The sequence below is a fragment of the Roseateles subflavus genome, assembly GCF_030285365.1.
In the GTDB taxonomy this organism is placed as follows: Bacteria; Pseudomonadota; Gammaproteobacteria; order Burkholderiales; family Burkholderiaceae_C; genus Roseateles_B; species Roseateles_B subflavus.
Map to the genome: position 1 here is coordinate 1 of NZ_JASVDS010000006.1, position 230150 is coordinate 230150.

182 protein-coding genes, 11 tRNA genes and 2 pseudogenes (1 of these 195 running past the window's edge) are annotated in these 230150 nt (G+C 68.6%); 75 read left to right on the plus strand and 120 right to left on the minus strand.

The genetic code is table 11. From position 1 onward, the window contains the following. From QRD43_RS18410 to QRD43_RS18425, 4 genes and pseudogenes are all read right to left on the minus strand, one after another. Positions 1 to 184: pseudogene (locus tag QRD43_RS18410) on the minus strand (branched-chain amino acid ABC transporter substrate-binding protein); the annotation flags it as partial. A gap of 266 nt (positions 185 to 450) precedes the next feature. Further along, the gene (locus tag QRD43_RS18415) at positions 451 to 1575 is read right to left on the minus strand and encodes a hypothetical protein (protein ID WP_285983970.1); all 1125 of its coding nucleotides are present in this window, start codon (positions 1573 to 1575) and stop codon (positions 451 to 453) included. Continuing rightward, a complete protein-coding gene (locus tag QRD43_RS18420) occupies positions 1572 to 2003 on the minus strand; it encodes a DNA polymerase III subunit chi (protein ID WP_285983971.1) in 432 nt (143 codons plus the stop codon). Before QRD43_RS18420 ends, QRD43_RS18415 begins: the two co-directional genes overlap by 4 nt. A 57-nt stretch (positions 2004 to 2060) precedes the next feature. After that, complete coding sequence (locus tag QRD43_RS18425; protein WP_285983972.1) at positions 2061 to 3521, minus strand: leucyl aminopeptidase; 1461 nt, start codon at positions 3519 to 3521, stop codon at positions 2061 to 2063. Positions 3522 to 3549: 28 nt separating this feature from the next. Here QRD43_RS18425 and lptF point away from each other — a divergent pair, with 28 nt between their 5' ends. From lptF to QRD43_RS18450, 5 genes are read left to right on the plus strand one after another with little or no spacing between them, the layout of a single operon-like run. Next, positions 3550 to 4674: an LPS export ABC transporter permease LptF gene (lptF, locus tag QRD43_RS18430; protein ID WP_285983973.1), complete on the plus strand. Its 1125-nt coding sequence runs from the start codon at positions 3550 to 3552 to the stop codon at positions 4672 to 4674. Next, a complete protein-coding gene (gene lptG / locus QRD43_RS18435) occupies positions 4671 to 5783 on the plus strand; it encodes an LPS export ABC transporter permease LptG (RefSeq protein WP_285983974.1) in 1113 nt (370 codons plus the stop codon). The genes lptF and lptG overlap by 4 nt, the downstream gene beginning before the upstream one ends. A 12-nt stretch (positions 5784 to 5795) precedes the next feature. Continuing rightward, the gene (locus QRD43_RS18440; protein WP_285983975.1) at positions 5796 to 6182 is read left to right on the plus strand and encodes a sirohydrochlorin chelatase; all 387 of its coding nucleotides are present in this window, start codon (positions 5796 to 5798) and stop codon (positions 6180 to 6182) included. A 15-nt stretch (positions 6183 to 6197) separates the two neighbouring features. Further along, positions 6198 to 7142, plus strand: a complete 945-nt coding sequence (locus QRD43_RS18445; RefSeq protein WP_285983976.1) for a CysB family HTH-type transcriptional regulator — start codon at positions 6198 to 6200, stop codon at positions 7140 to 7142. A 43-nt stretch (positions 7143 to 7185) separates the two neighbouring features. Then, a complete protein-coding gene (locus tag QRD43_RS18450) occupies positions 7186 to 8349 on the plus strand; it encodes a pyridoxal phosphate-dependent aminotransferase (RefSeq protein ID WP_285983977.1) in 1164 nt (387 codons plus the stop codon). 56 nt (positions 8350 to 8405) lie between these two features. On the opposite strand, the gene QRD43_RS18455 is transcribed toward QRD43_RS18450, so the two are convergent. Further along, the gene (locus QRD43_RS18455) at positions 8406 to 10457 is read right to left on the minus strand and encodes a hypothetical protein (protein WP_285983978.1); all 2052 of its coding nucleotides are present in this window, start codon (positions 10455 to 10457) and stop codon (positions 8406 to 8408) included. 190 nt (positions 10458 to 10647) lie between these two features. Here QRD43_RS18455 and QRD43_RS18460 point away from each other — a divergent pair, with 190 nt between their 5' ends. Next, positions 10648 to 11352: a Crp/Fnr family transcriptional regulator gene (locus tag QRD43_RS18460; RefSeq protein WP_285983979.1), complete on the plus strand. Its 705-nt coding sequence runs from the start codon at positions 10648 to 10650 to the stop codon at positions 11350 to 11352. 81 nt (positions 11353 to 11433) lie between these two features. After that, positions 11434 to 12510 carry a phosphotransferase gene (locus tag QRD43_RS18465; RefSeq protein ID WP_285983980.1) on the plus strand — a complete coding sequence of 359 codons (1077 nt, stop codon included), beginning with the start codon at positions 11434 to 11436 and terminating at the stop codon, positions 12508 to 12510. A 66-nt stretch (positions 12511 to 12576) separates the two neighbouring features. Here QRD43_RS18465 and QRD43_RS18470 read toward each other — a convergent pair whose 3' ends face one another. After that, positions 12577 to 13290, minus strand: coding sequence for a hypothetical protein (locus tag QRD43_RS18470; protein ID WP_285983981.1), 714 nt, complete (start codon positions 13288 to 13290; stop codon positions 12577 to 12579). A gap of 85 nt (positions 13291 to 13375) precedes the next feature. Between QRD43_RS18470 and QRD43_RS18475 the strand changes: the two genes are divergently transcribed. Beyond that, positions 13376 to 14080, plus strand: coding sequence for a glutathione binding-like protein (locus tag QRD43_RS18475; protein WP_285983982.1), 705 nt, complete (start codon positions 13376 to 13378; stop codon positions 14078 to 14080). A gap of 82 nt (positions 14081 to 14162) precedes the next feature. Here the strand turns inward: QRD43_RS18475 and QRD43_RS18480 are convergent, their stop codons facing one another. From QRD43_RS18480 to QRD43_RS18520, 9 genes are all read right to left on the minus strand, one after another. Continuing rightward, positions 14163 to 14453, minus strand: coding sequence for a flagellar basal body rod protein (locus QRD43_RS18480; protein WP_285983983.1), 291 nt, complete (start codon positions 14451 to 14453; stop codon positions 14163 to 14165). Positions 14454 to 14662: 209 nt separating this feature from the next. Continuing rightward, positions 14663 to 15601, minus strand: a complete 939-nt coding sequence (locus QRD43_RS18485) for a GGDEF domain-containing protein (protein WP_285983984.1) — start codon at positions 15599 to 15601, stop codon at positions 14663 to 14665. Positions 15602 to 15770: 169 nt separating this feature from the next. Beyond that, complete coding sequence (locus QRD43_RS18490) at positions 15771 to 16259, minus strand: YybH family protein (protein ID WP_285983985.1); 489 nt, start codon at positions 16257 to 16259, stop codon at positions 15771 to 15773. A gap of 142 nt (positions 16260 to 16401) precedes the next feature. After that, positions 16402 to 16478 (minus strand) — tRNA-Arg (locus QRD43_RS18495). Positions 16479 to 16566: 88 nt separating this feature from the next. Then, on the minus strand, positions 16567 to 18552 hold the full coding sequence (locus QRD43_RS18500; RefSeq protein ID WP_285983986.1) for an OPT family oligopeptide transporter: 1986 nt from the start codon (positions 18550 to 18552) through the stop codon (positions 16567 to 16569). Between the two features lie 199 nt (positions 18553 to 18751). After that, a complete protein-coding gene (locus QRD43_RS18505) occupies positions 18752 to 18913 on the minus strand; it encodes a hypothetical protein (RefSeq protein WP_285983987.1) in 162 nt (53 codons plus the stop codon). A gap of 8 nt (positions 18914 to 18921) precedes the next feature. After that, positions 18922 to 18998: transfer RNA gene (locus QRD43_RS18510), tRNA-Pro, on the minus strand. Positions 18999 to 19067: 69 nt separating this feature from the next. Beyond that, a complete protein-coding gene (locus QRD43_RS18515) occupies positions 19068 to 22481 on the minus strand; it encodes a UvrD-helicase domain-containing protein (protein ID WP_285983988.1) in 3414 nt (1137 codons plus the stop codon). A gap of 14 nt (positions 22482 to 22495) precedes the next feature. After that, positions 22496 to 25171 carry a PD-(D/E)XK nuclease family protein gene (locus tag QRD43_RS18520; protein ID WP_285983989.1) on the minus strand — a complete coding sequence of 892 codons (2676 nt, stop codon included), beginning with the start codon at positions 25169 to 25171 and terminating at the stop codon, positions 22496 to 22498. A 200-nt stretch (positions 25172 to 25371) separates the two neighbouring features. Between QRD43_RS18520 and trxA the strand changes: the two genes are divergently transcribed. The 4 genes from trxA to QRD43_RS18540 all read left to right on the plus strand — a co-directional run bounded on the left by trxA (position 25372) and on the right by QRD43_RS18540 (position 29624). Next, positions 25372 to 25701 carry a thioredoxin TrxA gene (gene trxA / locus QRD43_RS18525; RefSeq protein ID WP_285983990.1) on the plus strand — a complete coding sequence of 110 codons (330 nt, stop codon included), beginning with the start codon at positions 25372 to 25374 and terminating at the stop codon, positions 25699 to 25701. Between the two features lie 255 nt (positions 25702 to 25956). After that, positions 25957 to 27219 carry a transcription termination factor Rho gene (rho, locus tag QRD43_RS18530; protein ID WP_285983991.1) on the plus strand — a complete coding sequence of 421 codons (1263 nt, stop codon included), beginning with the start codon at positions 25957 to 25959 and terminating at the stop codon, positions 27217 to 27219. A 225-nt stretch (positions 27220 to 27444) separates the two neighbouring features. After that, positions 27445 to 27702 (plus strand): type B 50S ribosomal protein L31, encoded by a 258-nt coding sequence (locus QRD43_RS18535; RefSeq protein WP_285983992.1) that lies wholly within the window; start codon positions 27445 to 27447, stop codon positions 27700 to 27702. 260 nt (positions 27703 to 27962) lie between these two features. Next, complete coding sequence (locus tag QRD43_RS18540) at positions 27963 to 29624, plus strand: hypothetical protein (protein WP_285983993.1); 1662 nt, start codon at positions 27963 to 27965, stop codon at positions 29622 to 29624. 13 nt (positions 29625 to 29637) lie between these two features. On the opposite strand, the gene phoR is transcribed toward QRD43_RS18540, so the two are convergent. The 7 genes from phoR to pstS form a co-directional block, all read right to left on the minus strand. Continuing rightward, on the minus strand, positions 29638 to 30996 hold the full coding sequence (gene phoR / locus QRD43_RS18545) for a phosphate regulon sensor histidine kinase PhoR (protein ID WP_285983994.1): 1359 nt from the start codon (positions 30994 to 30996) through the stop codon (positions 29638 to 29640). Next, on the minus strand, positions 30993 to 31703 hold the full coding sequence (gene phoB, locus QRD43_RS18550) for a phosphate regulon transcriptional regulator PhoB (protein WP_285983995.1): 711 nt from the start codon (positions 31701 to 31703) through the stop codon (positions 30993 to 30995). The genes phoR and phoB overlap by 4 nt, the downstream gene beginning before the upstream one ends. 22 nt (positions 31704 to 31725) lie before the next feature. After that, positions 31726 to 32436 (minus strand): phosphate signaling complex protein PhoU, encoded by a 711-nt coding sequence (gene phoU, locus QRD43_RS18555; RefSeq protein WP_285983996.1) that lies wholly within the window; start codon positions 32434 to 32436, stop codon positions 31726 to 31728. Between the two features lie 98 nt (positions 32437 to 32534). After that, entirely contained in the window at positions 32535 to 33320 is a 786-nt protein-coding gene (gene pstB, locus QRD43_RS18560) for a phosphate ABC transporter ATP-binding protein PstB (RefSeq protein ID WP_285983997.1), read from the minus strand. A 12-nt stretch (positions 33321 to 33332) separates the two neighbouring features. Then, positions 33333 to 34208 (minus strand): phosphate ABC transporter permease PstA, encoded by an 876-nt coding sequence (gene pstA, locus QRD43_RS18565; RefSeq protein ID WP_285983998.1) that lies wholly within the window; start codon positions 34206 to 34208, stop codon positions 33333 to 33335. Next, on the minus strand, positions 34205 to 35212 hold the full coding sequence (pstC, locus tag QRD43_RS18570) for a phosphate ABC transporter permease subunit PstC (RefSeq protein WP_285983999.1): 1008 nt from the start codon (positions 35210 to 35212) through the stop codon (positions 34205 to 34207). Before pstC ends, pstA begins: the two co-directional genes overlap by 4 nt. A 142-nt stretch (positions 35213 to 35354) precedes the next feature. Further along, entirely contained in the window at positions 35355 to 36395 is a 1041-nt protein-coding gene (pstS, locus tag QRD43_RS18575) for a phosphate ABC transporter substrate-binding protein PstS (RefSeq protein ID WP_285984000.1), read from the minus strand. Between the two features lie 200 nt (positions 36396 to 36595). Here pstS and QRD43_RS18580 point away from each other — a divergent pair, with 200 nt between their 5' ends. Next, the gene (locus QRD43_RS18580; protein WP_285984001.1) at positions 36596 to 37078 is read left to right on the plus strand and encodes a fasciclin domain-containing protein; all 483 of its coding nucleotides are present in this window, start codon (positions 36596 to 36598) and stop codon (positions 37076 to 37078) included. Between the two features lie 99 nt (positions 37079 to 37177). Here the strand turns inward: QRD43_RS18580 and glmM are convergent, their stop codons facing one another. From glmM to QRD43_RS18600, 4 genes are all read right to left on the minus strand, one after another. After that, entirely contained in the window at positions 37178 to 38512 is a 1335-nt protein-coding gene (glmM, locus tag QRD43_RS18585; protein ID WP_285984002.1) for a phosphoglucosamine mutase, read from the minus strand. Further along, a complete protein-coding gene (folP, locus tag QRD43_RS18590; RefSeq protein ID WP_285984003.1) occupies positions 38509 to 39414 on the minus strand; it encodes a dihydropteroate synthase in 906 nt (301 codons plus the stop codon). The genes glmM and folP overlap by 4 nt, the downstream gene beginning before the upstream one ends. A 108-nt stretch (positions 39415 to 39522) precedes the next feature. Further along, on the minus strand, positions 39523 to 41412 hold the full coding sequence (gene ftsH, locus QRD43_RS18595; RefSeq protein ID WP_285984004.1) for an ATP-dependent zinc metalloprotease FtsH: 1890 nt from the start codon (positions 41410 to 41412) through the stop codon (positions 39523 to 39525). A 159-nt stretch (positions 41413 to 41571) separates the two neighbouring features. Beyond that, positions 41572 to 42240, minus strand: a complete 669-nt coding sequence (locus tag QRD43_RS18600; RefSeq protein ID WP_285984005.1) for an RlmE family RNA methyltransferase — start codon at positions 42238 to 42240, stop codon at positions 41572 to 41574. A 31-nt stretch (positions 42241 to 42271) separates the two neighbouring features. On the opposite strand from QRD43_RS18600, the gene yhbY reads away from it, so the two are divergent. Then, a complete protein-coding gene (gene yhbY / locus QRD43_RS18605; protein WP_285984006.1) occupies positions 42272 to 42745 on the plus strand; it encodes a ribosome assembly RNA-binding protein YhbY in 474 nt (157 codons plus the stop codon). A gap of 71 nt (positions 42746 to 42816) precedes the next feature. On the opposite strand, the gene QRD43_RS18610 is transcribed toward yhbY, so the two are convergent. The 6 genes from QRD43_RS18610 to QRD43_RS18635 all read right to left on the minus strand — a co-directional run bounded on the left by QRD43_RS18610 (position 42817) and on the right by QRD43_RS18635 (position 52035). Beyond that, positions 42817 to 43242, minus strand: coding sequence for a DUF4149 domain-containing protein (locus QRD43_RS18610; protein WP_285984007.1), 426 nt, complete (start codon positions 43240 to 43242; stop codon positions 42817 to 42819). A 127-nt stretch (positions 43243 to 43369) separates the two neighbouring features. Continuing rightward, the gene (greA, locus tag QRD43_RS18615; protein ID WP_285984008.1) at positions 43370 to 43846 is read right to left on the minus strand and encodes a transcription elongation factor GreA; all 477 of its coding nucleotides are present in this window, start codon (positions 43844 to 43846) and stop codon (positions 43370 to 43372) included. A 120-nt stretch (positions 43847 to 43966) separates the two neighbouring features. Continuing rightward, positions 43967 to 47233, minus strand: coding sequence for a carbamoyl-phosphate synthase large subunit (gene carB, locus QRD43_RS18620; protein ID WP_285984009.1), 3267 nt, complete (start codon positions 47231 to 47233; stop codon positions 43967 to 43969). Positions 47234 to 47257: 24 nt separating this feature from the next. Further along, entirely contained in the window at positions 47258 to 48418 is a 1161-nt protein-coding gene (gene carA, locus QRD43_RS18625; RefSeq protein ID WP_285984010.1) for a glutamine-hydrolyzing carbamoyl-phosphate synthase small subunit, read from the minus strand. A gap of 284 nt (positions 48419 to 48702) precedes the next feature. Continuing rightward, the gene (locus QRD43_RS18630; protein ID WP_285984011.1) at positions 48703 to 51474 is read right to left on the minus strand and encodes a DUF3857 domain-containing protein; all 2772 of its coding nucleotides are present in this window, start codon (positions 51472 to 51474) and stop codon (positions 48703 to 48705) included. Between the two features lie 156 nt (positions 51475 to 51630). Continuing rightward, positions 51631 to 52035 (minus strand): GlcG/HbpS family heme-binding protein, encoded by a 405-nt coding sequence (locus tag QRD43_RS18635; protein ID WP_285984012.1) that lies wholly within the window; start codon positions 52033 to 52035, stop codon positions 51631 to 51633. A 194-nt stretch (positions 52036 to 52229) separates the two neighbouring features. Between QRD43_RS18635 and QRD43_RS18640 the strand changes: the two genes are divergently transcribed. After that, positions 52230 to 52919 carry a Bax inhibitor-1/YccA family protein gene (locus QRD43_RS18640; protein ID WP_285984013.1) on the plus strand — a complete coding sequence of 230 codons (690 nt, stop codon included), beginning with the start codon at positions 52230 to 52232 and terminating at the stop codon, positions 52917 to 52919. A 115-nt stretch (positions 52920 to 53034) separates the two neighbouring features. On the opposite strand, the gene rlmD is transcribed toward QRD43_RS18640, so the two are convergent. The 5 genes from rlmD to surE form a co-directional block, all read right to left on the minus strand. After that, positions 53035 to 54399, minus strand: a complete 1365-nt coding sequence (gene rlmD / locus QRD43_RS18645; RefSeq protein ID WP_285984014.1) for a 23S rRNA (uracil(1939)-C(5))-methyltransferase RlmD — start codon at positions 54397 to 54399, stop codon at positions 53035 to 53037. A gap of 88 nt (positions 54400 to 54487) precedes the next feature. Then, the gene (gene rpoS / locus QRD43_RS18650; protein WP_434063908.1) at positions 54488 to 55537 is read right to left on the minus strand and encodes an RNA polymerase sigma factor RpoS; all 1050 of its coding nucleotides are present in this window, start codon (positions 55535 to 55537) and stop codon (positions 54488 to 54490) included. A 25-nt stretch (positions 55538 to 55562) separates the two neighbouring features. Continuing rightward, positions 55563 to 56516 (minus strand): peptidoglycan DD-metalloendopeptidase family protein, encoded by a 954-nt coding sequence (locus QRD43_RS18655; RefSeq protein WP_285984015.1) that lies wholly within the window; start codon positions 56514 to 56516, stop codon positions 55563 to 55565. Positions 56517 to 56624: 108 nt separating this feature from the next. After that, on the minus strand, positions 56625 to 57452 hold the full coding sequence (locus QRD43_RS18660; protein WP_285984016.1) for a protein-L-isoaspartate(D-aspartate) O-methyltransferase: 828 nt from the start codon (positions 57450 to 57452) through the stop codon (positions 56625 to 56627). Then, the gene (surE, locus tag QRD43_RS18665) at positions 57449 to 58225 is read right to left on the minus strand and encodes a 5'/3'-nucleotidase SurE (protein ID WP_285984017.1); all 777 of its coding nucleotides are present in this window, start codon (positions 58223 to 58225) and stop codon (positions 57449 to 57451) included. The genes QRD43_RS18660 and surE overlap by 4 nt, the downstream gene beginning before the upstream one ends. 187 nt (positions 58226 to 58412) lie before the next feature. On the opposite strand from surE, the gene QRD43_RS18670 reads away from it, so the two are divergent. The 3 genes from QRD43_RS18670 to QRD43_RS18680 all read left to right on the plus strand — a co-directional run bounded on the left by QRD43_RS18670 (position 58413) and on the right by QRD43_RS18680 (position 60599). Continuing rightward, entirely contained in the window at positions 58413 to 59393 is a 981-nt protein-coding gene (locus QRD43_RS18670; protein ID WP_285984018.1) for an NADPH:quinone oxidoreductase family protein, read from the plus strand. A 120-nt stretch (positions 59394 to 59513) separates the two neighbouring features. Further along, positions 59514 to 60257: a LuxR C-terminal-related transcriptional regulator gene (locus QRD43_RS18675; RefSeq protein ID WP_285984019.1), complete on the plus strand. Its 744-nt coding sequence runs from the start codon at positions 59514 to 59516 to the stop codon at positions 60255 to 60257. Between the two features lie 171 nt (positions 60258 to 60428). Further along, positions 60429 to 60599, plus strand: coding sequence for a hypothetical protein (locus tag QRD43_RS18680; RefSeq protein ID WP_285984020.1), 171 nt, complete (start codon positions 60429 to 60431; stop codon positions 60597 to 60599). A gap of 33 nt (positions 60600 to 60632) precedes the next feature. Here QRD43_RS18680 and QRD43_RS18685 read toward each other — a convergent pair. The 7 genes from QRD43_RS18685 to uvrC form a co-directional block, all read right to left on the minus strand. Continuing rightward, positions 60633 to 60708: transfer RNA gene (locus tag QRD43_RS18685), tRNA-His, on the minus strand. Positions 60709 to 60786: 78 nt separating this feature from the next. Then, entirely contained in the window at positions 60787 to 62700 is a 1914-nt protein-coding gene (locus QRD43_RS18690; protein WP_285984021.1) for a SurA N-terminal domain-containing protein, read from the minus strand. A gap of 177 nt (positions 62701 to 62877) precedes the next feature. Then, positions 62878 to 62953, minus strand: a tRNA-Val gene (locus tag QRD43_RS18695). A gap of 12 nt (positions 62954 to 62965) precedes the next feature. Next, a complete protein-coding gene (locus tag QRD43_RS18700; RefSeq protein ID WP_285984022.1) occupies positions 62966 to 63238 on the minus strand; it encodes an HU family DNA-binding protein in 273 nt (90 codons plus the stop codon). 187 nt (positions 63239 to 63425) lie between these two features. After that, positions 63426 to 63992, minus strand: a complete 567-nt coding sequence (gene pgsA / locus QRD43_RS18705; RefSeq protein WP_285984023.1) for a CDP-diacylglycerol--glycerol-3-phosphate 3-phosphatidyltransferase — start codon at positions 63990 to 63992, stop codon at positions 63426 to 63428. 63 nt (positions 63993 to 64055) lie between these two features. After that, positions 64056 to 64628 carry an energy transducer TonB gene (locus QRD43_RS18710; protein ID WP_285984024.1) on the minus strand — a complete coding sequence of 191 codons (573 nt, stop codon included), beginning with the start codon at positions 64626 to 64628 and terminating at the stop codon, positions 64056 to 64058. After that, on the minus strand, positions 64615 to 66711 hold the full coding sequence (gene uvrC / locus QRD43_RS18715; protein WP_285984025.1) for an excinuclease ABC subunit UvrC: 2097 nt from the start codon (positions 66709 to 66711) through the stop codon (positions 64615 to 64617). Before uvrC ends, QRD43_RS18710 begins: the two co-directional genes overlap by 14 nt. Before the next feature lie 33 nt (positions 66712 to 66744). On the opposite strand from uvrC, the gene earP reads away from it, so the two are divergent. Further along, positions 66745 to 67836, plus strand: a complete 1092-nt coding sequence (gene earP / locus QRD43_RS18720; protein WP_285984026.1) for an elongation factor P maturation arginine rhamnosyltransferase EarP — start codon at positions 66745 to 66747, stop codon at positions 67834 to 67836. A 204-nt stretch (positions 67837 to 68040) separates the two neighbouring features. Next, positions 68041 to 68595 carry an elongation factor P gene (gene efp / locus QRD43_RS18725; protein ID WP_285984027.1) on the plus strand — a complete coding sequence of 185 codons (555 nt, stop codon included), beginning with the start codon at positions 68041 to 68043 and terminating at the stop codon, positions 68593 to 68595. A gap of 163 nt (positions 68596 to 68758) precedes the next feature. Here the strand turns inward: efp and ompA are convergent, their stop codons facing one another. Continuing rightward, positions 68759 to 69412 (minus strand): outer membrane protein OmpA, encoded by a 654-nt coding sequence (gene ompA / locus QRD43_RS18730; protein ID WP_285984028.1) that lies wholly within the window; start codon positions 69410 to 69412, stop codon positions 68759 to 68761. Positions 69413 to 69680: 268 nt separating this feature from the next. On the opposite strand from ompA, the gene gyrA reads away from it, so the two are divergent. From gyrA to QRD43_RS18795, 13 genes are all read left to right on the plus strand, one after another. Next, positions 69681 to 72347: a DNA gyrase subunit A gene (gene gyrA, locus QRD43_RS18735; RefSeq protein WP_285984029.1), complete on the plus strand. Its 2667-nt coding sequence runs from the start codon at positions 69681 to 69683 to the stop codon at positions 72345 to 72347. A 17-nt stretch (positions 72348 to 72364) separates the two neighbouring features. After that, positions 72365 to 72970, plus strand: coding sequence for a DUF2059 domain-containing protein (locus QRD43_RS18740; protein WP_285984030.1), 606 nt, complete (start codon positions 72365 to 72367; stop codon positions 72968 to 72970). Positions 72971 to 73004: 34 nt separating this feature from the next. Beyond that, positions 73005 to 74126, plus strand: coding sequence for a 3-phosphoserine/phosphohydroxythreonine transaminase (gene serC / locus QRD43_RS18745; protein ID WP_285984031.1), 1122 nt, complete (start codon positions 73005 to 73007; stop codon positions 74124 to 74126). Then, entirely contained in the window at positions 74119 to 75231 is a 1113-nt protein-coding gene (pheA, locus tag QRD43_RS18750) for a prephenate dehydratase (RefSeq protein ID WP_285984032.1), read from the plus strand. Before serC ends, pheA begins: the two co-directional genes overlap by 8 nt. A gap of 17 nt (positions 75232 to 75248) precedes the next feature. After that, on the plus strand, positions 75249 to 76133 hold the full coding sequence (locus QRD43_RS18755; RefSeq protein ID WP_285984033.1) for a prephenate dehydrogenase: 885 nt from the start codon (positions 75249 to 75251) through the stop codon (positions 76131 to 76133). 90 nt (positions 76134 to 76223) lie between these two features. After that, positions 76224 to 78236 carry a bifunctional 3-phosphoshikimate 1-carboxyvinyltransferase/cytidylate kinase gene (locus QRD43_RS18760; RefSeq protein WP_285984034.1) on the plus strand — a complete coding sequence of 671 codons (2013 nt, stop codon included), beginning with the start codon at positions 76224 to 76226 and terminating at the stop codon, positions 78234 to 78236. A gap of 253 nt (positions 78237 to 78489) precedes the next feature. Next, positions 78490 to 80199, plus strand: a complete 1710-nt coding sequence (gene rpsA / locus QRD43_RS18765) for a 30S ribosomal protein S1 (protein ID WP_285984035.1) — start codon at positions 78490 to 78492, stop codon at positions 80197 to 80199. A gap of 114 nt (positions 80200 to 80313) precedes the next feature. Then, positions 80314 to 80619 (plus strand): integration host factor subunit beta, encoded by a 306-nt coding sequence (locus tag QRD43_RS18770; RefSeq protein ID WP_285984036.1) that lies wholly within the window; start codon positions 80314 to 80316, stop codon positions 80617 to 80619. Positions 80620 to 80768: 149 nt separating this feature from the next. Next, positions 80769 to 81062, plus strand: coding sequence for a LapA family protein (locus QRD43_RS18775; RefSeq protein WP_285984037.1), 294 nt, complete (start codon positions 80769 to 80771; stop codon positions 81060 to 81062). Next, a complete protein-coding gene (gene lapB, locus QRD43_RS18780) occupies positions 81052 to 82200 on the plus strand; it encodes a lipopolysaccharide assembly protein LapB (RefSeq protein ID WP_285984194.1) in 1149 nt (382 codons plus the stop codon). The genes QRD43_RS18775 and lapB overlap by 11 nt, the downstream gene beginning before the upstream one ends. Beyond that, a complete protein-coding gene (locus QRD43_RS18785; protein WP_285984038.1) occupies positions 82200 to 82946 on the plus strand; it encodes a glycosyltransferase in 747 nt (248 codons plus the stop codon). The genes lapB and QRD43_RS18785 overlap by 1 nt, the downstream gene beginning before the upstream one ends. Continuing rightward, entirely contained in the window at positions 82943 to 84016 is a 1074-nt protein-coding gene (locus QRD43_RS18790) for a glycosyltransferase family 32 protein (RefSeq protein ID WP_285984039.1), read from the plus strand. The genes QRD43_RS18785 and QRD43_RS18790 overlap by 4 nt, the downstream gene beginning before the upstream one ends. 7 nt (positions 84017 to 84023) lie before the next feature. After that, positions 84024 to 85040, plus strand: coding sequence for a glycosyltransferase family 2 protein (locus tag QRD43_RS18795; protein ID WP_285984040.1), 1017 nt, complete (start codon positions 84024 to 84026; stop codon positions 85038 to 85040). Between the two features lie 68 nt (positions 85041 to 85108). Here QRD43_RS18795 and QRD43_RS18800 read toward each other — a convergent pair whose 3' ends face one another. Next, positions 85109 to 86251, minus strand: a complete 1143-nt coding sequence (locus QRD43_RS18800) for a glycosyltransferase (protein ID WP_285984041.1) — start codon at positions 86249 to 86251, stop codon at positions 85109 to 85111. A gap of 64 nt (positions 86252 to 86315) precedes the next feature. Between QRD43_RS18800 and msbA the strand changes: the two genes are divergently transcribed. Then, positions 86316 to 88106, plus strand: coding sequence for a lipid A export permease/ATP-binding protein MsbA (gene msbA / locus QRD43_RS18805; protein WP_285984042.1), 1791 nt, complete (start codon positions 86316 to 86318; stop codon positions 88104 to 88106). Between the two features lie 67 nt (positions 88107 to 88173). Beyond that, entirely contained in the window at positions 88174 to 88464 is a 291-nt protein-coding gene (locus QRD43_RS18810; RefSeq protein WP_285984043.1) for a ComEA family DNA-binding protein, read from the plus strand. On the opposite strand, the gene QRD43_RS18815 is transcribed toward QRD43_RS18810, so the two are convergent. Continuing rightward, positions 88436 to 89740: a patatin-like phospholipase family protein gene (locus QRD43_RS18815; RefSeq protein ID WP_285984044.1), complete on the minus strand. Its 1305-nt coding sequence runs from the start codon at positions 89738 to 89740 to the stop codon at positions 88436 to 88438. The two genes, QRD43_RS18810 and QRD43_RS18815, sit on opposite strands and share 29 nt — an antisense overlap. A gap of 181 nt (positions 89741 to 89921) precedes the next feature. Then, positions 89922 to 93431: a DNA polymerase III subunit alpha gene (dnaE, locus tag QRD43_RS18820; protein ID WP_285984045.1), complete on the minus strand. Its 3510-nt coding sequence runs from the start codon at positions 93429 to 93431 to the stop codon at positions 89922 to 89924. A gap of 158 nt (positions 93432 to 93589) precedes the next feature. On the opposite strand from dnaE, the gene QRD43_RS18825 reads away from it, so the two are divergent. The 9 genes from QRD43_RS18825 to QRD43_RS18865 all read left to right on the plus strand — a co-directional run bounded on the left by QRD43_RS18825 (position 93590) and on the right by QRD43_RS18865 (position 101295). Then, a complete protein-coding gene (locus QRD43_RS18825) occupies positions 93590 to 93964 on the plus strand; it encodes a VOC family protein (protein WP_285984046.1) in 375 nt (124 codons plus the stop codon). Positions 93965 to 94114: 150 nt separating this feature from the next. After that, on the plus strand, positions 94115 to 95140 hold the full coding sequence (locus QRD43_RS18830; protein ID WP_285984047.1) for a peptidylprolyl isomerase: 1026 nt from the start codon (positions 94115 to 94117) through the stop codon (positions 95138 to 95140). Positions 95141 to 95209: 69 nt separating this feature from the next. Further along, complete coding sequence (locus QRD43_RS18835; RefSeq protein ID WP_285984048.1) at positions 95210 to 95983, plus strand: sulfurtransferase; 774 nt, start codon at positions 95210 to 95212, stop codon at positions 95981 to 95983. 4 nt (positions 95984 to 95987) lie between these two features. Beyond that, the gene (locus QRD43_RS18840) at positions 95988 to 96956 is read left to right on the plus strand and encodes an alpha/beta fold hydrolase (RefSeq protein ID WP_285984049.1); all 969 of its coding nucleotides are present in this window, start codon (positions 95988 to 95990) and stop codon (positions 96954 to 96956) included. Positions 96957 to 97027: 71 nt separating this feature from the next. Further along, positions 97028 to 97819 (plus strand): ABC transporter substrate-binding protein, encoded by a 792-nt coding sequence (locus QRD43_RS18845; RefSeq protein ID WP_285984050.1) that lies wholly within the window; start codon positions 97028 to 97030, stop codon positions 97817 to 97819. Between the two features lie 139 nt (positions 97820 to 97958). Then, positions 97959 to 98651, plus strand: coding sequence for an ABC transporter permease (locus QRD43_RS18850; protein WP_285984051.1), 693 nt, complete (start codon positions 97959 to 97961; stop codon positions 98649 to 98651). A 13-nt stretch (positions 98652 to 98664) separates the two neighbouring features. Beyond that, positions 98665 to 99351, plus strand: a complete 687-nt coding sequence (locus tag QRD43_RS18855; RefSeq protein WP_285984052.1) for an ABC transporter permease — start codon at positions 98665 to 98667, stop codon at positions 99349 to 99351. Positions 99352 to 99404: 53 nt separating this feature from the next. Then, positions 99405 to 100523 carry a succinylglutamate desuccinylase/aspartoacylase family protein gene (locus QRD43_RS18860; protein WP_285984053.1) on the plus strand — a complete coding sequence of 373 codons (1119 nt, stop codon included), beginning with the start codon at positions 99405 to 99407 and terminating at the stop codon, positions 100521 to 100523. A gap of 4 nt (positions 100524 to 100527) precedes the next feature. Beyond that, complete coding sequence (locus tag QRD43_RS18865; RefSeq protein WP_285984054.1) at positions 100528 to 101295, plus strand: ABC transporter ATP-binding protein; 768 nt, start codon at positions 100528 to 100530, stop codon at positions 101293 to 101295. Positions 101296 to 101795: 500 nt separating this feature from the next. On the opposite strand, the gene QRD43_RS18870 is transcribed toward QRD43_RS18865, so the two are convergent. Next, entirely contained in the window at positions 101796 to 102047 is a 252-nt protein-coding gene (locus QRD43_RS18870) for a hypothetical protein (protein WP_285984055.1), read from the minus strand. Between the two features lie 219 nt (positions 102048 to 102266). Here QRD43_RS18870 and QRD43_RS18875 point away from each other — a divergent pair, with 219 nt between their 5' ends. Genes QRD43_RS18875 through QRD43_RS18885 form a run of 3 tightly spaced genes read left to right on the plus strand, consistent with a single transcriptional unit; the run spans position 102267 to position 105947 of the window. Next, positions 102267 to 104156 carry a S8 family peptidase gene (locus QRD43_RS18875; protein ID WP_285984056.1) on the plus strand — a complete coding sequence of 630 codons (1890 nt, stop codon included), beginning with the start codon at positions 102267 to 102269 and terminating at the stop codon, positions 104154 to 104156. 55 nt (positions 104157 to 104211) lie between these two features. Continuing rightward, positions 104212 to 105030 carry a hypothetical protein gene (locus tag QRD43_RS18880; RefSeq protein ID WP_285984057.1) on the plus strand — a complete coding sequence of 273 codons (819 nt, stop codon included), beginning with the start codon at positions 104212 to 104214 and terminating at the stop codon, positions 105028 to 105030. After that, positions 105027 to 105947, plus strand: coding sequence for an ATP-grasp domain-containing protein (locus QRD43_RS18885; protein WP_285984058.1), 921 nt, complete (start codon positions 105027 to 105029; stop codon positions 105945 to 105947). Before QRD43_RS18880 ends, QRD43_RS18885 begins: the two co-directional genes overlap by 4 nt. Positions 105948 to 105983: 36 nt before the next feature. Here the strand turns inward: QRD43_RS18885 and QRD43_RS18890 are convergent, their stop codons facing one another. Further along, positions 105984 to 106703 carry a DUF599 domain-containing protein gene (locus QRD43_RS18890; protein ID WP_285984059.1) on the minus strand — a complete coding sequence of 240 codons (720 nt, stop codon included), beginning with the start codon at positions 106701 to 106703 and terminating at the stop codon, positions 105984 to 105986. A gap of 76 nt (positions 106704 to 106779) precedes the next feature. After that, positions 106780 to 107517 (minus strand): pirin family protein, encoded by a 738-nt coding sequence (locus QRD43_RS18895; protein ID WP_285984060.1) that lies wholly within the window; start codon positions 107515 to 107517, stop codon positions 106780 to 106782. A gap of 188 nt (positions 107518 to 107705) precedes the next feature. Here QRD43_RS18895 and QRD43_RS18900 point away from each other — a divergent pair, with 188 nt between their 5' ends. The 4 genes and pseudogenes from QRD43_RS18900 to QRD43_RS18915 all read left to right on the plus strand — a co-directional run bounded on the left by QRD43_RS18900 (position 107706) and on the right by QRD43_RS18915 (position 110300). Further along, a complete protein-coding gene (locus QRD43_RS18900) occupies positions 107706 to 108617 on the plus strand; it encodes a LysR family transcriptional regulator (RefSeq protein WP_285984195.1) in 912 nt (303 codons plus the stop codon). Beyond that, positions 108614 to 109543: a tRNA glutamyl-Q(34) synthetase GluQRS gene (gluQRS, locus tag QRD43_RS18905; protein ID WP_285984061.1), complete on the plus strand. Its 930-nt coding sequence runs from the start codon at positions 108614 to 108616 to the stop codon at positions 109541 to 109543. Before QRD43_RS18900 ends, gluQRS begins: the two co-directional genes overlap by 4 nt. Positions 109544 to 109577: 34 nt before the next feature. Next, a pseudogene (locus QRD43_RS18910) lies at positions 109578 to 109922 on the plus strand (FKBP-type peptidyl-prolyl cis-trans isomerase); the annotation flags it as partial. Beyond that, the gene (locus QRD43_RS18915; protein ID WP_285984196.1) at positions 109896 to 110300 is read left to right on the plus strand and encodes an FKBP-type peptidyl-prolyl cis-trans isomerase; all 405 of its coding nucleotides are present in this window, start codon (positions 109896 to 109898) and stop codon (positions 110298 to 110300) included. The pseudogene QRD43_RS18910 and the gene QRD43_RS18915, both read left to right, overlap by 27 nt. 19 nt (positions 110301 to 110319) lie before the next feature. Here QRD43_RS18915 and QRD43_RS18920 read toward each other — a convergent pair whose 3' ends face one another. Further along, a complete protein-coding gene (locus tag QRD43_RS18920) occupies positions 110320 to 111387 on the minus strand; it encodes a GNAT family N-acetyltransferase (RefSeq protein WP_285984062.1) in 1068 nt (355 codons plus the stop codon). Between the two features lie 126 nt (positions 111388 to 111513). Between QRD43_RS18920 and QRD43_RS18925 the strand changes: the two genes are divergently transcribed. Next, positions 111514 to 112827, plus strand: a complete 1314-nt coding sequence (locus QRD43_RS18925; RefSeq protein WP_285984063.1) for a right-handed parallel beta-helix repeat-containing protein — start codon at positions 111514 to 111516, stop codon at positions 112825 to 112827. 55 nt (positions 112828 to 112882) lie between these two features. On the opposite strand, the gene QRD43_RS18930 is transcribed toward QRD43_RS18925, so the two are convergent. From QRD43_RS18930 to QRD43_RS19015, 18 genes are all read right to left on the minus strand, one after another. Then, the gene (locus QRD43_RS18930) at positions 112883 to 115126 is read right to left on the minus strand and encodes a polysaccharide deacetylase family protein (RefSeq protein ID WP_285984064.1); all 2244 of its coding nucleotides are present in this window, start codon (positions 115124 to 115126) and stop codon (positions 112883 to 112885) included. 14 nt (positions 115127 to 115140) lie between these two features. Beyond that, positions 115141 to 116454, minus strand: a complete 1314-nt coding sequence (locus tag QRD43_RS18935) for a putative O-glycosylation ligase, exosortase A system-associated (protein ID WP_285984065.1) — start codon at positions 116452 to 116454, stop codon at positions 115141 to 115143. Then, positions 116447 to 116677, minus strand: coding sequence for a hypothetical protein (locus tag QRD43_RS18940; protein WP_285984066.1), 231 nt, complete (start codon positions 116675 to 116677; stop codon positions 116447 to 116449). The genes QRD43_RS18935 and QRD43_RS18940 overlap by 8 nt, the downstream gene beginning before the upstream one ends. Next, positions 116674 to 117867 carry a TIGR03088 family PEP-CTERM/XrtA system glycosyltransferase gene (locus QRD43_RS18945; RefSeq protein WP_285984067.1) on the minus strand — a complete coding sequence of 398 codons (1194 nt, stop codon included), beginning with the start codon at positions 117865 to 117867 and terminating at the stop codon, positions 116674 to 116676. The genes QRD43_RS18940 and QRD43_RS18945 overlap by 4 nt, the downstream gene beginning before the upstream one ends. A gap of 34 nt (positions 117868 to 117901) precedes the next feature. Continuing rightward, entirely contained in the window at positions 117902 to 119224 is a 1323-nt protein-coding gene (locus QRD43_RS18950) for a UDP-glucose dehydrogenase family protein (protein ID WP_285984068.1), read from the minus strand. Continuing rightward, positions 119221 to 120450 carry a glycosyltransferase family 4 protein gene (locus QRD43_RS18955; protein WP_285984069.1) on the minus strand — a complete coding sequence of 410 codons (1230 nt, stop codon included), beginning with the start codon at positions 120448 to 120450 and terminating at the stop codon, positions 119221 to 119223. The genes QRD43_RS18950 and QRD43_RS18955 overlap by 4 nt, the downstream gene beginning before the upstream one ends. 32 nt (positions 120451 to 120482) lie before the next feature. Next, entirely contained in the window at positions 120483 to 121712 is a 1230-nt protein-coding gene (locus QRD43_RS18960) for a TIGR04063 family PEP-CTERM/XrtA system glycosyltransferase (protein ID WP_285984070.1), read from the minus strand. Position 121713: 1 nt separating this feature from the next. Beyond that, the gene (locus tag QRD43_RS18965; protein ID WP_285984071.1) at positions 121714 to 123693 is read right to left on the minus strand and encodes an XrtA/PEP-CTERM system amidotransferase; all 1980 of its coding nucleotides are present in this window, start codon (positions 123691 to 123693) and stop codon (positions 121714 to 121716) included. A gap of 174 nt (positions 123694 to 123867) precedes the next feature. Beyond that, positions 123868 to 125148, minus strand: coding sequence for a nucleotide sugar dehydrogenase (locus QRD43_RS18970; protein ID WP_285984072.1), 1281 nt, complete (start codon positions 125146 to 125148; stop codon positions 123868 to 123870). Positions 125149 to 125188: 40 nt separating this feature from the next. Beyond that, entirely contained in the window at positions 125189 to 126772 is a 1584-nt protein-coding gene (gene xrtA / locus QRD43_RS18975) for an exosortase A (RefSeq protein ID WP_285984073.1), read from the minus strand. Next, entirely contained in the window at positions 126766 to 127974 is a 1209-nt protein-coding gene (locus QRD43_RS18980; protein ID WP_285984074.1) for a TIGR03087 family PEP-CTERM/XrtA system glycosyltransferase, read from the minus strand. The genes xrtA and QRD43_RS18980 overlap by 7 nt, the downstream gene beginning before the upstream one ends. 139 nt (positions 127975 to 128113) lie before the next feature. After that, a complete protein-coding gene (locus QRD43_RS18985) occupies positions 128114 to 128956 on the minus strand; it encodes an XrtA system polysaccharide deacetylase (protein ID WP_285984197.1) in 843 nt (280 codons plus the stop codon). A 14-nt stretch (positions 128957 to 128970) separates the two neighbouring features. Further along, entirely contained in the window at positions 128971 to 130095 is a 1125-nt protein-coding gene (locus tag QRD43_RS18990; protein WP_285984075.1) for an XrtA/PEP-CTERM system-associated ATPase, read from the minus strand. A 4-nt stretch (positions 130096 to 130099) separates the two neighbouring features. Continuing rightward, complete coding sequence (locus QRD43_RS18995) at positions 130100 to 131644, minus strand: TIGR03016 family PEP-CTERM system-associated outer membrane protein (RefSeq protein ID WP_285984076.1); 1545 nt, start codon at positions 131642 to 131644, stop codon at positions 130100 to 130102. Further along, the gene (locus tag QRD43_RS19000) at positions 131634 to 132665 is read right to left on the minus strand and encodes an XrtA-associated tyrosine autokinase (RefSeq protein WP_285984077.1); all 1032 of its coding nucleotides are present in this window, start codon (positions 132663 to 132665) and stop codon (positions 131634 to 131636) included. The genes QRD43_RS18995 and QRD43_RS19000 overlap by 11 nt, the downstream gene beginning before the upstream one ends. 2 nt (positions 132666 to 132667) lie before the next feature. Continuing rightward, complete coding sequence (locus QRD43_RS19005; protein WP_285984078.1) at positions 132668 to 134242, minus strand: XrtA system polysaccharide chain length determinant; 1575 nt, start codon at positions 134240 to 134242, stop codon at positions 132668 to 132670. Positions 134243 to 134341: 99 nt separating this feature from the next. Next, complete coding sequence (locus QRD43_RS19010; protein ID WP_285984079.1) at positions 134342 to 134968, minus strand: XrtA/PEP-CTERM system exopolysaccharide export protein; 627 nt, start codon at positions 134966 to 134968, stop codon at positions 134342 to 134344. A 244-nt stretch (positions 134969 to 135212) separates the two neighbouring features. Then, entirely contained in the window at positions 135213 to 136181 is a 969-nt protein-coding gene (locus QRD43_RS19015) for a ThiF family adenylyltransferase (protein WP_342399050.1), read from the minus strand. Between the two features lie 42 nt (positions 136182 to 136223). Here QRD43_RS19015 and QRD43_RS19020 point away from each other — a divergent pair, with 42 nt between their 5' ends. Next, the gene (locus QRD43_RS19020; RefSeq protein ID WP_285984080.1) at positions 136224 to 137294 is read left to right on the plus strand and encodes a nitroreductase family protein; all 1071 of its coding nucleotides are present in this window, start codon (positions 136224 to 136226) and stop codon (positions 137292 to 137294) included. Between the two features lie 190 nt (positions 137295 to 137484). Then, positions 137485 to 138297, plus strand: coding sequence for a PEP-CTERM sorting domain-containing protein (locus tag QRD43_RS19025; RefSeq protein ID WP_285984081.1), 813 nt, complete (start codon positions 137485 to 137487; stop codon positions 138295 to 138297). 241 nt (positions 138298 to 138538) lie between these two features. On the opposite strand, the gene QRD43_RS19030 is transcribed toward QRD43_RS19025, so the two are convergent. The 37 genes from QRD43_RS19030 to scpA all read right to left on the minus strand — a co-directional run bounded on the left by QRD43_RS19030 (position 138539) and on the right by scpA (position 178805). Beyond that, positions 138539 to 139828, minus strand: coding sequence for a GNAT family N-acetyltransferase (locus QRD43_RS19030; RefSeq protein ID WP_285984082.1), 1290 nt, complete (start codon positions 139826 to 139828; stop codon positions 138539 to 138541). A 111-nt stretch (positions 139829 to 139939) separates the two neighbouring features. Continuing rightward, on the minus strand, positions 139940 to 142762 hold the full coding sequence (gene prsT / locus QRD43_RS19035; RefSeq protein ID WP_285984083.1) for an XrtA/PEP-CTERM system TPR-repeat protein PrsT: 2823 nt from the start codon (positions 142760 to 142762) through the stop codon (positions 139940 to 139942). Beyond that, positions 142759 to 144126 carry a PEP-CTERM-box response regulator transcription factor gene (prsR, locus tag QRD43_RS19040; protein WP_285984084.1) on the minus strand — a complete coding sequence of 456 codons (1368 nt, stop codon included), beginning with the start codon at positions 144124 to 144126 and terminating at the stop codon, positions 142759 to 142761. Before prsR ends, prsT begins: the two co-directional genes overlap by 4 nt. Then, positions 144123 to 146228: an XrtA/PEP-CTERM system histidine kinase PrsK gene (gene prsK / locus QRD43_RS19045; protein ID WP_285984085.1), complete on the minus strand. Its 2106-nt coding sequence runs from the start codon at positions 146226 to 146228 to the stop codon at positions 144123 to 144125. Before prsK ends, prsR begins: the two co-directional genes overlap by 4 nt. An 89-nt stretch (positions 146229 to 146317) precedes the next feature. Beyond that, the gene (locus QRD43_RS19050) at positions 146318 to 147700 is read right to left on the minus strand and encodes a TIGR03013 family XrtA/PEP-CTERM system glycosyltransferase (protein WP_285984086.1); all 1383 of its coding nucleotides are present in this window, start codon (positions 147698 to 147700) and stop codon (positions 146318 to 146320) included. A 608-nt stretch (positions 147701 to 148308) separates the two neighbouring features. Then, positions 148309 to 148385, minus strand: a tRNA-Asp gene (locus QRD43_RS19055). 68 nt (positions 148386 to 148453) lie between these two features. Beyond that, positions 148454 to 148529 (minus strand) — tRNA-Glu (locus tag QRD43_RS19060). Between the two features lie 51 nt (positions 148530 to 148580). Further along, positions 148581 to 148656, minus strand: a tRNA-Ala gene (locus tag QRD43_RS19065). 79 nt (positions 148657 to 148735) lie between these two features. After that, positions 148736 to 148812, minus strand: a tRNA-Asp gene (locus QRD43_RS19070). Between the two features lie 81 nt (positions 148813 to 148893). After that, positions 148894 to 148969, minus strand: a tRNA-Glu gene (locus QRD43_RS19075). A gap of 45 nt (positions 148970 to 149014) precedes the next feature. Further along, positions 149015 to 149090: transfer RNA gene (locus QRD43_RS19080), tRNA-Ala, on the minus strand. Positions 149091 to 149217: 127 nt separating this feature from the next. Next, entirely contained in the window at positions 149218 to 150624 is a 1407-nt protein-coding gene (gene gltX, locus QRD43_RS19085) for a glutamate--tRNA ligase (RefSeq protein WP_285984087.1), read from the minus strand. After that, on the minus strand, positions 150624 to 151856 hold the full coding sequence (locus QRD43_RS19090; RefSeq protein WP_285984088.1) for an O-succinylhomoserine sulfhydrylase: 1233 nt from the start codon (positions 151854 to 151856) through the stop codon (positions 150624 to 150626). Before QRD43_RS19090 ends, gltX begins: the two co-directional genes overlap by 1 nt. Further along, positions 151853 to 153367, minus strand: a complete 1515-nt coding sequence (gene purF, locus QRD43_RS19095; protein ID WP_285984089.1) for an amidophosphoribosyltransferase — start codon at positions 153365 to 153367, stop codon at positions 151853 to 151855. Before purF ends, QRD43_RS19090 begins: the two co-directional genes overlap by 4 nt. A 78-nt stretch (positions 153368 to 153445) precedes the next feature. Continuing rightward, positions 153446 to 153934, minus strand: coding sequence for a CvpA family protein (locus QRD43_RS19100; RefSeq protein WP_285984090.1), 489 nt, complete (start codon positions 153932 to 153934; stop codon positions 153446 to 153448). A gap of 4 nt (positions 153935 to 153938) precedes the next feature. Continuing rightward, on the minus strand, positions 153939 to 154865 hold the full coding sequence (locus QRD43_RS19105; RefSeq protein WP_285984091.1) for an SPOR domain-containing protein: 927 nt from the start codon (positions 154863 to 154865) through the stop codon (positions 153939 to 153941). An 87-nt stretch (positions 154866 to 154952) separates the two neighbouring features. Then, a complete protein-coding gene (gene folC / locus QRD43_RS19110) occupies positions 154953 to 156290 on the minus strand; it encodes a bifunctional tetrahydrofolate synthase/dihydrofolate synthase (protein WP_285984092.1) in 1338 nt (445 codons plus the stop codon). Between the two features lie 70 nt (positions 156291 to 156360). Next, on the minus strand, positions 156361 to 157233 hold the full coding sequence (accD, locus tag QRD43_RS19115) for an acetyl-CoA carboxylase, carboxyltransferase subunit beta (RefSeq protein ID WP_285984093.1): 873 nt from the start codon (positions 157231 to 157233) through the stop codon (positions 156361 to 156363). Positions 157234 to 157316: 83 nt separating this feature from the next. After that, on the minus strand, positions 157317 to 158126 hold the full coding sequence (trpA, locus tag QRD43_RS19120) for a tryptophan synthase subunit alpha (RefSeq protein WP_285984094.1): 810 nt from the start codon (positions 158124 to 158126) through the stop codon (positions 157317 to 157319). Next, complete coding sequence (gene trpB, locus QRD43_RS19125) at positions 158123 to 159421, minus strand: tryptophan synthase subunit beta (RefSeq protein WP_285984095.1); 1299 nt, start codon at positions 159419 to 159421, stop codon at positions 158123 to 158125. Before trpB ends, trpA begins: the two co-directional genes overlap by 4 nt. 44 nt (positions 159422 to 159465) lie before the next feature. Beyond that, a complete protein-coding gene (locus tag QRD43_RS19130) occupies positions 159466 to 160194 on the minus strand; it encodes a phosphoribosylanthranilate isomerase (protein ID WP_285984096.1) in 729 nt (242 codons plus the stop codon). Continuing rightward, positions 160142 to 160930 (minus strand): tRNA pseudouridine(38-40) synthase TruA, encoded by a 789-nt coding sequence (truA, locus tag QRD43_RS19135; RefSeq protein WP_285984097.1) that lies wholly within the window; start codon positions 160928 to 160930, stop codon positions 160142 to 160144. Before truA ends, QRD43_RS19130 begins: the two co-directional genes overlap by 53 nt. A 139-nt stretch (positions 160931 to 161069) precedes the next feature. Continuing rightward, entirely contained in the window at positions 161070 to 163613 is a 2544-nt protein-coding gene (locus tag QRD43_RS19140; protein WP_285984098.1) for a FimV/HubP family polar landmark protein, read from the minus strand. Positions 163614 to 163899: 286 nt separating this feature from the next. Further along, positions 163900 to 165030 (minus strand): aspartate-semialdehyde dehydrogenase, encoded by a 1131-nt coding sequence (gene asd, locus QRD43_RS19145; protein ID WP_285984099.1) that lies wholly within the window; start codon positions 165028 to 165030, stop codon positions 163900 to 163902. Between the two features lie 93 nt (positions 165031 to 165123). Then, positions 165124 to 166224, minus strand: a complete 1101-nt coding sequence (leuB, locus tag QRD43_RS19150; RefSeq protein ID WP_285984100.1) for a 3-isopropylmalate dehydrogenase — start codon at positions 166222 to 166224, stop codon at positions 165124 to 165126. 25 nt (positions 166225 to 166249) lie between these two features. Continuing rightward, positions 166250 to 166534, minus strand: coding sequence for a hypothetical protein (locus tag QRD43_RS19155; RefSeq protein WP_285984101.1), 285 nt, complete (start codon positions 166532 to 166534; stop codon positions 166250 to 166252). A gap of 22 nt (positions 166535 to 166556) precedes the next feature. Next, positions 166557 to 167201, minus strand: a complete 645-nt coding sequence (leuD, locus tag QRD43_RS19160) for a 3-isopropylmalate dehydratase small subunit (RefSeq protein ID WP_285984102.1) — start codon at positions 167199 to 167201, stop codon at positions 166557 to 166559. 10 nt (positions 167202 to 167211) lie between these two features. Then, on the minus strand, positions 167212 to 168624 hold the full coding sequence (gene leuC / locus QRD43_RS19165; RefSeq protein ID WP_285984103.1) for a 3-isopropylmalate dehydratase large subunit: 1413 nt from the start codon (positions 168622 to 168624) through the stop codon (positions 167212 to 167214). 31 nt (positions 168625 to 168655) lie between these two features. Further along, positions 168656 to 169591 carry a LysR family transcriptional regulator gene (locus QRD43_RS19170; RefSeq protein WP_285984104.1) on the minus strand — a complete coding sequence of 312 codons (936 nt, stop codon included), beginning with the start codon at positions 169589 to 169591 and terminating at the stop codon, positions 168656 to 168658. 142 nt (positions 169592 to 169733) lie between these two features. Next, a complete protein-coding gene (locus tag QRD43_RS19175) occupies positions 169734 to 170318 on the minus strand; it encodes a DUF3267 domain-containing protein (RefSeq protein WP_285984105.1) in 585 nt (194 codons plus the stop codon). Between the two features lie 25 nt (positions 170319 to 170343). Beyond that, positions 170344 to 170814 (minus strand): VOC family protein, encoded by a 471-nt coding sequence (locus tag QRD43_RS19180; protein ID WP_285984106.1) that lies wholly within the window; start codon positions 170812 to 170814, stop codon positions 170344 to 170346. An 8-nt stretch (positions 170815 to 170822) separates the two neighbouring features. After that, the gene (locus QRD43_RS19185; protein WP_285984107.1) at positions 170823 to 172898 is read right to left on the minus strand and encodes an acetyl-CoA carboxylase biotin carboxylase subunit; all 2076 of its coding nucleotides are present in this window, start codon (positions 172896 to 172898) and stop codon (positions 170823 to 170825) included. 54 nt (positions 172899 to 172952) lie between these two features. Continuing rightward, positions 172953 to 173549, minus strand: coding sequence for a hypothetical protein (locus QRD43_RS19190; protein ID WP_285984108.1), 597 nt, complete (start codon positions 173547 to 173549; stop codon positions 172953 to 172955). A 7-nt stretch (positions 173550 to 173556) separates the two neighbouring features. Further along, complete coding sequence (locus QRD43_RS19195; RefSeq protein WP_285984109.1) at positions 173557 to 175089, minus strand: acyl-CoA carboxylase subunit beta; 1533 nt, start codon at positions 175087 to 175089, stop codon at positions 173557 to 173559. Between the two features lie 10 nt (positions 175090 to 175099). Beyond that, a complete protein-coding gene (gene meaB / locus QRD43_RS19200) occupies positions 175100 to 176194 on the minus strand; it encodes a methylmalonyl Co-A mutase-associated GTPase MeaB (RefSeq protein ID WP_285984110.1) in 1095 nt (364 codons plus the stop codon). Next, on the minus strand, positions 176191 to 176625 hold the full coding sequence (locus QRD43_RS19205; RefSeq protein ID WP_342399051.1) for a GNAT family N-acetyltransferase: 435 nt from the start codon (positions 176623 to 176625) through the stop codon (positions 176191 to 176193). Before QRD43_RS19205 ends, meaB begins: the two co-directional genes overlap by 4 nt. An 8-nt stretch (positions 176626 to 176633) precedes the next feature. Then, positions 176634 to 178805 carry a methylmalonyl-CoA mutase gene (scpA, locus tag QRD43_RS19210; RefSeq protein ID WP_285984112.1) on the minus strand — a complete coding sequence of 724 codons (2172 nt, stop codon included), beginning with the start codon at positions 178803 to 178805 and terminating at the stop codon, positions 176634 to 176636. A 143-nt stretch (positions 178806 to 178948) separates the two neighbouring features. Between scpA and QRD43_RS19215 the strand changes: the two genes are divergently transcribed. Further along, positions 178949 to 179599: a GntR family transcriptional regulator gene (locus QRD43_RS19215; protein WP_285984113.1), complete on the plus strand. Its 651-nt coding sequence runs from the start codon at positions 178949 to 178951 to the stop codon at positions 179597 to 179599. 329 nt (positions 179600 to 179928) lie between these two features. Next, a complete protein-coding gene (locus QRD43_RS19220) occupies positions 179929 to 180891 on the plus strand; it encodes a class I SAM-dependent methyltransferase (RefSeq protein ID WP_285984114.1) in 963 nt (320 codons plus the stop codon). A gap of 65 nt (positions 180892 to 180956) precedes the next feature. Here the strand turns inward: QRD43_RS19220 and QRD43_RS19225 are convergent, their stop codons facing one another. Then, positions 180957 to 181601 (minus strand): acyltransferase, encoded by a 645-nt coding sequence (locus QRD43_RS19225; protein WP_285984115.1) that lies wholly within the window; start codon positions 181599 to 181601, stop codon positions 180957 to 180959. Between the two features lies 1 nt (position 181602). Next, positions 181603 to 182562, minus strand: a complete 960-nt coding sequence (locus tag QRD43_RS19230) for a glycosyltransferase family A protein (protein WP_285984116.1) — start codon at positions 182560 to 182562, stop codon at positions 181603 to 181605. 424 nt (positions 182563 to 182986) lie between these two features. On the opposite strand from QRD43_RS19230, the gene QRD43_RS19235 reads away from it, so the two are divergent. From QRD43_RS19235 to QRD43_RS19250, 4 genes are all read left to right on the plus strand, one after another. Beyond that, the gene (locus tag QRD43_RS19235; protein ID WP_285984117.1) at positions 182987 to 196387 is read left to right on the plus strand and encodes an SPM autocatalytic domain-containing protein; all 13401 of its coding nucleotides are present in this window, start codon (positions 182987 to 182989) and stop codon (positions 196385 to 196387) included. Positions 196388 to 196553: 166 nt separating this feature from the next. Continuing rightward, the gene (locus QRD43_RS19240; RefSeq protein ID WP_285984118.1) at positions 196554 to 197363 is read left to right on the plus strand and encodes a DUF2189 domain-containing protein; all 810 of its coding nucleotides are present in this window, start codon (positions 196554 to 196556) and stop codon (positions 197361 to 197363) included. A gap of 144 nt (positions 197364 to 197507) precedes the next feature. Further along, positions 197508 to 197726 (plus strand): DUF2788 domain-containing protein, encoded by a 219-nt coding sequence (locus QRD43_RS19245; protein ID WP_183102927.1) that lies wholly within the window; start codon positions 197508 to 197510, stop codon positions 197724 to 197726. A gap of 7 nt (positions 197727 to 197733) precedes the next feature. After that, positions 197734 to 198348, plus strand: a complete 615-nt coding sequence (locus QRD43_RS19250; RefSeq protein ID WP_285984119.1) for a YitT family protein — start codon at positions 197734 to 197736, stop codon at positions 198346 to 198348. A 34-nt stretch (positions 198349 to 198382) separates the two neighbouring features. On the opposite strand, the gene QRD43_RS19255 is transcribed toward QRD43_RS19250, so the two are convergent. Next, positions 198383 to 199252, minus strand: a complete 870-nt coding sequence (locus QRD43_RS19255) for an alpha/beta hydrolase (protein WP_285984120.1) — start codon at positions 199250 to 199252, stop codon at positions 198383 to 198385. Between the two features lie 110 nt (positions 199253 to 199362). Between QRD43_RS19255 and QRD43_RS19260 the strand changes: the two genes are divergently transcribed. From QRD43_RS19260 to QRD43_RS19285, 6 genes are all read left to right on the plus strand, one after another. Then, positions 199363 to 199438: transfer RNA gene (locus tag QRD43_RS19260), tRNA-Ala, on the plus strand. A 568-nt stretch (positions 199439 to 200006) separates the two neighbouring features. Further along, positions 200007 to 203723 (plus strand): DUF4132 domain-containing protein, encoded by a 3717-nt coding sequence (locus QRD43_RS19265; protein WP_285984121.1) that lies wholly within the window; start codon positions 200007 to 200009, stop codon positions 203721 to 203723. After that, on the plus strand, positions 203713 to 204816 hold the full coding sequence (locus tag QRD43_RS19270) for an ATP-binding protein (protein WP_285984122.1): 1104 nt from the start codon (positions 203713 to 203715) through the stop codon (positions 204814 to 204816). The genes QRD43_RS19265 and QRD43_RS19270 overlap by 11 nt, the downstream gene beginning before the upstream one ends. Next, positions 204791 to 207280 (plus strand): DUF5682 family protein, encoded by a 2490-nt coding sequence (locus QRD43_RS19275; protein ID WP_285984123.1) that lies wholly within the window; start codon positions 204791 to 204793, stop codon positions 207278 to 207280. Before QRD43_RS19270 ends, QRD43_RS19275 begins: the two co-directional genes overlap by 26 nt. Then, complete coding sequence (locus QRD43_RS19280; RefSeq protein ID WP_285984124.1) at positions 207277 to 208398, plus strand: VWA domain-containing protein; 1122 nt, start codon at positions 207277 to 207279, stop codon at positions 208396 to 208398. The genes QRD43_RS19275 and QRD43_RS19280 overlap by 4 nt, the downstream gene beginning before the upstream one ends. Beyond that, the gene (locus tag QRD43_RS19285) at positions 208395 to 210566 is read left to right on the plus strand and encodes a YehQ C-terminal OB-fold domain-containing protein (RefSeq protein ID WP_285984125.1); all 2172 of its coding nucleotides are present in this window, start codon (positions 208395 to 208397) and stop codon (positions 210564 to 210566) included. Before QRD43_RS19280 ends, QRD43_RS19285 begins: the two co-directional genes overlap by 4 nt. On the opposite strand, the gene otsB is transcribed toward QRD43_RS19285, so the two are convergent. Together otsB and QRD43_RS19295 are read right to left on the minus strand one after the other, a co-directional pair. Then, positions 210558 to 211358 carry a trehalose-phosphatase gene (gene otsB / locus QRD43_RS19290; protein WP_285984126.1) on the minus strand — a complete coding sequence of 267 codons (801 nt, stop codon included), beginning with the start codon at positions 211356 to 211358 and terminating at the stop codon, positions 210558 to 210560. The two genes, QRD43_RS19285 and otsB, sit on opposite strands and share 9 nt — an antisense overlap. A gap of 36 nt (positions 211359 to 211394) precedes the next feature. Continuing rightward, positions 211395 to 213824 carry an alpha,alpha-trehalose-phosphate synthase (UDP-forming) gene (locus tag QRD43_RS19295; RefSeq protein ID WP_285984127.1) on the minus strand — a complete coding sequence of 810 codons (2430 nt, stop codon included), beginning with the start codon at positions 213822 to 213824 and terminating at the stop codon, positions 211395 to 211397. A gap of 122 nt (positions 213825 to 213946) precedes the next feature. On the opposite strand from QRD43_RS19295, the gene QRD43_RS19300 reads away from it, so the two are divergent. Further along, positions 213947 to 215803: a glycoside hydrolase family 15 protein gene (locus QRD43_RS19300; protein ID WP_285984128.1), complete on the plus strand. Its 1857-nt coding sequence runs from the start codon at positions 213947 to 213949 to the stop codon at positions 215801 to 215803. 11 nt (positions 215804 to 215814) lie between these two features. On the opposite strand, the gene modA is transcribed toward QRD43_RS19300, so the two are convergent. The 5 genes from modA to QRD43_RS19325 form a co-directional block, all read right to left on the minus strand. Next, entirely contained in the window at positions 215815 to 216582 is a 768-nt protein-coding gene (gene modA, locus QRD43_RS19305; protein WP_434063909.1) for a molybdate ABC transporter substrate-binding protein, read from the minus strand. A 151-nt stretch (positions 216583 to 216733) separates the two neighbouring features. Next, positions 216734 to 218167, minus strand: coding sequence for a copper oxidase (locus QRD43_RS19310; protein ID WP_285984129.1), 1434 nt, complete (start codon positions 218165 to 218167; stop codon positions 216734 to 216736). An 11-nt stretch (positions 218168 to 218178) separates the two neighbouring features. Further along, entirely contained in the window at positions 218179 to 219603 is a 1425-nt protein-coding gene (locus tag QRD43_RS19315; protein ID WP_285984130.1) for a TolC family protein, read from the minus strand. A gap of 251 nt (positions 219604 to 219854) precedes the next feature. Next, on the minus strand, positions 219855 to 220289 hold the full coding sequence (locus tag QRD43_RS19320) for a hypothetical protein (protein ID WP_285984131.1): 435 nt from the start codon (positions 220287 to 220289) through the stop codon (positions 219855 to 219857). Positions 220290 to 220415: 126 nt separating this feature from the next. Further along, the gene (locus QRD43_RS19325; protein ID WP_285984132.1) at positions 220416 to 221024 is read right to left on the minus strand and encodes a glutathione S-transferase family protein; all 609 of its coding nucleotides are present in this window, start codon (positions 221022 to 221024) and stop codon (positions 220416 to 220418) included. A gap of 55 nt (positions 221025 to 221079) precedes the next feature. Between QRD43_RS19325 and QRD43_RS19330 the strand changes: the two genes are divergently transcribed. Next, positions 221080 to 221730: a hypothetical protein gene (locus QRD43_RS19330; RefSeq protein ID WP_285984133.1), complete on the plus strand. Its 651-nt coding sequence runs from the start codon at positions 221080 to 221082 to the stop codon at positions 221728 to 221730. Between the two features lie 36 nt (positions 221731 to 221766). On the opposite strand, the gene QRD43_RS19335 is transcribed toward QRD43_RS19330, so the two are convergent. From QRD43_RS19335 to QRD43_RS19345, 3 genes are all read right to left on the minus strand, one after another. Then, a complete protein-coding gene (locus QRD43_RS19335; RefSeq protein ID WP_285984134.1) occupies positions 221767 to 222558 on the minus strand; it encodes a type IV pili methyl-accepting chemotaxis transducer N-terminal domain-containing protein in 792 nt (263 codons plus the stop codon). Positions 222559 to 222727: 169 nt separating this feature from the next. After that, complete coding sequence (locus tag QRD43_RS19340; protein WP_285984135.1) at positions 222728 to 222958, minus strand: DUF2789 domain-containing protein; 231 nt, start codon at positions 222956 to 222958, stop codon at positions 222728 to 222730. Between the two features lie 140 nt (positions 222959 to 223098). Further along, positions 223099 to 223860: a Crp/Fnr family transcriptional regulator gene (locus tag QRD43_RS19345; RefSeq protein ID WP_285984136.1), complete on the minus strand. Its 762-nt coding sequence runs from the start codon at positions 223858 to 223860 to the stop codon at positions 223099 to 223101. A gap of 221 nt (positions 223861 to 224081) precedes the next feature. Between QRD43_RS19345 and ubiU the strand changes: the two genes are divergently transcribed. The 7 genes from ubiU to ccoG form a co-directional block, all read left to right on the plus strand. Then, positions 224082 to 225089, plus strand: a complete 1008-nt coding sequence (gene ubiU / locus QRD43_RS19350; RefSeq protein WP_285984137.1) for a ubiquinone anaerobic biosynthesis protein UbiU — start codon at positions 224082 to 224084, stop codon at positions 225087 to 225089. A gap of 20 nt (positions 225090 to 225109) precedes the next feature. Further along, complete coding sequence (locus tag QRD43_RS19355; protein WP_285984138.1) at positions 225110 to 226084, plus strand: U32 family peptidase; 975 nt, start codon at positions 225110 to 225112, stop codon at positions 226082 to 226084. A gap of 102 nt (positions 226085 to 226186) precedes the next feature. Further along, a complete protein-coding gene (ubiT, locus tag QRD43_RS19360) occupies positions 226187 to 226636 on the plus strand; it encodes a ubiquinone anaerobic biosynthesis accessory factor UbiT (protein WP_285984139.1) in 450 nt (149 codons plus the stop codon). Between the two features lie 177 nt (positions 226637 to 226813). Then, positions 226814 to 227083: a DUF2249 domain-containing protein gene (locus QRD43_RS19365; RefSeq protein ID WP_285984140.1), complete on the plus strand. Its 270-nt coding sequence runs from the start codon at positions 226814 to 226816 to the stop codon at positions 227081 to 227083. 78 nt (positions 227084 to 227161) lie between these two features. Continuing rightward, the gene (locus QRD43_RS19370; RefSeq protein ID WP_285984141.1) at positions 227162 to 228358 is read left to right on the plus strand and encodes an NnrS family protein; all 1197 of its coding nucleotides are present in this window, start codon (positions 227162 to 227164) and stop codon (positions 228356 to 228358) included. A gap of 24 nt (positions 228359 to 228382) precedes the next feature. Further along, positions 228383 to 228841: an RrF2 family transcriptional regulator gene (locus QRD43_RS19375; protein ID WP_285984142.1), complete on the plus strand. Its 459-nt coding sequence runs from the start codon at positions 228383 to 228385 to the stop codon at positions 228839 to 228841. A 6-nt stretch (positions 228842 to 228847) separates the two neighbouring features. Continuing rightward, on the plus strand, positions 228848 to 230150 hold the 5' portion of the coding sequence (gene ccoG / locus QRD43_RS19380) for a cytochrome c oxidase accessory protein CcoG (RefSeq protein WP_285984143.1). The gene runs 158 nt beyond the window's last position; 1303 of the gene's 1461 nt are visible here — the first part of the coding sequence; the start codon lies at positions 228848 to 228850; its stop codon lies off the right edge, out of view.

Here is a 230150-nt window from a genome sequence, read left to right on the forward strand (position 1 = left end):
CGCCCTTGGCGTTCAGTTCGTCGATGGCCATGCGCGCGCCCAACTCATTGTCCTTGCCCAGGTGGGCAATGCCGCCGCTCGTGGGACCCACGTGGCCGATCTTCACGACCAGGTCCTGAGCCATCGCGGTACCGCCCAGCATCAGGGCGACAGCACCCACAACCACATTCAACTTGACTTGCATGAATAACCTCCGAGTTGGAAGAAGGAGAGCTTTATGTTGTCGATTGCTCAACGGCGCAGACCATACTCCAAATCCGAGGCCGCCTCCATGGGGAAAGCGTGGAAAACCGCGAGGACCCGATGCACGTTGTGGGCCCCGCAACAGACCTTTCGGCGGGCACAGACCGGGCACGCGCGAGCGCGCCCCAGCACCCGGCAGCGCTGCGCTGTTCGGGTGCGGGCAGCCCCGTCACGGGGCTCGCCATGGGAGCGCGAGGCGCCTTCGCGTCAGGCCAGGGGTCGGCCGTCCGACGCGCCCAGGGACTCCGCGCCGAGCGCCTCCATCACATGCAGATGCAAGCTGGGCTTGAGCGACTCGATGAGCGACTCCGACAGCTGCGGTGACAGGCGGATCAGCGTCTCGACCAGCGCACTGGGCAGCTCGTCGCGCAGCAGCCGGTCCAGGGCTTCCTGGATGATGGCCTGCAGCCGCTCCTCGCTGACGCCGGGCAGGTGGACGCCGGTCTGGCGAACGGCCAGCGTGCCGGGGTCCAAAGGCGGCGGGAGCGTGGCCTCGGTCGGCGCGGCCGGCGGGGCGGCGACCACGTGCACCGGCGGCGTGATGGCGTCCGGCGCAGGCGTGGCGACCACGGCCGGTGCGGTGTCTGTGGCGATGCGTGCCGGCGGGGGCTCGGCGGGCACCCCCACCTCGGGCTCCTCGGCCTCGGCCCATCGCTCAGGCAGCGGCAGGGATGCCGGCTCGGCCACGGCCGGCGGCGCGGCGCGCAGGAAGGCCGGGATGTCCGGGAGGTCCGTGAATGCGCCGGGCGGCTGGACGGACTCGACGAACTCCTCATGCACCTGCTCCACCGCCGGCGGCTCGAGGTCGAGCGGGGTCAGCGGTGACAGGTCAAGGACAAGCTCCGGCAGATCCGGCGACGGTGCCAGCGGAGGCAGCGGCGCGGCGGGATCGTCGGCCCCGGCGGCAGTGGACAGGTCCGGCGGCACGGCGGCGCCGTCGGCGGTCAGCGGACGCAGGCTGGCACTCGCCAGGACCGGCGATGACGGCAGCGTCGGGTAGACGTCCAGCACCTGCGTCGACACGTCGGGCGCCTGCACGGGCGCGACGTCGATGGAGAGGTCGATGAAGGGCGCATCATCCGGCGGCGCCAGCGGATCACGCGGGCGCACCAGCTGCCACGGCGTCATGACGTCGCTCTCGCCATGCCCCGCGGTGTCGTCGGCAGGCGCGGGCTCGTCGCCCCAGTCGAGGCTGATGGGGACGAGCTCGTCGTGCATGGGGCGGCGGTCCTGCCCGCCCGGCGGGTTCAGCCCGCCGACCGGACGACCCAGGCGCTGCTCATCCAGCACCTCCGTCAGGGTGGGCACCACGCGGGTGCCGTTCGAACTCATGCATTGACCTCGTGATGCTTGATGTCGAGGCCCATCTCGCGATAGGCCTTGTAGCGGCGTCGCCCGGCCTGCACCTGTTCCGGCTCGCTGGAGAGCACCTCCAGCACCCGGTCCAGCGAGGCCACGTCCGCCATGAAGTCAGCCCCCAGGTTGAGGACGGTCCGGCAGTGCGGGGCGGCGTCCTGCCGCTCCGCCAGCACGAGCGGCGTGGCCCGCAGCAGGCCGGCGTCGACGCCCTCGCGCGCCAGCACGTGCGGGATGAAGTCGGTCGGGTCCTGCGTCCACAGGGCGGCATCGAGCCGCGCCAGCAGCGACGCCGGCCCCAGCACCAGGACCTGCGCCCCGCTGCCATAGGCCTTGCGCAGCAGCCGCGTCGCGAAGTGCAGGCGGTCCGAGACGCCGGTGTAGAAGGTGACCTCAACCGCCATGCGGCCTCCGGCATGAACACCTCAGCACGTGTGCATTCCCGAACGGCCGACGCGCGATCACTTGGCGTGGGACAGCACGAAGTGCGTCAGCAGGCCCACGGGACGGCCGGTGCCGCCCTTGGCCGCGCCGCTCTTCCAGGCGGTGCCCGCGATGTCCAGGTGGCCCCAGCGGTACTTGCTGGTGAAGCGCTTCAGGAACAGGGCCGCCGTGATGGAACCGCCGGCACGCGAACCGACGTTCGCCACGTCGGCGAAGTTGCTCTTGAGGCCCTCTTCGTACTCTTCGTCGAGGGGCATGCGCCAGCAGGGATCCAGGGCCTGCTCGCCGGCGGCCGTCAGTGCCGCGGCCAGGGCATCGTCGCTCGCGTACATGCCGCTGCGCACGCCGCCCAGGGCGATCACGCAGGCGCCGGTCAGCGTGGCCACGTCCACCACCACCGCCGGCTTGAAACGCTCGGCGTAGGTCAGGGCATCGCACAGGATCAGACGGCCTTCGGCGTCGGTGTTCAGCACCTCGATGGTCTGGCCGGCCATGGACGTGATGACGTCACCCGGCTTCAGTGCCTTGCCGCTGGGCATGTTCTCGCAGGAGGGGATCAGCACGACGAGGTTCAGCTTGGGCTTGAGCTCGGCCACGGCACGCAGGGTGCCCAGCACGCCGGCGGCGCCGCCCATGTCGAACTTCATCTCGTCCATCTCGGCACCCGGCTTCAGCGAGATGCCGCCCGAGTCGAAGGTCAGGCCCTTGCCGACCAGCACCACCGGAGCCTGCGTCTTGGGAGCGCCCTCGTACTTGGCGACGATGAACTTCAGCGGCTCGTCCGAACCCTGGGCGACGGCCAGGAAGGAGCCCATGCCCAGCTTCTCGACGGCCTTGCGGTCCAGGATCTCGACCTTGATGCCATGGCTCTTGGCCAGGGCCTTGGCCTGCTCGGCCAGGAAGGTCGGCGTGGCGTAGTTGCCCGGGCGATTGCCGCACTCCTTGGCCAGCTCGACGCCGGCGGCGATGGCCTGGCCGCGGTCCAGACCCAGCTTGACGGCCTTGGCGGCGGCCTTGTCGGCCAGCAGCGTGAGCTTGCTCAGCGCCGAGGCGGCCGGGGCGCTGGGCTTGGTGTGGCGGTAGGTGTAGACGGCATCGGCAGCGGCCAGGGCGGTCTGCTCGGCCAGGGCTTCATCCAGGCCGTCGAAGCCCACGTAGATCACGGCGGCGTGGGCTGCGTTGCGGGCCTTGACGAGGCCCAGCGCGGCAGCCACGGCGGCCTTGGCGCTCTTGGGGCTGGCCGGGCCGGCCGCAGCCAGCACCAGGCGGGCGCTCTTCACGCCGGGGGCGCGCTGCACCAGCAGGGTCTTGCCGGCCTTGAGCTCGAAGTCGCCGAGCTTGATGGCGTCCTTGGCCGCGTCGGCCACGGCCTTGTCCAGCTTCGCCGGGAGGGCTTCGCCGGCGATCACGACGATCAGGGCGTCGGCATTGATGCCGGCCAGGGTGTCCAGGGACGCAGACTGAGTACGGAAGTCCATAATGCGGTGCAATTAGTAAAGTGCTCGGATGTTATTCGATTCCACCCTGAGGAAGGATCTGGCGCGCAGCTTCGGCGTGACCGTGATCGTCATCCTGACTGTCGTGCTCACGTATCTGCTGATCCGCACCCTGGGCCAGGCGGCCGGGGGCAGCGTGGCGCCGCAGGACGTGCTGCTGCTGCTCGGCTACACGAGCCTGGGCTACCTCTCCATCATCTTCGCGCTGGCGCTGTTCATCGCCATCGTGGCCTGCCTGGGCCGCATGTACCGCGAGTCGGAGATGACGATCTGGTTCGCCAGCGGCGTCGGGCTGTCGCGCTTCGTGAAGCCCGTGCTGCGCATGACCGCGCCCGTGCTGCTGGCCGTGGCGCTGCTGCAGCTGGTGGTGTGGCCCTGGGGCAACCAGAACAGCGAGCAGCTGCGCGAGCGCTACGAGAAGCGCTCGGACCTCTCCCGTGTCGCGCCGGGCCAGTTCCAGACCTCGCGTGACGGCAGCCGCGTGTTCTTCATCGACCGTGACAGCAAGGACGGCAGCGTCGGCCGCAACGTCTTCATCCTCACGGAGCAGAAGGCGCAGGAGTCCGTGACCACCGCGCACCGCGGGCAGATCGAGTTCCAGGGCAACGACCGTTTCCTGACGCTCTCGCAGGGCCAGCGCAACGAGATCGACAAGGACAGCGGCGACAAGACCCTCTCCCGCTTCGAGCACTACCGGGTGCTGATGGACACGCAGGTCGAGCGCACCGACGCCGAGCTGCCGCCCAAGGCCACGTCCAGCCTCGACCTGCTGCGCAAGCCCACGCCGCGCAACCTTGGCGAGCTCACCTGGCGTGTGGGCCTGGCCCTCGGGGCGATGAACCTCGTGCTGCTGGGCATCGGCCTCTCGGCCAGCAACCCGCGCCGCGCCAGCAACTGGAACCTGCTGGTGGCCCTGCTGAGCTTCATCATCTACTACAACCTCATCAACCTGACCCAGACCTGGGTGGCCAACGAACGCACCACGCTGCCGCGCGCCCTCCTCGCACTGCACGGCTCGGCCTTCGTGCTGGCGATGCTGCTGCTCTGGTGGCGTGACAACAGCAACCGCTTCTGCCTGGCTCGCGGGCCGCGGCGAGCCCCGGGTGACACCGGCAAGCCGGGGGCCTGCGCATGAAGACCGTCCGACGCCTGCTCTACCGGGACATCGTCACCGCGGTGATCTTCGTCGCCGTGGCCTTCCTTTCGCTCTTCTTCTTCATCGGCTTCATCGAGGAACTCGACCGTGCCAACCGGCGCGGCGGCGGGGCCGTGCTGGCCAGCCTGCTCGCGCTGCTGGAGATGCCGTCCCACTTCTACGAGATCTTCCCGATCGCCGTGCTGATCGGCAGCATCTTCTCGCTCGCCCGCATGGCGCAGTCCAGCGAGTTCACGATCCTGCGCACCGGCGGCCTCGGCCCGGGGCGGGCCCTGGGGCTGCTGGCCGTGCTTGCCGCCGTCTTCGGCGCCCTGACCTTCGTGGTGGGCGACTACGTGGCGCCATGGGCCGAGAAGCAGGCCGAGGTGCTGCGCCGCGACCCGCGCGAAGTCGCCGCCAGCGGCGCACCCGGCGTCTGGCTCAAGGACCGCCAGACCGCGGCGGACGGCGAGCGCAGCTTCTCGATCAACGTCAAGTCGGCCTCGGTGAGCGGCGAGCTCGGCGGCGTGCGGCTGTTCGAGTTCGATGCCCAGGGGCGGCTGCTGAGCCGCACGGAGGCCCGCCGTGCGCAGGTCGACAAGGACGGCCTGTGGCGCCTCTATGACGTCGAGCGCAGCCAATGGACGACCGCCGAGGCCGGCCAGCGCGCCCGCGTCTGGGAGAGTCACCTCGATGAATGGGAGTGGCATGGCGGCCTGAGCTCCAACGTGGTCAGCGCGGCCGTGCTGCCGCCCTGGTCGATGTCGACGCTGGAGCTGTACCGCTACACGCAGCATCTCTCGGCCCAGGAACAGTCGGCGCAGCAGTACGACATCCAGTTCTGGCGCAAGGCGCTGTATCCGCTCGCCTGCTTCGTGATGGTCGCGCTCGCCCTGCCCTTCGCCTATCTGCATGGCCGTGCCGGCGGCATCAGCCTGAAGGTCTTCGGCGGCATCATGGGCGGGATCAGCTTCGTGCTGCTCAACAACCTGGCCGGCCATCTGGGCCTGCTCAAGCAATGGTCGCCCTGGGCCGTGGCCTCCGCGCCCAGCCTGCTCTACCTCTGCATCTCGCTGGCTGCCTTCGGCTGGCTGGTGCGCTACCGCTGATTCGGATCACGCATGGACGGACTGCTTCTCTTCGCCCACGGTGCCCGCGACCCCCGCTGGGCCGGCCCCTTCGAGGCCGTGGCCCGCCGCATCGCGCAGCAGCGCCCGGGGCAGCCCGTGGCCCTGGCCTTTCTCGAGTTCATGCAGCCGGACTTCGCCACCGCCGCGGCCGGGCTGATCGCCCAGGGCTGCCTGCGCATCCACGTCGTGCCCATGTTCCTGGGCAGCGGCGGCCATGTGCAGCGGGACCTGCCGGTGCTCGTGGAGCAGCAGCGCGCGCTGCACGAAGGCCGCGTCGAATGGACGCTGCAGGCGCCGCTCGGCGAGCAGCCCCGCATCATCGAGGCCATGGCCGAGGCCTGCCTCGCCCCGCTCGCCACGCCATCCGGCAAGACCTGACCCCGGAGCCCCCGCATGAACCTGCACCAGTTCAAGTTCGTCCAGGAGGCAGTGCGCCGCAATCTCAACCTCACCGAGACCGCCAAGGCGCTCTATACCTCGCAGCCAGGGGTCTCGAAGGCGATCCTGGAGCTCGAGGAGGAGCTGGGCGTGGACATCTTCTCGCGCCACGGCAAGCGCCTGCGCCGCGTGACGGAGCCCGGGCTGCAGGTGCTCAAGTCCATCGAGATCATCATGCGCGAGGTGAACAACCTCAAGCGCATCGGCGAGGAGTACTCCAAGCAGGATGCCGGCAAGTTCAGCATCGCGACCACGCACACGCAGGCGCGCTACGTACTGCCCGCGCCCGTGGCGCAGTTGCGCCGGCAGTTCCCGCAGGTCCAGGTGAGCCTGCACCAGGGCAATCCGGAGCAGGTGGCCCGCATGCTGCTGGACGAGACCGCCGACCTCGGGCTCGCGACGGAGTCGCTGGCGGAGTTCGAGGACCTCGTCACCCTGCCCTGCTACGAATGGCAGCACGTGCTGGTGGTCCCGGCCCAACACCCGCTGGCCACCGTGGAGCGCCCGAGCCTCGAGCAGCTCGCGCAGGAACCGCTGATCTCCTACCACCCGAGCTTCACCGGCCGCACCCGCATCGACAAGGCTTTCGCCGCGCGTCGGCTGCAGCCGGACATCGTGCTGGAGGCCATCGACTCCGACGTCATCAAGACCTATGTGCGACTGGGCATGGGCGTGGGCATCGTGGCGGAGATGGCCGTGCGGGACGACCCGCCCGGCGGGGATCTCGTCGCCCGGCCGCTCGGCCATGTCTTCGGCTTCAACACCGCGCGCATCGCCTTCAAGCGCGGCGCCTTCCTGCGCAACTACGTCTACGCCTTCGCGGAGCTGCTCTCCGACCGCCTGAACCGCAACCTGCTGCAGCGGGCACTCAGCGGCGAAGCCAGCGACTACGACCTCTGACAGCGCCGTTCACGACACGGCCTCCTGCCCCTGCCCCCCTGCCATGACCCCAACGCCCGAGATCCGTTCCCGCCTGCCTCACGTCGGCACCACCATCTTCAGCACCATGTCGGCACTCGCGCAGCAGCACGGCGCCGTCAACCTCGGCCAGGGCTTTCCCGACTTCGACTGCGACCCGGCCCTCGTCGAGGCCGTTCACCAGGCCATGAAGGCGGGCCACAACCAGTACCCGCTGATGACGGGCGTGCCGGCGCTGCGCCAGGGCATTGCCGCCAAGATGGAGGCGCTCTACGGCCGGCGCTACGATGCCGATCGCGAGATCACGGTGACGGCGGGCGCCACACAGGCGCTGCTCAGCACGCTGCTGGCCATCGTGCATCCGGGCGACGAAGTCATCGTGCTGGAGCCCTGCTACGACGCCTACGGCCCCGAGATCGAGCTGGCGGGCGGCACCGTCGTGTGTGTGAAGCTGCTGCCCGACACCTACCGCCCCGACCTCCCCGCCATTGCCGCCGCGATCACGCCCCGCACCCGGGCCCTGGTGATCAACACGCCGCACAACCCCAGCGGCCGCATCTGGCCGGCCGAGGACCTGCAGGCGCTGTCGGACCTGCTGGCGCCGACCTCCGTGCTGGTGATCAGTGACGAGGTCTACGAGCACATGGTCTTCGATGGCCGGCAGCACGAGAGCGCGGCCCGCTTCCCGGGCCTCGCGGCGCGCAGCTTCGTGATCAGCAGCTTTGGCAAGACCTACCACGTCACCGGCTGGAAGGTCGGCTACGTCGCCGCACCGGCGGCGCTGATGGCGGAGTTCCGCAAGGTGCACCAGTTCAACGTCTTCACGGTGAACACGCCCGTGCAGCACGGGCTGGCGGCCTATCTCCAGGACCCGCGCCCCTACCGCGACCTGCCCGCCTTCTATCAGCGCAAGCGCGACCTGTTCCGCGAGGGGCTGGCCGGCTCCCGGCTGCGGCTGCTGCCCTGCGAGGGCACCTACTTCCAGTGCGTGGACTACAGCGCACTGGGCGAGCCCTCGGGCCTGGCGCCCGATGAGTTCTGCCGCTGGCTGACCCGGGAGATCGGCGTGGCGGCGATCCCGCTGTCGGCCTTCTATGCGGAACCCGGCGACGACCGCCTCATCCGCTTCTGCTTCGCCAAGCAGGACGAGACGCTGCGCTCAGCCCTCGAGAAGCTGTGCCGCCTCTGAGCGCGCCTCGCCGCCGGCCTCCCTGACAACGCCGGGCGCCGGCCCGGCTGCCGCGTTCAGCGCTTGGCGCCTCCGGAAAGGTCCAGGTCCAGGTCGACCGGCCCCGGCATCGGCGACGGGCCGCCGCCGGGCCGCTGCCACGGCATGGTCGCCATCATGGACGTCGGGCTGCCGGACTGGCCGCCGTCCAGAGGCAGGAACAGGTCGATGTCGGCCCCGCGCACCTCGTGCTCGGAGATGTCGCGGGCCACGGCATAGAGCATCAGGATGTCCCGGTAGGCCGCAAGGTCGAAGGCCCTGCCGTCCGGGTCGCCGTGGGCCAGCAGCGTCTGGATCAGCTGCATGGTCATGGCCGCATCGCGCCAGCTCTGGATGATCAGCTCCGAGGCCTGCGCATAGGCCAGCAGGCCCTCGCCGGCGGCGATGTCGTCGCTCCACACGGGGGCCTGCGCATGGAAGCGCTCGCCGAATTCGCGGGCCACGCGCTCGAAGCCGGCCTGGTCCCCATGGCGCTGCAGGATCTCCAGCAGCTTCAGGTGCGGCAAGGCGGTGTGCCGGCCGGTCTCGTGCAGGCGCTGCGACAGCAGGTCGACCGCGGCCTCGTGCTGCCCCAGCACCATGAAGAAGTCCACCTGCTGTTCCAGGTCGATGAGCTCCTCTACGCTCACACCCTCAGCGGCAGCGCGCTCCGGCAGTGCCTGGAGCGGCTGCAGCCCGGTGTCGGACTGCGGCATGTCGAGGAGCTGCAGGCTCACGGCGTCGTCCGACACCGGCACGGTGTCAGGGGCATCGTCGGTCGGGGGCAGGTTGCTGTTCAGGAAGTCCTGGCCCGCATCGGCATCGAGGTGGATGTCCACCTGCGTGGCGCGCGGGGCCGGTGCGGTCTGCGGCTCGTCTGGCTCGTCAGGCGAGGGCCACGTCTCCGGCGGCACCACCAGCGGCGCGTTGGTGCTGGGCGTCGTGCGCCCGGGGCGACGGTCCTCGGCGTCGGACAGCTGGGCCCACCACGCCTCCTGCGAGGCCCGGCGCAGCCGCTGCAGTTGCAGGAAGAGCCAGCCGCAGGCGACGGCCAGCAGCAGGCTGATCCCGGCCAGCATCAGCAGCCAGTTGCGGTCAGCGGCCTGCGGCTGGCGAAGCTGGGACGACAGCTGCCGGAGCGCTTCCTTGACCTCACGGCTCTCGGCGCGCACGCGGGCGAGCTCGGCCTCCAGTTGCGTCACACGTTCCTGGGCGGCCGTGGCCGCCGCCGACGCCGGGGATGAGGCCGGCTCCGTGGCCGTGAGCGGCGCAGCGCTCAGCACCTCCGGCGCCTCCAGCTGCAGCCGCGCGGCGGGACGCTGCGCCGGCAGGGGCGCGGCAGCCCCTTGGCGCTCCGCCTTCGCAAGCGTGGCCGACTCGGCGCCGGTGTTCTCATGGGGCTTGTTCGCCCGAGGCGGCCGGACGGCCTTGGTCGTCCTGGGCGCGGGCGCCGCTGCCGCGCTCGCAGGCAGGCCCGGCAGGGCCACCGGCAACTCGGGCGAGGGGCTGGCCGGCGTGCTGGCGGGCGCGGCACGCCCCGCCGCGAGCAGCTCGCTGGCTCGCGATCCCGGGGTGGCCAGCGCCGCCCGCATGGCCGGCGAATACAGCTGCTCGCCTTCCGGCACGGCCGGCAGCGTGTCCGCGCGGCCCGGCGAGGCTGGCGGATCGATCAGGGCGGTGAACTGCCGCGTGAAGCGCGTCGGGCAGCCCAGGCTGAGGTTGATGGTCACGAGCGGCTCGTCGATCGGCGAGAGGCTGTACACCCGCACCGCGCTGATCTCCCCTTCGGTGCGCCCCTGGAGGTGCACCTGGACCTGGTCGGCCGGCAGTCGGTTCTCGCCGGCCACCACCACCACCTTCACGCAATCCGGACTGAAACTCTCCCCCGGCTGCAGCTGCAAGGGGAACACCAGCCGCAGCGGCTGGAACAGGGCGGAGTGGGTCTGGGGCGGGCCCACCGTCAGGGCCCGGGCAGGCAGCGCGGCGACCCACACCACCGCGAGGGCTGTCGACAGGCGGAGGGCCAGCGCCGAGGGCCGTGGCAGCACGGTCGGGCGGGCAGCAAGCGCGGGCGTCGGTGTTCGGGCCATGCGGGATGTAAGTACTTTGCAACAGACTCTAGCACCAGCCACCCGCCGGCCAAACACTGAATTGCCGCGCTAGCACCGTGTTTCTGCGACGCCGCACGCGCACCGGGCGCTTCGTGGACAATGGGCCGCCCAGCGCCCGGTCCACGCCGTCGTCACGTCGTACCGGCCCCTGTCGCAGCCGTGACAAAGCATGAGTAGCACTGTTCTTACAATTTCCGAACGCAGCAATATCGAGTCGGGTTCGTGGTTTTCCAAGCTGTCCCTGCCCCTTCGCAACGACATCCTCGCAAGGGCGGTGGTGAAGCGGGTCCCGGACGGCACCATGCTGTCGTGCCGGGGCGAGCCCGCCGAGGAATGGGTGGGCGTGGCCAAGGGCGCCGTGCGCATCAGCTCGGTATCGCTCGCCGGCAAGCAGGTCTCGCTCACCTACGTGGAGCCCGGCACCTGGTTCGGCGACATCTCCCTCTTCGACGGCCTGCCGCGCACGCACGATGCGGCGGCGCACGGCGAGACCACGCTGCTGGTGGTGCGCAAGCCCGACTTCAAGGAGCTGCTGCAGCGCCACACCGAGCTCTACGAGGCCCTGCTGCGACTGAACTGCCGGCGCCTGCGCCTGATGTTCGACGTGGTCGAGGACCTCAACACCCGCCCGCTGGCCGCACGCCTGGCCAAGCAGATCCTGCTCCTGGCCCGCTCGTACGGCATCTCGCAGGGCGAGGAGATCCGCATCGGCCTGCAGCTGGCCCAGGAAGACCTGGCGCAGCTGCTCGGGGCCTCGCGCCAGCGCGTCAACCAGGAGCTCAAGGGCTTCGAGCGGGACGGCGCCGTGCGTGTGGAGCCCACCCGGCTCGTGGTGCTCAACAAGGACAAGCTTCTCGCCATCGCGGGGCGCTGACCGGGGACGGAGGGTCAGGTCTTGCCCGAGCCGCCGGCCGACGGCTCCCGCATCACCTCAATCATCACCCTCTGGAGTCCCATGGACGCATTCACCGGCACCCGCCCTCCCTCGCAGGCCATTGACGCCCAGCGCCTGTCCGCCTGGGCTCAGGCCCATGTGCCCGGCTTCGCCGGCCCGCTGCAGATCGAGCAGTTCAAGGGGGGACAGTCCAATCCCACCTACAAGCTGAACACGCCCTCCACGACCTACGTGATGCGGTCCAAGCCGGCGCCGGTGGCCAAGCTGCTGCCCTCGGCGCACGCCATCGAGCGCGAGTTCCGCGTCATGCAGGCGCTGGGGCAGACGGACGTGCCGGTGCCGCGCATGCTGGCGCTGTGCGAGGACGAGTCCGTCATCGGGCGCGCCTTCTACCTGATGGAGTTCATCGAGGGACGCGTGCTGTGGGACCAGAGCCTGCCCGGCATGAGCCCCGCCGAGCGCGGCGCGATCTACGACGAGATGAACCGCGTCATCGCCGCCCTGCACCGCGTGCGCCCCGAGGCCGTCGGTCTGGCGGACTACGGCAAGCCGGGCAGCTACTTCGAGCGCCAGATCGGCCGCTGGAGCAAGCAGTACCTCGCCACGGTCACGCAGCCCATCGAGGCCATGGACGCGCTGATCGAATGGCTGCCGGCCCATGTGCCGGAGGCGGCCCGCTCGGATGCCGAGGTGTCGATCGTGCACGGCGACTTCCGCCTGGACAACCTCGTCTTCCACCCGACCGAGCCGCGCGTGCTGGCCATCCTGGACTGGGAGCTGTCGACGCTCGGCCACCCGCTGGCCGACTTCAGCTACCACTGCATGTCCTGGCACATCCGCAAGGCCGGGGCCGCCAACGGGCTGGCCGGGCTGGACCTCGCCGCGCTGGGCATTCCCGCCGAGGGCGACTACATCCGCCGCTACTGCGAGCGCACGGGTCGCACGGACGTCGCGGCCGTCGAGCGGGACTGGAACTTCTACATGGCCTACAACCTCTTCCGCATCGGCGCCATCTTGCAGGGCATCGCCAAGCGCGTGGAAGAAGGCACGGCCTCGAGCGAGCGCGCGCGGGAGGCCGGCGCCGGCGCCCGCCCGATGGCCGAGCTGGCCTGGCAGTTCGCCCAGAAAGCGGACTGAGCCGCCCCGGTGGCCGCGCCACAGCGGCCGCCGGGCACGACGCGGACGCGCAGCGCGCCCGACGCGCTATTGCGAATCAGGCTCCTGCAGCGTGCCGTGCATCGTGGTGCTGGAGGGCACGCTGGGCCAGGGGCTGGAATCCCCGAGTGCCTGGCTCACCCGCTCGGCCGCTTCCACCGCGATCTCGCAGAGCTTGAAGAGCGCCTGCACATCGCCCACGCGGGGTTCCTCCATCGCGGTCCGCAGATAGAGGTTGCCCCGCATGCTCATCAGCACGAAGGGCCGGCCCGGGGTGACGAGGTCCTGGGAGATGCGCACCAGCGCCTCGCTGAGCCGTCCCTCGATCCACACATGGAGCAGCTCCCGGGCCACGCCCAGCACGCCGAACTGGGCGCGGACGATGCGGGAGCTCATCTGGGTCAGCTTGGGGAACATCACCAGCCAGCGCATCTCCTCGGGGGTGTCGGTATCGACGCGGGTGCGCAGGGTGTCGGTGTAGGCCTCGAAGACGGCGCCCTCGAGCTGGTCCATCAGCTGCTGCTCGATGACCATCATCTGCAGATCGCCGTGCAGACGGGCCTCGTAGCGGATGCGCAGCTCATGACCGGGAATGTAGGCCCGCTGCGAGCGGCCCCATTCGATCCGCACGGCGCCACCGGCACGGCCGGGCGGCATGTCGATGATGAAGCCGTGCCCCTCCGCCACGATGCGCAACTGGCCGCCCAGCGACTCGACCCAGTCGGCGATGGGCTTCCAGCGCGCGGCGCTTGCTCGAGTCACGAACCAATGTTGAAGCTGTTTGATTACCATGGGCAGGCAGTGTGCATCCAGGAGCACCGCGGTTGCGGCAGACAGGAGAGCGACGATGATCGACGTTTACACATGGGCGACGCCCAACGGCCACAAGGTCCACATCATGCTGGAGGAGTGTGCCCTGCCTTATCGCGTCGTTCCAGTGGATATCGGCAGCGGTGCACAGTTTGAACAACACTTCCTGCAGATCAGCCCCAACAACAAGATCCCGGCCATCGTCGATCCGGACGGGCCGGACGGCCAGCCCATGTCGCTGTTCGAGTCCGGAGCCATCCTGCTGTATCTGGCCGGCAAGACCGGGCGGCTGCTGCCTGCGGACGTCCGCGGCAAGTACGAGGTCCTGCAGTGGCTGATGTTCCAGATGGGCTCGGTGGGCCCGATGCTGGGGCAGGCGCATCACTTCAGGCTCTATGCGCCGGAGAAGCTGCCCTATGCCATCGAGCGCTACACGCGCGAGGCGCAGCGTCTCTACGGCGTCATCAACCGGCGCCTGGCGGCCAGCACCTACCTCGGCGGCAAGGACTACAGCATTGCCGACATCGCGGTCTTTCCCTGGCTGCGTTCCTGGAAGAACCAGGGCATCGAACTGTCGGACTATCCGCACCTCAAGGGCTGGTTCGACGAGATCGCAAAGCGGCCCGCCGTGCAGCGAGGGCTGGAGGTCCTGGCCCAGCAGCGCCAGCCGCTCACCTCGGACAAGGCCCGGGAAGTGCTGTTCGGGCAGACGGCCGCAACGGCACGTCCGGCCAGGCGCTAGCGTCGTCGCCCGGCCGCCCTGCGCGTGAGCGCCGGGCGTGGGAGGCCGGCCCGGCATCGACCGGGCCGCGCTCTGGGAAGGGTCAGGCCTTGATGTCCAGCAGCGCGCCCTCGGCACGCACCTGGCTCTGCAGCACCTTGAGGTTCGCCACGTAGGCGTAGGTGGCCGAACGCTGCTCGACGATTTCCTTCTCCACCTGGACGGACGTCGTCGCGTTGGTGGCCTCGCGCGTGAGGGTGTCGGACTGCTTCTGGTCCTGCCCCTCGACAGACTCGGGGCGCTTGGCCGCCGCCGCGAGATTCTCGGAGCTGGCACGCAGGCGCTCGTTCGCCGCGGACATGCCGGAAAGCGCGGTGCTCAAGCTGATGGCCATGGAAATCTCCGAAAGATGGACTGTGAATGGCCGCCTTATCGACCGATCACGCCGAGACTTTAGCCCTCCGGCCTCAAAAAGACACAGAAATTTCGGCTGCCGGGCCCTGCCGGACCTGCAAATCCGCGAAAGCTGCCGAATTTCACCGCACCCCAGACGCAAGAAAGCCCGCCGGAGCGGGCTTTGCGGACGAAGCTGGGGCCGACGCCTCAGCCCGCCAGCTCTTCGTAGGTGCCCACCGGGACGTAGACGCGGACGCTGTCTCCGCCCGCCGCCTTGGCCTCGGTGCAGGCCAGGGCCCCGGCGCCCAGCACGGCATCGACCGTCTCGAGCGTGGGCTGCAGCTGCACCACGCCGACGGAGGCCTTCACCCGCGTGCGATGCAGGCCCCAGCGCAGCCGGTAGGCCGCCACCGAGGAGCGGACCTTGTCCGCCACGATCTGGGCGTAGTGCTGGTCGCAGTCGGGCAGCAGGATGGCGAAATGATCGGTCTCCAGACGGGCCACGAGGTCGGATGCCCGCACCTTGGTCACCAGCATCTGGCCAAGGCCGTAGAGGAAATGGTCAGCCACCTCGGTGCCCATCCCATGGACGACCTCACTGAACTTGTCGACGTCGACCCACAGCACCGACACCGGCTCGTGGCGGCGGCTGCCCACGTGCTCGGAGAGACGGCGCTCGAACTCGCGGCGGTTGGCGAGCTCGGTCAGCATGTCGTGCTTGGCCGTCCAGGTCGGCTGCATGCGCAGCTGGCGGGCGGCGGTGACGTCCTCGATGATCCAGAGCGCCTCGCCGGCCGGCTGGTCCCAGTGCACGGGCGTGGCCTGCAGGCGGCCCCAGAAGCGCGAACCGTCGCGGCGCACATGCTCGATCTCCTCGTCCAGCGGGCGCCCGGCGCTGAAGGCCGCGCCCATGCGCTCCATCAGTCCCTGGTGGGACAGGTCCGAGACGAAGATGCCCCGCGTGGCCTGACCGCACAGGTCGGTCTCGTCCCCGTGGCCGAAGAGGTGGTTGAACTGCTCGCTGACCACCTGGAACGTGCCGTGATCAATGAAACACAGCGCGCTCGGCGCCCTCACCATCAGGGCCCGCATGCGGGCGGCCGTCGTTTCGGAGCCAGGGGCCTGGGCCTCGTTCGTGGCATGCATCAGCTTCTCCTTGGAGCGACCTGCCCGATCGCGGTCGCGTACCCCTCAGGTGTAACGCTTTTGCCTGGCGCTGAAAAGCCCGAGGAAGCCCAATTCATGAGGACAGTTGCGCTGGCGCAGCCGGACACCATTCACCGGTGCGTGCGGTGGGCGGGCCGCGACGAGACGCTCAACGGCAGGCTTCGGGATCGGGCCGAGGATGCCGATCCCGATCGCCCGGGCTCGCGGGGCCGCCATGGTCCAGCAGGACCCGCCACTGGCCGTCGGCCTCCTTGCGCCACACCGTGTGGAAGCGGGCCACGAGGGCGCCGTCGGGGCCGAACACCGGCCCGCTCGTATGAGCCAGGCGATCCGGCTCGAGCAGCTCCGCCACGTCGGGATACCAGCTGAAGGGCGCCTGCGCCTCGGTATAGAAGCGCCGCCAGTAGGCCTGCACCGCCGCCCTGCCCCGCAGCGGCGCAGGACCGCTGTGAAAGACCGCCTGCTCCGCCACGAAGCGTCCGAAGGCGTCGAGGTCGCGCCGGGCCATCGTGTCCGCAAAGTCACATTCCCGCTGCCAGAGCGTGGCGTCGGCCTGCGGTGGCGGCGCCCCGAGGGCCGGCAACGCGGCGGCGGCCAGCACGAGACAGGCAGGCAAGGGCTGGGAGAGCGTCTTCATTGCAAGGCCTTTCGAAGCGGTCGCAGCCCCGCATCATGCCCGGCCCGGCGTCCCGCGCGCATCGCAGGAAAGTCATGGGCGCGCCACGCTACGCAAACGCGCCACACCGTGCCGACGGGCTCTCGCCCACGTCTGACATCGATGGCCTGCCCGGAGGGACTCGAACCCCCGACCTGCTGCTTAGAAGGCAGCTGCTCTATCCAGTTGAGCTACGGGCAGAAACGTGAACGCCGAGTCTCCCGACTCGGCGTGCATCAGCAGGCTGGAATTGTGCCATGCGGGGCCGGCACTGCCGCCGACCCGGTCTTCAGATCAGCACGTTGATGAGCGCGTTGCCAATGCCCATCAGCGCCGCACCGGAGATCAGGCCGGCACAGATGGGCTCGGCGCCCTCGACCCAGCGGCGGAAGCCGGCGCTCTTCGGGTCGGCCTCGTTGCGCTTGTGCATGATCCAGAACAGCAGCGCGCCGATGAACATGCAGATCACCGAATCCGGCGGCAGCACGACGCCCAGGCCGATGGACACGGACGACAGCGGGAAGCGGCCTTTCGTGCGCAGGCGCAGGACCTCGATGACCACGGCCGTCACGGCAGCCACGGCCATGGAGATCAGCGCGGAGGTCGGCAGCTGGCTGATGCCCTTGGCGATCAACTCGGCCACACCCTTCCACTGCAGCGCCGCCGGGAAGGCGAAGCTGTCGCTGACGATGGTGGCCGTGCTGCGCACGCCGTTTGCGTCCGGCGGCAGGAACAGCAGGAAGAACAGCGGCACGGCCGACAGGGTGCCCGCCAGGATGCCGATGATGTGGCCGAGGGCCTGGTGGCGCGGCTTGCCGCCGAGCATGTAGCCGGGCTTGATGTCCGACAGCAGGTTCGAGGCGTTCGACGCGATGTCGGACGTCATCGTGGCCGGCAGCAGGTTCGAGGCGGGATTGCTGCGGTCCAGAGCGCCCACGGTGAACTGCGTGATCTTGGACAGCGCCCCCGTCGGGGTCCACGATGTCAGGGCCATGGCGTTGGCGCAGATCACGGTCAGCACCACGATCAGCGGCAGCGAGATGAAGCCCAGCAGCCAGGGCACGCCGAAGAAGGTGTGCGTCAGCCAGACGCTGACGAAGCCGAGGACGGGCACGCCGACGTAGGAGATCCACAGCGGCAGCTCGATGTCCCGCAGGATGTCCGGGCCCGAGGCCGCAGCTTCGGCCTTGGACTTGCGCTTGAAGAGGCTGGTGAACAGCTCCGGCTTGGCCAGCAGGCCCACCAGCGCCCCGACCACCATCATCGTCACGGCCCACCACAGGGACCACTGGTTGACGATCTCGGCTCGGTTCAGAGGCACGACGGTGCCGTCCAGGCGCACGCGCGGGGCGATGTCGCCGAGCTGGATCATCAGCGGCGCCAGCACGCCGAAGTTCAGCAGCGCGCCGATCAGGCAGCTCGTGGCCACGGCCATGCCCATCAGGCCGCCGACGCCAATCATGGCCATGTCCAGCGTCAGGCGCAGGCCCAGGGTGCGCAACTCGGTGCCGAGAATCTTGGGGATCCAGGCCTCGGCCTTGACGGCCCAGCTGTAGTAGTAGTCGTCCAGGCGCTCATGGAAATGCCAGGGCTCCTTCATGCCGGCCCACTGGTCCATGCGCAGGATCTTGAACTGGATGAGCTTCATCCAGCCATCGCTCACGAGGGCCTGGTAGACGGCGGCAAGACCCGCCACCTTGCCCAGCAGGCGGGCCTTGTAGAGGCCCTCGTCGCCATTGCCGGAATAGAGCGAGTCCAGCACCACGCCGCAGGCGCGGCCCTCGGGGAAGGGCAGCTGGTCCTCGTTGATGAAGCGGCGCTTCATCGGGAATGCCACGAGCACGCCCAGGACGGACACGACGATCAGCCAGACCATCAGCTGCCACCAGGGAATGATGTGCCCGGTGAGCAGCATGTAGGCCGGCAGGCCGGCGATCAGCGGCATGACCGTGTAGCCGGCGGCCGTGGCGATGGACTGCGTGCAGTTGTTCTCCAGCACGCTGAAGTCGCGGGCCAGACCGGAGTTCGCCAGGGACTTGAAGAGCGCGAAGGCCAGGATCACGGAGGTCAAGCCGACGCCGATGCCCACGCCCGTCTTGGCGCCGATGTACAGCGCGGTCGCGGTCAGGATCAGGCCCAGCAGGAAGCCGGTCACTGCCGAGCGCGCCGTCAGCTGCGGCATGTCCTTCTGGTAGACATTGTTGAACCACCAGGCGTCTTTCTCTGCCCGGCTCCAGCTGCGAATCTGATCGTCGCTGAGGTGTTGGATGGCCATGCTGTTCTCGATGTTGGATCGTCGGCGGACCGACGGGCGGCTGGCCGCGCTTGTGGCGCGGCTCCGCAAAGTTGCGCGGATTGTGTCAGCCCCGGTCTGGCGGCAACCAGCGGGTTGTCCAGTAGGGGCGGCCCCGAAAGGCCCGGCCAGCGCAGGCGTCCTGCCCGCGGCGGCCGCCTGCACATGCCGGCGTTCCTTCTCAAAAAGCAAAAAACCGCCGAGGCTGGGGCCAGGGCGGTTCAGGGGCGGGACCCGTCAGGTCCGGCAGGCACTGCGCGGCGGTGCCGTGCAGTACGAACAGCTTCCGCGCGGCGTTGCCGAGCAGTACGAAAAACACCTGCGCGGCGTTGCCGTGCAGCATGAAAAAGATGGTCGGGGCGGCGGGATTCGAACTCGCGACCCTCTGCTCCCAAAGCAGATGCGCTACCAGGCTGCGCTACGCCCCGACGAAGCCTTGCATTCTAACCCGGGATTTGGCGTCCGCCCGGGAAATCGATGATGAGCGCCCTGGCGCCTCAGCCGACGACCTCCACCAGCCGGCCCTGACCCGTGATGAACGCCGTGCGGACGGGCTCGCCGGGCTGCAGCGCCTGCACCGCCGCGCGGTACTGCTGAAGCTGCTGCACATAGTCGTCCTGCCGCTGCGGCGCCTCGTGCAGCTTGTAGTCCAGCACCCACCACTGCGGCACGCCACCAGGCTCGGCCGCCCGCAGCACGAGCCGGTCCAGGCGCAGGTCCTGCCCCTCGTGGCTCACCGGCACTTCGTTGCCCGCCCACAGCAGCGCGCTCGTGTCGAAGAAGGGACTGCACTCGGGGCTGGCGAGGATGGCCCGCACCGCACGGTCCAGGCGCTCGCTGCGCCGGGCGTCCAGGCCGTACATCTGAGCCGCCGCGCCCACCAGCAGCTCGAGCGAGGCGCCCTGCCCCTGCGGCCCGCTGACCCATTCCAGCACCCGGTGCATGGCTTCGCCGAGCGCGGCCATCTCGTCGAGCTCGGCCGTCCGGACCACCAGCTCTGCGGGCTCGTGCCGCCCGCCCGCGGGCGCCGCGCTGGGCGTCTCCTGCGGCGGCAGCACCGGCAGCTCCAGCAGCGTGGGCGTCTCCGCCCCGCCCGCCGGAAGTGGCACTTCGGCCGGCTGCCAGTCCCTCGCGGCATCGCGCAGCCGCTGCCACCAGCTGCTGGCGCTGCCCGCCCGGGCCGACACACTCCGGCTCAGCACCAGCCGCGACTTGGCACGCGTCATGGCCACGTACAGCGCGTTGAGCTCCTCCCGCTGCCGCTCGCCTTGCTCGAATCGCATCAAGGGCTCCAGCGCGGGCGGCGGCGTGCTTTCCGACGCGATGAAGGCCACGCGCCGCGGTGCCGGCAGGTCCACCGGCCAGTCGACGAGCAAGGTGGCGTGGTCCGCGCGGGCCGGGGCCGCATCGCAATCCATCATCACGACGACGCGAGCCTCCAGCCCCTTCGCGCCGTGAACCGTCAGCAGCTGCACGGCATCGGCCTCCGCATGAGCCGGCAGGCTCAGCGCGCGCTGGCGCAGCGCCCGCACGAAACCGTAGACCGTGGCGTAGCGCCCGCCATCGAGGTCCAGCGCCAGGCCGAGCAGGGATTGCAGGGCATGCAGGCGGCTGCGTCGCTCGCTGGGCGGCACGCGGGCGGCCACGCGGGCCAGCAGATCCCCTTCCGACAGCACGCGGTCGAGCAGCTCATGGGGCGTGCTGTGCTGCAGCCGGGCCGACCACGCGCCCAGCAGCAGACGCGCGCGTTGCAGGGCGGGCTCGAGCGAGGCGTCGTCCGCCTGCATCAGCGCCTGCCAGAAACTGGTCTTCTGGCGGGGCGGGTGATCATCGTCGGGCTCGGCCGCCTCCACGCCGGCCTGCAGGCGACGGACCGTGCCGGCCGCCACCGACAGCTGCAGCAGCCCCGCCTCGCTGACGTCGAACAGCGGACTGCGCAAGGCATGCGCCAGGGACAGGTCATGCGCCGGTGACGCGAGGGCATCGAGCAGGGCCAGCAGGTCGCGCACATCCGGCGCGTCCAGCAGCGTCATCTCCTCGGGGGCGACGTGGGCGATGCCGCGGGCCTTGAGTGCCTCGGCCAGCACCCGCAAGGCCTCGCGTCGACGGGCCAGCACGAAGACGTCGCCCGGCTGGAGGCCGCCCTGCGCGAGCAGCTCTGCGAGGGCCCGCGCCACGCGCTCGGCTTCGGCCGCGCGCCGCTGCAGCTCGGGCTCGTGCCGGGCTTGCGCAAGACTGGGGCGCCAGGCGAGCTCGCCCGCCTCGGCCGCGAGGTCCAGCTCAGGCGCGGCGTCGTCAACATCGGCGTCGTCGTCCACAGCGGCCGGGGCATCCAGACACCACACGCCGGCCAGCGCATCGGGCTCGGACGACTCCGTGGTGTGCGGACGGAAGCCCTGGTACTCCCCCAACGCCTGCGCCTGCGACAGGGCCGCATTCACCGCCTCCAGCACCTCGGGCGCATTGCGGCGCGTGTGGTCGCAGGCCAGCACGGCGGCATCGAGGCCGCGCTGCAGAAAGTCGCGCGCCGCGGCAAACACGCGGGGCTCGGCGCGCCGGAAGCGATAGATGCTCTGCTTCGGGTCCCCCACGATGAACACGGACAGCGGCCGCTGCCCGCTCCCGCCGCCGCCGGCCCCGGTGTACGACGACAGCCAGGCATAGAGGGCCTGCCACTGCAGGGGGCTGGTGTCCTGGAACTCGTCGATGAGCAGGTGGCGCAGCTGCGCATCGAGGCGCTCCTGCACCCAGCCGGCGAGCGCGGCGTCGCCGAGCACGGCCAGCGCGCCACGCTCCAGATCGTTCATGTCCACGAGGCCGCGCGTCTGCTTGAGCTGGTCGAAACTGTCGATCAGCACGAGGCTGAGGCGGGACAGCTGCTGATGCAGTGTCTGGGCGGCGAGCTGGTCCAGGCCACGCTGGATCAGCACCACCTCCTCGGCCAATGTGAGCGCCAGCGCGCAGCTGGACAGCGCCTTGACCGGCGTGCCCGCCTTGGTCAGCAGCTTCGAGCGCAGCACCTCGAACAGCGCCGCCCCCGACGCTTGCGCCGTCAGTGCCTGCTCGATGGCGACGGCGGCCTTGCGCATGGTCTCGTTGCGCCCCTGCCCCAGCTCGAGGGCCAGGTCTTGCCACTGCGAGCGCATCGCGTCCACCAGCGCCAGGGGCGTGGCTTCGGCAAAGCGCGCCGAGACCGACGCCGGCCCCTCGACGCTGCTCATCAGCACGCCCTCGGCATCGGCGAGGCGCAGTTCCACGCGCTTGGCAAAGCCGGCCTCGAGCCAGCGCAGCACCTTGCTTCGGCCACAGACGTCGACGAGGCCCTGGTAGTCGGACAGCAACGCCGCATCGGCCAGCACCCGCGCATGGAAGCTGCGCCAGACGTCTGGCATCAGCTCGCTCTCGTCCTCCAGCAGCTGCAGCTCGGGCGCGATGCCCAGGTCCTGCAGCAGCGCCATGGGCGCGGCGCGCAGCAGCTGCGAGAACCACGCATGGAAGGTGCGGATCTCCACCGGCCGCCCGCCCTGCAGGAGCTGCTGCTGCAGGTCTTGCAGCAGCGGCGCGGCGCGTTCGGCGTCGGCCTCGCTCATGCCGCGCTGGCGCAGGGCCAGGCAGCGCCCCTCGTGGGTGGTGCGGGCGAATTCGGCCAGCCATTCCGAGAGGCGCTGGCGCATCTCGCCCGCGGCTTTGCGCGTGAAGGTGATGGCCACGATCTGCTGCGGCTGCACGCCCTCCAGCAGCGCCCTCAGGATGCGGGACACCAGCATCCAGGTCTTGCCCGCGCCCGCGCAGGCCTCGACCACGACACTGCGCCGCGGATCGCAGGCCACGGTGTAGAACTGCTCCCGCGGCACGATCCGGCCGTCGACCGTATAGGCGGCCTGGGCGGCAGCGGCCGCGTGCTGATTCATGTCCTGCGCCGCCATCAAAGGCTTCCTTCCCACCAGTCATCCTTGCGGCACAGGCCGCGCACGGCGCACACCGCGCACGCCCGCCCTTCCCCCAGCGCCGGCAGCGCCTCGCCCGCCTGCACCGCGGCCAGGTCCCGCTCCAGGCCTTCGCGCAGCCGCTCGGCACTCACCTGCACGTCAGGGTGCGGCAGCAGCGGCAGCCCCTTGCTGTCATCGAGCATCAGGTAGGCGGCTTCCAGCGTGATGCCGGACTGCGCCGCCTCGTCGGCGCACAGCAGCGCGTACACCGCCAGCTGGGTGTCCTCCAGCGGACGCTTGAGCTTGTCCCGGAGGGCGTCGGCCGAACCGGTCTTGTAGTCCAGCAGCAGGCGCCGCGTGCCCCCATCGCCGTGTCCATCCCGGCGGTCCAGCCGTCCCTGCAGCACGAGCGCCTGCAGCGCCGGGTGGGGCCACGGCCGGCATTCGCGGGGCTCCTCGCCGCCTTCGTACGTCCATCCCGCGGCCTGGTGATCGGCGAGCCAGGCGAGATAGCGCGGCACCAGGCGCCGGAAGCTGGCGAGATAAGGCAGGAACTCGGCCTCGGACAGTCCCATGCGCTGGCGCTCCTGCTCGGCAGCCTCGGCCAGGGCCTGGGCCGGATCGGCAGGTGGCTGCTCGCGCGCCTGCTCGTGGAAGCGGTGCAGGACGGCATGCAGCCAGTTGCCGTAGTCGCGCTTGTCGAGCTCTTCGCTGAGCTCCTCGTCTTCACGCAGGCCCAGCAGCTGCTGGCCGAAGAACTGGTAAGGGCAGTTGCGCAGGGCCTCGAGCGCGCTGGCGCTGAGCGAGCGCGGCAGCATGCCCGCGGCGCTCGCCTGCGCCCTGTGCGTGGGCTGCGAGGCCAGGATGCGCTGAGGGCGGGGGTCCACCCAGACCGGGATCGCCCCCTGCCCGGCCTGCTCACGTGCGGCCTCCAGTCGCTCCAGCAGCGGGCTGCGGGCCAGCGGCTCACTGCCGGCGCGATCGCAGCGAAGCACCGTCAGCAGCGGCGCGCGCAGCAGCTGCACGAAGCCGGCCGCGAGCTGCAGCCGGCGGCTGTTCTGGTCTGGCAGGCCCAGCTGCCGCGCCAGGGTGTCCGGCAACAGCGCCGGCCCGGCCGGCACGTTGCCCAGCGTCTGCGCATCCGCCCCGGGCAGCACCACGGCGGCAAACGGTCGCAGCATGGCGCGCGCCATCGGGGTGACCAGCACCTGCAGGTCCGCGGGCAGCGTGGGCGTGAACTGCTGCGCCTCCAGCGTCTCGTTGATCCATTGGACAAAGTCGGCGCTGCCCAGCTGCGTGGTCTCCAGCGCGAGCTGGTGCGCAGAGCCGGGCCAGGGCTCGCGTTGCAGCCACAGGGCCTGCAGCAGGGGCTTGCCGGCGGGCAGCTGCTCGATCAGGGCCAGCGCCTCCAGCCGCTCCAGCAGACGGCGGAGCTGCTCCAGCCACTGGGCCAGCGGACGCCGCGCCGCGCCGGCGCGCAGCACGGCCAGCAGCTCCTGGGCGTCCTGCCACAGCGGCGCCGCGGCACCCTTGAGCTGCTCCGCACGGACCGCCCCCGCCTGCACCCAGCCCACACGCCGGCACTGCGCCTCGAGTGCATCGACGGCACTCGCGCCGAGCCGCTCGCGCAGGCGCCTCGCGAGGTCGCTCTTGAGCCACAGCAGCAGGTCATCGACGCTGGCACGCGGCTGGGCCGCCCGCAGCAGGGCCATCAGCTGCGCGGCTTCCGGGGTCGTCGCGAGGGTCCAGCCGGTCTCGTCTCCCAGCCGGACGGACTGCCGCTCCAGCAGCGCCCGCACACGGCGGACGAGGACCCGGTCCTGGGCGATCAGAGCCACGGGCACCTCCTGGCGCCGCAGATGCTCGAGCACCGTGGCCGCCGTGCACTGGGCCAGTGACTCGCGGTCCTCGCAGCGCGCCTCGTGCAGGCGCGCGGGCGGTGGGTCCTGCGCCAGCTGCTCCAGGGTGCGATCGGCATCCAGCAGCAGGCAGGGGATGCCCTCCTCGGCCGCGCGGGCGAGCAGCGCATCGCTCAGGGGGTCCGCGCCACCGGCCCGCAGCAGCACCCAGGCACTGGGGCGCAGGCCGAAGAGCGCATCCGTGGCCGGCACGCGGCTGTCGCTCGCGGCCCATTCCAGCGCCACCAGCGACAGCGCCTGCTCCAGATCCGCCGGCCCGCCCTGCTGCAGCGCGAGCCGGGCGCTGGGCCAGAAGGCGCTCCGCCCCTGCGGCCCCAAGGTCGCGGCATGGCGTGCCAGCGCCTGGGCCAGCTCCACCAGATGCTGGATGGCCAGCTGGTAGGCGCGTGGATCCCGCTGACGCAGCGCCTCCGCCCAGCTCTGCCCGGCCAGCAGCTGGCGGGCGTTGAGCGCGTCGATGGCGGCATCGAAGCTGATCTGCAGGCCCTGGGACAGCGGGGTCGGCCCGAGCGCGGCAGCCAGGCTGTGCGTCGTCTCCATTCGTGGCTGCCACAGGCTGGTGCTGCGCCAGGCCCGGCGCGCGGACGCCAGCTGCTGTGCAAACGGCAGCAGCATGATCGCGTCGCGGCTGGGGACGCCCCTTGCCTGCATCCACGCCGCCACACGAGCGGCCACGGCATCCCAGAAGGGGCGCGCGCCGTCGCCCAGGCTCAGGGGCAGGTGTTGTGTCTCGATCTGTTGTTCTGCAGTCACGCCCTGGCGGCTCCGTCCCGTCGTCGGGCCCCGGCGGGCGCCGAGGCATGGGGCCTTGGACCCCGAAGGTCTCGGGCCCTTGGCTCTTGTGTCAGAATCATTGTGCCCTGAGTCCCGCCCATGGAAGTGCTCCATGACGGCAGTCCTCCCGGACAGCGACTCGGGCCCCGGCTGCATGCAGCCTGTCCAAGGACTCATCCATGAGCAGCGAACTGATCAAACACATCTCCGACGCGTCGTTCGACGCCGATGTCATCCAATCCTCCACGCCCGTGCTGGTGGACTACTGGGCCGAATGGTGCGGCCCCTGCAAGATGATCGCCCCCATCCTGGACGAAGTGGCCAAGGATTACGGCAGCCGCCTGCAGGTCACCAAGATGAATGTGGACGAGAACCGCGAAGTGCCCGCCAAGTTCGGCATCCGCGGCATCCCGACCCTCATGCTCTTCAAGGATGGCCAGCTCGCCGCCACGAAGGTCGGCGCCCTGACCAAGGCCCAGTTGACGTCCTTCCTCGACGCCAACCTATAATCTCCTCACATGCCCGGCCCCACTCGGCCGGGCTTGAATGGCCAACATGCCCCAGCCGGACCGGCTTCGGGGCATGGACTCGGCGCCCAAGCTCCCTTTTTGTCCCTGACTTGTAGTGATGGCCTCCCGTGCGCTGCGCATGGCGGGTCGTGACCCTGTGGATGGCAATGGTGAAGTCAATCCTGATGGCTGTGGCGACCGAAGATCCTGTCCCGGGTTCTTGGCAGACCCTGGACGACCCAACCGGGTTTTTCCATGCACCTTTCTGAACTGAAAGCGCTTCACGTTTCCGCCCTCATCAAGATGGGCGAGGAGCTGGAGATCGACAACGTCGCCCGCATGCGCAAGCAGGAGCTGATGTTCGCGATCATGAAGAAGCGCGCCAAAGCCGGCGAGCAGGTCTTTGGCGACGGCGTCCTCGAAGTGCTGCCGGACGGCTTCGGCTTCCTGCGCTCGCCGGACACGAGCTATATGGCGTCCACGGACGACATCTACCTCTCCCCGAGCCAGATCCGCCGCTTCAACCTCCACACCGGCGACATGATCGAAGGCGAAGTGCGCGTCCCCAAGGACGGTGAACGCTACTTCGCGCTGGTCAAGGTCGACCGCGTGAACGGGCTCACCCCCGAGGAGAGCAAGCACAAGATCATGTTCGAGAACCTGACGCCCTTGTTCCCCAAGGAGCAGTTCAAGCTCGAGCGCGACATCAAGAGCGACGAGAACATCACCGGCCGCATCATCGACCTCATCGCCCCCATCGGCAAAGGCCAGCGCGCCCTGCTGGTGGCCCAGCCAAAGACCGGCAAGACGATGATGATGCAGCAGCTGGCCCACGCCATCACGGCCAATCATCCGGAAGCTCACCTCATCGTGCTGCTGGTGGACGAGCGCCCCGAGGAAGTGACCGAAATGCTGCGCACCGTGCGCGGCGAGGTGATCTCCTCCACCTTCGACGAGCCCGCTGCCCGCCACGTGCAGGTCGCCGAAATGGTGATCGAGCGCGCCAAGCGCCTGGTGGAGCTCAAGAAGGACGTGGTGATCCTGCTGGACTCCATCACCCGCCTGGCCCGCGCCTACAACAACGTCCTGCCCTCCTCCGGCAAGGTGCTGACCGGCGGCGTGGACGCCAACGCCCTGCAGCGTCCCAAGCGCTTCTTCGGCGCGGCCCGCAATGTCGAGGAAGGCGGCTCGCTGACCATCATCGGCACCGCGCTGATCGACACCGGTTCGCGCATGGACGAAGTGATCTACGAAGAGTTCAAGGGCACCGGCAACTGCGAAATCCATCTGGATCGCCGCATGGCCGAGAAGCGCGTGTACCCCTCGATCCTGATCAACAAGTCCGGCACCCGCCGCGAAGAGATGCTGCTCAAGCCCGAGATCCTGCAAAAGAGCTGGATCCTGCGCAAGCTCCTCTACAACATGGACGAGATCGAGGCGATGGAGTTCATCCTCGACAAGATGAAGGCCAGCAAGAACAACCACGACTTCTTCGACATGATGCGAAGAGGCGGTTGAGTCCGGACCGAGCGAGGTGCCTGTGCGCCTCGCAACGACGGACAACGGGCGGCTCCCGTGGCTCGGGAATCGCCTGGACCGTGCCCGAATCGAGCGCCGCCGCCCGCAATGGGTAGGCGGCGTTTTCATTTGTGGCTATAATCAGCGTTTTTCCGCCGCCAGAAAGTGCGTCACATGGTGTGACGTGGCTCCCGGCACTGAAACAGCTACGGCGAGAGGTTTCCCATGAAAGAAGGCATTCACCCCAACTACCGCGACGTGGTGTTCGTGGACCAGTCCAACGGCTTCCAGTTCGTGACGCGTTCGACCGTCCAGACCAAGGAAACCATCACCGTCGACGGCAAGGAATTCCCGCTGGTCAAGCTGGAAACCACCAGCGAATCGCACCCCTTCTACACCGGCACTCAGAAGAGCGTCGACAACCTGGGTGGTCGCGTCGAGAAGTTCCGCAACAAGTTCGCTCGCGTCGGCCTCAAGAAGTAAGCCCCGCGGCCGCGCTCTTGCGTCGAGCCCCACGAAAAAGGCAGCCTCGGCTGCCTTTTTTCATGCCCGCGACCGGCGTGACCCGACCAGCGGCGCCTCTCTTGCCGACGGGACGATCCGCCGGCACCGAGCCCCCCGAGAAACTCCGGCCTTCACTGAGGACGGCCTCCGATCGGCCGCTGCTTCCACAGGCGCCGTGCATGCCCGGATTTGGGGCATGATGCGGCCTTCGGCCCCTCCTGAGCCCCCCTGCTGCCCGCGTGAACCAAGCCACCCCCGCCATCGTTGCCGAGCGCGGCGCCCAGCGTCTGCCCCGCCTGGCCCTGCTGCTGTTCTGCGCGGCGTATGTTCTGCCCGGCGTGTTCGGGCGCGATCCCTGGCGCAATGCCGACCTCACGGCCTACGGCTTCATGGCCAAGATCGCGGCAGGCCTCAGCCCCTGGCATCGGCCGGAGCTCGGTGGCATCACCACCGATGGCGGGCTGCTGCCCTACTGGGTCGGCGCCCTGTTCATCAAGTTGCTGCCGATGCTGGATCCCGCCCTGGCGGCCCGCATTCCCTTCGCGCTGATCCTGGTGAGCGTGATCGCCCTGGTCTGGTACAGCAGCTTCCACCTGGCCCGCACGGACGCCGCCCAGCCGGTGGCTTTCGCCTTCGGAGGCGAGGCCCAGGCGGTCGATTACGCCCGTGCGCTGGCGGACGGAGCGTTGCTGGGCCTCGTGGCATCGCTGGGCCTGCTGCTGCTCGGGCACGAGACGACGCCGGAGCTGCTGCAGCTCCTGGGCATGGCCCTGTTCGTCTACGGCATGGCCGCGGCCCCCTTCCGTCCGCTCAAGGCCCGGCTGGCGATCCTGCTGGCGCTGCCGGTGCTGGCGGCCTCGGCGGCGCCGGCGGTCGCCCTCCTGCTGGGCGTGGGCGGGGCGCTGATCTGCTGGCGTTCGGCCTACGAGCCTGTTCGCGCGAGCCTGCTCTGGGTACTGGCCTCGGCCGCGCTGTCGGCGCTGGTGGCCTGGGTGCTGGGCAGCTGGGCCTGGCGGGTGCAGGCCCTGCCGGGCGCCGAGTTCCCGCTGCGCGTGGGCACCCTGCTCCTGTGGTTCGCCTGGCCGGTCTGGCCGCTGGCGCTGTGGACACTCTGGCGCTGGCGCGCCTACCTGCAGCGACGCCATGTGAGCGTGCCGCTGCTGGCCGTGCTGGTGTCAGTGCTGAGCTCGCTGGCCATGGGGGGCTCGGACCGCGCCCTGATGCTCGGCCTGCCCGCCCTGGCCGTGCTCGCCAGCTTCGCGCTGCCGACCTTCAGCCGCAGCGTCAGCGCCATGCTCGACTGGTTCTCGATGTTCTTCTTCAGCACGATCGCGCTGTTCATCTGGGTCTACTACCTCTCGATGCAGACGGGCTGGCCCGCCCAGCCCCTGGCGAACGTGCGCAACCTGGCCAAGGGCTTCGAGCCCAGCTTCCACCCGATCGCCCTGCTGCTGGCCGTCCTCGGCACCGCGGCCTGGCTGGGTCTGCTGCGCTGGCGCACCGCGCGTCACCAGCATGCGCTGTGGAAGAGCATGGTGCTGCCCTCGGGCGGCGTGGCCCTCGCCTGGCTGCTGGCCATGACGCTGTGGCTGCCCGTCCTGGACTACGCCCGCAGCCACCGCCCGCTCGTCGAGCGCCTGGCGCGCGTCATGCCCGCCGGCGCGGGCTGCATCGCGGCACCGGGTCAGGCCCTGTCGCTCGTGGCAGCGCTGGAGGTGCAGGGGCACTGGCCGGTCGATGCCCGCCATGGCGCCCAGCAGACCGCCTGCACGCTGCTGATCACACAGGCCGAAGACGGCACGCAGGAGTCCATCGGCACCGGCTGGACCCTGCTGGCCACGGTCAAGCGGCCCACGGACCGCAGCCAGTCCTACCGCCTCTACCAGCGCGCCCGGCCCTGAGGCCGCGGGGTGACTACAGGGTGCTCTCGGGCACCCGGGCGGCCTCGACGCCCAAGGCCTCGACGCTGCGCACCCGCGCGGCCGGCATCGCCAGCCGGAAGCGGGAGCCCTTGCCTACCTCGCTGTCGATCTTCAGCTCGCCGCCATGGCGCTGTGCCACATGCTTGACGATGGACAGCCCCAGGCCCGTGCCACCGGTGTCGCGGCTGCGGCTGCCATCCACTCGGTAGAAGCGCTCGGTGAGCCGCGGCAGATGCTCGCGGGCGATGCCCTGGCCGGTGTCGCTGACCAGGATCTCACCGGATCCGTCCGGCAGCAGCGCAAAGCTGAGTTCGATGCGCCCGCCGTCAGGTGTGTAGCGCACGGCGTTGTTGGCAAGATTGGCGACGGCACTGAGCAGCTCCGCCTCCACCCCGGCCAGCTCGGCCGCCGGCCCGCTGTGCAGCACCAGCTCGTGGCGGCCGTTGGAAAGCGCGGACGCATCGTTGAGCACGCGCTGCAGCAGTGACTGCGCTCCCACCCAGCGGTCGGCATTCGGACGCGGGCTGCCCTCCAGCTGCGCCAGCGTGAGCAGGTCGCTCACCAGCGCCTGCATGCGCTGGGTCTGCTGCGTCATCAGGCTGAGCACGCGCTTGCGCTCCGGCTCCGTCAGCGGGAGTGAGGCCATGGTCTCGATGAAGCCGGCCAGCACCGTGAGCGGTGTGCGGATCTCATGGGAGACATTGGCCACGAAGTCCCGGCGCATGGTCTCGGCGCGCTCGCGCTCGGTGATGTCCTGCGTCAGCACGAGGCGCATGCCATCGCCATAGGCCCGCACCACGACGGCCAGCGTGAGCCGCCCCCGCACATGCGAGAGCACCAGCGGCTGCTGGTAGTCCCCCGACTGCAGCAGCGCCACAAAGGCGGGGAAACGCACGAGGTTGGTCACGCGCTGGTCGCGATCGCGCTGCGGGTCCAGCGAGAAGTGATCCGCCGCCACGCGGTTGCACCAGCGGATGTGGTCGTCGGCATCGAGCATCAGCACGCCGTTGGGCGAGGCCTCGATGGCGGAGAGGAACTGCAGCAGCTCCTGCCGCTCGCGCTCGATGGCACGGTCACGGTCGCGCACGGCGCGCTCCACGCGATACGCCAGCTCGCCCCACAGCCCGCGGTCGCGCGGTGCGGCGCCTGCGAGCGCACCGCGCAGCCATTGCATCAGCCGATGAGCCCGCAGCGAATCCACCGTGAACAGGGCCGCCACGCCGATCAGCGACCCGAGCAGCGGTGGCAGCCACGGCCACTGCGGCCACCAGCCGCCGATCCACCAGGCCAGCCCGGCGCCCAGCAGCACGGCCAGCGCCGCCAGCACGGCACGGGGCAGCATCCAGGTCATGTCAGCGATGCAGAGGCCACCGCCACCTGCTGGGTCAGCCGGTATCCCGCGCCCCGCACCGTCTCGATCATGCGCTGGCACTGCACCTTCTCGAGGGCCTCGCGCAGGCGCTTGACGTGCACGTCCACGGTACGCTCCTCGATGAAGACGTGATCGCCCCAGACGCGGTCCAGCAGCTGCGAGCGGCTGTGCACGCGCTCGGGGTGCGTCATGAAGAAGTGCAGCAGGCGGAATTCCGTCGGGCCCAGCTTCACCTCCACGCCCTCGCGGCTCACGCGGCGGGTGCCGGGATCAAGGCTCAGCGCGCCCACCTCGACCACCGAGTCCAGCGCCTCGGGCGCCTTGCGGCGCAGCACCGCGCGGATGCGGGCCAGGAGCTCGTTGGTGGAGAAGGGCTTGGTGAGGTAGTCATCGGCGCCGGCATCGAGGCCGGAGACCTTGTCGCTCTCCTCCGCGCGTGCCGTCAGCATGATGATCGGCAGTTCCTTTGTGCGGGCGGCCGAACGCCACTGGCGGGCGAGGCCGAGGCCGGACTGCCCCGGCAGCATCCAGTCCAGCACGACGAGGTCGGGCAGGACGCGGTCGACCTCGAGCTGCGCCTGATCGGCACTGCCCGCCAGGGTCACCTCGAAGCCCGCATGACGCAGGTTGATGGAAATCAGTTCGGCGATCGCGCCTTCGTCCTCGACGACAAGAATGCGGCTCATGTTTCGTGCTCCGTCGATGGGGTCAGGGCTTGACCATGGTGGCCACGGCATCCGGCGTGTTGTGGCGCACGTCGGTCCCCTTCACCACGTAGATGATCACTTCGGCGAGATTCTTGGCGTGGTCGCCCACGCGCTCGATGGCCTTGGCCACGAAGATGAGGTCGATGCTGGCCGAGATGGTGCGCGGGTCTTCCATCATGTAGGTGATCAGCTTGCGCATCAGGCCGTCGAACTCCTTGTCGATGGCGTCATCCTGCTTCAACACTTCCAGGGCACGATCCACATCCAGACGCGCAAATGCGTCCAGCGCCTTGCGCAGCTGGGCCGTGGCGAGCTCGGCCTCGAAGCTCAGGTCGGACATCGGCAGGCGCAGGCGGCTGGACACGCCTTCGTTCATGAGGCGCTGCACGGTGCGCGCCACACGGGCCGCCTCGTCGCCCACGCGCTCGAGGTTGGCGATGGTCTTGGAGACGGCGATCAGCAGGCGCAGGTCCCGTGCCGTGGGTTGGCGCCGCGCGATGATGCTCGAGAGGTCGCGGTCGATCTCGACCTCCATCGCGTTCACGCGCTCCTCGGTCTTCAGCACCGTGGCGGCGAGCTCCGCGCTGAAATTGATCAGGGCCTCGACCGACTGCGCCACCTGCGCCTCGACCAGGCCACCCATTTCCAGCACGCGGGTCGAAATGCCGCTCAGCTCGGCATCGAACTGGGTGGAGAGATGCTTGTCACTCATTCTTTTGCTCCTTGCGGAGACCCCCGCTCAGCCGGGCGGCCTCCATTGATTTCCCCGGCGCGGGCCCGGCCCGTTCCGGCACATCCTCCGGGGCGGCCTCAGCCGAAGCGCCCGGTGATGTAGTCCTCCGTATCCTTGCGCTTGGGCTTCATGAACAGCTCGGCCGTCGGGCCGAACTCGATCAGGTCGCCCAGGTACATGTAGGCCGTGTAGTCCGAGCAGCGGGCGGCCTGCTGCATGTTGTGGGTCACGATGGCCACCGTGTAGTCGGTCTTGAGCTCGTGGATCAGCTCCTCGATCTTGCCGGTGGAGATGGGGTCCAGCGCCGAGCAGGGCTCGTCCAGCAGCAGCACCTCGGGCTTGATGGCGATGCCGCGGGCGATGCACAGACGCTGCTGCTGACCGCCGGACAGGCCGGAACCGCTCTGGTTGAGCTTGTCCTTGACCTCGTTCCACAGCGCGGCCTTCTTCAGGGCCCACTCCACGCGCTCGTCCATCTCCACGCGCGGCAGCGTCTCGAAGAGGCGCACGCCAAAGGCGATGTTGTCGTAGATGGACATGGGGAACGGCGTGGGCTTCTGGAAGACCATGCCGACCTTGGCCCGGATCAGCGAGACGTCCTCGCCGCTGGAGAGGATGTCATTGCCGTCCAGCAAGATCTGACCCTCCGCGCGCTGCTCGGGGTAGAGCTCGAACATGCGGTTCAGCGTGCGCAGCAGCGTGGACTTGCCGCAGCCCGACGGCCCGATGAAGGCGGTGACCTTCTTCTCCGGGATGTCCAGGTTGATGTTCTTGAGGGCGTGGAAGTTGCCGTAGAAGAAGTTCAGATTGCGCACCGACAGCTTGGCACGCTCGGTGACGGGCATTTCGACCTTGGTATCCATGACTCTCTCGCTTCAGTGCTTTTTCTTGAACAGGACGCGCGCCAGGATGTTCAGCGCGAGGACGCCCATGGTGATGAGGAAGACGCCCGCCCACGCCAGCTTCTGCCAGTTCTCGTAGGGGCTCATGGCGAACTTGAAGATGGTGACCGGCAGGCTGGCCATCGGCTCGCCGAGGGACGAGGTCCAGAACTGGTTGGACAGGGCCGTGAACAGCAGCGGCGCGGTCTCGCCCGAAATGCGGGCCAGGGCCAGCAGCACGCCGGTGATGACGCCGGCACGGGCCGACTTGAGCGTCACCGACAGGATGACCTTCCACTTCGGCGTGCCGAGCGCATAGGCCGCCTCACGCAGCGCGTTGGGCACCAGGCTCAGCATGTTCTCGGTTGTGCGGATCACCACCGGGATCACGATCAGGGCCAGGGCCAGCACGCCGGCCAGGCCCGAGAAGGTCTTCATGCGCGACACGACCACCGCATAGACGAACAGGCCGATGACGATGGACGGCGCGGACAGCAGGATGTCGTTGATGAAGCGCACGGCGGAGCCCAGGCGGGTCTTCTGGCCGTACTCGGCCAGGTAGACGCCCGCCATGATGCCGATGGGCGTGCCCAGCAGCGTGGCCAGGCCCACCATGGTGATGGAGCCGAAGATGGCGTTGGCCAGGCCGCCGACCTCCGCCTGCGGCGGCGGCGTCATCTCGGTGAAGGTGGCCCAGTTGAGGCCGTCGATGCCGAGGCGCACGGTCTCGAACAGGATCCAGATCAGCCAGAAGACCCCAAAGGCCATGGCCGCGAGGGACAGGGTCAGGGCGATGGCATTGGTGCGCTTGCGGCGCGCGTGGTGGCGCAGGCGCTTGGAGTCCATCGACGGGGCGACGGTGGTGTTCATGCGCGGGCTCCTTCGCTCTTCTTCAGGCGGCTCAGCAGGATCTTCGAGAAGCTCAGCACCACGAAGGTGATGAAGAACAGCACGAGGCCCAGGTAGATCAGCGAGGCCTGGTGCAGGCCCTCGCCGGCTTCGGCGAACTCGTTGGCCAGGGCCGAGGTGATGCTGTTGGCGGCCTCAAAGATGGAGGGCGAGTTCAGCTGGTTCATGTTGCCGATCACGAAGGTGACGGCCATGGTCTCGCCCAGGGCACGGCCCAGGCCCAGCATGACGCCGCCGACGACACCGGTCTTGGTGAAGGGCAGCACGACCTTCCACACCACTTCCCAGGTCGTGGCGCCGAGGCCGTAGGCGGATTCCTTCAGCATCGGGGGCGTGACCTCGAAGACGTCGCGCATGACCGAGGCGATGAAGGGAATGATCATGATGGCCAGGATGATGCCGGCCGACAGGATGCCGATGCCCACGGGCGGGCCGGTGAACAGCGCCCCGATGTAAGGGACGCCGTCGAACAACTTCTGCAGCGGCTGCTGCACGAAGGTCGAGAGGATCGGGCCGAAGACCAACAGGCCCCACATGCCGTACACGATGGACGGCACCGCGGCCAGCAGCTCCACCGCGATGCCCAGCGGGCCACGCAGCCAGCTGGGGGACAGCTCGGTGAGGAAGATCGCGATGCCGAAGCTCACCGGCACGGCGATCAGCAGCGCGATGAACGAGGTCATCAGCGTGCCGTAGATCATCACGAGACCGCCGAACTTCTCCTGCACGGGGTCCCAGTCCTTGCTGACCAGGAAGCCGAGGCCGAACTCCCGGATGGCGGGCATCGCGCCCAGCAGCAGGGACAGCAGGATGCCGGCCAGCAGCGCCAGCGTCAGCCAGGCGGCGCCCTGCGCGAGGCCGGCGAAGAGCGCGTCGGCCCAGGGCAGCGTGCGGCGGCGCTCGGGCGGCTGGCCCTGCGGCAGCACCTTCTTGCGCGCGCGGTCCGCGTCGTTGGAGTCGGTCATAGGGGGTGTCAGTACGGCGGCCATGGAATCCTCCACGATACGGTGCTTTGGGCAGCTCAGGCGCATTCAGTTGATGAACAGATGCCCCGGCGCCAGGATGCAGCGTCGGGGCATGGGTCGCATGGCTGCTCTTCTTGAGTGCTTACTTGAGGCTGATCGACTTGCCGGCAGCGTCCTTGATCTGGTCGGCCCACTGCTTGCGGATCAGGTCCTTGACGGAGGTGGGCAGCGGCACGTAGTCGAGGTCGTCGGCCATCTTGTCGCCCTGGTTGTAGGCCCAGTCGAAGAACTTCAGGCTGGCGGCGGCCGCGGCGGGCTTGTCCTGCACCTTGTGCATCAGGATGAAGGTGGCGCCGGTGATCGGCCAGCTGTCCTTGCCGGCCTGCTCGGTCAGCACCTGGTAGAAGCTCTTGTTCCACTCGGCACCGGCGGCGGCGGCCTTGAAGGCGTCATCGCTCGGCGAGACATAGGCACCGGCGGCGTTCTTCAGCTGCACGAAGGCCATCTTGTTCTGCTTGGCGTAGGCGTACTCCACATAGCCGATGGAGTTGGGCAGGCGCATCACGAAGGCCGACACGCCCTCGTTGCCCTTGCCACCGGTGCCCGTCGGCCAGTTCACGGCCGTGCCCTCGCCCACCTTGCTCTTCCACTCGGCGTTGACCTTGGAGAGGTAGTTGGTGAACAGGAAGCTGGTGCCGGAGCCGTCGGCGCGGCGCACCGGGGCGATGGTGGCGTCAGGCAGGGCCACGCCGGGGTTCAGCGCGGCGATGGCGGCATCGTTCCACTTGCTGATCTTGCCGAGGTAGATGTCACCCAGCACGGCGCCGGTGAGCTTCAGCTGGCCGGCGGCCACGCCCTTGATGTTGACCACGGGCACCACGCCACCGATGACGGTGGGGAACTGCACCAGGCCGTCCTTGGCCAGCTCGTCGTCCTTCAGCGGCGCATCGGAGGCACCGAAGTCGACCGTCTTGGCCTTGATCTGGCGGATGCCTGCACCGGAACCCACCGACTGGTAGTTGATGCGGGCGCCATTGGCCTTGTGATAGGCGTCGGCCCACTTGGCGTAGATGGGCGCCGGGAAGGAGGCGCCGGCGCCGGTGACATCCTGTGCCTGAGCCAGGCCGCAGGCGGCGGCGAATGCAGTCATCAGGAGGCCGGTGCGGATCAGCTTGTTCGTCATGTCAGTCCTATCGCGTTTCGGGTTGTTGAGCGATGAACGGAATGCTATGACCAGTCTGTGACGGGTGCGTGACACACATGACAAGCGGTGTCGCCCCTGCTGGACGGGTCCACCGAATTGTCATGCGGCGTTCACGGGATTGTCACGCGGTCTGCCTACGCTGCCGGCATCGCTCACAACCGCCACGCGGAGACCCCGACATGACTCCTCTGAACCGCATCCTCGCGCTCAGCGCCACCCTGTTCGGCCTGGTGGCCTGCGCCACGGCGCCCGCGCCCGCCCCGCTGGCCGACACCCTCGGCCGCGACCCGCAGCTGAGCACCTTCAACCGCCTGGTCGTGCAGGCCGGCCTCCAGGACGAGCTTCGCGCCGCCGGCCCCCTGACCGTCTTCGCCCCTTCTGACGAGGCTTTCAAGGCCCTGCCGCCCGCCACGCTGGACAAGCTCAGTCAGGACAAGGAGCAGCTCAAGGCCGTCCTGCATCTGCACATGCTGGCGAGCAAGCTGCCTGCCGCCGAGGTGAAGAACAGCAGCCCCAAGAGCCTGCAGGGCAGCGCCCTGGCCCTCGCCCGTGCCGGCGAGTTCGTGACGGTGGAAGATGCCGTGGTCCAGCGGGCCGACATCGGTGCCACCAATGGCGTGGCCCATGTGATCGACCGCGTGCTGCTGCCGGCCAAGAAGTAAGCCGGTCGCCGGCGCCTCGGCCGGCCCGCTTCTACACCATGCACCCATGCAAAAGGGCGCCCCCAGCGGGCGCCCTTTTCATTTGTGCCTTCTTGCGGATCAGGCGCGGACGGTGGCGGCCATGCGCTCGGCGCAGGACTGCGCCAGCGCGGCATCGCTGGCCTCGACCATCACGCGCAGCAGCGGCTCGGTGCCCGAGGCGCGGATGAGCACGCGGCCGCGATCGCCCAGCTCGGCCGTGACTTCGGCCTGGACACGTGCCAGCTCGGCATTGCCCTTCCAGTCCTGGCCGGGCTGCATGCGCACATTGATCAGCGTCTGCGGGAACAGGGTGACGCCTTCGAGCTGCTGCGCCAGACTCTTGCCCGTGCGGCAGATGGCCGACAGCACCAGCAGCGCACTGACCATGCCGTCTCCGGTGGTGTGCTTGTCCAGGGCCAGCAGGTGGCCGGAGCCCTCACCGCCCAGCTGCCAGCCGCGGGCGATCAGCTCTTCCAGCACGTAGCGGTCACCGACCTTGGCGCGGACGAAGTCGACATCACGTTTCTTCAGCGCCAGCTCGACGGCCATATTGGTCATCAGCGTGCCCACGGCACCCGGCACGCGCTGGCCCTGGGCCAGGCGGTCCGCCACCATGACGTAGAGCAGCTCGTCGCCGTTGTAGAGGCGCCCCTCGGCGTCGACGAACTGCAGGCGGTCGGCATCACCGTCCAAGGCGATGCCGTAGTGCGCGCCGTGCTCCTTGACGGCCTTCACGATCGCTTCCGGGGAGGTCGCGCCAACGCCCGCATTGATGTTCAGCCCGTCCGGGCTGCAGCCGATGGAGATGACCTCGGCCCCGAGCTCGTGCAGCACGTCCGGCGCGACGTGGTAGGCCGCACCGTGGGCGGCATCCACCACGAGCTTGAGCCCGCGCAGGCTCAGGTCCTGGCTGAAGGAGGCCTTGCAGAACTCGATGTAGCGACCACGGGCATCCTGCAGACGGCGGGCGCGGCCCAGGCTGGCGGAGTCCACCCAGGCGGCGGGTTCTTCCAGCGCCTGCTCGACGGCGATCTCCCAGGCGTCCGGCAGCTTCTCTCCCTTGGCGGAGAAGAACTTGATGCCGTTGTCCGCGAAGGGGTTGTGCGAGGCGGAGATCACCACGCCCAGGTCCTGGCGCAGGGCGCGGGTCAGGTAGGCGACGCCGGGCGTCGGCAGCGGACCCGTGAGCCAGACATCGACGCCGGCCGAGGCGAAGCCGGCCTCCAGGGAGGACTCCAGCATGTAGCCGGAGATGCGGGTGTCCTTGCCGATCAGCACGCTGGGGCGTGCCGCGCCATTGCGGCGCAGCACCTTGCCCACGGCATGGCCCAGGCGGAGCATGAAGTCCGGCGTGATCGGCGATTGGCCGACGGTTCCGCGAATGCCGTCGGTCCCGAAATAGCTGCGGCTCATTGCGAGCGTCCTCCGAATTTTGAATCGCTGGCATTCTCGCCGATGAAGTCGCCCCCGATGCCGGCGCCTCCCCCTGCCCCCCACACCTGCAGGGCGTCGACCGTGGCCGCCACGTCATGCACGCGCAGAATGCGCGCGCCGTGAGCCAGCGCCAGCAAGGCCGCCGCCAGGCTGCCGGGCAGCCGCTGATCGACGGTGCGGCCCGTCACCGCGCCAATGGCGGATTTGCGCGACAGACCCGCCAGCAAGGGATAGCCCAGCGCCTCGAGTTCGCCCTGGCGGCGCAGCAGCTCGAAGTTCTGCTCGACGGTCTTGGCAAAACCGTAGCCCGGGTCCAGCACGAGGCGATCCGCGGCGACTCCCCTTGCCCGCAGCACGCCTGCCCGCTCGCCCAGGAAGTGCGCGACCTCCTGCACGACATCTCCATAGTCCGTCAGGGACTGCATGCTGCCCGGGTCCCCGCGCATGTGCATGAGGCAGGCACCGAGCTGCGGGTGCGCCAGCATCACGTCCTCGGCGCCCGGGTCACGCAAGGCCTGGATGTCGTTGAGGATGTCCGCACCAAGATCAGCCGCCCGCTGCATGACCGCGGCCTTGCAGGTGTCGATGGACACGGGCACCCCGAGGCTCAGGGCCCCGCGCAGCACGCCTTCGATGCGCGCCCATTCGTCATCCGCGCTCAGGCGCGGCGCCCCGGGACGGCTGGACTCGCCGCCAATGTCCAGGATGTCCGCGCCCTCCTTGAGCAGCCGCTCGCAATGCGCCAGCCCGGCCGCAGGCCCGGCATGCTGGCCCCCATCGGAGAAGGAATCGGGCGTCAGATTGACGATGCCCATGACCTGCGGGCGCCGCAGGTCGATGCGAAAACGGGTGGTCTGCCAGACGGGCGGGCGAATGGACATGGGGCGGTCTTTTGAGAGCGGCCAACGCTTGGGTAACCCCTGAAAGCGTCGGTGACAAAGAAAAAGGCCCGTCTCGACGAGACAGGCCTTGGACCTCAGCGCAGGGGCTCAGGCCGCTGCGGGAGCACCGTCGGTGCTGACGGCCGGCGTGCCGCCACTGCTGGGGCCGCTGCTGGGATTGCTCGGGGCCTCGCCGGGGCCGCGAGGCGGCTTGCCGGCCATGATGTCCAGCACCTGGTCGCGGTCGATGGTTTCCCACTTCATCAGCGCAGCCGTCATGGCCTCGACCTTGTCGCGGTTGTCCTCGAGGATCTTCTGCGCCACGGCGTACTGCTGGTCGAGGATACGGCGCATCTCGCCGTCGACCTTCTGCTGCGTGTTCTCGCTGATGTTGGCGGTCTTGGTCATGTTGCGACCGAGGAAGACCTCGCCCTCGTTCTCGGCGTAGACCATCGGGCCCAGCAGTTCGCTCATGCCGTAGCGGGTGACCATGTCACGGGCAATGCGGGTGGCACGCTCGTAGTCATTGGACGCACCGGTGGAGATGTCCTTGACGAACAGGTCCTCGGCAATGCGGCCCCCGAAGAGGATGCTGATCTCGTTGAGCATCTGCTTGTAGTAGCGGCTGTACTGGTCACGCTCCGGCAGCTGCCAGGTCACGCCCAGGGCGCGGCCGCGCGGCATGATGGTGACCTTGTGCACCGGGTCCGTGCCCGGCAGGCACTCCGCCACGATGGCATGGCCGGACTCGTGGTAGGCGGTCGCCCGCTTCTCCTCTTCCGTCATGACCATGCTCTTGCGCTCGGGGCCCATGTAGAGCTTGTCCTTGGCGCGCTCGAAGTCGATCATCTCGACGGTGCGGGCATTGCGGCGGGCGGCAAACAGCGCGGCCTCGTTGACGAGGTTGGCGAGGTCCGCACCGCTCATGCCCGGCGTGCCGCGGGCCAGGATCGACGCATTGACGTCCTGCCCGATCGGCACCTTGCGCATGTGCACGTTGAGGATCTGCTCACGGCCACGGATGTCCGGCAGGGTCACGTAGACCTGGCGGTCGAAGCGGCCGGGACGCAGCAGGGCCGGGTCCAGGATGTCCGGGCGGTTGGTGGCCGCGATCACGATGACACCCAGGTTGGTGTCGAAGCCGTCCATCTCGACCAGCATCTGGTTGAGGGTCTGCTCGCGCTCGTCATTGCCACCGCCCAGGCCGGCACCGCGATGGCGGCCGACGGCGTCGATTTCATCGATGAAGATGATGCAGGGCGCGCTCTTCTTGGCCTGCTCGAACATGTCGCGCACACGGGCCGCCCCCACACCGACGAACATCTCGACGAAGTCGGAGCCCGAAATCGTGAAGAACGGCACCTTCGCCTCGCCCGCAATGGACTTGGCCAGCAGCGTCTTGCCAGTGCCCGGCGGGCCGACCATCAGCACGCCGCGGGGAATGCGGCCGCCGAGCTTCTGGAACTTCTGGGGATCCTTGAGGAAGTCCACCAGTTCCTTGACCTCTTCCTTGGCCTCGTCGCAACCGGCGACATCCGCAAAGGTGATGGTGTTGTTGGCTTCATCCAGCATGCGGGCCTTGGACTTGCCAAAGCTGAACGCACCGCCCTTGCCACCCCCCTGCATCTGGCGCATGAAGTAGATCCACACGCCGATGAGCAGGATCATCGGACCCCAGCTGATCAGCAGGGTCTGCAGGACGGAGGGCTCGTCATCGGCCTTGCCGACCACCTGCACGCCGTACTTCATCAGGTCATCGACCATGAAGACGTGGGGCGGCTGGACGAGGTTGTAGGCCACGCCATCGGACGGCGTGACACGCAACATCCGGTTCTGGACTTCGACCCGCTTGATCTTGCCGGCCTTGGCATCGTCCATGAACTGGGTGTAGCTCACGGCGTCGACAGGGCGCTGCTTGTCGAACTGCTTGAACACGGTGAACAGCACCAAGGCGATCACCAGCCAAACAGCTACCTTCGAGAACCACTGATTGTTCACCGCGACTCCTTATTCCATTCCACACGCCGCAGGGAGCGGCTGATGCACGGCATATGGGGTTGATTCTATTGCAGTCAAGAGCTGCATCCTGATTGTCAAAACCTTGCCGCGCGATAGGCAAAAGTCGCGCAGAGCCGTTTGACGTGACGCCGGCTTGACCTACTTCAAGCCCATGCCGACCAGAAAGGTCTCGGCCGACCGGAACCGCGAGGCCTTGGGCTTGACCGCCTTCACCTTCTTGAACGACTTCCGGAACAGCTCCACCAGCTGGTTGTAGCCGCTGCCGTGGAAGACCTTCGCCACCAGCGCGCCTTCGGGCTTCAGATGGTGCTGGGAGAAGTCGATGGCCAGCTCGATCAGGTGCTCGATGCGCGCGGCGTCGGTGATCTCGATGCCCGACAGGTTGGGCGCCATGTCCGACACCACCACGTCCACCGGCTTGCCGTCCAGCGCAGCCTCCAGCTGGTGCAGGACGGTCTCCTCGCGGAAATCGCCCTGGATGAAGTGCACCCCCTCGACGGGCTCGAACTCCAGCAGGTCCAGCGCGATGATGGTGCCGTTGAGCTCCCCCACCGCCGCGCCGCCGGTGCCGGCCAGCTTCGGGGCGAACTTGCGGCGCAGGTACTGGCTCCAGGCGCCCGGCGAGGCCCCCAGGTCCACGACGACCTGCCCAGGCTTGATCAGCCGCAGTTCCTCGTCGATTTCCTTGAGCTTGTAGGCCGCCCGGGAGCGGTAGCCCTCCTTCTGGGCCAGCCGCACATAGGGGTCGTTGACGTGGTCATTGAGCCACGCCTTGTTGATCTTCTTGCTTTTGCTGTCGATTTTCATGATTTGGAGCGTCTGGCCCGATAATACGGCCATGCCTGCGATTCAACTGACCCCTGCCCAGCGCAAGGAAAAACGTGCCGACGCCCACCATCTCGACCCCGTCGTGATGATTGGCGCCGATGGACTCACGCCCGCCGTCGTGAAAGAAACCGACCACGCCCTGAAGGCCCATGGCCTCATCAAGGTGCGCGTCATGTCGGATGACCGCGAGATGCGCGGCGCCATTCTCGAGCAACTCGCTGACGAGCTCGATGCCGCGCCCATCCAGCATATCGGCAAGCTGCTGATCCTGTGGCGCCCCATCCCCGAGAAGGAGCGCAACGAGCGCGAGGGTGGCATGCCCGCGCCCAAGGTGGTGAAGATCGTCAAGTTCTCGAAGAACGGGAACAGCCGCCCCACCATCAAGAAGGTCGAGCTGCTGGGCAACCAGCGCGTGGCCCAGGGCGGCGAGATCAAGCGTGCCAAGCCCAAGCAGCGCAGCGTGAAGAAGCGCGTCGCCGACTGAGCGCCACCGGCCCTGGCCGACCGGGACCGCCGCCTTCGGGCGCCGGTCCTTTTTTCATGCCCGAGGCCGCCTCAGTGCCGACTGGTCCGCCAGGCCAGGCCCAGCACCAGCAAGGCCTTGAGCGCGAAGATGCCGGACGAGATGCCATGCAGCGCTCCGAAACTGAGCGCCCCCTGCCCTGCCCGTGCCTCGGCCATCAGCGGCTGCAGCCCGTAGTAGCCCAGCACCACGCAGAACAGTGCGCCCAGCGGCAACAGCAGCTCGGGCGTCGTGATGCGGGCCGACTCGGCGTCTCGCTGCAGCCGGCGCTCCATCATCACCAGCAGCAGACCCAGCGCCAGGCCGACCCGCGCATCCAGCTCGAACAGCCGGGTGACGTAGCGCCCCGCTTCCGGCCGCGCCAGCACGCCGAACGCCGTCGGTGCAGCCACACCGGCCACGCACAGAAGAAAGCCGCCCCACAGGGCGGCCAGCAAAGCCCGAACACGCATCAGCATCGCAGTCGTTCCTAGAAGCGAGGACCCTTAAACGACCTCAGCCTCCCCAGCGAAGGCCGGGGATCCGGCTCTGCCGGGCCCTCGGCCTTGCCCCCTCGAGGGGGCCGGCGCAGCCGGTAGGGGGTGGTCAGACATACCGGACTTCGACGATCTCGTAACGCTTCACGCCGCCCGGTGCATGCACCTCGGCCACGTCACCGGCTTCCTTGCCGATCAGCGCACGGGCGATGGGCGAGGAAATCGAAATCAGGCCCAGCTTCAGGTCGGCCTCGTCGTCACCGACGATCTGGTAGGTGACCTCGTTGCCGGTGGCTTCCTCTTCCAGGTCCACCGTGGTGCCAAAGACGACCTTGCCGCCGGCATCCACCTCGGAGGGGTCGATGACCTGGGCCGCGGCGAGCTTGCCCTCGATCTCCAGGATGCGGCCTTCGATGAAGCCTTGCTTGTCCTTGGCCGCTTCGTACTCGGCGTTCTCGGACAGGTCGCCCTGGGCCCGCGCTTCGGAGATGGCGTTGATCACGGCATGGCGCTCGACCGTCTTGAGTCGATGCAGTTCTTCCTTCAGCTTTTCAGAGCCGCGCTTGGTCAGAGGGATCGTGGCCATACATAGAACCTTGATAGACAAAACAAGACCGCCGCAGAGACTCGCAATCGAGCCGCGGCGGCGGTTTTTGGGGCCGGACCGGACCCCGGGATATCGGGGGCTGTCCGGCAGGACTGAAGTTTAGTTCAGTTCGGCGTGCAGTTCCTGCAGGGATTGCACGAGCAGGCCGTCCTTGTGCTTCATACCCTCCACGGCGGCTTCGCAGCCGGCCATGGTGGTGTAGTAGGTCACACGGTTGGCCAGGGCGGCCTGGCGGATGTGACGGCTGTCGACAATCGCGGCGCGGGTCTCGTCCACCGTCGTGAAGACCAGCTGGATGTCGCCACCCTTGATCATGTCCACGATGTGCGGGCGGCCGTCCTTGACCTTGTTCACCACCTGCACCGGCACGCCGGCCTCGCTGATGGCGGCGGCGGTGCCCTTGGTGGCCACGACGCCGAAGCCCAGGGCCTGGAGGTCGCGGGCCACGGCAACGGCGCGGGCCTTGTCGTTGTTCTTCACCGTGATCAGCACATTGCCCTGGCGCGGCAGGCGGCTGCCGGCGCCGAGCTGGCTCTTGAGCATGGCCTCACCAAAGGTGCGGCCAGCGCCCATGACTTCACCCGTCGAACGCATTTCCGGGCTGAGGATGGGATCCACGCCAGGGAATTTGTTGAAGGGGAAGACGGCCTCCTTGACGCTGAAGTACGGCGGCACGACCTCGTGCGGCACTTCGCCCTTGCGATCCTTCTGCTGGGCCAGCTTCTGGCCGGCCATGCAGCGGGCCGCCACCTTGGCGAGCTGCTGCCCCGTGGCCTTCGAGACGAAGGGCACGGTGCGGGACGCACGGGGGTTCACTTCCAGCACGTAGACCTGGTTGTCGGCCAGTCCCTTGCTGACGTCACCCTGGATGGCGAACTGCACGTTCATCAGGCCGACGACCTTCAGCGCGCGAGCCATGGCGGCCGTCTGGCGGCGCAGCTCGTCCTGCAGATCGGCGGACAGCGTGTAGGGCGGCAGCGAGCAGGCGGAGTCACCCGAGTGGATGCCCGCGGCCTCCACGTGCTCCATGATCCCGCCGATCATCACGGCTTCACCGTCGGAGATGCAGTCCACGTCGACCTCGACGGCGTCCTGCAGGAAGTGGTCCAGCAGCACGGGGGACTTGTCGGAGACGCGCACCGCCTCGCGCATGTAGCGCTCGAGGTCCTTGTCACCGTGCACGATCTCCATCGCACGGCCGCCCAGCACATAGCTCGGGCGCACCACCAGCGGGTAGCCGATCTCCTGGGCCAGCACGACGGCTTCGTCCTCGCTGCGTGCCGTGCGGTTGGGCGGCTGCTTCAGGCCCAGCTCGTGCAGCAGCTTCTGGAAGCGCTCGCGGTCCTCGGCGATGTCGATGGAATCCGGCGAGGTGCCGATGATGGGCACGCCGTTGGCTTCCAGGTCCAGCGCCAGCTTCAGCGGGGTCTGGCCGCCGTACTGCACGATCACGCCGACGGGCTTTTCCTTGTCGACGATCTCCAGCACGTCTTCCAGCGTGACCGGCTCGAAGTAGAGGCGGTCCGAGGTGTCGTAGTCGGTCGATACCGTTTCGGGATTGCAGTTGACCATGATGGTCTCGTAGCCGTCCTCGCGCATGGCGAGGGCAGCGTGGACGCAGCAGTAGTCGAACTCGATGCCCTGGCCGATGCGGTTCGGGCCACCGCCCAGCACCATGATCTTCTTCTTGTCCGTCGGCGCGGCCTCGCACTCCTCGTCATAGGTGGAATACATGTAGGCGGTCTGCGTCTCGAACTCGGCCGCGCAGGTGTCCACACGCTTGTAGACCGGGCGGATGCCCTGGGCATGGCGCGTGCGGCGCACCTCGTGCTGGTTCGTGCCGAGCAGCTTGGCGATGCGCTTGTCGGAGAAGCCCTTCTGCTTCAGGAAGCGCAGCTCGTCCTTGCTCAACGAAGCCAGCGCGCGACCCTTGAGACTCTGCTCGATCCGGATCAGCTGCTCGATCTGCGCCAGGAACCACGGGTCCACGGCGGTCTCGTCGAACACTTCCTCGAGGCTCATGCCGATGCGGAAGGCGTCGGCCAGGAAGAGGATGCGCTCAGGGCCGGGCTCGCCGATCTCCTGCACGATCTCCTCGCGGTCGGTCGAGCGCTCGGTCAGGCCGTCGATGCCGGTCTCGAGGCCACGCAGGGCCTTCTGGAACGACTCCTGGAAGCTGCGGCCCATGGCCATCACCTCACCGACCGACTTCATCTGCGTGGTCAGGTGCGAGTCGGCCATCGGGAACTTCTCGAAGGCGAAGCGCGGGATCTTGGTGACGACGTAGTCGATCGAGGGCTCGAAGGACGCCGGGGTCGCGCCACCGGTGATGTCGTTCTTCAGCTCGTCGAGCGTGTAGCCCACGGCCAGCTTGGCCGCGACCTTGGCGATCGGGAAACCCGTGGCCTTGGAGGCCAGGGCCGACGAACGCGAGACACGCGGGTTCATCTCGATCACGATCATGCGACCGTTCTTGGGGTTGATCGAGAACTGCACGTTCGAGCCGCCGGTGTCCACGCCGATCTCGCGCAGGATGGCGATGGAGGCGTTGCGCAGCAGCTGGTATTCCTTGTCGGTCAGCGTCTGGGCCGGGGCCACGGTGATGGAGTCACCGGTGTGGATGCCCATCGGGTCCAGGTTCTCGATCGAGCACACGATGATGCAGTTGTCCGCCTTGTCGCGGACCACTTCCATCTCGTACTCCTTCCAGCCGATCAGCGATTCCTCGATGAGCAGCTCGTTGGTCGGCGAGAGGTCGAGACCGCGCTTGCAGATTTCCTCGAACTCCTCGGGGTTGTAGGCGATGCCGCCGCCGGTACCGCCCAGCGTGAAGCTGGGGCGGATCACCATCGGGAAGCCCGGGCCGCCGATCTCGGCCTGGATGCGCTTTTGCACCGCCCAGGCCTCTTCCATCGTGTGCGCGATGCCCGACTTGGCCGAGTCCAGGCCGATCTTGGTCATCGCGTCCTTGAACTTCAGGCGGTCCTCCGCCTTCTCGATGGCCTTCTCGTTCGCGCCGATCATTTCGACGTCGTACTTGGCCAGCACGCCGTGCTTGTGCAGGTCCAGGGCGCAGTTCAGCGCGGTCTGGCCGCCCATGGTCGGGAGGATCGCGTCCGGCCGCTCCTTGGCGATGATCTTCTCGACCACCTGCCACGTGATGGGCTCGATGTAGGTCACATCGGCCGTGTCCGGGTCGGTCATGATGGTCGCCGGATTGCTGTTGACCAGGATGACCTTGTAACCCTCTTCGCGCAGGGCCTTGCAGGCCTGGGCGCCGGAATAGTCGAATTCGCAGGCCTGGCCGATGATGATGGGGCCGGCGCCGATGATGAGGATGCTCTGGATGTCGCTGCGTTTTGCCATTGTTTGTTCTCCTTCTCTTCGGCTTTAGGCCTTGGCCATCAGACCGATGAACCGGTCGAACAGATAAGCGATGTCATGCGGGCCGGGGCTGGCTTCCGGGTGACCCTGGAAGCAGAAGGCGGGCTTGTCCGTGCGGGCCAGGCCTTGCAGCGTGCCGTCGAACAGGCTGATGTGCGTCGGGCGCAGGTTGGCCGGCAGCGTGGCGGCGTCCACCGCGAAGCCGTGGTTCTGGCTCGTGATGGAGACGCGCTGGTTGTCCAGGTCCTTCACGGGATGGTTGCCACCGTGGTGGCCGAACTTCATCTTGAAGGTCTTGGCACCGCTGGCCAGGGCCATGATCTGGTGACCCAGGCAGATGCCGAAGGTCGGGATGCCAGCCTCGATCAGCTGGCGGGCCGCGTCGATGGCGTAGGTGCAGGGCTCGGGATCGCCAGGGCCATTCGACAGGAACACGCCGTCCGGCTCGAGGTCGAAGACCGCGCTGGCGGGTGTCTCGGCCGGCACGACCGTGATCTTGCAGCCGCGCGAGGCGAGCATGCGCAGGATGTTGCGCTTCACGCCGAAGTCGTAGGCGACCACATGGAACTTGGGCGCCGTCTGCTCGCCGTAACCCTTGCCGAGCGTCCACTCGGTCTGGGTCCAGGTTTCACGCTCGGTGCGGGAGACGACCTTCGCCAGATCCTGGCCAGCCATGCTCGGCGCGGCCTTGGCACGGGCGATGGCGTCGGCAATGAGGGCGTCGGTGATGGCCTCACCGGGCTGGAGCGCCAGGATGCAGCCGTTCTGGGCACCGTGGGTGCGGAGCACGCGGGTCAGGCGGCGGGTGTCGAGGCCGGCGATGGCCACCGTGCCTTCATCCTTCAGGTACTGCTGCAGGCTGCGGGTCTTGCGGAAGTTCGAATCAAGGACGGGGACTTCCTTGATGATCAGGCCTGCGGCAAAGATCTTCTGGGCCTCGACATCCTCGTCGTTGACACCGTAGTTGCCGATGTGCGGATACGTCAGCGTGACGATCTGCCGGCAATAGCTGGGGTCGGTGAGGATTTCCTGGTAACCGGTGAGCGAGGTGTTGAACACCACTTCGCCGACGGTATGACCGGCAGCGCCGATCGAGGTGCCTTTGAAGACCGTGCCGTCTGCCAGGGCGAGGATCGCTGAAGGGGAGGAAAGCAGATCGGGCAGCACGGGATTCTCCGTTATTGTGCGCGCCCAGTTCTGCTCTGAAAAAGCCGCCACACACCAGTCGGTCTGAGGCGGCCTTGCTGGCCCAGGAAGCGTCCCTGACAGACGCCGCCTTCCGGCCTTGAATCCCTGATTTCGTGGGGAAACGGTTCGAGTTTCGCTGGGTGCGGTGGTGGTTGCGGGTAAACCTGCTAAGTATAACCGACCAGGGTATTTACCGAGCGAAGTTCCGCACAAAAAGTCCCGTCATCCGCGTGCCGGGCATTCGCCCGGCACGAAGGAAGGATTCAGGCCAGCGGCGAAGCCGACACGTCGGCGTTCGGCGGCGCCATTTCTGCCGCGCCCGCCCTCGACGCGCCGTCCGACGGGGCCGCCGGTGCCGGTGCACCCCCCTCCTCGCCAGGCTCCGCCGCCTGGCCTTCACGGTAGCGGCACACGAACGTCTTCTTCACGCGCTCCGACGTCAGCAGGTACCAGGTCCAGAGCCCCACGATGACCAGACCTCGAATCGCCTTCGCCAGTCCCCCCTTCGCCGCCACATCGGCGAGCACCGGCACGAGGGTGATCGCGAGGTGGTCCAGCAGCGAGAAGATGGCCGAGGCCCACATGAACACGAGCCAGATGCGGACGGCACTGCTGCGCCGCCTGAAGAACACCGTGGCCAGCAGCACCCAGCCGACCGCCTGGGCCAGCAGGCCCAGCAGCTCGACCAGCAGCAGCGGCGCCATGGCGGGGTGATAACGGGCGCCCCCGACGACGGTCAGCTGGTTCCACACGCCCTGGCCGTAGGCCGGCAGCACCTCCAGACCGTTCTGGACGATGAGGAAGCCGTTGACCAGGATGCCCAGCGCCATCAGGAGCAGCGGGCCGCCGAGCCCGGGCTCCGTGTAGCCGTTCAGGGTCGGCGCCGGCGCCGGATCCCATCGGTGCCAGCCCACGGCGAGCTTCACGAAAACGGCGAGCATCACGAGGGCCAGCAGCAGGACCGGCAGATTCAGCTGCCCCTGCGCGGCCTCGGGCGCCGTCGCGCTGGCGCTCGTCGGGTCACCCTTGTAGATCACATAGCCCACCAGCTTGCGGGCCTTCTCGATATCAGCCGCATAGGTGGCTGCATCCTGGGGCTCCACATGCCCGGCCAGCGAGCGGAAGTCATCCCGGATCAGCAGGCGGCGGCCCGCTCCCTGCACGGTGCGGCGCAAGGAGAAGGCGACGTCCTTGATCTCCTCCTGCTCGTCCCGGATGTCCCAGTGCTCCGGCAGCAGCACTTCCAGTTCATGCTGCAGCTCCTGGGGGTGCGTTAGCGCCAGGGGCGCATTGCGGATGGCCTCGCGCGGCGCCTGCAGCTGGCCGAGCACCTCCGGCACCTCCAGCGAGGCCTCGACCCGCGGGTGGCCGGCGGCCCGGGCGAAGAAGTTCTTCACCTGGTAGTGCTCCACCACCGTCAGCCGGCCGGCCTGGGGGGCGCCATCCTGCACCTCCATCGGCTGCGCCACGGCGATGCCGGGATAGGAGCGGGCGTAGTAGTTCAGGTAGCGCTTCTGCAGCTCGGCAGACGTGTCGGCGGCCAGGCTGGCGCGCATCTGTTCGGCACTCACGCCCTCCAGCGTCGTCGTCACGGTCATGCGTGCGGGCTCGGACAGCCCTGCGCTGGCGTCGATGCGCATGGCGACCCACCGCTTGTGCAGCATGGCCGCACCGGGTTCCACCGTGGTGAGATCCGTGCTGGCGGGGTCCACCAGCAGCGCCCGCTCGAAGTCGGGCTGCCCCAGCGAGTCCAGCGGGCCGGCCTGCGTGGCGCGGGTCGGATCAAGCCAGTAGGCACGTCCGCCGATGTCCGCCCGGACGATGACGTGATTGAAGACGCTGGGGCGCGGCAGCTGCCGCGCCAGCGTCCTGCGCTGCTGCGTATGAACCAGCGCGGCCTGCGCCTTCACCCCCAGCGCCTTGAGCAGCGCCAGCGTCAGCACCGTCTTGTCCTTGCAGTCGCCGAAACGCCGCTTGAACACGAGGTTCGGCGCGTTCGGCGCATGGGACCCTGCCCCAGCCTCCACGCCAAGGTAACGCACCTCGCGCTGCACGAGTCGAAGCGCCTCCGCCGTGCGCAGCTTGGGATCGGGGCCCAGGGCCGCGATGCGCTGCACCTCGGCCTGCAGCGCCGGCGAGAGCCCCTCCGGCACCCGGTACAGAGGCACGGCCCAGCGCGCCACGTCAGCCCAGCTGCCGAAATCGCCCCACTGCACCTGGGCGTAGGGGTCATACCAGCCGGGCGCATCCGGGCTCGGCTGCAATCCGCCCTGCCCCTGCCGGTGCCAGACGTATTCCTCCTGCCCCTCCACCCGCCGCTGCACGACCTCCGGGGCGCCGTTCAGGGACTTGATGTGCAGCGGGCGGCCGGCGGGCCACAGCAGACGCGCATGGACCCGCCCGACGGGGCTGCCCCACTGCAGATCAAAGGCGCCGAAGAAGCGGTCGCCGAACACCGGATTGCTGCCGCTGACGGTGTAGGCGTACTCGACGACATCGCCGACCCGCACATCGTCCAGGAAGGCATGAACGGACTTGCTGCCGTCGAAGATCAGGTAGTCGAGGTCCTTCTCGCGCTGGATCACCCGGAGCTCGAGGCCCGGCAGGCGCTCGATGCGCCGCCCGCCCCGGATCACGCTGACGGCGTGCAGCACCAGGCGCTCATAGGCCGGATCGAAGCGGAGCTCGACGTTCGCGATGCTCTCGACGCCCTTCTCGTTCAGCGCCTTCATGGCGAAGTGCCGGTAGAACTGGCGCTGCTGGCCGTCCACGCGCACCTGCGCATCCGACAGCAGGTAGTGCACGCCCTGGCGCATTTCCTGGGCCACCCCCTGCGCCTCCACCGGCACGCTGACCGGTGTCACCCAGGCCGGCTGAGGGCCGATGAGACCGGCCTTCGCCGGGGCGGCGCCCCCTGCCGCCTTCTCAGGCGCGGGCGGGTGCGTCGGCGACTGGGCCAGGGCCAGCCCGCCGACAACGCCCATGCCGCACGCGAGCAGCCATGCCAGGCTGCGCCGGCGCCATCCGTTCTTCATGATGTCCCCCCTGCCACGATCTCATGGTCTAGTCGCCCGGCCTTCCTGATCGAGAGCCGGGGCGCGGGGGGATTGTCAGTGCCGGGGCGGCAGTTTCGTCTCAGGAATTGCCCCTGCGATGCCCTTCACCCGAGGGGGCAAAGGGCGTCGGCGACGTCAGCCCAGGGCGGCGATGCCGGCCTTGGCGATCTGGGCATCCTCGCTGGACTTCACGCCACTGACGCCGACGGCGCCCACGCAGAATCCGTCCACCATCACCGGAACGCCACCTTCCAGCAGGCCCGACAGGCCCGGAGCGCTCAGGAAGGACACGCGGCCCTGGTTGATCATGTCCTCGTAGACCTTGGATTCGCGACGCCCCAGGGCTGCCGTGTGCGCCTTGGCCGGTGCGATCTGCGCCGAGATGGCCGCGGCGCCGTCGAGACGCTGCAGCCACAGCAGGTGGCCGCCATCGTCGACGATGGCGATGCTGACCGCCCAGTTGTTCTTCACGGCTTCGGCCTCGGCGGCAGCGGCGATGCGCTTGACGTCATCCAGGGCGAGATAGGGCTTTTGCTTCATGGGGAGCTCTTGAGTGCTGAAGAGAAGCTGCGCCTTGGCGCCACGAGGCTTGCAAAGGGCAGACGAGCCCGCACTTTATCCTTTGCCCGTCCATGGATTGGGCGGGTCCCGGGCAAAACTGCCCCACGCCCGGCCATAGAATCGGTGGGTCTGCCCAGCCTGGGCAGGCACAGACATCGAAACCGGAGGAATTCATGTACGACGTTCAAGGTCAATTCGGCAGCGCTGCCCTGGGCCTGGCCGCCGACCGCCAGCGCGTGCTGCGCAACACCTACTGGCTGCTGGCCCTGTCCATGGTGCCGACAGTCCTGGGCGCCTGGATCGGCGTCAGCACCGGCCTCCTGGCCGCCATGGGCCGCGGCCCGAGCCTGATTCTGTTCTTCGTGGGCGCTTTCGGCCTGATGTTCCTCGTCGAGAAGACCAAGAACAGTGCCGCCGGCGTGGCTTCCCTGCTCGCCTTCACGTTCTTCATGGGCCTGATGCTGTCGCGTCTGCTGGCCTTCGTGCTGGGCTTCAAGAACGGCCCGTCGCTGATCATGACGGCCTTCGCCGGCACGGGCGTGATCTTCCTGGCCATGGCCAGCCTCGCCTCCGTGATCAAGCGCGATCTCTCCGGCTTCGGCAAATTCCTGTTCATCGGCGCCATCATCATGCTGGTGGCCGGCCTCGTGAACGTGTTCCTGCAGTCGTCGGCGCTGATGCTCACGCTGATGGTGCTGTCGATGGCCGTGTTCTCTGCCTTCATGGTCTATGACGTCAAGCGCATCATCGACGGCGGAGAGACCAACTACATCAGCGCCACGCTGGCGATCTACCTGGACATCTACAACGTGTTCCAGAACCTGCTGGCCATGCTCGGCATCTTCGGCGGCGAACGCGACTGAGTCGGGTCAGCAAGGCCCCGGCGCCCCGCGCGCCGAGGCCACCGTTCCCCGCAGACAACGCAAAAGGGCTCCGTTTCCGGAGCCCTTTTTCATGGCTTGACGAGTCCCGCGCGGCTCAGCGCTCGAAGACCGCAATGCTCTCCACGTGCGCCGTGTGCGGGAACATGTTCACCGCACTTGCCGCCGTGCAGCGGTAGCCGGCCACGTTCACCAGCAGGCCGGCGTCGCGCGCCAGCGTGGCGGGCGCACAGGACACGTAGACGATGCGGCGCGGCGGCTGCCAGCCGGGTGCAAGGCTCGGGTCCTCGCAGAGGTCCGCCAGCGCCTTCACCAGCGCGAAGGCGCCTTCGCGGGGCGGGTCCACCAGCCAGCGGTCGGCATGGCCGTCCGCGACCAGCATGGCCGGCGTCATCTCGAACAGGTTGCGGGCCACGAAGTTGGTCTTGTGGTCCAGCTGGTTGCGCCGGGCGTTCTCGCGCGAGCGCTGCACCAGCGCCTCGCTGCCCTCGATGCCCAGCACCTCGCGCGCCTGCGTGGCCAGCGGCAGCGTGAAATTTCCGAGGCCGCAGAACCAGTCGATGATCCGCTCGTCCTTCTGCACCTCCAGCAGGCGCAGCGCACGCCCCACCAGCACCGTGTTGATGTGGTGGTTGACCTGCGTGAAGTCCGTCGGCTTGAACGGCATCAGGATGCCGAACTCGGGCAGCGTGTAGGCCAGCTCGGTGCCGCCTTCGTCCAACAGGTGCACGGTATCCGGCCCCTTGGGCTGCAGCCACCATTGCACGTCGTGCGCGGACGCGAAGTCCCGCAGGCGCTGCCGATCGGCCTCACCCAGCGGCTCCAGGTGGCGCAGCACCAGCGCCGTGATCTGACGCCCGTCCACGTCCCCCATGGCCAGCTCGATCTGCGGCAGGCGGTCCCGCTCATCCATGCTGGCGACCAACGCGCGCAGCGGCAGCAGCAGGTCGCTCACTTTCGGAGGCAGGATGCGGCACTGCTGCATGTCAGCGATGTAGCGGCTCTTGCGCTCATGGAAGCCCACCAGCACGTCGCCCTTCTTCGGCACGTAGCGCACCGACAGACGAGCGCGGTAGCGATAGCCCCAGGCCGGCCCCTCGATGGGGCGCAGCAGGCGCTCGGCCTTCACCTTGCCCAGGTGCCAGAGGTTGTCCTCCAGCACGCGCTGCTTGACAGCCACCTGCGCCGACACGTGCAGGTGCTGCATCTTGCAGCCTCCGCAGGCGCCCGCGTGCAGCCCGAAATGCGGGCAGCCGGGGGGCACGCGCTGCGAACTCTCACGACGCAGGGCCACAAGGCTGCCCTGCTCCCAGTTGTTCTTCTTGCGGCCGACCGTGACCTGGACCTCTTCACCGGGCAGCGCGCCCTCGATGAAGACTACCTTGCCTTCGCTGTTGTGGGCAATGCCTTGCGCCTCGATGTCCAGCGACTCGACCTTGAGCCATTCTGATTGTTGCGTCATGCCGGCGATTATCCCAGGGCCGGACGCGAGCCCGGCTCAGCCGCCGGTGCGGGGCGCGAAAGCTGGTGGGTTCACCGCCAGCAGGGCCTCAGAAGAGCGCGTCGCGGTTGATGCCGTGCCGCATCATGTTGCGCTTGAGCTTGGTGAGCGCCTCGATCTGGATCTGGCGGATACGCTCGCGCGTCAGGCCCAGGCGCTGCGCCAGCACGTCCAGCGTCTCGGGCTCCCGGTCAGCCAGCCCGTAGCGTCCGGAGAGCACCTCGCGTTCGCGCTCGCTGAGCGCCGCCAGCCCGTGCGCCAGCAAGTCCTCGATCTCATGGCTCAGCCGTGAGCCCATCGGGTCGGGGGACTGGTCGTCGGCCACGAGGTCGACCATCGCCTCGCCGCCCTCATTGCCACGATCGACCGGCACATCGAGGGAGCTGGGCAGCTCGGCGTAGGCCAGCAGCTCGTTGATCTCGGCGACCGGGCGGTTGAGCAGATGGGCGATCTCGTCCGCCCTCACCTGCGCCTCGGCGCCCTTCTGGCTGGCCAGCGCCTCGAGGGCACGGCGTGCCTTGAGCACCTGATTCAGCTCCCGCACGATGTGCACGGGCAGGCGCACCAGGCGGGCCTGGTGCATGAGCGCGCGCTCGATGCCCTGGCGGATCCACCAGCTGGCATAGGTCGAGAAACGGAAACCGCGCTCGGGCTCGAACTTGCCGATGGCGTGCATCAGGCCGAGGTTGCCTTCTTCGATGAGGTCGCTCATCGGCAGGCCCCGGCCGAGGTAGTTCTTGGCGATGCTGACAACGAGCCGCAGGTTGTGCTCGATCATGGCCTGGCGGGCCTCGAAGCTGCCCGCGCGCGCCTGCATGGCGGTGTCGAATTCCTGCTGCGGCGTCAGCAGCGGGGTGCGGCGGATGTCGCGGAGGTAGGCCTGCAGCGCGTTGCCCAGCTCCACCTCGCCTTGCGCCATCAGCTCGGCTGGCCGGGCGGTCTCTCGGGCATCGTCCAGGGCATCCTCCCCGGCGTCGTCCCGTGCGTCATCCTGCGCGTCTTCGGACGGCTCCTCCGAGCCGGGATCGTCATGCCGTGCGATGGCGCCAGCGAGCGGCCGGCGCGGCAGCTCAGGGGCGTGTTCCAGAGAGTTCTCCATGGTCGGCCCCTTGAGCTAGGCGCATTCAGCGCGGCGGCAGCAACTTGGCGGGATCCAGCGGCCTGCCACCCTTGCGGACTTCGAAGTGAAGCTTGACCTGATCGGCATCGCTAGACCCCATCTCGGCGATTTTCTGACCGCGGTGGACCAGCTGGTCCTCCTTCACGAGCATGGTCTGATTATGCGCATAGACGCTGAGGTAGTCATTCGCGTGCTTCACGATGATGGCGTTGCCATAGCCGCGCAGCGAGGCGCCGACGTACATCACGCGACCGCTGGCTGCAGCCAGCACGGCATCGCCGGCCTTGCCGCCAAGGTCCACACCCTTGTTCCGGGTGTCGTCGAACGCCTGGACCACCGGGCCGGGCACGGGCCAGGCCCACGCCACGTCGTCGTCACCGCCCTTGGCCACCGCCGCGCTGGCCGCTGGCGAGGTGGACGACGCCGACGAGGCCACCGCACTGGCAGCCGCCGAACCACTGGCCGGCGCCGACGCGGCAGTGCCCGCCGTCACCGCCGACGAGGCCGCCGCCGGTGTCGAGGCCTTGCCGTCCAGCGGACGCGTCTCGACCTTCGCGGTGGTCACCGGCTTCGTGCTCACGGCCGCGCTGGCGCCGGGCGGCACGACACGCAAGACCTGACCCACCTCGATCAGATTGGCATTGGGAAGGTTGTTCCACTTGACGAGGTCACGCCAGTTCTGACCGTTGTCCAGTGCGACGCGAATGAGCGTGTCCCCCTGCTTGACGGTGTAGTAGCCCGGCTTGCCGGCGTTCTCGGCACCCGGCAGCGGCTTGATCTCGGTGCCCGCGGTCGTGGCCGACGAGCTGGGCTGCGCAGGCGCAGACGCCGCAGAGCGGCTGCCGGCGCCGGCACTGCGGTCTTCGACGGGGGCGCGGTGGGACGGCGACGCACAGGCGACCAGCAGGCCCAGGAGACCCACGGCGGCGCCGCGGCGCAGCCAGGCTCGATTCGACATCAGCGCTTGTTGTGCCGGAGACAAGGGGCGGAGTTGGAAAGGCATGTTCGTGCAATCACCCTGAAAGCCCGCACCCGCGGGACGACTTCGCAGGGCAACGCCTTCGCCCTACATCACGCCTGATTTTAGGGGCACGAAAAGCACTGCCTCGTGCTGGGTTCGAACAAATCGCTGCCCGCTGGCGTCTCGCACGTGGTCGATCACCACGAGCACCTGCCCCTTGCCGCCCGGCGCCTGCATGGGCGCGACCAGCCGGCCGCCCGGCGCGAGCTGCGCAAGCCAGGCCGGTGGCAGGTCCTCGCCCCCGGCTGCCGCAATGATGGCGTCGTAGGGCGCGGCGACGGCATCGCCCAGCCGCCCGTCCCCGTGGATCAGCTTGAGCCCCGGCACCTGCAGCCGCGCCAGCGTGTCCACGGCCTTGTCATGCAGGGGCTTGAGACGCTCGATGCTCACGACCTGGCGCGACAGCCGCGCCAGCACCGCCGCCTGGTAGCCGCAGCCCGTGCCGATCTCCAGCACCCGACCCAGCTGCCCGCGCTGGCGGGCGCCCTCGCCGGCCAGCAGCAGCGCGATCATCCGCCCGACCACCGAGGGCTTGGAAATGGTCTGCCCATGCCCGATGGGCAGGCTCGTGTCCTCGTAGGCCTGGATGGCCAGAGCGCTGTCGACGAACTCGTGACGCGGCACGTCGGCCAAGGCCTGCAGCACGCGCTCGTCGACCAGGCCCTCACGCCGCAGCCGCTGCACCATGCGCTGGCGCACGCCGGCCGAGTCGAGGCCGAGGCCCTGCGGCGTCTGCAGGCGGGCCGCATCGGCCGCCGCCATGTGCAGATGGGCCTGCGGTCGCAGCACCTCACGGGCGGAGGCCGTCGGCTTGGCCTGCACCTGATCCAGGCCGAGTGGAAAGCGGCGCGGCTTGGGCCCGCCGGCGCTCACGCCTGCCCTCCCACCGGCCCGCCGGCCTGCAAGCCAGGCAGGCGCTGCTGCCACAGCGGCAGCCGGGCGTGATCCGTGAGGTCGATCTGCAGTGGCGTGATGGACACCATGCCGTTCGCACACGCATGGAAGTCCGTCCCTTCGCCGGCTTCGCGGGCGTCGCCGGCCGGGCCGATCCAGTAGATGGATTCGCCACGCGGATTGAGCTGATGGATCAGTGGCTCGCTGGCATGGCGGCGACCCAGGCGCGTCAGCCGGCGCGGCAGGGTCAGGGCATCGGGGCGGTTGGGCACATTGACGTTCAGCAGGAAGGGCTCACCGAGCCCCCCGGCGATCAGCTGCTCCACGAGCGCACGCGCCAGGGCCGCCGCGGCGTCCAGGTGCCCCCAGCCCTTCTCGGCCTGAGAGAAGGCCACCGAGGGAATGCCGAAGAGATAGCCTTCCGTCGCAGCGGCGACGGTGCCCGAATAGAGCGTGTCGTCGCCCATGTTGGCGCCGTTGTTGATGCCGGACAGCACCAGGTCCGGCCGGTAGCCCAGGACGCCGGTGAGCGCGAGATGCACACAGTCGGAGGGCGTGCCGTTGACATACCGGAAGCCGTTGGCGGCCGTGTAGACCGACAAGGGGCGCGACAGTGTCAGCGCGTTGGACGTGCCCGAGGCGTTCTGCTCGGGAGCGATGACATCGATCTGGCCCAGGCCCTCGCAAGCCTTCACCAGGGCCGCCAGGCCGGGAGCCAGGTAGCCGTCATCATTGGCAATGAGAATCCGCATGACGGCGATTCTATTGAGCGCAGGCACGCTCGGGCTCGGGGCTGCCACGGGCTTGACTTGCGTCACACGGGTGACGTCGCCCGCCGTCGCTTCGCCCTAGCATGCGCTGCGAGACGGGACGCACAGGCGCCTACCGCCGCGGCCTGGCGCCGCCCCGCTGAAGAAGAAACCCTCGAAGGAGAACCCGATGCATGCTTGGATCAGCCCCGACGCCGCCGGCGTGGACACCCTGCGCTGGGAGCCCCGCCCGCTGCCCTTGCCCGCGGCCGGCGAGGTGCGCGTGCGCATCCATGCCGCGAGCCTGAACTTCCCTGATCTCCTCATCGTGCAGGGCAAGTACCAGATGCGCCCCCCGCTGCCCTTCGTGCCCGGCGCCGAGTTCGCGGGGGTCGTGGAAGCGGTGGGAGAAGGCGTGCGGCACCTGCAGCCCGGCTCCCGCGTCGCCGGCTTCACGGGCACCGGCGGCTTTGCCACGCACGCCTGCGTCAGCGCCGCCCTGCTGGCCCCGCTGCCCGACGCCTTTGACCTTGAAGCCGCAGCGGCCTTCATCTGCACCTATGCCACGAGCCAGCACGCCCTCCTGGACCGCGCGCAACTGCAGCCCGGCGAGACAGTGCTGGTGCTCGGTGCCGCCGGCGGCGTCGGCACGGCAGCGATCCAGCTGGCCAAGGCGGCGGGCGCGACGGTGATCGCAGCGGCCTCGAGCACCGAGAAGAGCCAGCGCTGCCGGGCCATTGGCGCCGACCATGTCATCGACCTCTCGACGCAGGATCTGCGCAACACCCTGAAAGAGCTGACAGGGGGCCAGGGGCCGAACGTCATCTACGACCCCGTCGGCGGCGAGCTCAGCGAGGCGGCCTTCCGCTCCATCGCCTGGCGCGGCCGGCATCTCGTGGTGGGCTTTGCCCAGGGGCAGATCCCCGCCCTGCCCCTGAACCTGTGCCTGCTCAAGGGAGCCTCGCTCATCGGCGTCTTCTGGGGCGAGTTCGCCAAGCGCGAGCCACAGCGCAATGCGGCGATGCTGGGCGAGCTCGTGCGCCTGCATCTTGCCGGGCGCATCGCGCCGGTGATCGATCAGCGCTTCGCCATGCGCGATCTGCCGGCTGCCTTCGCCCGCATGCAGTCTCGCCAGGTGACGGGCAAGGTCCTGCTGATCAACGAGCCCTGACCCCGCTACGCTGCGCGCCATTCGCGATCGGGCAACATGAGCTTGCAGACTCCCCGCTTTCAGGGGCTTGGTTCGAGGGTCCAGTACGCTAGGATGCAAGTCTGCTGAGCCCCCCGGACCATGGCCGTCAAAGTACTCATCCTCGAAGACAACCCCGTTGCCCGCAGCTTCCTGTGCCGTGTGGTGCGGGAAAGCTTCAGCGACACCATGGAGCTCGTCGAAGCAGGTGACCTGGAGGGCGCCCGCAAGCAGCTGGCCCGCGTGGCCTCGCTGCCGCCGGAGCAAGGCTTCCGCCTCATCCTCGTGGACCTCGAGCTGCCGGACGGCAATGGCATGGAACTGCTGGCGGAGATTGCCGGCAGCCCGGCCATCAAGATCGTCACCACGCTGTACTCCGACGACGACCACCTCTTCCCAGCCCTGCAATGCGGGGCCGACGGCTACCTGCTCAAGGAAGACCGATTCGAAGTGCTCGTGGAGGAGTTGCAGCGCATCGTGCGCGGCCAGCCGCCGCTGTCGCCGGCCATTGCGCGCCGCCTGCTGTCTCACTTCCGCCCCGGTGGCAGCGGGGACAGCGGCCCCATGGGCCTGAACTCCGGCTTCGGCGCCCTCACCAGCCCAGGCGGCTTCGCCAGCAGCCGCAGCGTGGCGCTGGACCCGGCTCCGGAATGGGAACGCCTGACGCCTCGTGAGAACGAAGTCCTGACCTATCTGAGCAAGGGTTTCACGATCAAGGAGATCGCGAACCTGATGGGCATCAAGTGGTTCACCGTGAACGACCACATCAAGTCCATCTACAAGAAGCTGAACGTCTCCAGCCGCGCGGAGGCCGCGGTGCTGGCCAGCAAGCAGGGGCTGGTCTGACCGCCCCACCGCCGGCCAGGCCGGCCTGATCTCTCAAGGCGCCCACGGGCGCCTTTTGTTTGGGCGCTTGGCCAAGCAGAACGGGCGCAGAGGCCGTCATGTCAGCGCCGTGCCCTGCGGACACCTCGGCCCTTGTAGTCCAGGATCCTGTCTGCGCACGAAGGCACCCCCATGGACAACACCATGGACAACACCATGGACATCACCACCGCCTTCACCACGGACACCAACGCTGCCACCGAAGAACTCGCGACACCACATCCGGCATGGCGGGCCACGATGAATATCGCGCGCCCAAAGCAAAACGGCGACAAGACCTTGATCTTGTCGCCGTTCGCTTGAGTCCTCAGCTTGACGCTGCTGACTCACATCCGGTGGGGTGGCTGATGGGACTCGAACCCACGACAACCAGAATCACAATCTGGGACTCTACCAACTGAGCTACAGCCACCGGTGAAGCCTTAGATTATAAGCAGTATTTCATTCGCTTGGGAAGAGTTTTCTGAAAACTTTTTATTGAGCTTCAGATTCAGTTCCCGACAGCGGCCGAGGCCGCCGCTGCCGCGGGCTTGATCGTCGTCTTGAGCTGCGTCTTGAGGGCCTTGTAGTAGGCATCCGTCTCGGCGGCGCTCCAGGCCTGGGCGTACTGCTGGGCCGTGCGGACCGGGTCGGCCACCTGGGCATCGCGCGGCAGGATCTGCGTCACCGCGGCGATCACATAGCTGCCATTGCCAGCTTCCACACCCACAAAGCTCGGCAGCTTGCCGGCATCCGCCTGCAGGATGGCATTCAGCACCTTCGGCGGCAGCTTGCCGGCCTGGATGCGCGACACCGTCTGCGCGGCCTCGAGGGCATTCACGTCACCCGATGCCTTGAGCGCGGCCAGCTTCTCGGTGCCTGCCTTGACGGCCAGCACGGCGGCCTGGCGGGCGATCAGCAGCTGCGTGACCTGGGCCTTGACGTCGTCGAGCGCCGGCATGCGCAGCGGCTTGTAATCGGTCACGTGGGCAGCGACGAGCTGGCTCGGGCCGAACTCGACGGCTTCGGTGTTGCGCTTGTTCTGGATCGAATCCGTGGAGAACACCGACTCCAGCAGCTTCGCCGATGCCAGCGGGCCCTGGGCGTCCGCCGCCGGCTTGCGCTGGACGGACGCGGTGCGGATGCTCAGCTTCAGCTTCTCGGCCACGGGCTTGAGGCTGTCGGACTGCTCATAGACCGTGTTGCTGAAGGTCTCGGACAGCTCGGCGTAGCGCTTCTGCGCCAGCGACTTGCGGACTTCATCGTCAATCTCGGCACGCACCGCCTCGAAGGGCTTGGTGTCGCCGCCACGCACGGCCGTCAGCTGGATGACATGGAAGCCGAAATCACTCTCGACCACCTTGCTGATCTCGTTCGGCTTGAGCGCATAGGCCGCGTCCTCGAAGGGCTTGACCATCGCGCCGCGCGGGAAGAAGTCGAGATCGCCACCGCGGCTGGCCGAGCCTTCGTCCTGCGAGTTCTTGCGGGCGACATCGGCAAAGCTCGCCGGCGCCTTCTGGACCTGGGCCAGCAGCTCCTCGGCACGGGCGCGGGCCTTGGCCTTGTCGGCGTCGGAGGCGCTCTTGTCGGCCTTGATCAGGATGTGGCTGGCACGGCGCTCCTCAGCCACCGTGTAGCGGGCGCGGTTCTGCTCGTAGTAGTCGCGCAGCTCCTTGTCGGACACCGAAACGCTGCCCTTGAGGGCATCGAGATCCAGCACGACGTACTCGATCTGCGCCACTTCCGGCAGCTGGAACTTGGCGACGTTGGCCGGATCCTTGAAGTAGGCCTCGACCTCGGCATCCGTCGGCTTGACCTGGGCGGCGAACTCCGCCGGGCTCACGGTCAGCAGGCGCACTTCACGGCGCTGGAAGAAGGCATCGAAGGCCTGGGCGGACAGCGTGGAGCCGGCGATGGCCGAACCCGACACGCCGCGCAGCACCTGCTCCTGCGCCATCCCCTCGCGCAGGCGGCGCTCGAACATCTGCGGGCTCATGCCCTGGCTGGCCAGCAGCGCGGCATTGAGCGAGCCATCCGGCTGACGGACCGCCGCGAACTGCGGGTCCGTGAGGAAGACGTGCTTGACCTGATCGTCGGACACCAGCCAGTGCTGGCGCTGCACGGCCGCCTGCAGCACGCGCTCACGCACGAGGGCGTCGAGCGACTGCTGGCGCGCCTCGGGCGAGTCCAGCAGCTTGGGATCCAGGTTGGGCATCTGCTGGCGCAGACGCTCCGACTGCTGGCGGTGGGCGTTGTCCCACTCGGCCTGCGTGATCTTCTGGCCGTCAATCTGGGCGACCGCGGCATTGCCGCCACCCATGAAGTTGCTGTAGCCGTTGACACCCAGCGCCACAAAGGACGGCAGGATCAGGACCAGCAGGATCAGCTGGAACAGACGGTTGTGCTTGCGAACGAAATCAAACATTCAAAACCTCGGAAGGGCCGAAGACGGACACCCCGTACTGGCGGATCACAAGGCCTGTCTCAGGCCACATCAATTGCGACAAAGGCGAACCGGAGTTCGCCTTTGCTGCGTGGAATTCTACCCGCACCCCGCCCGAGCCCCGGAGACTGGCCGGAGCCTGGTCACGCGACGCGGAGGTGGTGGGTGCTAACGGGCTCGAACCGCTGACATCTTCCGTGTAAGGGAAGCGCTCTACCAACTGAGCTAAGCACCCGAAAACCGGGATTCAGTTCACCGCGTCCTTGAGCGCCTTGCCGGGACGGAACTTGGGCACCTTGGCGGACTTGATCTTGATCGTGTCACCGGTGCGGGGATTGCGTCCACTGCGGGCGGCGCGCTTGGTCACGCTGAAGGTGCCGAAGCCTACCAGAGAAACCGTGCCGTTTTTCTTGAGCGTGGTCTTCACGCCGCCGATGACGGCCTCCAGCGCGCGAGCGGCGGCGGCCTTGGAGATGTCGGCCTGCTTGGCGATGTGCTCGATCAATTCAGACTTGTTCACGAACCTACCCCTCAACAACTTGCCTGGACGCGCAGGCACTCGGAATGGATGCCCTGACCTCGGGAGGCGAGCGCCGCACCTGCGTCAAGCGCCCCTCGGGGAAGCGGATTCTAGACCGAATCACCCCACGCGCCGGCCGGGTACAAGCCCGGATGTCACCGCCTCCGGCGCCCCGGCGGCCGCGCGTTCAGCGGGCCTTGGCCCGGATTTCCGGGACGGCCTTCTGCAGGTAGTAGACCATCGACCAGATGGTCAGCACCACGGCGGCCAGGATGAGCCAGGTGCCCCAGGTGCGCGTGGGAATCAGGCCGAAGAGCTGGCCGTCATAGAGCAGGAAGGGAATCGCCACCATCTGCACGGTGGTCTTGAGCTTGCCCACCATGTGCACCGCCACGCTGCGGGAGGCGCCGATCTGCGCCATCCATTCGCGCAGCGCCGAGATCGCGATCTCCCGGCCGATGATGACGAGCGCCACCAGCGCGTTCACCCGCCCGAGCTCCAGGAGGATCAGCAGCGCCGCGCACACGAGGAACTTGTCCGCCACCGGATCCAGGAAGGCGCCGAAGGAGGACGTCTGGTTGAGCTTGCGCGCCAGGTAGCCGTCGAGCCAGTCCGTCAGGGCCACCAGCACGAACAGCGAAGTCGCGAACAGGTTCTGGTGCCCCGGTGCGATGTCCACGTAGAACACGCCGACGATCAGCGGGATCGCCACGATGCGAGCCCAGGTCAGCAAGGTTGGCAGGGTCAGGAACATGGGCGCATTGTGCCCGACGCGGAACAACCTTCCGGGGAGTGCGTTGTTGTCGCGCCGCTGCGCTCATTCATCGAGCGTGCGGGGCTTGAATCGTCGCTGGTCGTTGAACAGAAAGGTCTCGCTGAAGACCCAGGGACGAGGCAGCCCCGACACGTTGCCGAAGGGGGCGGCGCGATGCACGGCATCGATGGCCAGCTGAACGGTGTCGAGCGCCTGGCCCGGGCGGCGGAGCACCTTGACGTGGCGCACGTGGCCGTCCGCCGTCAGCTCGACCTCCAGCACGGGAATGGCCAGCAGCACCTCCGGCACCGTGCCCATGTAGGTGCGATCCGGGTTGGCCGCCACGAGGCGCTGTGCCGCCTGGCGCCGCAGTTCCGCGTGGCTGCGCGGTTTCTTGGGCGGCCCCAGCGTCTGAGGCGTCGCGGCCGGTGCCTTGCCGGAGGGGGATGGCGTCGCGCCGGTAGCGCGCCCTGGCGCCGGCGAGGCCGTCGATGGCGGCGTGGATGCGCCCGGCGCCGCGCCACCGGACGTCGGCGAGTTGCTGCAGCCCGCCAGGGCCAGCATCAGCACCCACCCGCCGGACAGCACACAGCGCCAGGGCCGGCGTGCCGGCGAGCCCGATTCAATGCAGGACACGATAGATCTCCTCTGCCAGTTCGCGCGAGATGCCCTTCACGGTGGCGATGTCCTCGATGCTGGCCGCCGCCACGCCGCGCACGCCGCCGAAACGCTGCAGCAGCTGCGCCCGCTTCTTCGGCCCGACGCCCGGCACATCCTCCAGCCGCGAGCCGCCCGTGCGGACCGCCGCGCGCTTGGCCCGCATGCCGGTGATGGCGAAGCGGTGAGCTTCGTCGCGGATCTGCGCGACCAGCATCAACGCTGCCGAATCGCGCCCCAGGTAGACCTTCTCGCGACCATCGGCAAACACCAGCTCCTCGAGGCCGACCTTCCGCCCCTCGCCCTTCTCGACGCCGGCCAGCAGGCCGAGGTCCAGCCCGAGCTCTTCGAACACCTCTCGCGCCATCGAGATCTGCCCCTTGCCGCCGTCGACCAGCACCAGATCCGGCATGCGGCCCGTGCCCAGCTGAACGGCCTCGGCGAGTTTGGCGTAGCGGCGTGTGAGCACCTGGCGCATCGCGGCGTAGTCGTCGCCGCCGGTGATGCCCTCGATGTTGTAGCGGCGGTATTCGCTGCTGACCATCTGGTGCCCCTGGAAGACGACGCAGGAGGCCTGCGTGGCCTCGCCCGCCGTGTGGCTGATGTCGAAGCATTCCACGCGGAAGGCGGCGAGGTCGACGACGTTGAGATCCAGTGCCTCCACGAGCGCCCGTGTCCGCGCCTGCTGCGAACCCTCCTCGGAAAGCAGACGCGCCAGAGCGAGCTCGGCGCCCTTGATGCACATGTCCTGCCAGATCCGGCGCTGCCCGCGCGGCTGGGCCTGCACGGTGACCTTGCTGCCGGATTGCGCGCTGAGTGCGGCCGCAAGCCCGACATCCACTTCGTCGCTGACCACGATCAGCGAGGGCACTGCCGCGTCGAGGTAGTGCTGCGCCATGAAGGCCTCCAGCACCTGGCGTTCGGGCGTGGGTCGCGCCTCGGCCTGCGCGATCTCGTCGTCCTCGAGGTACAGCTGGGTCCCCTCCTCCACGTGCTTGGGGAAGAAGGCGCGATCCCCGAGATGCCGGCCACCGCGGACCATCGCCATGTTGACGCAGGCCCGGCCGCCCTGGACCTTGACGGCCAGCACGTCGACGTCGCGGTCGCGGCCCGTGGCGCTGCTCTCGTCAACGGCCTGCTGCTGCAGCACGCGCGACAGCGCCGTGATCTGGTTGCGCACCTCGGCCGCCTGCTCGTACTGCAGCGCCTCGGCATGCGCCATCATCTGGGACTGCAGGCCCTGCAGGACTTCATCCGTCTCGCCCAGCAGGAATCGCTCGGCATTGCGCACATCGCGCGCATAGGGCTCGCCCTGCCCCTCCGGCACGCAGGGGCCGGAACAGCGCCGGATCTGGAACAGCAGACAGGGCCGGCTGCGGTTGTTGAAGACGCTGTCCTCGCAGGTCCGCAGGCGGAAGACCTTCTGGATCAGCTGGATCGATTCCTTCACCGCCCAGGCGCTCGGATAGGGTCCGAAGTAGCGATGCCGCCGGTCGACCGCCCCTCGGTAGTAGCTCACCCGCGGGTAGGCATGGGCACTGAGGCGCAGGTAGGGGTAGCTCTTGTCGTCCCGGAAGAGGATGTTGAAGCGCGGATTGAGCGCCTTGATCAGGTTGTTCTCAAGCAGCAGAGCCTCGGCCTCGGTGCGTACCACCGTGGTTTCGAGCCTTGCGATGCGAGCGACCATCAGGCCGATGCGCGTGCCGCCGTGGTTCTTCTGGAAGTAGCTGGAGACCCGCTTCTTCAGGTTCTTGGCCTTGCCGACATACAGCACCTGGTCCTGCGCATCAAAGTAGCGGTAGACACCCGGCAGGCCGGGCAGCGCGGCGACCTCCGCCAGCACGCGTTCACGGACCTTCAGCGCCGCAGCCTCGACCTCGGCCACGCGCTGCGCCTCGGCCTGCTCCACGATCTCGCGCTCCTCAGCCCAGGCGGAGATCTGCGCCTCGCCCAGGGAAGCGGCGCCGGCGCCTGCCACGGCGTCCGGCGCGACATCCGCCGTCTGCGTCGCGCCTGACTTCACATCCTCGTCCACCTCGGGACCCGGCTTCTTCTTGCTCATGGCCGCGATTGTGCCGCCACCGATAATGCCCCGATGAGCTCGCGAGACTGGGACGTGTTCTGCCGCGTCATCGACAACTACGGCGATGCCGGCGTCTGCTGGCGTCTGTGCAAGGACCTGGCAAGCCGCGGCCACCGCGTGCGACTGTGGATCGACGACGCAGCCCCGCTGCAGTGGATGGGGCCGGCGCGCGCCTTCGAGGCCATCGAGGTGCACGCCTGGGACCGCGCCGACGCCGACTTCGTGGCGCGGCCGGCGGGCGTCGTGATCGAAGCCTTCGGCTGCGAACTGCCGGACGCCGTGAAGGCACGGATGGCGGCACTGCACCCCGCACCGCAGTGGATCAACCTGGAATACCTCAGTGCCGAAGACTACGTGGAGCGCAGCCACGGCCTGCGCTCGCCGCAATGGCAGGGGCCGGCCGCCGGCCTGGAGAAGTTCTTCTTCTACCCGGGCTTCACCCGGAGGACGGGCGGCCTGCTGCGCGAGCCCGGGCTGATCGAGGCCCTGGATGCCGCCGCCGCGCCGGCCTCCGCCACCGCCTGGCTCCAGCGCCAGGGCATCGAGCGACAAGCGGGAGAACGCCTGGTCAGCCTGTTCTGCTACGAGAACTCCGCCCTGCCGGCGCTGCTCGACGGGCTGGCACCGGCGCTGATCCTGGCCTGTCCCGGGCCGGGCAGCCGGATGCTGCGTGCATTGCAAGACCGCGGCACCCTGCCCGCAGGCCTGCGGGTCCATCACCTGCCTTTCCTTGCGCAGGACGACTTCGACCAGATGCTCTGCGCCTGCGACCTGAATCTCGTCCGGGGTGAAGACTCCTTCGTGCGGGCCCAGTGGGCCGGCCGGCCCTTTGTCTGGCACATCTACCCGCAAGACGACGGTGCGCACGAGGCCAAGCTGGAGGCCTTCATGGCGCTGGCATTTGCCGACATGCCCGGCTCGGTGCGGCAGGAATGGCAGGTGCTGTGGCGCACCTGGAACGGCCTGCATCCGCACAGCCCGGCCCCACGCCCCCTCACGGTGCCCTCCCCGCAGGCCGCCGAACCCGCCTTTCGCCAGTGGCGTGCCACGCTGCGGGCGCAGCCCGATCTCGTGACGCAGTTACTGGGCTTTCTGGCACGCTGACGCCGCCGCTTTCGGCCATGTGCGCCACTTGCGGCTAGAATAGGGAGCTTTGCCGCGTCGACCCCTGCCTTCAGCTCTGTCATTTTGGCTTTGTCTTTAGTCCCGGGTGCGCGAGCTGCGATACAGCGCAAGGCCCTTCGTGGCCGCAGCGGCTGCATCGCCCCGAGTCAACGCTCCCCATCAAGACATCAGCAAGACATCACCATGAAACTCGCACAGGAAATCCGCGCCGGCAACGTGATCATGCAGGGCAAGGACCCGATGGTCGTTCTGAAGACCGAATACAGCCGTGGTGGCCGCGGCGCCGCCACCGTGCGCATGAAGATGAAGAACCTGCTGAATGGCGCAGGTGCCGAAGTCGTCTTCAAGGCCGACGACAAGATGGACCAGATCATTCTGGACAAGAAGGAATGCACCTACACGTACTTCGCCGACCCGATGTACGTGTTCATGGACACCGAGTACAACCAGTTCGAGGTGGAAGCCGAGAACATGGGCGACTCCCTGAACTACCTCGACGACAACATGGGCGTCGAAGTGGTGTTCTATGACGGCAAGGCCATCTCCGTCGAACTGCCGACCACCGTCGTGCGCGAAATCGAGACCGAACCCGCCGTCAAGGGCGACACCTCCGGCAAGGTCATGAAGCCCGCCCGCGTGAAGGGCACCGGCTTCGAGATCCCCGTGCCCCTGTTCGTGGAAAACGGCGACAAGATCGAAATCGACACCCGCACCAACGAATACCGCAAGCGCGTCTGAGCTCCGGCCAGCCGCTTACTGCAAAAAGGCGCCTTCGGGCGCCTTTTCTTTTGCCCGACTCCCTGATCGCCTCCCCACCCGGAACCCGGCCTGCACAGACGAAAAAAATCCCCGCCGAGGCGGGGATTCTGTTCAGGCGCCAGCCACCAGGCCGGCAGTCTGATTACTTCTTGGCGCGGGTACCGACCACTTCGATTTCCACGCGACGGTTCTTGGCGCGGCCTTCGGTGGTCTTGTTGTCGGCCACGGGCTGCTTCTCGCCCTTGCCTTCGGTGTAGACGCGGTTCTTCTCGATGCCCTTGCCGACCAGATAGGCCTTCACGGCTTCAGCGCGACGCACCGACAGCTTCTGGTTGTACTCGTCGGAACCGACGCTGTCGGTGTGGCCGACGGCGACGATGACTTCCAGGTTGATGCCGGAGGTCTTGGACACCAGGTCGTCCAGCTTGGCCTTGCCTTCGGGCTTCAGCACAGCCTTGTCGAAGTCGAACAGGGCGTCAGCGGCGAAGGTGACCTTCTCGCTTTGCACGACCGGGGCAACGACCGGTGCGGGCGGGGTGGCCGGCGCGACGACGGGAGCGGGAGCGACGGGCTTCGGCTCTTCAGCCTTCTTGACTTCCGGCTTCAGCGCGCCATCGCAATCCTTGGCAGCAGTGGCGGGCGTCCAGAAGTTGTTGCGCCAGCAGTATTCGTTGCTGCCGTTCTTCCACACGGTGCCGTCGGTCGAGCGCCAGTTGTCAACGTTCTGGGCGAAGGCGCCAGACGACAGGACAGCAGCCACTGCGAAGAGCGACGCCACACGGTTCAATTTCTTCATGTTTATCCTCTCAAGGAAAGACGCAGTTGCCCTGCGAAATGTCCGGAACTTTGAAATGCCAAGCAGATTCCACCAGGCCAATGCCAAGGGTTTCCACTAGGGACTCAGCAATTGTGCCATAGCGCCCAGGGCCTCTCGCATTCTGCTGCCTACCTGCTGAAAGCCATGGATCCATGTTGTGCAAGAGCGACATGCCAGCCGACATAGAATCAACGCTTCCCGTCCGACCCAGATTCGGCGCCGGTTCGCTCCGTGCGCCGCAACGCGCATGACTCAGTTCGCCAAGGAAACCCTGCCCATCAGCCTCGAAGAGGAGATGCGGCGCTCATACCTCGACTACGCCATGAGCGTGATCGTGGGGCGCGCCCTCCCCGATGCCCGGGATGGCTTGAAGCCCGTGCACCGGCGTGTGCTGTTCGCGATGAACGAGATGGGCAACACCTACAACGCCAAGTACCGCAAGAGTGCGCAGGCCGTGGGTGAGACGATGGGTAAATACCACCCGCACGGTGACTCCGCCATCTACGACACCATCGTCCGGATGGCCCAGCCTTTCAGCCTGCGACACATGCTGATCGACGGTCAGGGCAACTTCGGCTCCATCGACGGCGACAACGCCGCGGCGATGCGATACACCGAAATCCGCCTGGACAAGATCGCCCATGAAATGCTGGCGGATATCGACAAGGAAACTGTCGATTTCGGCCCGAACTACGACGGCAGCCATAAAGAGCCGCTGGTACTGCCGACCCGCCTGCCGAATCTGCTGGTGAATGGTTCCGCGGGTATTGCGGTGGGCATGGCGACGAATATCCCGCCGCACAACCTGAATGAGGTCGTCGACGCCTGCCTGCACGCGCTGAAGAATCCGGACTGCTCGATCGACGAGCTGATGGAGATCATCCCCGCGCCGGACTTCCCGACCGCCGGCATCATCTACGGCCTGTCCGGCGTGCGCGACGGCTACCGCACCGGCCGCGGCCGCGTCGTGATGCGCGCGAAGGTCCATTTCGAGGACATCGACAAGGGCAACCGCCAGGCGATCATCGTTGACGAGATCCCCTACCAGGTCAACAAGAAGTCCCTGCTGGAGCGCATCGCCGAGCTGGTCCACGAGAAGAAGATCGAGGGCATCAGCCACATCCAGGACGAGTCGGACAAGTCCGGCATGCGCGTGGTGATCGAGCTCAAGCGCGGCGAAGTGCCCGAGGTGGTGCTGAACAACCTGTACAAGCAGACGCAGCTGCAGGACACCTTCGGCATCAACATGGTCGCCCTGATCGACGGCCAGCCCAAGCTGTGCAACCTGAAGGACCTGGTGACGGTCTTCCTGGAGCACCGCCGCGAAGTGGTGACCCGCCGCACGGTGTTCGAGCTGCGCAAGGCGCGCGAGCGCGGCCACGTGCTGGAAGGCCTGGCCGTCGCGCTGGCCAACATCGACGAGTTCATCGAGACCATCAAGACCTCGCCGACGCCGCCCGTCGCCAAGGCCGCGCTGATGGCCAAGAGCTGGGATTCCTCGCTGGTGCGCGAGATGCTGTCCCGCGCCGAGAACGAGACCACCGGCGGCCGCAATGCCTACCGCCCCGAAGGCCTGCCGGCGCAGTACGGCATGCAGCCCGACGGCCTCTACCGCCTCTCCGACGACCAGGCCAGCGAAATCCTGCAGATGCGTCTGCAGCGCCTGACCGGCCTCGAGCAGGACAAGATCGTCGGCGAGTACAAGGACGTGATGGCCCAGATCGCCGATCTGCTGCACATCCTGGCCACGCCCTCGCGCGTGACCACCATCATCAGCGAGGAGCTGATCCAGCTGCGCCAGGAGTTCGGCCAGACCAAGCTGGGCGCCCGCCGCAGCGTGATCGAGCGCAACGCGCAGGAGCTGGGCACCGAGGACCTCATCACCCCGACCGACATGGTCGTGACGCTGTCCCACACCGGATACATCAAGAGCCAGGCGCTGAGCGAGTACCGCGCCCAGCGCCGCGGCGGCCGCGGCAAGCAGGCCGCCGCCACGAAGGACGACGACTGGATCGACCAGCTCTTCATCGCCAACACGCACGACTGGATCCTGTGCTTCTCGAACCGCGGCCGCGTGTACTGGCTCAAGGTCTGGGAAGTGCCGCAGGGCTCGCGCAATTCGCGCGGCAAGCCCATCGTGAACATGTTCCCGCTGCAGCAGGACGAGAAGATCACCGTCGTGCTGCCGCTGACCGGCGAGTTCCGCACCTTCCCGGAAGATCACTTCATCTTCATGGCCACGGCCCTGGGCACGGTGAAGAAGACCTCGCTGAAGGACTTCAGCAATCCGCGCAAGGCCGGCATCATCGCCGTGGACCTCGATGACGGCGACTTCCTCATCGGCGCCGCGCTCACCGACGGCAAGCACGATGTCATGCTGTTCAGCGACGGCGGCAAGGCCGTCCGCTTCGACGAGGACGACGTCCGTCCGATGGGTCGCCAGGCCCGCGGCGTGCGCGGCATGATGCTCGAGCCCGAGCAGCGCCTGATCGCGATGCTCGTGGCCGAGGACGAAAGCCAGAGCGTGCTGACCGCCACGGAGAACGGCTACGGCAAGCGCACCTCGATCATCGAGTACACCCGCCATGGCCGCGGCACCAAGGGCATGATCGCCATCCAGCAGAGCGAGCGCAACGGCCGGGTGGTCGCGGCGACGCTGGTGCGTCCGGAAGACGAGATCATGCTGATCACCGACAAGGGCGTGCTGGTGCGCACCCGCGTCGCAGAGATCCGCGAGCTCGGCCGCGCCACCCAGGGTGTCACGCTGATCGCGCTCGATGACGGCGCGAAGCTGTCGGGCCTGCAGCGCATCGTCGAGAACGATGCCAACGAGGCCAGCAATGAATCCGGCAGCGATGCCGCAGACGACGGCAGCGCAGACGCGGCCGACGACCAGGACTCCACCAAGGAATGAACGTGAAGGCACCCCGCATGAACGCAATCAAGCTGCTCGCAGCCGTCGCTACCCTGGCCTGCGCGAGCGTCGCGATCGCCCAGGGGCCTGCCCCCGCTCCCGCCACCAGCTCGCCGGCCAAGAAGGAGCTGATCGCCAAGCTGCTGCAGCATCAGCAGCAGGGCGTGGACATGCTGGCCCGCAACATGCTGCAGGCGCCCGTGGCCCAGCTGATGCAGGGTGCCGGCGGCATGCTCAAGCAGATGCCCGCGGACAAGCGTGAGGCGGCCGCGAAGGCCATCGAGGCCGACGTCAAGAAGTTCATCGACGAGAACGCCCCCTTCCTGCGCGACAAGGCCACCAAGCTGGCCCCGAGCACCGTGGGCGCCATCCTCGACGAGAAGTTCACCGAGGACGAGCTCAAGCAGGTCGTGGCCTGGATGGACTCGCCCGTGAGCAAGAAGTTCGCCCAGCTGGGCCCGGACATGCAGAAGGCCCTGGGCGACAAGCTGCTGGCCGACAACGGCGCCCTGCTGGACACCCGCTTCAATGCCCTGCAGCAAAGCGTGGCCAAGCACCTGGGCGTGTCCGTGCCCGGCGCCGCCAGCAGCCCCGCGGCGAACAAGAACTCGCCCAAGAAGTAATCCCGCGCCCCGCGCCACGCCTCGCCCTCATGCCATGACCCGACGCCCGTTCAATTTCTCCGCCGGACCCGCTGCCCTGCCCGAAGAGGTGCTGCAGCAAGTCGCCCGCGAGATGCTGGACTGGCACGGCTCGGGCATGAGCGTGATGGAGATGAGCCACCGCGGCAAGGAGTTCATCGCCATCTGCGAGCAGGCCGAAGCCGACCTGCGCGAGCTGCTGGCCGTGCCGAGCCACTTCCGCATCCTCTTCATGCAGGGCGGTGGCCTGGCCGAGAACGCCATCGTGCCCTTGAACCTCTCGCGCGGCGGGCAGGTGGACTTCGTGGTGACGGGCTCCTGGTCCCGCAAGAGCGCCCAGGAGGCCCGCCGCTACGCCGACGTGCACATCGCGGCGGACGCGTCCCTGAGCGGCGCGGGCGCCATTCCCTCGCCCGCCAGCTGGACGCTGCGCCCAGGCACCTCCTACGTCCACCTGTGCAGCAACGAGACCATCGACGGCCTCGAGTTCCACGCCCTGCCCGACCTCCGGGCCCTGGGCTGCGACGCGCCGCTGGTCATCGACTTCTCCTCGCACGTGCTGTCGCGCCCGGTGGACTGGTCCCGCGTGGGGCTGGCCTTCGGCGGCGCACAGAAGAACATCGGCCCGGCCGGCCTGACGCTGGTCATCGTCCGCGAGGACCTGCTCGGCCGTGCACTGCCCATCTGCCCCTCCGCCTTCGACTACAAGACGGTGGCCGAGGCGCAGTCCATGTACAACACGCCCCCGACGTTCTCCATCTACGTCGCCGGCCTGGTGTTCCAGTGGCTCAAGCGCTTCGAGTACGGCGGCCAGCGTGGACTGGCAGCGATCGAGCAGCGCAACCTCGACAAGGCCACCCTGCTCTACGACGCGCTGGACCGCAGCGCCGTCTTCGAGAACCGGGTCGCGCGCGAGTGCCGTTCGCGCATGAACGTGCCCTTTTTCCTGCGCGGCGCGCACGACACGCCTGCGCTCCATCAAGCCTTCCTGGACGAAGCCCGGGACCGGCAACTGCTGCAACTCAAAGGCCACAAGTCGGTGGGCGGCATGCGGGCGTCCATCTACAACGCGATGAGCCTCGACGGCGTGCATGCCCTCGTGGACTTCCTGAAGGATTTCGAGACCCGTCATGGCTGAGGACAAGCCCCCCGCCCCCGTCGCCAATCCGGCGCTGCTCGCCCTGCGCGACGAGATCGATGCGCTGGACAAGCAGCTGCTGCGCCTGCTGAACGAGCGCGCCCACGTGGCCGAGCAGGTCGGCGAGGTCAAGCGCCGCGAGGGCACGCCCTTCTTCCGGCCCGACCGCGTCGCACAGGTCATCCACAAGATCCAGGCGGCCAACGAAGGCCCGCTGAAGAACGAGCACGTCGCCGCGATCTGGCGCGAGATCATGTCCGCCTGCCTGGCCCTCGAGTCGCCGCAACGCGTGGCCGTGCTCGGCCCGATGGGCACCTTCTGCGAGCAGGCCGCCATCGAGTACTTCGGCGGCGCCGCGGACCTCATCTACTGCAGCAGCTTCGACGAGGTCTTCCATGCGACGGCCAGCGGCAGTGCGCAGTACGGCGTCGTCGGTGTCGAGAACATGACCGAGGGCGTGGTCACGCGCTCGCTGGACCTCTTCCTGCATACGCCCACGCACGTGGTCGGCGAGGTCAGCCTGCTGATCCGCCACAACCTGCTGCGCAAGGAAGACAGCCTGAACGGCATCAAGGTCGTGCTGGCGCACCCGCAGGCGCTGGCCCAGTGCCAGAACTGGATCAGCAAGCACCTGCCCGACGCCGAGCGTCGCGCCGTCTCCAGCAATGCCGAAGGGGCCCGCCTGGCCGCCGAGAACCCCGAGTTCTGCGCCATCGCCAGCGAGCGCGCGGCCACGCTGTTCGGACTTCACATCGTGGCGCATGCCATCCAGGACGAGGCCTACAACCGCACACGCTTCGCCGTGATCACGCTGCCACAGACCATGGCCACGCCGCCCGCCACGGGGCGCGACTGCACGAGCCTGGTCGTCTCCGTCACCAACAAGCCCGGCGCCATGCACGACATGCTGGTGCCGCTGAAGAAGCACGGCGTGTCGATGACGCGACTCGAGTCCCGCCCGGCCCGTACCGGCCAGTGGGAGTACTACTTCTACATCGACCTCGACGGGCACCCGAGCGAACCGAACGTCGCCGCGGCCCTCGAAGAGCTGCGTGCCCTGTGCGCGTTCTACAAGGTCATCGGCGCCTACCCCCGCAAGGGTTGAGCCAAGCAAAGGACACAATGTTCAATCAACTGGGTGTGATCGGCTGTGGATTGATGGGGGGCTCGTTCGCGCTCGCCCTGAAGAAGGCGGGCCTGGTCAAGCGGGTCGTCGGCTACAGCAAGTCCCCCTCGACGACCGAGACCGCCAAGCGTCTCGGCGTGATCGACATCGCGGCCGAATCCGCCCTCCTGGCCGTCGCCAGCTCCGACATCGTGCTGCTGGCCGTGCCCGTGGCCGCCACCGAAGCCACCTTCCGCGCCGTCAAGCACCTGGTCGACCCGAAGGTGCTGATCATGGACGTCGGCTCGACGAAGTGCGACGTCGTCGATGCCGCGCAGCGCGTGCTGGGCAAGCAGGTGAGCGCCTTCGTGCCCTGCCACCCCATCGCCGGCAAGGAGCAGTCCGGCGTGCAGGCCGCCGAGGCCACGCTCTACCAGGGCCGTCAGGTCATCCTCACGCCCCTGCCCCAGACCGACGCCACGCTGATCCAGAAGGCCACCGACGTCTGGTCGGCCCTGGGCTGCCAGGTCCTCAAGATGACGCCGCAGAACCATGACGCCGCCTTCGCCGCCGTCAGCCATCTGCCGCACCTGCTGGCGTACGCCTACTTCAGCACCATTGCCAACCAAGCCGCCGGGCGCGATTACCTCAGCCTGGCGGGACCGGGGTTCCGCGACTTCACCCGCATCGCGGCCAGTGACCCGGCCATCTGGCGCGACATCCTGCTCGCCAACAAGCAGGAAGTGCTGGCCCAGTCCCAGCGCTTCCGGGACATGCTCGCCCGCTTCGAGCAGCTCCTTCAGCAGGACAACGCCCAGGCGCTGGAAGCCATGCTGCAACTGGCCTCGGACGGCCGCTCGCAGTGGCAGATGGGCCAGCTGCCGGGCGCGCGCCCGCGCTGATCCCCTCGGGCACCGGCCCTGCCCGCTGACGATCGTCCGCCCTGCGCCGGCCGCGCCCCGCCTTCACCGCCCCGCCATCGCCGTTTCGCCATGTACAAGATCCCCTTCCTCGACCTGCCGCCCCTGCAGGCCGCCGCCGGCACCGTGCGCCTGCCGGGCTCCAAGAGCATCTCCAACCGCGTCCTGCTGCTGGCCGGCCTGGCCGAGGGCGAGACGCTCATCCAGGACCTCCTGGCCTCCGACGACACCGCCGTGATGCTGGAGGCCCTGCGGCAGCTGGGCTGCGACGTGCGGCAGGACGGCCCGGTGCTGCGCGTGCGTGGCATCGGCGCGCAGCTGAACGACGGCGTGCGCGCCGCGGGGCTGAAGCTCTTCCTCGGCAACGCCGGCACCGCGATGCGCCCGCTGGCCGCTGCGCTGGCGCTGCTGGCTGCGACGCAAGGCGCCACGTTCGAGCTCAGCGGCGTGCCGCGCATGCACGAGCGCCCCATCGGCGACCTCGTCGATGCACTGCGCGAGCTGGGCTGTGAGATCACCTGCCTCGGCCAGGAGGGCTTCCCGCCCCTGCGCCTGGGAGGTCCGACGCCGCTGACGCTGAACGCCCCCGTGCGGGTGCGGGGCGATGTCTCCAGCCAGTTCCTCACCGCGCTGCTGCTGGCGCTGCCGCTGGTGTCGGCCGAGGACGTGGTCATCGAGGTGGTCGGCGAGCTGATCTCCAAGCCCTACATCCACATCACGCTGGAGCTGCTCAAGCGCTTCGGCATCGAGGTCCGACGCGACGGCTGGGAGCGCTTCACGATTCCTGCCGGCAGCCGCTACCGCTCGCCCGGCGAGGTGCACGTCGAGGGCGATGCTTCGTCCGCCTCCTATTTCGTGGCGCTCGGCGCGCTGGCCGGCATCGAGGCCCCCGTGCGCATCGAAGGCGTGGGCACCGCCTCGCTGCAGGGGGACGTCCGCTTCGTGGAGGCTGCCGCGCTGATGGGCGCCACGGTGAGCCAGGGGCCGAACTGGGTGGAGGTGCGCCGCGGCGCCTGGCCGCTCAAGGCCCTGGACCTCGACTGCAACCACATCCCCGACGCCGCCATGACGCTGGCCGTGATGGCACTCTATGCCGACGGCCCCAGCACGTTGCGCAACATCGCAAGCTGGCGCGTGAAGGAGACGGACCGCATCGCCGCCATGGCCACCGAGCTGCAGAAGCTCGGCGCCACGGTCGAGGAAGGCCCGGACTGGCTGCGCGTGAACCCGCTGCACGACTGGAAGCCCGCCAGCATCCACACCTACGACGACCACCGCGTCGCCATGTGCTTCTCGCTGGCCGCCCTGAACCCGCTGGTGACGGACCGCCCGGTGCGGGTGCGCATCGAAGACCCCGCCTGCGTGGCCAAGACCTTCCCGGACTACTTCGAGACGCTGTTCGAGGTGGTGCGGGCCCGCCGCGCCGACATCCCGGTGATCACCATCGACGGTCCCACCGCCTCCGGCAAGGGCACCCTGGCTGACGAGGTCGCCCATGCCCTGGGCTACATCGTCCTGGACTCCGGCGCCCTGTACCGCACGGCCGGCCTCGCCGCCTTCCATGCCGGGGTGAGCCTGGACGACGGCCCGGCGGTCGCGCAGATCGCCGCCACGCTGGACCTGCATTTCCGCAAGGGCCGGGCCATCCTGCAGGGCGAGGACATCACCGACCTCCTGCGCGAGGAAGCCACCGGCCTGATGGCCTCCCAGGTGGCCGCCCACCCGGAGGTGCGCCAGGCACTGCACCAGCTCCAGCTCGATTTCCGCCGCCTGCCCGGTCTCGTGGCCGATGGCCGCGACATGGGCACGGCCGTCTTCCCGGACGCACCGCTGAAGGTATTCCTCACGGCGAGCGCCCAGACGCGCGCCGAGCGGCGCTATAAGCAATTGATTGACAAGGGAATTTCGGCTAATATGGAAAGCTTGCGTTCGGACCTTGAGGCCCGGGATGCGCGCGACAAAGGTCGCGCAGCGTCGCCGCTCAAGCCCGCGCAGGATGCGCAGCTGCTGGACAACTCCGGCCAGACCATCGAGGAATCGAAGGCGCTGGTGCTGGAATGGTGGCAGTCGCGACAGCCCTTCTGAGGCGGCCCACGGGCTGGCAAGGACGGGCCGGATCGGGTCCCCCGGCGATGACAGTTCGCGAACGGGCCCAAGAGATGGCGAGCGGAAGCAATGTGCAGAGGCACGCCATCGCATGAGCGGGCGCACCTGCCCTTCGGACGACAGTCCATCGGGTGCGTCCTGTCTGCAACCTAACCCGCAAGGCAACTTGCACTCACCGTCGGCGCTTCTTCAGAGTTCTTCCTACGCTGTGCTCGCCGATTCAGGAATCAACATGTCCCAAACCCAAACCGCCACCGGCGGCGAATCCTTCGCCGCTCTCTTCGAAGAATCGCTGCAACGCGCTGACATGCGCTCGGGCGAAGTCATCTCGGCCGAAGTCGTCCGTGTTGACTACAACTTCGTGGTGGTGAACGCCGGCCTCAAGTCTGAAGCCTACGTGCCCATCGAAGAGTTCAAGAACGACCAGGGCGAGCTCGAAGTCAACGTCGGCGACTTCGTGTCGGTGGCCATCGACGCCATCGAAAACGGCTACGGCGACACCATCCTGTCGCGCGACAAGGCCAAGCGTCTGGCTTCCTGGCTGAGCCTGGAAACCGCACTGGAGTCTGGCGACTTCGTGACCGGCACCGTCTCCGGCAAGGTCAAGGGCGGCCTGACCGTCCTGGTCAACGGCATCCGCGCCTTCCTGCCCGGTTCGCTGCTGGACACCCGCCCGGTGAAGGACATGAGCCCGTTCGAGGGCAAGACCATGGAATTCAAGGTCATCAAGCTGGACCGCAAGCGCAACAACGTTGTGCTGTCGCGTCGCGCTGTGGTGGAAGCCTCCATGGGTGAAGAGCGCGCCAAGCTGCTGGAAACGCTGTCGGAAGGCGCGATCGTCCAGGGCGTGGTCAAGAACATCACCGAGTACGGTGCGTTCGTGGACCTGGGCGGCATCGACGGCCTGCTGCACATCACCGACATGGCATGGCGCCGTGTCCGCCACCCGAGCGAAGTCGTTCAGGTCGGCCAGGAACTGACCGCTAAGGTCCTGAAGTTCGACGCCGAGAAGAACCGCGTCTCGCTGGGCCTGAAGCAGCTGGGCGACGACCCGTGGTTCGGCGTGTCGCGCCGCTACCCGGCCAACACCCGCCTGTTCGGCAAGGTCACCAACATCGCTGACTACGGCGCGTTCGTCGAGATCGAGCCGGGCATCGAAGGCCTGGTGCACGTCTCCGAAATGGACTGGACCAACAAGAACGTGGCACCTTCCAAGATCGTCTCCCTGGGCGACGAAGTGGAAGTCATGGTCCTGGAAATCGACGAAGACAAGCGTCGCATCTCCCTGGGCATGAAGCAGTGCAAGGCCAATCCGTGGGAAGAGTTCGCTGAGAACGTCAAGCGCGGCGACAAGGTCAAGGGCCCCGTCAAGAGCATCACCGACTTCGGCGTGTTCGTGGGTCTGGCACAAGGCATCGACGGCCTGGTGCACCTGTCCGACCTGTCGTGGAACGAGCCGGGCGAAACCGCCGTTCGCAACTACAAGAAGGGCCAGGAAGTCGAAGCCGTGGTCCTGGCTGTGGATGTCGAGCGCGAGCGCATCTCCCTGGGCATCAAGCAGCTGGACGCTGACCCGTTCACCAGCTACACCTCGATCAACGATCGCGGCATGACCGTGACCGGCAAGGTGAAGACCGTCGACGCCCGTGGCGCCGAGATCGAGCTGGCTGAGGACGTGCTGGGCTACCTGCGCGCTTCGGAAATCTCCCGCGACCGCGTGGAAGACGCCCGCAACGTGCTGAAGGAAGGCGACGAAGTGACGACCCTGATCGTCAACATCGACCGCAAGACCCGCAACATCCAGCTGTCCATCAAGGCCAAGGACAGCGCCGACCAGCAGGAAGCCATGCAGCGCCTGTCGGCTTCGTCCGAGCGTGAAAACGCCGGCACGACCAGCCTGGGCGCCCTGCTGCGTGCCAAGCTGGACAACCAGAACAGCTAATCCCTGTTCCGCGAAGGCCCGGGCTCTGGTAGCCTGGGCCCCAGCTGCCAACGCAGGCTCGCCACTCTCACGGGGGCGAGCCTGTTTTTCTCCCCCGACTGGAATTCCCTCGTCATGACCCGTTCCGATCTCGTCGCGCACCTGGCAGACCGCTTTGGCCAGCTCACGCAGCGTGACACCGAATTCGCCGTCAAGACGATGCTGGACGCCATGTCCGATGCCCTGGCCCGCGGCCACCGCATCGAGATCCGTGGTTTCGGCAGTTTCTCCATCAACCGCCGTCCGCCCCGCATGGGTCGCAACCCGCGCAGCGGCGAGCAGGTCCTGATTCCCGAAAAGCTGGTGCCTCACTTCAAGCCGGGCAAGGCCCTGCGCGAAGCCGTCGATGCCCAGCTGCCTGTCGAGGACGCCGCCGCCTGAGTCGCGCGCCCGTGGGCCCACGAGCCGGCCCGCCCGACAGCCTGAAACGAGATGCGGACGCCACAGTCCCCCCTCGCCTCCTCAGACTTTGCGAGCCGCGCCGCCTCCAAGGCTGACGCCCCCGCCCTCGCCCCTTAGAATCCGCCACGATGCGATTCATCGTCCGGCTCTTCTGGGCCTTCATCTTCTTCGCCCTGTTTTCCTTCGCGCTGAACAACAGCCAGGAGGTTGCCGTGCATTGGTTCTTCGGCCATGCCTGGCACTCGCCACTGGTGATCGTGGTGCTGCTGAGCTTTGGCCTCGGCTGTGCCTTCGGCGTGCTGGCCATGGTACCGGCCTGGTGGCGCCACCGCCGCGCAGCCACGCGCCAGATCGAGGCCCAGCAGAGCACCCTGGCAACCCCTGACCCCCTGGCCACGCCGGGCGTGCATGATGGGCTTTGAACTCAGCGCCCTCCTCGTCGCCCTGCCCCTGGTCTTCGCCCTTGGCTGGCTGGCCTCCAAGCTGGACTCCCGCCAATGGAAGCGCGAGCAGCGTGACGCACCCAAGGCCTATTTCAAGGGCCTGAACCTGCTGCTCAACGAACAGCAGGACAAGGCCATCGATGCCTTCATCGAGGCCGTGCAGGCCGACCCCGACACCTCCGAGCTGCACTTTGCGCTGGGCAATCTCTTCCGCCGCCGAGGCGAGTACGAGCGGGCCGTGCGCGTGCACCAGCACCTGCTGCAGCGGGGTGATCTGCCCCAGGCCGAGCGCGACCGCGCGCAGCACGCCCTCGCCCAGGACTTCTACAAGGCCGGCCTCTTCGATCGCGCCGAGGAAGCCTTCGCGGCCCTGCGGGGCACGCGCTTCGAGAGCGAGGCCGAGCTCGCCCTGTTGTCGCTCTATGAACGCTCCCGCGAATGGCGCAAGGCCGCCGATGTGGCCCGCCACCTGGAACAGGGCGGCACCGGCTCCTTCGCCTCACGCATCGCCCACTACCTCTGCGAGCAGGCCCTCGAGGCCCAGGCGCGCAACCAGGACACCGAGGCGCACGCCCTGCTTGCCGAGGCCCGCCAGGTGGCGCCGCAGTCCGCGCGCGCCCACGTCCTGGCCGGTCAGCTGCTGAGCCGGCGCGAGCAGCACGAGCAGGCCATGGCCGCCTACGCCGAGCTGCTGGCCGTCAACCCGGAGTCCTTCAACCTCGTCGCCCGCGACTACGCCCAGGCGGCGGCCCAGACCGGCCGGCAGGCGGAAGCCCTGGGAGCGCTGCAGGCCCAGTACCAGCGCCATCCCAGCATGCACCTGCTGCAGGCCCTGGCGCTGCTGGAACCGGAAGGGGAGGCCCAGCGCCGCCGCCTGCGCCAGCATCTGCAGGCTGAGCCCGCGCTCTCTGCTGCTCGTGCCCTGCTGGCACAGTCGCAGTCCCGGCTGAGTGAGGACGAAGCCCCGCTGGTGGCCGGCGCCCTGGACAAGGCCGTCCGCCCCCTGCAGCGTTACCGCTGCGCCGCCTGCGGCTTTGAAGCGCAGCACTATTTCTGGCAGTGCCCTGGTTGCCTCAACTGGGACACCTACCCGCCTCGCCACGTCGAGGAACTCTGATGAGCCCTTCCCAAGCAGCGAGCGATCGCGTCATCCTGTGCATGAAGTGGGGGACCAAGTACGGCCCCGAGTACGTGAATCGCCTTTACGGCATGGTGGCACGGCATCTGCAAGGCCCCTTCCGCTTCGTGTGCCTCACCGACCGCAGCGAAGGCATCCGCCCGGAAGTGCAATGCCTGCCGATCCCCGAGCTGAAGCTGCCGGCCGGCATTCCGGAGCGCGGCTGGACCAAACTCACCACCTTCGAAGCCGATCTCCATGGCCTGCAGGGCACGGCGCTGTTTCTCGACCTTGATGTCGTGATCGTCGACGACATCACGCCCTTCTTCGAGGTGCCGGGCGAGTTCCTCATCATCCATGACTGGAAGCGGCCCTGGCGCATCACTGGCAATTCCTCGGTCTACCGCTTCCAGCTCGGCGCCCACGCTGACGTGCTGGCGAAGTTCCGCCGCGAGCACGAGGCCATCCGCGCCAAGTTCCGCAACGAGCAGGCCTACCTCTCCGACGAGATCCATCAGCAGGGCAAGCTTCAGTACTGGGACGCCGCCTGGTGCGCCAGCTACAAGTACCACTGCATCCCGACCTGGCCCAGCAACTACTGGAAGCCGCCGCACATTCCCCAGGGCGCACGCATCCTTATCTTCCACGGCGTGATGAATCCGCCGGACGCCCTGGCAGGCCGCAGCAACGGCAACTGGCGCAAGGCCAAGCCGGCGGCCTGGATCGCCGACCACTGGCGCGAATGACGCTCGCCACCGGGCTGCTGCTCCTGCCCCTGGGCCTGCTGGCGCTCGTGCTGCTGGCCCTGGGCTGGGAGCTGCTGCGCCTGCTGCGCGCCCAGGCGCCCACGGAGGTTCGCAGCCTGCTCGTGGGCGGCGCCGCGCCGCTGGGCGGGCGGGCCATCGGCGCGGCCGCGGGTGCGCGCGCCGAGGCACCGCCCGATGCCGCGCCCGGTCTGGCCTCGGGATCGACGTCCGCCACGGCCTCCGCCATCCCCCGGGTTCTCTGGAGCTACTGGAACAGCGACACGCTGCCGCCTCTGATTCAGGCGTGCGCCGACAACTGGCGCACCCAGGCCCCGGATCACGAGCTGCGTTTCCTGACGCCCGCGACGCTGCGCCCCTGGCTGCCCGAGGGCACGGACACCGCGCTGCTGGAACGCCTGCCCCCGTTCCGCCAGGCCGACTGGCTGCGCCTGCAGCTGCTGCAGGCGCATGGCGGGATCTGGATCGACGCCTCCACGGTGCTCACCGGCCCGCTGGACTGGGTCCATGAGCAGCAGGCGCGCAGCCGTGCCGAGTTCGTCGGCTTCTACATCGACCGCCTGAGCCGCCGCATCGATCAGCCCATGGTCGAAAACTGGTTCCTGGCCGCGGTGCCAGGCAGCCGGTTCATGGCCGATCTCAATGCCGAGTTCGTGCGCGCCCTCGAGATGGGCGAGGCCCGCTATCTGCAGGCCTTGCGCGACACTGGCCGCTTCGAGCGGGTGATCCAGGCCATTGATCCCAGCCTGCACGAGTACCTCATCATGCACGTGGCGGCCTCCTCGCTGCTGGACGCCGGCGCCGAACGCTACCGACTGCAACTGCAGCGCGCCGAGGACAGTGCCTTTGCCCTCCAGCAGGCCCTGGCCTGGAAGAAGCGGCATCTGTACGTCCGGCTGGCGCTGATGCGGGAGCCCCGGCGCGTGCCGGCACTCGTGAAGCTGCGCGGCAATGACCGCCGCACGCTGGAGTCCCAGCTGCGCAAGCGCCCGCTGCGCCCCGGCAGCCTGCTGGCCCGCTACCTCCCCACCCTGCCCCGACAGCTGAACTGACCCCGACATGAGCACTGCCCCCGCCCCCTGGCTGAGCCTGCTGGTGCCGGTCTACAACGTCGCCGAATGGCTCCCTGCCTGCCTGGACTCCATCGGCAGTCAGGACCTGCGCGGCGTCGAGCTGCTGCTGCTGGACGACTGCGCCACCGACGCCTCGCCGGCCCTGGCGCAGGACTGGCTGCAGCGCCATCCCGAGCTGGACGCCCGTCTGCTGCGCCATGAGCGCAACCAGGGCCTCAGCGCTGCACGCAACCACCTCCTCGAGGCCGCACGCGGCGACTACGTCTGGTTCCTGGACTCCGACGACGTGCTCACCCCCGGGGCCATCGCCTCGCTCCGGCGAACGCTCGACCGCCAGCCGGTGGATCTGGTGCTGTGCGACTTCGCCTATCTGCGGGCGCAGCCCAAGCTGAAGCACCGCCTGCGCGGCGAGCAGCACGTCCGCACCTTCGCCGGACCCTCGAACGCACCTCTCACTGACACCCCTGGCCTGCTGACCGGCCTGCTCGAGCTGGGCTATCTGCACAGCTGGAGCAAGGTCGCCCGCCGCTCACTGTGGAGCGACGACCTGCGCTTCCCCGTCGGGCGCACCTTCGAGGACATGGCAAGCACGCCGGACCTCGCGATGCGCGCCCGCAGCCATATCCATGTGCCGGAGGTCTGGATCGGCTATCGGCAGCGCGCCGGCAGCATCCTGGCAGGCGCCTCGCTGAACAAGACCGATGACATGATGCGGGCGCTGCATGACCTGCCGCAGCGGCTGCACCCTTACAGCGAGTCGGAGGCCGGCGTGCGCTTCGCCGCCTCCCATTTCGCGGCACGCAGCTTCATCGGCGCCGTCCGTTTTGCGAGCCGCCAGAGCGATGCCGAGCGGATGGGGCACTACTGCCAGGCCTTCCTCGCCGCGCTGTGCATGCCCCTGGATGACCTGATGGCCCAGTACCTGCGGCGCGGATGGTGGTGGCGGGCGCTGCGTCTGCGTCACTGGCTGTCGCGCAGCGCAGCGACGCCAAGGCCCGGCTGACGAGCTCCGCAGCCCTGGATGGGCCTGGAGCTCCATGAAACGGCCCGCCGCCGCGGCTCGCCTGCGCCTCAGATCGACGCCAGCAGCGCCTGGTAGCGCAGACGCATCAGGTCGAGGCCGTGGGCCTGCACGGCCTGGGCACGGGCAGCCTGCGACAGCTGGGGGCCGAGGCCCGATTCGCTGAACACGCGCTCCAGCGCCAGGGCCAGCGAGGCCGGATCCGACTCCGGCACCAGCAGGCCGGTGCGGCCATGCTCGATCACGCCCTCCACGCCCGGCACGTCCGAGGCGATGCAAGCACAGCCGGCGGCCATGGCCTCGACCAGCGCCAGCGGCATGCCTTCCCAGTGCGTCGCCAGCACGAAGACCGCCGAGTTCATCAGGAGCTTGGGCATTTCCGAGTGGTGCCCCAGGAACTGCACCTGCTTCTCCAGGCCCAGGCGATGGACTTCGTCCTCGCACTCCTTGCGGTAGCCGTCCTTGCCGGCGCCGGCCAGCAGCAGCGGCAACTTCAGGCCGCGCTGGTTGAGGATCGCCACGGCGCGGATCAGCGTCTTCTGGTCCTTCTGCCGCGCGAAGCGGGCCGACATCACGATGCAGGCCTGGCGCTGGGCAAAGCCGCGAATCTTGGATTCGGGGAACTTGGAGAGATCGATGCCGTTGGGAATCGCGTAGCTGCGCTCCTCCGGGAAGCCCAGTTCGACCAGGCGGCGGCGCACGCCCTCGGAGACCCCGATGAAGCGCGCCGTGTGCTTGGCGAGCCAGTGCGACTGCATGAGCCGCCAGCGGTTGTAGCGCTCACGGGTGTTGTGCTCCACATGCACCAGCGTCGGGACGCCGGCCAGCCAGCCCGCCAGCCGGCCCCAGATGTGGTCGCTGAAGCCGTGTGCCACCAGGACGTCCGGTTTCATCTGCTTGCAAAGACGGTACAGCGCCCAGACCGTCGCCGTGTGGGACCACCCCGGCACCACATGGACGTCGATCCCGCGCTCCTGCAGGTCCAGCAGGCGCTTGGCATCAGTGTTGCGTTTACGACGCAGCACGAGCACCGCCCGCATGCCGCTGTTGGGCGTCTTGGCGGCGTTGCACAGATCCACGGCCACCTGCGTCGCGCCGGAGAAGCCCCCGGTGACGAAGTGCATGACCACCTGCTCCTGGATGGGCAGGGAGCGGGTGAAGGGCTTGGACGAAGAGGAAGAAACATCCGACATGCGAACAGTATAGGCAGGGCCGTCAAGCCAAGGCGATCGGTATTCGCAGCGACAATGCAAGCACATGCAAGCAAGCCCGCCTTCCGCTCCCCATCCTCAGCCCCTGGATAGCCTGCCCCTGACGGCCAGCGCCTCGACGCCGGGCCTGCGCCAGACGGCGCGGCGGCTCCTGCCCTTCTTCTGGCCCCAGCGCTGGGGGTTGGCGCTGACGATGCTCGCCTACTTAGGGGCCGCGGCCACCGAGCCGCTGATCCCGGCCCTGATCCAGCGCGTGTTCGGCGATGGTTTCCGGGCGGACGCGTTCGCGATCGGGTGGGTGCCGGTCGTCCTGATCGGCCTGTTCATCCTGCGCGGCATCTTCAGCTTCCTCGGGCAGTACCTGCTGAACTGGACGAGCTCGCGCACCGTCATGCGCCTGCGCCTCAGCCTCGTGGACGCGCTGCTGCAGGCGGATGCCTCGGTCTACACGAGCCTGCAATCCGGCGTGGCGGTGTCCAAGGTCGTGAACGACCCGCAGCAGATCATGGACCGCCTCTCCACCAGCGTGATCACGATGCTGCGCGACGGCCTGCCCGCGCTCGCGATGCTGGGCTACCTCTTCTACCTGAACTGGCAGCTGACCCTGCTGTCCATGGTCACCACGCCGGTGATGGGCTTCGTCGTGAGCCGCGTCAGCAAGCGCGTGCGCGCCATGGGCAGCGCCGCCTATGACGCCCAGTTGAGCCTCGTGGCCAAGGTGGAGGACATCAGCCGCGCCTGGCGCGTGGTGCGCAGCTTCGACGCCGCCGACCACGAGCGGCAGCGCTTCGAGCAGCTGGCCCGCGAGGCCCAGCGCGCCTCCCTCAAGACGGCCGCGGCCAATGCCTCGGCCCAGCCGCTGTCGCAGTTCGTCGCCAGCATCGGCCTGTCGGTGATCGTGAGCCTGGCCCTGCTGCAGGCCCGGGGCGCTCACACGGGCGTGGGCGAGTTCAGCGCCTTCATCACGGCCCTGCTGCTGCTGACGTCCCGTCTGCGCCACCTCACGGAGGTCAGCCAGCCCATCATCAACGGCCTGGTCATCGCCCAGGGCTGCCTGCAGCTGCTGGACACCCCACGCGAGCAGGACAGCGGCAGTGCCGAGTTCAAGGACTGCCGGGGCGCGCTGCAACTGCAGGCGGTCACCTTGCGCTACCCGAACGCGGACCGGCCGGCGCTGGACCGTCTGGACCTCGACATCCCCGCGGGGCGGACCATCGCACTGGTCGGATCGTCAGGTGCGGGCAAGAGCTCGGTGATCCAGCTGCTGCTGGGCTTCGCGCGCCCGCAGGAGGGCCGCATCCTGCTGGATGGCGCGGACATCGCCGCACACACGCGCGCCAGCCTGCGCCGGCAGTTCGCCGTCGTCTCCCAGGACATCGTGCTGTTCGACGGCAGCATTGCCGACAACATCGCCTACGCCCAGGCCCGTGACGACGCCCGCCTGGAGCAGGTGCTGCGCGCCGCGCATCTCTGGGACTTCGTCTGCCAGCAGCCGCAGGGGCTGGACTGCCCCGTCGGCGCCAATGGCAGCCTGCTCTCCGGCGGCCAGCGCCAGCGCCTCGCCATCGCCCGGGCGCTGTACAAGGAAGCGCCGATCTGGGTCTTCGACGAGGCCACCTCGGCACTCGACACCGAGAGCGAGCGCGCCGTGCAGCAGGCCCTCGAGCAGTGGCAGGGCCGCAAGACGCTCATCGTGATCGCGCATCGCCTCTCGACCATCCGCCATGCGGACTGCATCCACGTGATGAGCCAGGGCCGCGTGGTCGAGAGCGGCACGCACGAGGCCTTGCTGGCCCAGGACGGCCTCTATGCCGGCATGGTGCACGCCCAGCATTGAGCCCCCCGCGCGCAGGCGGCGACGGCTGCTGCGAGCGCTCGCCGCGCTGGCGTTGCTGCCGATCGGCATGGCCCCTGCGCAAGACCTGACCCCGTCGACGCTGGAGCTCAACCGCGCCAGCCGCGCGGAGCTGGAGTCCCTGCCCGGCCTCGGCCCGGCCTTGGCCGCGCAGCTGCTCGCGACACGCGAAGACGCGCCCTTCGCCGACTGGCAAGACCTGGCACAGCGGGTGCGCGGGATGGGGCCGAGGCTGCGGCGGCGCCTCTCGGACGCCGGCCTGCGCGTGAACGGGCGGGCCCTTGTGTCGCCCGGTGAGCCCGACGCCCCGCTCACACCGGCGTCGGTGCCTCGGTCCTGACCTCGCGCGCCGCCTCGGCTGGCCGGTCGCCGCCGCGGCGCAGGCGCGCCGGGTCGTTGCGCTGCGCCTGAGCGGGCCAGCCAAAGAAGCGCAGCACATCGCCGCGCCGCGCCAGGGTGTCCGCCATGCCGAGGTTGACAAGGTCCATGGTGAAGGACGGCTCGAAGAGCAGGTAGCTCGTCAGTGCCGAGCCCGTCGCCCCCTTGCCTTCGCCTGCCACACCGACGCTGCGCAGCATCGCGCGGATGGGCGCCGGCAGGCTGCCCTGATGCTCGGCCGCCAAGTCGTCCAGGCGCCGGCTGGGGGCGATCACCAGCACGTCGATGGGCCGCAGCGGCGTGCCTTCGCGCGCCGCGGGCGGCAGCAGGGCCAGGGTCTTGTTGATCCGCTGCAGCCGTTCCACGTCCACCGCCAGCGCGTCCAGGAAGATGTTGGACAGCGCATGCCCCGCGATCTGCGCCATGGACGGATGCCCCTCCACCAGCGTCACGCGCCGCCCGGGCGGCTCATGCATGCGCCCGGCGCCGATCACGAGCACGCGATCCGCGCCCAGGTGCACGGCGGGCGAGATCGGCGCGCTCTGCCGCATGGAGCCGTCCCCGAACCATTCCAGCTGGCCATCGAGTTCCAGCTGCTGGGCCGGGAAGATGAAGGGGATGGCCGAGGAGGCCAGCAGGTGCTCGATGCCGAGCTTCGCCCGCACGGCGATGCGCTGCGAACGCAGCCAGGGCTCGTAGGGACGGTGCGTCTGGTAGAAGGTGACGTGCTGGCCGGAGGTGTAGCTGGAGCCGCTGATGGCGAGCGCGTCCAGGTGCTCGCTGTCCAGCATGGCATCGAGGCGCTCGAAGTTGATCCAGCGATGCAGCAGGTGGGAGAGCGGGTCGTTGTCGAGCAGGCTGCGCGGCTTGGTGCGGCGCCAGCGCGCCAGGGCCCAGCCGAGACTCATCATCGTCATCCAGCGCGCACCGGTGCGGATCACCCCCAGCGAGTCTGCCGCATAGACCTGCTCCACATGGATGTGGCGCCAGATGTGGACCAGGCCGTCGACGGCCGCATCGAACTCGTCGGCCTGGCAGGCCAGCGTGGCCGCGTTGATGGCGCCGGCCGAGGTGCCGGCGATCACGGGAAAGGGATTGGCCCCCTGCACGCCCGCGTCGCGCCGCAGCTGGGCGATGGCCGCCAGCACCCCGACCTGGTAGGCCGCACGCGCGCCGCCTCCGGTGAGGATGAGGCCGGTGCGGGGCACGGCATGGGGCGAGTGGGCAGTGGCGCTCAAGAAGAACCTCCGCACAGAGAGCCGGCGCCAGATGGCGGGCCCCTGTGGCACTGATCATCGCAGCAAGCGCCTGCGGCAAGCCAGCGAAAGGTGTCGCGAAGTCCCCTAAATCTGGGGACCCGGCCGCAGCCGCCACACCCGGCCCCGCCGGGCAGCGTCCGTCAGCACCCCGCCGTGATCCTCACTCGTAGCTGATCTGCACCGGCTCGCCCTTGGGCCCGGCGAATTTCGCCAGGGCCTCGTCGCAGGGCCAGAACTTGCCGGCGTCACCCAGCTCCAGCTCGGCCACGGCGCCCTCCCGCTGGAGGCTCAGGCGCAAGCCCAGGCCTTGCGTGAGCGTGCCCTGCTCGGTCTGGATGACCTTCGGGGGCCAGGTCTTGACCACCTCCTGCACCGGCGGCACCGTGCCGTTCACCGCCAGGCGCAGGAACTTGCCAAAGCGTGCTCGGGCACCGGCCAGGTCCCAGACCGCCTGCACATTCATGCGCAGGCCGCCGGAGAAGCGGTCGTTCTGCACCTTGCCGGAGACGATGAGCAGCTCGTCCTCGGCCAGCAGGCCCTTGGCGCTGTTGATCAGTTCCTCGTTGGCCACCGCCTCGATGGCGTCGGTCTTGTCGTCCAGCTTGAAGATGGCGACCTTGCCGCGGTTGCCGTTGACGATGCGCATGTCCGAGAGAATGCCCGCCACCACCACCGGCTCGCGGCTGTCCTGCAGGTCCGCGATGCGGCGGCGCACCATGCGGCGCACTTCCTCGCCGGACTGATCGAAGAGATGGCCGGAGAGGTAGAAGCCGATGGCGGTCTTCTCCAGGCTCAGCTTCTCCTTGATGCTCCAGTCGGGCGCGTTCACCAGCTCCGGCTCCGCGGTCGAGGAGCCATGGGTGTCGTCGAAATCGAAGAGCCCGCCCTGGTCCGCATTGGCCGCCAGGTTGTCGGCGTAGGTGTAGCCGAGGACCACGCTGGCCAGCAGGCGGGCGCGGTCCGGCTCGATGAGGTCGAAGGCGCCGGCCTTGATCAGGGCCTCCACCACGCGCTTGTTGACCGCCTTGCGGTCCACCCGGGCGCAGAAATCGAAGAAGCTCTTGAAGGCCCCGCCTTCCTTGCGCGCCCGCAGGATGGCCTCGATGGCGCCCTGGCCCGTGCCCTTGACGGCGCCGAGGCCGTAGTTGACGAGCTTGTCGCTGATGGGCTCGAAGCGATAGACGCCCCGGTTCACGCAAGGCGGCTGGAACTCGATGCCAAAGAGCTTGGCATCTTCCAGCAGGACCTTGAGCTTGTCCGTGTCGTCCATTTCGATGGTCATGTTCGCGGCGTAGAACTCGGCCGTGAAATGCGTCTTGAGCCAGGCCGTGTGGTACGACAACAGGGCATAGGCCGCCGCGTGCGACTTGTTGAAGCCGTAGCCCGCGAACTTCTCCATCAGGTCGAAGACTTCGTCGGCCTTGGGCTGGTCGATGCCCTTCTCCGCGGCGCCCTTGCGGAACAGGTCGCGGTGCATGGCCATCTCTTCGGCCTTCTTCTTGCCCATCGCCCGGCGCAGCATGTCGGCGCCGCCGAGGCTGTAGCCGCCCAGCACCTGGGCCGCCTGCATCACCTGCTCCTGGTAGACGAAGACGCCGTAGGTCTCCTCCAGCACCTGGCCCAGCAGCGGGTGCGGGTACTCGATGACTTCCTTGCCGTGCTTCCGGGCCACGAAGGACGGGATCAGGTCCATGGGACCGGGGCGGTACAGCGACACCAGGGCGATCAGGTCCTCGAAGCGCGAGGGGCGCGCATCCTTCAGCAGACGCTGCATGCCTGGAGATTCGAACTGGAACACGCTCTCCGAGAGGCCGTCGCCGAAGAGCTTGAAGGTCTTGCGGTCGTCCAGCGGCACCTTGACGAAGTCGAAGTCCTGGCGGTCCGCATGCCGGGCCACGATGAAGTTCTTGGCCAGCTCCAGGATGGTCAGCGTGGCCAGGCCCAGGAAGTCGAACTTCACCAGGCCGATGGCCTCGACGTCGTCCTTGTCGTACATGCTCACCGCGCTCGTCGAGCCCGGCTGCTGGTACATGGGGCAGAAGTCGGTGATGCGCCCCGGCGCGATCAGCACGCCCCCGGCGTGCATGCCGATGTTGCGCACCATGCCCTCGACGCGCGCCGCCAGCTTCAGCAGCTCGGCCACCTCCTCTTCCTGCTGCTCGCGCTCCTCGATCTCCGGCGCCTCGTGGCGCGCGTAGATGACCTTGGACTTCTCCGGATCGAAATCCGGCGGCAGCTTGGCCAGCGTCACGGTCTTGCCGGGCGGCGCGGGGATGAGCTTGGCGATGGAGTCCACATGCCCGAAGCCCATGCCCAGCACGCGGCCGATGTCGCGCAGCGCGGCTTTGGCCGCCATCGTGCCGAAGGTGGCGATCTGGCTCACGGCGGGGCGGCCGTACTTGTCCTTGACGTAGTCGATGACGCGGTCGCGGTTGCCCTGGCAGAAGTCGATGTCGAAGTCGGGCATGGAGACCCGCTCGGGATTCAGGAAACGCTCGAACAGCAGGTTGTAGCGCAGCGGGTCGAGGTCGGTGATCAGCAGCACGTAGGCGACGAGCGAACCGGCACCGGACCCCCGGCCCGGGCCCACCGGGCAGCCGTTCTGCTTGGCCCAGCGGATGAAGTCACCCACGATCAGGAAGTAGCCCGGGAAGCCCATCTTGATGATGGTGGCGAGCTCGAACTCCAGGCGCTCCACATACCGCGGCCGCTCGGCCTCGCGCCGGGCCTCGTCCGGGAAGAGCTGCTGCAGGCGGAACTCCAGCCCTTCGAAGCTCAGCTCCCGGAAGTAGCGGTCCATGGGCATGGGCTGGCCGTCATCCAGGATGGGCGTCGGGAAGTTCGGCAGCTGCGGCTTGCCCAGCACGAGCGACAGGCTGCAGCGTCGGGCGATCTCGACGGTGTTGGCCAGCGCCGAGGGGATGTCGGCGAACAGGGCCTCCATGTCGGCCTGCGAGCGGAAGAACTGGCCCGGCAGGAAGCGCTTGACGCGCTTGGGGTTGGCCAGCGTCTCGCCGTCGGCGATGCAGACGCGGGCCTCATGGGCGTCGTAGTCCTCCTCGGTCAGGAACTGCACCGGGTGGGTGGCCACGACCGGCAGCCCCAGCTCGGCCGCCAGCGGCACCGTGGCGGCGACAACGGCCTCCTGGCCGGGCAGGCCGGCGCGCTGCAGCTCCAGATAGAAGCGGTTCGGGTAGATGGCGGACAGCCTGGTCGCCCAGTCGCGCGCCCGCGCCTGGTCGCCCACGAGCAGCGCCTGCCCGATGGCGCCCATCTGAGCGCCCGAAATGCAGATCAGCCCCTCGTTGAGCTCCTGCATCCACTCCGGCTTGAGGCAGGCCTGCGTGCGCTGCACGCCCTGGATCCAGGCCCGGGACAGCAGCTCCGAGAGGTTCAGATAGCCCGTCTTGTTCTGCACCAGCAGCAGCAGACGGTGCGGCGGCTTGTCCGCCACCTCCGCCTCGACCCAGCAGTCCGCGCCAAGAATGGGCTTGACGCCCTTCTTGCGGCAGGCGTTGTAGTGCTTGACGGCGCCGAACATGTTGGCGAGGTCGGTGACCGCGAGGGCCACCTGGCCGTCCTTGGCGGCGGCGGCGGCAGCATCGTCGATCAGCAGGGTGCCGTCGACGACGGAGAACTCGGTGTGGGTGCGCAGGTGAACAAAGGCCATCGGCGGATTGTAGAGAGCCGCCGCCCCACTTTCGCCCCACGGGCCGCTGCGGCACGCGGGCCGAAGGCTACTGACAGATCCTGTCAATGCGCCTGCCTAGCATGGCCTCAGCGCCTCAGGACGAGGCGTCCGATCCACCCCCTCTCAGGGAGACCCCCATGAACCTCAGCCCCAGCCTCCAGATCCTTTTCGTCGACCAGCCGGCGCGCAGCGCGGCCTTCTACCGCGAGCATGTCGGCGCCCGCGTGCTGGAATCGTCCCCCACCTTCGCGATGCTCGCGCTCGGGGACAGCGCCCGCCTGGGTCTGTGGTCTCGCCACACCGCCGAGCCGGCGCCCACGAGCGGCGGGGGCGGCACGGAGCTGGCCTTCGCCCAGCCGGACCGCGGCGCGGTGGACCAGCTGCACGCCCGCTGGACGGCGGCCGGCGTGCCGGTGGCGCAGGCGCCTGTCGCGCTGGACTTCGGCTACACCTTCGTCGCCACGGACCCGGACGGCCACCGCCTGCGCGTGTTCCATCCCGAGGGCGACTGAGGCACGGGGCGCCGTCCCCGAGTGGCGGACATCGGGCGCGGCGGGGCGCCCAGCGCCCGGGCGACCCCGCCTCTCAGGGATGATGCGGTGCGAGGGCGATGCCCGCTGCCGTATGCTTCGCGACCATCCCTGCTGACGCCGAGAGTCCCCATGCCCCGCTTCGTGCCCGCCCCGCCCTCCGTCCGTCAAACCCTGCCCGCGCTGACGCTGGCCCTGAGCGCGGTGCTCGGCCTGAGCGCGCCGCGGGCGGTCCAGGCCCAGGCCGCCGCGGCGCCGGCCAGCCCGGCGGCTTCCACCGCGGCTTCGCCTGCCCCGGCGGCCAAGCCGGCCGGCCCCGCCGCAGGCAAGAAGCCGTCGAGCGCGGACATCCTCGCGGCCTCCAAGCCTGAGGACTGGCGCGCCGTGAACCCGGAGCAGGCCGTGCAGATGGAGCTGCCCGGCGGCAAGGTCGTCATCGAGCTGGCCAGCGCCTTCGCCCCGGCCCATGCCGCCAACATCGTCCAGCTGACCCGCGCCGGCTACTTCGACGGTCTGGCCATCATTCGCTCGCAGGAGAACTACGTCACCCAGTGGGGCGATGCCGAGGAGGACGACGCCAAGGCCCGCAAGAAGCCTGAGGACCTCGCCAAGGCACCGGCCGAGTTCGACCGCCCGCTCAAGGGGCTGAAAGTCACCGCCCTGCCCGAGCGCGACACCTGGGCCGCGCGCGTCGGCTTCGCGGACGGCTGGCCCGTCGCCATCGATCCGAAGAAGGGGCGCGCCTGGCTGACGCATTGCAACAGCATCGTGGGCGCGGCCCGCGGCAACGAGCCGGACTCCAGCGACGGCAGCGGGCTTTACGCCATCATCGGCCACGCCCCGCGGGCGCTGGACCTCAACATCACCACCGTCGGCCGCGTGCTGCAGGGCATGGACAAGCTCTCCAGCCTGCCTCGCGGCACCGGTGCGCTGGGCTTCTACGAGAAGGCCGAGGAGCGCACGCCCATCACCCGCGTGCGCGTGCTGGCCGACATCCCGGAAGCGGAGCGTCCGCGCCTGCAGGTGCTGCGTACCGACACCGCCACCTGGCAGGCCTGGCTCAACAGCCGCCGCTTCCGGGGCGGTGGCTGGTTCGTGCATGAGCCCTCCAAGGTGGAGCTCTGCGGCGCACTGCCGCCGGTGCGCACGGCGCCGTGAGGGCCCGGCGGGCGTCATCGGCTCCCGCGCGCTGACGCCCCAGGCGGGCCGCCCCTAGAATCCGCCGCCATGTCGTCCCCTGCGCCCATCCTCAACATCTCCTGCTACCTGTTCGTCGCCCTGCCCGATGCGGCCGAGCTGCGCGAGCGCCTGCACGCCGAGGCCCTGGCGCGCGAGCTCAAGGGCACGGTGCTGCTGGCCGAGGAAGGCATCAACCTCTTCCTAGCGGGCACGCCGGAGGCCGTGCGCGGCTGGGTGGCGATGCTCCAGGCCGACGCCCGCTTCGCCGGGCTCTCGCCCAAGGAAAGCTGGAGCGCCGCGGTGCCCTTCCGCAAGCTGCTCGTGAAGGTCAAGCCGGAGATCATCCGCATGAACATGCCGGCGATCAGGCCGGACCAGCTGCCGCGCGCACCTGCCCTGCCCGCCGCCACGCTGCGCCGCTGGCTGGACCAGGGCCATGATGACGAGGGCCGGCCCGTCGTGACGCTGGACACCCGCAACGCCTTCGAGGTGGACTACGGCACCTTCGACGGCGCCATCGACTGGCGCATCGGCAAGTTCACCGACTTCCCCGCCGCCCTTGCGGCCCACAAGAGCGAGCTGATGGGCAAGACGGTGGTGAGCTTCTGCACCGGCGGCATCCGCTGCGAGAAGGCGGCCATCGTGCTGCAGCAGCAGGGGCTGGACGGGCCCGTCTATCAACTGGAGGGGGGCATCCTCAAGTACTTCGAGGAGACGGATGGCGCCCACTACCACGGCAGCTGCTTCGTCTTCGACCAGCGCGAGGCCCTGGACGCCGGGCTGGCGCCCTCCTCGGAAGTCAAGCCGGCAGGCAAGGCCTGACCCCATGAAGACCCTGGGCGCCTGGCTGCTGCGGGGACTGGGTCTCCTGATCCTGCTGCTGGCACTGGGTGCCGCGGCCTTCAAGGCGCCGGAGCGGCCGCTGACGTCCCTGGTGGCTCGCTGGGCCCCGCCGCCGTCCGACTTCATCGAGCTGCCCTGGCAAGGCCGCCGTCAGCTCGTCCATCTGCGTGACGAGGGTCCCCACGGGCCACTGCCGCCGCTGGTGCTGCTGCATGGCACGTCCTCGAGCCTGCACACCTGGGAGCCCTGGGTGAAGGCGCTGAGCCAGGAGCGGCGCGTCATCACCCTCGACCTGCCCGGCTTCGGCCTGACCGGCCCGAGCGTCGGGGGCGACTACCACGACGCCGCCTACCTCGACTTCCTCGACACCTTGCTCAAGCACCTGCAGCTCGGTCCGGTCGTCCTCGGGGGCAACTCGCTGGGCGGGCAGATCGCCTGGGAATACGCCGCCCACCATCCCGGGCGGGTCCAGGCCCTGGTCCTCGTGGATGCCGCGGGCCTAGCCTTCCAGTCGGAGTCCGTGCCGCTGGGCTTCCGCCTGGCGCGTCTGCCCGGGTTTCGTGCCGTGGCCACGCAGCTGTTGCCGCGCCAGATGATCGAGCGCAGCGTGCGCAATGTGTATGGCGACCCCGGCCGGGTGAGCGAGGCCCTCGTCGACCGCTACTTCGAGCTGACCTTGCGCGAAGGCAACCGTGCAGCCCTCGTGCAACGATTCGAGCAGCTGGAGCCCGGGCGTTATGCGAACATGCTGGCCCAGATCCGGCAGCCGACGCTCATCCTCTGGGGCGGGCGCGACCGTCTGATTCCGCTGGCCTATGGCCAGCAGCTGAAACAAAGACTTGCAAACAGCCGGCTGGTGGTCTTTGATACCCTGGGGCACGTGCCGCAGGAGGAGGACCCGCAGCAGACCCTGACACCGGTGCAGGACTTCCTGCACTCGCTCAAACCCTGATGCGGCCGCCGTCGGCCGGCATGCAAGATCGAGTCTTACCAACCAGTCTCGCAAGACGAGCAGGAGTCCCCATGAAGAAACGCCATCTGATCGCCCTGGCCGCCGTGGCCACCCTGGGTTTCAGCGCCCTGACCGCCTCGGCCCAGGCCCCCGATTGGAAGAAGATCCGCATCGGTGTGGAAGGCGCCTACCCCCCCTTCTCGGAAGTCGGGGCTGACGGCAAGCTCAAGGGCTTCGAGATCGACCTGGCCATGGCTCTGTGCGCCGAGATGAAGGCCGAGTGCACCCTCGTGCAACAGGACTTCGACGGCCTGATCCCGGCCCTGCAGGCCAAGAAGATCGACGCCATCATCGCGTCCATGTCCATCACGGACGACCGCAAGAAGGCCATCGGCTTCTCGAACCCCTACTACAACACCCCGGCCCGCTTCGCCGCCAAGGCCGATGCCAAGTTCGACTTCAGCCCCGCCGGCCTGAAGGGCAAGAAGATCGGCGTGCAGCGCGCCACGATCCACGAGAAGTTCGTGGCCGAGACCTTCAAGCAAAGCAACATCGTGCGCTACGCCACCCAGGACCAGGCCTTCCTGGACCTGAAGTCCGGCCGCATCGACCTGACCATCGCCGACCTCGTGGCCATCGACCAGGGCTTCCTGAAGACCCCGGCCGGCAAGGGCTTCGCCTTCCAGGGCCCGAGCTATGACGACGTGAAGTACTTCGGCGTCGGTTCCGGCGTGGGCATGCGCAAGGCCGACGAGAAGGTGCTGGCCAAGAAGTTCAACGACGCCATCGCCGCCGTGAAGGCCAACGGCACGTTCAAGAAGCTGAACGACAAGTACTTCGAGTACGACATCTCGGCCAAGTAAGCCTGGACCCGGCCCGCCGGGCGGGCCGCGGCCTCGAGGTCCGGTTGCGCTGATAATGCGCCCCCAGACCTCGAATTCAAGGAGGCGCCCGCCGGCACCCGGGGGCGCCTTGGTTTTTCTATCTGCCGGCTCTCCCGCGATGTTCCTGCACGGTTTCCTGCCCAGCCTGCTCCAGGGCTCGGTGATCACGCTCAGCGTGGCGCTCGCCTCCATGGCCCTGGCCATGGTGCTCGGGCTGCTCGGGGCCATGGCCAAGCTGTCCCGCTGGCGCTGGGCCAAGAGCCTGGCCTACGTCTACACCACGCTGATCCGCGGCGTGCCCGACCTGGTGCTGATGCTGCTGATCTTCTTTGGCGGCCAGGTGGCGGTCAACCAGATCGCGCAGTCGCTGGGGCACGAGGACTACATCGACATCGACCCCTACGTCGCCGGCGTGCTGACCATCGGCTTCATCTTCGGCGCCTATCTGACGGAAGCCTTCCGCGGCGCCTTCCTGGCCGTGCCGCCGGGGCAGCGCGAGGCGGGCCTCGCCTACGGCATGTCGCCCTCGCAGATCGCCTGGCGCATCACCTTCCCGCAGATGTTCCGCCACGTGCTGCCGGGGCTGTCCAACAACTGGCTGGTGCTGATCAAGAGCACGGCCATCGTCTCCGTGATCGGCCTGCATGACCTGATGACCCGCGGCTCGCAGGCCGCCGGCACCACGCGCGAGCCCTTCGTCTTCTATGCTGCGGTGGCCGTGATCTACCTCGCCTTCACCTCGCTCTCCGAGCTGCTGTTCAACTGGCTGCAGAAGCGCCTGTCGATCGGCGTGCGCCAGAGCCACTTCTGAGCGGAGGCCGTCCATGAATTTCGAAGCCATTCAAGAGAACTGGCCCCACTATCTCGAGGGCGCCTGGATCACGCTGCAGCTGCTGGCCATCTCGCTCGCGCTGGGCCTGAGCCTCGCCATCCCGCTGGCCGTGCTGCGCGTGAGCCGGCGCAAGTGGATCTCCGGCCCGATCTGGTTCTACACCTACGTCTTCCGCGGCACGCCCATGCTGGTGCAGCTCTTCCTCATCTACTACGGCCTCGGCCAGTTCGAGTGGATGCAGCAGAGCTGGGCCTGGGAGTACTTCAGCTCGGCCTGGTTCTGTGCCTGCCTGAGCTTCGTGCTCAACACCTGCGCCTACACGGTCGAGATCATCGCGGGCTCCATCCGCGCCCTGCCGGCCGGCGAGATCGAGGCGGCGCGCGCCCTGGGCATGAGCCCCTGGGTGATGTTCCGGCGCATCGTGCTGCCCTCCGCACTGCGCCGCTCGCTGCCGGCCTACAGCAATGAGGCCATCTTCATGCTGCACGGCACCTCGCTGGCCAGCATCGTCACGCTGATGGACCTCACCGGCGTGGCGCGCGAGGTCAACTCGACCTACTACATCCCCTTCGAGGCCTTCATCACCGCGGCCGTCTTCTACTTCCTGATGACGCTGACGCTGGTCGGTCTCTTCCACAAGGCCGAGGCCCGCTGGCTCAAGCCGCTGATGCCGCGCTGATGACGGCGCTGACGGGCGGGCCCGCCCTGGCGTGCCCTGCCGGAGTCCTCACCATGCAGATCCAGACTCATACCCTTCTCTCACCCGCCCCGGGCACGCAGCGCGAGCTGGTGTCGCTGCACTACGGCACGCCGGGCGCCGGTCCCAAGATCTACATCCAGGCCTCGCTGCATGCCGACGAGCTGCCCGGCATGCTGACGGCCTGGCATCTGCGCCGGCAGCTCGATGCGCTGGACGCCGCCGGCCAGATCACCGGCGAGATCGTGCTGGTCCCCATGGCCAACCCGATCGGCCTGTCCCAGTGGCTGCTGCAGGGGCACCTGGGGCGCTTCGAGCTGCTCTCGGGCGAGAACTTCAACCGTCACTACCCCGACCAGATCGAGGCCGCCGCCCGCGCCGCCGAGCCCGAGCTGGGCGCGGACGCCGCCCGCAACGTGGCGGTGCTGCGCCGCGAGCTCAAGCGCGCCGTGCTGGCTCATCCCGTGGACACCGAGCTGCAGAGCCTGCGCCGCACGCTCATGGGTCTGTCCTGCGATGCCGACGTCGTGCTGGACCTGCACTGCGACGCCCAGGCCGTGCTGCACCTCTACTGCGAGACGCCCGCCTGGGACCAGTGCGAGCCGCTGTCCCGCTTCCTTGGCTCGCGGGTCACGCTGCTGGCCACCGACTCGGGCGACAACCCCTTCGACGAGGCCTGCTCGCAGGTGTGGTGGAAGTGGCAGCAGCGCTTCGGGGACCGCTTCCCCATCCCGCAGGCGACGCTCGCCGTGACGGTCGAGCTGCGCGGTCAGCAGGATGTGGAGCATCCGCTCGCCGAGCAGGACGCCGCCAACATCCTCGACTACCTGCGCTGGCGCGGTGCCCTGGCCGGCGAGGCCAAGCCCGTGCCCGCCGCCGTGGGCGGTGCGCGGCCGCTGGCGGGATCCATGCCCATCAAGGCGCCCGTGGCCGGTGTGCTGACCTTCCTGCGCCAGCCCGGCGAGGAGGTGCGCGAGGGGGACGTGCTGGCCCACGTGATCGACCCCGTCACGGCCCGCCTGACCGAGCTGCGCAGCCCGGTGGACGGCCTGCTGTTCGCGCGGGACAACCTGCGCTTCGTCACCGCCGGCGCGCGTGTCGCCAAGGTGGCCGGATTGAATGCATTGCGCAGCGGCAAGCTGCTGGGAGCCTGAAGAGATGAGTGCGAGCCTGAAAGTCGAGAACCTGCACAAGCGCTACGGCGACCGCGAGGTGCTCAAGGGCGTGTCGCTGACCGCCAACAAGGGCGACGTCATCACGCTGATCGGCTCCAGCGGCTCGGGCAAGAGCACCTTCCTGCGCTGCCTGAACCTGCTGGAGCAGCCCTTCGAGGGCCAGCTGTGGCTGCATGACGAGGAGCTGAAGCTCGTGCGCGACCGCGACGGCAGCCTCAAGGCGGCCGACGCGAAGCAGTTGCAGCACTGGCGCTCGCGCCTCGCGATGGTGTTCCAGAACTTCAACCTCTGGGCACACCGCACCGTGATCGAGAACGTCATCGAGGCCCCGGTGCATGTGCTGGGCGTGCCCAAGGCCGAGGCCGTGGACAAGGCGGAAGCCCTGCTGGCGCGCGTGGGCGTGGCGCACCGCAAGGATGTCTACCCGGCTCAGCTGTCCGGCGGTGAGCAGCAGCGCGTGGCGATCGCCCGCGCCCTGGCGGTCGAACCCGAGGTGATGCTGTTCGACGAACCCACCTCCGCCCTCGACCCGGAGCTGGTGGGCGAAGTGCTCAAGGTGATGCGCGATCTGGCCGCCGAGGGCCGCACCATGATCGTGGTGACCCACGAGATGGGCTTCGCGCGCGAGGTGTCCAACTACACGCTGTTCCTGCACCAGGGCCGCGTGGAGGAGCAGGGCCACCCCAAGGAGATCCTGGTACGGCCGCAGTGTGATCGCTTGAAGGCGTTCCTCAGTGGGGGATTGAAGTGACCCCCCCCTACCGGCTGCGCCGGCCCCCCCAGGGGGGCGAGCTCGGGAGCCCGGCATCGCCGGATCTCCGAGCTCCGCTGGGGAACAAAACGGGACCTTCGTCGGGTCCCGTTTTGTTTTAAGCGTGAGGGGACACGCCGCCCGAGGGGCGAGCTTGAGTGACGCGCTCTTGCCAGCGGCGCCGGCCTGCCCAGGGGGCGAGCCCGTGAGCCCGGCATCGCCGGATCTCCGAGCTCCGCTGGGGAACAAAACGGGACCTTCGTCGGGTCCCGTTTTGTTGTGAGCGTGAGGAGGCACGCCAACCGGGGGCGAGCTTGAGTGACGCGCTGTTGCTTGCTGCGCCGCATGGCCGCGGAGGCGAGATCGGGGACCGGCACCGGCGGATCGTCGAGCACCGCTGGGGAACAAAACGGGACCTTCGCCGGGTCCCGTTCTGCAAGGAACGTGGGGGAGACGCCACCCAGCGTGAGCCTGAGCGGCGCGCTGCCGGGCATGTCCGGCTAGGCGGGGGGCTCGCCACCGGGCTTGCGGTAGGCACCGTCGACACCCGGCGCCTGTTGCAGGCGGGCCAGGGCGGCATCGAGGTCGCCGGGGCGGGTCTGGTGCAGGGTGTACCAGCCCTGGAGTGTCGGATCCGTGCTGCCCGGGTGCTGGGGCGCGGCCCGCAGGCCCAGGTGATCGAGGAGCGGCGCCAGCGAGGCCAGGGAGCCGCCGGGCATCAGCAGCAGCACGGCTTGTTCGGGTGTGTCCATGGGAAGTTCCTGAAGGTGTCCATGCGCAGCGTCGGCGCCTTCTCCCCCCAACGGGCCCCCTAGTCTTGGGCCCCAACCCCTCGAATGGCGGGCCTGCGATCTAGGGAGATGAGCGAACCGTGTCCTCAGGCTTGAGGACGCCGTCGCTTGAGCGGCAGCGCTTCACTTTCGACACTGAGCCTAAGCCGGCAACCGCCGGTCCACAAGGAGGCTTACTCAATGAAGGACTTTTACTCCGCCCCCGAGATCATCGTGGTGGCCAAGACATCCGCCGCCCTGCGATCGCCCAAGGGCATGCCCTCGGTCAGCGCTGGCGCCGGCGCCAAGGTCAGCGGGCTCAACAGCCTGCTCAAGAGCGCCAAGCTGAGCCTGGAACCCCTGTTCGGGGACAACGAGGCTGCCGTGCGGGCCGTCATGAGCGAACCCATGATGAAACACGCCGGCGGCGAGACGCCGGACCCGGGCAGCTACTACGTGCTCAGCGGCGATGTGAAGAACCCCAAGAAGGTCATCGCCGACCTGCTCAACGAGGAAGCCATCGAGGGCGCCTACCTGAAGCCGGGCGGCGAGCCGCCGGTGTTCCGCGAGCAGGGGGAGGCAGACGGCATGCCCGCCCCCACGGACGGCGCCCCCGCCCCCACGCCGGACTTCAACGCCCGGCAGATCTACCTGGACGCCGCCCCCGCCGGCATCGACGCCCGCTTCGCCTGGACGAAGCCGGGCGGCCGGGGCGACGGCGGCCGCATCATCGACCTCGAGTGGGGCTGGAACTTCAGCCACGAGGACCTGCTGGCGAACTCCGGCGGTCTGCTGGACGGCACCAACTCGGCCAACAACCACCACGGCACCGCCGTGCTGGGCGAGATCGGTGGAGACCACAACTCGCTGGGCATCATGGGCATCTCACCCAATGCCAAGCTCTCGACCATCTCCTTCGTGACCAACCCGTCCGCCGCCGCCATCCGCAAGGCTGCGGACCGCCTGGGCCCGGGGGACATCATCCTGCTGGAGATCCACCGCGCCGGGCCGCGCCACAATTTCCAGGCCCGCGACGACCAGCTGGGCTACATCGGCATCGAGTGGTGGCCCGATGATTTCGCCGCCATCCTGTACGCCACTTCCAAGGGCATCCTCGTGGTCGAGGCTGCCGGCAACGGGGCCGAGAACCTGGACGACGCGCTCTACAGCGTCCGCCCCAACGGCTTCCCGCAAAGCTGGCGCAATCCCTTCAATCGCAACAACCCGCAGTGCGGCGCCATCCTGGTGGGCGCCGGCGCACCGCCCCCGGGAACGCACGGCCGCAACCACGGCGCGGACCGCTCACGCCTGGGCTTCTCCAACTACGGCTCGGCCGTCGACTGCCAGGGCTGGGGCCGCGAGGTCACCTCGACCGGCTACGGTGACCTGCAGAACACCAGCACCAACACGCAGTACACCGACACCTTCTCGGGCACGTCCAGCGCCTCGCCCATCGTCGTCGGCGCCCTGGGCTGCGTGCAGGGCTGGCTGCGCGCCGCCGGCAAGCCGCTGCTGACTCCCGCCACCGCGCGCCAGATGCTGCGCGACACGGGCTCCCCGCAGCAGGACGAACCCGGCCGCCCGGTGAGCCAGCGCATCGGCAAGCGCCCCAACCTGCGCCAGATCCACGGCAAGCTCTTCCCCAAGCCCATCCTCAAGGAGACGCTGAAGGAGATCAAGGACAAGGACCTGAAGGAAAAGGACCTCAAGGACCACATCAAGGACATCAAGGAGAAGGACACCAAGGAGATCAAGGACAAGGATCTCAAGGACATCAAGGAGCACAAGGAAAAGGACACCAAGGAGATCAAGGAACTCAAGGAGCACAAGGAGTTCAAGGAGATCGAGAAGCCCATCAAGGAGAAGGACAAGGAAAAGGACGTCTTCGAGGGCGGCATCGGCGGCGGCGGGGTCATCCGACCGCCGGCAGAGGGCGGTGCCAGCGAGGCGCGCCTGGCGGCGCTCGAGGCCACCGTGCAGAGCCTGGCGCAGATGCTGCAGCTGCAGGGTCTCGGGGCGCAGGAGCACTTCATCCCCCCGGAGCTGCGGCCGATGGTCGGCGGGGGTGGTGACGACGGCCAGGGCAGCTGACGTGAGGGCCGCTGACGCGAACGCCGGGGTGCCCCCCGGCGGGGACGAGCGGCCCGTGTGGCTCCTGCTGCACGAGCTGGACGACGCCAGTGCCGAGCCGCTGCGACGCGCCCTGGCACCGGCCGCCGAGGCGGCGGGTGGCACGCTGCTCGCCGTGCCCGCACCCGCACTGCTGCAGGCGCGAGGCTGGTCGCTTCGCATGGACAGTCAGGGGGCCACGCAGAGCACCCTGCAGCTCGGGCCGCACCGCATCGCCAGCCACCGCCTGCGGGCGGTGCTGAACCGGCTGGGGCCGGTGCAGCTTGCGGGCGCAGAGGCCGATGCGGCCTACCTGCAGCAGGAATGGCAGGCGGTGCTGGCCTTCTGGCTGGCCAGCCTGCCCTGCCCGGTGCTCAACGCCGCCCATCCGACCGGCCTGGGCGGGCCGCAGGCGTCGCCGAGCTGGTGGCGTCTGCAGGCGGCGCAGGCCGGGCTGGCCACGCGTGCAGAACCCGGCGCGGTCTTGGCCACGGGCCTGGTACGGACGCGCCTGCTCGTCCTCGGCGACCGTTGCCTGCCAGCGCCGGAGTCGGGGCCATCGGCCCGGCAAGACCCGACCCTGCAGCCCTGGCTGGACGCCCTGCCGGCCTTCGCCCGGCAGCTGGGTGTCGCGCTCCTGGAGGTGTGGCTGAGCCGTGAGCGCGGTGGCCCCTGGGTCTTCGACCATGCCGATCCGCGCCCGCTGCTGCGGGAGCTGGACGCCCCCGTCCACGAGGCCCTGCTCGACTGCCTGGCCCTGCGCCCGTCCCGACCCGCCCGGCCACTCTCACAGGCGCCGGTCGATGGCCCCGCCTTCCCTCTCCATACCGCCCCCGCCCGGGAGTGCCATCCATGAGCGACGAAACCGTACTGATCATCGGCAGCGATGCCCCCTGCGACATGCTTGTGCAGGCGCTGCGACACCAGGGCGCGCGCCCGCTGTGGCTGCAACCGGAGCGGGAGGCCGAGCACCTCCCGCACCATGCGCTGGCGCAGGGGCGACTCGTGGGGGGATTTGCCCACGACGGTGCCGAGCGGGACTTCGACCAGATCCAGGGCCTCTACCTGCGCCCCTTCGGCCGCCCGGGCGCCCGGGTGAGCGTCGCGGCGCAGCATCGGCAGCAGCAGTGGTGCCAGGCCTGGTCGGACCTGGGCGAGCTGTTTCCGGGGATGGTGGTCAACCGCATCTCGGCCATGGGATCGAACGCCTCGAAGCCCTATCAGCTGCGCCTGCTGGCAGCACTCGGGTTCGCGGTGCCGCCCAGCCTTGTGAGCAATGACCCGGCGGAGGTGCTGGCCTTCGAGGCCGAGCACGGGCCGCTCATCTTCAAGTCGGCCAGCGGCGTGCGCTCCATCGTGCGCGAGCTGGACGTTGAGGCCCGCGGCCGCCTGGACCGCCTGCGCCACTGCCCGACGCTGTTCCAGCGGCGCCTGCGCGGCAGCAATGTCCGGGTGCATGTGGTGGGCCAGGAGGTCTATGCCACCGAGATCGACGCCGAGGTGGTGGACTACCGCTACGCCTCACGCCAGGGCGGCCACGCCGAGCTGCGGCCGACGACGCTCGAGCCGCGCACGCGCGAGCGCTGCCTGCGGGCCTCGCAGGTGCTGGGTCTGCCCTTCGTGGGCCTGGATCTGATGCTCGAGGAAGACGGCCAGACCTACTGCTTCGAGGCCAATCCTAGCCCCGGCTACAGCTTCTTCGAGGACGCCACGGGGCAGGACATCTCGGGCGCGCTGGCCCGCCTGCTGCGGGGTGCCGAGGCGCTGCACTGAGCAAGGCAGGCCCCCACCGGCGCGGGGTGCGCCGGTTCAGTGCCGGACGGCCTCGCGCAGGACGTCCAGCACCTCGGAGTGGAACTCGCGCTGGTAGAGGATGTAGATGACCCCCACCGTGGCGGCCACCATGGCCCAGGGCGAGAAGAACCAGGCGATGGCGGCAAACGCCAGGTAGTAGGCGCGCAGCCCGTCATTGAAGGTCTCCGCGGCCATGCCCACCACGCGTCCGGCGCGGTCGGCGAAGCTGTCGCGGTCCAGACCATCGCGCTCGTACTGTTCCGACTCCGGCGCCGAGGCCACCAGCAGCGCCCCGAAGGTGTACTGCCGCATGCTCCAGGTGAAGCGGAAGAAGGCGTAGATGAAGATGGCCGTCAGCAGCACCAGCTTGAGGTCGAACACGAGGTTGGTGGTGGTGGCGGCAAAGGGCAGCTCCTGGACCAGCTCACTGGCCTTGTCGCTGGCGCCCAGAGCGGCCAGCAGCCCGCCAAGGATCAGGATGGTGGTTGACGCGAAAAAGGACGGGCTCGACGCCAGGCTCTGCACCACCACACCGTCGATCACCCGCACCTCGCGGTAGGTGACCTGCATCATCCAGCGGCGCCGGACCTGGTTGGTGATGGCCAGCAGCGAACCCTTCTGCTGCGCGCGGCGCTTGGCGAACTGGGCATAGCCCACCCAGGCCAGAAAGAAGCCGGCCAGCGCCAGCCAGTCGGCCAGGGGCAGCAGGCCCAGATGCGAGAACAGCTTTTGCATGGCAGCAGTGTAGCGAGCACGCCTGCCCGGCGAGGCTCGTGTCGAGCCGCGCCCCGACGGGGCGGCTCGATGGCGGTCAGGGCGCCAGGTCGAAGACCAGCACTTCGGCGTTCTCGCCCGCCGAGAGCAGCAGCGCATCCGCCCCCTGCAGCTGCAGGGCGTCGCCCGCGGCCAGGCGCTGGCCGTTGACGCTCAGCGCACCGCGCACAAGATGCACATAGGCCAGGCGGTCCAAGGGCAGCGCCAGGGTCTCCTGCTCGTCGCCATCGAACAGGCCGGCATAGACCCGTGCATTGGCGTGGATCATCACGGCATCCGCCGCGCTGGCCTCGCCAGCGGGCGCGGCAATCAGCGCCAGTCGGCCGCGCTTGCGCTGCGCCTCGATGTGCTTCTGCTCGTACCCAGGCGCCACGCCGCGCTGGTTGGGCTGGATCCAGATCTGCAGGAAATGGGTCGCCCGGTCCTTGGCATGGTTGAACTCGCTGTGCAGCACGCCGGTGCCGGCGCTCATGCGCTGCACGTCGCCGGGGCGGATCACGCCGGCATTGGCCGCGCCGGACTCGCCATTGCCCATGCTGTCGCGATGGGCGAGCTCGCCGTCGAGGACGTAGCTGATGATCTCCATGTCCCGGTGGCCGTGCGTGCCGAAGCCGGTGCCCGGCGCAATGCGGTCCTCGTTGATGACCCGCAGGGCACCAAAGCCCATGCGGGCGGGGTCGTAGTAGTCGGCGAAGGAAAAGCTGTGGAAGCTCTTCAGCCAGCCATGGTCGGCATAGCCGCGGTCGCAGGAACGGATCAGCTGGGTCTGGGACATGATGGGCAATCTCCTGCAGTGACTGTAGGGAAGCCCCGCCCATCCGGGGCCGCGTGCGCTTGAAGCCAGCATTCAAATAAGATGAAGCCATGCCGCAGAAAGAACCCGCCAGCCCCTACGCCCTGGGCACGCTCTCACTGGAGGCCCACCAGGGCAGCCGGCGCGTGCTGACGCCCGAGGCGCTGTCGATGATGGACAGCATCGCCCGCACCGGCAGCTTCGCCGCGGCGGCCCGGGAAATGGGCAAGGTGCCGTCGGCCCTGACCTACAGCGTGCGGCAGCTCGAGGACGCCCTCGACGTGCTGCTCTTCGACCGCAGCTCCCGCCAGGCCGTGCTGACCGCCGCCGGCCTGGAGCTCCTGACCGAAGGCCGGCGCCTGCTGCAGGAGATGGACGCTGTCGCCAACCGCGTCCGCCGCGTGGCCACCGGCTGGGAGAGCACGCTGACCGTCGCCATCGACGACGCCATCGCCCGCCGTGCCGTGTACGACCTGATGGAGGCCTTCTACCAGCTGCGCGAGGACGGCCGGCCGCCGCCCACGCGCCTGAAGCTGCGCACCGAGGTGCTGGCCGGCACCTGGGAGGCGCTCAGCTCCGGGCAGGCGGACCTCGCCATCGGCACCACCACCCAGCCGCCGGGCAGCAGCTTCCACTGCGAGCCGCTGGGAGACATGGAGATGATCTTCGTCGTGGCGCCCCACCACCCGCTGGCGAGCCACGAAGGGCCGCTCGACCCGGGCACGATCGCCCATCACCGCATCATTGCCGTAGCCGACACGGCCCGGCAGCTCCTGCCCATGACGGTGGGCGTCATGCCCGGTCAGGAGGTGCTGACCATGCCGTCGATGGCCGCCAAGCTCGAAGCACTGCTGCGCGGTCTGGGCTGCGGCTCCCTGCCCCACTCCATGGTCCGGCGGCATGTGGAGGCCGGCCGGCTCGTGCACAAGCCTTACGCGCAGGTGCGCCCGCCCGTGCCGCTCAACTACGCCTGGCGCGCCGGCCCCCAGCCGGCCCGGGCCCTGGCCTGGTGGCTGCAGCAGCTGCGCAGCCCCGTCACCCGTCTGGCCCTCCTGGAGCAGCACGAGGGCCTGCTGCTGTGACGTCGACGGCTGCCGCCCCCTACCGCGGCCGCTTCGCCCCCTCGCCCACCGGCCTGCTGCACGCGGGCTCGCTGGTGGCGGCGCTGGCGAGCTGGCTCGACGCGCGCGCCCATGGCGGCCAGTGGCTCGTGCGCATCGAGGACCATGACCAGGGCCGTTGCGTGCCTGGTGCCGACGCCGCCATCCTCGGCCAGCTCCAGGCGCTGAGCCTGGTGCCGGACGAGCCGCCGGTCTGGCAGTCGCGGCGCGAGCCGCTGTATGCCGCCGCCCTGCAGCGCCTCATCGACGGCGGCTGGGCCTATGGCTGCGACTGCACGCGCAAGTCCATCGCCGAGGCCCTGGCCGCGCGGGAGATGGAACGTCCCCGCCATGGCGAGCTGGTCTACCCCGGCACCTGCCGCCATCGCCACCTGCCCGCCGCGCAGGCGCGGGCCTGGCGCCTGCTCAGCACGGCCGATCGTGCGGGCTGGCAAGACCTGACCCTCGACTGGCAGGACCGTCGCCTCGGCCCGCAGTGGCAGAACCTCACGCAGGCCGTGGGCGACTTCGTGCTGCGGCGCGCCGACGGTCTGTGGGCCTACCAGCTCTGCGTCGTGGTGGATGACGCCGCACAGGGCATCACGGACGTCGTGCGCGGCGAGGATCTGGCGGACAACACGCCCCGGCAGATCCGCCTGCAGCAGTTGCTGGACCTGCCGCAGCCTCGTTACCTGCACAGCCCGCTCGTGCGCGGCGCCAACGGCGAGAAGCTCTCGAAGCAGAACGGCGCCCAGGCGCTGGACCTGGCAGACCCGCTGGCCGCGCTGCGTTCGGCCGGCGCCGTGCTCGGCCTGCCGCCGCTGCCCGGCGAGCGGCCCGGCGACTGGCTCGCCGCTGCCGTGGCGGCCTGGGCCGCGCGGTCGGGGGGCCCTTCTTTGATGGCATGATCCCGGGATTCGCATTTCCCATGAGGCAATTTCCATGATCACCACCTCCACCGGCCTGCAGTACGAAGACACCCAGGTCGGCGACGGCGCCGAGGCCAAGTCGGGCCATGACGTGCGCGTGCACTACACCGGCTGGCTCTACAAGGACGGCGTCAAGGGCGCCAAGTTCGATTCCAGCAAGGACCGCGGCCAGCCCTTCGAGTTCGAACTCGACGGCGGCATGGTCATCAAGGGCTGGGACGAAGGCGTGCAGGGCATGAAGATCGGCGGCACCCGCGTGCTGGTCATCCCCGCGCAGCTGGGCTATGGCGCCCGCGGCGCGGGCGGCGTGATCCCGCCCAATGCCACGCTGATGTTCGAGGTGGAGCTGCTGGGCCTGTCCGGCGGCAGCGAACCCCTGAACCTCACCCTGCAGACGACCGCCAGCGGCCTGCAGTACGAGGACGTCGCCGTGGGTGACGGCGCCGATGCCGTGTCCGGCAAGCGCGTGACCGTGCACTACACCGGCTGGCTCTACAAGAACGGCCAGCGCGGCAAGAAGTTCGACTCCAGCAAGGACCGCAACGACCCCTTCAAGTTCCACCTCGATGCCGGCCAGGTCATCAAGGGCTGGGACGAAGGCGTGCAGGGCATGAAGGTCGGCGGCAAGCGCATGCTGGTGATCCCGTCGGAGCTGGGCTATGGCGCCTACGGTGCCGGTGGCGTGATCCCGCCGAACGCCACGCTGCTGTTCGAGGTCGAGCTGCTGGCCGTCTGAGGCCCGCCCTGACGCGGGCTCAGGCGCCGTCCTGGGCCGCGTCGTCCGCCGCTGCGCCCGCCTTGTGCGGGCGCAGGCGTTTCAGGACGCCCTTGAGCCAGCGCGCCCCGAAATGCCGCAGCGCCGGCCCCCAGGCCGCGGGACGCCGCAGGTCGAAGGCCACGAGGCCGACGAAGTCCCGCCGCTCGTCAACCCAGTCGCGCTTGTAGGGTTCCGAGCCGTTGAGGTAGTCGATCAGGCGCACCTCGCCGCTGTCCAGGGCCTCGCGGAACAAGGTGGCCGACAGCACCGTCCCCACGCCCAGCTTCGCGGCCGATTCGCGGTAGGCCAGCTTGTAGATGCTGGCCACGCCCTCGTGCACCCACCACAGCTGCGCGGCCTGCGCCACGCCCTGCAGACGCAGCACGCCCAGCCTCAGCCGGCCGTCCTCGGCCATCTGCTGCGCCAGCGCCCGGATGAAGTCGGGGCGGGCCTCGGCCTGCTTCCAGCTGTCCGCGTAGACCGCCTCGAAGTCCTCGAGCGCCCGCTCGAGCGCCGGGCCCGGCGATCTCACGATCTCGATCTCCAGGGCCTGCTCGGCCGCCAGACGCTTGCGGGCCCGCCGCTCGGTGTTGCGCAGCCGGGAGCTGCGCGTGGCCCAGAAGGTCTCGAAGCGCAGCCCCTCGCAGCGCAGGACCCAGTTCTCGAAGCAGTGGTAGACGTCGGTTCGGTAGCCGGCGGCCTGCAGCCCCTGCTGCAGCAGGCGCAGCTCATCGCTGTCGGCCTGCAGCGGCTGCAGGCTCAGCACGGCCCCGGCCGGATCGCCGCGGAGCTGTGTCCCGAGCTGCACGGCGGCGGCCAGTGCCTCCCGGCTGGCCCAGGGCGGCGACTCGGCATCCACCACCGGGCCGAAGCGGGGGGTATAGAAATTGCCGAGAGCCGTGAGGCGCGCGCCGGCGGGCGCCACGGGCCTGTCATGGCGACACAGCCACAGGGACAGGCCCGCCCCCTGCCCGGCCGGCGACGAGAAGCGCACGGGCGTGCCCTGCCCCCCCAGACCGCGGGTGGCCATGAGGCGAAACCAGGGCTCGGTTTGGAAGCAGGACATCAGAGAATCGGGGCCTTGAAACGGCAAGCGGCCAGGGCCGGCGCCGCCGCTTCCTTGTGCCTGCCAGTTGACGGGGCACGGGCCCCCCACCTTGCTCGCCTCGCCATCATCGCCCCGTCCAAGTCCATGAAAGTCCGACGACTGCCCCTCTTTGCCGCGGCGCTGTTGCTGCTCGTGCTCATCGTCTCGTTCAAGCTGATCTACGCCGACCTCGACCGCCTGGGCGGCACGCCCTGGACGTCCAAGCGCAGCAACGACTATGCCCGCTACCTGCTCAAGCGCCTGGAGGGCCATCCCAAGCTGGAGACGGTGTTCCAGCCCATGCTGCAGGGCTGGCAGTCCTGGCTCGAGCCCGAGGTGGACCTGCGCCAGCACCCCGATCACGGCCGTGGCGCACGCGCAGAGAGCGCCCGCAGTGTAAGACAGCAGGCGCAGGGCCTCCGTGCGAGAACGGACGAGGACCTCGGCCGCCGCCTCCGGCCCATCGACAGCACCGGCGCGCTGGAGCTGGCCTTGCAGGACGCCCGCCCTGGCGACGTGCTGGAGCTGGCGGATGGCCGCTACCTCATCACCCGGACCCTGTGGACGCGCCAGGCCGGCACCGCCGAGCAGCCGATCACGCTGCGGGCCGCGCACCCGCGCGCCGCCGTGCTGATGAGCGAGACCGCCACGCTGTTCGAGGTCACCGAGCCGCACTGGCATTTCGAGGATCTGGACATCGAGGGCCGCTGCCGCCCCCCCGGCTGCGAGCACGCGCTGCACATCACCGGCAAGGCCAGCCATTTCCGCGCCGAGAACAACGTCATCCGCGACTTCGACTCGCACATCAAGGTCAATGGCAGCCAAGGCCTGTTCCCGGACCATGGCCGGCTGACGCACAACACCCTCACCAACGAGGGCGACCGACTCAGCACGCGGCCGGCCAATCCGGTGGACATCGTCGCGGCCAGCCACTGGATCGTCGACGAGAACATCGTCCGTCACTTCATCCATCCGGACGACAGGACCAGCAGCTACGGCATCTTCATGAAGGGCGGCGGCAGCGGCGGACGCATCGAGCGCAACCTCGTGATCTGTGCCGCCGAGGGCGTCTCGGCTCGCGGCACGCGGCTGGGCATCTCCTTCGGTGGCGGCCTGACGGGCCCGAGCTACTGCCGCGACCAGCTGTGCCGCACCGAGCACGAGAACGGTCTGGCCCGCGCCAACATCATCGCCAACTGCAACGATGCGGGCCTGGACATCAACCACGCCACCAGCATCACGCTGGAGGGCAATGTGCTGGTCAACACCGCAGGCATCAACATCCGCGGCACGAGCCCGGCTGCACGGCTGATCGGCAACCAGGGTGACGGCACGGTGCGCACCTTCGCCAACAAGGATGTCAGCAGCGACGGCCTCGCTGCCGCGCCGCTGGACCGCACGCTGAAGATCAAGCCCTGAGCGGCCGGGCCCTGGGTGGGCAGGTCGTCAGCGGCCCTGCCCGGCCCTCAGCCCCTTAGCCCCGCAGCGGTGCGTCGTTCGAGCGCGCGTCCACCGACGTCATCAGCTGGGCCAGCTGCCAGGCGCCATGCTGGCGTGAGGTGTGAGACACCGCCTCCACCGTCCGCACCGGTGCGCGGAAGGCGGCGGGGTCGGCCAGGAAGGCATCGTAGGACTGCAGCAGGGCTGCCTCGATCGCCTGCTCGTCGAGCACGTCGACGTTGCGCACGCCCTCGAACTGCGAGAGGCGCCGCGCGGTGATGCCCTCGCAATCCACCAGGGCCAGGATCGGGCGCAAGGCGCGCAGGTACTCGTAGATCTTGGCCGGGATCTGGTTGTTGAAGGCCGCCCCCTGGAACACCAGCAGCACCTCGGCGCCCATCATCTCCTGCAGCGCCTGACGGTAGGGGACGGGCCCGGCGACGTCGACCATGTCCTGCACCCCGAACTTCTGGGCCAGGTCCCGGATCGCCTGGTCGGCCCCGGGCGCACGGAAGCGCACGCACAGTCGGCTGGCGTCGATACGGCCGCTGTCCCGCAGGCGGGCCATCACACGGAAGAGGCTGCTCGGGTCGCGTTCCTTGGGATAGATCGCGCCGCTGTGCAGCATCAGCAGCCGCTCGGGGGCGAGGTCGAGGCGCTGCGCCTGGGCGCCGTCGAAGGAGCCTTCGTCGTAGCCGTTCTCGATCACATGGACGCGGCCGCGGGCCTCCGGATAGCGGCGCTCGAAGAGCTGGCGGGCACCGTCGGTCGTCACGACGCAGCAGGTGGCGCGCCGCACGGCCCAGCCTTCGAGACGGGGCAGCAGCCAGCGCTTGAGGCGGCTGGCCTCCCAGTCCTCGTGGTAGACGGGATCACGGAACTCGGCGATCCAGGGCCGGCCCGTCCAGCGGGCCACCATGCCGCCGATCAGGTGGGCGGACAGCAGCGGATAGGTGCTCCAGACGAGCTGGACCTGGCGGCTGCGCACGAGACGCACGCCACGCCGGATCCCGCCGAGGCACCAGCTGGACCAGCGGTCCGGCATGGCCAGCAGCTCGGGGTACTTGCCCCGGATGGAGAGGTCGCGCCGCACGTCCAGCGCCAAGGCACGGTCCAGGCGAATGTCCGGCGGCACCTGGGCCATGAGGTCCACGCTGGTGCGCTCGTAGGCGTTCGCGGTGGCCGACAGGAGGCTCACATCCCAGCCGGCCTCGGGCAGGATCTTGGCGAAGTTCAGGCTGCGCAGGACGCCGCTCGAGCCGGCCTGGGGCGGGAAATGGAAGGCCACCATCAGCGCCGCATGCGGCCGGGCCGGCCGGGCCGGATCCGGCGCCGGCGCCCGCAGCAGATTGCCCAGCAGCTGGAAGGCCCGCGAGCCCGGCGTCGCGCCCCAGGGCGTGAAACGGCGCAGCTGCAGGAAGCAGCTGTCGAGCGAGGCATAGCCCTTCTGCGTACTGACACCGCAGGCGTAGCCGGCCTGGCGCACCATGTCGACATGGCGGCTGGTGTAGTCCTTGCCGGGCTCGCCGTTCGGGTAGGCGAAGGGCATGCGCATCGGACCCAGGATGGCCTCGATGTCGGCACGGCTGTCGCGGATCTCGCGCTCGGCCTCCTCCTCGGTGCAGCAGGACAGGATCGGGTGGTTGACCGAGTGAGCTCCGATCTCCATGCCCATGGCCTGCAGCGCCCGGAGGTCATCCGCATCGAAGCAGGCCGGCCCGACGTAGGACGGTCCGCACCGGCGCTCCAGCTCGGCCATCGCCTCGTGGCGGTGCGCCTGCGGCTGGTACTTCAGCGCCGCGGTCACGAGACGCACGGCATCGACGCGGCGCTCGCGGGTGCTGACGTCCAGCCCCAGCGTTGCGCCCGGCACGCCGGCGAGCTCCTTCTGCTCAGGCGGCAGGTGGTGGATGGCGCTCTCGATGCGTTCGTTCCACAGCGGCTGGCCGCGCAGCTGGGCGGTCGTGATGAAGAAGGTGCCGCGCAGGCCCTGCGCCTTCAGCCAGGGTGCCACATGCTCGATCCAGCTCTTGTAGCCGTCGTCGAAGGTCAGCACCACGGCCGGCTCCTTCAGCAGCCCGGCGCGCAGCAGGTCCACGGCCTCGGTCAGCGCCAGGATGCGGAAGGAGGCCTGCAGTTCCCGGACCAGGTCCTGGAAGCGCTCGAAGCTGTACTCGTGCGGGTCGATGCACTGCGCCTCCAGCGGAAGGCGATGGAAGGAGAGGATGGTCAGCTTGCCGCGACCGAACCTGCGGGTGAGGGAGAGCATCATGGGCATGGGGCGGCGGCGGCTCAGGGCCGCAGGTTCGCCGTGGATTTCCGGGGGTTGACCTGCTGGCGGACATAGCGGCGCAGGCAATCGGCGAGCGCCACCAGCATGTACTGGAAGTCGTAGAAGGCGGCGCTCAGCGCTGCACCGGTGATCAGGAAGATGAACATGGCCCCCGCCACGGCGTTGACCATGTCGACGGACCAGGCCAGATCATCCCGCCCGGACTTCCTCACCAGTCGCTGCACCTCGGCGCGCGCCGTGAAGGCGGCCCCCATGAGGGCCACGAAGATGGCCAGGCCCACGAAGCCCATGTCTCCCAGCACCTCGAAGTAGATGCTGTGCGCCGCCGCCGGGTAGTTGACGTCCGGTGTCTCGACGAAGCCCAGCAGCCCTTGCTTGTAGCGGAACTTCTCGAAGATCACCGGCGCCTGCACCGCGCGGAATCCGCCCCCGAAGACGGGGTTCTCGACCGCGATGGCGCTGGCACGCTTCCACGCGGTCACCCGGCCCATGAACGAGGCATCCTCGTTGGCCGACTGCAGCGTCTCCATGCGCTCGAACCAGCTCGCTGGCGCCGCGGCGTAAATGGCCAGCCCGATGGCCAGGAAGATCATCAGGCCCTTGAACTTCTGGCGCCCCATCAGCACCATCCACACGCCGAAGCAGACGAAGCCGATCAGCCCGCCGCGGGACTTGGTGGCGATCACCGCCATGGCCACGAGGAACATGAAGCCCAGCAGGGCATGGCGCCACAGCCGCGACTTGCTGTACTGCCAGAGGTAGAAGGCCAGCGGCACCGACAGCAGCACCGACTGCGCGAAGTGGTTGTTGTCGCCCAGCTTCGGGTTGCCCAGCACGATGTGGGAGCCGCCCGAGGCCAGGAACTTCAGCCCCTCGACCACGCCGTGGCCCCCCAGGCCCAGCGCCATGATGATGACCATGGCCACCAGCCGCGCCCGGTTGACGAGGAGCAGCGGCATCAGCAGGCACAGCAGGATGTTCTTGAACAGGTTGGTGGCGATCTCCCAGTTCCGCTCGATGCCGGGGTAGGCCAGGCTCGCCACGAACAGGGCATGCAGGGAGAACAGCAGGAAGAGGACCTGCGTCCCGCCGAGCTCCCACTTGCCCACGACCTGCTTGCGCTGGGTGAGCATCAGCACCAGCGTCGAGATGGCGAAGACCATCACATAGGGCACGCCGGCCATGAAGCCGAACATGTAGAAGCCCAGGGCCGCGAGATTGGCCCAGGACCACAGCAGCAGGGACGCGAAGGCGCTGCGGATGACCAGCGGGGCGATGCCCGCCATGAAGATCAGGGTGACGATGTCACGCATGCGGCCCCCTGCCCTGCGGACGGCCCGGCCCCGCCGTGCGCGGGGCGGGCGGCTTCGGTGCGGGGGGCTTCGGTGCGGGTGGGTTCTTGCCGGGCTTGCTGCCGAGTCGGATGTCGAACCAGCCCAGCTCCTCCTTGTCCGGATTGCCACCGGCCTGGGCGAGGGTCTTGAGGAGCCACGCCACGGCCAGCATCTGGGCAAAGACGACCAGGTATTCCTTCATCGCTGAACCTGCACTTTCTGCCCCGTGCGGGCGCTGGCGCCAGCCGGGCGGGTGAAGAGCCGCTCGTAGTGCCCGAGCATCGCCTGCAGGGAATAGGCCTGCAGGGCGCGCTCGCGCGCCGCGGTCTGCTGCGACTGCCGGGCGGCGCCGTCGAGCTGGCGGTTCAGTGCCTGCCGCAGGCCCTGGACCAGGGCCGCGGTGTCCGAGGGCGGGACGAGCAGCCCCGCACTGCCCTCGCCCAGCACGGCCGCATTGCCGCCGACGGTGGTGGCGACGATGCCCATGCCCGTAGCCAGGGCCTCCTGCAGGGCGCACGAGGTCCCCTCGGTCACCGAATTCAGCACGAAGACGTCGAGGGCCCGCAGCACGGCCGGCACGTCCTGGCGCTGGCCCGCAAAGCACACGCGGTCCTGCAGCCCGAGCTGCGCCACCTGCTCGCCCAGGGCCTGGCGCAGGGGGCCCTCGCCCACGAGCACGAGGCGCGCCCGGCGGCAGGCCTCGTCGTCCAGGCGCTGCAGTTCGGCAAAGGCCGCGACCAGCCGGGACTGGTCCTTCACGGGGTCCATGCGGCCGACGGTGCCCACCAGCAGGTGCTCCTGCGGGCGGAACGGCAGATCCGCCGGCCAGGCCTCACCGGGCCGGGGCGGGCGGAAACGCTCGGTGTCCACGCCATTGGTGATCAGGTGGATGCGATGGGCCGGCACCCGGATGGCGTCCCGCAGGTAGTCATGCACCTGGTCGGACACCGCGACGAAATCCTGCACGAAAGGCGCCATCAGGCGGCGGTTGCGCCGGTTCCTGAGGTTGCTGCCCCCCGGATCGCTGACGTCCCAGCCGTGCTCCGCGTGGATGCGACGCGGCACCCGGGCCAGCGCCGCCATCGGGGCGAAGTCCAGGGCCGCCAGGTTGCAGCTGTGCAGTACGTCGGGTGCCTGCTCGCGGAACAGTCGCCAGGCCTGCGGCCAGTAGGGGATCGGGCCGCCGGGCTGCTTGTCCAGAGCGATGCACTGCACGTCCGGTACCTCGATGCGCGACCGGTAGACGGCATCCACCTCGGTCAGGGCGACCAGCGTGTGGCGGAAGCGGTCCCGGGGCAGGCCGTTGATGAGCTGCGTGACGACGTTCTCCAGCCCGCCGCTGGAGAAGCGGTAGAGCAGGTGCATCACGTGCAGGCGGGAATCGGTCTTCATGGCCAGGAACGGACCCTCGGGGCAGCTCGGCCGCTCAGCGGCCGATGGGGAAGTACTCGAGCCCCAGGGTGCGCACCAGCGCGGGGTCGTAGAGGTTGCGGCCGTCAATGATGACGGGGTGGCGCAGCGTGCTGCGCAGGGTGTCGAAGTCCGGGCTGCGGAACTCCTTCCACTCGGTGGCGATCAGGAGCGCGTCGGCGCCCTCCACGGCCTGCATGGCGCTGTCGGCGAACTGGAGCCCCGACGGCGCCCCGAGGACGCGGCGGGCCTCGTCCATCGCGACGGGGTCATAGGCGACGATCTCGGCGCCCGCGGCCAGCAGGTCGGCCACCAGCACGCGGCTCGGGGCCTCGCGCATGTCATCGGTGTTGGGTTTGAAGGCCAGGCCCCACAGCGCGAAGCGGCGGCCGTGGAGGTCCTCGCCGAAGCGGCGTCGCACCTTGCCGGCCAGCACGTGCTTCTGGGCCTCATTGGCCGATTCCACGGCCTTCAGGACCTGCATCTCGATGCCTGCCTCGATGGCGGCCGTGCGGATCAGCGCCTTCACATCCTTGGGGAAGCAGGAGCCGCCGTAGCCACAGCCGGGATAGAGGAAGTCGTAGCCGATGCGCGGGTCGGAGCCGATGCCGCGGCGCACCAGCTCGATGTCGGCCCCCAGGCGCTCGGCGAGGTTGGCCATCTCGTTCATGAAGCTGATGCGGGTGGCCAGCATCGCGTTGGCGGCGTACTTGATCAGCTCTGCACTGCGCACGTCGGTCAGCACCAGACGCTCGTGGTTGCGCTGGAACGGCGCATAGAGCGCCCGCATCAGGGCGATGGCCTGCTCGTTGGAGGCGCCCACGATGATGCGGTCCGGCCGCATGAAGTCCTCGACGGCGGCGCCCTCCTTCAGAAACTCGGGGTTGGACACCACGGCGAAGGGATGGGCGCTGCCACGCCGCTGCAGGGTCGCGGCGATCTCCGCCTGGACCTTGTCGGCCGTGCCCACGGGCACCGTGCTCTTGTCGACGATGACCCGGAAGCCCGTCATGTGCTGCGCGATGCCGCGCGCCGCCGCCAGCACGTACTGCAGGTCGGCCGAGCCGTCCTCGTCGGGCGGCGTGCCGACGGCGATGAACTGCATGGTGGCGAATTCGGCGGCGGCCTTCACATCGGTCGTGAAGCTCAGGCGGCCGGCGGCCATGTTGCGGCGGACCATGGCCTCGAGGCCCGGCTCGAAGATGGGCACCTCGCCCTGCTGCAAGCGGGCGATCTTGCCGGCATCGGTGTCCAGGCACAGCACATGGTTGCCGACCTCGGCCAGGCAGGTGCCGCTGACCAGGCCGACGTAGCCCGTGCCAATCATCGTGATCTTCATGACGCGCTCCGTGCAGGGGACCTGGCCTCATGCGCCTCCACCAGGCGGCGGAACAGCTGGTACTGCTGCTCGCTGGTGGCGTCCCAGGAAAAGTCCTCAGCATAGCGTCGGACGGCCTCCCGCCCGGGGTGGGCCAGCCACAGGGACGTGACGGCCTCGGCAATCCCCGCGCCATCGCGCGAGGGAATCAGCCGCCCGGCGACATCCCCCTGCACCAGCTCGGGCGAGCCCCCCACCGGCGTGGCCGCCACCGGCGCGCCGCAGGCCATGGCCTCGAGCAGCACGTTGGCCCAGCCCTCGCGGCTGGAGGCCAGCAGCAGCATGTCGGCCGCGCTGTACCAGCGCAGCAGCTCGGTGTTCGGCAGCGCACCGGTCATGCGGACATGGTCCTGCACGCCCAGCCGCCGGATGGTGGCCTCGATGCGGGGACGGTCCACGCCCTCTCCGATGATGACGAGGCGCGCCTGAGGGAAGCGCGGCAGCAGCTGCGCCAGGGCCTCGACGCACAGGTCGTGCCCCTTCAGCGGCACCAGATGGCCCACGGACACCATCAGCGGCGCCCCCTCGAGGCCCAGCTCGCGACGCATCTGCGCCTGGTCCAGGGGCCGGAAACGCTGCAGGTCCACGCCGTTGCGGAACACATGCAGCTTCTCGCGCGGCTCGCCGAGCTCGTGCAGGCGTTCCATGAGGTCGGCGCACACGCCGATGGACGCGTCGGCCTGCCGGGCGGCGCCCTGGATCAGCCGGCGGGGCCACGGGAAAGTCGGAAACAGGTTCAGGTCGGAGCCACGCGCGGTGATGGTCAGCGGCTTGTCGAACAGGCGGGCCAGCCACGCCGCGGCGACGCCGTCCGGGTAGTAGTAGTGCGCGTCGATGACGTCGAACTCGAGCCCCTCGCGCATCCAGCGCCGGATGGCCAGGGCCGAACGCAGGGCCAGCACATGGGGCGCGATGTTCATGCCCACCTTGGGCGGCAGCAGGTAGCGCGGGTAGCGCACCTCGATGCCGTTGTGCACCGCCTGACGGGGCGTGGCGGCCATCTTCGCCCAGGCCCCGAAGCGTGGGTTCGAGGAAGGGAACCACGGCACCGGCGCGAGCACCTTGGCCTCGACCTTTCCCGCCTTCAGCAGCTCGCGCAGACGGGTCTCCACGAAGATGCCGTGCCCCGGCCGGCTGGGGCTGGGGTAAAGCGTGGAGAACAGCAGCGTGCGGAGGGGACGATCCATGCGGGGCGGGCGGTCCGGTGAAAGGCGGCGGGTCAGCGGACCGGGCGGCCGAGCAGTCGCTCGTAGACCGGCACGTAGTTCGCCGCGCTGTTGCGCCAGTTGCGCACATCCTCGACGAAGCGGCGGCCGTTGGCCTGCACGCGCGGCCAGTCCGCCGGCGCGCCCAGCACCTTCAGCACGACGTCCGACAGCGATTGCCGATCACCCGCCTTGAACAGGTGGCCGGTCTGGCCGTCCTCGATCAGCTCCTTGTGGCCACCGACGTCCGAGGCCACCAGCAGGCGGCCCTGCGCCATGGCTTCCAGCGGCTTGAGCGGCGTCACGAGCTCGGTCAGGCGCATGGGATGACGCGGGAAGACCAGCACGTCGATCAGGTCATAGTAGCGCTGCACCTGGGCATGCGGCACGCGGCCGGTGAACACGACCTTGTCGGCGAGGCCGAGCGCCTGGCACTGGGCCTTGAGCGCCGCATCCTGCGGGCCGCCGCCGACCAGCAGCAGGCGCACGGCGGGGTCACGTTGCAGCATCTGCGGCAGCGCTTCGAGCAGCAGGTCCAGGCCTTCGTAGGCGTAGAAGGAGCCGATGAAGCCCAGCACCTTGGCGCCCTGCAGGCCCAGTTGCGCCTGCAGCGCCGGATCGGGCTGGCCGCCGGGCTCGAAGCTGGCGATGTCGACCGCATTCGGGATCACGCTGACCTTCTGCGCGGGGATGCCGCGGCCGAGGATGTCGCTGCGCAGGCCCTCGCAGATCGTGAAGACGTGATCCACGCGATTCATCGCGCGGGTCTCGAGCGCGCGCGTGGCCCGGTAGCGAAGGCTGCCCTCGGAGGTGGTGCCATGGTCCACGGCGGCATCCTCCCAGAAGGCGCGGATCTCGTAGACCACCGGCAGGCCGGCCCGGCGTGCAGCGCGCACGGCGGGCAAGGCATTGAGCACGGGCGAGTGCGCATGCAGGATGTCCGGGCGATGCTCGCGGATCAGCGTGTCGAGGCGACGCTCCAGCGCGCGCATCAGCTGCATCTCCTTGACCACCGGCAGGCGGCTGGCTTCGGGCATGGGCGTGCGGTGGAAGGTCCAGGCATCGACCTGTTCCTGCAGCGCGCCGTCCTGCTGGCCGGCGCTCTGCTCGTGCTTCGGGCTGGTGACGTGCACCGTCTCCCAGCCGAGCTTGCGCTGCTCGCGCAGCAGCGAGGCCGTCCGGAAGGTATAGCCGCTGTGCAGCGGCAGCGAGTGATCGAGGATGTGAAGGACGCGGACGGTCATATCAGAGGGCGGTCGGGGCGGCAGACGTGGAGGCATGGGCCGGCGGGGTCTTGCTGGCAATGGCGTGCTCAGGCACCACCGGATGCGGGCCATCCACCACCACGCGAAGGAAGGCCTCGAACATGGTCAGCGACCACAGCGCCGTGCTGTGGTCGGCGCGGCCGGACTGGTGCTGCTCGACAAGATCGCGCAGGCAGTCCGGGTTGAACCAGCCCGTGTCGGCCAGGCGCGGGCCGAGCACGGACTCGCGCACCTTGTCCTTTAGCGGCCCGCGGAACCACTGGGCCAGCGGCACGGAGAAGCCCATCTTGGGGCGGTACAGCACCTCGTTCGGCAGCTGCGGCTCCATGCTCTTCTTCAGCAGGTACTTGCCCTCCTGGCCATGCAGCTTCAACGAGGACGGCAGCGTGGCGAGCCACTCGAGCAGCTCGTGGTCCATCAGCGGCTCGCGCACCTCCAGCGAATGCGCCATGCTGGCTCGGTCCACCTTGGTGTTGATGTCACCGACGAGGTAGGTCTTGGTGTCCAGGTACTGGATCAGGGCGAGCTGGTCGTCCGTGTGGGCGTTCTTCGCGTGGCGATGGAAGACCTGGTCCGCACCGTAGCCGGCCAGGGCCCGGTGCATGGCCGGGCTGAAGAGCCGCTGGCGCAGCGGCGCCTTGTTCTGCGAGACGGAATGGCAGTAGGCACTGACCGGGTCCATGGCCATGCCCTGGAAGGTGGTCTTGGCACGCAGGAAGCGCGGCGCCCAGTCCAGCTTGGGATAGGCACGGCCCAGCGCACCGAACACCATCTGCCCCATGCGGCCTGGCAGCATGCCGCGAAGGCCCGACTCCAGCATGTGCAGCTTGTAGCGGCGGTAGCCACCGAAGGCCTCGTCGCCGCCATCGCCCGACAGCGCGACCGTCACATGGCGGCGGGCCATCTCACAGACGCGGTAGGTCGGAATGGCCGAGCTGTCGGCATAGGGCTCGTCGTAGAGGCGGGCCAGCGTGTCGACCAGGTCGAAATCATTGCTGCCCACCGTGTGACAGACATGCGCCGTGCCGTGGCGCTTCGCGACCATGTCGGCGAACTCGGATTCGTTGAAGCGGGGGTCATCGAAGGCGATGGCGCAGGTACGCACGGGCTGGTCCGAGAGGCCGGCCATCGTGGCCACCACGGCGCTCGAATCCACGCCGCCGGACAGGAAGGCGCCCAGCGGCACCTCGGCGATCATGCGCAGGCGCACGGACTCGCGCAGGCGGTCCAGCAGCTCGGCCTGGGCATCCGCCAGGCTGATGCGGCTGTCCAGCGTGTAGCGCAGGTCCCAGTAGGACTTGGACGCGGGAATGGGCGCCCCGCGCTGGATGCGCAGCGTGTGCCCGACGTCCAGCTTGTGGATGCCCTTGAAGATGGTGCGCGGCTCCGGCACGTAGCCGAAGGCGAAGTACTCCTCCACGGCCTGCGGCTCGATCTCGCGGCGCAGCTGCGGATGGGCCAGCAGGGACTTCAGCTCGGAGCCGAAGAGCAGCAGGCCGTCGTCCAGCAGCGTCCAGTAGAGCGGCTTCACCCCGAGGCGGTCACGGGCCATGAACAGGCACTGCTGCTTGCGGTCCCAGATCACGAAGGCGAACATGCCGCGCAGGCGGTCCACGCAGCGCTCGCCCCAGCTCTCCCAGGCATGAACGATGACCTCGGTGTCGCTGCGCGTGTGGAACTGGTGGCCCAGGGCCTGCAGCTCGGGGATGAGTGCCTGGTAGTTGTAGATCTCGCCATTGAAGACGATGGCGACGCTGCGGTCCGCGTTGAACAGCGGCTGCTGGCCCGTCGCGATGTCGATGATGGACAGGCGGCGGTGACCGAAACCGAGGCCGGGCTCGAGGTAGAGGTCGCCCTCGTCCGGGCCACGGTGGTGCTGCGAGTCGTTCATGCGCCGCAGCACGCCGGCGTCGATGGCGCGCGCCTGGCGAGTGTCAAAGATGCCGGTGATGCCGCACATGGTCTGCCTTCATTCCGCATTGCCGCTGCCCGGCCGGCAGCACATGATCTGCCCAGGTCCGGAAACGAGCTTGCCGAGCAAGCTCGGCAAGCAACTCATCATTGTCGTGGGTGGCGCCCCCTCGCGGGGCCGGCGCCGCGCCCGGGCGGCCCCTTGGGGAGGCCGCCGCAGACATCACAGGCGCCAGACGCGGTAGCCCGCGCCCTTCAGCGCCGCCTCGTCAAACGCGGCCTTCACGTCGATGAAGGCGCCGCCGTCAACCAGCTTCTCGCCCAGCTGGCTCACGCTCAGGGACGCGAACTCGCGGTGAGACACGGCGGCCACGATGGCATCGGCCTTGGGCAGCTCGTTCCAGGGGGTGAGGCTCACGCCGTACTCGTGCTCGGCCTCGGCGGACTCGGCCTGCGGATCCGTCACGATGACCTCGACGCCATAGGTCTTGAGCTCATTGATGATGTCGATTACCTTGGAATTGCGCAGATCGCCGCAGTTCTCCTTGAAGGTCAGGCCCAGCACGTTGACCTTGGAGCCCTTGATGTGCGAGCCGCTGGCGATCATCTGCTTGATGGTCTGCTCGGCGATGAACTTGCCCATGCTGTCGTTGATGCGACGGCCGGCCAGGATGACCTGCGGGTGGTAGCCCAGCATGTCGGCCTTGTGGGTCAGGTAGTACGGGTCCACGCCGATGCAGTGGCCGCCCACCAGACCCGGCTTGAACTTCAGGAAGTTCCACTTCGTGCCGGCGGCTTCGAGGACCTCGCTGGTGTCGATGCCGATCTTGTCGAAGATGATGGCCAGCTCGTTCATCAGGGCGATGTTGAGGTCGCGCTGGGTGTTCTCGATCACCTTGGCGGCCTCGGCCGTCTTGATGCTGGAGGCGCGGTGCACGCCCGGCACGATGATCATCTCGTAGAGCTTGGCCACGCGGTCGAGGGTTTCGGGCGTGTCCCCGGAGACGATCTTCAGGATCTTGGTGAGGGTGTGCTCGCGGTCGCCCGGGTTGATGCGCTCGGGGCTGTAGCCGACGAAGAAGTCTTCCTTCCACTTCATGCCGGACTCGCGCTCCAGCACGGGGATGCAGACCTCCTCGGTGGCACCGGGATACACCGTGCTTTCATAGACCACGATGGCGCCCTTCTTCATGTGACGGCCGACGCTGGTCGAGGACCCGACCAGGGGCTTGAAGTCGGGGATGTGGGCCTCGTCCACAGGCGTGGGCACGGCGACGATGATGATGTCGGCCTCGCCAAGCATCGCGGGATCGGAGGTGTACACGGCGTGCTTGGCCGCCTGGACCTGCTCGTCGGTCAGCTCGCGCGAAGGGTCCGTCCCACGCTGGCAGGCGTCGACCTTGCCTTGGTGGATGTCAAAACCAATGGTCCTGATCTGCTTCCCGAACTCCACGACGAGCGGCAGGCCCACATAGCCCAGACCGATCACTGCCAAAGTCGTCATACACATGCCTTTCTTGAGATTCTTGAATTATGGCGAGTCATCAGCGTTGAGACTGTGACTGCAGGTAGCCCTGAATTGCGGGGGTCACGGCCGGCATCAGTTCTGCCAGTGCGGGCGCCCCCTCCTCCGCTGCGGGTGCATAGATGAACACGGCGGCGGCGTTGTCGACCCGCCCTGCCAGGCGGCACCAGGCCGTCAGCAGGCGGGCGCGCACCGCCGAGTTGGTGAAGCTGCCGTCGATCCAGTGGGTCTGCAGCACCTGCAGCTCCTCCCGCGCGCCCGACACATGCAGACGCTGGCGCAGGCCCGCGGCCTGCCACACCGGGGACAGCCCGGCGCTGCCAGCGCCCGCGCTGTCGGGCACCACGACCCACTCGTCCTTGAAGCCGGCCAGGCGGTTCTCGGAGTTCATCACCTTGCGCTCTTCGTCCTGCCCACGGTAGAACAGCACCCAGACGCAGAAGGAACGGCCGTCCTTCAGGTAGCAGGCATGCTCCTCGGCACTGGCGCCCCCGTAGGCGGGCTTCCAGCCGGACTTGGCCGGACTCTCCAGCCGGGTCCAGCCCTGCGCCGTCAGCGACAGGGGCGACAGGGCCACGGGCGCGGAGGCCCCGGCGAGGTGCTCGACGTGATAGGCCCAGCCCGCCGGGAGCGCCAGCAGCGCCACGACGAGCGCCGCCTGCGCCCAGGGGGCCCGGGGCGCGGCCGGCGAGACCGGCACGGCGGGCTGAGGCTCGACCAGCGGCGCATCCACGTAGCGGATGCCGACCATGTAGAGCAGCGTCATCACGAGGCCGAAGAAGATCCAGCCGTAGATGATGTGATCGACGCCCGTGGCCAGCTCGTTGCCGGACAGGTGGCCGATCATCACGATCATGTAAGCCCGCAGCCAGTTCGCCACCAGCGGCACGATGAGCGACACCACGCCGAAGACCACCCGGCGCCCGGCGCCGCGGTAGTTGATGTAGGCGAACAGGGTGCCCACCATGAAGGAGGCAATGAGGTAGCGAATGCCGCTGCAGGCTTCCACCACCGACCAATGGCCGCTGGGGATGACGAACTCCAGCCCCTCGCGGTAGACCGGGATGCCCGAGGCCCGGAGCGCCGCCACGGTGAAGTCCGCGGTGGAGTTCATCAGCGTGGGCAGCAGGAACTCGCCGAAGGGCACGGCGAAGAAACTGAAGCTCAGCGGGAACAGCAAGCGCATGCCGATGGCCCGCCCGAAGACGACTGGCACCAGCAGCACGAGCACGGCCACGATGGCGAAATGCTCCGCCGCATTCACGTGGGCCAGGCGCACGACCAGCCAGCCCGGCACCAGCAGGGCCAGCAGCACCAGGCCCGGCCACCAGGGCCGGGGCTGCATGACCAGGCAGTCGTAGCGACGGCGCCAGATCAGCCACAGCACGGCCGGGAAGACGAGATAGCCGTGGGCGAAGGTGTCTGAACGCGCCCAGATGCCCACCATCGACTCGAAGGACGGCCAGAGCAGCGCGATGGCCGCCACCGTGCACAAGGCCCAGGCCAGCAGCGCCGAACGCCAGCCGGCCCGCAGCGCGTCCGGCAGCGTGTGCCAGAAGCGCCGCGTGTCGAGGATCAACTCCTGCCACAAGTCCTTCAGCATGCGCCCCCCGTCGCCAGGCTCAGCGCCCCGTCGATCGCCGACAGGTGCGCGTCCCAGCTGTAGTGGTCCAGCACGTAGCGACGCGCGGCCTCGCCGATGCGCTCAGCCCGCGCGCGGTCCAAGAGCACCTGCTCCAGGGCCGTCAGGTATTCATCCGCCGTTTCCGCTTCGAAGACGGCCTCGCCATGCGGCGCGCCAATCACCTGGGCGCAGCCGCGGGCAGACACGACGGCCTTGCACATGGACATGGCCTCAAGCACCTTGTTCTGCACGCCACGCGCCAGGCGCAGCGGCGCCACGACCGCGTCCGCATGTTGCAGATAGGGACGCACGTCCGGCACCGTGCCAGTGACCCGCACATGCGCGCCCGCGAGGGCCTGCACCGCCGGGGTCGGGCTGCGTCCGACGATATGGAACTGGGCCTGAGGATGCCGTTCGAGCACCGCGGGCAGCACCGCCTCGGCAAACCAGGACACCGCATCGACGTTGGGCCAGTAGTCCATGGCCCCGGTGAAGACGAGATGCGGCCCCGGGCCGGAGAACGGGCTGGCGCTGCCGGTCTGGGGTTGGAAGAAGTCGCTGTCCACCCCGTTGCACAGAGGCTGGATCTTGTCGTCAAGCCCGGGCGCCAGGCCCAGGAACAGCTGACGCTCAGGTTCCGTGACCAGGTAGCTCATGCGGGCCGCGCCCACGATGCGGCGTTCGTAGTCCAGCAGCGTGCGTCCCTCGCGTCCGTAGACCCAGGACATCGGCCAGCGATGGGCCTTGGCATAGCCCACCCACTTCTGGGAGTCCACATCGATGAGATCGACCAGCATGGGCAGCGGAAGGTCCAGGGCGTACTGCGCCATCGTGGACGAGAACACGATGCTGGCGGCCAGGTCCTGCTGCTGCACACAGCGCTGCACCCAGGCCTTCATGGCGGCATCCCGGTAATACGGCAGACCGAGCGGCTCGCCGGTCAACAGCCCCTGGAGGCTGCGGACCTTGCCCAGCGTCGGATTCAGGGGCAGCGCGCAAACTTCGGCGCACACGCCACGCAGCTTGTCGAGGTATTGCCAGTCATCCGGGTCGTCGACAAAAGTCCCCAGGAACACGCGGTGGCGCTTCGCGAGGTGCTTCAGCAGATGCCAGGACCGGACCTTGTCGCCCTTGTTCGGCGGATACGGCAGCCGATGGACCAGGTAGAGGATGTTGGCCATCTCAGCCCCCTGCCCGAGGGATGCCGGGGCCCGGGACGGGGGTTCCGTCCGTACGACCGTGCACCGGCACGCGGCGCGCATGCCCACCCAGGACCTGAGCCGCGGACATCAGGCCGTGGATCACCAACTCGAATGACATTCAGTGAGAACCCGCTGCTTGGGCCGTCAATCGTGGTTTGAGGAATACCTCGTCCATGCGGCCCCATTGGAAATCTTTCAACAGACGGGCAATCCGCCCCTCCGTGCGCGAAAGATTTACATAGTGGCGAAAGCGGGATTTCGCATCAATCCCCTGAACGCGCGGCTGATCCGGATCGATTTCCCACGGGTGGAAATAGAACACGGCCGGTTGCGCCTCCTGCGTGTTGACGCGATTGAGCATCCAGCGCGAAACACCGTAAGGCAGCAGACGGAAATACCCCCCGCCACTGCTGGGGAGATTGCGCTCAAACAGCCGCAGCGTGGTGATGGGAATCTCCAGCAGGCCGTCGCGGACGAAATAGGGCGTCCGCGGGGAATCCGGCATGCCGTAGTGATCATGGGCGATGGGATAGACGCTGGAACTGTACTGATGCCCGGTTTCACGCAGGACATCAAAAGCCCAGAGATTGCCCTTGCCGATGGAGAAGCTCGGCGCCCGGTATCCCAGCACCGGTGCGCCGGCGAGGTCCTCCAGCACCTGCTTGGCCCGGGTCAGATCCTCGCGGAATGCGTCGGGGCTCAGATCACTGGCACGTTCGTGCCCGTAACCGTGGCTGGCCACCTCATGGCCGGCCGCGACGATGCGGCGCACCAGCGCCGGGTAGCGTTCGGCGATCCAGCCCAGCGTGAAGAAGGTGGCACGGGTGTCATGCGCGGCCAGCAGGGCTAGGATGCGATCGACGTTGCGCTCGACGCGGCATTCCAGCTCGTTCCAGCGATCGCGGCGGATGTAGGGGGCGAATGCGGAGACCTGGAAATAGTCCTCCACATCAATGGTCATGGCATTGACGGGCTTCACGAGTCCGTTCCTTCCTTGCGCTCGGCGGCAGTGAGGCCTTCCACCAGCTTCTGCAGCAGCGCCAGCGTCTGCAGGTTGATGCGCTCCAGCCGCATCATGCTGCGCTCGAGGCGCTGCAGGCGGTCCGTGTGGTGATCCTGGGCCAGGTTGAGGATCTGCTCGGACATGCCCTGCCCCAGCGAGGCGGACAGGCTGATCTGGCTGACGTCGATGTCGAGCCCGGCCGGGCCCACGGCGTGCTGACCGAGATGCGCGGCCGGCACCGAGGCCGGGCCGCTCGCCAGCGCCGCATGCGCCGAATCAGGAATGGCCGATTCGTCGCGGATGTCCTTGACGACCTCCTCGACGTCCGCCTGTGTGAGATGCGTGCGGTTGGCCATGAAGCCCAGCAGCAGCAGACGATCGCACAGGCTGTTGATCCGGCGGGGGATGCCGCGCGACGCCTTGTGGACCGCCGCGAAGGCAGCGGGGTCGAAGCTCGGATTCCCGGTGCTGCCCGCGCATTTCAGGCGGTGCTCGATGTAGCGCTGTGTCTCCTCCTCGTCCAGCGGGCCGATGTGGCAGGTTGCCGCCACACGCTGGCGAAACTGCTCCATCTCGGGCCGCTGCAGGATGGCACGGAACTCGGGCTGCCCCACCAGGAACGTCTGAAGCAGCGACTGGTTGCCGTACTGGAAGTTCGACAGCATGCGCAGCTCCTCCACCGCGCGGGCGCTGAGGTTCTGCGCCTCATCGACCACCAGCAGGCAACGCTTGCCCTGGGCCGCCTGGCTGACGAGGAAGGCCTCCAGGGCCATCAGCAGCTCGGACTTGGCCATGTCCTTGACACGGACGCCAAAGGCCGCCCCGACGAGGCGCAGGGTGTCTTCGGCATCCAGCTGGGTCGTCACCAGATTGCCGATGACCGTGTTGCTGCGGTTCAGGCTGTCCAGCAGCCCGCGCAGCAGGGTCGTCTTGCCGGCACCGACTTCGCCCGTGATGACGATGAAGCCGTCGTTGCGCAGCACACCGTAGTCCAGGTAGGCCTTGGCGCGGCGATGCTGCTTGCTTCCAAAGTAGAAATTGGGGTCCGGGCTGAGCTGGAACGGCTTGCTCGTCAGCCCATAAAAAGCTTCATACATGGGACTAGAACTGTTGCTGCAGAGTGCCGGTGATGGCGTTCTCCACATAGGGCCGCAGGGGGCTGTCCATCTCGGCGCGCCGCACACTGACGGACAGCATGCGGGACTCGGTCAGTCGGGTGCTCCAGGCGCCGCTGAGCGTGCGCAGGTGGGAACCGTTCAGAGCCCCCTGACTGGCGGTCGTGCGCTGGTCCGTGTAGCCGAGCGACAGCGAGCTCATGGACGTCAGGCGGTGCGAAAGCGACAGGATCGCGCCGCGCTGGGAAATCTGATCCGACAGGCCCAGGTCGTCCCCCGGCACGCTCGCCGCGCCGATGCGCGTGTTGCGGGTGTGGCCCAGCGACAGGCTCACCGTGGTGCGCACGCCCTGCCACATGGCAGCGATCTGGCGGGTGCGGGACAGGCTGACGGCCGAACTGAGGAAGCCGGGCGTCGAGACCGCATCGGGAGACAGCCCATTCGACTGCAGCACCGCCAGCACCAGCGTCCGGCGCTTGTCCGGGTCTGGCTCCAGAGACGCCAGCATCTGGTAGAGCAGATCGAAATTGGTTCGCTGGCCGAGGCCGCCCTGCACGCCGGGCGGCGAGACCTGCTGGAGGTCGGAGACGCGCAGGGAGAGGCGCGGCAAGCGGTACTCGAAGGCCAGGCTGTGCGTGTTGCCGTAGGACCGGTGGTCTGCCGCCGCTTCCGCCAGCGTGCGCGGCGAGGGTCGCCAGGCCACCTGCACGCCGTAGGCCGCCTTGCGCTCGCGGTTGACCGTCGTGTAGTTGTTGGCGTCCGCGCCCATGTTGACGCCAAGCTGCCAGTCAGGATCAGGCGTGTAGATCAAGGTGCCGATGAGGCGGTCACTGAGCGAGCGCCGCCCCACGCGCGGCGTGGTGACCTGGGCGTCACCGGCCACCCGCCAGCTCAGCAAGCCGCCGGAGCGGGCCGGCCGCAGAGCAGCGCTGACGGCGTACCCGCTCTGGTCGCCGAGGTCTGTGTTCTTGGCGCGATTGAGCACCAGGTTCACATGAGACTCCAGCACGGCGACGTCTGAGAGACGCACCCGGAATCCCGGTGTCACGCTGACATTGGCAACCTGGGTCGCATTCGGGTTGGCGAGCGAGGGGTCCACCGTACGCGGGCCCAGCGCGCTGACATTCTGCTGCGACATGCTGGCCGCCGCCTGCAGGAACAGCCCCCCCTCCGAAGGCGCCCAACGGAGTTGAGAGCTCAGGTGATGGGTGATGCGATCCGGCTCCGCGGACTTCTGGTAGTAGAGCCCGTTGAGCGCGTAGTCGAGATCGCCTGAGAGTTCGAGCCCGCGGGCACGCAGCGACACCCCCGGCGTCAGCGTGGTGATCAAGGCAGCGTCCGGAAAATCGCTGGCGAGCTTCAGGTTGCTCGTGTAGCCCTGGGACACGCTGACACGAGGCTCCAGCGTGACCCGGCGCTGCGGGCCAGCGGCCCCTCCGGCGTCCTGTGCCACGGCCAGACCGGCCGAACTGGCGGCCAGACAGGCCAGCCACACCGAGCGAATAGGCCGTGCTTCCCGCTTAGCGGTCATGTCCAGTCACCTCGGCGGGCTGCAGACTCGGCTGAGCCTCGGGGGCATCGCCGCTGTCGTACCCGTAGCCATAGCCATAGCCATATCCGTAGCTGCCATCCGCATCGACGCGTGCCTGATTCAGCAGCATCAGCCGGACGGGGCAGCTGTCGATCGTGCTCAGCGCACGCTTCACGGCGGACTGCGGCGTGCTCTCAGCATGCACGACGATCACGATCTGCCCCATCTGCGATGCCAGCACCGCCGATTCGGTGGTCAGCAGCAGCGGTGGGGAATCAAAGATGATGATGCGATCGGGGTAGCGCTGCGCCATGTCGTCGAGCAGCTTGCGCATGGCGTCGCTGGCCAGCAGTTCGGTGGCGCGGGCGTGCGGGGTTCCGCTGGGCAGCACGGTCAGCTTGTCGATGCTGGTGCGCAGCAGCGCATCCGACAGATCGACGGATTCCTCCAGCACGTCCAGCAAACCAGGCCCGGGGGGCAGCCCCAGCATGCGCAGCACCGACGGCCGCGCGACGTCGGCATCGACCAGCATCACCGTGTGATCCAGCTCGGCAGCGATGCTCATGGCCAGGTTCAGGGAGGTGAAGCTCTTTCCCTCGCCGGCCAAGGCGCTCGTGACCATGATCAAGTTGCCGTGGTTGAGCATCTCGGCACCGCGGCCCGTGGCATTGCGGATCAGCGGGCGCTTGATCACGCGGTACTGGTCCGCCATGGGCGTGCGGGGCGCATTGGGCGTGACCAGCCCCATGGCAGCCAGCGCCTCCAGATCCAGTTCCACACGCTTGGACACGGCCGCGGCTGGCGCAGGAGCTGCAACACGCTCGACCGTGCGGGGCGCGACTGCCGGCGCTTGCGCCTGCACCGGCGCGGCAACGGCCCCTTGAGACGGCGGCAGCTGGCTGGCGTCCGACGCGCCCTGTGCCGGTGGCGACGCGGGCGTCGTCAGCTGGTCGATGTCCACCCCGGCCTGGCGCAGCTGCTCCAGACGTTCTGCGGCTTGTTCAATGAGACTGCCTGCCATGATCACCCTCCCCGATTCGCAATGACGGCCATCGCGGCGATACCAATGGCAAAACAGATGAACAACAAGGCGCCGGCAGACCAGAAGCTCAGCATGCTGCGCCGCGAACGCGAGACCTCGGCGGGCGTGTGCAGGCGACCGACGACGCCCAGCACGGGCAGCTCCGTCGCGTCACGCAGCTCCAGGGTGTCATGGAAGACCGGACGCAGCTGGCTGGCGACAAAGGACACGCCCAGGCCTGCGGCCACGGACAAGCCCCAGGCCGCGGCCAGCAGCACCAGCCGATTGGGTGCCACCGGTTGATTGGACGCACGCGGCGGGTCGATCAGGCGGAAATCAGCCACACCGGACGCCACATCCAGCTCGCCGGAGATGGCGGCAGACTCACGACGAGCCACCAGCTCCTCGTAGTTCTTCTTGTGGACGGCGTAGTCACGGTTGAGCTGTGCGGCCTCGGCTTCCAGCTGGGGGGCCGTCTTGAGTGCGGAGAGCGCCTGCTGATAACGCGCGGCGTATTCACCAACACGTGCCTGCAGCTGAGCCACCTGGACTTCGGTCGTCGCGAGCATGCGGGACAGGTCCTGCTGCACGGGCGTGCCGGTGCTGTTGCTGACGCTGCCACCAGCCCCGGTGCTGGTACGCCGCATCTCCGTGAGCTCGCGCTTCTTCTGCTCTTCCAGGTCCTTGATCAGCTTGCGGGTCTGGATGACGTCCGGATGCGCGTCCGTGAAGCGCTGCAGCAGCACGTCCAGGTTGCGCTTCTGAGCATCAATGCGGGCATCGAGTTCCGGCATGGCGAATGCGGACGGATCCTGCAGAGCGGTCTGGGCGGCGCTGTCGAGCCGCGCGCGCTCAGCGGCCAGCTGCTGCTTCGCGGCGCTCCGGGCATTCTCGGCTTCACGCAGCTCAAGCCGGGCACGGTCCAGCTGATTGCTCAGCTCGCCCAGGCGCGAGGCCGCGTCCTTGCCTTCACTCGCGGTCAGTTCCAGGTTCCGCAGCCGGAACTCCTTGAGGCGCGACTCCGCTTCCTCGAGCTTCGCCTCGTAGTTCTTGATCTGCTCGTTGATGAAGGTGGTGGCCGTCGCCGTTTCCTTGCGGCTGGCCCCGAGGCTCGACTCCACGAAGATGGAGACCAGCGACTGCACCACCCGTTTGGCGGTGTCGGGATCCTTGTCACGGTACGACAGCGTGTAGAGGTTGTCCTTCGCGGTACTGCGGATGGAGAGCTCGCGAGTGAGCATCTCGATCAGGGCCTCCTGCTGCGCCTTGCTCTGGTTGCCCAGATCCAGGTCGGCCATCCGGACCAGCTTCTCCATGTTCGGGCGGCTGATCAGCGTGCGGCTGAGCATCTGGACCTGCGTGTCGACATTGGGCTGGACGGCCAGCCCGTTCATCAGCGGCTTCAGGATGGACTGAGTATCCACATAGATTCGCGCACTGGCCTCATAGCGATTCGGCAGCAACAAGGCCACCAGCACCCCCAGGGCGCCCACAAGCCACGCCGCCAGAAGCCCCGCCCATCGGTACTTCCACATCCGCCGACCGAGCGTCAGCAACTGAGCGAATAACTGTTCCATGTCGTCTGCTTGCCTGAAGCAATCAGCGGTGGACGCCCGAGCGACCACCGCCGTCAAGAAGTTGAGGCCCTGGCGTCAGCACGCCGCCAGCCTTGCGACTCAGAAGAGGCTCTGAGGAATGATGAGGATGTCGCCGGGACGCATCTCGACGTTGGCGGAAACATCACCCCGCTTGATGAGGTCCTTGAGTCGGACCGAGTACTGCTTGTTGCCCTCGGAGGAACGCAGGATCGTGGCTTCGTTGCCGGCTGCAAAGTCCGTCAGCCCCCCCACGGCAATCATCACGTCCAGCAGCGTCATCTGCTGCTTGTAGGCCAGGAACTGCGGCTTGGCCGCTTCGCCCACCACGCGGATCTGCTCGCTGTAAGGACCGACGAAGCTGGTCACGATGACCGTCACGACCGGGTCACGGACGTATTTCGACAGCTGCTTCTCGATGTCACGGGCCACCTCGACCGGGTTCTTGCCCTGGGCCACCAGTTCATCAATCAGCGGCGTGGCGATCTTGCCATCTGGCCGCACGGGCACGGTCATGGACAGTTCCGGGTTGCGCCAGACGATGATGTTCAGGTTGTCCCCGGCACCAATGATGTAGCTGTAGTTGCCCTCTGCAGCCTTGGCCGGAGCCTGCGGGAACTGGCTCGTGGACGCACAGCCGCCGAGCACGGCCATCACGGCGCCAAGCGCGGCAACGAGGAACCCACGCAGGGCAAGGGCTTTGAACATATCTCTGTCCTTAGTCGCTGAACAACAGAAAAGGGGTGGGACGGGCACCGGGCGATCCTGGCCCCGCCCCACACAGAGCCGGCCAGGCATCATGCCATAGGGGTCCGGCTCGAATGCCGACACTCATGACAGCTGCAGCAGCCGCCTCGATTCTCAGGGGCACGATTGCACACCAGCCGCTGCGCCATGCCCATCCCTCGTATGAGTGCGGAACAAGACATCGCCGTCATGCGGTCACAGGCACTTACGAATTCGTGCCTCGAAGAACCGGGCGGATGAACATCATCAAGAGTTTCTGAAGCGGATTGGCATTTCCGCCGGGCCGCCAGGTGAAACTCAATTTCTGCCGGAACGCATCAAATTGCATGGCCCAGGGTGCAGGCCTCAAGTCACCACGCCCCAGCAGAACCTTCAGCACGGACGTCCCCATGACCCCGGCACACAAATCGCAGGCCATCATGGTCGACGGTCCTTTTCGTTCGGCGAAATTGACTGCCAGCGGCTCCACCAGGTAGGGCCGCTGCAGCATGGCAGGCGACAGGCCGGCGATGAATCGCGCGTACTGCTCTTGCCGGGATTGACCTTCCACCTTGAAGTAATCTTCAAAGGTCATGGCACCCGGCTTGAAATACAGCAATGCCACTCCCATGCCCAGCGGTGCCGCCGTCAGGGCGGGAATGCCGCGCCGAGCACACTCCGCGAACAGCAGCCGCCGGGCATCGACGGCAAAGAAATCGATGCCATCGACATAGACATCCACGCCTTCGAGAAATGCCGCCACATTGGCTTGGGTGACACCCTCGCCGAAACTGCGGACGTCGGCCTCGGGGTTGATGCCCCGGACCATCTCCGCCATGACCTCCACCTTGGGGCGCCCGATGCTGTCCATCGAGGAGCCGACCTGCCGGTTGAAGTTGTGCACCTCGAATTCGTCGAAGTCAGCCAGGCGGAAAGCGCCGATGCCCAGGCGCGCCAGCGTCAAAGCATGGGCACCACCGACCCCCCCCTGCCCCGCAATCGCGACAGTGGAGCGCCGCAGCTTCGCCTGCTCAGCCTCGGTGACCCAGCCGATATTCCGCGAAAACGCCTTGTCGTAATCAAATCCAGACTGATCCTGCATGTGTGCTCCCCTGTTGGCCCCGCACGAGGGGGTGTCGTGGCCATTTTGCGCCATGCCTGCTGCCGCTCCGCTGATATTGAAAAGCTGTGCCAAGATTCCCACTCGTTCGTCACCATGCCGAACAGGGAGACTTGAATGACCGAGCCCGATCTTCTGGATCAACTGCTGGACTTGGCCCGCTGGGCGCCTAGCGGGGACAACACGCAGCCCTGGCGCTTTGAACGCTTGGGCCCGCGACAACTCCGCATCCATGGGTTCGACACCCGGGATCACTGCGTCTACGACCTCGACGGCCATCCCAGCCAGATCAGCTTCGGCACGCTTTTGGAAACCCTCGCCATTGCCGCCGCGAGCCGCGGCTGGCAGATGGTCATTGACCGCATGGATTTCAGCACGGAGACGCGTCCGCAGTTTGACGTGAGCGTGCAAGCAGCGCCGGACAAAAGCCAACTGCGGCTTGCTGCCCAGATCGAGAAACGCAGCGTACAGCGACGGCCCTTGAAGCGCACCCCACTGACTGAGGAAGAAAAGAAGTCGTTGACTCAGTGCCTTCCGGCAGGCATGGCGGTGCATTGGCTGGACGAGGGTTTTGCACGACTGAAGACCGCCAAACTGCTGTTCCACTCCGCCAAGCTGCGCCTGACCATCGAAGAGGCATACCGGGTCCATCGGGACATCATCGAATGGCACGCCCAATTCAGCGCGGACAAGGTTCCTGACCAGGCGCTGGGCGCCAGCCCCGGCACGGTCCTGCTGATGCGTCAGGTCATGAAGAGCTGGCAACGCGTCAGGTTCTTCAATACCTTTCTGGCCGGGACCTGGGCACCCCGCATCGAACTCGATTTCATCCCCTCATTGCGCTGCGCAGCGCATTTCGTCATTCATTCAACAAATCCTCCCCATCGACCAGAGGACTATGTGGAGGCGGGACGTGCAATCCAGCGTTTCTGGCTTCAGGCCACCGCGCTGGAAATGCAGCTGCAACCCGAAGTCACGCCACTGGTATTTAGCAGGTATTCACGCGAATCCCGCCCATTCTCTGCATCAGCCCATGCGATGCCGATGGCCCACGACATCCGGCAGCGGCTTGAGCTGTTGATCGGTCGCGACATTGCCGAACGCGCGGTCTTCATGGGCCGCCTGGGCCATGGAACCGCCCCAACGGCGCGCTCCTTGCGCAAGCCCTTGGCGCAGTTGCGCGCCTGAACCCCCTGCGAACCGCTGTCGGAGGTCTTTACACCCACCGCCTTTCCTCATTTCACAGCGCACCAGATCAATCGCAAGTGATTGATTTAAAAAGAGTTCTCAAATCTGGCACAGTGATTGCTCATATCACCGCAGGCGGCTCAGCGACATTGCGAAGCTGACCAACCTGAAACAAGGAACGGAGAGAAACATGAACTTCAAGCACGTTGTGCGCGCTGCAGCAGCTGCAGCACTGGTCGCAGTCAGTGCCTCGGCATCCGCTGGCTATGTGGTGCTGGATGGCTGGCAACTGAACACGCCCACTACGACCGTGACGAACATCGGTCGCCTGGGCCTGGGTGGTGGCGGTGCCACGGTCGAACAAGAAGTGAACGGCCTGGGTCAAGCCTTCGTCGGCGCCAAGTTCGTCGAGAGCGGTTCCGTCTTCTCGGTCACCTACACGCCGGAAAACGTCCCCGGCGCTGGTGACAACGGCGGCCTGTCCGTGATCAGCAATGAGCTGCTGACCATCTCGTTCACCAATGTGGCCGGCAAGGTCATCGCCCTGAACCCGGGCGGCGGCTTCAAGTACCAGTTCACCTCGGGCAACTTCCTGATGTCCGGTCTGGGTGGCACCTACGCTGCTGGCTCGATCGTCGGCCTCGGCGGCAACGCTTCGTCGACCGCCGTGATCGGTGGCTTCAACGGCGATTCCACCCTGCTGGCCTATGTTGCAGCCTTCCTGAAGCCGACGTTCGACGTCAAGGACAACCTCGGCAACAGCCTGAAGAACGACATGACCAACGGCAAGGTGCTGTTCCAGGCCGTGACCAACAACAACACCACCGGCTTCGTGGGTACGGGTGCCTGCACGTTCGACGCCACCAAGACCTGCTCCACGGTCCGCGTGACGTCGGCTGGCGACGCCTACCTGGTGCGTGACATTCCCGAACCCGCCAGCATCGCCCTGGCTGGCGTGGCCCTGCTGGGCCTGGGCATGGCTCGCCGCCGCAGCGCCAAGTAATCAGTTCACTGATTCGCTCGAAAGGGGTGCCTCGGCACCCCTTTTTCTTGTCCGTGCCCATCGGAACACCGACCGCAGGCCCACGGCCGCCAGTACGAGCACAAGCAAGTGCGCACGACAAAAGGGGAGCCCGTGGCTCCCCTTTTCATTTGCTTCCGCAAGGCTCGAAGCCGGACCGCCAAATCGAGCAACGCCCGTTGGGCGGGCCGCCACGGCGGGTGCGGCCGGAGTGGCTGATCCCTCAAAGATCGCGGTGAGTCTGCCCTGTTTCGAAAGCCGCCACACAGTCTCGCCACGGGGCATCCGGCTCGTCGACGAGCTTGAAGCCGAAGAAGCGACCTTGCTCGCTCTCACGCCGGCGCACGACCTGAGCGCGCACGCGCGAACGCTCGTGCTCACCCAGGTCAACCACCACGTCCCCAGTGGACTCCAAAGGCAGCTCGTTCCCGCAGCGCGCCTGGAAGCCCGCCGCCGAGATCTCGATGATCTCGAGCACGCAGACCCGCTCACCCGTCGATGACACGATCCTCATCTCCGCCGGGCATCGGATGGAATAGCGCTGGTGGCGACGCAAGGGATGGTGTTCCAGCGCCTGCCCCGCCAGCATGGGCAAAACCTGCCGATACTCCGGCGTGTTGTAGATGGACCAGAGCAATGCCTTCTTGCGATCGTCCAGCCCCTGCAGAACCGGGCTGCACCGGTTGAAGAAGTAGTCCAGCAGGGCTGGGGTCAGCACCGGGTCGTTCGTCGTGAAGTAGCGCCGGCTGGGCAGAACGATATTGTCGAGAGCCTGACGATAGAAGAAATGGTGCAGGTTCTTGCGAAGTGGGCGGAACTGGTACACCGCGCGGAACAGCGCTTCCGACTGAGTGAGGTCGAGCGTCGCCCCCACGGCCGGTGCACCATTGGCGAAGTCGTAGGCGTCAACGGTGCGGGCCTGCAGTCGCTCGAAGAACAGGAGCGCCTCATACAGCTCGATCTTGTCCGGGTTGACGGCAATGACCAGATGACGGGTATCGAAATACTCCGTGCAGTACTGGTGCATGAACTTCATCAGGGGAAACAGGACTGCCCCGCCCGTCTTGCGGAAATCCGGATGCACGGCCAGGGCCGAGATCTCGACGATATTGCCGCGCTTGCGCCGGACACCCGCCAGGTCGAACACGCTTTGCAGCGGGAAGCCGAACACGCCCTCCCGGATCATCGAGATGGTCCCGACCACCCGGCCGTCCCACTTGGCACAGATCGTCGTGGTCGTCGGCAGCGCGTGGTAGATCGTGATCCGCATGCCGGAAGGGTCCGGCTTCATGAAGCCGGCAGCCACGTAGGCATCGTGAAGGATGCGGAAGCAAGCCTCCAGCTCCTCCTGCGTTTCCGCGATCTTGAGCTGCAACCGGGCATCCGGTTGCGGATCGCAGTCCACCATGCGGCGATACACCGCAAACCGCCAATCCCGAGGCAAGGCACCGAATACGGAACGCAAGGCCGTGTGCACGCGTTTGCGTAGGCTGGAGCGCTTGATGGCGGCCATGGTCGCTTCCTTCCAGTCCACCCAGATGCGGATGGACGATCCGACTAGCTTACTGCAAGAAGACGTGGGCGACGGCGACAGACCTGGCTGCGTCCACGCCGATGTCCCCAATCAGAGCTGCCGATTCAGCTCATCCAGCGTGAGCTTGAGGTCTGGCCCCAGCGATCCGTCCTTGATCTTGGCGACCTCCGCCTTGGCCGCAGCCTTGTCTCCGGTCCCCACCAGCGCTTGCGCCAGGTGCAGTCGGGCAGCAGCGGATCCCGGCCGGAGTTGCAGTGCCTTGCGCGAGGCCTCCAGCGCACGGGCGGGCTCCTTGGCAGCGAGGTGCGTCATGGCCAGGGTGTCCCAGTATTCGTCGACGTCCTCGCGGACCTGCACGGCGCGCTGAGCGAACTCCGTCGCGCCGGGCTTGCCGCTCTTCATCAGGATCCAGGCCATGTTGTTGAGGGCCACCGAATAGCGAGGTTCCTGAGCAAGCACCTGCCGGTACAAGGCTTCAGCGTCCGCCATCTTGCCGGCCTGCAAGGCGAGCGTCGCCAAATAGCTGGCGAAATGCACATCCTTGGCGTGTGCCGCCATCCAGGTCTGGGCCAGGCGGGTGGCCTCTGCCCCCTGCCCGGCCTTCATCAGCGCAGTATGCAACTTGATTGCCAGCGTTGCGTCATCCCGGTTGAGGTCCAGCGCTGCACGGTACTGCCGTGCGGCCTCGGCGAAGCCCTTCTGGGCAAAAGCCACATCGCCCTGCGCCGTGTAGATGACCACCTTCGGCGCTCCGGCGACTTCCATGTCCTTCAGTGCAGACCGCGCATCACTGAACTTGCCCAGTGCCACCTGGACCGCGACGAGCTTGCCCACGACTTCAGGATTGCGCGGCGCGAGAACCAGGGCTCGGCGCAGATCTGCCGCTGCCGCAGGAAGGTCCTTGGCCTGCGCATGAACCTCCGCCATCCGCAGGTAGGGATCGGGCGAATTGGGCATCTTGGCCACGAGCTTGTTCAACGTGCTGACGGCCTGGTTCACGTCGCCGGTGAGGGCCTGCACCTGCCCCAGCGCCAGCAGCAGCTCGGCACTGTCGGAGATGGCGGCCTGTCCTTCCTGAGCGGCCTGCAGGCCTTGCTTGGGGTCTCCCTGGAGGACTCGATGACGAATCAGACTCAAGCGAGGCTCTGGCGCATCCGGAGACGCCTTGATGGCATCCTGGAGCAGTTGCTCGTACTCGCTGGCACTGGCACCTGCCCGCACTCGCAGCTCGATGGCGGCCATCCGCGCACGGATGTTGCGTGGATCCCGCGCAACCATCCCTTCAAAACGCTTGATGGCATCCTGGATGCGCCCGGCATCCACATCGAGGAAGGCCAGTGCCACGGCAGCCTGGAAGTACTCGGGCGACAGCTGGAGCGCCTGCTCGAAGGACGCCCGGGCTTCCGCCAGTTGCTTGTTCCTCATCTGGATGGTCCCGCGGAGGAACGGGGCGTCCGCCAGTTTCGGCTGCTTCTGCTGCAACTGTGCGATGGCCTGCAGAGCACCCGCCGAGTCACCACGACTCAGGAGCGCGCTGATCAACGCCAGATCAGCCGTATGGCCTGAGGCATCGGCGGCAGCCAGGCCCTTGAGCGCGCCAAGCCCCTCGTCCGTCCGCCCCTTCTGGAGATCCACCACGGCAAGTGCCGTCTTGCTCCGGACGTCTTTGGGGTCCAGGTCAACAGCCTTGCGGAAGGCCTCCACGGCCTTGTTCACCTCACCCTGGGTCAGGTAGGCCTGCCCGGCAAGTGCCAGTGCGGCTTGACTGCGTCCCTGCTGCTCCATGAGCGGCTGAAGGGCGCTGAGCGCCTTGCCGGCTTCGCCCGCCTTGAGCAGGGTATGCGCCAGCAGCAGGCGCGCCGAGGGGTTGTCCGCGGACTGGTTCAGCGATTGGCTGAGGTATTTCTCGGCCACGAGCAGCGCACCGGACTGGGCGGCGATGGCGCCGGCAAGGTGCAGGAATCGCGCATCCTCAGGGCCCAGCTTCAGCATGGCCTGGGATTCCTCGTTCGCCTTCTTGAGGTCCCCGGACTCCAGCGCGACCAGGGCCGAGACAAAGCGAGTCTGCGGGTGGTTGGGCAGCGACTTGCGCATGAGCTCGACCTGCTTGCGGGCTCCGTCCAGGTCACCCTTGGTCAGGCGGAACGTGGACAGGCCAACGTTGGCTCCCACCGATTTGGGATCCAGCGCCAGGGCCTGCTCATAGGCGGCCACGGAGTCGTCGTCGCGCCCGAGCCCGAAGCGCAGGAACTCGGCCTTCGCGAGCCAGGCCTTGGCATTCTTGGGCTCGACTGTCAGCACCTGTGACACGTGCTGAAGCGCGACATCGTAGTTGCCGCTGTAGCCGGCGACATTGGCGGCGACGAGCAGCGTCCGAGGCTGCTTGGCATCCAGGCCGAGGGCGCCTTGGATGTAGCGCTCCGCATCGTCCTTGCGACGCAGTAGCAGGGCGGACTCCGCCAGGGTCGTCAGCAGATCAGCCTGCGCCGCCGGCACTTCCAGCTGGGTACGGGAGAACTCGGCCAGCACCTTCTCGTATTCGCCGTAGGTGAAGATCACCCGCGCCAGCGGCGGCACCAGCTGATCCGCCGGGTAGCCCAGCTCGCGCACTTTCTCCAATTCAATGCGGGCACTGACGGGATCCCCCTGGGCCAGCAGCGTCGTGCCCAGCAGGAAGCGAGCTTCGGCCATGGCTGGATCCGCCTGGAGCGCGCTCTTGAGCTCGATGGTGGCACTCTTGCCGTCATTCTTGGCAAGCATGGCCTTGGCAGACGTCAGGTGCTGCTCCGGCGTCTTGCCTCCGCAGGCACCCAACAGCGCTGCGGTCAGGCCTGCAGCAAGAATCGTTCTGGAAAATGCCACCAAAGCTGCCTCCTTTAGACTGCTGTCTTGGACCGCTGTCCTGCCGCTCACTTGAGCTGCAGGCGGTTCATCAAATCGTATAGCGTGGGGCGGCTGACCCCCAGCAGTTCCGCCGCCCGGACGATGTTGCCGTCCGTTCTTGCAAGGGCCTTCACCACCGCCTCGCGCTCGGCCCGCTCCCTCACCAGGCGCAGATCCAATTCGACATTCACCGGGGGCGTGGTGTCATCCTGCAGTCCACGGATGGAGAGGTCCGATGCCGCGATCCGCTCGTGCTCGGCCATGATCACGGCTCGCTTGATCACGTTCTGGAGTTCGCGCACATTGCCGGGCCACTTCCAGCGCTCGATCACGCTCTGTGCGTCCTCCCCCAGCGTGAGGCCCGGGCGACGCAGCTCCGATGCAAAACGCTTCACGAAGGCATGCGCCAGCAAGATGGCATCGCCGAGCCGGTCCCGCAGGGGCGGCACTTCAACCACGATCTCGGCGAGGCGGTAATAGAGATCCTCGCGGAAGCGGCCGTCGGCGATCAGGGCCTGCAGGTCCTGATGGGTGGCCCCCACGACACGCACATCCACCGGGATCTCGCCACGACCGCCCAGGCGCTCGATGCTTCGCTCCTGGAGGAATCGCAGCAGCTTGGCCTGCAGGGCCATGGGCAGATCCCCGATCTCATCAAGCATCAGGGTGCCGCCATGGGCCGTCTCGATCTTGCCGAGGGTGGTCTTCGTCGCACCGGTGAAGGCGCCCTTCTCGTAGCCGAACAGCTCGCTCTCCAGCAGCGCTTCCGGAATAGCGGCGCAGTTGATGGCCACGAATTTGCCAGTGCGGCGGGACGCGGCATGCAGGCCCTGAGCCAGGACTTCCTTGCCCGTGCCGCTCTCGCCAAGAATCAGCACGGTGGCATTGCTCGGCGCCACTCGCTCGACCATCCGGCTGATCTTCACCATCTGCGGGTCCCGGGTGAGCAACCCCCCCAGGGCGTCGTGCTGCTGCTCGCGCACCAGGCGCCGGTTCTCGTCCTGCAGCTCCCGCAGGCGGTAGGCGCGCTCCACGGTCAGCGACAGGACGTCGGGGTCGACCGGCTTGGACAGGAAGTCATAAGCCCCCAGCCGGATCGCGCGCAGCGCATTGGCGTGGTCGTTCTGCCCGGTCAGCACGATGATCTTGGTGGCTGGCTCGAGCTCGAGCAGCCGCTCCAGCAGCTTGAAGCCCTCGCTGACGGAGTCCTGGTCCGGCGGAAGGCCGAGATCCATGGTCACGACGGGCGGCTGATGACGGCGGAACTGCTGGACCGCACTGGCCACGTCGCTGGCCAGCAATGCATCGAACTGGTCCAGTGACCACTTGAGCTGCTTCTGCAGGGCCAGATCGTCTTCCACGATCAGCAGCTGGCGTGTATTCCCGTTACTCATGCAGCATCCACCATCCCGAGGCCTTGGCCTTCCTGTGTCAAAAGCAGGGGCAGGCTGATTGTGAGGCGTGTGCCCTGCCCCACTGCGCTATCCACCTCGATCTTGCCCCCCAATTCCTGGACATACTGGAAGCTTTCGAAGGCCCCGATGCCCATGCCTGTCTCCTTCGTGGTCTGGAAGGGCCGGAACAGTTTGCTCCGAATGAACTCCTCGCTCATGCCCACCCCCGTATCAGACACCGTGACAACAGCATTGCTGCCGAGGCGATGCAAGGTGGCCCAGACGCGCCCTTCCGGCGGCGTGGCATCCAGCGCATTCTGGACGGCATGGCCCAGCACGCGCTCGACGCGGTCTTCCTGACCCCGGCACTGGATGGCCTCCAGCTCTCCGAGCTCCAGGGAGCGCCCCTTCTTGGCCGCCAAGGCCTGCAGGCGGCGCAGCAAGGCAGGCAGCTCGACTCCCCCCTGCGCGCCGAGCGGCCGCTGGCCATCGCGCAGTTGCATCAGCAGCTGGCGCATCTTCTCGAGGGAGTTGTCGACCGTCGCCAGCATGTCGTCCTGGAACTCCGGATTGTCCCGATGCTTCTGCGCGTTCTTCATCATCAATGACAGCTGGGTCACGATGTTCTTGAGGTCATGCACCACGAAGGCGGACATCTTGTGGAAAGCGTCGAACTTGCGCGCTTCGAGCAGTGCCTCGGCAGCCTGCACCTGCGCCAGAAAGCCCGCCGCCTGCGCGCTGGCCGTCTTGAGGAGGTCGCGCACCTCCCAGTTCACGTCCAGCCGTGCCCGCGAGTGCTCAAGCACCACGAAGGCGATCAGCCGAGGCCCCGCCAGCAGGGGAACGATCAGCCAGTGACGAGGCTCATCAAGCAGCGCCTGGGGCGCCTGGATCCAGGGTTTGCCGGCCTCGGGCTGCCCGACACGCAGCTGATCCAGATCCAGGATCCAGCCGCTGCTGGCCAGGAACTGCACGAAGTCGTCCTGGTCGCCAATGGTCAGCGCACTGTGCACGGCATTGTGCCGAACAGCCTGCACGAAGCCCCCTTGCGTCGGCGACGGCAGCCATAGCGAGCCGCCCGGGCTCTCCACCAGGTTGGCGAGCCCCTCGATGATGGATTGGCCCAGCGCCTCGGGGGAATCCTGCGAGGAGAGCATGGCCGTGAAGCGCAGCCACTCTTCCCGATAGTCGTACCGGTAGCTGAAGAAGTTCTTGCTGATGTAGACGCGCAGCTTGGCGCGCAGCGCACCCGAGAAGAAAAGAAGCAGCAGGCCAACACTGGACAGCACCAGCAGGGCGATCTGCAGCGCGCGGCCCCAGGCGCCGCCGGTATAGCGGAGGTAGTAGCCCACGGCCGAGACGACCAGCAGGTACAGACCACTGAGAATCAGCGTGGCGGAGTGAAAGACCGCGGCCCGCGACACATGCAGTTTCGCGATCCAGTCCTTGTGCCGGCGGGCCGCCACATAGAGCAGCGGAACGGCAATGGCATGGACGCCCGCGCGGATGCTCACGGCATCGAGATCGGCCTCGCGGAACAGGGCCATCTGCGAATACAGGTACAGGTCGAACGCGAAGACGACGCCCAGTGCAATGCACACCGGCTTGGCGTTCCATCGAGCGCTGTCCTGCACGTTGTGATGCAGTTGCTCGACCAGCATGAGCCCGACCACCGCCAACGCCAGGCAGTCGAACGCGGCCCAGTGATTCAGGACGCTGCGCGGCGGAGGGAGCCAGTCATTGGGTCCCTCCAGCACTGCCTTGCCGATGAGCAGGAGCACCGCGAGCCATTGGACACCGCGATGGAAGAGGCGGGACTCTGATGCGCCCCGCCCTTCCTGCAGCAACCAGCGCATGAACCCCAGCCAGGCGAGATAGCGTCCGGCATCGAGCCAGGGTGAGAGCGCCAGCAGCACGCCATCAGCAGGCGGTGCCTGGAGCTCCAGCATCAACCCCAGGGCGGCCCACGCGGCGCTGCACAGCAGGCCTGCCCAGAAGAACCAGGCACCGCGGCGCTGCTCCCCTTGCAGGTGCCGGAGCTGCAGCCCATAGGCGCCTGCGAAGGCCCCATAAAAAAGCAAGGCCAGCAGATTGCCGGCCACGCCCAGGTCAAAGGACATCGACGATGTGCATCATTGATTGGACAGCGTCGCGCGCGGCAGGCGCGGCACCCGGAGACGGGCGACGTCGCTCAGCGCGCGCCCTTGCCTGTCAGCACCACGGCCACCGTCTCCAGCAGGATCAACAGATCCAGGAACAGCGTGTGGTTCTTGACGTAATACAGGTCGTACTGCAGCTTCTCGACAGAATCTTCCAGCGTGGAGCCATACTCGTAGCGCACCTGGGCCCAGCCCGTGACGCCCGGCTTGACGCTGTGGCGGACGGCGTAATAAGGCACCTTGGTGGTGAGGTCGTCCACAAAGAACGGACGCTCCGGACGCGGCCCGACCAGGCTCATCTCGCCGCGCAGCACATTGAACAGCTGCGGCAGTTCGTCGATCCGGACACGGCGGATGAAGCGCCCGACGCGGGTCACGCGGTCGTCGTTCTTGCTGGCGAAGCGCGGCTTGCCATCCTTCTCGGCATCCGTGCGCATGCTGCGGAACTTCACGACATCGAAAGTCGTGCCATTCAGGCCGACACGCTCCTGCTTGTAGAACACCGGGCCGCGCGACTCCAGACGCACCGCCAGGGCAGCCAGCAGCATGATCGGGCTGCTCAGCACCAGCAACAGGCCGGAGAACACCAGGTCGAAAGTGCGCTTCACGAAGGTGCGGACCATGCCCTGGTTGAAGCCGTCACCGAAGATCAGCCAGCCTGCGTTCACGTGGCTGATCTTGATCTGGGCCAGCGTCTTCTCGAAGTGCGTGGCGATGTCCACGACACGCACGCCGTAAATCTTGCAGTCGAGCAGCTCGCGCAGCGGCATGCTGCCGCCCCGGCGTTCGCTCAGCGCGACCACGATCTCGTCTACGCCGAGGCGCAGGGCGGTCTCGGTCAGCGTGCCTTGCGGCTGGATGAGTTCGGAAGTTGCGACGGAGGTCTCGGTCTCATTGGGGCCGGCGAAGTAGCCCACGATCTCGGCGTGCGGATCAGCGGAGAACAGGGTCGCGCCGACCGACTTGGCAACAGGGCCCGCACCGAAGATCAGGATCTTCGTGCGCGAGCGGGCATGCACGGAAGAGTGAGCGGCATACACGCGATGCACCATCACGGCGGCAATCGCGGCCATCGCGGCCAGCACCAGCAGGTCCCGATGCGGGATGGAAGCCGGCACCAGGCGCGAGAAGCCATAGGCCAGAGGCAGTGCCACCAGCGTGGCAAGCAGCGCCCGGGCACAGGACTGCGTCAGCGAACGGTTATGACTGTGCTGGTACAGGCCCGAAGCCGAATTGATGACGAACATGAAGCCCGCCAGCGACAGCCCTTGCGAAGCAGCAAAGGGCAGGAGCGCATCGGCAGAGTCGCCTTTGGACATCACGACCAGCATGGTGGCCAGGAAGATCAGGCCCAGGTCCAGCGCAACTTGCATCAGCGTGCGCCGATGAAGGTAGTGGTTAAAAATTCTGATCATGCCAATCCCCAAACACGCTTCCCGAACATTCGGGCTGCCCCGATGGCTTCCTGCGCCATCTGGACATCGCCGGACTTGCAGTGCGGTGCATCATGCCTCCCCCACCCAGCGCTGAAAGCCCCCTGTTTGGAGGGGCGCCCCCTGAGTTGGTGCGGTAGTTCACGATGCGATGTTCAAACCCTCTCGATGCAATCGATGAGCAGTTTGTAGAAATATCTGCGCAAAGGTCACGCAGAAGCCTAGCCGCGCTTCGTGAACGAATATTGACGCCCGGGACGAGCAAATGGCCCCACTGGGACACCTGGGCGTCAGCGGCTCCGAAGCGACCGGAATAGAGAACCGGCAAGCCACATGCCTGGGCAGACGCCGTTGATTTTCTCAGGCCCTGTGTGCTTACTTTGGCCCAAATTCGAAGCAAATTGAAACCAAAGGGCCGAGGACCATGACAGCAACGACCATCGTCTCCCCTGACGGCCACTTCTGGCAGCTCCGGATGAGAGTGCGCCGCACCAAGGCTGCTTGAGTGAGACTCGGGCCGAGCCATCGCCCTCACACGGCAGACGGGCAAAGAAAAAAGCCCTGGCTGCATGCAACCAGGGCTTTGAATTTGGCGGAGTGGACGGGGCTCGAACCCGCGACCCCCGGCGTGACAGGCCGGTATTCTAACCAACTGAACTACCACTCCTCATGCCCACCGCTTGGCGGCGAACACGGAACAAGTTTCAGAGCAGCGCTCTCAAGCCTTGTCAAACTTGGCGTCCCCTAGGGGATTCGAACCCCTGTTACAACCGTGAAAGGGTCGTGTCCTAGGCCTCTAGACGAAGGGGACTAAACCTTCTAATCCTGAACTGCGCGCCACCTGAACCTTGTCAAAGGTTTTTGGTGGAGGTAAGCGGGATCGAACCGCTGACCTCTTGCATGCCATGCAAGCGCTCTCCCAGCTGAGCTATACCCCCATTGAGCTTTACTCAATAACGGCGCGCCGTTCAAGCTATATTTATTATACACAGTATTTTCATACTGCATACAAATTGTTGGCGGAGTGGACGGGGCTCGAACCCGCGACCCCCGGCGTGACAGGCCGGTATTCTAACCAACTGAACTACCACTCCAGATACTGCAGCTATATTATAACCACATTATCTAACAAGTTTGCAATCTGTTTTTCAACAAACTGCCAAGCTTGTCAAACTTGGCGTCCCCTAGGGGATTCGAACCCCTGTTACAACCGTGAAAGGGTCGTGTCCTAGGCCTCTAGACGAAGGGGACTAAACCTTCTACCTTGAACTGCGCGCCACCCTATTCAAGAGAATTTGGTGGAGGTAAGCGGGATCGAACCGCTGACCTCTTGCATGCCATGCAAGCGCTCTCCCAGCTGAGCTATACCCCCATCGAATCTCTTCTTTGGGCAAACGCTGCTCAACACTTCCACCACCTCCTGGACCTGCCAGGGCAGCTGCTGCGTTGCGCTTTGTTTGTTGCGCTGTTCAAGCGAGAAAAAGATTATAGAACGCTTTTTAGAAGGAGCGCAAGCGTTTCACCACAATTTCTTTGTCGAAGAGCTCCAGCACCGCATCGACCGACGGCGTCTGCGCGCGGCCGCACACCAGCACGCGCACCGGGATGGCCAGCTGGGGCATCTTCAAGCCGTGGGCCGTGATCACTTCCTTGATGGCGGCCTGGATGGCGGCCTTGCTCCAGTCCAGCGTGCTGAACTTGTCAGCCAGGGCCTGCAGTGCGGGACGAACGGCCTCCGTCAGATGCTGGACCCGCTCCTCCTCGGAAGCCTGCACGTCGCTCACATACATGGCCAGCCAGTCCGTCAGCGCCACCGTCGTGCTGCAGCGGTCCTTGAACAGCGCGCACATCTGGGCCAGGCGGGAAGCCTCAGGTGCGACCAGCCCACGCCTGCTCATCTGCGCAGCCACCAGCGAGGCCAGACGGGCATCGTCCGCCTGCTTGATGTACTGGCCGTTCACCCACTCCAGCTTGGCAGCGTCCCACTGGGCCGGGCTCTTGGAGAGATGGCTGCCGTCGAACCAGGACACCAGTTGCTCGGAGGTGAAGAGCTCGTCATCACCATGGCTCCAGCCCAGACGAGCCAGGTAGTTCAGCATGGCCTCGGGCAGATAGCCGTTCTCTTCATAGGCGGTGACGCTGACAGCGCCGCGGCGCTTGGACAGCTTCTGCCCATCATCTCCCAGGATCACAGGGACGTGGCCGAACTGCGGCAGCGGTGCGCCCAGCGCCTGGAAGATGTTGATCTGCCAGGGCGTGTTGTTGATGTGCTCGTCGCCACGGAACACATGACTGATGCGCATGTCCCAGTCATCCACCACCACGGCGAAGTTGTAGGTGGGCACGCCGTCGGCGCGCATGATGATGAGGTCGTCGATTTCCTTGTTGGCGATGGTGATGGGGCCCTTCACCAGATCGTTCCAGGTCACCTCGCCATCGGTCGGGTTGGCAAAGCGGATCACGGGCTGGACGCCTGCCGGAATGGCCGGCAGCGTCTTGCCGGCAGCGGGGCGCCAGGTGCCGTCGTAGCGGCGCTTCTCGCCCCGGGCCTCCTGGCCCGCCTTCATGGCCTCCAGCTCCTCGGGCGTCGTGTAGCAGCGGTAGGCCTTGCCTTCGGCGATCAGCTGGTCGACGACCGCCTGGTAGCGGTCCAGACGCTGCATCTGGTAGATCGGGCCTTCGTCGTAGCCCAGGCCCAGCCAGTGCATGGAGGCCAGGATCTGGTCGACCGAGTCCTGCGTCGAGCGGGCGACGTCGGTGTCCTCGATGCGAAGCACGAACTCGCCGCCATGGTGGCGCGCAAAGGCCCACGAGAACAGGGCCGTGCGCGCGGTCCCCAGGTGCAGGAAGCCGGTGGGAGACGGCGCAATGCGGGTGCGCACGGGGGTGTTTGCAGTGGTGCTCATCAGTGATTCAAGGTGGAAAGTCCGCGCAGCAGGTCGTCGATGATGTCATCGACGTGTTCGAGGCCGACCGACAGCCGGATGAGCCCCTGGCCGATGCCGGCCGCCTGGCGTTGCGCTTCGCTGAGGCGGCCGTGGGAGGTGGTCGCCGGGTGGGTGATGATGGACTTGGTGTCGCCCAGGTTGGTGGCGATGCTCAGCACACGCGTGCTGTCGATCACATGGAAGGCCGCGGCACGCGCGGCCTCCGGCGTGTCGCCCTTGAGCTCGAAGGACAGCACCGCCCCGCCCTGTCCCGATTGCTGGCGCATGGCCAGTTCGTGCTGGGGATGCGAGGGCAGCGACGGGTAGTAGACCCGCGCCACTTCCGGCCGCGTCTCGAGCCAGCGCGCCACCGCGAGCGCCTGCTCGCTCTGCGCCTTCATGCGCAGGCTCAGCGTCTCGAGCCCCTTGAGCACGACCCAGGCGTTGAACGGCGCCAGGACCATGCCGGCGGTGCGCATCACGGGGCCGAAGACGTCCTTGATCAGGGCGCTCGGACCGCACAGCGCGCCTGCCATCACGCGGCCCTGCCCGTCCATGTACTTGGTGGCCGAGTGCATGATGACGTCCGCTCCCATCTTGGCGGGCTGCTGCAGCACCGGCGATGAGTAGGTGTTGTCGACCACCAGCAGCGCACCGGCGCCATGGGCAATGTCCGCCAGCGCCTGGATGTCGCAGACCTCGGTCAGCGGGTTCGTGGGCGTCTCGGCGAAGAAGAGCCGGGTCGTCGGGCGGATCGCGTCACGCCATTCCTGCAGGTCGGTCTGCGAGACGAAGCTCGTCTCCACGCCAAACTTGCCGAACTCCTTGGCGAAGAGGTTGATCGTCGAGCCGAACACCGAGCGCGAGCAGACCACGTGATCGCCCGCCTTCAGCAGGCCCATGCACAGCAGCAGGATGGCGCTCATGCCGCTTGACGTCGCGATGGCGGCTTCCGTGCCTTCCATGGCGGCCAGACGGGCCTCGAGGCTGCGCACGGTCGGATTGCTGGTGCGCGAGTAGGTGAAGTCCTCGGACTGCGCGAAGCGCTGGGCCGAGGTGGCCGCGTCCGGCTGCACGAAGGTGCTCGTCAGGAACAGCGCCTCGGAATTCTCGCCATGCTGGCTCGGCGGCAGCGCCGAGCGCACGGCCAGCGTCTCGGTCCGCAGGCCGTCGGGCAGCTGGGCGCGGTCGTTCGTGTTCTTCGGGCTCATTGGCCCTCGCCTCCGCTTTGCAGCGCCAGGCGTGTGCGGGCCGGACCCTCTTCCTCGTCACCCTGGCTCTTGCGCTGAGCCTGGATGGTGGCGAAGTCCTCGGCCGACACATCGCCCGTGATGTAGTGACCATCGAAGCACGAAGCCTCGAAGCCCTTCAGGCCGGGCTTCAAAGAGGCCACCACGCGCTTCATGGCATCCACGTCCTGGTAGATCAGGGCGTCGGCACCGATGTACTGGCGCACTTCCTCGATGCTGCGACCGTGAGCGATCAGCTCTTCCTTGGTCGGCATGTCAATGCCGTAGACATTGGGGAAGCGAACCGGCGGTGCGGCCGAGGCCAGGTAGACCTTGTTTGCCCCCGCCTCGCGCGCCATCTGGACGATTTCCTTGGAGGTGGTGCCGCGCACGATGGAGTCATCCACCAGCAGCACATTGCGCCCCTTGAACTCAAGGCCGATGGCGTTGAGCTTCTGGCGCACCGACTTCTTGCGCGCGCCCTGCCCCGGCATGATGAAGGTGCGCCCGACGTAGCGGTTCTTCACGAAGCCCTCGCGGTAGGGCTTGCCGATCTTGTGGGCCAACTGCATGGCCGACGGGCGGCTCGACTCGGGAATGGGAATGACGACGTCGATCTCGCTCGGCGGCATCGTGGAGATCAGGCGCTGGGCCAGCGTCTCGCCCATGTTCAGGCGGGCCTGGTAGACCGAGATGCCATCCATCACCGAGTCCGGGCGGGCCAGGTAGACGAACTCGAACACGCAGGGATTCAGCGAGGGATTCTCGGCACATTGCTCGGTGTGCACCTGGCCCTGCGTGTCGATGAAGACGGCCTCGCCGGGCGCGACGTCGCGGTCCAGCTTGACGCCCGTGCCCTCGAGGGCGACGCTCTCGCTCGCGACCATCACATCGCCGCTGGCGCTGTGGCCGAAGCACAGCGGGCGGATGCCGAAGGGGTCGCGGAAGGCCAGCAGACCGTGACCCGCGATCAGCGCGATCACGCCATAGGAGCCCTTGATGCGCTTGTGCACGGCGCGCACGGCCTTGAACACCGCCTGCGGCGTCAGCGGCAGTTCGCGGGCGACCTGCTCCAGCTCGTGGGCCAGCACATTGAGCAGCACTTCGGAGTCGCTCTCCGTGTTGATGTGGCGACGGTCGACGGCGAACAGCTCCTGCTTCAGCGCGTGGGCGTTGGTCAGGTTGCCGTTGTGCACCAGCACGATGCCGAAGGGTGCATTCACGTAGAAGGGCTGGGCCTCTTCCTCGTTGTAGGCGTTGCCGGCGGTCGGGTAGCGGACCTGACCCAGGCCCACGTTGCCCGGCAGCGCGCGCATGTTGCGGGTGCGGAAGACGTCACGCACCATGCCGCGGGCCTTGTGCATGAAGCACTTGTTGCCCTGCATGGTGACGATGCCGGCGGCATCCTGGCCGCGGTGCTGCAGCAGCAGCAGCGCGTCATAGATCAGCTGGTTGACCGGCGCCTGGGATATCACACCAACGATGCCACACATGTTCTCTTCCTCGACTTGTCGGCTCCCGGGGCCCGGGAGCACTCGCTACGATACACAGGGCCCGAACGCTTGTGGCGCTCAGGCCGGGATGAATTTGTTGACCGATTCCGGCAGCAGCGGCTGCAGCACCCGCAGCCCGCCCTGCAGCCACGGCGCCAGGGCCGAAGCCCGCCAGGGCTCCGACGTCACCAGCGGCGTCATGCCCACCAGCAGGGCCACCAGCAGCCCGATGAACAGGCCGCGCAGGGCGCCGAAGCCACCGCCACCCAGGCGGTCCAGCCAGGACAGCGGCGAGGCCTGGATCAGCGCACGCACCAGCCGCGCCACCAGGCTCCACACCACCAGGATCACGATGAAGGCCAGCACCAGGCCCGCGGCATGGCTCAGTTGCGGGCCCATGCGCTCCTCGGGCAGCCATCCCTGCACCACCGGCGCCAGCCAAGGCGACAGCACATAGGCGACGAGCCACCCGCCCAGCGCGAGCACTTCGTAGACGAGCCCCCGCCACAGGCCGACGGCCACCGACAGGCCCAGCACCACGAGGAATGACAGGTCGACCCACCCCATCGGATCAGAGCGTCAGCACCGTGCCGGCCAGGCCGCTGCCGCGCAGCTTGGCGGCCGCGCGGTCGGCCTCCTCGCGGCTGGCAAAGGGACCGACGCGCACACGGATGCGCTTGCCGTCCGGTGTCTCGACGGCCTGGGTGTAGGTCTTCAGGCCGAGCTTCTCGACCTTGCCGCGCATGTCCTGGGCGGAGCGAGCCTCGGCAAAGGCGCCCACCTGCACGATAAAGCGGGTGCCGGCAGCGTCCGGTGCCTTCTTCTCGGCCGCGGGCTTGGGCGGCTCACGCCCTTCCAGCAGCGCCATCGCGCGTGCGGCATCGGCCTCGCGGGCATGCTCGGCAGCCTGCCGGGCCTGGGCCTTGTCGGCAGGCCTGTCTGCCGGCTTCTCAGCGGGCTTCTCGGCAGGCTTGGTGGCTGTCTTGTCAGCGCCCTTCTCTGCCAACTTCTCCGCGGGCTTCTCGGCCACCTTGTGCGCTTCCGGCTTCGGCTCGGGCTTGCCCGCCGACTCCCTGTGGGTGTCCGGGCGGGATTCGGAATGGCTGTCAGGCTTCGGGGCCTCAAGCGCGCGAGCGGGCTCGGCGGCCGAGGCCCGGGGGGGCGTGGCCACCTCGTTCACGATGGCCGCGCCGGGCTGTTCCGCGGGCGCTGCTGCCTGCCGCTCGGCAGGGGACGGCGTGGCCGTCGCGGGCACATTCAGGGGCGGCAGGCCGTCCTTGCGGGGAATCTCGATGGGAAGGTCCACCGGCACGGGGCGCGGCTGCGTCTCGAAGACCAGCGGGAAGGTGACCACGCCCACCACGACCAGCACGGCCGCACCGATCAGGCGGCGCCGGGCCCGCAGCCGCAGCTGCTGAACGGAATCGAGCCCTTCAGCCACCGGCCTGGCTGCCGCCCTGTTGTCCTCGGCACGCTTGAAGAATGACAGCAAACCCATGTGTGATGCGGCACCTCGGAGCGCCGGAGATGGACAGCGGCACGGCCGCGAGAGAGGGGCGTTGGCGCCGGACTCAGCAGACCGTGCTCAGGGCTTGTCAGCCGCTGGGCCGGCCACCAGGCGGGGCACGCCGTCCTTCAGCACACCACCCACGGTGTAGAAGGAACCAAAGACCAGAATTCTATCAGCGGGGTCCGATGCCGCCGCCGCCGCCGCAAGGGCCGACCGCGGGTCGGCATGCACGGCCACGGACACGTCCTTGGGCGCCTTCAGCACCCCCTGCGACTGCAGCGCGGCGAAGCGCTCGGCCAGGGCCTCGCCCGTCGCCGCACGCGGCAGCGGGAGGTCACAGAAATGCCAGTGGTCCACCAGGGGCGCGATACGCACCAGGATCTCGGCAAGGTCCTTGTCCGCCATGGCACCGAACACCGCATGGGTGCGCGGGAAGAAGCCCATCTGGTCGAGGTTCTGGGCCAATGCGGCGATGGCATGCGGGTTGTGCGCCACATCCAGCACCAGGGCCGGCTGCCCCGGCACCACCTGGAAGCGCCCGGGCAGCTCGACCAGAGCCAGCCCCGTGCGCACCGCCTGAGCACTGATGGGCAGCTGCTCGAAGAGTGCCTCGAACACGGCCAGGACACCGGCTGCGTTGAGCAGCTGGTTCACGCCCCGCAGCGCCGGGAAGGCAAGGCCGCTGAACTTGCGGCTGCGCCCGGCCCACTGCCACTGCTGGCGATCACCGCCGTAGCTGAAGTCCTGGCCGAGCTGACGCAGGTCCGCGCCCACCGCGGCGGCATGGGCCGCCAGGCTCGCGGGCGGCATCGGATCGCTCACCACGACCGGCTTGCCCGGACGCATGATGTGCGCCTTTTCGCGGCCGACAGACTCGCGGTCCGGCCCGAGGTACTCGACATGGTCGAGGTCGATGCTGGTGATGACGGCACAGTCCGCATCGAGGGTATTGACCGCATCCAGTCGCCCGCCCAGGCCAACCTCGAGGATCACGAGGTCCAGCGACTCCGCCGCCAGACGGCTCAGGATGGCCAGCGTCGTGAACTCGAAGTAGGTCAGCGCGACGTCACCTCGGGCGGCCTCGACGGCCTCGAAGTGCGGCAGGAGGCTGCCGGCGTCCACGGGAGCGCCGCCCACGCGGCAACGTTCCTGGAAGTGCACCAGGTGCGGCTTGATATAGAGCCCGACACGGTAGCCGGCCTGCAGGGCGATGGACTCGAGCATGGCGCAGGTCGAGCCCTTGCCGTTGGTGCCCGCCACCATCACGACCGGCGCCTCGAAGCGCAGACCCAGGCGATCGCGCAGCGCATTGACCCGCGCCAGGGTCATGTCGATTTCCTTGGGATGCAGGCGCTCGCAGTGGGCCAGCCAGTCATCCAGGCGCTGCTGCGCGTCACTCGGTGCGGTCGTCATGGGCAAAAGGGGTTCGGAATGCAAACGGCCAGGCACGCTGCCTGGCCGCAAGGGAGTTGACGCTGCCGGCTCAGGCGACGGCGTCCGAGCTCTGGCGCTGGAGCATGGCCAGCTGGCGGGCGATGGTCTCGCGCAGCTGGCGGCGGTCCACGATCATGTCCACGGCGCCCTTTTCCATCAGGAACTCGGCGCGCTGGAAGCCCGGGGGCAGCTTCTCGCGCACGGTGTTCTCGATCACGCGGGGGCCGGCAAAGCCGATCAGGGCCTTGGGCTCGGCGATGACGATGTCGCCCACGAAGGCGAAGGACGCCGAAACCCCACCCATGGTCGGGTCGGTCAGCACGCTGATGTAGGGCAGCTTGGCCTTGGCCAGGCGGGTCAGCGCCGCGTTGGTCTTGGCCATCTGCATCAGCGAGAGCAGGCCTTCCTGCATGCGGGCACCGCCGGTGGCGGTGAAGCAGATGAAGGGCGTCTTCTGCTCCAGGGCCGTCTCGACGCCGCGCGCGAAGCGCTCGCCGACCACGGAGCCCATGGAGCCCCCCATGAAGTCGAACTCGAAGCAGGCCGCCACGACGGGCACGCTCATCACGGCCCCACCCATCACCACCAGGGCGTCGGTCTCGCCGGTGGTTTCCAGGGCTTCCTTGAGACGGTCCGGGTATTTCTTGCTGTCCTTGAACTTCAGGGCGTCGACCGGGAGGATCTCCTGACCAACCTCATAGCGCCCTTCCCCGTCCAGGAAGGCATTCAGGCGCGCGCGGGCGCCGATGCGGTGGTGGTGGCTGCACTTGGGGCAGACGTTGATGTTCTGCTCCAGGTCGGTCTTGTAGAGCACCGTCTCGCAGGACGGGCACTTGATCCACAGCCCTTCAGGCACGGTGCGACGCTCGGCGGCCTCGCTTTGCTGCATCTTGGGCGGCAGAAGTTTCTCAAGCCAACTCATGGGCAGACTCCTTCGTCTCAGGTCTCGTTGTCAGGTGCCGCGCCGCCTCGTGGGCAGCCCGGCACCGGGGTCATCAAGGGGCGTCAGCCGCGCGGCAAGGCGTCGAGCGCCTCGCGGATCTCGCGGATGAAGGCCGCCCCCGTGGAGGCCACATTATCGCGTGCTTCGACCTCCAGCAGCTGCACGAGGCGGGAACCGATCACCACGGCGTCGGAAACCCGGGCCACGGCCTGGGCGGTGGCCGCGTCGCGAATGCCGAATCCCACCCCCACCGGCACCGGGACCTGGGCCCGGATGCGAGGCACCATGCGGGCCACGGCGTCGGTGTCGAGGTGCCCGGCCCCCGTCACGCCCTTGAGCGAGACGTAGTAGACATAGCCGCTCGCCACCTTGCCGACGCTGGCCATGCGCTCGTCCGTGGACGTCGGGGCCAGCAGGAAGATGGGATCCAGCCCGGCGGACTTCATCAGCCCGGCGAAGGCCTCGCACTCCTCGGGCGGATAGTCGACGACCAGCACGCCGTCCACGCCGGCGGCCTTGGCATCGGCCACGAAGGCTGCCTGGCCGTAGCGCTCGACCGGGTTGGCATACCCCATCAGCACGACGGGCGTCTCGGCGTCCTGTTCGCGGAAGGCCCGCACATAGGCCAGCACCTGCTTCAGCCCGATGCCATGCGTCAAGGCACGCTCGGCGGCCTTCTGGATGACCGGACCGTCGGCCATGGGGTCGGAGAACGGCACGCCCAGCTCGATCACGTCCGCACCGGCGCCTGCCATGGCATGCATCAGCTCCACGGTGCAGTCCGGGTACGGGTCGCCGGCGGTGACATAGGGGATCAGGGCCTTGCGACCTTGCGCGGCGAGGCGGGCGAACGTGGCCTGGATGCGGCTCATTGCGCACCTCCCTTCGCGGTCGTGCTGACAACGACCGTGTCGGCGCCCTTCACCGACTGGCCGCGGCAGGACGGCCGGCAGTAGAAGTCCGCCTTGGACAGGTCGGCCACGGTGCCGATGTCCTTGTCGCCTCGGCCGGAGAGGTTGACGAGGATGTGCTGGTCGGGACGCATCGTCGGGGCCAGCTTCATGGCGTGGGCCACGGCATGGCTCGATTCCAGCGCCGGGATGATGCCCTCCGTGCGGCACAGCCGATGGAAGGCATCCAGGGCCTCCTGGTCGGTGATGCCGACATACTCCGCGCGACCGATGTCCTTGAGGTAGGCATGCTCCGGGCCGACGCCGGGGTAGTCCAGGCCGGCCGAGACGGAGTGTGTCTCGATGATCTGGCCGTTCTCGTCCTGCAGCAGGTAGGTGCGGTTGCCATGCAGCACGCCGGGGCTGCCCAGGCTCAGCGTGGCGGCGTGCTTGTGGCCGTCCAGGCCTTCGCCGGCAGCCTCGACGCCGATCAGGCGCACCTGCTCATGCGGGATGTAGGGGTAGAAGATGCCGATGGCATTGGAGCCCCCGCCCACGCAGGCGACGACGGCATCCGGCTGGCGGCCGATCATCGGCGGCATCTGCTCCAGGCATTCGTCGCCGATGATGCGCTGGAAGTCCCGCACCATCATGGGATAGGGATGCGGGCCGGCCACGGTGCCGATGATGTAGAACGTCGATTCGACGTGGGTCACCCAATCGCGCATGGCCTCGTTGAGCGCGTCCTTGAGGGTCTTGGAGCCCGAATCCACAGGGACCACCGTGGCGCCCAGCAGCTTCATGCGATAGACATTGGGCGACTGCCGCTTGACGTCCTCGCTGCCCATGTAGACCACGCACTCCATGCCGTAGCGGGCGCAGATGGTGGCCGTGGCCACGCCGTGCTGGCCGGCGCCGGTCTCGGCAATGATGCGCTTCTTGCCCATGCGACGGGCCAGCAGCGCCTGCCCGATGGTGTTGTTCACCTTGTGGGCGCCGGTGTGGTTGAGGTCCTCGCGCTTGAGGTAGACCTGTGCGCCGCCCAGCTCGCGGCTGAGGCGGTCCGCATGGTAGATCGGGCTCGGACGGCCGACGAAGTGCGCCAGCTCCTTCTTGAACTCGGCGATGAAGTCCGGATCCTGGCTGTAGTGGGCGTAGGCCTCGTTCAGCTCGTCCAGGGCATGGACCAGGGTCTCGGCCACGAAGCGGCCGCCATAGACCTGGCCGTTCACGGGCCCGAAGTGCCCGCGGGCATCCGGCATGTTGTAGCTTGACATGGTGATTCTCTCTTCAGAAGGCCGGGCCGCCCGTCACGGGGGCCTCAGCCGGCATCTTCCAGGCGAGCGTCCGCTTCCCGGACGGCCTCGCAGAACTGACGCATCAGCAGCGGGTTCTTGAGGCCCTTGGCCTCTTCCACCCCGGAGCTGACGTCAACGGCCCAGGGCCGGACGCGAAGAATCCCTTCGATCACATTTCCGGCATGCAACCCACCAGACAAAACGACTGGAGAGGGCACGTTTCGAGGAAGCAGTGACCAATCGAAGACCTTTCCACCACCACCATAGCCCTCGACGTGGGCGTCGACGAGCATGGCCTGGGCGCTTGAGAATTGTTGGGCGAAGTCTAGCAAATCAAAGCCGGGGCTCATGCGGGCTGCGCGAATGTAGGGGCGCGCATGCCGTTCGCATTGCGGCGGCGTCTCGTCGCCATGGAACTGCAGCAGCAGATTGGGCAGGGCCGCCAGCGCCTCGGCCAGCAGGGCATCGTCGGCATTGACGAAGAGGCCGACGGGCGTCACGAAGGGCGGCAGGCGCCGCGCCAGTTCGGCCGCGCGCAGCGGGCTGACGTAGCGCGGGCTCTTCTCGTAGAGGACGAAGCCGATGGCGTCCGCGCCAGCCTGCACGGCGAAGTCGACGTCCTGCTCGCGGGTCAGCCCGCAGATCTTGATGCGTGTTCGTGTCATGGCGGCGCTCCTTGGCTGCCGGGTGTCCGAGGGATCAGGGCAGCCAGTCCATGGCGGCCGTGCGCTCCGGCAGTCCCAGATGAGCATCGTAGTACGGCCCCAGGAAGTAGAGGCCTGCCGGCGAGAAGGTGGGCGCCGCCGCCTGTCGGCTGCGAGCGGCCAGCACCTCCGCCATCCACTCGGGCGGCTTCAGGCCGCTGCCGATGGTGATCAGGCAGCCCATGAGGTTGCGCACCATGTGATGCAGGAAGGCAGAGGCATCGAACTCGAAGCGCCAGTAGGCGCCGCGTCGATGGATGTCGATGGCGCGCAGCACCTTCACGGGCGAGTTCGCCTGGCATTCGGCCGAGCGGAAGGAGGAGAAGTCATGCTCGCCGAGCAGGTACTGGACGGCCGCCCGCATGGCCTCGCCATCCAGCGGGCGGAAGACCCAGCCACAGGCACCGCTCTCGATGGCGGGACGCACGGCGGACTCCAGCAGCAGATAGGCGTAGCGCCGGCCCCTGGCCTGGTTGCGCGCATGGAAGTCCGCCCCCGGGAAGGCACACCATTGGATGGCGATGTCCGGCGGCAGGTAGCGGTTGGTGCCACGCACCCAGGAGAACGGCTCGCGCACGGCGTCGGTGTCGAAGTGCACGACCTGGTTGAGGCCGTGCACGCCCGTGTCGGTGCGGCCGGCGCAGATCGTGCGCAGCGGCGCGTCGGCAAACTGCGAGAGCGCCTTCTCCAGCGCGTCCTGCACCGTGCGGCCATTGGGCTGGGACTGCCAGCCGAGATAGCCCTCCCCCCGGTAACTGACCCCGAGGGCCACGCGCTGCGTCATCGATCCATCCTCATCCGGTTTCATGCGTCGGCCCAAGCCCCCACAGGCCCTGCCCTCGCGGGCAAGAAAAAAGGCGCCCGACTCGCGGACGCCTTCTGATTGTCGCGGACATGGCGCCGCGCTGGCGACTGGCCGCCGGTCAGCGCAATTCGTCCAGCATCGACTGGGCCTTGACGCGCAGATTGCCTTCCGCCTTCAGGACCAGCTCCTGCAGCACGTCGCGGGCACCCTCGACGTCACCGATCTGGCGGAACTCCTCAGCCAGCTCCAGCTGGCGCTGCAGCGGGTCGCCTTCGTCGTCGGCCAGGGCATCGATGGCATCGGCCAGCTGGTCCGCGGCGCTGCGCACCGGGGTGTCGGCCCCGCGCTGGTCAGCGACGGTCGACACGGCGGCCGGCTCGTCCGTGGCGGGCAGATCCAGGTCGATGGACGAGAGGTCGAAGTCCAGGCTCTGCGCGTCAGGCGGCAGCGGTGCAGCAGCGGTCGCGGCATCGAAGTCACCCAGCTCGTTCAGGTCGAACTCGAGGTCCGTCGCGGCAGCCTTGGCGGATTCCGGCAGCTTGACGCCGCCCAGGTCCACGTCCATGCGCAGCGGGGCCTGAGCCGCCGCGGCGGGCATGGCCTGCGTGGCCTGCATGGAGCTGCTCGAGCCGCCCAGGTCCAGGTCCAGATCCAGGTCGAGGCTGCTGGCAGGGCCAGGATCCGTGGCGGCCAGCGGCGTGCCCATCATGCCGGCCGAGGCCGGCAGCGTGGTCGCGTTCATGGGCTCGGGACGCTGCTCGGCATCGCCGGCGGCCAGGGCTGCGGGCATGCCGCCGGGCTGGTAGAGCGGATGGTCGGGATCGATCTGGCGACCGAGCTCCTGCACCTTCGGCCAGTCCTCGCCCTGCCCTTGCGTCTCGGCATAGAGCTGCGCGGCCAGTTGCTCGTAGGCCTTGGTGTCACGGCGCTTGGCGTAGACCTCCAGCAGCTTCAGGCGGATGGCCAGACGCTCCGGATTGGCACGCAGCGCCTCCTTGAGGATTTCCTCGGCCTGCAGGTCCCGGCCGTAGGCCAGGTACACGTCGGCTTCGGCCACCGGATCGACATCGCCGATGGCGTCAAGCTGGCTCAGCGAGTAGCTCATGGAGCTCTGGCTGGAATTGCCCGACTCGCGGGTGTCGATGCGCTGGCCGCCGCTGGCGCCGAAGAACGAATCCGGCTGCAGACGGCTTTCGGTGAAGGCGGTCTCGGCCTTGAACTCAGGGCGGCGGTTGCGCAGGCGCATCAGGCCGAAACCACCCAGCGCCACCACGACGATGCCGGCCAGGATGGGCAGGATCGGGCCGTCGGTCAGCGAATCCAGGAAGCTCGGCTCGGGCGTCGGGGCCGGCATGGGGGCGGGCTTCGGACGCGATGCGGCCGGCTTCGGCGCACTGGCAGCCGACGCCGCCTCGGACGCCGGCGCAGGCACGGACGCCGCCGGGCTGGGCATGCTGGCCGGCGTGGGCATCACGGCCGGCAGTGCCACGGCGGGAGCCGGTGCAGGAGCCGGAGCCGGGGCGGGAGCCGGCACAGGAGCGGCGGCAGGCGCGGTCGCGGCCGGCTTGGTCTGGGTGGAGAGCTTCTTCAGCTCTTCCACGTTGCGGGTCAGCTCCGCCACGCGGGCCGCGGAGTCCTTCTTCTCGGTGTCCTTGGACGCCTTGACCTCGGCACTGGCGGCGGCGCTGGGCTTGCTGAGGGTCAGCTTGTCCGGCGCGGCGGCAGCGGCCGGCTTCTTGTCGGCCACTTCGGCCTGGACACGGCCCTTGGCCGACTTGTCGCTCTCTTCCTGACGGATGAGCGGCGCGCCCGTGGCCAGGCGTTGACGGTAGCTGTTGAAGTCCGCACTCTGGGCCTGGATGACCTGGCGGGCCTCGGCGGCGCTGAGCTCGCCGAGCTTGTCGCTGCCCGGCACCTTCAGCACCACGCCGGCCTTCAGCCGGTTCATGTTGTTGTCGACGAAGGCGTCCGGATTGGCGCGATACAGGCCGACCAGCATCTGGTCGAGCGAGATGCCATCCACCTGGGTCTTGTTGGCGATGCGGGACAGGGTGTCGCCCGGCTTGACGGCGTAGTCGCTCGCAGCCGTCGGAGACACCGGTGCCGGCGCGGGGGCGGGCTTGGGCTCTGCCGCAGCCCGGGGGGCCGGTGCCGGGGCCGGCGTCGGCGCAGCCGGACGCTGGGCCGCGGGGCGCTGGGCCGGCAGGGCCTTGGCATCCGTCGGCGCTGCGGCAATGACCGGCGCCGTCGTGACCTCGCTGGGTGCCGTGGGGCGGTTCAGCGCGGGGGGATCGAACAGCAGCGTGTACTCGCGGGTCAGGCGGCCGGACGACCAGTTCAGCTCCAGGATCAGGTCGACAAACGGTTCCTGCACGGCGCGATCACTGGTGATGCGCAGATAGGGGCGCCCGTCGGCCCGGCGCAGCAGCTGGACCTGGGTGGACGTCAGCACCGAATTGAACTCGACGCCGCTGGCGCGGTAGACATCCGGATTGGCGATGCGGACCTTCAGCGAGCCGGCCTCTTCGGCCGAAAGGCTGCTCACATCGATCTCGGCCTTGAGCGTCTCGCCCAATGCAGACTGGACCTTTGAGCTACCCAGCCCGAGGCCCCAGGCCTGCAAACTGGCCAGAGACAACGCGGCCACCGCAACGCGGGTCAAGGCAAAGCGCCCGAAAGCGCGAGAGTACTTGTTCAAGGCGTCCCCCAAAGCAACAAAGCGGGCACCCCAGGGTGTCCGCCCGTTTCGACGATGTTTGTTATGTGGTTCACAGCCCTCGGGATGCTGTCGTACACGGCTTCAGCGCTGCAGAAATCACAACAGCGTCAAGCATATACGCCTGACAACTCATGCAAAGGCTGAATTTCACCCTTGACAAGCGTCTGGTTCACCAGCCGTTACCAGCTGTCGCATGTGGACAACGGGTAACGGCAGTCATGCAGGGATTTTACTGAGCCAGGAGGATGCGGAGCATCCGGCGCAGCGGTTCGGCGGCGCCCCACAGCAGCTGGTCGCCGATGGTGAAGGCGCCGAGGTACTCGGGGCCCATGGCCATCTTGCGCAGGCGGCCGACGGGGATCGTCAGCGTGCCGGTGACGGCCACCGGCGTGAGGTCCTGAATGGTGGCTTCGCGCGTGTTGGGGACAACCTTCACCCATTCGTTGTCGGCGGCGATCATGGCCTCGATGTCCGCCAGGGGCACGTCCTTCTTGAGCTTGAAGGTCAGGGCCTGGCTGTGGCAGCGCATGGCGCCCACGCGCACGCAGAAGCCATCCACCGGCACGGCCGGGGCGCTGAAGCCCTCGCCCTGGCCCAGGATCTTGTTCGTCTCGGCCATGCCCTTCCACTCTTCGCGGGAGGTGCCGTTGCCCAGGTCCTTGTCGATCCAGGGGATCAGCGAGCCGCCCAGCGGCACGCCGAAGTTGGCGGTCTCGCCGGCCGAGAGGCCGCGCTGCTTGGCGATGATCTTGCGGTCGATCTCGAGGATGGCGCTCTTCGGGTCGGCCAGCAGCTCACGGACCTCGGCATTCAGCGTGCCGAACTGCGTCAGCAGCTCACGCATGTGCTGGGCGCCGCCGCCGGACGCGGCCTGGTAGGTCTGCGTGCTCATCCATTCGACGAGGCCCGCCTTGTACAGCGCGCCCACGCCCATCAGCATGCACGAGACGGTGCAGTTGCCGCCCACCCAGTTGCGGCCACCCTTGGCCAGGGCGTCCTTGATCACCGGCATGTTGACCGGGTCCAGGATGATGACGGCGTCGTCCTTCATGCGCAGCGTGGAGGCGGCGTCGATCCAGTGGCCGTTCCAGCCCGCGGCACGCAGCTTGGGGAAGACCTCGGAGGTGTAGTCGCCGCCCTGCGCGGTGATGATGATCTCGCAGCGCTTGAGCTGCTCGATGTCGAAGGCATCCTGCAGCTTGGTTTCGTTCTTGGCCTGCGCCGGGGCGGCGCCGCCTGCATTGGAGGTGCTGAAGAACAGCGGTTCGATCAGGTCGAAATCGCGCTCGGCCGTCATGCGGTCCATGAGCACCGAACCGACCATGCCACGCCAGCCCACCAAACCTACGAGAGTCGTCATCTTGCTTCCTTTGTCATCTCACACCACAAACCCGTCGCTTCCTTCTCCGGCTCGTTCGCCGGGTTTGTGGAGGCGAGACGAACCGGAGCTGGATCAGCCCTTGATGGTTTTGGTCATGGTGGCGCCGGTGAGGGCCGCGACCACCGCGTCACCCATCTCGCGGGTGCTCACCTTGCGCGTGCCTTCCGAATAGATGTCGGCGGTGCGCAGGCCCTGCGACAGCACGGACTGGACGGCGGCCTCGATACGGGCGGCGGCTTCCGGCTGGTTGAGGGAGAACTTGAGCATCATGGCAGCGGAGAGGATGGTGGCCAGAGGATTGGCAATCCCCTTGCCGGCGATGTCGGGCGCGCTGCCGTGGCTGGGCTCGTACAGGCCCTGATTGGCCGCATTCAGCGAGGCCGAGGGCAGCATGCCGATGGAACCCGTGAGCATCGCCGCCTCGTCGGACAGGATATCACCGAACATATTGCCGGTTACGACCACATCGAACTTCTTGGGCGCTTTCACGAGCTGCATCGCGGCGTTGTCCACGTACATGTGCTCCAGCTCGACGTCGGGGTACTGGGCATGCACTTCGGTGACGACGTCCTTCCAGAACTGGAAGGTCTCCAGCACGTTGGCCTTGTCGACGCTCGTGACCTTCCTGTTGCGCTTGCGGGCGGCCTGGAAGGCCACATGGGCGATGCGCTCGATCTCCGGGCGCGAGTAGCGCATGGTGTCGAAGGCCTCTTCGCTGCCGGGGAAGTGGCCGTCCACCGCCGTGCGGCGGCCGCGGGGCTGGCCGAAGTAGATGTCGCCGGTCAGCTCGCGGATGATGAGGATGTCCAGGCCGGCCACCAGCTCGGGCTTGAGGCTGGAGGCATGCGTCAGCTCGGGGTAGCAGATGGCCGGGCGGAAGTTGGCGAACAGGCCGAGCTCCTTGCGCAGACCGAGGATGGCCTGCTCCGGACGCAGGCGGCGCTCCAGGGTGTCGTACTTCCAGTCGCCCACGGCGCCGAACAGGACGGCATCGGCCGCCTTGGCCAGGGCCAGCGTGCTGTCGGGCAGCGGATGGCCGGCGGCCTCGTAGGCGGCGCCGCCCACGGGCGCGGTCTCCATCTCGAAGGGGAGGTCCAGGACCTTCAGCACCTTGACGGCTTCAGCGACGATCTCGGTGCCGATGCCATCGCCGGGCAGGATTGCGATCTTCATGGTGGGTGAGTCTCGAAAATGAATGTCAATCGTCAGACAGCCAGTGGCTCAGGCGGTGCTCGCTGGCCTTGAACACCACATAGGCCGCCATGGCCAGGAATCCGTTGACCAGCAGCTCCAGCAGCTGGCGCAGGCCGCCCTCCATGACAGCGTCCCAGCCGTGCTGCAGCAGGAAACGCCCGTTGGCGGAGAGCAGGTGAAAGAGGTTGAGCGTGCCGACGCCGAAGGCGAAGAAGCTCAGCACCATCACGAGGAAGGCCAGCCAGGGCCTGGCCAGCACCACGCGGCGGAACCAGGCTCTCGGGGCCATCACGGCAGCGCCCTCGCCCGCCTCAGATCCGCCGGCCCAGCCAGGGCTTGACCAGCAGGCGCTCCGCCTCGAAGGCCTTGATCTTCTCGGCGTGACGCAGGGTCAGGCCGATGTCGTCGAAGCCGTTGAGCAGGCAGTACTTGCGGAAGGGCTGGACCTCAAAGGGCAGCTCGGCGCCATCCGGCTTGATCACGACCTGGCGTTCGAGGTCCACCGTCAGCTGGTAGCCGGGGAAGGCGTGGACCTCGTCGAACAGGCGAGCCACCTGGCTCTCCGGCAGCACGATGGGCAGCACGCCGTTCTTGAAGCAGTTGTTGAAGAAGATGTCGGCGAAGCTCGGCGCGATCAGCGCGCGGAAGCCGTACTGCTCCAGGGCCCACGGCGCATGCTCACGGCTCGAGCCGCAGCCGAAGTTGCTGCGGGCGATCAGCACGGAGGCGCCGGCATAGCGCGCCTGGTTCAGCACGAAGTCCGGATTGGGCTTGCGCGAGGCCGGGTCCTGGCCAGGCTCGCCCTTGTCCAGGTAGCGCCACTCGTCGAACAGGTTCGGGCCGAAGCCGGTGCGCTTGATGGACTTCAGGAACTGCTTGGGGATGATGGCGTCGGTGTCGACGTTGTCGCGGTCCATGGGCGCCACGAGGCCCTTGTGGATGGTGAACTTTTCCATGACGGGGTCCTCAGGCGATCTTGCGCACGTCGACGAAATGGCCCTGCATCGCGGCCGCGGCCGCCATCGCCGGGCTCACCAGATGCGTGCGGCCGCCGGCGCCCTGCCGGCCCTCGAAGTTGCGGTTGCTGGTGGAGGCGCAGCGCTCGCCCGGCTCCAGGCGGTCGGCATTCATGGCCAGACACATCGAGCAGCCCGGCTCGCGCCACTCGAAGCCGGCGGCGGTGAAGATGCGGTCCAGCCCCTCGGCCTCGGCCTGCGCCTTCACCAGGCCCGAACCCGGCACCACGAGGGCCAGGCGCACGTTGCTGGCAATGCGACCACCGAGGCGCTTCACCACGGCGGCGGCTTCGCGCATGTCCTCGATGCGGCTGTTGGTGCAGGAGCCGATGAAGACCTTGTCGATGCGGATGTCGCTGATGGCCTTGTTGGGCTCCAGCGCCATGTAGGTCAGCGCGCGCTCGATGGCGCCGCGCTTGACGGCGTCCTTTTCCTTGTCGGGGTCCGGCACGCGGTCCTCGATGGACAGCACCATCTCGGGCGAGGTGCCCCAGGTGACCTGCGGGCGGATCTGCGTGGCGTCCAGCTCGACGACGGCATCGAAGTGCGCGCCGGCATCCGAGTGCAGCGTGCGCCAGTAGCGCACGGCCTGCTCCCATTCGACGCCCTGCGGCGAGAAGGGGCGGCCCTGGACGTAGTGGATGGTGATGTCATCCACGGCGACCAGGCCGGCGCGGGCGCCCGCCTCGATGGCCATGTTGCAGACCGTCATGCGGCCTTCCATGCTCAGCGCGCGGATCGCCGAGCCGGCGAACTCGATGGTGTAGCCCGTGCCGCCGGCCGTGCCGATGCGGCCGATGATGGCCAGCACGATGTCCTTGGCGCCGACGCCAGGCAAGACCTGACCCTCGACCTTCACCAGCATGTTCTTCGCCTTCTTGGCGAGCAGCGTCTGCGTGGCGAGCACGTGCTCGACCTCGGAGGTGCCGATGCCATGGGCCAGGGCGCCGAAGGCGCCGTGCGTGGAGGTGTGGCTGTCACCGCAGACCACGGTCATGCCGGGCAGCGTGGCGCCCTGCTCCGGGCCGATCACATGCACGATGCCCTGGCGGCGGTCGCTCATCTTGAACTGCGTGATGCCATGGCGGTCGCAGTTGGCATCCAGCGTGTCGACCTGCAGCCGCGAGATGGGGTCGGCGATGCCGGCGCTGCGGTCCGTCGTGGGCACGTTGTGGTCGCTCACCGCCAGATTGGCCGACAGACGCCAGACCTTGCGGCCGGCCATGTCCAGCCCCTCGAAGGCCTGCGGACTGGTCACCTCGTGGACGAGATGGCGGTCGATGTAGAGCACGGCGGTGCCGTCTTCCTCGGTGTGCACGACGTGCTCGTCCCAGAGCTTGTCGTAGAGGGTGCGTGCGCTCATGGCGGAGTTCCTGTCAGTGGTGCGGGGGCGCTCAGGCCTTGCCGCGCAGGGGTGGGGTGGAGGCCGTGGTCTCGGTCCGGGTCTCGGGCGGGCACAGGGCGTCCACGAATCGCTGGACCACGGTGGGCAGGCGCTCTTGGCGCAGCACGCCCAGCACATAGTCGCGCTTGGCCCAGTCCTCCTCGAGCCGCAGCTGGCGGACCTTGAAGACCTGGGCGAATCGTTCGGCCGGCGCCTGCGGCAGCACGGCCACGCCCAGGCCCGCTTCCACGAGCTGGGCGATGGCGTCGAAGCCGCGCACCTGCAGGCGCGCGTTGAGGGTGCGGCCGCGGGCGAGCGCCTGCTCGCGCATCAGCTCCTGGGCGGCGGCACCGGCGTGCAGGCCGACGAGGTCGTAGTCCAGCAGCTCGTCGAACGTGATCGACGCGCGCTCGGCCAGCGCGTGGCTCTCGGGCACCAGCACGGCCAGGCGGCCGGATCGGTAGTTGAAGGTCTGCATGCGGCTGTCCAGCAGCGGCGCGGTGAACACGCCGACATCGGCGCGCCCTTCCGCCACGGCGGCCTGCACCTCGGCGCTGGTCAGGTCTTCCAGGCTGATGCGGATCTGCGGATGGGCCTGCGAGAAAGCCACCAGATCGGGCGGCAGGGCCTCGGCGATGGCGCCGCTGTTGGCCACGATGCGCAGGTGGCCCTTGATGCCGCGGGCGAATTCCATCACCTCGCTCTCGAGCGCATGCAGCGAGGCATGCAGCGAGCGGATGTGCCGCACCAGCGCGCGGCAGGCCTCGGTGGGCTCGACGCCGCGGGCGCGGCGCTCGAACAGCTGCACCCCCAGGCGCGTCTCGAGATCGGAGATCCGCTTGGACGCCGCGGCCAGCGCGAGGTGCTCGCGCTCCGCGCCGCGGGTGATCGAACGCGTCTGTTCGATCGCCAGCACGAGGTTCAGGGTGGTGAGGTCGAGTCGCATGTTGAGTGGCCTTGGCAGTAATTTAGTCTTCGCGGAAGACTTTGTTACTACCCAATCACCCAAACAAGCCTTCGCGCAAAGCGAAGAATACCAAGCTATTCGGCCCTGACAAGCGGGCGCTTGAAAAATTGCGGTCGAGCGATCAGTGCAGCACGAGATCCCGGGGGGCCCGGCGGACGAGGATGTACACCTGCAGCAGGTCCACCGCAGAGCTGTAAATGTTGCAGGCGGCGACAACGCCAACCAGAAGCGAGGGCTTCCAGATGCCGGACATCAGCGCCCCAAAGGGCAGAACCGTCAGGACCAGAAAGGGAAAGACCGAGATCCAGATGAACTGTCCCCGCGTCTTGGGCCCGCCGATCTTCACGAAGACCGTGGACATCCAGACCGGATGGCGCCGCCAGAACACGAGCAGGGTGTCCGGACGGCGGAGGCGGGCCGGCAGCGCCAGCAGGTGAAGGCACTCATGGCCCAGCGTGCACACGAGGAGCGGCGTGAGTGTCCAAAGCAGAGCCGAGATCGCGAGTCCCCCGGGACTGCGAGACAGCATCGGTGACAGGCCCAGTTCAGGAAACACCAGGCAGGCCCAAAGGAGCACACCGGCCAACATGCCATACAGGCCCAGCCGGCTGCCATGCCGCATCAGCTGCGAGACGTCATCGGCCAGGTCAGGCGTCGCCAAATCGGCCCGGGCCAGCGCCGTCGGCGACGTCGACAGGAACCTCATGCCAGCGGACGCCGCCGCCCCCGCTTCAGGCTGAACCCAGCGCGGCCACCACCTCCGGCGGCGCCTGCACCAGCTCGATCAGCACCCCTTCCCCGCCGATGGGGAACTCGTCGTTGCTCTTGGGATGGATGAAGCAGATGTCGAAGCCGGCGGCGCCCTTGCGGATGCCACCGGGCGCGAAGCGCACGCCGTTCGCGCTCATCCACTCGACGGCCTTGGGCAGGTCATCCACCCACAGGCCGACGTGGTTGAGCGGCGTGGCGTGCACGGCCGGCTTCTTCTCGGGGTCCAGCGGCTGCATGAGATCGACCTCGACCTTGTGCGGACCGCTGCCGATGGCGCAGATGTCCTCGTCCACGTTCTCGCGCTCGGAGACGAAGTTGCCCGTCACGGTCAGGCCGAGGACGTCGACCCACAGCTTGCGCAGGGCCTGCTTGTCGGGACCGCCGATGGCGATCTGCTGGATGCCGAGGATTCGATAGGGCTTGGGGCTCATGGCGCGGTTCATTCAAAGCGGAGGATCGGCTGGTCAACGGACAGGCTCTCGCCCGTCTTCGCCAGGACTTCGGCGACCTTCACATCGCGCTCGGCCACGAGGATGTTCTCCATCTTCATGGCCTCGATCACCGCAAGGCGCTCACCCGCCTGCACGAGCTGCCCCGGCTGCACGGCGATGTGCACGAGCAGGCCCGGCATCGGCGAGAGCAGGAACTTGCTGGTGTCGGGCGGGGCCTTGTAGGGCATGAGCTTCAGCAGCTCGGCCGCGCGCTTCGGAAGCACGGTGACGTCCATCGCGAAGCCGTTGTGGTTGACGCGGTAGGCCAGCGGGTTCTTGCCGGGGCCGCGCTCGGCCTGCGCGACGAAGGACTGCCCGTTGACCGTGCCCTCGAGGCGGATGTCGTTCAGGCGCGAGTTGCAGACGATCTGGTAGCGCTGGCCGCCGACCTCGACGATGGCCTCGCCCTTGTGGCCGGTGTACTCGGCCACGTGGACGTCATGATGGGTCTGCTTGCCGGCGCCCTCGCTGACCACCGCGACGCAGTCGCTGTCGATGCGCACCTCATGGCCTGGCAGCTGGCCGCTGATGCCGGCCGCGCGCTCGCGCGTCTTGCGGCGGATGAAGGCGGCCAGGGCGACGAGGAATCGCGGATCCGCATGCGGCACGTCCTCGGCGCGGAAGCCGCCGCCGTAATGCTGGGCGATGAAGCCGGTGTTGAAGTTGCCGGTGACGAAGTCCGGATGGGCCAGCAGCGCGGCCTGGAAGGGGATGTTGCTGGAGATGCCGCGGATCACGAAGCCATTGAGCGCCTCGCGCATCTTGGCGATGGCCTCGTTGCGGTCGCGCCCGTGCACGATGAGCTTGGCGATCATCGAGTCGTAGAACATCGGGATCTCGCCGCCCTCGTACACGCCCGTGTCCACGCGCACGCCCCCGAACTGGCCGGCGGCATAGGCCTCGCCCTGCAGCGTCGGCGTGCCCTGCTCCAGGTTCGCGGCGGGCGGCTGGTACTTCACCAGGCGGCCGGTCGAGGGCAGGAAGTTGCGGAACGGGTCCTCGGCGTTGATGCGGCACTCGATCGCCCAGCCGTCCTTCTTGATGTCGGCCTGGCCGAAACCGAGCTTCTCGCCGGCAGCCACGCGGATCATCTGCTCGACGAGGTCGAGGCCGGTGATGCATTCCGTGACCGGGTGCTCCACCTGCAGACGGGTGTTCATCTCCAGGAAGTAGAAGTCCTGGTTCTTGCCGACCACGAACTCCACCGTGCCGGCACTCTGGTACTTCACGGCCTTGGCCAGGGCCACCGCCTGCTCGCCCATGGCCTTGCGCGTGACGTCGCTGATGAAGGGCGACGGCGCCTCCTCGATCACCTTCTGGTGGCGGCGCTGGATGGAGCACTCGCGCTCATGCAGATAGACCACGTTGCCGTGCGCATCACCCAGCACCTGGATCTCGATGTGACGCGGCTGCTCGACGAACTTCTCCATGAAGACGCGGTCGTCGCCGAAGCTGTTGCGCGCCTCGTTGCGGCAGGAGCTGAAGCCTTCGAAGCATTCCTTGTCGTTGAAGGCCACGCGCAGGCCCTTGCCGCCGCCGCCGGCACTGGCCTTGATCATGACCGGGTAGCCGATCTTCTTCGCGATCTCGACGGCCTCCTCGGGCGAGAGGATGGGCTCGTTGTGGCCGGGAATGGTGCTGACCTTGGCCTCGTTCGCGAGCTTCTTGGAGGCGATCTTGTCGCCCATGGCCGCGATCGAATAGTGCTTCGGGCCGATGAACACGATGCCCTCTTCCTCGCAGCGGCGGGCGAAGTCCTCGTTCTCGGACAGGAAGCCGTAGCCGGGGTGCAGCGCTTCGGCACCGGTGGCCTTACAGGCGGCGATGATCTTGTCGGCCACAAGGTAGGACTCGCGGCTCGGCGCCGGGCCCAGCAGCACGGACTCGTCGGCCAGCTCGACGTGGCGGGCGTCCTTGTCCGCCTCGGAATAGACCGCGACGGTCTTGATGCCCATCTTGCGAGCCGTCTTGATGACGCGGCAGGCGATTTCACCCCGGTTGGCGATCAGGATCTTCTTAAACATGGTGCCTCCAAGCTGGCAGAACGCCAGCCTTCGATTCGAAATTCAGACAGTGATTCACGGACGCGCTCCCGCCGGCATCGTGCGCAGGCAGCGGGCCACCCAGGCCTCCTGGCGCTCCCGCATCCAGCGCGCAGCGCCGTCCTTGCGGGGCGCGGCGCCTTCGTAGCTGAAGCGCAGCATGGACTCCGCACGCGCCACCTCGAGCCCATCGGCCAGGAGGGCGGTGCCCTCGCGCAGGTCGCGGCGCGCATCGGCCAGCGCCACGCCGTCCGCGCGGTAGAGCAGGATCACGGGCAGCGTATCGAGGTCGGCGCCGCACAGCGCGCGCTGCTCGGGGTGGCTGTGCGGCGCGACGCGGGCCGCGCAGCGCTCGAAGCCCTGCTCCGCCCAGCGCCGCAGCTGCTCGCCGTCCGCATCCGCGGCCTGCGCCAGCTGCTCGCGCCACCAGGCCTGGTCCTCGGCCGCCACACCGCCGGTCTGCGCCAGCGCCATCAGGGCCGCGAGGCCGTCCTCGGTGCCGCGGGATTCCAGCAGGTCCAGGCTCTGCGCCGGCAGCGCCCGCAGCGCCACGCAGGCCGCCACGCCCGCGGGCGATGCGGACGGGGCAGCGGCGGGCGTCAGGGCGGCCATGAGCAGGAGCGCGGGCAGCATCGGGACGTCAGAGCGGGATGTTCCCGTGCTTGCGCCACGGGTTCTCGAGCTTTTTGTCCTTGAGCATCACCAGCGAGCGGCAGATGCGCTTGCGCGTCTCGTGCGGCTGGATGACGTCGTCGATGAAGCCGCGGGCGCCGGCCACGAAGGGGTTGGCGAAGCGGGCCTTGTACTCGGCCTCCTTGGCCGCGAGCTTGGCCGGATCGCCCTTGTCCTCGCGGAAGATGATCTCCACCGCCCCCTTGGCCCCCATCACCGCGATCTCGGCATTGGGCCAGGCGAAGTTGACGTCGCCGCGCAGGTGCTTGGAGGCCATCACGTCGTAGGCGCCGCCGTAGGCCTTGCGGGTGATGACCGTCACCTTGGGCACCGTGCACTCGGCGTAGGCGTAGAGCAGCTTGGCGCCATGCTTGATGATGCCGCCGTACTCCTGCGAGGTGCCGGGCATGAAGCCGGGCACGTCCACGAAGGTGATCACCGGGATGTTGAAGGCGTCGCAGAAGCGCACGAAGCGCGCGGCCTTGATGGAGCTCTTGATGTCCAGGCAGCCGGCCAGCACCAGCGGCTGGTTGGCCACGATGCCCACGGTCTGGCCATCCATGCGGGCGAAACCGGTGAGGATGTTCTTGGCGTACTCGGGCTGCAGCTCGAAGAAGTCCCCGTCGTCCACGACCTTCAGGATCAACTCCTTCATGTCGTAGGGCTTGTTGGGGTTGTCGGGCACCAGGGTATCCAGCGAGATGTCCATGCGGCTGCCCGGATCGCCGCTGGGGCGCTTGGGGGCCTTCTCGCGGTTGTTCAGCGGCAGGTAGTTGAAGAAGCGCCGCAGCATCATGATGGCCTCGACGTCGTTCTCGAAGGCCAGATCGGCCACGCCGCTCTTGCTGCTGTGGGTGCTGGCGCCGCCCAGCTCCTCGGCCGTGACCTCCTCGTGCGTCACGGTCTTCACCACCTCGGGGCCGGTGACGAACATGTAGGAGCTGTCCTTCACCATGAAGATGAAGTCGGTCATGGCCGGCGAGTACACCGCGCCGCCCGCGCAGGGGCCCATGATCAGGCTGATCTGCGGGATCACGCCCGAGGCCAGCACGTTCTTCTGGAACACGTCGGCGTAGCCGCCCAGCGAGGCCACGCCCTCCTGGATGCGTGCGCCGCCCGAGTCATTGAGGCCGATCACCGGAGCGCCGACCTTCATGGCCTGGTCCATGATCTTGCAGATCTTCTCGGCGTGCGACTCCGAGAGCGCGCCGCCGAAGACGGTGAAGTCCTGGCTGAAGCAGAAGGCCAGGCGGCCGTTGATCATGCCGTAGCCGGTCACCACGCCATCGCCGGGGATCTTGTTGTCGGCCATGCCGAAGTCCACGCAGCGGTGCTCGACGAACATGTCCCATTCCTCGAAGGTGCCTTCGTCGAAGAGGAGCTCGATGCGCTCACGCGCCGTCAGCTTGCCCTTGGCGTGCTGGGCGGCGATGCGCTTCTCGCCACCGCCCAGCCGCGCCTTGGCGCGCTTCTCTTCAAGCATTTGTTGGATGTCGTGCATAACGGTCCTTTCACGAGGCAGCGCCGGGGACTGCCGCGTGGGCAAGACCTGGCACCTTGGAACTGGGGAAATCGGAGGTCGGGGAAGACGGCGCGGGCCCGGGGGCCTGGCCGTGGAAGGCGGTGAGGAGCGCGCGCGCGGCGGTCGAGGGCGCCAGCTGGCCGGCCAGCACACGGGCGGTGGTCTCGGGCAACTGGGCGCGCACGGACGCGTCGGCCATGAAGGCGGCCCTGAGCCCGCCCTGGATGCGTTCCCACATCCACGCCAGGGCCTGCTGCTGGCGTTTGGCGTCCCAGCGGCCGCCGGCGGTCTGCCGCTGGCGGAACTGCTCGACGGCCGTCCAGAACTCCTTCAGCCCCTGGAACTTCAACGCGCTGAGCTGCATGGCGATGGGATGCCACAGCGTCTCGTCGTGCGCCGCATGCTCGGGCCTGCCGTGCATGCCGAGGAGTCGCAGCGAAGACATGATCTGCGCCTGCGCGCGCGTGGCCGCAGCCGGATCCACGTCGGCCTTGTTGATCACCACCAGGTCCGCCAGCTCCATCACGCCCTTCTTGATGGCCTGGAGCTCGTCGCCGGCATTGGGCAACTGCAGCAGCACGTACATGTCCGTCATGCCGGCCACGGCGGTCTCGCTCTGGCCCACGCCCACGGTCTCGACGATGACCACGTCGAAGCCCGCGGCCTCGCAGACCAGCATGGCCTCGCGCGTCTTCTCGGCCACGCCGCCCAGCGTGCCGCTGCTGGGGCTGGGTCGGATGTAGGCGCGCTCGTCCATGGAGAGGCGCTCCATGCGGGTCTTGTCCCCGAGGATGGAGCCCCCCGAGACCGTGCTGGACGGGTCCACCGCCAGCACCGCCACGCGATGACCGCGCTCGATGAGGAAGAGGCCGAGCGCCTCGATGAAGGTGCTCTTGCCCACACCCGGCACACCGGAGATCCCGAGGCGCAGCGAGCGGCCGGTATGCGGCAGCAGCTCGCCGAGCAGCGCGTCGGCCTGCGCACGGTGGTCGGCACGGGTCGATTCCAGCAGCGTGATGGCCTTGGCCATGGCACGGCGCTGGGTCGGCCCGGGGCCTGCGAGGATGGCTGGCGCCAGGCTCATGCGGCACCTGCCTTCCAGCGGTAGTCGATGTCGACGTCGCTCTCACCCACCGGCACGAAACCCTCGCGCAGGTAGAAGCGATTGGCATCGCTGTGCTTGAGTGCGGCAAGGTGGATGTCCCGGCCCTGGCGCTTCACGCCGTCGAGCACCCAGCGCCCCACGCCCTCCCCTTGCGAGCCCGGGCGGAGGTAGAGGTGCTCCAGCTTCAGCGCACCGTCGGCCAGGGGCTTGACGGTGACGAAGCCGATGCGCTGGCCATCGCGCTCGATGTGCTGCATGCAGGCCGGCTCGAACTGCGAGGCCAGGCGCTCGCGCGCCCGCTGCGGATCGAAGCGGCCCAGCCGCTCCAGGCTCTCGCGCAGGGCCTCGACGCGAAGCGCCAGCATCGCCTCGAAGTCCTCGGCCGCGACCGGCGTCAGGCTCAGCGACATGGGCAGCATCAGGCCGCCACCGCGGCCTTGCGGATCTGCTCCAGCACGTCCTTGGCGCTGGCCGGGATGGGCGTGCCGGGGCCGTAGATGCCCTTGACGCCGGCTTCGTAGAGGTAGTCGTAGTCCTGCTGCGGGATCACGCCGCCGACGAAGACGATGATGTCGTCCGCGCCCTGCCGCTTCAGCTCGGCAATGATGGCCGGCACCAGGGTCTTGTGACCGGCGGCGAGCGTGGAGACGCCCACGGCGTGCACGTCGTTCTCGATGGCCTGGCGGGCGCATTCCTCGGGGGTCTGGAACAGCGGGCCCATGTCCACGTCGAAGCCCAGATCGGCATAGGCCGTGGCCACGACCTTGGCGCCGCGGTCATGGCCGTCCTGCCCCAGCTTGGCGATCATCACGCGCGGACGGCGTCCCTGATCGTCGGCAAAGGCCTGGATCTCGGCCTGCAGCTTGGCCCAGCCCTCGGCGGAATCGTAGGCAGCGGCATACACCCCGGTCACCTTTTGCGTGTCGGCACGGTGGCGACCATACACCGACTCCAGCGCGTCCGACACCTCGCCCACCGTGGCGCGCAGGCGGATGGCCTGGATCGAGAGGTCCAGCAGATTGCCCTGGCCGGACTGGGCGGCCTCGGTCAGCGCGGCCAGCGCGGCCTGCACCGCAGCGCTGTCCCGGCTGGCCTTGATGGCCTGAAGACGGGCGATCTGGGCGTCGCGCACCTTGAGGTTGTCCACCTCCAGGATCTCGACCGGATCTTCCTTGGCCAGGCGGTACTTGTTGACGCCCACGATGACGTCCTTGCCGGAGTCGATGCGCGCCTGCTTCTCGGCGGCGCTGGCCTCGATCTTGAGCTTGGCCCAGCCGGAGTCCACCGCCTTGGTCATGCCGCCCATGGCCTCGACTTCCTCGATGATGGACCAGGCCTTGTCGGCCATGTCCTGCGTGAGCGACTCCATCAGGTAGCTGCCGGCCCAGGGGTCGACGACGTTGGTGATGTGGGTCTCTTCCTGGATGATCAGCTGCGTGTTGCGGGCGATGCGGGCGCTGAACTCCGTGGGCAGCGCGATGGCCTCGTCCAGCGAGTTGGTGTGCAGGCTCTGCGTGCCGCCGAAGACCGCGGCCATGGCCTCGATGGTGGTGCGCACCACGTTGTTGTAGGGGTCCTGCTCGGTGAGGGACCAGCCCGAGGTCTGCGAGTGGGTGCGCAGCATCAGGCTCTTGGGGTTCTTGGCGTTGAAGCCCTTCATGATCCGGCACCACAGCAGGCGGGCGGCCCGCATCTTGGCGATCTCCAGATAGAAGTTCATGCCCACGGCCCAGAAGAAGGACAGGCGGCCGGCGAAATCGTCCACGTCGAGGCCCTTGGCCAGCGCCGTCTTCACGTACTCCTTGCCGTCGGCCAGGGTGAAGGCCAGCTCCAGCGCCTGGTTGGCGCCCGCTTCCTGCATGTGGTAGCCCGAGATCGAGATCGAGTTGAACCGGGGCATGTGCTGGCTCGTGTACTCGATGATGTCGCCGATGATCTTCATCGACGGCTCGGGCGGGTAGATGTAGGTGTTGCGGACCATGAACTCCTTGAGGATGTCGTTCTGGATGGTGCCGCTCAGTTTGTCCTGCGAGACGCCCTGCTCCTCCGCCGCGACCACATAGCCCGCCAGCACGGGCAGCACGGCGCCGTTCATGGTCATGGAGACGGAGACCTTGTCCAGCGGGATGCCGTCGAACAGGATCTTCATGTCTTCCACGGAGTCGATCGCCACGCCGGCCTTGCCGACGTCGCCCGTCACGCGGGGGTGGTCGCTGTCATAGCCACGGTGGGTGGCCAGGTCGAAGGCCACCGAGACGCCCTGCCCACCCGCGGCCAGCGCCTTGCGATAGAAGGCATTGGATTCCTCGGCGGTGGAGAAGCCGGCGTACTGGCGGATCGTCCAGGGGCGCACCGCGTACATGGTGGCCTGCGGGCCGCGCAGGAAGGGCTCGAAGCCCGGCAGCGTGTCGGCATGCGGCAGGTGCGCCGTGTCCGCCGCGGTGTAGAGCGGCTTGACGGTGATGCCTTCGGGGGTCACCCAGTTCAGGGCCGCGACATCGCCCCCCGGGGCCGACTTGGCAGCGGCCTTGTGCCACTGCTCCAGGGAAGCGGCGGCGAATTCTTGCTTGGCGTTGGACGAATCAGACATTGACGACTCCTGAAGGCCTCGCATCATATCGCCTTCGTTATTCATAATTATGAATTCAAATTTGACTACACTCTGACAGCGACGGCGCTTTCGAAGCGTCGCCAGCGCCTTGGCGCCCCTTCGACCTCACCCGTACCGCCACCATGCCGGCCACCCCTCCGTTTGCCCAGCGTCCGCTTTATGAAGAAGTGGCCGAGCAGCTGCGCCAGCGCATCTTCGGCCGCACGCTGGAGCCGGGCAGCTGGATCGACGAGCTCAAGCTCTGTGGCGAGCTGGGCATCAGCCGCACGCCCATGCGCGAGGCGCTGAAAGTGCTGGCTGTCGAAGGCCTGGTGACCATGCGCCCCCGCCGTGGCGCCTATGTGACCGAGATGTCCGAGCGTGATGTGCGCGAGGCCTACCAGCTGCTGGCCCTGCTGGAAAGTGACGCCGCCGCGCGCGTGTCCGAGCGCGCGAGCGCCCAGGAACTGGCCGAGCTGCAGGGCCTGCACGCCCAGCTGGAGGCGGCCATCGGCGAGCGCGAGCGCTTCTTTGCCCTCAACGAGGCCTTCCACCTGCGCCTGCTGGAGCTGGAGGGCAATCGCTGGCGCCAGCAGATCGTCACCGACCTGCGCCGCGTGATGAAGCTCAACCGCCACCACTCCCTCTTCAAGCAGGGCCGCCTGGCCGAATCGCTGCAGGAGCACCGGGACCTCATGCAGGCCCTCGTCGAGCGCCGCCCCGAGCAGGTGGCGCAGCGCATGCGGCTGCATTTCGAGAACGGGCTGAATGCGGCGGCGCCGCAGGCCGCCTGACCTCCAACACGCTCCGGAGGCCGCACCGTCCCCGGCAGCACCGCTGATCGTTGGCCCGCTCGGTGACGAAGGAGCCGGGACGTGGGCGGGCGCGATTGCGCAAGTGAAGGGGGAGGCCCGCGGAGCGGGACGGAGGACATGGAGCAATCGTGCCCGCCCGCGTCCCGGCGGCGCGCCGGTCAAGGCATGCCGCTCCCCAAACGTTGGAAATGCCCCTTCCCCGCCCCTGTCCTGCCCCGATCACTCCCCACCACCCAGGGCAGACTCCCGGTATGCAGCCCCGCCCGCAGGCGCCGCTGCCACGTCGTCCAAGGACAGGAGCCCACCTCATGCTCAGCAACGAAGAACTGGCCCAGGCCGCCAAGGAATGGTGGTACTACACCGTCGAGCTCTCCCCCGGCCTCGTCGCCCAGGGCACCTACCCGCCCGACTTCCCCTACATGCCGCGCATGCTCATGCGCCAGGCCCACCTCCAGGGCCAGGACTGCCTCGACCTCGGCAGCATGGAAGGCGTCATCCCCGTCCTGATGAACCGCAAGGGCGCCCGTCGCGTCCTCGCCACCGATGCCGTGCCGCACTGCGCCCAGAAGATGGACTGGCTCAAGAAGGCCTACCAGGCCGACTGGGACTTCCGCGAGGTCGGTCTGATGTACGACCTCCACCAGAAGCTCGCCAACGAGGGCACCTTCGACTACGTCAACCTCTCCGGCGTGCTCTACCACGTGTTCTCGCCCATGCACACGCTGGCCTGCGCCCGCCCGCTGGTGAAGAAGAACGGCCTGTTCATGCTCTCGACCAACGTCGTGAACGAGCAGTCCGATGTCATGCACTTCAACACCGCCGGCAAGCTCCAGACCGAGCCCAACACCTTCTGGTACCCCTCGATCCCGCTGCTGGAGTACATGCTGCGCTACTTCAACTTCGCGCCCATCGACTGCCTCTACAGCCGCCACCCGTCCGATGCCGCCCTGTATGTGCCCGGCAAGGAGTGCGGCTTCATCTCCATCGTCTGCCGCGCCGTGGACCGCGGCACCGCCCTGCCCGCCGATGACAGCTGGGCTCGCCGCTCCATGCTCGGCAGCTGGGAGTACACCGGCCTGTCGCCCCAGAAGCAGGGGGCCGACCAGCCGGCCTCGACCATCGGCTACGACGTCCCCGAAGCGCTGCAGGCCCAGATCGCCCAGAAGGGGTCCATCGACCTGTACCTCGCCGTCAACGAGCATGGCCGCCGCGTCGTGCGGGCCACGCGCGCGCAGGACACCTACCTGCTGCGCCTCACCGACGAGTCTTGACGCGCATCCAGCCATGACAACAGGGCGCACACAGCGCCCTTTTTCATGCCGCCCCTCCGGGTCGCTCAGTCCTGCGGCACCGGCCCCAGCACCCGGGCCGGATTGCCGCCCACCATCGTCATCGGCGGCGCCTCGAAGCCGGGCGTCAGCACCGCGCCCGCGGCGATGATGCAGCCATCTCCGATCCGGACACCCTTGAGCATCGTCACCCGGGCGCCGATGAAGACCTGGCTGCCGATTTCCACGCCCCGCGGCGAGGGGTCCGGCGAGCGGCGGTGCGCCAGACGCAGGTCGTGCAGGTGGCTGTCGAAGATCTGCAGCTCCTGACCGACCAGGCAGTCCGCCCCGAAGCGGATGAAGGCGCCTTCCGAGATCAGCACGCAGCGGTTGTTGAAGACGGTGCCCGGGCCGATCTCGATCAGCGACTCCGGCGTGCGGGCCTCGAAGTAGCTGCACGACAGGCTGCCCGGCGAGCGCGGCACGCCGAAGACGGCCCGGTTGCTGAGACGGAAGGCGCCGGCGCCCTTGAAGACCGTCGGGGTCAGCACATTGATCGTGCGCGGTCCCTCGCCCACCAGCTCCACCCGCTGCTTGTCGGACGTGTGGAAGAAGAAATGGACCAGCAGCGCCCTCACGGCGCCCTCCAGCTCCAGGGCCGGCAGGCGGCTGATCATCCCGCGCCAGCGTTCGAGGCGTTGCATGAGGCTCATCTCAGAATCCGTGCAGGGTCAGGAAGGCCTGCCAGGCGTCCACGAACGCGTCGCGGGCGTCGGCGTCACCGCGCGCCATGCGGGCCAGCAGCGCAGCAAACGGTTGCATATCCTCCTGGCCGCCGTAGCGGGCCGCCAAGGCGGAGGCGATGCCGTCGTAGCAGAGCCGCGCCTGGGCCTCGTTCATGCGACCCAGGCGCTCCAGGCCCACGCCCAGGGCGGCGTAGCCCAGGTGGGCCGCCTTCATGTGCTTGCCGTTGACCTGGGCCGAATGCCCCTCGCCACCGGCCCGGAAATAGCCCAGCCGGTCCTGGATGTAAGCCAGCGGCTGGCGCAGGCTGGCAGCGATGAAGAAGCCCAGATCCCACAGCCCGGCGTAGGACACGCCGCCGAACTGGGTGTCCGACAGCAGGCCCGCATGCTCGGCGCGGAAGACGCAGTTGGAGAATTCTCCCAGCCAATTCTGGCAATACGGCACGGTACTGGAGATCAAGGCCATGGGTCCGACCGACATCATCCGGGCTTGCGCGTGGAAGATTCCATCCGGGATGGGCATGCCTTCGATCGGCTGCCCCTTTTCATTGGCCGTCCAGCGCGCGCTGACACTGCAGGAGATGGAGTCTCCCGTGGCATGCGCCATGCGGTGCTGGGCATAGAAGTCGGGGTAGATGACATCGTCATCCAGGTGAATATGAACGAGCTCGGTCTGGCCTCCCCAGAGCTTCACCAGGTGCTTGAAGTTCTCGTAGGCCCCCGCGCGCGGTCCGGGATGGATCTCGAGCGGCAGCCGGGATGCAAACCTTGCCAATGGCCCGTCCCGCAGCAGCGCGCCGAAGCTGCCGTCCGGGCTGTCATCCGACACGATCACCCGCTCGCTGGGGCGCGTCTGCGTCAGCAGCCCCGTCAGCAGTTCCGCCAGGTATTTGGTCTTGTAGGCCGGGATGAGTGTCGTGATCTGCATGGCGCCATCAAAAGAGTGGTCCAGGCGCTGGCCCGGCCCCGTCGTCCCCGCCATTGGAGCCGGGCGCGGCGCCCTGCATGGCGGGAACAGGCAAGTATTGCAACAGCTTTTGCTGGCTTTGCCTTCCTCGCCCCGGTCCTAGCATCGCCAGACGAACAACTGAAGCTGCGTCCGGGCCGTCCAGCGCCCGGTCAAGGTCGAATTGAGTGAACTCCGTCACGACGCCCCACCCCGCGTCCCCACCGTCCAGGTCGGGGGTGCGTTGGCGCTCAAGTTTGAGCAAGGGGCGCCGAAATCCGACGGAAGCGGGAAATGTCCCGCGCATTGCATTGATTGAAATTGATGGGTCAGGCGGCGCTGCAGCGCTGCCGCAGCTCCCGCTCCCCCCGGGACGGGCGTCCAGCAATAACCGAGTGAGCACACCATGGCGTCATTGATTTCCACCCTGTCGACAGACCAGATTGCCGCGCTGTCCACACAGACGCTTGCCAAGCTCACGACGGAGGACTGGGCCGCCTTCAGCAGCGACCAGATCATTGCCCTGACCACCCGGCAGGTGGCCTCGCTGGGCACCTTCGCCATCAACTCCCTGGCCAGCGACCAGATCGCGCGCTTCGAGACCTCGGACCTGCGGGTGCTCAGCACCGCGGCGCTGCGGGCGATGAACGACACCAAGCTCGGTGCGCTGGGCTCCGACCAGATCGGTGCGCTGACCACCACGCAGGTCGCCGCGCTGACCACCAGCCAGATCAAGGGCCTGGGCAGCGACGACCTCCAGGCGCTGACCACCGACCAGTACAAGGCCCTGACATCCGCGCAGGTGGTCGCCCTCACCTCGGACCAGATCGCGCTGATCCAGACGGACGACCTGCGCCAGATCTCCACCACGGCGCTGCGCGCCATGAGCTCGGACCAGATCGTGTCCCTGGGCTCCGACCAGATCGCTGCGCTGACCACCACCCAGGTGAGCAGCCTGACGGCCGGGCAGATCAAGGGCATGGGCAGCGATGACCTCAATGCGCTGTCCAGCGACCAGTTCAAGGTTCTGACGTCGACCCAGGTGGCGGCGATCGGCACGGACCAGATCAAGACCCTGCAGACCGAGGACCTGGCCGCCCTGAGCTCCGCCGCGGTCCGCGGCCTCAGCTCCGCACAGATCGCCGCCCTGACCTCGGACGAGGTCGTGGCGCTCTCGAGCGCCCAGGTGGCGGCCCTCACCAGCGGCCAGGTGGTTGGCTTCACGACCGACCAGCTGGCCAAGATGGAGTCCGATGACCTGCGGGCGCTGAGCACCAGCGCCCTGCGCGCCATGGGCACGGACCAGATCCACGGGCTCAGCTCCGACCAGATCGCCAAGCTGACCACGGCCCAGACGGCGGCGCTCACCAGCAGCCAGCTCGGCGCGCTCAACACCGAGGACGTCGTCGCCCTCAGCACCGCGCAAGCCGCCGTGCTGACGAGCAGCCAGATCAAGGGTTTCAGCTCCGACCAGATCGCAGCCCTGGAGACCGATGACCTGCGGGCCATCACCACCGCCGCCATCAAGGCCCTGGGCACGGACCAGATTGCGGCCCTCGGGTCCGACCAGATCGGCGCGCTGACCACGACGCAGGTCGCCGCCCTCACCACGGCCCAGATCAAGGGCATGGCGAGCGATGACCTCAACGCCCTGTCCTCCGACCAGTTCAAGGTCCTGACCAGCGCCCAGGTCGGCGCCCTGACCTCGGACCAGGTCAAGACGCTGCAGACGGAAGACTTTGCCGCGATCAACACCGCCGCCCTGCGCGGCATGAGCTCCGCCCAGATCGGTGCGCTGACCTCCGACGAGGTCGTGGCCATGACCAGCGCGCAGGCGGCGGCCCTGACCAGCGCCCAGGTGCTGGGCTTCACGAGCGACCAGCTCGCCAAGCTCGAGACGGACGACCTGCGCGCCATCAGCACCGGCACCATCAAGGCCCTGACGAGCGACCAGCTCGCGGCGCTCTCCTCCGACCAGATGGGCGCGCTGACCACGGCGCAGGTGGCTGCCCTGACCACGGCCCAGATCAAGGGTCTGGCCAGCGATGACCTCAATGCCCTGGGCTCCGACCAGTTCAAGGTGCTGACCAGCGCCCAGGTCGGCGCCATGACCTCCGACCAGGTCAAGACGCTGCAGACCGAGGACTTTGCCGCCCTCAACACCGCCGCCCTGCGCGGCATGAACTCCGCCCAGATCGGGGCACTGACCACGGACGAGATCAAGGCGCTCACCACGGCCCAGGCCGCGGCGCTCACGAGCAGCCAGGTCGCCGGCCTGACCAGCGACCAGATCGCCAAGCTCGAGACCGACGACCTGCGGGCCATGAGCACGGGCACGATCAAGGCCCTGAGCAGCGACCAGATCGCCGCGCTGTCCAGCGATCAGATCGTCGCGCTGACCTCGGCGCAGATCGCCGCACTGACCACCGTTCCGGGCAACCAGTTCGGCGGCTTCTCGACCGACGAGATCAAGGCCCTCACCACGGCCCAGGCCGCGGCGCTCACGAGCAGCCAGATCAAGGGTCTGAGCACCGAGCAGGTCGCCGCCCTGGAGACCGATGACCTGCGGGCGATCAGCACCGCGGCCATCAAGGCCCTCGGCACCGACCAGATCGCGGCCCTCGGGTCCGACCAGATCGGTGCGCTGACGACGGCCCAGGTGGCCGCGCTCACCACGGCCCAGATCAAGGGCATGGGCAGCGATGACCTCAACGCGCTGGGCACCGACCAGTTCAAGGTGCTGACCAGCGCCCAGGTCGGCGCCATGACCTCCGACCAGGTCAAGACGCTGCAGACGGAAGACTTCGCCGCCCTGAGCACCGCCGCCCTGCGCGGCCTGAATTCCGCCCAGGTGGGCGCGCTCACGACCGACGAGATCGTGGCGATGAGCACGGCCCAGGCCGCGGCGCTCACCAGCGCCCAGGTCGCCGGGCTGACCAGCGACCAGATCGCCAAGCTCGAGACCGATGACCTGCGCGCCATGAGCACCGGTGCGATCCGCGCGCTCTCCAGCGACCAGATCGCGGCGCTGTCGTCCGACCAGATCGTGGCGATGACCTCCGCCCAGATCGCCGCCCTGGCCACGACGCCCGCCAACCAGTTCGGCGGCCTGACCACCGACGAGATCAAGGCCCTGACGACCGCCCAGGCCGCGGCCCTGACGAGCAGCCAGATCAAGGGCTTCAGCTCCGACCAGATCGCGGCCCTCGAGACCGACGACCTGCGCGCCCTGAACACCGCCACGCTGCGGGCCATGGGCACCGACCAGATCGCCGCCCTGGGCTCCGACCAGATCGGCGCCCTGACGACGGCGCAGGTCGCCTCGCTGACCACCGCCCAGATCAAGGGCATGGGCAGCGATGACCTGAATGCCCTGGGCTCCGACCAGTTCAAGGTGCTGACCAGCGCCCAGGTCGGCGCGATGACGTCCGACCAGATCAAGACGCTGCAGACGGAAGACTTCGCCGCGATCAACACGGCAGCCCTGCGCGGCATGAACTCCGCCCAGGTCGGCGCCCTGACCACGGACGAGATCAAGGCCCTGACCACGGCCCAGGCCGCGGCGCTCACGAGCGCCCAGGTCGCCGGCCTGACCAGCGACCAGATCGGCAAGATCGAGACGGACGATCTGCGCGCCATCAGCACGGGCACCATCAAGGCCCTGACGAGCGACCAGTTCGCCGCGCTCTCCTCCGACCAGATCGGCACGCTGACCACCGCCCAGGTGACGGCGCTGACCACCTCGCAGATCAAGGGCCTTGCAAGCGACGACCTCAATGCCCTGGGCACCGACCAGTTCAAGGTGCTGACCAGCGCCCAGGTCGGCGCGCTGACGTCCGACCAGATCAAGACGCTGCAGACCGAGGACTTCGCCTCGATCAACACGGCCGCCCTGCGCGGCATGAATTCCGCCCAGGTGGGCGCGCTCACGACCGACGAGATCGTGGCGATGAGCACGGCCCAGGCCGCGGCGCTCACCAGCGCCCAGGTCGCCGGGCTGACCAGCGACCAGATCGCCAAGCTTGAGACGGACGACCTGCGGGCCATGAGCACCGGTGCGATCCGCGCGCTCTCCAGCGACCAGATCGCGGCGCTGTCGTCCGACCAGATCGTGGCGATGACCTCCGCCCAGATCGCCGCCCTGGCCACGACGCCGGGCAACCAGTTTGGCGGCCTGACCACCGACGAGATCAAGGCCCTCACCACGGCCCAGGCCGCGGCCCTGACGAGCAGCCAGATCAAGGGCTTCAGCTCCGACCAGATCGCGGCCCTCGAGACCGATGACCTGCGCGCCCTGAACACCGCCACGCTGCGGGCCATGGGCACCGACCAGATCGCCGCCCTGGGCTCCGACCAGATCGGCGCGCTGACGACGGCGCAGGTCGCTTCGCTCACCACCGCCCAGATCAAGGGCATGGGCAGCGACGATCTCAACGCGCTGGGCACCGACCAGTTCAAGGTCCTCACCAGCGCCCAGGTCGGCGCGATGACCTCCGACCAGGTCAAGACGCTGCAGACGGAAGACTTCGCCGCCCTCAACACCTCGGCGCTGCGCGGCATGAACTCGGCCCAGATCGGTGCCCTGACCACGGATGAGGTCAAGGCCCTGACCACGGCCCAGGCCGCGGCGCTCACGAGCGCCCAGGTCGCCGGCCTGACCAGCGACCAGATCGCCAAGCTCGAGACCGATGACCTGCGGGCGATGAGCACCGGGGCCATTCGCGCGCTCAGCAGCGACCAGATCGCCGCGCTGACCAGCGACCAGATCGTGGCCATGACCTCGGCCCAGATCGCCGCGCTGACCACCGTCCCGGGCAACCAGTTCGGCGGCCTGAGCACGGACGAGATCAAGGCCCTGACGACCGCGCAGGCCGCGGCGCTGACGAGCAGCCAGATCAAGGGTCTGAGCACCGACCAGATCGCCGCGCTGGAGACGGACGACCTGCGCGCCATCAGCACCGGCGCCCTGCGCGCCCTCGGCACCGACCAGATCGCCGCCCTGGGCTCCGACCAGATCGGCGCCCTGACGACGGCCCAGGTCGCGGCCCTGACCTCTGCCCAGATCAAGGGCATGGGCAGCGACGACCTCAATGCCCTGAGCTCTGACCAGTTCAAGGTGCTCACCAGCACTCAGGTGGCCGCGCTCACCAGCGACCAGATCAAGACACTGCAGACCGAGGACCTCGCCGCGATCAACACGGCAGCCCTGCGCGGCATGAACTCCGCCCAGATCGGCGCCCTGACCACGGACGAGATCGTGGCGCTGACCACCGCGCAGGCGGCGGCGCTCACCAGCGGCCAGGTGCCGGGCCTGACCAGCGACCAGATCGCCAAGATCGAGACGGACGACCTGCGCGCCATCAGCACGGGGACCATCAAGGCCCTGACGAGCGACCAGTTCGCCGCGCTCTCCTCCGACCAGATCGGCGCGCTGACCACGGCCCAGGTGGCTGCGCTCACGACGTCGCAGATCCGCGCCATGGCCAGCGATGACCTCAATGCCCTGGGCACCGACCAATTCAAGGTGCTCACCAGCGCCCAGGTCGGCGCGCTGACGTCCGACCAGATCAAGACGCTGCAGACCGAGGACTTCGCCTCGATCAACACGGCCGCCCTGCGCGGCATGAACTCGGCGCAACTGGGCGCGCTCACGACCGACGAGGTCGTGGCGATGACCACGGCCCAGGCCGCGGCGCTCACGAGCGCCCAGGTGGCCGGCCTGACCAGCGACCAGATCGCCAAGATCGAGACTGATGACCTGCGCGCCATGAGCACCGGCGCGATCCGCGCGCTCTCCAGCGACCAGATCGCGGCGCTGTCCAGCGACCAGATCGTGGCCATGACCTCGGCCCAGATCGCCGCGCTGGCCACGACGCCGGGCAACCAGTTCGGTGGTCTGACCACCGACGAGATCAAGGCCCTGACGACCGCCCAGGCGGCGGCCCTGACCAGCAGCCAGATCCGCGGCTTCAGCACCGACCAGATCGCGGCCCTCGAGACCGACGATCTGCGCGCCCTGAACACTGCCACGCTGCGCGCCATGGGTACCGACCAGATCGGCGCCCTGGGCTCCGACCAGATCGGCGCGCTGACCACGGCGCAGGTCGCTTCGCTCACCACCGCCCAGATCAAGGGCATGGTCAGTGACGACCTCAACGCGCTGGGCTCCGACCAGTTCAAGGTCCTCACCAGCGCCCAGGTCGGCGCGATGACGTCCGACCAGGTCAAGACGCTGCAGACGGAAGATTTCGCCGCCATCAACACGGCCGCCCTGCGCGGCATGAACTCGGCCCAGATCGGTGCCCTGACCACGGATGAGGTCAAGGCCCTGACCACGGCCCAGGCCGCGGCGCTCACGAGCGCCCAGGTCGCCGGCCTGACCAGCGACCAGATCGCCAAGATCGAGACCGATGACCTGCGGGCCATGAGCACGGGGACCATCCGCGCCCTGAGCAGCGACCAGATCGCCGCCCTCAGCAGCGACCAGATCGTGGCGCTCACCTCCGCCCAGATCGCCGCACTGGCCACGACCCCGGGCAACCAGTTCGGCGGCTTCTCGACGGACGAGATCAAGGCCCTGACCACCGCCCAGGCCGCGGCGCTCACGAGCAGCCAGATCAAGGGGCTGAGCACCGATCAGATCGCCGCGCTGGAGACCGATGACCTGCGCGCCATCAGCACCGCCGCCATCAAGGCGCTGGGCACCGACCAGATCGGTGCGCTCGGCTCCGACCAGATCGGCGCGCTGACCACGGCCCAAGTCGCCGCCCTGACCTCCGCCCAGATCAAGGGCATGGTCAGTGACGACCTCAACGCCCTGGGCTCCGACCAGTTCAAGGTGCTCACGAGCAACCAGGTCGCCGCCCTCACCAGCGACCAGGTCAAGACGCTGCAGACCGAGGATCTCGCCGCCATCAACACGGCGGCGCTGCGCGGCATGAGTTCCGCCCAGCTGGCCGCGCTGACCACCGACGAGGTGGTGGCCCTGACCACGGCGCAGGCCGCGGCCCTGACCACCGGCCAGATCGGCGGCCTGACCAGCGACCAGCTCCTCAAGCTGGAAACCGACGACCTGCGCGCCATCAGCACCGCCACCATCAAGGCGCTGACGAGCGACCAGTTCGCCGCCCTCTCCTCTGACCAGATCGCCGCGCTGACCACGGCGCAGGTCACGGCCCTGACCACCTCGCAGCTCAAGGCCCTGGCCAGCGACGACCTCAATGCGCTGAGCTCCGACCAGTTCAAGGTGCTCACGAGCAACCAGGTCGCCGCCCTCACCAGCGACCAGGTCAAGACGCTGCAGACCGAAGACTTCGCCGCCATCAACACGGCAGCGCTGCGCGGCATGAACTCGGCGCAGATCGGTGCCCTGACCACGGATGAGGTCAAGGCCCTGACCACGGCCCAGGCCGCGGCGCTCACGAGCAGCCAGGTCGCCGGCCTGAGCAGCGACCAGATCGCCAAGATCGAGACGGACGACCTGCGCGCCATCGGCACCGGCACGATCCGTGCGCTGTCCAGCGACCAGATCGCGGCGCTGTCCAGCGACCAGATCGTGGCCATGACCTCGGCCCAGATCGCCGCGCTGGCGACCGCCCCGGGCAACCAGTTCGGCGGCTTCGCGACGGATGACATCCGCGCGCTGACCACCGCCCAGGCCGCGGCGCTCACGAGCAGCCAGGTCAAGGGCCTGAGCACCGACCAGATCGCCGCGCTGGAGACCGATGACCTGCGCGCCATCAGCACCGCCGCCATCAAGGCGCTGGGCACCGACCAGATCGGTGCGCTCGGCTCCGACCAGATCGGCGCGCTGACGACCGCGCAAGTCGCCGCCCTGACCTCCGCCCAGATCAAGGGCATGGTCAGCGACGACCTCAACGCCCTGGGCTCCGACCAGTTCAAGGTGCTCACCAGCGCCCAGGTCGGCGCGATGACGTCCGACCAGATCAAGACGCTGCAGACGGAAGACTTCGCCTCGATCAACACGGCCGCCTTGCGCGGCATGAACTCGGCCCAGCTGGCCGCCCTGACGACGGACGAGGTCGTGGCGCTGACCACGGCCCAGGCCGCCGCCCTGACAAGCGGCCAGATCGCCGGCCTGACCAGCGACCAGATCGCCAAGATCGAGACGGACGACCTGCGTGCGATGAGCACCGGCACGATCCGTGCGCTGTCCAGCGACCAGATCGCGGCGCTGTCCAGCGACCAGATCGTGGCCATGACCTCGGCCCAGATCGCCGCGCTGGCGACCGCCCCGGGCAACCAGTTCGGCGGCTTCGCGACGGATGACATCCGCGCGCTGACCACCGCCCAGGCCGCGGCGCTCACGAGCAGCCAGGTCAAGGGTCTGAGCACCGACCAGATCGCCGCGCTGGAGACCGACGACCTGCGCGCCATCAGCACCGCCGCCATCAAGGCGCTGGGCACCGACCAGATCGGTGCACTCGGCTCCGACCAGATCGGCGCGCTGACCACGGCCCAAGTCGCCGCCCTGACCTCCGCCCAGATCAAGGGCATGGGCAGCGACGACCTCAACGCCCTGAGCTCCGACCAGTTCAAGGTGCTCACGAGCAACCAGGTCGCCGCCCTGACGAGCGACCAGGTCAAGACGCTGCAGACCGAGGATCTCGCCGCCATCAACACGGCAGCGCTGCGCGGCATGAGTTCCGCCCAGCTGGCCGCGCTGACCACCGACGAGGTGGTGGCCCTGACCACGGCGCAGGCCGCGGCCCTGACCACCGGCCAGATCGGCGGCCTGACCAGCGACCAGCTCCTCAAGCTGGAAACCGACGACCTGCGCGCCATCAGCACCGCCACCATCAAGGCGCTGACGAGCGACCAGTTCGCCGCCCTCTCCTCCGACCAGATCGCCGCGCTGACCACGGCGCAGGTCACGGCCCTGACCACCTCGCAGCTCAAGGCCCTGGCCAGCGACGACCTCAATGCGCTGAGCTCCGACCAGTTCAAGGTGCTCACGAGCAACCAGGTCGCGGCCCTCACCAGCGACCAGGTCAAGACGCTGCAGACCGAAGACTTCGCCGCCATCAACACGGCGGCCCTGCGCGGCATGAACTCGGCGCAGATTGGTGCCCTGACCACGGATGAGGTCAAGGCCCTGACCACGGCCCAGGCGGCGGCGCTCACGAGCAGCCAGGTCGCCGGCCTGACCAGCGACCAGATCGCCAAGATCGAGACGGACGACCTGCGTGCGATGAGCACCGGCACGATCCGTGCGCTGTCCAGCGACCAGATCGCAGCGCTGTCCAGCGACCAGATCGTGGCCATGACCTCGGCCCAGATCGCCGCGCTGGCGACCGCCCCGGGCAACCAGTTCGGCGGCTTCGCGACGGATGACATCCGCGCGCTGACCACCGCCCAGGCCGCGGCGCTCACGAGCAGCCAGGTCAAGGGCCTGAGCACCGACCAGATCGCCGCGCTGGAGACCGATGACCTGCGCGCCATCAGCACCGCCGCCATCAAGGCGCTGGGCACCGACCAGATCGGTGCGCTCGGCTCCGACCAGATCGGCGCGCTGACGACCGCGCAAGTCGCCGCCCTGACCTCCGCCCAGATCAAGGGCATGGTCAGCGACGACCTCAATGCGCTGGGCTCCGACCAGTTCAAGGTGCTCACGAGCAACCAGGTCGCCGCCCTCACCAGCGACCAGGTCAAGACGCTGCAGACCGAGGACTTCGCCGCCATCAACACCGCGGCGCTGCGCGGCCTGAACTCGGCCCAGATCGGTGCGCTGACCACCGATGAGATCAAGGCCCTGACCACGGCCCAGGCCGCGGCCCTGACCAGCAGCCAGGTGGCCGGCCTGAGCAGTGACCAGATCGCCAAGATCGAGACGGACGACCTGCGCGCCTTCAGCACCGGCACGATCCGCGCCATGAGCAGCGACCAGATCGCCGCGCTCTCCAGCGACCAGATCGTGGCACTGACGTCCGCGCAGATCGCCGCGCTGGCGACCGCCCCGGGCAACCAGTTCGGCGGCTTCACGACGGACGAGATCAAGGCCCTGACGACGGCCCAGGCCGCGGCGCTCACCAGCAGCCAGGTCAAGGGTCTGAGCACCGACCAGATCGCCGCCCTGGAGACGGACGATCTGCGGGCCATCAGCAGCGCGGCCATCCGCGCCCTGGGCACCGACCAGATCGCCGCCCTCGGCTCCGACCAGATCGGCGCCCTGACCACGGCGCAGGTCACCGCCCTGACCACGGCTCAGATCAAGGGCATGGGCAGCGACGACCTCAACGCCCTGGTGTCCGATCAGATCAAGGTGCTGACGTCCGCCCAGATCGCCGCCATCGGCACGGACCAGATCCGCACGATGACGACCGATGACTTCGGCAACATCAACACCGCGGCGCTCAAGGGCCTGACCTCGGCGCAGCTCAGCGCGCTGACCAGCGACCAGATCATCGGCCTGTCGACCGACCAGGCGGCCTCGCTGACCTCGGCGCAGATCGGCGGTCTGACCAGCGACCAGCTCGTCAAGCTCGAGACGCAGGACCTGCGGGCCCTGAGCACCTCGGTGATCAAGGCGATGACCTCCGACCAGCTCGCGCAGCTGACCTCGGACCAGCTGGGTGCCCTCACCACGGCGCAGGTCACGGCCCTCACCAGCGCGCAGCTCAAGGCCCTGGCCAGCGACGATCTCAATGCCCTCGGCTCCGACCAGTTCAAGGTGCTGACCAGCAACCAGGTCGCCGCCCTGACGAGCGACCAGATCAAGACGCTGCAGACCGAGGACTTCGCGGCCCTCAACACGGCGGCCCTGCGCGGCATGAACTCCGCCCAGATCGGCGCCCTGACCACGGACGAGATCAAGGCGCTGACCACGGCCCAGGCCGCGGCGCTCACGAGCAGCCAGGTCGCCGGGCTGAGCAGCGACCAGATCGCCAAGATCGAGACGGATGACCTGCGCGCCCTCAGCACGGGCACGATCCGGGCGCTCTCGAGCGACCAGATCGCCGCGCTGACCAGCGACCAGATCGTGCAGCTGACCTCCGCCCAGATCGCGGCCCTGGCCACGACGCCGGGCAACCAGTTCGGCGGCTTCTCGACGGACGAGATCAAGGCGCTGACCACGGCCCAGGCCGCGGCGCTCACCAGCGCCCAGGTCAAGGGCTTCAGCTCTGACCAGATCGCGGCCCTCGAGACGGACGACCTGCGCGCGATCAGCACCGGCGCCCTGCGCGCCCTGGGCACCGACCAGATCGCGGCCCTCGGCTCCGACCAGATCGCCGCCCTGACCACGGCCCAGGTCGTCGCCCTCACCAGTGCGCAGATCAAGGGCATGGCCAGCGACGACCTGAACGCGCTGACGAGCGATCAGTTCGCCGTGCTGAGCTCGGCCCAGGTGTCCGCCCTGACGACGGACCAGCTCAAGACGCTGCAGACGGAGGACTTCGCCGCGCTGAACACCGCCGCGCTGCGCAGCCTCAGCTCGGCCCAGATCGCCGCGCTGACGACGGACGAGGTGGTGGCCCTGAGCACCGCCCAGGCCGCCGCCCTGACCAGCAGCCAGATCGTGGGCTTCAGCAGCGACCAGCTGGCCAAGATGGAGACCTCGGACCTGCGTGCGATCAGCACCTCGGCCCTGCGCGCTCTCAGCACCGATGTGCTGGGCACGCTCAGCTCCGACCAGTTCGCCGCACTCACGACGGCTCAGGTGAACGCGCTGACCAACGCCCAGATCAAGGGCCTGGGCACGGAAGACCTGGTGGCCTTCACGACGGACCAGTACGCGGCGATGACCTCGTCGCAGGTCGCGGCCATCGGCACCGACCAGTTCGCCAAGCTGGCCACCGATGACCTGCAGGCGATCAGCAGCGCCGGCATCCGCGGCCTCAGCAGTGCCCAGCTGGGTGCCATGTCGACCGACCAGCTGGTGGCGCTGACGACGGCGCAGTACAGCGGCCTGACCTCGAGCCAGATCGCCGGCCTGCACTCCGACCAGATCGCGGCCCTGGCCAGCGACGACCTGCGTGCCCTGAGCACCGGCGCCCTGCGCGCCTTCACCACCGACCAGTTCGTCTCGCTGACCTCCGACCAGGTGGCGGCGCTGACGGTGACCCAGGTGGCGGCGCTGACCTCGGCCCAGATCAACGCGATGGGCTCGGACGACTTCAACGCCATGGGCACCGCCCAGATGGCGGCCCTGACCTCGGTCCAGGTGCCGGGCATCAGCGCGGGCATGATCGCGGCGATGCAGACGGACGACCTCCGCGCGCTGAACCTGTTCGCCGTCCGGGCCCTGTCCAGCGACCAGCTGAACGCCCTGACCAGCGACCAGGTGCCGACGCTGAGCGTGCTTCAGGTGGGCGCTCTCACGACGGCCCAGCTGAGCAAGTGGGAGACGGCGGACATCCAGGCGCTGGGCACCGACCAGGTGGCCGCGCTAACGGCGGCGCAGATCACGTCCATGAGCTCGGACCAGATCGTGACCTTCTCGACCGACGACATCCGCGCGATGACCAGCTCGGCCTTCCGCGCGCTGCAGTCGGACGATCTGCAGGCCTTCAGCTCGGATCAGATCGACGCCTTCACCAGCACGCAGATCGGACTGCTGACCTCCGCGCAGGTGAGGGGCATCGACAGCGCCGACATGGCGGCCTTCAGCAGCGACGACATCAAGCTGCTGTCGACCTCCGCCCTGCATGCGCTGTCCACGGAGCAGTTCTCCGCGCTGGGCACCGAGCACATCGCCGCCCTGAGCACGGCCCAGGTGCTGTCGCTGACCACGGACCAGATCAGCACTTTCAGCAGCGATGACATCAACGCCCTGAGCACGACGCAGATCGCGGCCTTCAGCTCGGCGCAGATCCATGCGCTGACGACGGACCAGTTCTCGCACTTCGCCAGCGATGACATCAAGGCGCTGACCACCTCGCAGATTGCGGGCCTGACCACCGATCAGATCCACAGCCTGTCGACGGAACAGGTGCTGGGCCTGGAGTCGGAGGACATCGCAAAGCTGAACATGACCCAGTTCAACGCGCTGACCACCGAGGCCATCCATGCGATGACGGGCTCGCAGCTCGACGCGCTGTGGCTCACCTCGCCGATCGTGCTGGATCTGGACGGCAACGGCGTCTCGACGACGGCCGCCGCCCAGGGCGTCACCTTCGACCTGAACGGCACGGGCAATGCCCAGAAGTGGGGCTGGGTCGGCGGCAACGACGGTCTGCTGGTGCGCGATCTGAACGGCGACGGCCAGATCAACGACGGCAAGGAGCTGTTCGGCAGCGGCACGGTCATGGCGGACGGTTCCCGTGCCGTCAACGGCTACCAGGCGATGTCGGCGATGGACAGCAACCACGACGGCAAGCTGACCAGCACCGACGCGCAGTTCGGCCAGCTCAAGATCTGGGTGGACGGCAACCACGACGGCAAGACCGACGCGGGCGAGCTGAAGTCCCTGGCCGACCTGGGCATCACCTCGCTGGACCTGCATGCGCAGACCGGCACGGCGGTGAGCAACGGCAACCTGCTGGGTCTGGTGTCCGGCTACACGACCAGCGACGGCAAGACCCATGACATGGCGGACGTCTGGTTCGCCAAGGACACGGGCAGCACGGACAGCCCTGCGGACGGCCATGCCGCGCAGACCGAGCAGGGCAAGTCCGGCGCCGAGCACAAGCTCAGCCTGGGCGACGTCCTGGCCGGACCGGCGGGCAATGTGCTGGGTGACGGCGTCACGCAGCCGGGTGCACACAGCACGCTGCACCACCACCTGGTGCCGCTGCGCAAGGCGCCGGGCGAGGACGACGATCTGAACCGCATCGTCCCGCTGATCTGAGGCTGAGGGGCCCGCGCCCCGCCACGAGAGCCGCCCCGGCACCTGCCAGGGCGGCTCTTTTTCCTGGACCGTCGGGCGTGATGCGTGCCCTGCGGCGCGCCAATCGCAGCGGCATCAGGGTTAGTCTTGATGCCCATCAAGGGCGGCGAGGCCCGAGCATGGCAGCATGAACATCCTGATGCCCAACAAGTACACCGAGAAAGCCCTGGCGGAGTCCCGACGCTTCGGCGTGAAGCCTGTGCCGCCGCTGCGCCCGCTGGGCTGGCTGGCGCGCGGCTGGGCGGACATGACGTGCTGCCCCGGCCCCTCGCTGCTCCACGGCGTGGTGCTGGCCCTGCTCGGGGCGCTGATCTTTCTCGTCGGTCGCGATCGCTTCTGGCTGCTGGCCGGCGCCTTCAGCGGCTTCCTGCTCGTGGCACCCATCCTCGCCACCGGGCTCTATGCCATCAGCCGCGACCTCGAGCTGAACCGCCATCCCGGCCTCCACACGGTGCTCAAGGTCTGGCGCCCGCGGGATGGGCGGCTCATCGTCTTCGGCCTGCTGCTGGCCTTCGCCGGCACGGGCTGGGTCATGACCTCGGCCTCGCTGATCACCGGCTTCGCCGGCGTGCCGGTCGCCCGACCGATCGACTTCCTGCGCCATGTCGTGCTCAACGAGCAAAGCCATCTCTTCGAGGTCTGGCTCGGCATGGGTGCCGTGCTGGCCGCGCCTGTCTTCGCGTCCACCGTGATCGCGGTGCCGCTGCTGCTGGACCGCCAGATCGGCGTGCTGGGCGCCGTCTTCACCAGCTGGCGCGTGGTGATGGAGTACCCCGCCCCGGTCGCGCTGTGGGCGGTCCTCGTGATGAGCCTCACGCTGCTGGGCATGGCCACGCTGATGCTGGGCCTCGTCGTCGTGCTGCCCTGGCTGGGACACGCGAGCTGGCATGCCTACCGCGACCTGGTCGACACCTCGGGCCTGACCCGCAACGACTAGAAGAAATGAACCACCCCGTACTGGCTTCGCCAGCCCCCTCGAGGGGGCGCGCCCCTTGGACCGGCAGAGCCGGATCCTCGGGCGCCGCTCGGCCCGGCCCGCTCACTGCAAGCCCAGTGCCCTTGAAGAGAAGGGGCACCTGACATGTTCGGCTACACCGAGGAACAGATCGCCCAGTTCGGGCTCAGCGTCGGCGTCACGGCCTTCATGCTGTACATGGTCTTCATCATCCTGCAGCTGGCGCGGGAGTCGAAGGCCGGCAAGTTCGGCACCTTCATCCTGCTGCTGGGCCTGGGCTTCGGCCTGGTGGGCTTTGCCGCCAAGGGGCTGATCAAGTTCTTCCTGGCTGGCGTCGGCGAGTGAGGGCAGGATGGGCATCATCAGCACCAAGAGCTTCCGCCACACGCTGTTCGAGGATGCGCAGGCCGTCCTGACGGGCACGCTGTTCGTCGCGCTGGGCGTGGCGCTGTTCAAGCAGGTGGGCATGCTGACCGGCGGCACCGTGGGCATCGCCTTCCTGCTGCACTACGCCAGCGGCTGGCCCTTCGGCCTGCTCTTCTTCGGGATCAACCTGCCCTTCTACTGGCTCGCCTACCGGCGCATGGGTCTGGCCTTCACGCTCAAGACCGTGGCGGCGGTGACGCTCATGTCCACGCTGTCCGAGGCGCTGCCGCGGCTGGTGCAGTTCTCGCAGATCAACACCTGGTTCGCGGCCATCGCCGGCGGGCTGATGATCGGCGCGGGCATGCTCATCCTCTTCCGGCACCGCGCGAGCCTCGGCGGGCTGAACATCCTCGTGCTCTACCTGCAGGACAGCCGCGGCTGGCGCGCCGGCTACATGCAGGCACTGCTGGATGCCAGCATCCTGATCGTCTCGCTGCTGGTGGTGAGCCCCGAGCGCATCGGCTACTCGCTGGTGGGCATGGCAGCCATGAACGCCGCACTGGCGATCAACCACCGCCCCGGCCGCTATATGGCCGTCTGAGCCCTCCCAAGGGCGTCCGGCAACACCTGACCCCCTACAGCAGCGGGCTGTACCAGCGCAGGTCCAGCAGCTTGCGGACCAGGGCATGGGAGATGCCGTCCGGGGCCACGAGGTCGTAGAGCACATCGAAGTGGTTGTAGCCCGGCACCTCCTGCACCAGCGGCACGGCCTGCGGTCCCCAGGCCTCCTGGATCAGGCGGGTCTGGCGCCGAAACTCCTCGCTCTCGGCGCCGCCGACCACGGCGTACAGCGGCGAGTCCGGCGCGGCCAGGTGCACCGGACTGAGGCGGCGCGCACTGTCATCGTCGAGCCGCAGGTCCGCCTGCAGGAAGGGCGCCTGGACCAAGGGGGTCAGGTCATGCACGCCCGAGACGGACAGCACGCCCTTCACCAGCTGCCGTGGCAGTTCCGGCGCGAGGCTCTTCCAGTCGAAGCAGCTCAACAGCGCTGCCAGCTGGCCGCCCGCGGAATGCCCGGCGATGACGATGTGGTTCGGGTCACCGCCATAGTCCGCCGCATGCCGCCACACCCAGGCCAGCGCCTGCGCCAGCTGCAGCGGAATGCGTTCCATGCTGACCGAGGGACAGAGGTCGTAGCCGGGCAGCACGACCACCGCTCCCTCGCTGGTGAAGCTGGGCGCGATGAAGGAGAGATCGTCCTTGCTCAGCGCCCGCCAGTAGCCGCCGTGGATGAAGACCAGCACCGGCGCCTTGCCGACGCTCTCGCTGAACACGTCCAGCCGCTGCCGCGGGCTCTCGCCATAGGGCACGTCCAGCTCGCAGCGCGCCTGTGCGCGCACCAGCGCCGAGGCCTCGGCCCAGCGCTGCAGGATCTGCGCGGACTCGGGCACCCGCAGCCGGTTGTTGTATTGCGATTCGAACCAATCGGCGGAGGGATCGGACATGGCGGGCGACGGACGCAAGTGGCCGGGGCAACGGCGGGGTCTGCAGTGTCGCTCAGTTCAAATACCGACTAGGGAACGGCCCGGCAGCTCGCTATACTTTTCTCGACCGTGGGGGGGTAGCTCAGCTGGGAGAGCGTCGCGTTCGCAATGCGAAGGTCGGGAGTTCGATCCTCCTCCTCTCCACCACCGGATCTCGATGGCGCCTCAACGCCTGTGCCTTGCTCCTTGAAGCTGCTCCCGGGCAGCTTCATGCGTTTGAGGGCGTGACGGCGCGGGCATGGGCCCGACGACGCCGAACGGCCGGACCCACGCCGCGACGATCATGGCCCGTCCCGACGCCGCCCACCACGCCAGGAAGCATCGATGTCATCACGGGCCAGCGCCTTTTCAAGCGCTGTCACCATGACGGGCGGCCTGTGGAAGCGTGACGGCGCCAGCCACGCCCTGGCACCGGCACCGCAGCACGTCGCGCATGCACCAGGCAGGGGCGGCGCACACGGGCGGGTCTGATGCCCTGTTGGCCGGCCTGCCCTGCATGCCGGAGGCCCAAGGCATCGCCCTTGCGACATCCGGCGCTGCCGCACGGCCGCGACCGGGCGGGCCGCGGCTCGCGGTGTCGCGGGTCTGTCCACAGCTCGCACAAGGGACAGACAGGGGACACATCCGTCGCCGGTCCGCCCGGCCTTGCCCGGATTTCGGCCAATAATCCCGTCGCCCCGACACAAGCAAAAGATCAGGCCACGAGGAGGAGCCCATGCTGGAATGGATGAGCAAGCTGCTGGGAGGACGTTCGGTCAAGGCGCCCGCGGACGTTCCCGAGGCCTGGGCCGACCGGCTGCAGACCTGGGCCCAGCCGCTGGGCGCGGCGCTGGCCCATGACGTCCTGACCTATGTCCTGACCGGCGAGGCGCTCGAGGTGCTCTCCACGCTGGCGGACAGCGAGGGCGTGGACGCCAAGCTCAGGCTGGTGGAGTTGGGGGGGAGCCGGGCAGGCGGGCAGGCGCTCTACCTGGGCTTCGAGCAGGTGCCGGCCGCCGTGGGTCTGCGCCTGGCGCGCGTGCTCGAGGCCGCCGTCCAGCACAGCCAGCTGGCCCGCTGCTATCTGCAGTTCGAGCGGGATGTGAAATGGCCGGAGCTGATGCTCGTCCACAGTGCTGGCACGGGGCTGAACTGCTTCAGCGGCACGCGACCGACGTCCAAGGGCCTGTTCGCCGAGTGCCTGGAGGCGCTGTGCGTCGAGGACGGCCTCTCCCCCGATGCCTGGCTGGTGGGCGGCTTCCAGCTGCCCAGCGGACCGTCCTACATCGCCGAGCAACGGCCCTTGCTGCTGACGGACGTCGCCGGGTATGAGCAGGCACTCGTCCGCCACGCCGAGCGGCTCTCGGCCCTGCTGCTGCCCTCCTCGGTGGGCGGCCGGCTGCATGTGCTGAAGATGATCGCGACGGCCCCACAGGCCGCGCTGGACCACTGGGCCCCCGCCATCGCGGAGCTCGCGACCAGCACGAGCAAGCAGATCCGCAGCGCCACGGACGCCCTGCTCCCTCGCTGCGGCCTGCCGGTCATCGAGGCGCTGCAGGCGCTGGCGCTGAAGGGCAAGCCCGACGTGCGCCTGCAGGCCCTGCGCCGCCTCGCCACGCTGGCCATCCATCGCAGCGACGCGGCGCTGGCGAGTTTCGCGCGCGACACGGCCGCCGCAGACAAGGCCTCCGCGGTGCAGGCCCTGATCGCCGAATGGGACAGCGAGGCGCAGGTGCCCGCGGTGCCGGACTATGGGTACGAGCTGCCCGTCATCGACTGGTCCGTTGGCGCCAACGCCGTCGCCGCCAGCGACCTGGCGCAGCTGTGGGCGCAGGCCAATGCGGCCGTGGAGAAGTCCAATGCGCAGGCACGGGAGTACCACGCCCGCGCCCAAGCCCAGGGTCATGCCTGGCAACTGCGGGAAGACCAGCACTACCGCGATACCGACGCGAAGGCCCTGCAGCGCGTGCTGGAGACGCAGGGCCCGGCGCTGGGTTCGCTCACCCTGCCGGGCACGCCCTACGGCGCGCAGCAGTACCTCGTGCCCCCGTTGCAGCAGCTGGCCACCGCCGGCCGCCTCACGCCGGTGGCCCTGGTCAAGATGCTCCGGGCGCTGCGCTTCATCGATCCGAAGGGCCAGACCGTCGAGCATGTGCTGACCCAGTGCGCGAATGCCCTGCACCGCGCCACCGGCCGCCCGGGCCTGCTGGAGCTCTCGCTGCTGCTGGAGGCCCACGGCTATCCGCCCGAAGGCGTGCTGCGCACCTACTGCTCGAGCTGGGGCCAGACCCTGGCGGCCGACTGGCAGGACGCCGACGTCTGGCCCTTCGTGGCCCATCATCAGGACCTGGTGATCCGCGTGCTCACGGAGTCCTCCGCCAACGACTGGCACTTCGCACGGGCCAAGCTCTTCAAGGCCATCGGCACGCTGCCCACCCCGCCGCAGGCGCTCGTCAACACGCTCTTCGAGCTGGCCCTGGGCTCGGCCAAGGGCGACCGGATGCTGGCCCAGGACGCGCTGAAGAACCTGGCCGGCAAGGAGACCCGCCTCATTGCCGCGCTGGAGAGCGGCAAGGCCGAGGTGCGCACGGTGGCGGCGCAGTGGCTCGGCCGCCTGCGGCACGAGCCGGCCGTGCGCGCGCTGGAGCAGGCCGTCCGCAAGGAGAAGCACGACGTTGCCAAGGGCGCGCTGCTGGACGCACTGCAGGCGCTGGGTCGCCCGGTGGAGCACTACCTCGACCGGGAGGGGCTCGCCCGGGATGCGGCGAAGCAGCTGGACAAGGGCCTGCCCAAGGACCTGGAATGGTTCCCCTTCGCCGCGCTGCCGGAGGTGCGCTGGCACGACACGCAGGCCGCAGTGCCGCAGGCCTCCCTGCGCTGGCTGCTGGTGCAGGCCTGCAAGCAGAAAAGCCCGGAGCCCAACGCCGTGCTGCGCAAGCTGTGCGGGCTCATGGAACCGCGCGACCGCGAGGCGCTGGGGCAGTTCGTGCTGGAGGCCTGGCTGACCGAGGACGTCCGCCCGGCGACGCACGACGAGGCGGTCGCCCGGGCCCGGACGATGGCCAAGATGCACTGGGACGCCATGCAGGCCTACCCCCAGTTCTACCAGAACGACCCCTTGTTCAACCGGAGCGTCGACGAGATCGCGGTGACCCTGGTGGCGCATGTGCAGCGCCAGCCGCTGGCCTCGGCCATCGGCAGCAAGGGCCTGCTCGCCGTGGCGGCGGCCTGCTGCGCGGAGCGGGCGGCACCGCCGGTGCAGCGCTACCTCAAGGCGTGGTACGGCACCCGCGCGGGCCAGGGCAAGGCGCTGATCGCGATGCTGGCGTGGATCGAGCACCCCAGCGCCACGCAGCTGATGCTGTCCATCGGCAACCGCTTCCGCACCAAGAGCTTCCAGGAAGAGGCGACGCGGCAGGCGCAGGCCCTGGCCGAGCGCAAGGGCTGGAGCCTCGCGGAGCTGGCCGACCGCACCATCCCCTCGGCCGGCTTCGACGAGACCGGCACGCTGGAGCTGAGCTACGGCCCGCGCCAGTTCACCGCGCGCCTGCTGCCCGACTTCAAGATCGAGCTCCTCAATCCCGAGGGCAAGAAGGTCACGGCCCTGCCGGACCCGCGCCAGGATGACGACGAGGCGCAGGCCAAGGCGGCGAAGAAGACACTCAGCGCCGCGAAGAAGGAGCTCAAGAGCATCGTCGATCTGCAGACCGACCGCCTCTACGAAGCCCTGTGCACCGGCCGCGACTGGCCGGCCGAGGACTGGACGGACTACCTGCTGCGCCACCCCGTGCTGCGGCACCTCGTCCAGCGCCTCGTCTGGCTGGAGACCGTGGAGGACGGCGATCGGCGCATCGTGCGTCAGGTCTTCCGCCCGCTGGACGACGGCAGCCTCACCGACGTCCACGACGACCCCGTCGCACTGCAGCCCGGCTCGCGCGTGTGCCTGGCGCACGACTCGCTGCTGTCAGCCGAGCTGGTGGGCGCCTGGCAGCAGCACCTCGCCGACTATGCCGTGAAGCCGCTGTTCCAGCAGTTCGGCAAGGGCAGCTACACCCTGCCCGCCGACAAGACCGGCGCGACCGAGGTGCGCGACTTCGAGGGCCACCTGATCGAGACCTTCGCCCTGCGCGGCCGCGCCACCAAGCTTGGCTACACGCGCGGGGCCTCCGAGGACGGCGGCTGGTTCTACACCTACGAGAAGCGCTTCCCCACGCTCGGCCTGCTGGCCCTCATCGAGTTCACCGGCAACGGCCTGCCCGAGGAGAACCGCACCGTGGCGCTGCGTCACCTGTCCTTTGCCTCGACGGAGGCGGGGGACCGCTGGTCCCGCAGCGCGCAGCCGCTGAGCCAGGTGCCGCCGGTGCTGCTGTCGGAATGCTATGACGATCTGCGGCTCATCGCGGCCGAGGGCCCGGGCTTCGATCCGGACTGGGAGAAGAAGAGTGAGTACTGAAGCCATCCTGCGCGAGCCCGCCGAGCGGGTGCATGCCGACGAACTGGCTCGCCTGGCCGAGAAGGACGACGCGCCGAGGCCGGCCGGCTGGCACCTCTCGCCCCGCGCGGTGCGCAGCTTCGTGCTGGGTGACGCCCGGCTGGGCGTGTCGCGCAAGTTCTATGGGGACGATGCGCTCATCGACCGCTGCATCGTCACGCTGATGAGCGACCGCGGCCTGCTGCTCGTCGGCGAGCCCGGCACCGCCAAGTCCATGCTCTCGGAGCTGCTCGCAGCCGCCATCTCGGGGCGCTCGACCTGCAGCATCCAGGGCACGGCCGGCACGACGGAGGACCAGATCAAGTACGGCTGGAACTACGCCCTCCTGCTGGCGGAAGGACCGACGCCGCGCGCACTGGTCGCGAGCCCGATGCTGGAGGCGCTGCGGGCCGGCTGGCTGTGCCGCTTCGAGGAGGTGACGCGCGTGCAGCCCGAGATCCAGGACAGCCTCATCAGCCTGCTCTCCGACAAGCTGCTGCACATCCCCGAACTGAAGGGCGATGACGGCACCGTCTTTGCCGCACGCGGCTTCAATGTGCTGGCCACGGCCAACATCCGCGACCGCGGCGTCCACGAGATGTCGAGCGCCCTCAAGCGCCGCTTCAACTTCGAGACCGTCCGCCCCATCGCCGACCGCAAGATGGAGGCCCAGCTGATCCGCGAGCGCACCGACGCGCTGCTGCGGCACGCGCAGGTCGAGGTGGAGTTCCAGCCCGACGTCGTCGAGCTGCTGGTCACGGCCTTCAACGACCTGCGCCATGGCGTCACGCAGGAGGGCGTGGTGGTCGAGAAGCCGACGGCGGTCATGTCCTCGGCCGAGGCGGTCTCGGTGGGCTATGCGGCCTGCCTGGATGCGCACTACTTCGGCGACGGCCGCGTGGGCGGCGAGCATGTGGCGAGGCAGCTGATCGGCACGGTGCTCAAGGACAACCCGGACGACGGCAAGAAGCTGCGCCACTATTTCGACGTCGTCGTGAAGCAGCGCTCGCAGAAGCTGGTGGGCGCCTCGCAATGGAAGCGTGTGCTCGATGCCCGACGCGAGCTGGACCGCTGAGGCGCCGCAGGCCGAGGCGCTGCGCGCCCTGGGCGCGCGGCTCATCACGCCGGCCCTGATCGTCTTCCCGGTGCGCCACCACAGCCCGGCCTGCGCCTTGCAGCTGCAGCGGCTGCTGGCGCGCATGCCCGTGTGCGCCGTGCTCGTCGAAGGACCGCGCAGCTTCACGCGCCTGATCCCGCAGCTGACGCATCCGCAGGCGCGCATGCCGCTGGCCTTGTACGCCTACTGCGTGTTCAAGGCCCAGGGCGAGACACCCGCGCGCCGCCACGCGGCCTACTACCCGTTCTGCGACCACTCGCCCGAGCTGGTCGCGCTGCGCCATGCCGCGGCGCTGGGCCTGCCCGCGCGCTTCATCGACCTGGACCTCGCCGAGCAGTCGGCGCTCGAGTCCGAGGCCGGTCCCGACGAGGCCGCTGCCGACGAGCCCGCACGCTCGCTGCTGGACGAGCGCCATCTGCAGCGCAGCCAGTACCTCGCCCACCTCGCCCGCGCGCTGGGCTGCCGGGACCATGAGGAGCTCTGGGAGCACCTGTTCGAGGCCCCGGCCCCCGGCCGCAGCGTCGAGGCGCACATCGCGGACGTCGCCGCCTACTGCCAGCTCTCGCGGCTCGAGCACGGGGAGGACGAACTGCGCGCCGACGGCACGCTCGCGCGCGAGGCCGAGATGGCCGCGGCCATCGCCGAAGCGCTGGCGCAGCGCGGTCCCGGGGACGGGCCGGTGCTGGCCGTCGTGGGCGGCTTCCATGCGGTGGTCCTGCCGGATCTCGTGGCGGCCGGCACCGCCCGGCCCGCGCTGCGGACCCCCGCCATCGACGACCAGGCCGGCGCCCTCATCCGCTATGCCCAGGACCGCCTGGACCGGCTGAACGGCTACAGCGCCGGCATGACCTCGCCCGCCTGGCATCAGGGGCTCTGGGAGCGTCTGGCGCGGCGCGAGGCGCTCGCGCGCACGGCGCCGGACGCCGCCGCGGCCCTGCGCCGCGAGCAGGCCCTGAGCGTGCTGCTCGACGTCGCGACCGAGCTGCGGGAGAAGCACCGCGTGCCGCTGCCCCTGCCGACGCTGGCGGCCGCCTGCGAGCAGGCGCTGCAGCTGGCCGCCCTGCGCGGTCGCGAGGCGCCGCTGCGGGCCGACGTGCTGGACGCCGTGACGAGCTGCTTCGTGAAGGGCGAGCTGGATGCCGAAGGGGCCCTGATCCTGGACGTCACGCGGCGCCAGCTGTGCGGCACGCTCACCGGCCAGCTGCCGCCCGGCACGGACCGCCCGCCGCTGCTGCGGGACGTCGAGGCCCGCGCACGGCGTCAGCGCCTGAAGATCGACGACGCCCAGCCGCGCCGCCTGGTGCTGGACCTCTACCGTCGCCCGGACCACCGCGTGACGAGCCGGCTGCTGCACGGGCTGGCGCTGCTCGGCGTGCCCATGGCCGTGCGCCAGTCCGGCCCCGACTTCGTCCATGGCATGGGCCTGGCACGCCTGCAGGAGCACTGGGAGTACGCGTGGTCGGCCGTGACGGAAGGCGCGCTCGTGGAGGCTGGCGTCCTTGGCACGACCCTGCCCCTGGCCGTCGCCCACCGCTTCGAGGCGCGACTCCAGCGGCTGACGGACGGCACCGACCCGCGCCATGCCGGCGCGGCCGCGGCGCTGCTCGTGCAGGCCTGCGTGCTCGGCCTGCACGACCACGTGCGCCCCGTGGCCGCCACGCTGGCGGCGGTGATGAACGAGGACGCGCACTTCGAGTCCGTGGCCGCGGCCTGCGGCATGCTGGGGCTGCTGTGGGAGTCGCGCGAGCCGCTGGAGGCGCGCCAGCTCGCCGAGCTGCCCGCCCTGCTGCAGGCGGCCTACCAGCGCGCCATCTACCTCGGCCGGGACCTGCAGGGTGCCCAGGGCGATGGCAGCGCCCTGCTCGACAGCCTGTCCCGCCTTCGCGAGCTGCTGCTCAGCGAAGCCGGCGAGACGCTGGACGCGGCGCTGTTCTGGTCCCTGCTCGAGCATCTGCAGTCGGCGCATGCGCTGAGCCTGGTCCGCGGCGCGGCCGCCGGGCTGCGCTACTGCGCCGGTCATCTGGACGAGCACGGCCTGGAGCGGCTCGTGGGCGGCCACCTGCACGGCGGCCTGCGACCGGCCGACGCCGTCGCCTTCCTGCGCGGGCTGCTGGGCACGGCGCGCGAGGCCGCCTGGCAGCAGCAGCGCCTGCTGGAGGTGCTCGACGCCCGCCTGCGCGACTGGCCGGACGGCGAGTTCGTCGCCGTGCTGCCCGAGCTTCGCCTCGCCTTCGCCGGCATGACGCCGCGGGAGACGGACCGCATTGCCGAAGCCGTGGCCGGCCTGCACGGCCAGCGCGACCTCGGCCGGCTCGTGCACCATGAACTCGGTGCCGAGGCCGTGCAGCGGCACCTCGCCGCCTCGGCGCAGCTGCTCGAACGCCTCCGGGCGGACGGGCTGGAAGGATGGCTGACCCCATGAGCACCCTGGAACGCTGGCGCCTGGTGCTCGGCCGCTACGCCGAGCAGCCGCTGACCCCGCAAGGCCTGCAGGGCGATGCCGGCCGGCGCGACCGCGCGCTGGAGCACCTCTACGGCCGCGAATACCAGGGCCGCGGCCTGCGCGGCGACGGCGCGCGCGGACCGGGCTCGCTGGATGCCTCGCAGCTCCAGCTCGTCACCTGGCTGAGCGAGGTCCGCGAGCTCTTCCCGCAGGAGACGGTCGAGGTCATCGAGAAGCACGCCCTGGACCGCTACGGCCTGACCGAGCTCGTGACCGACCCGCAGACCCTGGAGCGCCTCGAGCCCAACCAGCAGCTCCTGCGCACGCTGCTCACGCTGCGCGGCCACCTGCACGGCGACGTGCTGCACCTGGCCCGGCGCATCATCCGCCAGGTCGTGGAGGCACTGCGGCGCCAGCTCGAGGCGGAGGTCCGCCAGGCGCTGGCGGGCCGCCTCAACCCACATCGTCACTCGCCCATGGCCGTCGCCCGCAACTTCGATGCCCTGGGCACGGTGCGGGCCAACCTGCGCCACTACGACGCCGAGCGGCAGCGCCTGCTCGTCGAGCAGCTGAAGTTCTTCGAGCGCAACCAGCGGCGCCTGCCCTGGGACATCATCCTGTGCGTCGACCAGAGCGGCAGCATGGTGGACTCCGTGATCCACAGCGCCGTCATGGCCGGCATCTTCGCGGCGTTGCCGGCCTTCCGCGTCAAGCTGGTGCTGTTCGACACGAGCGTGGTCGATCTCACCGAGCATGTCGACGACCCTGTCGAGGTGCTGATGCAGGCGCAGCTGGGCGGCGGCACCGACATCGGCAAGGCGGTGCGCTACTGCGCGCAGCAGGTCGAGGTGCCGCACCGCACCGTGCTGGTCCTGGTCACGGACTTCTGTGAAGGCGCCGCGCCGGCGGAGCTCGTGCGCCAGGTGAGGCAGCTCGCCGAGGCCCGGGTGCGCATGCTGGGCCTCGCTTCGCTGGACGGCAACGCTCACCCCGTGTACGACCGCCAGATGGCCGAGCGGCTCGCGGCCTGCGGCATGGAGATCGCCGCGCTGACGCCGCAGCGACTGGCGCAATGGCTGGTGCAGGTGATCTCGTGACGTCCCTGCGCGCCCGCCTCCAGGAACAGCTCGCCCGCTACGACGACGAGGGCTTCGCCGCGCTGGCCAACCGCGGCCTGCTGCGCCGTGCACAGAAGGACCTCGAGCGCCTGACGGTCCACGTGAGCGAGGACGCCGACACGCAAGTCGTCGTGACCGTCGGCGAGCAGCACATCACCTTTGACGAACGCGGGCCGGCGAAGGCCCGCTGCGACTGCCCGGCCTCCGGCGTCTGCCAGCACATCCTGGCCGCGGCCCTGGGCCTGCGGCAGCTGGCCGAGGCGGGCGCGGGGGCCGCGCCCTCCGTGCCTGCCGACCGGCCCGCCACCGGGCCCGACGCCGCCCCCTCGGCGGAGCCTCCCCAAGCGGGCGAGCCCCCCGTCGACCCGCTCGCCCCGCTGCGCGAGGCGCTGCTGGCGATCAGCCCGGCTGCACTGCTCCGCCATGCCGGCAAGGCCGGCTATCGCTGGGCCTGGCAGTGCGTGCAGGACCACGACGACACGTCGTGGCTGCGGATCGGCGGCAGCAGCCATCTGGTGCTGACCCTGCAGCAACCTCGCCTGACCTTGCGCTACATGGGCGGCGGGCTGGAGCAGCTCATCGCGGACGTGGCGCTGGCCAGGATCGAGAAGTACCAGGTCGCCGCCGTGCTGGCCTTCCAGCGCGCTCATGGGCAGGCACTGACGCCGCCCGAGCCCGCGGCCGCTCCGCGCACGCAGGCGCTGGACCTCGGGATGGACCACGCCCTGGCCGCCACGGGCGCCGCCTCGCTGCCCGTCACGCGCGAGCGCCTGCGCCTGAGCGCGCGGCGCCTGTTCGCCGATGCCGTGGAGCTGGGGCTGTCGCATCTGTCCGCCGGCATGCAGGAGCGTTTCACGACGCTGGCGGTCTGGGCCCAGGGCGCCGAGTACCCCAGCCTGGCACTGCTGCTGCGCCGCCTGGCCGACCACGTCGAACTGCTGCTGGAGCGTGCCGGCGGCGCGGACGAGCACCGGCTGCTGGACGAACTGACGCTCGCGCACGCGCTGGTCGATGCCCTCGGCGCGGCGGCGGCGCAAGACCTGACCCCTGCCCGCCTCCTGGGCCGGGCCCGCACGCGCTATGACGAAACGGGCACGCTGGAGGTGCTGGGGCTGGGCGCCCGGCCCTGGCGCGCGGCCAGCGGCTATGTGGGACTCACGATGCTGCTGTGGTCGCCGCAGGAGGGCTTCCTGTCCTGCACGGACGCGCGGCCCGAATCGCTGCGGGGCTTCGACCCGGTCGCCCGCTACCACGCCCCCGGCCCCTGGACCGGCCTCGGCGCCCCGCAGCGGGCCACGGGGCAGCGGCTGGCGCTGCTCGGGGCTCAGCTCAACGAGGCGCGGCGCCTGTCGGCACGCGAGAGCACCCACGTGACGATGCTGCCGCCGCAGGCCGAGGCCTGGTCCGCCGAAGGGCTGGAGCCCTGGACCGACTGGGCGGCCCTCGCCGCCTCGCGGCAGGCGGGGCGCAGCCTGCTCGACCGGCCCGGCCCGATGGAGGAGTGGGCGTTCCTGCAGCCCGATCGCATCGGCCCGTGCCGCTTCGATGACCACCGCCAGACGCTGCTGTGGCCCTTGTGGGACGCCGGCGGTCGCGAGCTGGTGGCCGAGCTGCCCTACGACCGCTTCAATGCGCCCGCCCTGGCGCACCTGGAAGCGCTGCCCGCCGGGTCCGTCACCGACGGGCTGATCGTGGTCGCGCAGGTCCGCTCGCTCGGGGGGCGCCTGCGGGCCGAGCCGCTGAGCCTGATCCGGCCCGGACAGGCGCAGCCGGTGAGCACCCTGCACTTCGACGCCGCGCCAGCCTCGCCGGCCGCGCCGGGGCTGCTTGCCCGCTGGCGCCAGGCCTGGGCCGCCCGGAGCGAGACGCCCCGCGAGAGCGGCCCGCCGCCGGTCGCGGTGCCGGGAGCGCTTCTCGGGGCGCGGCACACCTTGCAGCGACTCGCCGAGCGCGGCTTGCCCAGCGAGGTGCCCGATGGCTGGCGGGCCGCCCTGCAGCAGCTGGCCACCGAGACCGGCGTGGCGGGCTTCACGGCCTTCGCGGCCCTCGGCCCGGCGGCACGCCCCGGCGAGGCGCTGCTGCGGCTGAACTACATCCGCCTGGCCTACGAGGCGCTCGGCGGCGCCGACGCCGACGCCCTAGAGTGACGGCGCCGGCCCGAGGTGGCCGAGCATCGCATCGAGCAGATCGGCGACCTCCGACGGCCCCGCCAGGAAGAAGCGGGCCGCCGAACGGGCGGCCGAGCGCTCGGTGCCGGGTCCCACCTTGATCGTCAGCCAGTGCGCCGGCGCTCGCTGGAACACGGGCTCGTCGTTGAGGTCATCCCCCACGAACAGGGCCGTGCCGGCGCCCTCCTGCCGCACCAGCGCCAGCACGGCGTCCGCCTTGTCCGGCGCGTGCGCGGGCACGATGTTGAAGACCATCTTGCCGCCGAAGACATGCAGCGCCGGGCTGGCCGTCCGCAGCAGCCGCTCCAGCGAGCGGCGGGCCAGGGCCCGGTCCGGGGCGTTGCGGTAATGCAGGGCGATGGAACTGCGCTTGTCCTCGAGCTGCACGCCGATCGCCTCCAGCGTCCCGCGGTGGGGCTGCAGCCAGTCCCGCGCCACGGCCATGGCGCTCACCCACACCGGGGCGGGCTCCGCGACCGGGCCCTCCGCTCCATGGCTGCCCACGATGTAGCGGGGCTCGAAGTCGAGCCGCTGGCGCACATCGGCGACTTCACGGCCGGTGACGATGGCCACCGGCACGCGCGCGGCAATGCGGCCCAGGCGTTCGCTCACCGCCGCCGGCATGCGCGCCATCGAGGGCAGCGCGACGATGGGGGCCAGCGTGCCGTCGAAGTCGAAGGCCAGCAGGGGCGATGACGCGAGCGTCCGTGCGAGGGCGGCCTGTCCCTCCGGGCCCAGGATGTGCGGCCTCGCCGGCTGCATCGGATGCATCGCCCCCACCGGTGTCCTCCCTTCCTGCCCTCCCGCTCAGCCGGCGCCCAGCCGCCGCACGCGGGCCTCCACGCGGGCCCGCAGACGCCATCTCGCGGCGTCCGCCAGCATGCGCGCCGCCCAGCGGAACACATTGAACTCCCGCACCGTGCTGCGCAGGCTCACCATCCGCTCACGCTGCTCGGCCGAGGGCATGGTGGCGGCGCGCAGCAGGGCGTCGGCCGTCTCCTCGACGTGGTAAGGGTTGACGATCAGTGCCTGCGTCATCTCCCGGGCCGCGCCCGCGAAGCGACTCAGCACGAGCACGCCCTGCTGGTCGTCCCGCGCCGCGACGAACTCCTTGCACACGAGGTTCATGCCGTCATGGAGGCTGGTCACCACGAGGATGTCGGTCGCGCGGAACAGCTCGTTCACGGCATCCGGCTCATGGTGCCAGGCCAGCAGATGCACGGGCTGGTAGGCCTCCCGCGCGAAGCGGGCATTGATGCGCTCGGCCGCACGCTCCACGCGCTCCTGGAAGCTGCGGTACTCGTCCAGCGACGAGCGCGTCGGCGCCGCCACCTGCACGAAGACGAAGCGCCCGACCCACTCCGGCGCCTTCTCCAGCAGGCGCTCGACGGCGTTGAGCCGCTCCAGAATGCCCTTGGTGTAGTCGAAGCGGTCGATGCCCACGGCCAGGCAGACGTCCGCCGGCAGCCCCAGGCGGGCGGCCACGCGGCGGCGGCACTCGGGCACGGGCGGCCACCGCGCCAGCGTCTCGGCATCCGGCCACTCGATGGAGATGGGGTAGCTCTCCACCAGCGTCTCCTTGTCCTGGAAGCTGATTGTCGACACCTCGGCCTCGATGCGCGCCTCCAGGTAGCGGTCCACCGTCTCCATGAAGTTGCGGCAATGGAACCGCGTGTGGAAGCCGAGGATGGTGCTGCCCAGCAGGCCCTGGAGGATCTCGCGGTTCCAGGGGCAGATGCCGAAGGACTCCGGATTCGGCCACGGGATGTGCCAGAAGGTCAGGATGGTGGCCTGCGGCAGGCGGGCGCGGATCATCGCCGGCAGCAGCGCGAAGTGGTAGTCCTGCACCAGCACGACGGGGTCCTCGCTGCGGGCCTCGGCCACCACGGCATCGGCGAAGCGCTGGTTCACGAGCCGGTACGTCTCCCAGTCGGGCTCGCGGAAGACCGGCCGCACATGCGCCACATGGCACAGGGGCCAGAGCCCCTCGTTGGCGAAGCCGTAGTAGTAGCCCTGCTCCTCCTCGGGCGTGAGCCAGATGCGGCGCAGCTGGTAGTCCTGCAGCCCGGGCGGCAGGCCGACGCGGTCGTGCGCGTCCACCACCGCGCGGTCGGCACTGCCGCTGCCGTGGGCAATCCAGGTGCCCGAGCAGGCCCGCATCACGGGCTCCACGGCCGTCACCAGCCCGCTGGCCGGGCGTCGCACCTGGACGCCGTCCGGCCCCTGCTCGTGAACGTAGGGCTCGCGATTGGACACGACGATGACCTGGTCTCCCCGGAGCTGCGTCTGCAACAGCTGGCGCAGGCGCTCACCGGTCCACTCGAGCGCCGGTCCCTGCATGCGGCGGTACTCGTCCTCGAGATCGCGCAGATTGGTGCGCAGCTCGTCGACGATGGGCGCCAGCTCCGGCGGCGGCTGCGGCGCATTGACCGGGGGCGTGATGAGCCCGTCGCCGCGCAGGATGGCGCGCGCGCCCTTGACCCAGCCGCGCCAGCTCACCTGGGCCACGATCATCGTGATCAGGGCCACCACGAAGCCGAGGCTGGCGATGAAGCCGACGAGGTAGCGGCGCGTGTCCTGGCTGCGCTTCTCGATGAAGCTCATGTCATGCAGGAGCACGAGACGCCCGGCCAGCGCTGGCGCGGGCGGGCCCTCTTCCGCCACGGCGACGGCGCTCGCCGGCCACGGCGGCGCCATGGCCTCGCTCGCCGGCAGCGACGCCGCGAAGGCAGGGTCCGGCACCGGCCGAAGCACGGGATAGACGCCCACATGCACGGCCCCGCCCGCCAGGCGAAGACGCGGATCCTGACGGCTGGCAATGGCCTGGCTGCGCGCGCAGCCGAGCCCCTCGGGGAACGCGCGCGTGGCGTGCAGCAGGTGGTCCTGCGCATCGCAGGCGGCGATGGCGAAGAGGCGCTCGTCACGCACCGCGCGGTCCAGCAGCGAGGCAAGCCGCTCCGCATGATGAGGGGGGCGGGCACCGGGCTTGCCCGGCCCTGCCCCCGGCGGCGCCCCGGCGCTCATCGCTGCAGGTGTCGCGCCGTCCACGGCCTCCGCCATGGCCTCCGACACGGCCTCGGACATCGCATTGACCATCAATGCGCCGCGGCTATTGAGGTCCCGCGAGAACCAGCGCAGAGTAACCTGATCCAGCAGCGGCAGCGCGATGTAGGCAGCCCCCACCAAGGCCACCGTGAGCGGCAGCAGGAAGCGGAGCTGGAGGCGGAGTGTCTTCATTCCTCGATCACGGCGTGAGCCGGCTTTGCAGGCCGGCAGGTCCCTGGGGCTGGCGGCGTTGTCTCCATCTGGCCACGTCACCGTCGTTTCATGGGTTTCGATGCGCAACAGGAGGTCTCTGCATGCCACCGTCCTCACCGGTCCGGGCACCGTCCAACGTGCCGGCTTCTTCACCGTCGGGCCCGTCTCTGGCCCCCTCCCTGAACCTGGCCGTGATCGGCAACTGCCAGATCAGCGCCCTCCTGGACGCCGCCGGCAGCGTGGTGTGGTGCTGCATGCCACGCTTCGACAGTACGCCGGTTTTCGACGCGCTCGTCCATGCCCCCGACGGTCGTGCGGACGATGGGGTGTTCAGCGTCGAGATCGAGGACTTCGTCCGTTCGGAGCAGGCCTACGACCCCGGCACGGCCATCGTCCGGACGCGGCTCTTCGATGCCCAGGGCCAGTCGGTCGAGCTGGTGGACTTCGCGCCGCGCTTCATCACGCGCGACCGCCCCTACCGCCCGGCCCAGCTCGTGCGGCGCATCCGCCCGCTCACGGGCCACCCGCGCGTGCGCATCCGCGTGCGCCCCCGCGGGGACTGGGGCCGCGCGCCGCCCATCACCACCAGTGGCAGCCACCACCTGCGCTACCTGCTCCCGGAGCTCACGCTGCGGCTCACCACGAACGCACCGCTGACCTACGTGACCGATGGCAGCTGGTTCGTGCTGCACAAGGCCGTCAGCCTGCTCCTGGGTCCGGACGAGACGCTGGACGACGGCATCGAGGAGACCGCCCGCCGCTTCGAGGAGCAGACGGCGCTCTACTGGCGCCACTGGACGCACCGCCTGGCGCTGCCGCTCGAATGGCAGGACGCCGTGATTCGGGCGGCGATCACGCTGAAGCTCTGCCAGTTCGAGGAGACCGGCGCCATCGTCGCGGCCATGACCACCAGCATTCCCGAGGCCCCGAACAGCGGCCGCAACTGGGACTACCGCTACTGCTGGATCCGCGACGCGTTCTTCGTCATCCGCGCGCTCAACAGCCTCTCGGAGGTCGGCACGATGGAGAGCTATCTCAACTGGCTCTACAACGTCATCCGCAGCGCCCCGGACGGACATGTGCAGCCGCTGTACGGCATCGGGCGGGAGTCCTTGCTGCCGGAGTCGATGGTGGATGGCGTGTTCGGCTACCGGGGCATGGGGCCGGTGCGCGTCGGCAACCAGGCCTACGAGCACTTCCAGCACGACGTCTACGGCAGCGTGGTGCTCGGCGCGGCGCAGGCCTTCCATGACCAGCGCCTGTTCCGCCAGGCCGATGCCAGCGACTTCCAGGCCCTCGAGAGCATGGGCGAGCAGGCCTGGCGCCTGCATGAACAGCCGGACGCGGGCATCTGGGAGCTGCGCACGCGGGCTCGCATCCACACGTCCTCGGCGCTGATGTGCTGGGCCGCCTGCGACCGCCTGGCGCATGTGGCCACGCGGCTGTCGCTGCCCGAGCGGGCCTCGTTGTGGCGCGAACGTGCCCGCACCATCCGCATCAAGATCCTGGAGCGCTCATGGAACGGCGAGCGGCAGGCCTTCGTCGAGAGCTTCGAGGGCCAGGACCTCGACGCCAGCGTGCTGCTGATGGGCGAGGTGGGCTTCCTGAACCCGCAGGACGCGCGCTTCATCAGCACGGTCAAGGCGCTGGAGAGCACGCTGTGCGACGGCTACTTCATGCGCCGCTACGAAGGCCGCGACGACTTCGGGCTGCCCGAGACCTCGTTCAATGTCTGCACCTTCTGGCACATCGATGCCCTCGCCCGCACCGGCCGCCGCGCCGAGGCTCGCGAGTACTTCGAGGCCATGCTCGCCCGGCGCAATCCGCTCGGGCTGCTCAGCGAGGACCTCGCGCCTGCCACGGGCGAGCTCTGGGGCAACTTTCCGCAGACCTACTCGATGGTGGGCATCATCCACAGCGCGGTGCGCCTGTCCGCCCCGTGGGACAGCGTCGTGTGACGCTCGCGCCCTCAGGGCGCCAGGAAGCCGTGCTTGGCCAGCACGGCCTGGGCGGCGGGCGTCAGCAGGTAGTCGATGAACTGGCGCGCCGCCTCGGCCTGCGCGCCGCCGGCCACCGCCGCAACGGGGTAGCGGATGGGCGATTCCGTCGGCACCACGCTCACCACGCGGACCTTGTCGGGCTGCACCGCCGCATCCGTGGCGTAGACGAAGCCGGCGTCCACCTCGCCCCGGGCGACGTAGTCCAGGGCCTGGCGCACATGGCTGGCGTACACGGCCTTGGCGGATACCGCCGGCCACAGGCGTGCGGCCTCGAGCGCGCCTCGGGCGTAGCGTCCGGCTGGCACGCCTTCAGGCTTGCCCAGCGCCACGCGCTGCACGGCGGCCCCCTGGAGATCCGCCAGCGCCTTGACCGGCACGGTGCCCGTCGTGGGCACCACCAGCACCAGGCGGTTGCTCACGAAATTGCGCCGGGTTCCGGCCAGCAGCGCCTTCTGCACCTCTGCGCGGTCCATCGTGTCCTGGTCGGCCGAGGCGAAGACATCCACCGGGGCCCCCTTGCTGATCTGGGCCAGCAGGGCGTCGGAAGCGCCGAAGTTCAGCAGCACGCGCGTCCCGGGATGCTTCGCCTCGAAGCCCGGCGCCAGTTCCTTGAAGGCATTGCTGAGGCTGGCCGCGGCCGAGACCGTGAGGTCGGCCGCCTGCGCTGACAGGCCGAAGGTCAGGACGGCGAGACAGGCCAGCGGGCGCAGGGCACGGAAGATCGGCATCGGGTTCACGGAGGCGTCCTCATCGAGGCCGGGCAGCGGGCACCGCTGCGCTGACGGCCGGACCGGAATATACACCCGTGCATAACGACCCACCGCCATCGAGCGCCGTGCCCGCCTTGCAGGACGCACGCCCGAGCCGGGGGGGCGATGGCGGCGAGGCTCAGTGCTCCCCGTGCCCCCCAGGGCCGCCATGGCCGCCGGACTTGCGCACACGCAGGTCCACGCTGCCGCCCGCGGCCGGTGCCTGCCGCGGCATCGCCTGCCCGCCGGCCGCGTCGGTGCGAGGCGCCTGCGGCGCCGGGCCGGTCCAGAGCCGGGCCTGCGTGCCGGCGGGGTGCTGGAACCAGCCCGGGTCGCTGTAGTCCCCCGGCTTCTGGCCCTTGCGCACCTTGAGGATGGAGAACATGCCGCCCATCTCGACGCCGCCGAAGGGGCCCTCGCCCGTCATCATCGGCAGCGTGTTGTCGGGCAGAGGCATCTGCATGGCGCCCATCTCGGCCATGCCGCGCTCGCCCATGGCCATGTAGTCCGGCACGAGGCGCGAGATCTTGTCGGCCAGGTCCTGTTGCGGCACGCCGATCATCGTGGGCACCTGGTGGCCCATCGCGTTCATCGTGTGGTGGCTCTTGTGGCAGTGGAAGGCCCAGTCGCCCTCCTCGTCGGCCACGAACTCGACCTGCCGCATCTGCCCGACGGCGATGTCCGTCGTCACCTCCGGCCAGCGGGCCGTCTTGGGGATGGGGCCGCCATCGGTGCCCGTGACGGTGAACTCGTGCCCGTGCAGGTGGATGGGATGGTTCGTCATCGTGAGGTTGCCCACGCGGATGCGCACCTTGTCGTTCTTGCGGACGTTCAGGGTGTCGATGCCCGGGAAGACGCGGCTGTTCCAGCACCACAGGTTGAAGTCCAGCATCGTCATGATGCGCGGCGTGGCCGATCCCGGGTCGATGTCGAAGGCGTTGAGCAGGAAGCAGAAGTCCCGGTCCACCTCGTCGATGAGCGGGTGTCGGCCCTTGGGATGCGTGATCCACAGGCCCATCATGCCCATCGCCATCTGCGTCATCTCGTCCGCATGCGGGTGGTACATGAAACTGCCGGGGCGGCGTGCCTCGAACTCGTAGACATAGGTCTGGCCGGGCTGGATGGCCGTCTGCGTCAGGCCGGAGACGCCGTCCATGCCGTTGGGCAGGCGCTGGCCGTGCCAGTGCATGCTGGTGTGCTCGGGCAGGCGGTTGGTCACGAAGACGCGCACCCGGTCGCCCTCGACGACCTCGATGGTGGGACCGGGCGACTGGCCGTTGTAGCCCCACAGGCGCGCGGTCATGCCCGGTGCCAGCTCGCGCTGCACGGGCTCGGCCACGAGGTGGAACTCCTTGACGCCCTGGTTCATGCGAAACGGCAGGGTCCAGCCGTTAAGCGTCACCACCGGGCGGTAGGGCCGGCCGCTGGCGGGCTGCAGGGGCGGCATGGTGTCCGGGCGGGTCTGCTGGACGGCTTCCGGCAGGGCAGCCAGCGCGACGCGGCTGACGGAGGCGGCGGACACGGCGGCCGTCAGCGCGCCCGCGCCGCGGAAGAAGTTGCGACGGGAAAACATGGGCATTCCTTTCAGTGTGCGGCGGCGCGGGGGCTGTCGGCGTCGGCAGCGGCGGCACCCAGGGTGGTGGTGCCAGGACGGCCGACCAGGGCCATGTCCAGGTCCGCCTGGGCCAGCCAGAAGTCGCGCAGGGCCTCGAGGGAGGCGTTGACGACACCGATCTGCGTGCGGGCGTCGGCCAGCAGCTCGAAGACGCCGATGAACATGCCGTTGTAGCGCAGCAGCTGCTCCTGGGAGACGCGACGGGCGAGTGGCAGCAGCTCGTCGCGGTAGTGCCGGGCGACCTCATGGGCCGCGCGGTAGGTCTGGTAGGCCTCGCGCACTTCCGAGCGCGCCTCGACGGCGATCTGCGCGGCACGGTGGGCATCCTGCAGATAGCGGGCCTCGGCATGCGCCACGCGGGCATCGCCCCAGTCGAACAGCGGGATCTCGAAGCTGATCTCGGCCCCGGTCTGGCGCGGGGCCGCCGTCGCGCTGTTGAGCTTCAGCGCAAGCTCGAAGCCATCCACCAGGCGCGTGACCTTGCTGAGCCCGAGGCTGCTCGCGCTCGCCTCCAGCTGGGCGCGCGCGGCCTGGAGATCCAGCCGGGTCTGCAAGGCCTGCTGCTCGACGCCGACGCGCGCCTCGGCCTGCGCCGGGAGCTCCGGCAGCCGCTCCGGCAGGACCAGGGCCTGGGCGTCGTCCACCCCCAGCAGGCGGGCCAGACGTTCGCGGGTGCTGGTGCGCTGGAGTTCGGCCCGCAGCACCCCCAGGCGCGTTTCGGCCAGGAAGCCCTCCTCCCGAGCCTGATCGAGGGCGCTCCAGTTGCCGGCCTTCTGCATGCGTCGGGCCAGCTCGGCGCCCGCCTCGGCGGCGGACTGGGCGTCACGCCGGTAGGCCAGCGTCTGCTCGGCCGCCAGGGCGGTGTAGTAGGCCTTGCGGGTGTCCGCGGCGAGTCGGAGCATCTCCAGCGTCACGCTACGCTGCACCCCCTGCTGACGCTGCAGCTGCACGCTGCGGCGCATCGGCAGCGTGACGAGGCTGCCGAGGTCGAAGCCTACGCTGCGCTCGATCTCGCGCTCATCGCCGCGTTGCAGGCGCCCCAGCGTGAAGCGCGGGTTGGGCAGGCGGCTGGCCTGCACCAGCTCGGCCTCGGCGATGCCCAGCGACTGCAGGCTGGCCTGCAGGCCGCGGTTGTTGAGCAGCGCGACCTGCACGGCGGCATCGGCGCTGAGCGGCGGGCGCAGCAGCTCGGCCACCCGCGCGGCGATACGGTCGTGATCCTGCGGGGTCCGCGCGGCCTGGAGCTCGGCCTTGAGTTGCTGGCGCGCGGCCTCCTCGACCGGGGCCACGCCGGCGTCCGGCGCCAGGCTGGCGCAGGCACTCAAGGCCAGCGGCGCCAGGGCCAGCAGCAGGGTCCGCCAGCGTCCGGCGGGCGGCGCGGCGGCGTCGTTCATGGGAAGACGGGGAAACCGCGATTCGGGCTCGCGGTGCAGCCCGGTGTCTGAAGTGTGCATGGGCAGGGTGGAATTCGGAAAGGAGTCGTCCATCCGGAGCGGATCGATGCCGCTCGATGGTACGGGCGGGCCCCACGGGACCCGGACGCGGGCGACGTGTCGCAGGCCCGGGCGGCCGGACGGCCACCGGGGGAGCGAGGATGGCGATGGGCGCACGCCCATGGCAGCCATGCGGGAGCGCCGCCGCGGCCTCAGATGCGGCCGCGCCGAGGGGGCCGCTCCAGCCCCTTGGGCCAGGGCGGCTCGGGCGTCAGCAGCGGGGCCGGCCAGCGGGTGGGTGAGTGGGGGGCCGGTGGCACGGCGAGAGGCGCCGGCACCAGCGCCAGGGCGCCCAGGACGCCATGCGTGCAGGCGCCGCAGTCCTCGCAGGCGCTGACCGTGGAGGCCAGGGGGGCGCGGTGGTGCGCGTCGGTGCTGCCTGCCGGATGGTCCGGGCACTCACGGAACGCATCACCTGCATCCAGCAGCGCCGTGCCCGCCGGCAGCGCCGCCACCGGGGCTGCCCGCGGGGGCTGCCCCGCCAACGCCGTCTCGACACCGGCGGGCTGAACCGAGGCCGCCAGGCCCTGGAGCGGCAGAGCCAGGACCAGCAGGCAGGCCAGTGCAAGACGCAGGATCAGGCGCATGGACAGAAGGAAGAGGGGTGATCGGACCGGTGGCCAGGGGGATCATGCCCCTGCCATGGGGCCGCACTGTGGAGCTTGCCCCTATGGCAAGGTCAAGCCCCCTCGCACTGGCCCGCCGGCGCGGCGTCAGCCCCGGGCGTACCAGGCCTGGACGCCAGCGTGGTCCCGCACGGCGTCGTGAATGCCCATGAGGCGCGGGAAGCCGGCAAAGATGTCGGCCGGGATGTGGTCGACCTTGCCGCCCAGGAACCAGCGGACGGCCATGTGCAGCTTCAGGTCCACCACCTGCAGCCGCTCGCCCCCGAAGAACGGGGCCGAGACGATCTGTCGCTCGGCGGCGGCGGCCCACTGGGGCAGGAAGCCGGCCATCAGGGCCTCGCGGACCCGGCGCTTCTCGTCAGCTTCCATCCGGATGGTCGGGCCCACCGCGGCGCGCAGGTCCTCCACATGGGCCATCAGGGACTCGTGGCGGGCGGCCTCGAGGGCGTCCGTCGGATGCAGGCCGTGCTGGCGGCCGATCAGCACCAGGATGGCATTCGTCTGGGCAAGCGGCGGCTGGCCGGGCAGCTCGAGCACCGGCAGCGAGCCGTAGGGCGTCGAGGGCTTGAGCGCCGGCCAGTCCGCCATGGGGAGGCGGCGGTCCTCGAAGTCCACGCCGGCCAGGTGCAGCGCCAGGCGGCATTCCTCGCCGCGGCTGACCGGGGCGTCGAAGTAGATGAGTGCGGGCTTGTTCATGGTCAAAGCCTAGCATGGGGGCCGGTCCCTTGGCGGGCGACGTCATCACGCCTTCATGCCTGACTGCTCAGATGCGGGCATGGCCTCGCCGGCCCGTGGCGTGGCTCTCCATCTGCCCGCCGCCCACGACATGAACGCCCTGCCCCAGGTGCCCGAGGCCCCGCTTTCGGCCCATGGCCTCGCCACCCCGCCAAACTCCCCGTCAGACGCCCCGCCTGCCACCCCCCCCTCCCCCGCGCGTCCCGCCACGAGGCTCATCCCCCCCGCCGACCTCCCCGTCACGCCGGCCGGCGCGGCCCGGGCCACCTGCTTTCTCCTGCCCATCGGTCGCGAACAGGTGCCGGTCTGGGTGTTCCCGCCGGCACACCTGCAGCACGCCCACGCCGGGCTGGTGCTGCGGGCTGGCGCTCGCGAACTGCTGGTCTTCACCCGACCGGCCCTCGACTGGGGATGCGGCGGCCTGCGCCTGCATGTGCTGGACGCCCTGTCGCCGCCGGAAATGGACGCGCCGCCCGCCCCGGCGCCCGACGGCATCGGGGTGAGGCGGCTGTGGCGCCGCACCATGTCCCACAGCGGGGACCTGCAAGGGCTTGCGCTGCAGGACCTCGACAGCGCCATGGCGCGGCGGCTGCACCAGCATCGCCCGGACCCCACGGCCCATCGCTGGGTGCGCTGCATGATCGAGGCCGAGCCCGGGCCACCCTGAGCCGGCGCCCGGTGCCTCGGGACGAGCCGGTGCCGCTCAGGCCAGGCGCGCGAACTGCGCCGTCACCTCGTCCATGAGTTGCAGGATGCGCTCGCTGGTGGTGAAGACCTCGCTGAGCGAGCGCGTGTCCGTGTTGCCCGGCTTGAGCGCCCGCAGCGCGGCATCGAAGAACACGTACTGCTGGTCGACCATCTCGAGCTCGCTGCGCAGGGCGGCGCTGGTCTCGGGTGCTGCCTTGAGCACGGCCTGCGCCTGCGTGAACTCTTCGCGGGCCTGGTTGAGCTGACGCGCCAGGCCATCGGCCTGCACGCCCCAGGCGGCGCCGAGGTAGGTGGCGGCCATGCGCTGGCTGAGCATGCGCTGCCGCCCCGCCAGATTGACCAGCCGCCCCACGGGCTTGCCTGAGGACTGCTCCAGCAGCGCGGTCCCCTGCTGGGCCAGCGCCAGCACCTGCGTGGCGGCCACCATCACGGCATCCGCGCCCTTGGCACTGGGGCGTTCGCCCACCAGCAGGGGCTTGAAGGCGCTCCAGCTGCTGTCCATCTGCTCGTAGACCTTCGCGATGGGCGCGGCGTGCGCATAGGCCCGCAGCTCCACGAGATGGCGGTCGAAGAGCGCCATCGAATCCGCCAGGACCTTCTCGGCCTGCTCGGTGCGCACCTTCTGCCCGAGGGCGAGATAGGCCTTGGCGCAGCGCTGGCTCAGCATGCGCAGCCGGCCGGCCTTGTTGATGGCGTCCGGCAGATCCCGGACTTCCGCATGGACGTGCCCGGCGAACCACAGGGCGGGCATCCACAGCAGGCACTGACGGCGACGCAATAACTCCATGGCGAGACTCCCGGCCTCTGGTGAATCGAGGCGCCAGTCTAGGGACGCTCGCCGCGGGAATCCTTGATGCAGTTTGGCTTTTCGCCGCCTCGGCCAGCGCCGTGCTAGCCCGCCGGGCCAGCGGCCAGCGGCCAGCGGACGCATGAAGGCCGTCACGCCGTGGCGCCTGTCAGCGCAGGGCGGCGTTGAGCTGGTCGACCAGCTCGGCCCAGTCGGCATCGGCGCGGAGCTCCTCGCGCAGGAGTGCGGCCTGGGCCGGATTCCAGCAGGGTGCGTCCTCGAGCCGCATGGCTTGCGGCAGGGGCGAGTGGGACAGGAGGAAGGTCTCGATGCTGGCCGCGTCGTGGGCCAGGCCGAGCTGCGCAAAGAGGTCGGAGAAACGGTGCACGGGGGCCTGCATGAGAAGCTCCATCGACTGAATGGTGCGCAGCTTAACGGCTCCCTCGGGCGGTGTCATGCGTGCCACCGGCCTCGCCCCTGAGTGCGGCCCTGATGTCGCCCCCGATGTCGCCACAGGCGCCACCCCGCGTCCGACGGCGTTCAGGCGCCCGCCCCGCGGCGCGGCCGTGCCCTCTGGCGCAGCCGGTCCGGGGCAAGGATCTGCAGCTCGTAGCCCGAACCGCCGATGCAGCCCTCCTCCTCCAGCTGCCGCAGGCAACGCGAGAAGGTCTCGGGCGTGATCGCCAGCTGGGAGGCCACGTACTTCTTGCGCTGGATGAAGCGTACCGTCCCGCCTTGCCGCCGGGACATGTCCAGCAGCCACTCCGAGACGCGCCCCAGCGCATCCAGGCTCTCCCGGCGCACGGCCTGGCGGGTCTGCTGCAGCTGCAGCTCAGCCAGCGCCTCCACCACCGATTCCATGGCGGCACGCCAGGCGGCGGGATCCTCCGTCGCCCAGGCGTCGATCTGGCTGCGGCTCATGCCGACGGCCAGCACGTCCACTGCGGCCACCGCCCGAAGGTTGTGGGACTCGCGCAGCCAGCAGGCCGCGCAGCCCATCCATTCCCCGGCGTCGGCGAGCCTCAGCTGGCGCCACTCGCCCTGGCTGTCGTGATGCCCCAGACAGACGCTGCCCTCCAGCAGCAGCCACATGGTCTCGCAGTGCTCGCCCTGCTCGAAGAGCGCCTGACCGGCCGGCACACGCCGCCATTCGCCGGCCTCGACGAGCACGGCGCGCAGCGGCGCCCCCACCCGCTCGGCCATGAGCGGCTGGGCCATCGCGGCGGTGCGGCGACGGTGAGTTCTTTCCAGGGCGCCCTCGGGTGCTGGCGCCGCCGTCGATGCGAAGTCGATCGATTCCATGCGGGTCTCCTCGGAGTCGTGCCTCTGAATCGTGCACAAGCCTCACTGTGCTGCGCCGCGCAACTTCCGTGTTTGAGCGGCATCAATACCGGCGTCTCGCGCCACCGCTCGCTTCTCCTCACAGCCCCCTGCACCGGCCTTTGCGCAGGCGCAAATCCATGGCCGCATAAGGTTCATACATTCTGCAACTTCAAGAATCAGGGCCGCGCCCCACCGATGCCATGAGCTCCCCCCTTCCCGAACTGGTGTGCCCGGCGGGCAGCCTGCGTGCGCTGCAGATGGCCGTCGACGCCGGTGCCGATGCCGTCTATCTCGGCCTCAGGGACGCCACCAACGCGCGCAACTTCGGCGGCCTGAACTTCGATCTCGAGCAGGTGCGCAGCGGCATTGCCTACGCGCACCAGCGCGGGCGCCAGGTGCTGATGGCACTCAATACCTACGGGCAGGCTCAGGACCTGAGCCCCTGGCACGAGGCCGTCGATCGCGCCGCGGACCTCGGCGCAGACGCGCTCATCGTGGCGGACATCGGCGTGCTCGCACATGCCGCACGCCGCCATCCCGGGCTGCGCCTGCATCTGTCGGTGCAGGCCTCGGCCACGAGCTACGAGGCGATCAACTTCTACCGCGAACGCTACGGCATCCAGCGCGCCGTGCTGCCCCGCGTGCTCACGCTCCAGCAGGTGCAGCACGTCATCCGCCACACGCCAGTGGAGATCGAGGTCTTCGGCTTCGGCAGCCTGTGCGTGATGGTCGAAGGGCGCTGTGCGCTGTCCTCCTACGCCACGGGCCAGTCGCCCAACACCCACGGCGTCTGCTCGCCGCCCGCCTTCGTGCAGTGGGAACAGCGCGGGGACAGCGTGGAGGCGCGCCTCGGGGGCGTGCTGATCGACCGCTACGGCCCTGACGAGCCGCGCGGCTACCCGACGCTGTGCAAGGGCCGCTTCGACGTCCAGGGCGAACGGGACTACGCGCTGGAGGAGCCCACCAGCCTCAACACCCTCGCGCTGCTGCCGCAGCTGATCGAGTCGGGTGTTCGCGCCATCAAGATCGAGGGGCGCCAGCGCAGCCCGGCCTACGTCGCCCAGGTGACCCGCGTCTGGCGCGAGGCCATCGACCGGGCCGGCTCCGGCGAGCGCTATGCCGTGACGCCGGCCTGGCAGCACACCCTCTCGCACTGGGCCGAGGGCCAGCAGAGCACGCTGGGCGCCTTCGACCGGCCCTGGCGCTGAATCTCCATCGAACACGCGACATGACGACCTCCACCGACGCCCCCTCCCTCACCATCGGCCCGCTGCAGTACTGGTGGCCACGCCAGGCCATCCTGCACTTCTATGCCGACATGGCCGACAGCCCCGCCGACACCCTCGTGCTGGGCGAGGTCACCTGCTCGCGCCGCCATGACTTCTCGCTGGACGACTGGCTCGCCATTGGCCGCGAACTCCAGCAGGCCGGCAAACGCGTGCGCCTCGCCAGCCTGCCGCTGCTCATGTCGGAAGCCGAGCTGCGCGGTCTGCGCCGCGTGGCGGAGGCAGCGCTGCGGGAGGCGGTGCCGATGGACTTCGAGGCGGGCGACGCCGCCGCGCTCAATGTCTGGCAGCAGCTGAGGCAAGACCTGACCCCATCTGCCGCGGGCAGCCGCCTGGTGCTCGGCCCGCACATCAACGTCTACAACCAGCCGGCCCTGAGGGAGCTGGCCGGCCTGGACGTCGGCACCTGGGTGGCGCCGGCCGAGCTCGCGCTCCCGGCCATCGCGGCATGCAATCCGCCGGCCGCCCCCGTGACGAGCGACGGGGTCCCGGTCACGACGGAGCTGCTGGCCTTCGGCCGTCTGCCGCTGGCCTTCTCGGCCCGCTGCTTCACTGCGCGCCATCACCGTCTGAGCAAGGACCAGTGCGACTTCCGCTGCCGGGATGATGCCGATGGCCTGCTGCTGAGCACCAGCGAGGGCCAGCCCTTCCTCGCGCTCAACGGCATCCAGACGCAGTCGGCCGGCCTGCAATGCCTGATCGGCGAGCGCGAGGCCGTGGCAGCCGCCGGCGTGCGCGCCCTGCGGCTCTCGCCCTGCAGCGGGGCGTTCCGCCAGGTGGTGGCGCTGTTTGACGCCGTCTACCGCCGGCAGGCCCCCGCGGACGACGCCCTCGCCGCGCTGCGGGCCCTGGCACTGCCCGGCGAGCTGGTCCACGGCTTCGCCCACCGGCAGCCGGGCATGCAGGCCGTGGCCTGATCGCCGGCCACCGGCCAGCCCGCTCCTTCCGTCCGCCTTGTCGATTCGTCGTCAATCCAGCCTCTCACGAGTCTTCCCACCGTCCTCAGCCCCCCCATCGCCATGGCCCACCCCCAAGCGCAGCCGTCCCGTCTTCCGCCGCCCACGGTCCTGCTGGACGCCGTGCGGCGCCTCGTTCGCCGCCTGCCGGTCGAACCGCCGTCCTTCGTCGCCGCGCGCCTGCTGGACCGTCTGCTGCTGCCGCGGCTGGACGAGGCCCAGCGCGTCGCGCTGTCGGGCAAGGCGCTCGAGCTGGAGGTGCTGGAGCCCGGCCTGCGGCTGCGCCTGCAGCTGGCGGCGGACGGCTTCCGACCGGCGCCGCGCGGCACGCCCATCCAGCTCACCATCCGCGCACGCAGCGAAGGCCTGTGGAAGCTGCTGCGCGGCGAGGAGGACGCCGACCGCCTCTTCTTCGACCGGGCCCTCGTGATGGAGGGCGACACGGAGTTCGGCCTGATGCTGAAGAACACCCTCGACGCCATCGGCCCGCTGTTGCCCGTCCGCGCCGCCTGATTCGTCGCCTGGTCCGTCGCCTGGTCCGTCGCCGGGCTTCTCCGGCCGTCGCCCGCCCTGCCCCCGACGCCCCACCCGGTCCGGCGTGGATTGATCTGCATCAAAAGCTTCATTCTTGATATTGATTCAGGTCGCATCCGCCGGCACAATTCCTACATCCAATATGGAGCTTTAAAGATGACCACCCTCTCCGTCCCTCGCATCCATGTGCCCGACCTGCCGCCCCAGGAGCGCCACCCCACCCTCTTCAGCGCCTTCGAGGCTCTGCCGGTGGGTGGCTCCTTCGAGCTGAGCAACGACCACAACCCCGAGCCCCTGCGCCGCCAGTTCCAGGTGCTGTGGCCCGACCAGTTCGCCTGGGATGCACTGGAATCCGGCCCGGAGCTGTGGAAGGTCCGCATTTCCCGCAAGCCTGCGGGCAAGAGCTGCTGCGGCTGCTGCAGCTGATCCCTCGCCGGCGGCACCTGCGCGGCCGCCCGCCTGCCCTGAGGGTCGTCGCCCGCGCCGACCAGGAGCCCTGACACCATGAGCACCGTTCTGTTCCGTCTCGAGGAGCCTCCCGCCCGGCGGGACGGCTTCGCCCTCTGGCAACTGGGCTTCCGGCCCTTCTACCTGCTCGCCGCGCTGCAGGCGCTGCTGATGGTGCCGCTGTGGGCGCTGCAGTTCAGCGGCTGGCTGCCGCACCCCCTGCTGGCCGGTGCCGCCTGGCATGCCCACGAGATGGTGTTCGGCTATGCCCTCGCGGTGGTCATCGGCTTTCTGTTCACGGCCGGACGCAACTGGTCCGGCCAGCCGACGCCCACGGGTCGCGCGCTGCAGCTGATCGCCGCCCTGTGGGTCCTGGCCCGGCTGGCGGTGCTGAGCCCCTGGGGCTGGCTCTCCCTGGCGCTCAATGTGGCCGTGCCCTGGACGGCAGCGTGGGGCCTGTGGCAGGCGCTGCACAGGGCGGGCAACCGCCGCAACTACTTCTTCGTCGGCCTGCTGGGGCTGATGGGCGTGGGCAGCGCGCTGCTGCACCTCGCCAGCCTCGGCGTGCTGACCCTGCCGGCGCTCGCCGGTGCCGGCGTGCCGCTGGGGCTCGACGTGGTGCTGCTCATGATCGCCGTGATGGCCGGCCGCGTGGTGCCCATGTTCTCCAACAACGGCGTTCCCGGGCTGCAGGCGCGGCGCGAGCCGCGCGTCGAGCAGCTGGCCCTGGGCAGCGTGATCGCGCTGATTCCGCTGGACGCCCTCGGCGTGACCGGGCTGCCGGTGCAGCTCGTGCTGGGCATCGCCCTGCTGGCTCACACCTGGCGCTGGTGCCTGTGGCAGCCCTGGAAGACCTGGCGCCATCCGCTGGTGTGGGTCCTGCATGCCGCCTACCTGTGGCTGCCCGTGCACCTGGCCTTGCGTCTGGCCGCACAGGTCTGGCCGCTGCCGGGCGGTCCGGCCATGCACGCCCTGACCGTCGGCGTGATCGGCATGATCACGCTGGGCATGATCACCCGCACCGCGCTGGGCCACACCGGGCGGCGCCTGCAGGCCGGGCCGGTGGAGACCGCCGCCTACGCGAGCCTGTTCCTCGCGGCCCTGGTCCGCGTTGCCGTGCCCCTGCTCGCTCCCGCCCTGCTGATGCAGGCCGCCCTGGCCTCCTCGGTCCTGTGGAGTGCGGCGTTCGCGCTCTATCTGTGGCGCTATGCGCCATTTCTGCTGCGCCCTCGCGCGGACGGCCAGCCGGGTTGACCCCGCACGGAAGACAATCCCTCCATGCGACTCACCACCATGACCGACTACGCGCTGCGCCTGCTGATCTACCTCGGCAGTCATCCTGAGCGCCTGTGCACCACCGCGGAGGTCGCCTCGGCCTACCAGATCTCCGAGGCGCACATGACGAAGATCACCCACCAGCTGGGTCTGGGCGGCTGGATCCACACCGTGCGCGGCAAGGGCGGCGGCATGCGTCTCGCGCACGACCCGGCGGACATCAACCTCGGCGCCCTGGTGCGCGCCGTGGAGCCCGACTTCCATCTCGTCGAATGCCTGGGCGACGACAGCGACTGCCGCCTGACGCAGCGCTGCCGCCTGACCAAGATCTTCACCGGCGCCCTGGCTGCCTTCCTGTCCGAGCTGGACCAGCACACGCTGGCCGACCTCCTGCCGCCTCCGGGGCGCAAGCTGCCGCTGCGCAGCCCGTCCGACATCCCCATCCGAACCGCGAAGGCCTGAGCGCCCATGCAAGCCCCCGAGCCTCCCGCCGCCGAGCGCGCGGCACGCCGCGTCATTCCCATCCAGGCCGACGCCGCCCCCGCCGGCACCTCGCTGTACGCCGCGGAGAAGAAGATCTACCCGCGCGCCGTCAGCGGCCGCTTCGCCAACTGGCGCTGGGCGCTGGTGGCCCTCACGCAGGCCTTCTTCTACGGGATGCCGTGGCTGCAGTGGGAGGGTCGGCAGGCGCTGCTGTTCGACCTCGTCGGCGGCCGCTTCTACATCGGCGCCCTGGTCTTCTACCCGCAGGACCTGATCTACCTCGCCACGCTGCTTGTCTTCAGCGCGCTGCTGCTCTTCTTCTTCACGGCGCTCGCCGGGCGCCTGTGGTGCGGCTATGCCTGCCCGCAGACGGTCTACACCGAGCTCTTCCTCTGGATCGAGCGTCACACCGAAGGGGACCGCCAGGCCCGCATGCGCCTGGATGCCGCACCCTGGAGCGTCGAGAAGCTCTGGCGCAAGACCGCCAAGCACGGCGGCTGGATCGCGCTGGCGCTCTTCACGGGCTTCAGCTTCGTCGGCTACTTCAGCCCCATCCGGGCACTGACGGAGGCGCTGTTCGCCTGGAACCTCTCGCCCTGGGAGGCCTTCTGGGTGCTGTTCTACGCGGGCGCCACCTACGGCAACGCCGGCTGGCTGCGCGAGCAGATGTGCAAGTACATCTGTCCCTACGCCCGCTTCCAGAGCGCACTGATCGATGCCGACTCGCTGATCATCACCTATGACGCCCGCCGCGGCGAGCCGCGCGGCGCCCGCTCGCGCAAGTCCGCCGAGGTGCTCGCCGAGGGCCGCGGCGACTGCGTGGACTGCACCCTGTGCGTGCAGGTCTGCCCCACCGGCATCGACATCCGCAAGGGCCTGCAGAACGAGTGCATCGGCTGTGCCGCCTGCATCGACGTCTGCGACCAGGTCATGGACAAGATCGGCGCGCCGCACGGTCTCATCCGCTATGCCACCGAGAACGGCGTGGCCCAGGGGCTGAGCCGCGCCCAGATGTGGCGGCGCACGCTGCGCCCCCGCGTGCTGATCTACGGCGGCGCGCTCGCGGTGCTCGGCGCCCTGATGCTGTGGCAGCTGAGCCAGCGCAGCGCCCTGCTGATCGATGTCATCAAGGACCGCGGCGTGATGGCGCGTCAGGTCGAGGACGGCCAGATCGAGAACGTCTACCGCCTGCAGCTGCTCAACCGCAGCGAGCGCACCCTGCACCTGCAGTTCGAGGCCGAGGGCCTGCCCGGCCTGCGCGTGCTGGGCGCCGAGCGCGTGACGGTGG

What these genes read in the sequence shown, in the direction of transcription:
- QRD43_RS18415 (WP_285983970.1), bottom strand. Translation starts at nt 1,575, where the DNA reads ATGAGTTCGAACGGCACCCGCGTGGTGCCCACCCTGACGGAGGTGCTG.
- QRD43_RS18420 (WP_285983971.1), bottom strand. Translation starts at nt 2,003, where the DNA reads ATGGCGGTTGAGGTCACCTTCTACACCGGCGTCTCGGACCGCCTGCAC.
- QRD43_RS18425 (WP_285983972.1), bottom strand. Translation starts at nt 3,521, where the DNA reads ATGGACTTCCGTACTCAGTCTGCGTCCCTGGACACCCTGGCCGGCATC.
- lptF (WP_285983973.1), top strand. Translation starts at nt 3,550, where the DNA reads ATGTTATTCGATTCCACCCTGAGGAAGGATCTGGCGCGCAGCTTCGGC.
- lptG (WP_285983974.1), top strand. Translation starts at nt 4,671, where the DNA reads ATGAAGACCGTCCGACGCCTGCTCTACCGGGACATCGTCACCGCGGTG.
- QRD43_RS18440 (WP_285983975.1), top strand. Translation starts at nt 5,796, where the DNA reads ATGGACGGACTGCTTCTCTTCGCCCACGGTGCCCGCGACCCCCGCTGG.
- QRD43_RS18445 (WP_285983976.1), top strand. Translation starts at nt 6,198, where the DNA reads ATGAACCTGCACCAGTTCAAGTTCGTCCAGGAGGCAGTGCGCCGCAAT.
- QRD43_RS18450 (WP_285983977.1), top strand. Translation starts at nt 7,186, where the DNA reads ATGACCCCAACGCCCGAGATCCGTTCCCGCCTGCCTCACGTCGGCACC.
- QRD43_RS18455 (WP_285983978.1), bottom strand. Translation starts at nt 10,457, where the DNA reads ATGGCCCGAACACCGACGCCCGCGCTTGCTGCCCGCCCGACCGTGCTG.
- QRD43_RS18460 (WP_285983979.1), top strand. Translation starts at nt 10,648, where the DNA reads ATGAGTAGCACTGTTCTTACAATTTCCGAACGCAGCAATATCGAGTCG.
- QRD43_RS18465 (WP_285983980.1), top strand. Translation starts at nt 11,434, where the DNA reads ATGGACGCATTCACCGGCACCCGCCCTCCCTCGCAGGCCATTGACGCC.
- QRD43_RS18475 (WP_285983982.1), top strand. Translation starts at nt 13,376, where the DNA reads ATGATCGACGTTTACACATGGGCGACGCCCAACGGCCACAAGGTCCAC.
- QRD43_RS18480 (WP_285983983.1), bottom strand. Translation starts at nt 14,453, where the DNA reads ATGGCCATCAGCTTGAGCACCGCGCTTTCCGGCATGTCCGCGGCGAAC.
- QRD43_RS18485 (WP_285983984.1), bottom strand. Translation starts at nt 15,601, where the DNA reads ATGCATGCCACGAACGAGGCCCAGGCCCCTGGCTCCGAAACGACGGCC.
- QRD43_RS18490 (WP_285983985.1), bottom strand. Translation starts at nt 16,259, where the DNA reads ATGAAGACGCTCTCCCAGCCCTTGCCTGCCTGTCTCGTGCTGGCCGCC.
- QRD43_RS18500 (WP_285983986.1), bottom strand. Translation starts at nt 18,552, where the DNA reads ATGGCCATCCAACACCTCAGCGACGATCAGATTCGCAGCTGGAGCCGG.
- QRD43_RS18505 (WP_285983987.1), bottom strand. Translation starts at nt 18,913, where the DNA reads ATGCTGCACGGCAACGCCGCGCAGGTGTTTTTCGTACTGCTCGGCAAC.
- QRD43_RS18515 (WP_285983988.1), bottom strand. Translation starts at nt 22,481, where the DNA reads ATGAATCAGCACGCGGCCGCTGCCGCCCAGGCCGCCTATACGGTCGAC.
- trxA (WP_285983990.1), top strand. Translation starts at nt 25,372, where the DNA reads ATGAGCAGCGAACTGATCAAACACATCTCCGACGCGTCGTTCGACGCC.
- rho (WP_285983991.1), top strand. Translation starts at nt 25,957, where the DNA reads ATGCACCTTTCTGAACTGAAAGCGCTTCACGTTTCCGCCCTCATCAAG.
- QRD43_RS18535 (WP_285983992.1), top strand. Translation starts at nt 27,445, where the DNA reads ATGAAAGAAGGCATTCACCCCAACTACCGCGACGTGGTGTTCGTGGAC.
- phoR (WP_285983994.1), bottom strand. Translation starts at nt 30,996, where the DNA reads ATGACCTGGATGCTGCCCCGTGCCGTGCTGGCGGCGCTGGCCGTGCTG.
- phoB (WP_285983995.1), bottom strand. Translation starts at nt 31,703, where the DNA reads ATGAGCCGCATTCTTGTCGTCGAGGACGAAGGCGCGATCGCCGAACTG.
- phoU (WP_285983996.1), bottom strand. Translation starts at nt 32,436, where the DNA reads ATGAGTGACAAGCATCTCTCCACCCAGTTCGATGCCGAGCTGAGCGGC.
- pstB (WP_285983997.1), bottom strand. Translation starts at nt 33,320, where the DNA reads ATGGATACCAAGGTCGAAATGCCCGTCACCGAGCGTGCCAAGCTGTCG.
- pstA (WP_285983998.1), bottom strand. Translation starts at nt 34,208, where the DNA reads ATGAACACCACCGTCGCCCCGTCGATGGACTCCAAGCGCCTGCGCCAC.
- pstC (WP_285983999.1), bottom strand. Translation starts at nt 35,212, where the DNA reads ATGACCGACTCCAACGACGCGGACCGCGCGCGCAAGAAGGTGCTGCCG.
- pstS (WP_285984000.1), bottom strand. Translation starts at nt 36,395, where the DNA reads ATGACGAACAAGCTGATCCGCACCGGCCTCCTGATGACTGCATTCGCC.
- QRD43_RS18580 (WP_285984001.1), top strand. Translation starts at nt 36,596, where the DNA reads ATGACTCCTCTGAACCGCATCCTCGCGCTCAGCGCCACCCTGTTCGGC.
- glmM (WP_285984002.1), bottom strand. Translation starts at nt 38,512, where the DNA reads ATGAGCCGCAGCTATTTCGGGACCGACGGCATTCGCGGAACCGTCGGC.
- folP (WP_285984003.1), bottom strand. Translation starts at nt 39,414, where the DNA reads ATGTCCATTCGCCCGCCCGTCTGGCAGACCACCCGTTTTCGCATCGAC.
- QRD43_RS18600 (WP_285984005.1), bottom strand. Translation starts at nt 42,240, where the DNA reads ATGAAAATCGACAGCAAAAGCAAGAAGATCAACAAGGCGTGGCTCAAT.
- yhbY (WP_285984006.1), top strand. Translation starts at nt 42,272, where the DNA reads ATGCCTGCGATTCAACTGACCCCTGCCCAGCGCAAGGAAAAACGTGCC.
- QRD43_RS18610 (WP_285984007.1), bottom strand. Translation starts at nt 43,242, where the DNA reads ATGCTGATGCGTGTTCGGGCTTTGCTGGCCGCCCTGTGGGGCGGCTTT.
- greA (WP_285984008.1), bottom strand. Translation starts at nt 43,846, where the DNA reads ATGGCCACGATCCCTCTGACCAAGCGCGGCTCTGAAAAGCTGAAGGAA.
- carB (WP_285984009.1), bottom strand. Translation starts at nt 47,233, where the DNA reads ATGGCAAAACGCAGCGACATCCAGAGCATCCTCATCATCGGCGCCGGC.
- QRD43_RS18630 (WP_285984011.1), bottom strand. Translation starts at nt 51,474, where the DNA reads ATGAAGAACGGATGGCGCCGGCGCAGCCTGGCATGGCTGCTCGCGTGC.
- QRD43_RS18635 (WP_285984012.1), bottom strand. Translation starts at nt 52,035, where the DNA reads ATGAAGCAAAAGCCCTATCTCGCCCTGGATGACGTCAAGCGCATCGCC.
- QRD43_RS18640 (WP_285984013.1), top strand. Translation starts at nt 52,230, where the DNA reads ATGTACGACGTTCAAGGTCAATTCGGCAGCGCTGCCCTGGGCCTGGCC.
- rlmD (WP_285984014.1), bottom strand. Translation starts at nt 54,399, where the DNA reads ATGACGCAACAATCAGAATGGCTCAAGGTCGAGTCGCTGGACATCGAG.
- rpoS (WP_434063908.1), bottom strand. Translation starts at nt 55,537, where the DNA reads ATGGAGAACTCTCTGGAACACGCCCCTGAGCTGCCGCGCCGGCCGCTC.
- QRD43_RS18655 (WP_285984015.1), bottom strand. Translation starts at nt 56,516, where the DNA reads ATGTCGAATCGAGCCTGGCTGCGCCGCGGCGCCGCCGTGGGTCTCCTG.
- surE (WP_285984017.1), bottom strand. Translation starts at nt 58,225, where the DNA reads ATGCGGATTCTCATTGCCAATGATGACGGCTACCTGGCTCCCGGCCTG.
- QRD43_RS18670 (WP_285984018.1), top strand. Translation starts at nt 58,413, where the DNA reads ATGCATGCTTGGATCAGCCCCGACGCCGCCGGCGTGGACACCCTGCGC.
- QRD43_RS18675 (WP_285984019.1), top strand. Translation starts at nt 59,514, where the DNA reads ATGGCCGTCAAAGTACTCATCCTCGAAGACAACCCCGTTGCCCGCAGC.
- QRD43_RS18680 (WP_285984020.1), top strand. Translation starts at nt 60,429, where the DNA reads ATGGACAACACCATGGACAACACCATGGACATCACCACCGCCTTCACC.
- QRD43_RS18690 (WP_285984021.1), bottom strand. Translation starts at nt 62,700, where the DNA reads ATGTTTGATTTCGTTCGCAAGCACAACCGTCTGTTCCAGCTGATCCTG.
- pgsA (WP_285984023.1), bottom strand. Translation starts at nt 63,992, where the DNA reads ATGTTCCTGACCCTGCCAACCTTGCTGACCTGGGCTCGCATCGTGGCG.
- uvrC (WP_285984025.1), bottom strand. Translation starts at nt 66,711, where the DNA reads ATGAGCAAGAAGAAGCCGGGTCCCGAGGTGGACGAGGATGTGAAGTCA.
- earP (WP_285984026.1), top strand. Translation starts at nt 66,745, where the DNA reads ATGAGCTCGCGAGACTGGGACGTGTTCTGCCGCGTCATCGACAACTAC.
- efp (WP_285984027.1), top strand. Translation starts at nt 68,041, where the DNA reads ATGAAACTCGCACAGGAAATCCGCGCCGGCAACGTGATCATGCAGGGC.
- ompA (WP_285984028.1), bottom strand. Translation starts at nt 69,412, where the DNA reads ATGAAGAAATTGAACCGTGTGGCGTCGCTCTTCGCAGTGGCTGCTGTC.
- gyrA (WP_285984029.1), top strand. Translation starts at nt 69,681, where the DNA reads ATGACTCAGTTCGCCAAGGAAACCCTGCCCATCAGCCTCGAAGAGGAG.
- QRD43_RS18740 (WP_285984030.1), top strand. Translation starts at nt 72,365, where the DNA reads ATGAACGCAATCAAGCTGCTCGCAGCCGTCGCTACCCTGGCCTGCGCG.
- serC (WP_285984031.1), top strand. Translation starts at nt 73,005, where the DNA reads ATGACCCGACGCCCGTTCAATTTCTCCGCCGGACCCGCTGCCCTGCCC.
- pheA (WP_285984032.1), top strand. Translation starts at nt 74,119, where the DNA reads ATGGCTGAGGACAAGCCCCCCGCCCCCGTCGCCAATCCGGCGCTGCTC.
- QRD43_RS18755 (WP_285984033.1), top strand. Translation starts at nt 75,249, where the DNA reads ATGTTCAATCAACTGGGTGTGATCGGCTGTGGATTGATGGGGGGCTCG.
- QRD43_RS18760 (WP_285984034.1), top strand. Translation starts at nt 76,224, where the DNA reads ATGTACAAGATCCCCTTCCTCGACCTGCCGCCCCTGCAGGCCGCCGCC.
- rpsA (WP_285984035.1), top strand. Translation starts at nt 78,490, where the DNA reads ATGTCCCAAACCCAAACCGCCACCGGCGGCGAATCCTTCGCCGCTCTC.
- QRD43_RS18770 (WP_285984036.1), top strand. Translation starts at nt 80,314, where the DNA reads ATGACCCGTTCCGATCTCGTCGCGCACCTGGCAGACCGCTTTGGCCAG.
- QRD43_RS18775 (WP_285984037.1), top strand. Translation starts at nt 80,769, where the DNA reads ATGCGATTCATCGTCCGGCTCTTCTGGGCCTTCATCTTCTTCGCCCTG.
- lapB (WP_285984194.1), top strand. Translation starts at nt 81,052, where the DNA reads ATGGGCTTTGAACTCAGCGCCCTCCTCGTCGCCCTGCCCCTGGTCTTC.
- QRD43_RS18785 (WP_285984038.1), top strand. Translation starts at nt 82,200, where the DNA reads ATGAGCCCTTCCCAAGCAGCGAGCGATCGCGTCATCCTGTGCATGAAG.
- QRD43_RS18790 (WP_285984039.1), top strand. Translation starts at nt 82,943, where the DNA reads ATGACGCTCGCCACCGGGCTGCTGCTCCTGCCCCTGGGCCTGCTGGCG.
- QRD43_RS18795 (WP_285984040.1), top strand. Translation starts at nt 84,024, where the DNA reads ATGAGCACTGCCCCCGCCCCCTGGCTGAGCCTGCTGGTGCCGGTCTAC.
- QRD43_RS18800 (WP_285984041.1), bottom strand. Translation starts at nt 86,251, where the DNA reads ATGTCGGATGTTTCTTCCTCTTCGTCCAAGCCCTTCACCCGCTCCCTG.
- msbA (WP_285984042.1), top strand. Translation starts at nt 86,316, where the DNA reads ATGCAAGCAAGCCCGCCTTCCGCTCCCCATCCTCAGCCCCTGGATAGC.
- QRD43_RS18810 (WP_285984043.1), top strand. Translation starts at nt 88,174, where the DNA reads ATGGCCCCTGCGCAAGACCTGACCCCGTCGACGCTGGAGCTCAACCGC.
- dnaE (WP_285984045.1), bottom strand. Translation starts at nt 93,431, where the DNA reads ATGGCCTTTGTTCACCTGCGCACCCACACCGAGTTCTCCGTCGTCGAC.
- QRD43_RS18825 (WP_285984046.1), top strand. Translation starts at nt 93,590, where the DNA reads ATGAACCTCAGCCCCAGCCTCCAGATCCTTTTCGTCGACCAGCCGGCG.
- QRD43_RS18830 (WP_285984047.1), top strand. Translation starts at nt 94,115, where the DNA reads ATGCCCCGCTTCGTGCCCGCCCCGCCCTCCGTCCGTCAAACCCTGCCC.
- QRD43_RS18835 (WP_285984048.1), top strand. Translation starts at nt 95,210, where the DNA reads ATGTCGTCCCCTGCGCCCATCCTCAACATCTCCTGCTACCTGTTCGTC.
- QRD43_RS18840 (WP_285984049.1), top strand. Translation starts at nt 95,988, where the DNA reads ATGAAGACCCTGGGCGCCTGGCTGCTGCGGGGACTGGGTCTCCTGATC.
- QRD43_RS18845 (WP_285984050.1), top strand. Translation starts at nt 97,028, where the DNA reads ATGAAGAAACGCCATCTGATCGCCCTGGCCGCCGTGGCCACCCTGGGT.
- QRD43_RS18850 (WP_285984051.1), top strand. Translation starts at nt 97,959, where the DNA reads ATGTTCCTGCACGGTTTCCTGCCCAGCCTGCTCCAGGGCTCGGTGATC.
- QRD43_RS18855 (WP_285984052.1), top strand. Translation starts at nt 98,665, where the DNA reads ATGAATTTCGAAGCCATTCAAGAGAACTGGCCCCACTATCTCGAGGGC.
- QRD43_RS18860 (WP_285984053.1), top strand. Translation starts at nt 99,405, where the DNA reads ATGCAGATCCAGACTCATACCCTTCTCTCACCCGCCCCGGGCACGCAG.
- QRD43_RS18865 (WP_285984054.1), top strand. Translation starts at nt 100,528, where the DNA reads ATGAGTGCGAGCCTGAAAGTCGAGAACCTGCACAAGCGCTACGGCGAC.
- QRD43_RS18870 (WP_285984055.1), bottom strand. Translation starts at nt 102,047, where the DNA reads ATGGACACACCCGAACAAGCCGTGCTGCTGCTGATGCCCGGCGGCTCC.
- QRD43_RS18875 (WP_285984056.1), top strand. Translation starts at nt 102,267, where the DNA reads ATGAAGGACTTTTACTCCGCCCCCGAGATCATCGTGGTGGCCAAGACA.
- QRD43_RS18885 (WP_285984058.1), top strand. Translation starts at nt 105,027, where the DNA reads ATGAGCGACGAAACCGTACTGATCATCGGCAGCGATGCCCCCTGCGAC.
- QRD43_RS18890 (WP_285984059.1), bottom strand. Translation starts at nt 106,703, where the DNA reads ATGCAAAAGCTGTTCTCGCATCTGGGCCTGCTGCCCCTGGCCGACTGG.
- QRD43_RS18895 (WP_285984060.1), bottom strand. Translation starts at nt 107,517, where the DNA reads ATGTCCCAGACCCAGCTGATCCGTTCCTGCGACCGCGGCTATGCCGAC.
- QRD43_RS18900 (WP_285984195.1), top strand. Translation starts at nt 107,706, where the DNA reads ATGATGGACAGCATCGCCCGCACCGGCAGCTTCGCCGCGGCGGCCCGG.
- QRD43_RS18915 (WP_285984196.1), top strand. Translation starts at nt 109,896, where the DNA reads ATGTTCGAGGTGGAGCTGCTGGGCCTGTCCGGCGGCAGCGAACCCCTG.
- QRD43_RS18920 (WP_285984062.1), bottom strand. Translation starts at nt 111,387, where the DNA reads ATGTCCTGCTTCCAAACCGAGCCCTGGTTTCGCCTCATGGCCACCCGC.
- QRD43_RS18925 (WP_285984063.1), top strand. Translation starts at nt 111,514, where the DNA reads ATGAAAGTCCGACGACTGCCCCTCTTTGCCGCGGCGCTGTTGCTGCTC.
- QRD43_RS18930 (WP_285984064.1), bottom strand. Translation starts at nt 115,126, where the DNA reads ATGCCCATGATGCTCTCCCTCACCCGCAGGTTCGGTCGCGGCAAGCTG.
- QRD43_RS18935 (WP_285984065.1), bottom strand. Translation starts at nt 116,454, where the DNA reads ATGCGTGACATCGTCACCCTGATCTTCATGGCGGGCATCGCCCCGCTG.
- QRD43_RS18940 (WP_285984066.1), bottom strand. Translation starts at nt 116,677, where the DNA reads ATGAAGGAATACCTGGTCGTCTTTGCCCAGATGCTGGCCGTGGCGTGG.
- QRD43_RS18945 (WP_285984067.1), bottom strand. Translation starts at nt 117,867, where the DNA reads ATGAAGACCGATTCCCGCCTGCACGTGATGCACCTGCTCTACCGCTTC.
- QRD43_RS18950 (WP_285984068.1), bottom strand. Translation starts at nt 119,224, where the DNA reads ATGAAGATCACGATGATTGGCACGGGCTACGTCGGCCTGGTCAGCGGC.
- QRD43_RS18955 (WP_285984069.1), bottom strand. Translation starts at nt 120,450, where the DNA reads ATGGATCGTCCCCTCCGCACGCTGCTGTTCTCCACGCTTTACCCCAGC.
- QRD43_RS18960 (WP_285984070.1), bottom strand. Translation starts at nt 121,712, where the DNA reads ATGACCGTCCGCGTCCTTCACATCCTCGATCACTCGCTGCCGCTGCAC.
- QRD43_RS18965 (WP_285984071.1), bottom strand. Translation starts at nt 123,693, where the DNA reads ATGTGCGGCATCACCGGCATCTTTGACACTCGCCAGGCGCGCGCCATC.
- QRD43_RS18970 (WP_285984072.1), bottom strand. Translation starts at nt 125,148, where the DNA reads ATGACGACTTTGGCAGTGATCGGTCTGGGCTATGTGGGCCTGCCGCTC.
- xrtA (WP_285984073.1), bottom strand. Translation starts at nt 126,772, where the DNA reads ATGCTGAAGGACTTGTGGCAGGAGTTGATCCTCGACACGCGGCGCTTC.
- QRD43_RS18980 (WP_285984074.1), bottom strand. Translation starts at nt 127,974, where the DNA reads ATGGCCAACATCCTCTACCTGGTCCATCGGCTGCCGTATCCGCCGAAC.
- QRD43_RS18985 (WP_285984197.1), bottom strand. Translation starts at nt 128,956, where the DNA reads ATGACCATTGATGTGGAGGACTATTTCCAGGTCTCCGCATTCGCCCCC.
- QRD43_RS18990 (WP_285984075.1), bottom strand. Translation starts at nt 130,095, where the DNA reads ATGTATGAAGCTTTTTATGGGCTGACGAGCAAGCCGTTCCAGCTCAGC.
- QRD43_RS18995 (WP_285984076.1), bottom strand. Translation starts at nt 131,644, where the DNA reads ATGACCGCTAAGCGGGAAGCACGGCCTATTCGCTCGGTGTGGCTGGCC.
- QRD43_RS19000 (WP_285984077.1), bottom strand. Translation starts at nt 132,665, where the DNA reads ATGGCAGGCAGTCTCATTGAACAAGCCGCAGAACGTCTGGAGCAGCTG.
- QRD43_RS19005 (WP_285984078.1), bottom strand. Translation starts at nt 134,242, where the DNA reads ATGGAACAGTTATTCGCTCAGTTGCTGACGCTCGGTCGGCGGATGTGG.
- QRD43_RS19010 (WP_285984079.1), bottom strand. Translation starts at nt 134,968, where the DNA reads ATGTTCAAAGCCCTTGCCCTGCGTGGGTTCCTCGTTGCCGCGCTTGGC.
- QRD43_RS19020 (WP_285984080.1), top strand. Translation starts at nt 136,224, where the DNA reads ATGACCGAGCCCGATCTTCTGGATCAACTGCTGGACTTGGCCCGCTGG.
- QRD43_RS19025 (WP_285984081.1), top strand. Translation starts at nt 137,485, where the DNA reads ATGAACTTCAAGCACGTTGTGCGCGCTGCAGCAGCTGCAGCACTGGTC.
- QRD43_RS19030 (WP_285984082.1), bottom strand. Translation starts at nt 139,828, where the DNA reads ATGGCCGCCATCAAGCGCTCCAGCCTACGCAAACGCGTGCACACGGCC.
- prsR (WP_285984084.1), bottom strand. Translation starts at nt 144,126, where the DNA reads ATGAGTAACGGGAATACACGCCAGCTGCTGATCGTGGAAGACGATCTG.
- QRD43_RS19050 (WP_285984086.1), bottom strand. Translation starts at nt 147,700, where the DNA reads ATGATCAGAATTTTTAACCACTACCTTCATCGGCGCACGCTGATGCAA.
- gltX (WP_285984087.1), bottom strand. Translation starts at nt 150,624, where the DNA reads ATGAGCACCACTGCAAACACCCCCGTGCGCACCCGCATTGCGCCGTCT.
- QRD43_RS19090 (WP_285984088.1), bottom strand. Translation starts at nt 151,856, where the DNA reads ATGAGCCCGAAGAACACGAACGACCGCGCCCAGCTGCCCGACGGCCTG.
- purF (WP_285984089.1), bottom strand. Translation starts at nt 153,367, where the DNA reads ATGTGTGGCATCGTTGGTGTGATATCCCAGGCGCCGGTCAACCAGCTG.
- QRD43_RS19100 (WP_285984090.1), bottom strand. Translation starts at nt 153,934, where the DNA reads ATGGGGTGGGTCGACCTGTCATTCCTCGTGGTGCTGGGCCTGTCGGTG.
- QRD43_RS19105 (WP_285984091.1), bottom strand. Translation starts at nt 154,865, where the DNA reads ATGGGTTTGCTGTCATTCTTCAAGCGTGCCGAGGACAACAGGGCGGCA.
- folC (WP_285984092.1), bottom strand. Translation starts at nt 156,290, where the DNA reads ATGACGACCGCACCGAGTGACGCGCAGCAGCGCCTGGATGACTGGCTG.
- accD (WP_285984093.1), bottom strand. Translation starts at nt 157,233, where the DNA reads ATGAGTTGGCTTGAGAAACTTCTGCCGCCCAAGATGCAGCAAAGCGAG.
- trpA (WP_285984094.1), bottom strand. Translation starts at nt 158,126, where the DNA reads ATGAGCCGCATCCAGGCCACGTTCGCCCGCCTCGCCGCGCAAGGTCGC.
- trpB (WP_285984095.1), bottom strand. Translation starts at nt 159,421, where the DNA reads ATGTCAAGCTACAACATGCCGGATGCCCGCGGGCACTTCGGGCCCGTG.
- QRD43_RS19130 (WP_285984096.1), bottom strand. Translation starts at nt 160,194, where the DNA reads ATGCTCATCTGGGACTGCCGGAGCGCACGGCCGCCATGGACTGGCTGC.
- truA (WP_285984097.1), bottom strand. Translation starts at nt 160,930, where the DNA reads ATGACGCAGCGCGTGGCCCTCGGGGTCAGTTACCGGGGGGAGGGCTAT.
- asd (WP_285984099.1), bottom strand. Translation starts at nt 165,030, where the DNA reads ATGACGACTCTCGTAGGTTTGGTGGGCTGGCGTGGCATGGTCGGTTCG.
- leuB (WP_285984100.1), bottom strand. Translation starts at nt 166,224, where the DNA reads ATGAAGATCGCAATCCTGCCCGGCGATGGCATCGGCACCGAGATCGTC.
- QRD43_RS19155 (WP_285984101.1), bottom strand. Translation starts at nt 166,534, where the DNA reads ATGGCCCCGAGAGCCTGGTTCCGCCGCGTGGTGCTGGCCAGGCCCTGG.
- leuD (WP_285984102.1), bottom strand. Translation starts at nt 167,201, where the DNA reads ATGGAAAAGTTCACCATCCACAAGGGCCTCGTGGCGCCCATGGACCGC.
- leuC (WP_285984103.1), bottom strand. Translation starts at nt 168,624, where the DNA reads ATGAGCGCACGCACCCTCTACGACAAGCTCTGGGACGAGCACGTCGTG.
- QRD43_RS19170 (WP_285984104.1), bottom strand. Translation starts at nt 169,591, where the DNA reads ATGCGACTCGACCTCACCACCCTGAACCTCGTGCTGGCGATCGAACAG.
- QRD43_RS19175 (WP_285984105.1), bottom strand. Translation starts at nt 170,318, where the DNA reads ATGAGGTTCCTGTCGACGTCGCCGACGGCGCTGGCCCGGGCCGATTTG.
- QRD43_RS19180 (WP_285984106.1), bottom strand. Translation starts at nt 170,814, where the DNA reads ATGAGCCCCAAGCCCTATCGAATCCTCGGCATCCAGCAGATCGCCATC.
- QRD43_RS19185 (WP_285984107.1), bottom strand. Translation starts at nt 172,898, where the DNA reads ATGTTTAAGAAGATCCTGATCGCCAACCGGGGTGAAATCGCCTGCCGC.
- QRD43_RS19190 (WP_285984108.1), bottom strand. Translation starts at nt 173,549, where the DNA reads ATGCTGCCCGCGCTCCTGCTCATGGCCGCCCTGACGCCCGCCGCTGCC.
- QRD43_RS19195 (WP_285984109.1), bottom strand. Translation starts at nt 175,089, where the DNA reads ATGCACGACATCCAACAAATGCTTGAAGAGAAGCGCGCCAAGGCGCGG.
- meaB (WP_285984110.1), bottom strand. Translation starts at nt 176,194, where the DNA reads ATGAGCCTGGCGCCAGCCATCCTCGCAGGCCCCGGGCCGACCCAGCGC.
- QRD43_RS19205 (WP_342399051.1), bottom strand. Translation starts at nt 176,625, where the DNA reads ATGTCGCTGAGCCTGACGCCGGTCGCGGCCGAGGACTTCGAGGCGATG.
- scpA (WP_285984112.1), bottom strand. Translation starts at nt 178,805, where the DNA reads ATGTCTGATTCGTCCAACGCCAAGCAAGAATTCGCCGCCGCTTCCCTG.
- QRD43_RS19215 (WP_285984113.1), top strand. Translation starts at nt 178,949, where the DNA reads ATGCCGGCCACCCCTCCGTTTGCCCAGCGTCCGCTTTATGAAGAAGTG.
- QRD43_RS19220 (WP_285984114.1), top strand. Translation starts at nt 179,929, where the DNA reads ATGCTCAGCAACGAAGAACTGGCCCAGGCCGCCAAGGAATGGTGGTAC.
- QRD43_RS19225 (WP_285984115.1), bottom strand. Translation starts at nt 181,601, where the DNA reads ATGAGCCTCATGCAACGCCTCGAACGCTGGCGCGGGATGATCAGCCGC.
- QRD43_RS19230 (WP_285984116.1), bottom strand. Translation starts at nt 182,562, where the DNA reads ATGCAGATCACGACACTCATCCCGGCCTACAAGACCAAATACCTGGCG.
- QRD43_RS19235 (WP_285984117.1), top strand. Translation starts at nt 182,987, where the DNA reads ATGGCGTCATTGATTTCCACCCTGTCGACAGACCAGATTGCCGCGCTG.
- QRD43_RS19240 (WP_285984118.1), top strand. Translation starts at nt 196,554, where the DNA reads ATGAACATCCTGATGCCCAACAAGTACACCGAGAAAGCCCTGGCGGAG.
- QRD43_RS19245 (WP_183102927.1), top strand. Translation starts at nt 197,508, where the DNA reads ATGTTCGGCTACACCGAGGAACAGATCGCCCAGTTCGGGCTCAGCGTC.
- QRD43_RS19250 (WP_285984119.1), top strand. Translation starts at nt 197,734, where the DNA reads ATGGGCATCATCAGCACCAAGAGCTTCCGCCACACGCTGTTCGAGGAT.
- QRD43_RS19255 (WP_285984120.1), bottom strand. Translation starts at nt 199,252, where the DNA reads ATGTCCGATCCCTCCGCCGATTGGTTCGAATCGCAATACAACAACCGG.
- QRD43_RS19265 (WP_285984121.1), top strand. Translation starts at nt 200,007, where the DNA reads ATGCTGGAATGGATGAGCAAGCTGCTGGGAGGACGTTCGGTCAAGGCG.
- QRD43_RS19275 (WP_285984123.1), top strand. Translation starts at nt 204,791, where the DNA reads ATGCCCGACGCGAGCTGGACCGCTGAGGCGCCGCAGGCCGAGGCGCTG.
- QRD43_RS19280 (WP_285984124.1), top strand. Translation starts at nt 207,277, where the DNA reads ATGAGCACCCTGGAACGCTGGCGCCTGGTGCTCGGCCGCTACGCCGAG.
- otsB (WP_285984126.1), bottom strand. Translation starts at nt 211,358, where the DNA reads ATGCATCCGATGCAGCCGGCGAGGCCGCACATCCTGGGCCCGGAGGGA.
- QRD43_RS19295 (WP_285984127.1), bottom strand. Translation starts at nt 213,824, where the DNA reads ATGAAGACACTCCGCCTCCAGCTCCGCTTCCTGCTGCCGCTCACGGTG.
- QRD43_RS19300 (WP_285984128.1), top strand. Translation starts at nt 213,947, where the DNA reads ATGCCACCGTCCTCACCGGTCCGGGCACCGTCCAACGTGCCGGCTTCT.
- QRD43_RS19310 (WP_285984129.1), bottom strand. Translation starts at nt 218,167, where the DNA reads ATGTTTTCCCGTCGCAACTTCTTCCGCGGCGCGGGCGCGCTGACGGCC.
- QRD43_RS19315 (WP_285984130.1), bottom strand. Translation starts at nt 219,603, where the DNA reads ATGAACGACGCCGCCGCGCCGCCCGCCGGACGCTGGCGGACCCTGCTG.
- QRD43_RS19320 (WP_285984131.1), bottom strand. Translation starts at nt 220,289, where the DNA reads ATGCGCCTGATCCTGCGTCTTGCACTGGCCTGCCTGCTGGTCCTGGCT.
- QRD43_RS19325 (WP_285984132.1), bottom strand. Translation starts at nt 221,024, where the DNA reads ATGAACAAGCCCGCACTCATCTACTTCGACGCCCCGGTCAGCCGCGGC.
- QRD43_RS19330 (WP_285984133.1), top strand. Translation starts at nt 221,080, where the DNA reads ATGCCTGACTGCTCAGATGCGGGCATGGCCTCGCCGGCCCGTGGCGTG.
- QRD43_RS19335 (WP_285984134.1), bottom strand. Translation starts at nt 222,558, where the DNA reads ATGGAGTTATTGCGTCGCCGTCAGTGCCTGCTGTGGATGCCCGCCCTG.
- QRD43_RS19340 (WP_285984135.1), bottom strand. Translation starts at nt 222,958, where the DNA reads ATGCAGGCCCCCGTGCACCGTTTCTCCGACCTCTTTGCGCAGCTCGGC.
- QRD43_RS19345 (WP_285984136.1), bottom strand. Translation starts at nt 223,860, where the DNA reads ATGGAATCGATCGACTTCGCATCGACGGCGGCGCCAGCACCCGAGGGC.
- ubiU (WP_285984137.1), top strand. Translation starts at nt 224,082, where the DNA reads ATGAGCTCCCCCCTTCCCGAACTGGTGTGCCCGGCGGGCAGCCTGCGT.
- QRD43_RS19355 (WP_285984138.1), top strand. Translation starts at nt 225,110, where the DNA reads ATGACGACCTCCACCGACGCCCCCTCCCTCACCATCGGCCCGCTGCAG.
- ubiT (WP_285984139.1), top strand. Translation starts at nt 226,187, where the DNA reads ATGGCCCACCCCCAAGCGCAGCCGTCCCGTCTTCCGCCGCCCACGGTC.
- QRD43_RS19365 (WP_285984140.1), top strand. Translation starts at nt 226,814, where the DNA reads ATGACCACCCTCTCCGTCCCTCGCATCCATGTGCCCGACCTGCCGCCC.
- QRD43_RS19370 (WP_285984141.1), top strand. Translation starts at nt 227,162, where the DNA reads ATGAGCACCGTTCTGTTCCGTCTCGAGGAGCCTCCCGCCCGGCGGGAC.
- QRD43_RS19375 (WP_285984142.1), top strand. Translation starts at nt 228,383, where the DNA reads ATGCGACTCACCACCATGACCGACTACGCGCTGCGCCTGCTGATCTAC.